Origin of the sequence: Enterovibrio makurazakiensis, assembly GCF_050336585.1 — a bacterium.
GTDB lineage: Bacteria > Pseudomonadota > Gammaproteobacteria > Enterobacterales > Vibrionaceae > Enterovibrio > Enterovibrio gelatinilyticus.
On record NZ_JAKJSE010000007.1, the window covers coordinates 57,672 to 284,987 of the forward strand.

The following is a 227,316-nucleotide window of genomic DNA, read 5'->3' on the forward strand; positions in this document are numbered from 1 at the left end:
GTAAAGCTCGAACAGGTTGCCAAACGGGTCTTCCAAATACACCATTTTCGCTTGCTTGCTGTCGTCCTCTGGGTGGTAACGCATGATATCCATACGGACTTTACCGCCAAATGCTTTGACTTTCTCGATCACGCCGTGGAAATCGTCTGTTTGTAAACAGAAGTGGAAAATACCTAAACGTGTGAAATCAACAACATGACGCTCTTGGCGCTCTTTCATTTCGAATAGCTCAACGCCAATCCCATCAGTGGTGACAAGATGCGCGATGTTGAAGCCCTTAAAACCGTCACCAAATACTGCAATACACATTCGACCAATCGCGGTTTCGCGTTCTTCAATGACTTTGGTGTTACCCATGACAATGCTAAGACCCAGTGCGTTGGTGTAAAACTCAACCGCTTTGTCCATGTTGCCGACCATAATGCCTATGTGATTCATTTTCATGACGTTACTCTCTAGTAATTCTGATAACAGGTACGCGTATTGTTTTACGTTAGTACTCGTAATTTGTTTCGATGGAGAGAGTATAGGGAGATCTTTTGTTCTGTAAAAATTATCAATAATTATCTTATTGATAACAAAAATTTATACTTAGAGGGCTCATATGGAAAGGGAAGATCCTAGCTCTCACTCTGAAAATGGCGCGATAAGTGCCTACAGTAGTAACAGCCTGAATGACGGGAAGAGATAGAAAGAAGGGCGAGAAAGGAAGATTGCCTGAAGCGCCACGTATGGGTAGCGCCAGACAATCCTTCTAAGAATGAGTACGTATTAGCCGAGCCAATAAATTCCTATCAATACCCATGTTGCAATAGCAGCAGTTTCAATGACCACCATCAGGATGGGTTCATAACCTATGGTGAAAAGTTTTTTCACTGAGGTTTTGATGCCCAACGCAGCAACCGCAGCAACCAGACACCATGAAGACAGCCCAGACAGAGTACTTGTCACCGTTTCAGGCAAGATATGGGCACTGTTAATGGCGACACAAATACAAAAGCCGATAACGAAGAATGGCAGTAATGGAATGTCTGATTTCCCGCCCGTTTGTTCCGGGTGGCTACGAAAATACAGAGAAATGACCAATATGACGGGTACAAGGAGAGCAACACGTAACAGCTTGGTGATAGTGGCAAACTCGCCGGCTTGCGGGGAAATGGAATAACCAGCACCTACCACTTGCGCGACATCGTGAATGGTTCCGCCGATGAAGATACCTGCGAGTCGGTCATCGAAGCCCAATATGTTGACGAAGATCGGGTAAATCACCATGGCGATGGTACTAAAAGCGGTCACCGCGATAACGGTAAACAGGGTGTTTCGTTCACTGTATTGATGTTTGGGAAGAACCGCGGAAATCGCGAGTGCCGCCGATGCGCCACATATGGCGACAGAGCCACCTGTTAGCACGCCAAATTGTACGCGTCGCCCAAGTATTTTAGCGACCAACATACCAATGGTGATAGTGAGCGCGATACCACAAGCCACCCAGACTAGCATTTCCCAACCGAGTGAGGTCATCTCTTCCATGGTAATGCGCAGCCCTAATAAGGCGACGCCAAAGCGGAGGACTTTTTTGGAAGCAAATTCAATACCCGGTTGGCATTTTGAATCATTAGCCAGAAAGTGAAAAGCAATGCCCAGTAACAGGGCAAACAGCATTTGAGGTGCACCATAATGCGCAGAAAGAAATGTCGCCGCCGCAGCAACAGTGACAGAAAGCAGTAGTCCGGGTGCCAGTGAACGACAGCTTTGGCTTATGGTCTGCCAATTTGGAAGGCGCTGCTTGGTGGTTGATGTCATGAATAACGCTCCATGTTATTAATAGTATTTGTTTTTATAGTGATTTCTTAGGGTGGGCTAAATCATTTAACTCTTTGAATGCAGCGTCTGTTAGAGCTAGCCCTTTTTCGAGTACTCGATCACGTTGGCGTAAACGTCGCTCTCCGGGCAAACGGACACCATCTTGCTCGCACATCGTGGAAAACAAGGCTTCTAGCCTTTCCGCAAACAATGGTGCAATGAATGTTCCAGAAACAGAGGGATCAATGGCGATCACTGAATGTCCTATCGCGGGTGGACCTCCTTCGGTATCAAAGAAGTTGGAGGCTTCGTAACCGTAAAGCGCCCCCGTGAGCGTTGCTGACAGTATTTCAACCATGAGTGCTAACGCTGCACCTTTTGCATCACCAATAGGAAGCATCGATCCTGCGATGGCGGCATTAGCATCGGTGGTCGGGTTGCCTTGGGAATCAATGGCCCAACCTTCTGGGATTGGGGCGTCTTTTTTCCGCGCAAGTAGCACTTTTCCTCGTGCCACTTTACTTAGGCTCATGTCTATCACGAGCGGGGGAACGCCCTGTCGAGGGCAAGAAAATGCAATCGGATTGGTGCCAAATATTGCTGTATTACCACCCCATGGCGCAATGGCGCTTGGACTGTTAGAGAAGATCAGGGCAATACAGCCTTGTTTGGCAATACGCTCAGCGTGATAACCTGCTTGGCCGAAATGATGAGAACGATAAACCGTACCTAGCGCAATGCCTTGTGCTTTCGCCATCGCAGGTAGCAAGCTGACCAACTTATCCATGGCTGGGAAAGCAAAGCCTAGCTCTGCGTTGATTTTACAAACACTCGGCTTTGGCGTTTCGACTTTGGGAACTGCATCTCCAATGACTTTGCCGCAAGTCACCTGATCAATGTAGGCGGCAAGACGAGCCAAACCATGACCGGGCTGTCCGTCAATTTCTGCCTGAATGAGAGCATGTGCGACTGAGGTTGCATTGGGTGACGTCACACCGACGTTTTCCAGTGCTTGGACGATGAGCGCTTTGGCATCTGTTGGGTTGATGTACACAGGCATGTCCGTCTCCGGTGTAAAAAAACGGAAGAAAAGAGACGCTGGGTTACCCCAGCGTCATACTCACTGTGCGATTTAAGCCGAAGGCTTATGCACTGCGGGAACGCTTATGCGCTTCGGTAAAGCTTAGTCAGTACGAATTCACGGTGACCAAGAGATTCCGCTGCCGTGTAACGGCCGTTTGCTGTACGAAGTGTCATGTCGATCAGCGCATCACCCGCTGAATCCATGTTCAATTCGCGAGCAAGAATGCCAGATACATCAACATCGATGTGCTCGCCCATGGTACGCACGGTACGTGGGTTCGCAGTGATCTTGATAACAGGCACAATCGGGTTACCGATAACGTTACCTTGACCCGTAGGGAAGAGGTGAACGGCAAAACCTGCTGCGGCTTGCAAGGTCACACACTCTGCTGCTGCAGAAGAGGTGTCCATGAAGTACAGACCTGGACCTGCTGCTGGGCGCTCAGCGGGCGTCAACACATCAACGAACTGCGTGTGTTTACCGATTTTCTGGTAGTTACCGAACGCCTTCTCTTCGATGGTGGTTAAACCGCCTAAGATGTTCCCTTTGGTTGGCTGGCTGTCAGACAAATCAGAGGTTTTGTGTGGCTCGATAACCTCATCCATGTACGCTTGCCATGTGTTCAAGAACTTCTCACCGATTTCAGGTGAAACAGCTCGCGTCGCACAAATTTGCTCTGCACCTGTTAGTTCTGAGGTCTCACCGAAACACAGGGTTGCACCTTGTGCAGACAGTTTGTCACACAGGTTGCCCACGGTTGGGTTAGCGGCTAGACCTGATGTGGTATCAGACTCACCACACTTCATGGAGATCCATAGCTCACTAACATCACACTCTTCACGGGTGATTTCACTGGCGGCTTGAACGTAATCTTTCGCAACACGTGAAGCAGAAGCAATGGTGTTGATGTCGCCGTTCTGCTCGATTGCAAAGCCTTGAACTGGCTTACCAGAAGCTGCAATTCCTTCAACAACACGTGCTGTCCACTCAGGTTCAATACCAATAACAACCACGGCTGCTACGTTCGGGTTACAACCTGTACCAATCAAGGTGCGGAAGTGAAGCTCTAAATCTTCCCCAAACTGAAGGCGACCGTATGGGTGTGGAATGGCCATCGTGCCTTTAATGTTGTTTGCAACGGCTTCACATGCTGCGTTCGACAAATCGTCCAATGGGAGAATGATGACATGGTTACGTACACCAACACGGCCATTCTCGCGGCGATAGCCCATAAATTTATAGTTGCTCATGGCTTACCACCTCTTCGTTTTAACGTTTTGAACGTGAACATGGCCGCCTTTGGCAATGTCTGCGATTGCTTTACCGATGTCGTTGTCGTACTTCAGGATAGTGTCGCCATCCTTAATGTCGTTTAGCGCGACTTTGTGCCCCAGAGGGATTGCATCTAGTGCAAGTACTTCGATGGTTGCATCCGTGTCCATCACCCATCCAACAAGCGTTTGGCCAGCTTCTAAGCCCTCAACCACAATCACGCCAACGGAGTCGGTCGAATCGTGGACGAGAAAATCTGGTTTTTGCATTTTCATCTCCTTTTGAATAAAACGATCTTTCTTTTCTTGGGTTACTTTTCGGGCCGCAGCACGACTTTGGCAGCGGCTATACGTCCGTTAAGTAAGTCGTCAAAAGCGTCCGCACCTTCACTGAGCGGGCGTTCTTGAATCCAGTCCAGCGCGCCTAACGCGCCGTTATGCATGGCTTCCACGGTGGCGTGGAAATCTTGCATGGTGTAGGTGTAGCTTCCTGTGAAGGTCACTTCTTGTAGCGTGAATTTGCGTACATCAAGCCCTTCAATGCTGTCTTGCAAACCCACATGGACAATCACTCCACCGGGTTTAACGGCATCGGATGACCCCATACGGGTATGTTTGTTGCCCACGCAATCCACCACTAAATCGATGCTGTTACTGGCAACGAGAGGGTTAGAAAGCGGGTCGAATACGGTACAAACGCTGGTGGTTTTTACTGTTTCTCGGCGCAGCTCATTGGTTTCAGCAAGGAATATCTGACGACAACCTTGTGCGTACAAAGAAAGCGCAGCTGCAAGCCCCACTGCACCGCCGCCATACACTAATGCTTTGCTTTCTACCAAAGGACGATTCACTAAATTCGCGCCTTTGGTCACTGCATGCCAGCCCGTTGCAATGGGCTCGGCGAGCGAAGCGGTTGCCATTGACATACCTTCAGGCACAGGCACGAGATTGCGCTTTGGAATGGCAACGTACTCGGCAAATGCGCCTTGTCTTGGTGGCATGGAAATGATTTCGCGGCTTCCACATTGGTTTTCAAAACCCGTTCGGCAGTAACTGCAATGACCGCAGCTCACCAGTGGGTTGATCACCACGGCTTGACCATCAAGATCGCGATTGCCGGTGTTGTCTGCGCCGCGAACAAAGCCTGCGCCTTCATGCCCCAAAATCAGTGGGGCAGGGCGGCGAGAATCGTGACCGAGGTAAGCATGAAGATCTGAACCACAAATGCCGACGGCGTTGATTTGCACCAAGACTTCGTCATCTCGAAGCGTTGGCATCTCTGCGTCTTCGATATAGGTCAGTGATTTTTCTCCGGTATACACCAGTGCTTTCATCGTGCTTTCCTTTTGGTCGTTGCGTTTGCTTTCATGTTTTCGCGTTAAGTCGAACGCTAGGTTTCGACATGCAGCTATTTCGCTGTGTAGCCACCATCAAGTGAGATCATCTGGCCTGTGATGTAATCTGAGGCGCGTGACGCCAAGAACACCGTCAGGCCATCAAAATCTTCTAATTCGCCATTTCTACCGATTGCTGTCATGCCTGCGTGATGTTGCGCGAGAGCGTCATCCGCAAAAACGCGTTGGGTTAGCGGCGTTTGGAAGAAGCCTGGTGCAATCGCGTTAGTTGTGACACCTTGGTTCGACCATGCTTCTGCCATGGCGCGAGTGAGTTGGGCCACGCCGCCTTTCGACGCGCCATAGGCGATCGAGTTGGCAAAGGCGCGATACGATTGCAGTGAACCAATGTTGATGATTTTTCCGTGCCCTTTTTCGAGCATGCCTGGCAAGCAGGCTTTACCGAGAAAAAAGGGCACCGAGAGATTGAGATGAAGAGTTTTGTCCCAACTCTCGATGGAAATGTCATCCGCTGGTTGACGTAAATTCACCCCCGCCGCATTGACTAAGATGTCAGGTGCGCCGAAATGTGAAGAGGCTTTGGCAATGAACTCAGGCAAGGTATCGCGTTTCGTTAAATCCACGACAACCACCGCGGAATCACCACCTGACCCCGCGATAAGCGCAGCGGTCTGTGACAAGGTTTCTACGTGGCGGCCAGCCAGAAGAACCTTAGCGCCAGCTTGGGAGAGGGCAAACGCCATGCGCTGTCCGATGCCCGAGCCTGCGCCTGTCACTAAAGCGACATGTCCGGTTAGGTCAAATAAGTGGTTTAACGTACTGCCTGTCATTTCATCTTCCTTATGTTTATGACGTTGTATCCATTTATAACGTTGTATCAATGGGTGGCGATTTATTCTGGTTTCAGGTTGAACTGCTCGTCTGGGAAGTATTTTGCTAAACGTGCATCACCAGTTTTAGCATGCGCTTCCATGCCTTCAAGGCGTGAAATGCGAGCGGTCACTTGTGCAACATCTTTGCTAGCTTCAATCGACGAACGTTGATACGTCACGACTTTGATGAACTTGCCGACACTGAGGCCGCCGGTGTACTTGGCGGCGCCTTTGGTTGGTAGAATGTGGTTAGGGCCTGACGTTTTATCGCCGAACGCCACATTGGTTTCTTCACCAAGGAAGAGTGAACCGTAGTTGCGCAGGTTCTGAAGCCACCAGTCGAGGTCTGCAGCGTGCACTTCGAGGTGCTCAGACGCATATTCATCGCTGACTTTTACCGCCTCTTCACGTGTTTCATAGATGATCACTTCGCCATAATCACGCCATGCTGCTTCTGCTGATTTACTGTTTAGTTCTGGTAGTTCAGCAATCAGTTCAGGCAGACGTTTCATCACGGTTTCCGCTAATTCTTCTGAATCGGTTAGCAACCATGCTGGGGTGTTAGGGCCGTGTTCTGCTTGACCGAGAAGGTCAACTGCAACCAGTTCTGGATCGGCATCTTTGTCTGCGATCACCATCACTTCAGAAGGGCCTGCAAACATGTCGATACCGACACGGCCATAGAGCTGACGTTTTGCTTCGGCAACGAATTGGTTACCTGGGCCAACGAGGATGTCTGCTGGGTGACCCGTGAACTGACCGAATGCCATGGCTGCAATGCCTTGCACGCCGCCTAGGTTCAAAATGGTGTCGGCACCAGCGAGTTTTAATGTGTACAAAATCGCTGGGTGCATGCCGCCTTCACGACCCGGAGGTGAACATGCGATGACATGGTCAACACCCGCGACTTTCGCCGTAGTGACAGACATGATGGCGGATGCGATGTGCGAGTAACGCCCACCTGGTACGTAACAGCCCGCAGCTTGCATTGGGATCAATCGTTGGCCTGCGAACAAACCGGGGGAAAGCTCCGTTTCAAATTCATTCATGCTCGCAAGCTGTGCTTGTGCAAAGTCACGAACTCGCTCGTAGGCAAACTGAATATCTTTTTTTAGCTGCTCAGGCACTTTGTCTTCCGCTGCATCTATCTCCGTTTGAGATACAACGATGTCGCCGTGCCAGTTATCGAATTTTTTTGTATAGGCAATGCAGGTTTCTTCGCCGCCTGCTTCGATTTCCTTCAGCATGTTTGAGACAATGTCACGAACGTCGTCTTCACCTGTTGCTGCGGTTTTTTCAGCTTTTTTCAGATACTTAACAGCCATGTTGATAATTTCTCCGTTAAATTTTGGGTGCAACTCTCCTGTCCGGCTTTTTTGAGGAAAGCCGGAGAGGCATTGGGTTGTAGAGTTAAACCAGTGTTAAGAGCCGTTCCGTAGCGTTGAGTTAATCCAGCGCCCAGAGTGATAGTTCAGGAATAAATGCCAACATTAATACGACGGTCAGCATGGATATTACATAGGGGCCGGATCGTGCTGCGATCTTCAAAACAGAAGTCCCTGTCAATCCGGATACCACAAAGAGGTTCAAGCCAAGTGGTGGTGTAATGAAACCTACTCCCAGCGATGTCACCATCATGATACAGAACTGAACATCTTCCATACCTATCTCACGTGCCAGCGGCAGCAGGATAGGGGACAGAATCAGAATGTTCGGCGTCGTTTCCATAAAACAGCCAGCCAGAATCAAGATGCCGATCATGATGAGCGTGAGGGCAACGTGACTGTCCGTAATTGACGTCATGCTTTGAACAAATGCCTGCGGTACGTCTAGTGCAGCCAGTGTTTGTGCCAATGGAAGGCTTAGCGCGATGATAGGCAAGATAACGCCATTCACTTTTGCCGAGCTTTCTAACATCTTCGGAAAATCACTTACCTTCAATGTGCCTTGGAACAGACCAATGATGATAGTGGTAACAACAGCGATAGCAGCTGCTTCTGTTGGGGTGAAGATGCCTGAGTAAATACCACCTAAGATAACGAACGGCACCATGAGCGCATAGCGAGCATCAATAACCACCGATATCCAGCGCTTGAACGAGAAGCCTTGTCCTGCGTTCTCATAGCCATGAATGCGATTCATCACGACGTTGGTTAGCATGATGGCGCCCATAACCATTAACCCGGGTACTGCGGCTGCAAGGAACAGTGTCGATGCGGATATACCCAGCACTAAGCCAATAATGATGTACGCAATGGATGGCGGGATCAGGATGCCTGTACATGCCCCCGCGGCGACTAACGCACACGCATAAGGTTTCGGGTAACCTTGCTTCACCAACCGGTCGATGGTCATACGACCGACTGCAGCAGCCCCCGCGGCATCAGATCCTGAGATACAGGCAAAGAAGCCACATCCGAGAACCGTTGCGCTACCAAAGCCCGCTCGCGCACCGCCCACACTGGCTTCTGCAACGTCGAGTAACTTGTTTGATAGGCCAGTACGAACCAGCACATCACCTGTCAGGATGAAAAGTGGAACGGCAATCAGTGCGAAAGCATCAATGCCATCAAAGAGAGATTCACCAAACAAGGATAACGGTAAAACGTCAGTAATAAAGAGCAGTGCGATGGAACCCAGACCGAGTGATACCCATACTGGGACAGCCAGACCAATCAGCACTAGCATACCAATCACAGGGCCATAAAATTCCCAGCCGAGGTCGACAACCACGTCTGTTTGATAGTAATTCAGCATGACACTCTCCTAATCAAACAACTTGTTGCCTTCGAACACGGGCGTGCCGTGTATCAGGCTATGTGTATCGCGACGGATCGATTGAGCCAGTCGGAACAACATCAAGGAGAACCCCAGCGGTACTGCCGCCATGAACCACGCTTGGCTGATGCCTAAACCGTGGGTGACTGAGCCGAATTTTAACGATACTTCAATCGGGTGAATTGACCAGTAAAGTGCAAATACAGCGACGATAAGTGTCATCAAATCGCCAAAAAGATACATGACGGCTTTACCACGTTGCGGTAAATAGTGGAGCAACACGTCAATGCGGATATGTGCACGCTCTTTAACAGCCGCTGACGCACCGATCCAAGCGAGATAAATAAACGCGTAACGGGCGACTTCTTCTCCCCAAATGGAGGAGTAGCTGAATACAAAACGGCGCAGCACTTCCATTGCAATGGTAATAACGATCGTGGTGTAGAAGAAAAGAAGCAACCAGCGTTCGCCATTCTCATCAATGTTTTTAAGTAGAGATTTCATAGGCCATGTCCAACGTGCGTTGTGGAAATCGAGAGAGTAGCCTCTTGGAAGAGTCCCAAGAGGCTTGGTGACTCAGACGTTACACATCGTGGACATAGAAACGGCTGTTGCCGTTCGCGGCATCTAGCAGTTTATTGAAGGTGGCTTTCGAACCTGCCAGTTGCAGTTTAAAGTCATCCCACTCTGGACGCTGGTGACCCGCTTTGTCGATCCATTGGCGCATTTCATCCGCATTTGGCGCGTAGAATTCAACACCTGCATCGCCAAGTTCAGCCATCGCATACGCGCGTGCCGCAGGGACTTTCGCAAGGTTCTGAATAGAGGTCACTTCACTCGCAAACTCAATGCCTTCCTGAATGTCCTTCGGTAGGCTGTTGAACCACTCGAGATTACAAGAGAACACTTGTGAGTCTGGCACGGCGCGGTTGAACGTGACTGACGAAAGTACGTCTTTAAAACCAAACACATTCAATGCTTCTACCGATGGGTCCAATGCATCTGCAACGCCCTGTTTAATAGCTGACGGTGTTTCACCCCATGCCACTGGCGTTGGGTTTGCACCCAGTAGACGGTACATTTGCTGAAGAATTTTCGACCCTGGTACGCGGAATTTCACGCCTTCAAGCTGGTCAGGTGTCTTAATTGGGCCTTCCAAACCTCGTCGAATCGCGACAACACGTGGGTCAATAACCACATACCAAAGCGGTTTAAAGCCTTTAGCTTCAACGCGAGGGTGAATTTCTTCTTTCCAAGCGTTTGATGTCACGAGATTGATGAATTTTTGGTTTTCACCACACCAGTAAGGGATGTTGATAAGATCAACGGCTGGCGCAAAAGGAGCAAAGTTAGAAAGTGAGTGTTGCGCTGCCTGAATCGTGCCAGCTTGTACTTTCTGAGCTAATGCTCCGCCAGCACCGAGTTGACCACCTGGTGCGAGCTTCACGTAAACCTGACCTCGCGTCATGTTCTGGATATTTTCCTTAAAATCCAGCTGCATGATTGGGTAACTGCGGGAGGCACCGATGATGTACGCCGTAGCGATGGTCATGGTGTATTTCGCTCTTTTCTGTCGTTCTCTCTCTTCATTTGCTGCAGCGTGCGCATTTGTTGAAGTCAACAAGGCTCCTGAAGCGCCTGCGACAACAGCGGCCGTGAAACCTGCTTTTTTAGCGATTTCTAGAAAACGGCGACGCTCTGCATTCTGTGGGGAGTCATCCTTATGGTGAACAGACATAAATGTACTTCCTTCCTGCGTTTTATTTACCCAATCAACGTCGAATACTTCGGCGAACGTTGGGTGCTCTTATTCTGCCGAATGCTGGCTTGCATCTTTTTCAGCAAGTAGCATTGCGACAACGAAAGTTAATGAAGCAAGAATGAGTAAAATGAACTCAAACACGTCATTAACACGAATAATGTCGTTAGTCCCTGAAGCAAGTTGAACCTTGGTGGCAATCACGTTGAGCATGTACAGCGAGAAAAGCACCAATGGAAGGATGTAGCGTTTCTTGATGTTTAAGACAGAGCTCATGGTTAGCCTCACAAGGGTCAGAAGACGATTTACCGTCGTATTTTAGTTATAGCACTCGCGAACACTTGTAATGTAAATGTTAAATGTAAGCGCTTACATTGTTGAGAATAGTGCGCGAGTTGGAAGGCTGTCAAGTTTTTGGCAGCGAAAAATTTAAGCAACGCTATAATCAGTTAGATTGTGGTTTTGCAATCTCAATAACGAGTCAAAGAACTAACGAGTTATGACGAAAGATATTCCTTCTTCGCGTAAGCGCTTACAAAAACGCTCTGTAGATGCGCCCACAGCGGAAGATGTCGCTATTGCCGCAGGGGTTTCTACGGCAACCGTATCGCGGTATTTGGCAAAACCGAGTTCGGTGAGTGAAAAACGTGGCATGCTTATCCGCTCTGCCATTGAGTCACTCGGTTACATTCCGCATGGCGCTGCTCAAGCGTTGGCCTCTCAGCACTCGAAAACGATAGGCGTGATTGTGCCTACGTTAGATAACGCGATTTTTGCGGAAGGCATTCAAGCATTTCAACGGCGCTTGCAAGAAAAGGGGTATACCTTGTTCATCGCGAGTTCTGATTACTCTGTCGATGAAGAATTAGCGCAAGCTGAAAGGTTGATTACTCGAGGCGTTGATGGACTCATGCTGGTAGGGGCAGAACATCATCCTCAGCTGTTCGACATCATAGATAAAAAGCAACTGCCATATTTATATACTTGGTCATACAAACCTTCGTTAGATCATCCATGTATTGGGTTTGATAACTATCGCGCATCGGCGCGCTTGACTGAATTCTTGCTCGAGCTTGGACATACTGAATTCGCGGCAATACCCGGTATTACACGCCTGAACGACAGAACGAAAGATCGTTTGGCGGGATGTCTGAATACTTTGCAAAATAGCGGTATTGAATTAGGCGATGAGCGCGTGATTGAATGTCGCTATGATTTAGCAGAAAGTCGCCAAGCGTTACGAAAACTGCTGGCGACCACCCCAAGACCAACTGCGATTGTGTGCGGCAATGACATTATTGCGATGGGGGCATTACTGGAATGTCAGTCTATGGGGGTGAAGGTGCCCGAAGAGGTTTCCGTTGTGGGATTTGATGATGTGGCTATGGCGTCGCATATTCACCCTTCGCTTACCACAATGCAGGTACCTTCTAGGACGATGGGCGAAAAAGCGGCCGATTTTTTGTTGGCCAAGTTAAATCATGAATCGGTTACCGATAAATTGGAGTTGGAAGCCAAATTGGTGGTGCGAGAAACCACAGCGGCGGTGAAAAAATCCTAATATAACGTATGGTTAGACTAAATTCTTAGAAAAGAAAGGGCGGTATTATACCGCCCTTTCTTTGTATTCAACGCAGTAAATAACTACCAGACCCAATCGGTTTGTTCGTTAGTTATCCGCATTTGAATCGGTGTTGTGCCGTCGTAGAAGAATACTTCTGCCAACATGTAGTATTGCGAGTCGGCAAGTAAGTAGTCTACATCACCGAATCCACCCTCTAGCGTTTTTGCGGTAATTCGACTGTTATAGTCAGGTGAGTAGGAGCCATCAGGGTTCTCTACAAAGCCACCGTAAATCGACACATAGGCTTGGCTTGTCGAATAGGCAGTGATATCAACCTCTAAACTCTGAGCTATAACAGGGTCGTAACTGAAGTTGTCTGCCACCACCATTTCTGACATCTGTGTTGCATCACTGGAGACTGTGGGTGGAATGTCTACCACTTGTGGATTAGCACCCGTTAGGATAGAAGCTGATGGCGCGCTATCAGAGGCAGAGGGGGTTGAGCTCGAACCTCCTGACGATGAGTCGTTGCTACTGCCAACACTTGCGGAGTCTGTATTCACTGTCGTCCCGCTTGTTGATGACGAACCTCCGTCACCGCCACCACCACATGCCGTTAAGAGTATGGCGAGTGAAGCTATTGCAATCGGATAGATATTCATGATTATTCCTCCGGCTCGAAAACGGTGCCTGTTGTGGCTTTTTCATCCAAATACCAGCTGGTGTTGTTAAGGCCCGATGTTTCAGCGTAGCCAGCAAACTCAGGGTAGGCCGATATCAAATCAACGTGCTCTTGAGGCCATTTCCATGTGTCATTGATTAACAACGCCCACGGTAGATTTCCCGATGTTTTGAAGTAGCGGCTTTCCCCAGGGTTACCCGTGTCAGACCACCATCCGTACCAGTATGTATCGAATTTCTCAGTGGGTGCTTGGTCAGCCAAGTGGATTTCTAGGCCGCGACCTGGGTTATACCACAATCCATCACGCACATAAGGCCCTGGTGTGGCGAATATGAATGGGTCATAGGGCATGTCCATCAGGCCGTAGGTGTTAACGCCTTCATTAGTGTAAATGTCGATTTCAAATTCAAACGATATCGCTTCCTGACAATATTGGGCAGTTCGATAGTAATTACACTCGGCGGGGACTTTTTGTTTTAAATCGTCCGAGATAATGAAGATGGCTTCAGTGGCATCAGATTCCAACCCATTACTCTCTTGTACGACGCCGTTGTACTTCATCGTGGTCTGAGCATTGTTTATATCCACGTAATTGAGGCCAGGAAGTCGCATCGCGAAGCCGTTGTGATAACCCGCGCCATATGCCGCGAGGTAGCCTGTGATGAGGATGCGTGTTGCTTGATTATCTTCGTCTAGCGTTTCTGTTATACGGAAGCGGAGAACGACATCATTCATGTCATAGTCACCTTCTTTTGGCCAATTATCTTCAAAGGCTAAGGTGGCGTAGCCACGCTCACTTGGGTAATGCACCAATGTTGTACCTGTCTTCACTACGGTCACGGGGTGATCTTCTACCTCACCGCTAGTTGCACCGCCGAAGTAATCCAAACCGGCTTGCTCTGAGAATCGGAAGCGGCTGTAAGTTGAACCAACTGCGGCATCGGCTGGAACAGCGACAGAAAGGGTATTGGTACCCGAACTTAGGACAGAATCATTGATAATTTTCTCGCCTGCATCTTCAAAATCGCCATCTTGGTTCCAATCTAGCCAAGCGGAGAGATACCCAGTAGCCGAGGCTTGAACTGAGATGATTGCGGTGGTTCCCGCTTCGAGTGCAGTAACAAAACCCACACCATCTTCATCTTCAACCCCTGCTTTGTTGTCATCCAGCGGGGAGATTAAGCCATCGCCTTCACTGTCTGGAGCGACTAAGCCCAGGTAATGCCCTGTTCCGGTTTGGTGGCGAGGGCCGTTGGAATCAAGAAGGGTTTTGTAGCTATCCGGCGCGTCACCGAAATCAATGGTGGAATCTTCATCGATGACGGGAGCATCTTCACAACGCGCGCCGTCGTTTTGGTTTGAATTCGGGCCGTCTGCAAAGGGTTCCGCTTCGACATTTTGGCTATTGATATTGTCGGTATCAGAAAGGTTGATACGGAATATGTCTCCGTTACTATTGCGGGATATGTAGAAGTAACCGTTTACATCGAAGTAACCAGCACCAAATATGCCTGTTTTTCCCGTATTGCCAATTACGGTTGCAGCACCTGTGTCGGTATCTATTTCGAACAACTTGCCGTTGGTGTTTTTCACTGCATAAAGTTTGTTGTTGCCTGGATGAAATGCAAAATCAGTAATACCTAATGGGGCATTTGTGGAAATGGTTTCTGCCTCTAATGTTGCATCTGGATCGGTGTCTAACGGTGTCAAATCGATTTTATAGAAACCGGTGCCTGGGCCGTAAAGGTAGTAGTAACGGTCGTATACATCACCCACGTAAAAGCTGAAGTTCGGAAGGCCCGTCACCTCAATCACATCTGCATTAAAGTCTTTGTCTAGACGAACCACTTTCTTGCGGCTTTTCTCAAAGCCATAAATGTATTTGTGTTCGAAGCCTTCGCCGTCCCCTGTGCCGTTATCAAAACCGACAGCGTTGATACCGTCGTTCGACAAACCTACATCGTTAGTGATTAGCGCCGTCAACCCAGTCACAAGATTAACGCTGTGTACCTGAACGGGCTTTGACTGAAACAAGTAGGCTTTGCTTGGACATGTATCAAACGGTGTCGACAACGCTAAGGGCGATACCGTTGCAAGTAACGTAGCTGTTAATAGGCGAGACATAGACATCTCCTTGGTTTGAGTCTGAGGATACTCATACAAGGAATGTGCCAATCTTAAAGTGTTGAAATATAGTGATTTAAAATAACTTTGCGTTTTCTGTTATTTGATAAACGGTCAGAATGACAATCAAAAAAAAGTAATGATTGGTTGTTGTGTCAAAATGAGAAAATAACAATATAGAGTATGGTAACAATGGCATTGTTAGACGGTTTTAATGAGGCTGTTAGCTATTTCACGGACAAGTAAAAGGAGAATGACTCCGTTTGATGAGTGAATTTGTATGTCCTTCATTGTGCGATTAACTCTGTGTTTCCTATCTGCAATCTACTATCTATGTGGAGCCATTTATAAGCGTTGAAAAATGCCTCTGATTATCCTCTTCTACTTTAGTTTTTACACTAGTGAGACATTCATCAGCAAATCAGGCTTTTCCAAGCTATATTGAAAAATGTGTTTCATAATTGATACGCCATTTGGGTACGTTGAAATAAAAGGGTAAAAATGAAAATTATTTTTGCAGATGACATGGCGGACATGCGTGAAAGCATCGTTAAATCCTTAGAGGCCGTCGAAGATCAGTTCGGACCGTTTGAGATTCTTGGTCAAGCGAAAGATGGACAGGAACTTATTGCCTTGGTCGAGAGATACCCAGATGTAGATCTTGTTCTTACAGATTTGAGAATGCCAACCATGGATGGTCTGTCCGCGTTGGTCTATCTCAAAGCTAATGTAAAAGTGAAAAAGATTTTTGTCATTTCGAGTGAAAGTATTATTTCTATTAGCCAGGCAGAAAAACGGAAAATCGAGGCGGACATCGAAGAGAAAATGGGCCTTCTAGATAAAATTGCTCATCGAGTGATTGATAACGAAGTGGTGGAAGGGAAAATAAACTCGATTTTGACAGGTTGCGAAAAATTGCGACTTGATCCGATTAAAGTGGCTGAATACTACGGTGCTTCTGGGTATATGAGAAAGCCTATTTCCAGAAGAAAGATCGCCAGTCTATTTGAAGAAATGGCGACATCTAAGGGTTTTGTCAATATTGGACTTGTCTAGTCAGTTGCAAGAAAAGCGGTATTAGGCACTTATGTGTCAACACGCTCGATAACATTGAGTAGGGGGAAAGGAACTCCTGATTTGAGGTGCAAACAATGAGTAATGTATTAGATCAGCAAGCATCATGCTTATCAAAATATGCAGGAAGTACGGCATCCGATAACAATGTTGTAAAGCGTACCGCCCAAAAGAATCTTGTTTTTTCGCTTGAGGATGAACAGTATGGCATTCCTTTATCCTCAGTAAAAGAGGTGATTGGCTTAGTGAAAGTCACGCCTATTCCTCATGTGCCTCCATTTTTTAAAGGTCTTATTAATCTTCGAGGACGTATCATTTCAGTGATAGATCTTAGGTTAAAATTAGGTTTATTAGAAAAAGAGTATGAACCCAAGAAAACCTCCATCGTTATTAGCGATGTTAACGATCTAACTATCGGCAGTATTGTTGATGATGTGAATGAGGTGGTTGGTTTTGACGAAGAACAAATAGAAAGAGATTTGGAAATTTCACATAGCGTTAGACGTGACTACATTACAGGTGTCGCGAAAGCAAAAGATAATTTGGTTCTACTGCTCGATATACATAAAGTGCTGGACTCAGAGGAACTGGAAATGATTGGTCATCACAGCGCGATTTCATCTCAAAATGATAATGAGGGATAAGCTATGTTCGATAATCTCTCTCTTCGTGCAAAAATAATCCTAGGGTATGCTGTAAGCCTTATATTTCTGGTCATGTTATCTGTGCTCAGTTTTAATAGCATTAAACAGATTCGAGATACCGATGAATGGGTTGATCATACGCACCGCGTTATTAATCAATCGCTAAATGTTGTAAATGCTGCGCTAGATATGGAAACAGGAATGCGTGGGTATTTGTTATCAGGTGACGAAGTATTTCTCGCTCCATATAATGAAGGAAAATTACGATTTACTCAACTAATCAATGAGCTTAAGGAAACAGTGAGTGATAACACTCCTCAAGTTGCATTATTAGGGCAAGCTGAGGCAACCATCAATGAATGGCAACGCTCTGTGACAGAGAATGCCATTGCACTTCGAGGTGAGATTGGCTCAGCTCAAACCATGAATGATTTGTCTGATGAAATAAAAAAAGACAAAGGGAAAATGTACTTTGATCGCTTCCGAATGTTGATAACTTCGTTCGAGACGGAAGAGAGAGCATTGCTTGCTCAGAGAGAGGCGAAACTTGAAAACTCGGTCGATGTTGAACAAAGCCGTGAGGCATTAGCGTGGGTGCAACATACTTATCAGGTGCTTCAACAAGTTGATCAGATAGAAACCACTGCGTTAAACATGGAAACAGGCATGCGCGGTTATTTATTGACGGGTAAGGATGCATATTTAGCGCCTTATAACGAAGGTCGAAACCGCATCGACTCCTTGATAAGTGATCTTAAAACGAAAGTCAGCGACAATCCTTCACAGGTTCAGAGGTTAGCTGATGTAGCGTCTGTCATTTCCGAGTGGAGAGTGCAGGTATCAGAACGAAACATTGAACAGCGTCGTCAAATTGGCGACTCGAAGACAATGGATGACATATCTGATTTGGTCGCAGAAGCAAGAGGTAAGATATTCTTCGACAAATTCAGGGATCATATTGGCGACTTTGTAGAGAGTGAAGAGGCATTATTGCATGACCGTCAGGTTGAGCTTCGAGAGGCGGTAGTTTCTACTAACAACTGGCTGATAGGGTGCGTGATTGTCGCTGTGTTGATATCTATCTGTATCGCTTTGCTGCTTAGCCGCTCAATCATGCGTCCTTTTCAGTTGATTTTCCAAGGATTACACTCTTTTAGCTCGAAAGAGCTATCAGATTTAAGCATGGCATTCAGCAGTGTAGTGAAAAATATGTCGAGCAGTGCAGGGCGCTTAACGACAGTTGCTAACAACATTGATAATGCTTCGCAGAATTTGTCTCAAATATCAAATCGTCAAGCGAGCTCCATAGAAGAAACGTCAGCAAGTACCGAAGAGATCTCGGGTATGGTTCGCATTAATGTTCAATACGCCGAAGAATCAAAAGACCTTTCCAAAGAGGTCGGCAACAAGATGACCAGCCTGGATGATGCGATGCAAATGATCTCTGAGTCCAATCATAAAATTGCGGAACTGGTAAAAATCATCGGTGAGATTGGGTCTAAAACAGCCATTATCGATGAAATCGTTTTCCAAACGAAATTACTGTCTTTTAATGCGTCTGTCGAAGCTGAACGTGCAGGTGAGCATGGACGCGGGTTTGCGGTGGTTGCACAAGAAGTCGGTAACCTTGCTCAAATGAGTGGTAAGGCTGCCACGGATATCTCTGCGATTGTAAAGCAAAGTATTTGTGAGGCTGAATCAATCGCAAAGGAGAATACATGCCGTGTTGATAAAGGGTTGGTCATCGTTGCGGAAACGCGCAAGCAATCAAACTTGGTGCTTGAAGGCGCTTCGAAAATTTTTGATGCTTCCAATGAGCAGGCTCGAGGGATTCAAGAAATTAGCAATGCGGTTGAATCCATAAACAAAGCCACCCAGCATGCTGCTTCCATCGCAGATCAAGCATCTAGCTCAAGTTCAGAGCTTACCAAACAGGCAGAAGACTTAAACCGAATGGTGTTAAACCTGAATAGTTTCCTTCGTGGGCATGATACCGCTATCTCGGATGAATCTGAGCCAATGGTTAGTGCAGAGTTGCGGGATAAATATGAAGAGCAATCGTTGTCGGGGATTCGACGTCAAATCGATAATGCTGTTCGTCCGTCTCCTGAGGCGGCAAGCGAAATGGAAGATAATGATAATCAAGCTGCGTGGAATCGGCTCTAGATTGACGTTTTAGGAGCGCGCTTTATGCATTCCGAAAATTATAGTCACAACTTATCTTACGCTATTGAAACGTCGTGTATTGGCAATTCAGAAAGTATGACTCAGCAGGAGTTCACATATTTTTCTAATTTGATTTTTCAGCATGCAGGTATAAAGCTGGAAAATGAAAAACGCAGCATGCTTGAGATGCGTCTGTATAAACGCTTGAATGCACTTAAACTGAGTTCATTTGGCGAATATATGCGGGTGCTGCAGCAAGACGCAAGTGGTGTTGAGTTGATCGCTTTTACCAATCAAGTTACAACGAATAAAACCTCTTTCTTTCGTGAAAAGCGCCACTTCCACTTTCTTCGAGATAATATAATCAACCACCCTCGCCCAGAAAAAACATTCATTTGGTCAGCGGCATGTTCAAGTGGAGAAGAGGCTTTTTCATTGGCCATGCAGTGCGAAGCCATTAAACATGAACGGGCTAATTTCGACTATCGTATTCTTGCCACCGATGTCGATACTCAACGCCTTGATATGTGTGCATTGGGGGAATACCCCAATGAAGAACGTGAAGATATTCCCAAACTGTTTCAACATCAGTTCACTCAACGGGTCCCCCATAATGACAGCATGTTCATGGTCGCTGACAGCTTGAAAAGAAACATTAAATTTAGACAACACAATCTTATTCATTACCCCGAAAAATTTGGCATACAGTTTCACTATATATTTCTGCGCAATGTACTGTTCTATTTTCCTCGTAGCACTGGGGAAAAAGTAGTACGAGCCTTAGTCAGTCAATTGGAACCGGGCGGGCTGTTCTTTGTTGGATTAACAGAATCATTGCAGCATATGGATGTAGGTTTAGAGCTGGTTGATGTCTCTGTTTACAGGAAACCCATGTTGGAGAGAACGGCTGATGAATGATATTCAAGTTCGTTCTGGGGAATTTCAATTCGCTTATCAGAAACCTATCTGGTTTAACGCCGTTGTTGGAACATGTGTCGTTGTATGCATCTGGGATCAAGAAAATCAGAGTGGTGGTATGTGTCATTATCGTTTACCTATTGCGCCAAACGCTATCGCAATGGGAGAGCAGGTTAATGACTACGGAACGTGTGCTATCCCTAACTTACTGAAGAAATTCAAACATACATCGTCAAATCCAGAGAACTTAATGGCGTGGGTGCTAGGCGGCGGGCAGGTGAATGATGGTGAGTTTATGCAATCTCAGCAAATTGGGGAGCGAAATGTCCTCGTGGCACTTGAAACGCTTGCGCACTATGGATTGCCCATAGTTGGGGTATCTGTCGGGGGCAGTTCTGGCAGACAAATTCGATTTAATCCAAAGACCGGGCAGGTTGACTTTCGCTTTGTTGATGAAGCAGCCAATCAAACTGATATCGCAGGGTCAACGTTAGCGCAAAACCTTAAGTGGGTATACGCGATATCCGCAAGCGATACGTTTAAAGCGTCGGTAGAGAAGACGATAGGTAACGATCCTAGTATTCATGTACATGTCTTAAAAGATTTAGAAAGTGTAAGCCAATGCTTCGATCATCAAGCACCACAAGTGCTGATCATTGATTCGGCGTATCTATCATCAGTCTCTGCGTCGGCTTCCTTGACTTCCAATCGGCTAGATAAAATATCAGAAATATCTCTTTTACCTACTGTGGTTGTTGCAGATAGGGCAACACCATTGATCGGTACTCTTTATCGCACATTGGCCAAATTAGTAGGAAATCGAATCTTGGTCTCGACACTACAAAATCTCGACAGGGTATTAGCTTCAGCAGTGCGCTTGAATTCTCCATCGGTTCCTTTGAAAACCCTCGCGACGACGTTATCAAAGGAACACTCATTAGAGAAAGATGAGACAGAACCTGCCGGTGTAGTGCTTATTGGCTCCTCAACGGGTGGGGTGGATGCGTTAGAGGTGTTATTAACCCAATTTCCAAGCCGAATGCCACCCATTTGTATTGCGCAACATATCCCTGAAGGTTACTCATCAGCATTAGTTCAGCGGTTGAATACAAAAAGTGGGTTAACCGTCAAAGAGGCCATTGATGGGGAAGTCCTTTCCTCATCTCACGTCTATTTTGCCCCGGGTAACAATCACATCAAGCTAGTACAACTGAGTGATGGCAATGTGGTTGTCCGCACAACACAGGAACCACCGATTAATTGTTTTAGGCCCTCTGTGGATTACCTGTTCGACTCAGCGCTCAAACTCAAAGGATGTAGGATTGTCGCTGCGCTATTGACAGGGATGGGAAGCGATGGTGCAAAAAGTCTAAAAAGGTTAAAGGGAATAGGCGCATTTACCTTAGTTCAAGATGAGGAAAGCAGTGTTGTATATGGCATGGGACGAGTTGCAAAGGAGTTAGGTGCAGTATGTCGAACCGTCCCTATTCAAGGAATGGCACAGGCAATCCTTGACGCTTATAAAACTCAGTACGTTTCCGAATTGTCCCGTGATGGAAAGAACATGTTTAATAGGGAGTTGCGTTAATGTCACAGGCTGACTTGCACACCCTTTTGAGCGAAATAACAAACGACTTCTCAGATGTTGCTAATACGTTGTCTTTACCGATTGCTATCAGTGATATTAAGCAAGGTTTCTCTGGCCTAAATAACAAGCTTGAATTAGTGGTTGAGGATGATCCGAGGTTTAGCGCTCTCCATTTTCTCATTCAACAAACGGTCACTCTACTGGAGTTCTTAAATGTTGATTCCAATGAGGCAAGTGAAGACCTACTTGCGCTATTAGACTCCTTGATTGAAACGGCCCGAACAGAAACAGCCGCACACTCATCAAGCGATAGCGAGTTTGATGAAGACAAAGAGGGCGAGATACCGTGTAACGACGGAATGGTTAGCGAACTTAATTCGGTCGCTATCTTTGCATTAGATGCATTGGGCGTTGATGTCACACTCATCGAAGACGGGCCTGTGTTTGACGATGATGTCTCGAATGAACTCGATTACCTAAGTTCTCTTTGCCATTCCGACGCAGGGAGTGATACACCTCGCGATGACAGATACCTACCGTCAATAGCGAGAAGTAAAAAGCCGAAAGACGGGGAATCACAATCCAAATTCGAAGCAACAACAAGAGTCAAATCCCATCTTCTTGAACATCTGATGAGCTATTCCGAGGAGCTTGTGCAAATAAGGAATACGCTTGCTGATTTTGCCGAGAAACAAGAGAGCCTGGCACTCACAGAGTTATCTAATAAGTTGAAGACAGTCTCCGATGGGATGCTTAATGACCTATTGAAAACGCAAATGCGCCCCATTGGAAACCTACTGAGTAAATATCGCCGTATTGTACGAGACCTCTCCAAAGAACTGGGTAAAAAAGTGGATGTAGAGATTATTGGAGAAAACATCGAACTCGACAGCAACGTGATTGATGCGATCAATGAGCCACTTACACATCTTGTTCGAAATGCCTTAGATCATGGCTTTGAAACCCAAGAGGCTCGCGCAGTTTCTGGAAAATCCATGATTGGTAGGCTCCTTATTCATGCCTATAACGAGGCCGGAAAAGTTGTGATTAATATTTGCGATGATGGCAACGGTATTGACAAGGAGAAGGTGCTGAGTAAAGCCATTTCTAATGGGTTAGTCACTAAGGAGAATCAGCATCAATTGACAGACAAAGAAGTGCTGGAATTGATTTTCCACCCAGGCTTATCAACGTCTGACAATGTTAATGCTCTCTCGGGAAGAGGGGTAGGAATGGATGCGGTTAAACGAAAAGTAGAAGACATTAAGGGCACCATTGATATTCACTCTGAGAAAGGTGTCGGTACTGAAATTGCGCTAATCTTCCCCTTAACAATGGCAACGTTAAAGGTGGCCTTATTTGATATTGGAAATGTAACTTATGCCATCCCGTCTTCTGATATAGCAAGTATTGTTGGTATCAGTAACGATGAGGAAAACTCGACAGTCAGGTTTGATAGTGGCCACGCCCTTTTGTATCAAAACAACAAAGTGATTCCGCTGGTTGAGCCTCATGAATATTTGAATGAGTTGGCAGAAAAAAATGTGTTTAGACGAACATATAATCAAGGTATGCGTAATAGCGTTGTCCTATTTACACACCGAGGTCAACAGTGGGGGCTGCCTGTCGATCATGTTCGAGCATTTCTAGACATTGTGATTAAACCGCTAGATCGATCAATGAATGGTAGCGATGTCTTCTCAGGCGCTGCGGTGCTTGGAAATGGGGACTTGGCATTAGTGCTCAATTTAAAAAAAGTGATTCAATTTGCTCGGAGCTATCACTGATCGAGCCAAGGTTACTTATTGTTTCTTATAATTAAGATTAGTGTCATCGGTAACAGGTGAATGGAATGAAACTCTTAGGCAGCTTTTTGTTAGATTTCGATATCATTTCAGCAAAAGATTTGGCTGATGTGATGGTTGAACAAATTCGTCAGACACCCAACAGTTTGGATATCATCTACGAAAAACAGATGATAACGCCGGAGCAATTTCTATCCATTGTCACACTGCAAAACGATGAGCATTTAGACCTACGTTCAGCCTGTATACGACTTGATATTTGGCGTAATGAGTTTTTCGATGTGATCAATGAAGAGGTATCCAAACGCCGGTCGACGTTGGGGCGTTTACTCGTTGAAAAAGGCTTAGTTGAGCCACATGTGTTGCTACCGATTCTCAAGCAATATCATGCGTATCGCGCGGAAAACAACAATGACTTTGCCTTGTTCTCTGAGAATACACTGTTAGACCTCAATGAAAGCGAGGCCGATGAAAGCGCTCCACTTGTGCATTTCGAGCCTGACTTCTTACATGTTCAGACTAGCGACCCATCCGACTACATTGACCTTTTTTCTGAAGAGAAAGAAATTGAGCTTGAGCTCGTTATTTTGGGCATTGAATCATTGGGAAGCGACAAAAATGAAGCAGATCCAGAGGAGTTGCTGAACCATTTTTTTACAGATTACCATTCCCTAAAGGGTACAGCGCGAAGCGTTGGCGCATCGCTGACTGAGAACCTCATTCATGAATCCGAAGACTTGCTTACGTTCTTCAAACGATTCCTTCATAAAGTAAATAGCGCTGACTTTGCTGCGCTTGCCGCTGTTAATTTGAAGGTGTTGGATGTTCTCAGCAACTTGAGAAATGAAATGGTGAACTCTGGCTCAGAAGAAAACTATTGGTTGATCACTGAATCTAAGGATAAATACCTCAAAACACTAGGCGACATTAAGCGGCTTAACGAAGAATTGGAAAATCGAGGGTATGAAGTGAAGCTTGAAGACGTCCAAGATCTTTTTTAACAACGCATACTGCGTTACACAACAAGAACATTCTTCTTCAACTCACGACGAATGTATACCCAATCAACCTGAAGATGCTTGATTTCTGAAGGCTTCACTTAGAGCGAGTTTACTGACGCCATTCTCGCTGTTATCCCTTTTTGAAGGAGATCGCCACATCAAAAAGGGACGTCTTTGCCATAATATCTGTAAACCTCGTTGAATCCTTCATTTTGGGTACATGTTTTCGTTGAACAATCACGAAGTGATATGTTTTTTCGCTAAAACTACGTCCCACCTCACGTTGCATTTCTATCTGAATAAATGAATTTTTGCTAATTTATCCAATGCTTTAGATGATGGTTATATCTTGCTTTAAGGCTTACAAGTAGTGACTAAGTGATAAGATAATAGTTAGAAAGGAACGCTTATGAATTTGAATCAAGTGACATTGACAGTGAAAAACATGAAGGAAGCGGTAACCTTCTATAAAACCCTTGGGTTTAATCAAATTGTTGAGGATGAGCACTATTGCCGTTTTGAATGTCCTGAAGGTGATTCTACATTTTCACTCTATTTGGGTGACCCGGACTCCCAAAGTAATAGCGTTATTTATTTTGAGCATGAGCAGTTGGATGCCTGGGTAGAGAGTTTGAAATCCAAAGGGATTCAGTTTGTTCAAGAGCCGACGGACAAAGAATACTTGTGGAGAGAGGCAATGCTAACCGACCCATCAGGTAATGAAATTAAGCTTTACTGGGCGGGAGAAAACAGAATCAACCCACCTTGGCGCGTCAAAGCGTAGCCCAGAGCCTAATATGTCAGTTCTTAAAGGCCGGCACTCAATGTTTGTATGAAAAGTTCTGATCGTTTTTGCTCTGGCTAGCGGCTGTCTCAACGGAGGTTTTGGTGCGGAGAGTTAAAGCTCATTGCTACATTCAAAGTGCTGATTCATGAAGTCACTAAACGGTAATGTTACAAAACCATAAAGCGGCTGCTCGTAAGCGAAGAAATGATACTGTTGAACCGTCTCCCAATAATGTGTGATTTCATTGTATGATAAAAGAAGGCTCGCTTTTCTTTTGTGACGGATATACCCATGGGAGACGTTCTACTCCAATTGCAATTCTCGTTATCTATCACCGGCCCTATCTGCTTGATGCTGATACTTGGGGTTGTATTCAAACGCATCGGCCTTATTAACGACAACTTCATTGAAGTTGGCTCAAAACTCGTTTTTCAAGTGACCCTTCCGACCATGCTTTTTTTAAGTATTGTCGTCTCCAAACATGACTTTTCTGCCGCAAGTGGATTTGTAAATTACGGCATCATCGCCAGCATCCTATTTTTTGTCTTTGCTTATATCTCGGTCAAATTGCTGTTCAAAGACTCACCCAATCAAGGCGTCATTATTCAAGGAAGTTACCGTGCCAATACGGGTATCATTGGCATCGCTTTTGTAGCGAACGCGTATGGCTCGCAAGGGGTCGCATTAGCAGCCTTGTATGTGGCGGTGACGACGTTTATCTACAACGTGCAAGCGGTGATCTGTCTTTCACCCAAAAGGGCAGCATCTGGCGCACAAACTGCAAAACTGATGCTTCGCACCCTGACCAAAAACCCACTGATCATCTCAATCCTTTCCGGTATGGCGTTTTATGTGCTTTCCATACCTGTACCCGACGTGGTGGTTGATGCAGGAAACTACTTAGCGAAAATGACGCTTCCCTTAGCGCTGTTATGCACGGGGGCATCGCTTAATTTTAGCTTGATGAAAAAAGAGAAGGGGCCTTCGTGGTTTGCAGGTAGCTACAAGCTCATTGTTGCGCCTCTACTCATCACTTTTGGGGCTTATTTAGTTGGTTTTAGAGGGATAGAGTTAGGGATCTTGTTCTTTATGAATGCCTCTCCCGTCGCAGCGGCAAGTTATGTCATGGTGCGCTCTATGGGTGGAAATGCCGTACTGGCAGCTAATATCATCGCTTTTACCACGGTGCTTTCAGCGGTGACATGTACTGTGGGCATTGTCATTCTCAAAGCGTATGGGTTGATATAGTCAGACGATAGTCAGTATTTTATCTCTAAATTGCGCAGGCGCTAAAAACGTAAACTTCTGCTTCACTCATCTTCGTATTCACTTCTCACTTCTCACTTCTCGCCCAAAACGAGGAATGTAGAAACGCGACGATGCTTAAAGGTGTTGGTTTTGAAGTTGCATCGCTACTTAGCTACTTAGCTTTTGCCGCAATGAGCACGTTCTGCCACATAAGTATCCCTGCTAAAAACGCAATCTTATAGCAAAATCATCGATTCGCTTGATGGAAAGTTTAGCGGTAGTCGTGATGTTAAGGGATCAACCAAGTTTAGTGAGAGTGAGGTCATTCCCTTCGAGTTAGGATTTAGTCGCATGTATTGGAGAGTGAAGCCGATTTATGAATAGTGGGACACTGATTTTGTAGATTATCTTGTAAAATTTGAATGACGCGGATCGTTCTTTTTTTGGTGGGCTCGCTAGTTCATAGTGTTAGATTCAATATGGAGTGTTGATGGAGATCAGAGTAAACATTACAAAACTTGATTTGTTTTGGATGAATTCACAAGCATTTATATCGTCCCCTGGGACTAGAAATATTGCCATATATGCTTGGCTAGCTATGGCTGGGGTATTTTTTTATAAAGGCGGGTTTAATGCTAGCGTTGATGAAATACTTTATAGATTGACTGTCTTTCTAGGCTGGGCAGTTCTGGTATACGGATTTTTCTACGTTCTTTCTACTTTGGCAGTATTAGGTAGTGCATCAAAAAATTACGGTCAGTTAGGTGACCACACCTACGAAGTCACTGACACTGGGTTTATTGAATCAACGGACGTAAATGAGACAGTTACGAAATGGGAGGGTATCTATGAATTAGTGAAAACCAAGCGTTATTTATACATAAAGACTGCGCCGCTTCTTGTATATGTTATTCCTCTTCGTAGTTTTTCAACTGAAACTGAATTTAACGAGTTTTATTCTAAGGTTAAAGGCGGCTATGATAACGCGTCAGCCCAAGCGCATTGACTCAGACTCTTTTTCACGGGCTTATTTTTGTGATGGTCGATGTTATTGTTTCCGCTGCATGATGTGAGATGAGCCCGGCATCAAGCCTGTCATTTTATCTTTCTGTCCGAAATCGTTAGCAAACCTTTTGATGTGCTGAGGATTAGCGTTTGCACAGGCCAGAAGAAGCGAATTTTCAGTCGTCAGGTAGCTTCAACGACGAGGCGTAGAGGGTGATGTTTTTTACGCGATTTTCCAATATTTTCAAATAAACGCGTTCTCTCATGGTATACAATGTGGGCTGTTGGTCTGGTTCCTAACTTTATGGATAATTGAAATGGCAAAGGTATTAGTGAGTTCTTGTTTGTTGGGCTGTAAAGTTCGTTATGACGGGAATAATCTTGAAGTGAAATCGAGTGAGTTTGACGAGTTTATTCAATCGAACGATATCACTCCTTTTTGTCCTGAAGTTGCTGGTGGCTTACCAATACCACGTATCCCCGCTGAAATATGCGGTGGAACGGGTGATGACGTACTTAATGGTTCAGCTAAAATATTTGGTAAAGATGGTAGGGATGTAACGAAAGCCTTTTTAGACGGTGCTGAGCTAACGCTTAAAACTTGTCTGGATAATAAAATAGAATATGCAGTATTAACTGAATCAAGCCCATCTTGTGGAAGTTCTAGTATTTACAACGGGAAGTTTGAGGGTGTTAAGGTGTCAGGAAAGGGGGTTACTTGTAGTTTGCTAGAGAACAATGGTATTAAAGTTACAAGCCAACATGAGTTAGCAAAATTAAAAATTTAAAGCGTTGATGACAAGTCAACACGATTTGCGACATTCGGCATTCTATACCCAAACAATCTGAATCCTGCATCTTCAGGTTGATTGGGTATAGACAGTTTTTTGGTTTACCGAGTTAAGTGGTAAAATTAGGTTTAATCTGTACGTAGCAAATGTATTGTGCAGGTGCTGATGACTCCTACATAATTCGCCCATCCATATGCCTGACTTTTCAAGTCACGGAACGCTTCTTGTACTTGCATTCTATTGTATATAAGCGCGTTGTCTGAACCGTGTTTAGCGTGTCCTTCCCATTTTTTAGAATGGAATGTTTGAGAGTTTAAGCTAGGCGCAGATGTTATAAACAGAAGTGGTTGTGGAATAACTCCCCTTAATAAAACGCTTCCCAAAGACAACTCAGTTCGCTGCTTTTTTCCCTCTGATGAGGCCCTTCATGGTGTCGGTGACTTGCTTTAGCTTTAAGCTCTGTTCTTTATAACTCATAGATACTTGAGAGGTTTCGTTGGCAATGTGATGGTTGCTGTTTACGATCCCAGCCATGGATTCCATTGCGGAATTCACCTGCACAATCCCTTTCATTTGTTGGTTGAAAGCCTCACTGAATGAATCAATTTCTTTCGAAAGCCCCTGAATTTGTTTTGAAATTCCGGAAAAACTAACTTGCGTTTGTTCAGATAACGCTTTGCTTTCTTTTACCCGTAGTTCAGTTTCCTTCACGATTTCGCCGACCGTGACCATAGAGTCTTTCAGCAGTTTGTCTATGTCCTGCGAGGCTTGGCCCGATGTTAGAGCGAGTTGGCCGACTTCCTGTGCAACTACCGCAAAGCCGCGCCCATGTTCGCCTGCTCGTTCTGCTTCAATGGACGCATTGAGAGAAAGGAGCTTGGTCTGGAACACGATGTCATGAATGACCTTGGTGTAATCAGAGATTTTTTGAATGATGTCGTTAATCTCTTGCAGATGCTTATTGGAGTTTTCAATCAACACAACAGAGTGTGCAAGTTTCCCCATGTTCTTGCTGCCTTCATTGCTCAATTCAAGTGTGCCTTTAGATACATCTAAACAACCTAAAACGTTCTGGTTAGTTTGTTTTACCATTTCGGTGATTTCAGAAATGGCCGACACATTGGAATCTAGCGCTGCGCGTTGTTTCTCTACGCCGTCAGCGAGGCTTTCTGCGCCCTTTAACACTAGGCGTGAGTTATCCAGCGCATCATCAGACACCAGAGTGAGATCTTGTGTAATCGCGATGAGGGGTTTAGAAAGGCGCAGTGCAACAAGGTATATAATGATGCAGAGCAGGGCGATGATGGAGAAAAAGCAAGCCAGAATAACTTTAAGGTTTTGTTGTAGAGCGGCCGTTGAATTTTCTTCGTTGTAGGTAATGTTAAGCACACCTAGCAATGTGCCATCCTCCATCAAAATTTCACCAGAATAGTTTTTGACGGCGTAATTCACGGCTTTTGGCTTGGTTTCAGTATAGGGTATTCCGCTTCCATCGATGAACTCAATGTGGTCGATATCGGCATCCTTCATGCCGACGTTAACGAAATCTTCTAACGCGGATAGGTCGTAATTTAAGATGTAGGTTTTGCTCGATTGCTTAAGAAAGCTAGCGAGGGCTTCCACTTTACCTTGCTGAATCTTGGAAAGCTCATTCGATGTCATTTGATGGAAGAAAAGGGCCGCAATGATCAGTAACACCGTGATACTGCCAATCAAAGGCAATAGAATACGATATCGTAGTGACAGCCCAGAAAAAATCTTAAACAACATAGTCATACAATCACTTCATTTTCTGAATAGGTAGGGCTTTTCCATCTTCAACTTGTGTCAGGTAAACGTCGTCTAAGCCTTGTCGATCTGTCTTGCTAAAGTTGATTTTTAGGCCGCCAAAGTCCTTGTTTTTCATGCCCTCCATGGCACTGATAAAACGCTCTCGTGTTAAGTACTGACCCGATTGGTCTAGTGCATCAACGATGACCATGGCATTCAGGTAGCCTTCCAATTGCGTGTAATATGGGCTGTCGACACCGTAGTTGCTCATGTCGGCTTTGAAGTCAGAGATAATTTTGAGTTTGCTTTCATCGGGATTTGGCATCACTTGCGAAATATAGCTGCCATTTCCTGCAGTGCCGAGTTCAGCGATTAGTTTCTTCGTTCCCACAAAGGAAATGTTGGCGAACTTAGGATAGAACCCTTTGTCATGGGACATCTTGATAAACGCTCCACAGGCTTTGTAAGCGCCCACCATAATAACGGCGTCAGGCTTTGCGGCCATGATGCTATTTAAGCCTTGTTCGACATCGAGTGTATTACGCTTATATCTGCCTTCTGCGTGGATTTTAAGACCACGCTGTCGAAGCGCTCTTTGTACACCCGCTTTACCTGCCGCACCGTAACCGTCATCTTGGATAAAAACGGCGATCTTTTTGTAACCGAGGTCATTGATAAAGTGATCCACCAGTTTTTTGGTTTCATTAAAATAACTGGCTCGGATGTTAAAGATGTTATTTTTTGCAGGGTTACGCAAAAATTCTGCGCCTGTGAAGGGGCCGATATACGGAATCTTTGCTCGGTTGACTTCAGGCATGACGGCTTTCGACGTTGGCGTGCCGACAAAACTAACCAAGGCAAAAACTTTGTCTGTATAGATGAGCCTTTTCGCATTTTTGGCCGCGCGGTCGGGCTCATAACCATCGTCGAGCGAAACCACACTGATCTTTCGGCCGTGAATACCACCTTGCTGATTGATCTTTTCGAAATAGGCGAGTGTCCCTGCTTTAACGCCACTGCCTAGCCCAGATGCAGGCCCTGAAAGGGCATTACTCATACCAAAAGTGATCGTTTTGTCTGTTACGCCAACTTCGGCGGCAGCAGCAGTTGAAAACAACCAAAGCAACATGATGGTGCAATGCAAACCTTTCATTGGTATTCCTCGATTAATAACTGAGTTATCAATGAGTATAGGAAAGAAATCATATGTCTCATTATTGATTTAAATGAGTAATGAAACTGCTCCCTTCTATGGCTTGGCAAACCGCGGATGAATAACGCATTGGTGAGTGTGCGCAGAGAAAAGAAAACCCCGGCATGCGGGGTTTCGTCTTATGGCGTTAGTGCTTGCCTTTTAATCTTATTTTGAAAAAGAATGCCAAACCCAAATAACCAGTAGCTTGTAGCCAAAGTTGAGTAAGGTGGCTAAGTTGGCTTTGGAAATCCGCACCCATCTGATTCAGTTGTAAGGTGGCTTGGATCACCACGGTAGATGGCGCAAATTGCGCGATAATATTCAACCACGAGGGTAAGGCGCTACTAGGCCATACGAATCCGGCAATAAAAAGCAAAGGCATGGAGCTCAACAGCACGATCAGTGTGATCATTTCTGCGCGTTTAATAGCAATACCAATCAAGGTGCCAAGACCGATGCTGGCAAGCAAGAAGGGTAAGATTACTGCTGCCAATTGCAGTGGATCAGCCATACGGTTAACACCGTTAATGTCTAAACTCGCACCCAAATAATACATCGCCATGATGCAGTAAATGGCAGCCAGAATTGCTGTTCTTGCCAAGAGGCTTTTGCTGTTTCTCGCGGATACAGGGTTTGATGCCGAGCCAGAGTGACTGCCGCTTTCTGAAATACCCAGCATGCCTGATGCAATCAGCAAGGTTTGTTGCAAGATCAGCATAAATACGCCGGGAACCACATAGTCGCCATAACCCATTGTGGGGTTAAACACGGGCACAGCGTTGAGTGAAAACGGCGCATATTGCTTGGTAGCCAATGGCATGGGGGTATCATGCGTGAGCGCGCGTTGTACTTTGACTTGCGCACCCAATGTGCTGCCTGTTGCCACCACGCCTTCAACAATAGTGCCGTAGGTAAGGAAGAACGACGCATCCCCGCCGACGGACACCACTGGGCTTTTACCGAGCAGAAGATCACGATAGAAATGCTGCGGTATGGTCACCACGCCTTCGATCTCTGCTGAGGCAAAATACGGGCTGGATTCTGTCTCGTTTCCAAGTTGCTTGACGACCTGCACTTGCGGTGTGGCATCCAACATGCGAATGAAGGTGCGACTCTGTTGGCTTTGGTCATGATCGACAATGGCGACATGAAGCTCGCGGGGCAGCTGATTAGCATACGGCAGCGGGTAGAGCAAAGAGTAGATAATGATGCCGCCAAATACGGTAAAAACCACGGCAGGGTTAGAGAACAACCGACGCAGTTCGCTGATGAATACATCGCGCCAATTCATGATGTCACCTCTTCCGACACTGCTTGGGTAGATTTTGCATTGTCAGTGCTTGCTGAAATACGCTTCACTTTTACCCCTATCAACAACCAGATAAGACTAAATGATGCCAATGCGAGTAGGGCAGGCATGGCTTGTTGAAGTGTTGCGCCATAGTTGAATTGACCAATTTGCAGCGTGATGTAGTGGCTGATAGGTAGCATGGAGCGCCAACATTGCGCGAAGAAAGGCATTTCGCTCGCAGGAAAACTTACGCCCATAAACGCGAATGCGGGAGCCGTAAATCCTGCCACCAGACTCATGGCGCGCACTGCATTGCGTGACCCCACATACAGCAATGAGCCAACCGCGACGCCTGCCAATACCATGAGCCATTGCGCAGCAAACAAGATGGTCCAATCGCCGTTCATTGGCCAGCCCAATCCCCAGTGCATACCTGTCGCAAATCCGACGCTTAACAACCAAAGCGGGAGCGCAGTGCCCAGTGCTTTTACGGTGAGCTTTTTCACCACAGCGCCACGAAAGTAAGCTTCAAGTCCAATGCGTTTGTCCGTCAGCGCCATAGATAACATACCACTGGCGACAAGAATGATTTGCCACAGCGCTGGAATAATGGCGGAAACCAAGAACTGCGCATAGTTTGTACCTGCGTTAAACAGGGGGACTATCTGAAACCTAAGCGGAACAGACAAGCCTGCTGCTTGCGTGGCAACTGTGGTGCCGTGAAGCATTTCGCCTTGTGTGGCGACCAATGCTGAAAAGGTGCTTTGTGCTTGACTGATTGCCGAGCTGACTAGCTTACCAATCAAGATGTACTGACTGTTATATAACGCAGTGACTTCTGGGTTTTCACCCCGTTTAGTCGCCTTTTCAAAGTTGTGAGGGATCACGACAGTGGCATAGGTTTGGGCACTGTTTAACGATGACGATGCGTTATCTATATCGCTGAAAGTGCGAACAGCGAGCGTTGGCGTGGCATCATAATAACGCACTAGTGATCGGGACAACGCGCTGTTGTCTAAGTCGACAACACCAATGGGCAAATCGCGCCCTGTTCCTGATGAGAATATTGCCCATACCAACAAGAACATAACTAATGGCAAGCCACCCAAAAGGGCAGCGAGCCAACGGTCAGAGGCAATAAGCCGCCATTCTTGCCAAAGTAAGGAGGAGAATGAGGTATTTTTCATTCCACTTACCCTTGGGTAGCGTTTTCTGTGACCAACACGCTCATGCCTGCACGCAGTTGGTGAATCGGTTCAACTGGGCGCGCTTCCACTTCAAATGTTCGCATGTCATAGCCTTGTTGGCTGCTAGTCGCGCGCCATGTAGCGAAATCACCCATTGGAGCAACGTGAGTGACTTCAAAGCGATACGCATTGTTACCCAATGCTGGAATATTGGCATCAAACTGCGTGCCTTTTTGGAACTGACGCAGTTTATCTTCACGAATGTTAAATACTGCCCATGCGTCGTTCATATCGATAACTGTCACAACAGGGAAACCTTGTGGTGCGAGCTCACCGGGGTGCAGAAGCACTTGGCTAACTTCGCCTTGGTACCAACTGTGTATCTTGGTGTCTTGGGTGTAGGCTTCCACTTCTGCAACCGCGCCAGCCGCCATTCGCACCTGTTCTTGTGCTGCGCGTTTGGTTTCGGTGCGCGCACCTTCTTTTGCCATTTCATACATTTGGCGTGCGGCATTTTCTGTGTATTCCGACGCTTTCCATTGGGTAAAAGCTTCATCGCGTTTTTGCTCGGCTGTTACACCTTCACGGTATAACGCATCAACACGGCGGTAGGTTTTTTCATAAAGTGAAGAGGCGGCTTTGGCTTTTTGCCATTGGTCGCGTGCGGCATTGATCTCTTGTGAACGTGCGCCACTTTCTGCTTGCTCAGCCATTGCGCCTGCGGCTTGCTCACCGGCTTTGGCTTGTTCGAGCTTGGCATCAAGTTCTGGGCTGTAGAGYGTGAAGATCAGATCCCCTTTGTCGACTTGTTGGCCTTTACGCACCAACACTTCATCGACACGCCCTGGCACTTTCGAAGACACGCTGTATTGCTGCGCTTCGATTTGCCCTTGAAAGCGCTCAGGCGCTGGTTGGTAGGCTTGATAGAAGCTGTAACCGACCCAACTTACCAGTGCGACAGCAGGAACAACGAGAATGGCAGATTTTACGTTAGACATGATGTTTATCCCTGTTGTGAGGTTTGAAGAGTAAGGGTTGGCGACGTTGACAGCTGCAATGCGGCGGCCTGGTAATTCACGAACTCGTTCATGTCACCACTAATCGCCAGCAGGCGAGAGAGTGACAAGACATACTGATAAGCGGCAGCGAGTTGCTGGGTTTTGATGCTGGCGAGGTAAAGCTCTGCATCCACCACATCTAATGATGTAGACAGACCTTGCACGAAGGCTTTTTCGCGTAAGCGAAGGTTTTCATCTGCCAGTGAAATGCTAGATGCTAGGCCTTGGTATTCTTCGAGGGCTTGCCCTGCTTCACGCCATGTTTTCTCAACTAATAGTGACAAATCTTGTTCAGCTTGAGCGCGCAGGTGGTTCACTTGCACTGCCGTACTGTGTGCTGCTTTCAGTTTGTCTGAACGGCCACCACTATCGACAAGTGGGATGCTTACGCCAACACCAACCGCCCAATCTGGGGTCAGTTCAGCGGTCAACGAATCACCTTCATATAAGTTGTAGTTTCCGTAAAGGAAGACTTGCGGGTAGTACTTGCCTTTTTCGAGGTCGACAAGGCCATTGGCTTGTTGGCGTTTGGCATCCAACACTTTTAAGCCGGGGTAAGTGGCAAGCGTTTTGGCAAGAAACGGAGACATCGCAGGCACAGTGTCTTGGGTAAACAGGCCGTTTGAAGGCGTGACAGGTGCGGTGCTTTTTACCAGTGTTTGGAGCGCAGCGTGCGCAATGTCGAGGTCGCGTTGCGCTTTCTTGCGTTCAGTTTTTGCTTTGTCGTACGAGACTTCTGCTTGTAGTCGCTCAACACGAGCAATTTGACCTTGGGCCTCCATTTTCTTTGCGTGGTCGAGGTGTTTTGCAAGACCTTGCTCAACCTCCAAGCGAGTTTGAACCACTTGTTCAGCGAGCACGGTTGAGAAGTACACCTTGGCAAGATCTTCAAACTTGGCTTGTTGCGCCATTTGCATCAAATATCGCGCTTCTTCTTTTTGCGCGCTGGCAATGTCTCCAGCCGCGAGAATGCGACCGCCCGTAAATATCGGCCAGATGGCACGGATCGAGCTGGTGTACACATCGCGATCTGCCAATGTGGTGGTAAGCATGCTATCGAGATTACCTAAGCCGGGCGGAAGTAACCCGGCCAAATTGCCAATCGCATCGCCACCTTTCATATGGTGAGCAAGCTGGGAAGGCGAGACTTCCACGTTCTGATCTAACCGCGTGTAGTTACCGCTGACAGAAATGCTAGGGAGATGATGGGCAGAGGCGGCGCTTTCCATGTGTTCAGCGCGTTGCACATTGGCACGTTCTGCGGCAATCGCATCATTGCGGGTTAATACGGCTTGCCATGCTTCGGCAAATGACATGGATTCTGCTTGAGCGTTTGGCGATACAAAAGTGACGGGTAAAAACAGGGTCACGAGGGCAAGCGCGCGCAGAGAAAAAGGGATTCTGGCAAACATCGAGGTGTCCACATTGGAATAGATGGATATATTTTAGAGTTAATGCTCTAAAAATGCCAGTCACTTAAGACGGGGGGCTTGTCTATGTGGTCTATGAGGCGATGAAATGACCATTGATTTTATTATGATTAGAGGTAGAATCTTGCCTGAAAGCGAACGCTTTCTCCTATCTATACCCAAACAACCTGAAGATGCAGGATTCAGCGAGATTTACTGGCGCAATGATCAAGGCGTCCCTTTGCTGATGTAGTGAACTCCATCAAAAAGGGACAACACCGAGCATGGTGTCAGTAAACTCGCCCGAAGGGAGGCCCTCAGAGCGTCCACTTCATCGTTAAATTCCTGTGAAATAGAATGACTATTCCTACAAGAATTCGCATTGAATTGAACACTCTGATGGCCTCTGAAATCGAGCATCTCCAGGTTGTTTGGGTATAAGCCTGCGCGAACGTTTGTCTCATTGATTGATGTTATCGTTTCCCATGGCAACACAAAGTAACGACTGTCAGGTTACATTGTGGGAATACAGCACTTGTCTCCGCTGTATTTTTTGAGCTGGACTCATCCATGACCTTTTCGCCTCAAGCCGTGATCCCGTCTTAGGTAAGCAATCAGACGCTAAAGCAATTTCTCAACGTTATTTTCTTTGTTGATAATCCAACCCGAAAGAAAACTTCACCTCTGGGTACATACAATCCCATGCAAACGTTTGTCTCCTATAAAAAGGTGTTGTAGGTGGCTGAAACACGATACGTTTGGGAAAGCATAGCGTTTGCAATTTGCACTTTTAATTACAAGTGAACTTTTCAAAGAATAGGGGCTGATATGCCAACCAATGCATTGAGCGAGCGTATGATTCGCTTTTTGATTTTGATGATTTTTCTCGCTGCGGCGATGGAGACGGACATCTATCTTCCGGCTTTTCCAGATATGATGACCGCATTTAACACCAACGAAACCATGATCCAACGCGTGCTGAGTTTTAACTTCCTTGGTATTTGTCTGGCATCGTTAATCTATGGGCCATTGTCCGATTCCGTAGGTCGTCGTAAAGTTCTTAATGTTGGCTATGCCTTATTTATTGCTGGCAGTTTGGGCTGTGTGTTTTCAAGCAATATTGATGTTTTGATTTTTTGGCGATTCGTTCAAGGCTTCGGCAGTGCGGCTTGCATGATAATCGGCGCAGCCATGGTCTTCGATTTGTACAAAGCAGAAAAAGCCACTGAGATTGTGTCAGATCTGAACAGTTTGGTCGTGAGTATCATTGCGTTCGCGCCAATGTTAGGTGGTTGGATTAACTATCAGTTCGGGTACACCTATAACTTTGTGTTTATTGCTGCGTTGACCATCGTCACTGGCCTGATTTGTTTCATCAAATTGCCGGAATCACTGCCTGTAGAAAAACGCAAACCGCTGTCCATTAAGGGCATTGGTAGTGACTACGTGACAGTACTGAAAAACGGCGAGTTCTGGGCAAACACGTTGATCACCACCGCCATATTTTCTGGCTACATGGTGTTCATTTCTAATATGCCCCTGATTTTTGTGAATCATCTGGGTATCGATAGTGCGGTGTTTCCTTTTTATCAAGTGAGCTTGTTGGTGGCGTTCGTGATTGCGAGTATCAACAATGGTCGCTTAATGAAGTGGTTTGGCGTTAACTTCCTGCGCCGATATGGATTTCTTACCATCGTGTTGATGACGTTGACCATGTTTGTATTGCCGACAAGCTGGCAACAACTTCCGTTGGTCGTGACTTCACTCATGGTGCTTTACTCTCTGGGAGCTGGTGTGTGTATCGGAATCTTCTTTGCTCGTTCAATGGAAGCCGTGCCGAATCAAACGGGTGTGAGTGCCTCTTTAGTCACAGCGATTCGTTTAGCGTTGGTGGCCTTGGTCATAGACATTAGTGGTGCGATGTTTGATGGCACAATGACGTCTGTTATCAACTTAATCAGTGGGTGCATCTTGCTGAGTGTGATCATCTATCTTGGTGATAATCTTCGAGCTAGACGGCATAAAAAGACGACTAGCCTTAAGGTTTGATGGTCTAGCTGTAAGATGTCCAATCGCGAACAGAGCCTGCATATGATGCAGGCTTTTTTGTGTTCGCCCCAGTAGGGAGAGTATCTCTAGGTTGCTTGGGTGTAGTCGTGTAATGCACTTTCGATGGCATCAATCGCCATTTTTACGCCAATCGGCACAGTGCCGTGGAATGGGTGAAGGGCATATACGTTTACCCGTGGCATCTGAAAATCGGGTAACACGGGTTTCAGTTTTGGGTTTGTGGAAACAGTGAAGTTGGGCAAAATCCCCAGGCCATAGCCAGACTCAATCAGCGCGAGTGTCGTTTGCATCGCGTTCGTTCTATGTCTCGGTGAAAACGTTAACGATCGGGTTTCATGAGTTAACGGATTATAGAGTTCATGGGATACCGTTTTAGGTTGCCATTGATGGGCGATATAAGGTGCGTTATCCAACGAAAAATCACTGTCTTTGGCGCAACATAATACATCTCTAAACTCGCCAATCCGTCGTTGCTTATTGTTGCTAGGTAGAGACCTTCCAGCACGAATCGCGAGATCGATGTTGTTTTCCATGAGATCGAGTTGATTGTCGTCATTGATCAAATTGAGTTCGACGTCAGGATAATCCGCATAAGCTGTCAGCAGGGCTGGGACGACTAACGATGACATCAGGGCGTTCGGTGCAGTTAAGGTGATTTTCCCTTTCGGAATTGTCTGCTGAACCTTCATTTCCTCCCATGCGTGCTCCGCCACTCGATGCATTTCACAACAGTATTGGTAGAAGTGTTCCCCTGATTGGGTAAGCGATTGCCGGCGCGTTGTGCGTGTGAGTAGCGTTGTGTCGAGGTCTAATTCGAGTTGCTTTAGCGCCTGACTTACTACGGATTTGGAGGTGTCTAACTTGTCTGCGGCATTAGTGATTGAACCCGTTTCTACCACATGCATAAACAAGGTCATTTGTTTAAGTTTATTCATCTGTGTTTGCATATTGTTTCTCTCACAAGAACAATGTGTTTGTTTTGCTTTATTTATCTAATCTAATCGTGTTTCTACACTAAGTCCTTAAATATCTCCAAGACAGAGCGAAACAAATGATGAATCAAGACGTACTTATTCCATATAACGAGGGAATCAAAGCGTGGCAAGATGCCTTCAACAATCAAGATGCAGCGGGCTGTGCCGCGCAGTATGCAGATCACACTACCTTGATGGTCGCGCGTCCCTTTGGCGAATTTACAGGTCGTGAGGACATCCAAGCGTTTTGGCAGCAAATCATGGATCAAGGTTTTGCTGATGTTGATTACACCAATGTGAAATGGGAACCAGCAGAAGACGATGATGGCTTCATTTTATGTGCTGATTGGACTATGAATAAAGCATTTGGTGTGGTTCACCGTGAGCATTGGAAGATTCAAGAAGATGGAAAAGCTCGCTTAGTGTTTGATGAGTTCGAAGTGCAAGGCGAGCGTTAATCTCGGCTTTGAAACCATCAATAAACGCGGAGGCCATGGCATCCGCGTTGTTATCTTGGGCTTATGATCTGAACGAAGCAATTTCTTCATCGCTAAGGTATCGCCATTCTCCTGCATCAACATCAAGCAGGACCTCACCAATGCGCTCTCGATGTAACGCAACAACACGGTTGCCAACCGCAGAAAACATGCGCTTAACTTGATGGAACTTCCCTTCTGTGATCGTTAGTAAAACGTCTTGCGGGCTTAGCACATCGAGTTTTGCTGGCTGAGTGGGTTTGCTCTCTCCTTGCAGCATAATGCCATGCTTGAATCGATCAGCCTCATCACCTCTAATTGGGCGAGAAAGACCGACGCGATACACTTTTTCGCAGTGTTGGGTTGGCGTGGTGATATTGAACGACCAATGACCATCATCAGTGATCAATACAAGCCCTGTTGTGTCCGCATCTAATCGCCCTGCGATGTGTAATTCTTCTGTATGCTCCATGTTTGTGGTGGAAAATAGTGAGGGGTAGACTTCATCGATATTGGAGCAAATGGTTCCAGCAGGTTTATGCATTAAGATATAGCGAAACGGGCGAGGGATTAATGTGTGACCCTGTAACTGAATAATGTTGTTTTCATGCACCTGTGCGAACTCGTGAGTCACGACTTGTTCGTTCACCGTTACCGCTCCGTTTTGAATCAGCTGGATGGCATCTGCACGGTTTAACGCAGTGCTTTTACAAACGAATTTATCAAGGCGCATTTTTACAACAATAATCAAGAAAATGTGCAGGCATTATCCATCCTAAACCTGATATGGCAACCTGCATTGAACGGTAATCAAACCGCTGAATTGGGTATAAGTAAATTCCGATGTACAGAGAAAGAACAATGGAAGCCTGATAGCTCTTGATGGTCTCTTGCTTTAATGCCCTTACCCTCGGTTTCGGTGTTGATTAAACGCGAGTAGCTTTTCAATAAACAGATTGACGGGAGCACTGCTTTTTCGATTGGATTGGCGAAGTATTGAGATCGGCCGACGTGTCTCTGCGTCCTTAATTTTTATGCGTTTTAATATGCCACGCTCAACTTCTTCATTGACGGTTGCGGCAGGGACAATGGCAATACCGAGTTCGGCTTCTACGGCTTTTTTAAGCGTGTAGATATTGTTATGCGTCATTCGGATGTCCACAGTTGTCCGTGTGCTTTCCAGCAATTTATCAATGGCAATGCGCGTGGGGATTTTCTCACCAAACGTAATAAATGCCTCATTATGAACTTGTTGAAGTGACACCGCTTTTTTATGACTGATCCAGTGCTTATTTCCGGCAATGAGTACCAACTCATCCTCGGCATAGGGTATGGCTTCAATGCCTGGCTGTGAGTGAGGATAGGCGACAATGCCGACATCAATTCTTTCTTTGTGGATTTCTTGATAGATCTCATCACTATGCCTGTATTCAAGATGAACAATCACTTTAGGATACATTTTCATGAATGCGGCGAGGAAGTCTCCTAGCTCATACATTCCGACACTATGAATGGCTGCCACTCTCACGTGACCTTCAAGCACGCCTTGTGAAAAATCAGCCCTTACTTTGATGTTCTCGCAGAGCCTAATAATCTCTTTCACATCTTCCAATATGATTAAACCTTCCGGCGTTAATTCAGTGGTTTGAGATGTTCTCGAGAACAATTGTTGGCCAAGAGCGTGCTCCAGTTTCTTAATGTGGACGCTGACGGCTGGTTGGCTGATGTGATTAAGCTTTGCCACTTTAACAAAACTTAGTTCGCGCGCTAACTCATTGAAAAGCTTTAACTGGGTGAGATTCATAAAGATAACTTTTCGTTATTAAACCTATAGATTAATAACATTTAAGTTACATGTTTAACTATTGCATAATTAAGTTTGTTAATGATTTTCTTAGAAATTAGACGTTCTGAATGTTACGAGACGGATGATGGATTGAACCTGATGGTGGAGGGAAATAATGACACAGATACAAACGCTTTCTCTGGAAAGAAATGCAGCTTCAAACATGGATATCAATAATAAAGAGCCGTTTAATTTTGACCTCAACAAAAAAGAAAAACAATTGGCGTGGAATGCCGACGGTCACTACCCGTATAAAAAGAAAATGAATGTTGTTGAGTACGAGAAACACAAGCATGAATTACAAATTGAGTTATTAAAGATGCAAGGTTGGGTTAAAGACACCAATCAGAGAATTGTGATCTTGTTTGAAGGGAGAGATGCTGCAGGGAAAGGTGGCACAATAAAGCGGTTTATGGAGCATCTTAACCCTCGTGGTGCACATGTTATCGCGTTGGAAAAGCCCAATGCACGAGAGCGAAACCAGTGGTATTTCCAACGCTACATAAAACATTTACCCACCAAGGGTGAAATCATCTTGTTTGACCGCTCATGGTACAACCGCGCAGGCGTTGAAAAAGTCATGGGTTTTTGTGATGACACTGAATATTTAGAGTTTTTGAGACAAGCTCCAGAGCTAGAGCGCATGCTGGCAAACAGCGGCATCAAGCTGTTCAAGTACTGGTTTTCGGTAAGTCGTGAAGAGCAATTTAGACGGTTTAAATCACGAAAATCTGACCCGCTGAAGCAGTGGAAATTGAGCCCTGTAGATCTTGCATCTTTGTCTAAATGGGATGATTACTCTGCCGCGAAAGACACCATGATGTTCCATACCAACACCAAAGATGCCCCTTGGACAGTGATCCTTTCGGACGATAAAAAACGGGGGAGAATTAACTGTATGCGTCACTTCCTGAGTCAGCTTGAGTACCCAGGTAAAGATCATGAACTCGTGAATAAAGTTGACACACAAATTGCAAAAGCGCCCTAAACAAGGAGTAGGTATGGGAAAGGTCAATATTAAGAAGCTTCAGCTAGATGTTCAATTGTGCCAAGACGAAGCAAAGAAAGCGTCTGAAGGCGTTCTGTCTGCAAAGGCGCAACTAAAGCATGCAGAGGAGGCTATCCGAAGTTCAGAAAAGAAAGATAAGAAGTGCGGGAAAAAACTAAAGAAAGCCAAGGCGAGATTGAAAGAAGCGCAATCTCTTGATGTTGCAAAGAAACAAGCGTCGAAGAAGTCTGCGATTAAAAAGGCTAAGAAGATCAGCAAAAAACACAAGAAGTAGCGTTTCTTGATCGCCAGTTATCTCTGGCGATAGGAACGAAAAAGGCCGATCCATCGGCCTTTTGATTGGATATTTCACAAGACATTTGGTGCTATGCAGGCTTCGATTCGTCTTGGTTTTTCTGTTAAAGCAATCGGGTTATTGTTGTCGATCGAAATATTCATATAATCAATCAGATAGGGTAATTCAGAGTTAATTGTTCCATATGTTGGAAAGTTAGCCACTTCCCATATATCATTTTGGCTTAGATTTTTTGCCAATATTAGCCTTATTTATGCCGTTCGAAATACGCCCCTTCCATCTAAGCGATTTGCCGTCGCTATATAAAATCTGTTTGTTAACGGCTGACAATGGTCAAGACGCCAGTTCGCTGTATCAAAGTGATGAATTAGTCGGACATTTTTTTTCAGCGCCCTACGCGATAATGAATCCTGACATGTGCTTCATTGCCACGCGCAACGGAGAACCTTGCGGTTATATCGTGGGTACAGAAAACTCTAAGCGGTTTTCAGAGCGCTGCGAAAGTGAGTGGTTGCCGGCTCTGCGCGAACGATACGCTCTAGAACATTACAAAGGGCAGTCTGCAAGTGACTGGGTTGTAAATAAGATCCACGAGGGCAATGCGCCTCGGCCTGAGTTTGATAGATATCCTGCCCATTTTCACATCAATTGTTTGCCAGAAACGCAAGGGTTTGGTTTGGGGAAAAAGTTGATGATGGCGTTGATAGAGCGTCTAACGGCTTCAAAAGTGTCAGGCGTTCATCTTGAGGTATCAACGGTGAATACAGGCGCAATCAAATTCTACGAAAAACTTGGGTTCCAAAAGATTGCGACGTTTGAACATTCTTTGGGGTATGGAATGTCGCTGAATTCGTAATTCGCTGAATGACATCGCGGGTTTTTAGGCTGCAGAGTATGAAATTCACGAATGTCTGAGAAACAATAAAAGGCCGATTTCTCGGCCTTTTGATTGTGCGTTTTATAATAATTTTGCGTTATGCAGGCTTCAATTCGTCTTGGTTTTCTTCTTCTAGTCGCTTACGTTCGCGCATTAGATCATCGAAAACCATACGTGCTTGCTGGGCAGACTCAGACGCTTGAAGTTTATGCTCTTTGGCTGCCATGGCTTCGTCTGTTAAGCGTTGGATTTCGTCCAATTGCTCTTGAGGCGCGTCGCCAAGCTCCATGCCAGATTCGCCTTGTGAAAGGGCTGTGGCACGAATTTCTTTCTTCAGGTTCCAAATTGCGTTCAGTTTTTCACGCTCTTCTTCTGCCGCGGCAACTGCTTCATCTTTCAGGCTCTCAAACTTAGCCATCGCCATGCCTTCTTTTGACCATGGGTCAACGTCTGGGAACTCTTCAATGTTGATAACAGGGTCGATGTAACCTTCTTGGTGAGAAAGGTCGAGGGTCGCCGCTTTCACGCCTGAAATCATTAACATCACAGCAATAACCAGTAGTGGTAAACCACCGACAATAGCTGCTGTTTGTAGCGTCGCAAGGCCGCCCATGAACATCAGTACCGATGGCATGAATGACAGGGTGAATGCCCAGAACAGACGGTTCCAACGCATTGGGTCTTCAGTTACGTTGTTCTGAACCACAGAAGCCAGAATGAACGAGATGGAGTCAAACGTTGTTGCGGTGAAGATAATACACAGTACGGTGAATACCGCGATCACCACGGTGCTCATCGGCAATGTTTCAAGAATTGAGAAGATGGCGCGAGTCGGGCCTTCAGAGTTCAGGATGCTCACCACATCAAGCTGACCAGACAGTTGCAGCGACAGACCGTAGTTACCCAAGATCATGAAGTACAGTGCACAGCCTAGTGAACCGAAGAAGATAGAACCTGACACCATTTGCTTGATGGTACGACCGCGTGAAATACGCGCAACGAACAAGCCCATGCTTGGTGCAAACACTAGCCACCATGCCCAGTAGAAGATGGTCCAATCTTGTGGGAAGTGTGTATCCTCAAACGTACCGTAACCGCCGAATGGTTCTGCCCATGTTGCCATGATGAAGAAGTTAGACAGCATGCGACCGATTGAATCTAGGCCGGTTTCCAGCATGAATAGAGTTGGACCCGCGAACAGTACGAACGCAAGCAGACCTAATGCACCCCAGAAGTTGATGTTACTCAGTACCTTGATGCCTTCATCCATACCTTTGTAAGACGAGTAAGCAAACAGCGCCGTACATAGCAACAACACACCGATTTGTGAGGTCGTTGAAGAAGGAATGCCGAATAGGTAGCTGATACCTTCGTTGATCAGCGGCGCTGCAAGACCAAGCGTGGTTGCTGCACCACCAAGTAGACCAAAGATGAACAGTACATCGATAAGTTTACCGGTTTTACCGTGGCTGCGTGCTTCACCGATCACTGGCATTAGGGCTGCTGATACTTTCAATACGGGTTGCTTACGCACATAGAAGAAGTAAGCAATCGGAATCGCGGGGATCAGGTAGATGGACCATGCAATTGGACCCCAGTGGAAAATACCGTAAGTCGCTGCCCAACGTACTGCTTCTTCACTGCCAGCCTGTAATTGGAAAGGCGGATTTTGGTAGTAGTAAGCCCACTCGATCGTACCCCAGTAAAGGATACTTGCACCGATACCACCACAGAACAGCATGGCTGCCCATGAACCCGTAGCAAATTCAGGCTTTTCGTCAGCATCACCAAGTTTGATTTGGCCAATGTCGCTGAAAACGATGTAGACCATGAAAAAGAAGGCGGCGATGCCAAGTCCAAGATAAAGGAAACCGAGTTTGTCGGTCATAAATGTTTTTGCAATCGCTATCCATTCTGCGCCTTGGGTAGGCCAAATGAGAAGTGGGATGATCACGGAAAAGAGGAGCCCTAACGCGCCAAAAAAGGTTGGCTTGTCGATGAGCTGAAAGTGGCGTCCCATATGTTGTATCTCTCCATTAATATGTAAACCAATGGAATTGTCATGTTTATGACGCTACGCATCAATTCGCGCTGTTTGTGCTTATAAGCATAAAATTTCATAATAATGATGGCGTGAATAAGAGGTCGGCTTTTTTGTCTATCGGTGAATGTGATGGGGTGTGAATTTGATGGGAGTAGTTAACGAAAGTCGGTGAATTAATAAGGTTTTATTACGAATCGAATATGTATTTAGAGATTGAGCGAATTTTTGGCTCAGTCGTTTAGTTGTGTAACGATTTTTTTTAGATTTGCGGCGTTAGCCGATTCAATAGCCGTATAAACGAATTGAGCGCCTGCATTTGTGTACAAAAGCAGGCGCTCAATGTGACAAGGTGTTTGTTAGCAGGCCAACGGAACGCGTTGGTTATGCGATTTTTTCTGCCTGCATTAGGCGGTATTGGACCATGTCTTCAATGGTGAGTACTGGCATATCGTGCTTTGCGCCGAATGCAATGATCTCGGGCGTTTTTGCCATCGAGCCATCTTCGTTTTGCACTTCACATAACACACCTGCAGGTGACAACCCCGCCATTTGCATCAAATCAATGGTGCCTTCTGTGTGACCACGACGTGTCAAAACGCCGCCGTTACGTGCACGAAGAGGGAATACATGTCCAGGGCGTGCCAAATCAGACGGCTGTGCATTTGGGTTGGCCGCGGTTTTGATTGTAGTTACACGGTCAGCGGCTGAAACACCGGTGGTGACGCCCACTTTTGCTTCGATAGAAACCGTGAATGCGGTTTGGTTGGCGCTGTTGTTATCCACCACCATTGGGTTGAGTTCAAGTTTGTCAGCTTGTGCTTCTGGCAGGCATAGACAAACGATGCCGCTGCATTCACGGATCATTAATGCCATTTGTTGATGGGTGAGGTGATCGACAGAATAGATGATGTCACCTTCATTCTCACGGTCTTCGTCGTCGAGTAGCAATACGCCTTTACCTTGGCGAAGTGCTTCTAGCGCAGCTTCAACGCGTTGAAATGGGGTGCCTAATGGAGCAAGTAGCGAAGTGTGTGTCTGATTCATGGTAACTCCTATAATACGTACCAGAATCAGGGCATAGATGAGCGGTATTCGAGTGTTCGAATACGCACAATTCACCGATAAGCAGGTGCTGAAAACAGCCACTTAATGGGTAAACATATCATCCTCTTTCATCCGGACTCTAACCGTCGGCCTTGGCATCTCACCAAGTCTGCTGACCCCGAACTAGGTTCGGGCGCTCGCGGGCTCGTCAATAATTTTCACTGACATACCGCCGGTGGGGAATTTCGCCCCGCCCTGAGAATAATTAATTTGTGATGTTCTGATTGTTCAGAACACGCTGAGTTTACTGTGTTTCTCGCTAAAAAGGGAAGAGGGGCGGGTGCGAGTGTTTAAAGAATGATCACGCTTCAGCGGATTTTTCTCGTGATTTTGCATCCTTTAGACTGTTTGACGATGAGCTGCCTCTTACAAAGAAAGGTGGCGAAGATACTCATTTGGGGTGCAACCTCTGACACGTTTGAAGGCTTTGATGAAGCTCTGCGGATGGGTGTAGCCGAGTAATTTTGCTATGTGGTCTGGGGCATAACCTTTGAGTAGGTAACGCACGGCGATATTATTTAGCACATACGCCACGATACTGGTAAACGAGAACCCAAGCTTTTGTAGGCGGCGTTGGAGTTGCTGAGGCGAAAGCGCCAGTAGATTCGCCACTTGTTCTACCGTCGGCATGCCGTAATAACGCGCGTAATTCACCACTTCGTAAAGCGCTTTGGTGGGATCATCCCGTTGCGGCATGTTAACCAAATCATCCAGTTCGTTTAGGGACAATACCGCTTCTCGATTTTGCTCTACCGAGGCAGTGTGCTCCAGTAATAACAGCTTGGTATCAAACCATACTTCGGTTTGCTCACACCCTGTAACCACCTGACACCCAAACCATGCTTCTGCTTCTTTCACATCAATGTTTGAGCCTGCAAGGCGAACCATTAGGGGGGAATAGGACGAGGGTTTAGTCTTTTCTTGCTGTTGCAAGTGATTAGTAGGGACGGAGACATCAACATTGGGCGAAGAGAACTGGCGCAATACTTGTGTAAACATGATAGCGACACGCAATGCATCCACATCTGTTACATCTTCCGTAAACGCATTGTGATAACACCATTTGAGAATATGACCTGATTGGCGCCCTACATAGTGGCCGCTCGAATGAAAACAACTCATACCGTAATTGATGCGTCGGAATGTGATGGACAGATCGGGTGAGGCGGTTAACCAGTTGGCGCAAACATCAATGTTTGTCACATCGAGGAAGGAGGCAATCTTAAAGGGAAAATGTCTATCCCCCGTTAACGCAATAATTGAACGTAACCAGCAGTTAATTTCGGAATGGGGGATCAGCGCCATGTCGTCGGCGTATAGGGCGTGAGGAATACCGAGCTGTGTAATGTCGAGTCGATATACCTGCATAACGCCTTTGAGAAGCGGTTTGATATACGCCATTCGGCAAAAAGTAATGTCAATCATGCGCTGCCATGAAACTGGATAGATTCAATCAATATACACGAATTAGTGAATCAATCGTTCCTAAATGTTGCACAAAAGAGACATTGATGTAACTATCTGTTCTCTTGTTATTTCTTGGAGACAGTGATGAGCCTATTGGCGACACCTTTTGTTGATGCTTCAACGGATACTGTGCTGCATGTTGTGGCAGCAGTGGTTTTAGTGGGTTCCGTTTGCGCCATTGCGTTCGGGTTTTGGAAAATTCACGAACTGCCCGTTAGCAAGGCAAAGAAAAAGAAACATCAGCAGATGGGGCTGATCACGGCACTCACGTGGATAGGCTTTTTGTGGCACTGGGTCTGGGTGGTGGCGGTCATTGTTGCCTTTGTAGATAGTGATCAAGCGCTTCGTCGCATTCGAGATATTTGGCGTGAACCTACGAAGGCACCTAATGATGAACAGAAAGATCCTGCTATCGAGGAAGCTTCTGCAAATCAAAACGTCCATTTGGAAGGTGGCAATCAAGATCTGAGTAAAGAGGAGAAAACCAATGCTTGAAGGTTTAGCGGTATGGGCGTTGTTTATCTATCTCCTTCGCATGGTAGGTATGCCTTGGAACTTATATAGCAAACTGTTCGCCTACATTGGTGGCGGAGCATGGTTGTTGTTCGTTTGGATTGGATTGCTGAATTACACGCCAATGGATTTATCGGGAGGCTCTGTCGTTCAATCTCCTCATATTCAGCTTCGTCCAGGGTCTAGCCAAGTGCGCGGCAACGTTGATGAGATTTTCGTTACACCAAACCAAGAAGTGAAAAAAGGACAATTGGTGTATTCGATAGAAGATGAGCCTTATCAGATTGCACTTAATCGTGCCATTGTCGCGGAGAACTCTGCACTAGTGGCCCTAGATGTATCCAAGCAAGACGTCACGTTGACAGAGCAACAGTATCAAGCGACAAAAGCTGATTTGAATGTTCTAGAAAGCCAAATGATTGCAGCGCAGGAAGATGCCAAGTGGAAAGTGAGCCAACTTAATCGTTACCTAGAACAAAACAAGAAAGCCCCTAACACGGTGGCCACGTCTGTATTGGATGAGCAGCGTAACAAAGTGCAATTGGCGAAGTCTCAAGTTAGCACATTACAAACACAGATTGAAAAAGCGAAAATTGGTGTTGAATATGCCCGATTGAGCCAAGAGAAATCGGAGCTTGCTGTTGATGCTAAGCGTGCTGAATTGGACAATGCGGTTGAGGCGGTGTCTCAAGCGCAATGGAATTTGGAACAAACTCAAGTGACTGCACCTGCTGACGGTTACGTGACTAACTTCATCATGCGAGAAGGTCAATATGTGGGTGTGTTACCGCGCTTACATATGTATACCGATGAAAAATATGTATTGATGCGAGTGAATCACCAAGCGATTCGTAATGTGAAAGTGGGACAATACGCAGAATTTGCGAGCCCTGTGTATCCGGGCAAGATCTTCCAAGCCGAAGTGGAAGGCATTGTGGAGGCGACGGGTGAGTCACAAGGTAAATTGCTGGCGCTAGAAGAAGGTGTTCGAGTCACGACAGGTTCAAACTTGATGAACAAACACCATTTCGTTCGCTTGAAGTTGGAAGAGCCAGAAGGTTATGACATTCCCGTGGGAGCAGTCGGGTTGGCATGGGTGTCGGGTGAAAAGCCTATCGCCTTTATGAGTTTTCTTGATGTGGTGCGTGGCATCATCATCCGAATGAAAGCACAACTCTACTTCATACACTCGGTGTAACGAAAACCGAACACAGCAACAAATCCGAAAAGGCCCGAAAGGGCCTTTTTTCTTGCCCTTGCTACGACAGCGGCGTATTAAGTTAGCCAATCTTTAACTGCACCAAAACAATACCAGTTATAAGTAGCCAACAGGGCGGGGAAAAAATGAGTGTGGCAGGGCAATCACCAAAGGGACTAAAAGCGATCGCAACGCTGGAAGCGTTCAAGGGGATTCTTTCTTTGGTTGTAGGTTTTGCGTTGCATGAGCTTGGAGGGAAAGAAATCCAGCATCTCTGCGAAGCCTTGCTTCAGCATTTACATCTCAATCCCGCCAGTGAAATTCCAAGTGTGATCATGCATTCGGTGAACGAAATTAACGATAAGAATCTAACGCTTGTGGCGCTAGGCTCAGTGTTGTATGCCTCGATTCGGTTGGTGGAAGCGTTTGGGTTGTGGCGTGGTTATGCGTGGACTGAGTGGTTTGCATTGGCAAGCGGTGCCGTGTACTTGCCGTTTGAAATTTATGCCGTGGCGACGGAAGGTAAGTTGCTCCCTGTCATTGCACTTGTGGTGAATCTTGTGGTTGTCGGATATATGTCGATTGTGATTGCGCAACGACGAAAGGAAAAACGCGCAATTTCGTAACCGTTTACGCTTGGGCGCTAAGGCTTTGGTGGAGCATCAGGGCTTGGTTTTTGCGGTGTTGGTGACGGCTTGTTTGCCGCTTTTTGCTTCGCCAGTGAGCGTTGTAACAACTGGCTATATAGCGGTTTACCTCCTACCACTTGAGCGGTCATGGTTGCGCCTAATGTAGTAATGAGCAAGGGGAGAATGAGCTCATAGTTATGGGTTAATTCTATGACTAAGAGAATACCGGTGATAGGAGCGCGAACGGTAGCCGCAAAGAGAGCGCCCATACCAGCGACAGCAAACATGCCTGCTGTAATTTCCATGCTGGGAAAAAGGTGCATAGAAAGCATACCAAACCCTGTGCCGAACAAGGTACCTAACGCCAGCATAGGTGCAAAAACACCGCCGGGAGCTCCTGAGCCAAAACAGATGAGGGTTGTGATAAGGCGAGCCATAAACAACAGTGCCAGCATTGAGAGTGCGAAGTTGCCATTGACAGAGTTTGGAATGAGTTCGACGCCTTCCCCCGTCAGTTTCGGCAGTAGAAGTAGCATGACCCCAAAGCTAGCCCCCAGAAGCGCGCCAATCCCTACAAATCGTCTTGTTTTATGCTGGTGAAGACGTTCGAAGCCATCCATGGTGATGATAACCAAMCGATTGAAAATGACCCCGACAAAACCAAATATCAGCCCTAAGAGTAAAAACAGCGCCAAGGCAGTTAAAGGTACATCGGAGTGCGCAGGTAAAGGGATCATCGCGCCTTGACCTTGAAGGCTGCGATAGACCACCGTGGCGGCGATTGCAGCGATCATCACGGCTTTAATCGATATCAGGTTGTACTTGAACTGTGGCCGCATTTCTTCGACAACAAACATAATGCCCGCCAAAGGCGCATTGAAAGCGGCGGCTAAACCTGCCGCTGCACCAGAAGCCACCAAGGTATGTCGGCCTTCGTCATCGTTAATGCGGAAAAGGTCAGTGAGCATTCGGCCGACACTTGCCCCCATCTGAACAGAAGGCCCTTCTCGGCCTAGAACTAAACCCGCGCCGATAGTGCCGATACCACCGAAAAATTTCACGGGTATCACTCGCCACCATCGGACAGGTTTGAGGTTATCTAATGCGCCTTCAATTTCTGGAATGCCTGAGCCAGCGGCTTCGGGGGCAAATCGTTTCACCAAGAAAAAACCGAACGCGGATAACAACGCACTGGTGATAACCACGACAGCGATAGTGAGAGCACTCACGCCACCTTCGGTTTTCACCCAAGTCGATCGTCCATTCACTAGCCAATCGATCACAATATCGAATGCTGTACAAAGCAGGCCAGCGATGATGCCAACAATGGTAGATAGTAGAAGCACCGAAATAGGGTTTTGGTGATAAGAAATAAATCGGCGTATCGTCTTGGTGGGTTGCTCGGTGGGTTGAGTGTTCATCGAGTCAGTAGGGATGCGCTCAATGAGTTCCGGGTCCATGTTAGCTTGCTGTTTATCAACAGCCTTTTTTTCGTCAGAGTTTGAAGTCATTGCACATGTCCAAGCGATCTATCTCTTTCCCAGCGTAGAAGAGTTCACGACAAAGGCGTTTGCAGAAAATGATACAAAATACAATCAGGGCATTAAGTCATCACAAAATGCCCAAATGGTCGATGATGAGAATTGTCGTGCAGATACTTCTCCACAACACACAACACACAACACACAACACCAAACCTTACAGCTCGATATTAATATCTCCAGACAAGGTCGAAGAACAGGCTAAAACATAACCTTGTGCAATCTCTTCTTCCGTCAGGGTTTCTTGGCTGGTGGATGCAACATGTCCTGCGGACACTTTGCATTTACATGAGCCACAAACACCGCTGCGACACGCCACAATGATTGGCAAACCTGCGCCTTCCAGAACATCGGCCAGTGTTTGGCCTTGTTGCGTTTCAACGGTCTGTCCAAACGCGGGAATGTGAACCTGAACGCCAGATTCGACGGGCGCTATGTCTGTGTGTTCGGCTGAGTTTTCTGGAGCAGATTGAGGTATCACACTTTCAATAGTCGGCGAGAAGCTTTCTTCATGAAAGTGTGCCAAATCGACGCCTTCTGCGACTAAATAGCGGCGAACATCGGCCATAAAGGAGACTGGGCCACATAAATACACCGAGCGAGAATGAAGATCTGGCACCAGTTGCGTTAGCCATGCTCGGTTCAATCGCCCTTGCGGGTGCTGGGTATTGCCCGCATCTTTGAGCAAGAGTTTCAGCGAAAAATTGTCGTGCAATGCATTTAACGTCTCAAGCTGATCTAAGTAGATGGTTTGCGCTTTGTCTTTTGCAACATGAAGAAAATCAATCTCAATGTCTTGCTGAGTTTGAAGCCAAAATGTCGCCATAGAATAGACTGGCGTAATACCGCAACCTGCGCTTACCAGCAATACTTTGGTTTTCTCACCAAGGTTTTTCTTTGGCGGAAAATCGATGCAGTTAAATTCCCCTGCGGGTTTGAGGACAGACACGGTATCGCCAATGTTGAGATGATCAACGATATGGTTAGACACAAGCCCGTTGTCGACCCGTTTAATGGTGAGTTGCAGATGATCTTCACCCGGCACTGAACTTAGGGAGTAAGCGCGATATTGAGTCTTTCCGTTTATCTCTGCACCTAGTGAAACAAATTGTCCCGGCTTAAACGTGTATGTTGTGGGTTGAGAAGGCACAGTCAGTTTGATGCTAACGGTGTCTGGCGTTTCTTGCCACTTATCCATACACGTCATTTGGACAGCTTGGTGTTGTTGCCACTCATTGAACATAGATCGGTTACCCTAAAAACAAAACAGAAAGAAAAATAGGAAAAATCAGCCCTGACCTGCTGGGAAAGCAGCAAGTAGGGCTGTTGTTGATGATCTCGCGAGATTACGCCGCGAGGATTGTTTTTAGGTCCGCTTCTACGGTTGAGATCGAACGCATGTCGAACTTCTCTTGAATGATGGCAATCAGGTTGTCTGTTAAGAAGGCAGGCGCGGTCGGACCCGTATAAATGCCTTTTACGCCCAGAGCGAACAAGGTCAGCAAAATAACAATCGCTTTTTGTTCGAACCAAGAAAGCACAAGCGTCAGCGGCAATTCGTTGATGTCGCAATCGAACTCTTTCGCCAAGGCTAACGCTAACTGAATAGCAGAGTACGCATCGTTGCATTGGCCCACATCTAATAGACGAGGAATGCCGTTGATATCGCCAAACTGATTTTTGTTGAAACGGAATTTGCCGCAAGCCAGCGTCAGGATCACGGAATCTTCTGGTGCTTGTGCGGTGAAATCTGTGTAGTAACTACGCTCCGATTTGTCGCCATCACAACCGCCCACCAAGAAGAAGTGGCTGATGTTGCCTTTTTTCACTTCATCAATCACCGCAGGTGCTGCGTTCATGAGTGCATTGCGACCAAAACCAACAGTGATCATGTGTTCGATTTCGTCATACTGGAAGCCCGGTTGTGCAAGCGCCGTTTCAATCACCACGCTGAAATCATCGCCTTCTAGGTGCGCAACACCCGGCCAACCCACAATGCTACGAGTGAACAGACGGTCTGCGTATTGACCCACATTAGGATTCAGTAAGCAGTTGGATGTCATCACAATCGCGCCAGGGAAATTAGCAAACTCTTTCTGCTGGTTTTGCCATGCGCCGCCGTAGTTACCTACAAGGTGCGGGTATTTGTTTAGTTCGGGATAACCGTGTGCTGGCAGCATTTCACCATTGGTGTAAACGTTAATGCCTTTCCCTTCGGTTTGTTGCAGGATTTTTTCAAGGTCGTGTAAGTCGTGGCCTGAGACCAAAATGCATTTGCCTTTCACTGGCTTCACGTTCACGTTTGTTGGTGCTGGGTGACCAAAAGTTTGAGTTTCACCCGAGTCCAGCATTTCCATCACGCTGTAGTTCATCAAGCCAATTTTCATCGAGCATTCAAGCAGTGCACCCAAGTCTTCTGGATCTGTGCCTAACCACGACATAATTTCATGATATTCACCATAAATAGCGTTATTGGTTTGGCCTAATACCAGTGCGTGCTCCATGTAGGCGGCTGCACCTTTCAAGCCATATAAGCACAACAAACGCAGACCAATGACATCTTCATGAACGCTGTCTTTACCACGGTTAACAGCAACTTGTGGTGCAAAGGCAAGGATTGCCTCTGCGGTGTCTGGTAATTCGAAACAAGCAACATTTGGCAATTCAGGTAGTGCTTTGTCCGCTATGTGATACGCGGCGCGGACGTGTTGTTCAAGCTGCGCTTTGAAGGCAGACGCTTGGTGTGTTAATTCAAGAATGCGTGCTGGGTCGAAGTTAACGTTGGTGAGGGTGGAGAAGAATGCTTTCGGTGCCCATTGGTTGATTTCATCATTGATGATGTCGAATTCGCGAGCGAGATTTGCCCAGAAAGATACCCCTTGTAATGCGTACACCAACACATCTTGCAGGTCTGATACCTCAGAAGTCTTGCCACACATACCTTGTGCGAACGAGCAGCCTTTGATGGTTGGGGTTTGAATTGTCTGCTCACATTGAATACAGAACATAGTGGGTCTCCAGTGTTTATTGATTTAATTCAATTGATGTACTGGAAATGCAGGGTTTGTGCCAACATTCAAGTTATTGAAATATATAGGAATGGTGGGCAAATTAACTGGCGGGTGATGTATAAAAGACAACGAAGGTGTTGTCTTTTATACATCGAGATTGAAATCGGTCAAGGAAGTGCGTTAACGATTGATCCCAAGCTTCTTGCCCATGCGATAGAGGTTACCTCGATCCATGTGTAAAAATTCAGCAGCTTTTGCCCAAATACCGCCCGTTTTTTCAAGGGTATGGGAAATAAGATCGCGCTGGTAGGTTTCTACCAATTCACGCATACCATGATTTTCTTCAGGGAAATATTGCGATGTGTTTTTGACATCACCATTAACTGCCACCACATCAAAGTGACCCATTTCGATAGTATGGCATTGCTCTTGAATCGTGCGCAGTGCCGCGCGGGTGAGCGTGTGTTCTAATTCACGTACATTCCCCGGCCAAGGTTGTTCTTCTAACATGGCTAAGGCTTTAGCGTGGATGTGAAGGTTTGGCACATTGAACTGGTGTCGAACTTTTTCTAATAAATAGCCTGCCAACACCGGGATATCGCCGTCGCGCTTGCGTAGAGCAGGTACTGCAATCGGGAATACATTCAGGCGATGAAAAAGATCCGCGCGGAAATTGCCTGCGTCGACTTCTTTCTCCAACATACGGTTGGTAGCCGCAACGATACGGACATTCACCAACAAATGTTTATCACTCCCCACACGCTGTAATTCACCTTGTTGGATCACACGCAGTAATTTGGCTTGCAGGACCAGTGGCAATTCACCGACTTCATCGAGAAAAAGCGTACCGCCATCGGCCAACTCAAATTTCCCTGCACGGTTGCTGTTTGCCCCGGTGAATGCGCCTTTGACATGACCAAACAACTCACTTTCGGCTAAGCCTTCAGGTAATGCAGCACAATTCACGTAGATCATCGGCTTGTCGCTGCGGCTGGATTGGGCATGCACACTGTGTGCGACCAACTCTTTCCCTGTACCGGTTTCGCCAGTGATTAATACGGCGTAACCCGATGTCGCGACCGTGGCGATATTGGTACGAAGTTGCTGCATTTCTGGGCTAAATCCAATCATGTCACCTTGCAGCGATCGGGCTTGTTGGATCAGGGTTTCGGTAACAGATTTTTGCTTATTATTTTGCGCTTTGAGCGCGTTCACCAAGCCTATGTTTCGCAGTGTGGCCGCCGCGAGCGCAGCAAAGGTTTCAATGGCCACGGGTTCAATATGATCAAACGCGCCGACGGTTAATGAATCCATGGTTAATGCGCCCACTAACTGACCGTCAACATATAGGCTACATCCCATGCAATCATGCACATCAATAGAGGCATCTTCGGTGAGAAGCACACCATCAAACGGGTCGGGGAGTGGGCTGTTTGTATCAAAGCGAACTGGCTTTTTAGTTGCAACAATGGCTTCAAGGCGCGGGTGCGATTTTGGGAAAAAGCGCCTGCCAAGCACGGCGTTAGATAAACCTTTAACAGCAACGGGTGTTAAGAACCCTTCTTTATCGAAAATAAAGAGGGCGCTAGCATCGCAGGGGAAGACTTGGCTCATTCCCTCAATGAGGTGCTGATATTGCTTTTCGCTAGTGAGATTAGAGCTCAGGTTCAAAGCGATATTGAGCAGCACATGATCCATGTTGGTAGGCATAACGAAAACCATGGTTGGGGCATTCAGCAAGAGTATCAGCTTGATGTTATTTTAACATCGGCGATATAAAATGAATGATGTCTGATTGACGACGATCAATTTCCTAGAAATTTGGGTTATTTTTCGTGGTTCGATACGGATGGGATGCAGAACCCAATGCCTAATGATACGGTGGTGGATAACAACCATAAACGAATAAGGAAATACAATGTTCAGTCATGTAATGCTAGGTGTTGAAGATTTGGAAAAATCCAAGGTGTTTTATGATGCGGTATTAGGTGCATTGGGTTACAGCGAAGGAGTGATGGATCCCAAAGGGCGCTATTTCTACTTTTCGCCTACTGGGGTTTTTGGGATCACAATGCCAATTAATGGTGAGCCCGCAACACATGGCAATGGTAGTACGATTGGTTTTGCTGCGAGCAGTCCAGAGCTTGCTGATGCCTTCCATGAAGCAGGTATTGAAAACGGCGGCACAACCTGCGAAGAGCCTCCCGGTGTAAGAGAGTCATCTATCGCGAATCTTTATCTTGCGTATTTACGCGACCCATCTGGTAATAAAATTTGTGCGACTCATCGTTTGCCAAATTAATATGGGTAAAGGGCAAGATTTTTGCCCTTATTTTTCATCCTGTCTTCTGTCTTCTGTCTTCTGTCTTCTGTCTTCTGTCTTCTGTCTTCTGTCTTCTGTCTTCTGTCTTTTGTTCTGCGTTCACGCCAATAACAAGTTATGACTGCACTGAAACGACCTTGTTTGGTTTGCTATTGGATCAATAAACTCCACAGATTTCGCCAGCAGTTGTAACGGGGCGTTGTAGTTGTCTGCAGAGAATGGCTGCAGTTCTGGGTAGTATTTGTCGTTCAATATTGGCCAACCCAAGGATTGCATGTGAACACGCAATTGGTGGGTTTTACCTGTTACAGGGTGCAGCTCAAACAGCGCCTTCTCGTTGGATTGTTCTAGGCACCGAATCACTGAATGGCTATTGGCATCACCCTCTGTCACCTGCATACGAAAGCGGGGATCTGATTGCACAATACGGTTTTTGACTTCCCATTCTTGACCGACGATATTTTCATTCTCGTTGACGCTAGCAACCGCTTGGTAGGTTTTGTGTATCTGGCGGGTTTCGAATAGATGATGGTAGAGATGGCGTGTCTCTGGGTTAATCGAAAACATCACCAAACCGGCAGTTACCCTGTCCAAACGATGTAACGCCTGCAAGTCCTCTAAGCCCATACTTTTACGTAAGCGATGCTGCAAACATTCATTGACGAACACTCCACCAGGGGTCACGGCAAGAAAGTGAGGTTTATACGCCACTACTATGTGCTCATCTTGAAACAGAATTTTTTCTTCAAAGGGAATACGCGGCTCACTTTCAACTTCGCGGTAATAGCAGATACGTTGCTGCGCTTTAAATGGTGATTTTGCGGTGACGAGCGTACCGTCGTGATAGTGAACTTTGCCGTCACTGACACGTTGTCGCCAAACCTCTGCATCAATAAATGGGAATTTGATGATGAGGTATTCCAAAACCGTTGCGACTCCCGGGTTGGTTTGCGGCAAGCTCAGTGTTGATGGGTATGTTGAAATGGTCATTGGGAATCTTCTGCTCGGCATGGTGGGCGATTATAGAGGATGGCAGCACTTAGCGTAAGAGTATGCATGTCCAACGTATAAAGAATTGTTTAATGGCACTTCTCACACTGAAAACCAATGGTGTTTGGCTACTTGTCATGACTGTTTTCGTCTTGCCATCACCCATATGAAGCAAATCCAACACCCAGAGAACCAAACTTAATGCTTGTCGGAGGGCGGGTATTGCGTTTGAGTCGATCCGCTGCACACTTAAAGGGAATTCATACTCGTTTTCTTATCATTGAAAGCAGTTCTTTGAAGGCATTTAAGGGAATAGCACTCGAGTTTTGCCCATTCATCGAGTACACATCTAATAACAATCACATGGAGTGATGATGACTGAATCAGTACCTACGCTGGTGACATATGCGGTTTTGGGGTGGATGGCGCTCAATGTCATCTTTTATATCTCGGAAAAATGGATGGTGTTTTCTGACATCATTTGGATTTTGCTAGCAGGCATTGCTTATGGCTGGGTGTCGACCAATCCAGACTCAGGTTTGCCGGAACTGGTAATGGACCCTGATGTCGTTCTGTATGTCTTCGTTCCGTTGTTGATCTTCGCATCGACGAAGAAAATGTGTTTGTTCCATTTCAGGCCTATTATTGTGCCCGCGGTGATTGCGGGAACATTCGGTATCGTGGTGAGTATGTTAACCATTGGTTTGGCTATTCACTGGTTATTGGACGTGGCGTTACTGCCTGCATTGTTGTTTGGCGTGATCATCTCAGCAACTGATCCACTTGCGGTGAGTGCGTTGTTCAAGGGCAATGAAAGCATCACTGAAAATCAAAAATTACTGATTGAGGGTGAATCGATCCTCAATGATGGTTTTGTTGTGACCGTAGCAGGTATTCTCGCGTTGCTGATTTTCAGCATGACGAGTTTTAGTGTTGTTGATACCAGTGTGAGTTTTGTTACGCACATCGCTGGCGCATTAATCAGCGGGGCAGTGCTTGGTAGATTGGCGCGTTTTATTCTTCGTTTGATGCACACGTCGCATTACATACTCACTACTAACATTACGCTCGCCCTAGCCTATGGCAGCTTCGTTGTGGCCGAAACCATGCATTTTTCTGGCATTCTCGCGGTGTTTGCAGCGGCACTTGCGTATGGTTACAAGCCAGACAAAGACAGCACAAATCGCCTAGCTGAAGAAAGAGTGTGGGAGTATCTCGATTATGCAGCCAATGCCTTGTTGTTTTTCCTGCTCGGCACCAGCTTCTTCGCGCTTACGGCGAATACCGATTTACCCATTAGCTACGCTCTGCTAGCAGTGGGACTTTTGTTTGGGGGTCGATTTGTGGCGCTTTCAGTGTTGCAGCCAGTCATGCGTGTGGAAGGCATGCGACTGTCGATGAATGAGTTTTGGTTACTGAACTTTTCAGGGGCACGGGGAGCCGTTTCGGTGGCGCTTATCTTGCTATTGCCTGCTGATTTTCAATACCAGTCGCTTTTCTTGTCATTGGCGTTTGTGATGATTCTGTTTTCCTTGCTCGTCTACCCGTTAGTAACGGTTCGAATTTTACGCAAAATGACGAGTTGATAGTCCCGTTTTTCAGCGCTGGTTTTAACGAAAGGCAAACGCATTCACTGTGTTTGCCTTTTTCGTTTTGGATGTTTTTACTTTAAGTGAGTGGCTCACACAATGTTTCGTGGTCTAAATAATCGCCAGTTGAGCATTTTGACTGACTCCTCACCCATGTCTGTATTTTATTGATAAATATAACATTAATTCAAGGTGTTCATATTCGCTCACAGTTATAGCCCAATGATCATTTTGACAACGTGTGTATTATTTGTAAGTCTATTTTTAATTGAACGTTCAATCAAAAAACATTTTGGCTACATTTGTAATCAATAAAAGGAGAGGTCGATGCCAAAAGTAGGGATGCCAGCAATTCGCCGCCCGCAGTTAGTAGAGGCAACCATGTCTGCCATCGACGAAGTCGGTTTGGCAGGAGCCAGTGTTGCTCTGATTAGCCGTAAGGCGGGTGTGTCTGCTGGGATCATTAATCACTACTTTGGCGGCAAGCATGGCTTGCTTGAAGAGACCATGCGCTCAGTGATGCGGGAACTCTCTAAAGGGGTTCAATTGCGATTGTCTATCACCGACCAGAATGACGCTAAAGCACGCATTCTTGCGATTGTTGACGGTAACTTCGATGGTAATCAGGTGAGCAGTAAAGTGACCAAGACTTGGCTCGCCTTTTGGTCTCATGCCATGCACGACCCCACACTGTTTCGCCTCCAACATGTTAACGAAAGACGTTTGCTCTCTCACCTTCGCGTTGAACTCAAAAAGCTCTTGCCACCTGAACGTGCACAATTTGTTGCCCAAGGTATTGCCGCGTTGGTGGATGGTATCTGGCTTCGCGGTGCGTTAAACCCTCAAGGTATCGACACTCGCGCAGCAATCAAAACGATTGAAGATTATCTCGAACGTCAGCTTCACGATTCTCAGCCATAGAAAAGGCAAAAATTAAATGGATATTAAACAATTATACATTCACGGAGGGTACGTTGATGCCACTTCAGGTGAAACATTCAAAACACTAAACCCCGCCACGGGCGAGACTCTGGCTAGCGTGCAACAAGCGAGTCAAGCCGATGTGGATGCGGCTGTTAAATCTGCATGGGAAGGGTTTCAAGTTTGGTCTGCCATGAGTGCACCAGAACGCCGAGCCATTCTTAATAGCGCCGTTGCTATCCTGCGTGAACGCAACGATGAACTGGCCGCATTAGAAGTGCTCGACACTGGTAAGCCGATTCAAGAAGCTTTGTACGTCGATGTGGTGACCGGTGCTGATGTGATCGAATACTACGCTGGCTTGGCGGTGTCGATTCAAGGTGAGCAGCAAAGCCTCGGTGAAAACCAATTTTTCTACACCCGTAAAGAGCCGCTTGGCGTTTGCGCAGGTATTGGAGCATGGAATTACCCCATTCAAATCGCCATGTGGAAAGCGGGGCCCGCGCTTGCTGCGGGTAATACCATGGTGTTTAAACCATCGGAAGAAACGCCATTAACCGCACTAAAATTGGCCGAAGTGTTTACCGAGGCGGGTATGCCTGACGGCGTGTTTAACGTCGTTCAGGGTGATTACCGCGTAGGCCAAATGCTGTCTCGCCATGATGAGATTGTGAAAGTGTCGTTCACGGGCGAGTGCGGAACTGGCAAGAAAGTCATGGCGGATGCGGCAGGGACACTGAAGTCGGTCACCATGGAACTGGGCGGTAAATCTCCGCTGATCGTGTTTAACGATGCGGATATCGATAACGCAGTCTCTGGTGCCATGCTTGCTAACTTCTATACACAAGGCGAAGTCTGCACCAACGGCACACGCGTGTTTGTTCATGATGATATTTATGATGCCTTCATCGAAAAACTGGTGGCAAGAACGAACAAGTTGATCGTAGGAGATCCCACTCATCCTGATACCCAGATCGGCGCATTGATTTCGAAAGGGCATGTAGAAAAAGTGCTGGGGTTCATCGAGCAGGGTAAGCAAACCGAAGCGCGTTTGCTTTGTGGCGGCTACCAAGTCACGGAAGGCGAATTGGGGAAAGGAAACTTCATTGCCCCGACAGTATTTGCGGATTGCACTGATGACATGCCCCATGTGAAAGATGAGATCTTTGGCCCCGTGATGTCTATTTTGCGCTTTAGTGATGAACAAGAAGTGATTACTCGCGCTAATAACACCAAGTATGGACTCGCAGCGGGCGTATTCACCACTAACTTCTCCCGCGCACACCGCGTGATAGCAAAGCTACAGGCCGGTATTTGTTGGATCAATAACTGGGGCGCTTCTCCGGCGGAAATGCCAGTCGGCGGCTATAAGCAATCGGGCATTGGGCGTGAAAATGGCGTTCAAACATTGAGCTTCTATACCCAAACCAAAAGCGTTTACGTTGAGTTGGGTGATGTAGACAGCCCGTACGCGTAAAAGGATTTTTAAAGCATCATGGCAGTTGAAACAGAATTTGATTACATCATTGTTGGCGCAGGGTCGGCAGGATGTGTATTGGCAGATCGCTTGACTGAGTCCGGCGAGCATAACGTATTGATCCTTGAAGCGGGTGGCACAGACAGAAGCATTTTCATTCAAATGCCGACGGCACTGTCGTACCCAATGAACACCGAAAAATACGCGTGGCAGTTTGAAACCCAAACAGAGTCAGGCTTAGACGGTCGTAAGCTGCATTGTCCACGTGGCAAGGTACTTGGCGGCAGCTCATCCATCAACGGAATGGTGTACGTTCGCGGTCATGCTTGTGATTTTGATGAATGGGAAGCCAATGGCGCGCAAGGTTGGAATTATCAATCATGTCTTCCGTACTTTAAACGTGCAGAAACTTGGGTGGGTGGTGAAGACGAATACCGCGGTGGTAGCGGCCCTGTCGGAACGTGCAATGGCAATGATATGGCGCTAAATCCGCTTTACCGAGCATTTATTGATGCGGGTGAGCAAGCGGGTTATCCAGTCACAGAAGATTACAATGGTTATCAGCAAGAGGGCTTTGGCCCAATGCATATGACCGTGGATGGCGGTGTGAGAGCATCAACTTCGAATGCGTACCTTCGACGCGCTTTGAAGCGCAATAACCTCACGTTAATTAAAGGCGTGACGGTCAACAAGATATTGCTTCGCGGAAAGCAAGCTTTGGGCGTTTCATACAGCAAAGGTGGCAACCACCACGAGGTAAATGCGCGTAAGGAAGTGATCAGCGCGGCAGGTTCAATTGGTTCACCACAACTGCTGCAGCTTTCAGGCATCGGCCCTAAAGCAGTATTAGAAAATGCGGGTGTTGAAGTGAAACACGAATTGCCTGGTGTGGGCGAGAATCTGCAAGATCACCTAGAAGTCTATTTCCAGTATTTCTGCAAACAACCCATCACTCTGAACGGCAAGCTTGGTTTGATCAGCAAAGGCTTGATTGGTACGCGTTGGATTTTGTTTAAAGACGGTCTAGGTGCAACCAATCACTTTGAGTCGTGTGCGTTTATTCGCAGTCGAGAAGGCATTAAGTGGCCGAATATTCAATACCATTTTTTGCCAGCAGCCATTCGTTACGACGGGAAATCTGCAGTTGAAGGTCATGGATTCCAAGTTCATGTTGGGCCCAACAAGCCTGAAAGTCGTGGTTATGTACGAATCACCAGTGCCAGTCCGGACGACAAACCCGAAATTGTTTTCAACTACATCAGCACAGAGCAAGACAAGCAAGATTGGCGCGATTGCATTCGCCTGACGCGTGAAATCTTGGCGCAAGACGCGTTTGCTCCGTTTGGGGATGGTGAGATCCAACCCGGCGATGGCGTGAGATCGGACGACGAGATCGACACATGGGTTAAAGCCAATGTGGAAAGTGCCTATCACCCATCCTGTACCTGCAAAATGGGGGCAGACTCAGATCCGTTAGCGGTGCTAGATGAAGCGCTTCGTGTGCGTGGTATTGAAAATCTGCGTGTGGTCGATTCATCCGTATTCCCTGTCATTACCAACGGTAATTTGAATGGCCCAACGATTATGGTGGCAGAGCGGGCAGCAGACTTGATTTTGAATAAGTCATTGATGCCTGCTGAAGGCGTGCAAGTGTGGCTGGATCCAAACTGGCAAACCCAACAAAGGCTTTATCCGTCAGCGAAATAAAACGCGAATAATGACAGCGATAAAAGCAAAAAAATAGACGTAAACCGAAGACAGAAAAACGTAAAAGCAAGGCGAATAAAAAACTGAAGGGCAAGGCTTACTGCACTGCCCACAGACAAAGAAAGGAAGAGGGAAGCAACCATGGACATGAAAAAGACTCAACGACTGACAGCACTCAGCCTGACGTTAGCAGCCAGTGTGGCTGCAGCGCCAGCGATGGCCAATCAGTGCGAGAAAGTGACGTTTTCAGATGTAGGTTGGACTGACATTACGGCGACGACTGCCGCGACGACGCTTGTACTGCAAGGTATGGGGTACGAAACCGACATACAACTATTGTCGGTACCTGTTACCTATACCTCGCTGGCAAATGGCGATGTAGACGTGTTCCTTGGCAACTGGATGCCAACCATGGAAGGTGATATTGCAAAGTATCGCGAAGCCGGCACGGTAGAAACCATCAACATGAACCTAGAAGGTGCCAAATATACGCTGGCAGTGCCAAAGTATGCGTTTGAAGGTGGCGTGAAAACGTTTGCGGATATCGCCAAGTTTGATGATGAATTCAAAGGCAGAATTTATGGTATTGAGCCGGGCAACGATGGCAACCGCCTTATTCAAGACATGATCGATACTGATGCCTTCGGCTTGAAAGCCTTTGATCTGGTTGAGTCCAGCGAAGCGGGCATGCTATCTCAGGTGAAACGCGCTGTGCGTCGTGACCAGTGGATTGTTTTTCTTGGCTGGGCGCCGCACCCAATGAACAGCAACTTTGAGCTTGAGTACTTGTCAGGCGGTGATGATTACTTCGGCCCGAACTATGGGGGGGCAAATGTGTTTACTAATGTGCGCAAAAACTTCACCGCGGAATGCCCGAACGTTGGAAAACTGCTGACGAACCAGAAATTCACGCTCGCCATGGAAAATGAAATCATGAACGGCATTTTGAATGATGGTGCGAAACCTGAAGTCGCAGCAAAAGAGTGGCTACAGGCCAATCCAGACGCATTAACTGCATGGTTAGACGGCGTGAAAACTGCCGATGGCAAAGACGCACTACCTGCGGTTAAAGCACACCTGAATATCCAGTAATGCGCTAACTGCTGCCCGTCCGCAGTTAGTGTCGGGAGCAGCGGGTGGATAGCGGCTTTTTGTTGCCGTTATCCACCTAAACCATGATGGATTTTGGAGTACACATGAACTGGATTACTGATAATAAAATACCCCTAGGCAATTACATGGAAACCGGCGTGGATTGGCTTACGTATAACGCCGCTGGTTTTTTCGATGCGCTGTCTATTTCACTGGAATGGCTGATCCTTTCCCTTGTTGATTTAATGCAATGGTTTCCGCCTTATGTGCCTATTCTGTTGACCGCAGCGATGGCATGGCTTCTTCATCGAAGCCTGTCGCTGGTGGTATTTGTCTGCGTTGCATTGTTATTGATTCTGAATTTAGGGTACTGGCCGGAGATGATAGAGACCTTCGTGCTGGTGCTTACGGCAACATCGTTGTCTGTCATGGTGGGTGTACCTCTTGGTATTCTTGCCGCTCATCGCCCTTGGCTGTATACCTTCATGCGACCCGTGTTGGACTTGATGCAAACCATTCCAACGTTTGTTTACTTGATCCCAACACTCGTGTTGTTTGGTCTGGGTGTGGTTCCAGGCCTTATCTCGACCATTATCTTCGCCATTGCTGCACCTATCCGCTTGACGTATTTGGGCATTCGTAGCGTGCCTGAAGAGTTAATAGAAGCGGGCAAAGCATTTGGTGCAACCCCAAGTAAGCTGTTGTTCAAAGTAGAATTACCCGCTGCCATGCCAAATATTATGGCGGGGATTACCCAGTGCATTATGTTGTCTCTTTCTATGGTGGTGATTGCCGCGCTGGTTGGTGCAGACGGATTAGGTAAACCTGTCATTCGTGCATTGAATACGGTGAATATCTCTCAAGGTTTTGAGGCAGGTCTTGCCATCGTATTAGTGGCTATCATTTTGGATCGCTTGTGCAAAGCGCCAGCTTCACAAGGGAAAGAGGGGTAATCATGAAAGCGGTAACCATCGAAAATTTAGACGTGGTGTTTGGCCATTCATTAGATAAAAGCCTGACCTTGCTGGATGAGGGAAAAACGCGCCAAGAAATCCAAGAAGAAACGGGCAACGTGGTTGGGGTACACAATGCCACACTCAGCGTGGAAGAAGGCGAGATCTGTGTATTGATGGGGCTATCTGGCTCAGGCAAATCAAGCCTACTTCGTGCTGTAAATGGCTTGAACCCTGTGACGCGTGGCTCCCTGAAGGTACGCAATGGCGATGAAATGGTCGACCTTGCCGGGATTGATGAAACGGCATTGCGCCATTTGCGTTCACACCGTATTTCTATGGTGTTTCAAAAATTCGCCTTGATGCCGTGGCTCACTGTGGTGGACAACGTGGCATTCGGCTTAGAAATGCAGGGCGTAGCGAAAGATGAACGCCGCCGACGAGCGATGGAAAAGCTGGATATGGTGGGTTTGAGGGAGTGGCATGATAAACATCCTCACGAGCTATCAGGCGGTATGCAGCAGCGTGTGGGTCTGGCTCGCGCGTTTTGTATGGATAGCGATATTCTCTTGATGGATGAACCTTTCTCTGCCTTGGATCCGCTTATTCGTAACCAGTTGCAAGATGAGTTATTGGAGCTTCAACGTAAGCTCAACAAAACCATTTTGTTCGTTAGCCATGACCTTGATGAAGCGCTGAAAATCGGCACTAATATCGCGATTATGGAATCAGGGAAAATCATTCAACATGGTAAGCCCGAAGACATCGTGCTGCGTCCTGAAAACCAATATGTGGAGGATTTTGTTGCCCATACCAACCCGTTGAATGTATTGCGCGGACGCTCACTCATGACAGCCATTGGCGATTTGGCTCGTGATGGGGACACTTTGTTACTGAGCCGACATGAACATACGGTACTTGAAGCCGGTGCCGATGGGAAAATAGCAAAAGCAACGCGACTTGGCATTGAATTGCCAATGGTTAACTGGCGAGAAGGCGAAAGCATTGAAGGGCTTGCTGTCGACTCGGTGGTCACCGTTTCGGCAGATATTTCTATGCGCCATGCATTGGAAGTCCGATACCGCACGGGACAGCCAGTGTTGCTGAGCGATGACGAGAAAATCATCGGCGTGTTGTCAGACAATGATTTTTATCATGCATTACTAGGCAAGCACTTTTCGAACGCTGCGTAGCGATATTGTCATAGCGATACTTGACTGACAGCCAGAAACCAAAAACGCCAACATTAAGTTGGCGTTTTTGTGTTTGAACAAGTGTGCTTATTTACCGCAGCACTTCTTGTATTTTTTCTCGCTACCGCATGAACAAGGATCGTTGCGGTTTGGCGTTTTATCAAACACGGTGGTTTGTGGTTTGCAAAGCAGTGTTTCGAATTCGGTAATCTCTTCTGGTTGCTCTGCATCTACGGTAATCGCCACAAACAACTGGTTTTCGAGCGCCTTGGCTTCAAGCTCTGCTTTACGCTCTTCAGTTTGCACCGTCAGCGTCAACGGAAGGTCTTCTGAACCCGGTTTTGCTGCACGCTTAGTGTTATAACCAAAACTTTGATACTTTGGCTTTTTCTCAATTCTGCCTTTATAGAAAAACTTAGACATGGGATTTTTCCGGGTTAGTTAAATGCGGAGAGAGGTTATACAGCAAAATGCCCGCCTAATAAACGTAATCTCGCATCGACAGGCTTATTGTGGTGTAAACGTAAGGCAACTAGCGGGTAACGGCATCTTGTAAGCGCTTAAATGCATCACTCAGCTTATCGTCTTCTCTACAGACACTCAGCAAATCTTCAATAAAGAACTTCAGTGCGCGATGTTCGATTTGGCGTAGGTTTTGTTGCTGTTCATTGGACAGCATGTGGTACATGCTCGCAGCACCAAAATCACCAAAGATGATGTTTGATTCGTCATCAAATAAGGTGTTGTGGGCGTATAAATCACCGTGACAAACCTGCTTGTCATGCATGTGATTAAACACATCTTCCATTTGATTGACCATTTTATCGATTTGCGCGATTGAAAGTGTAAACCCTGCAGGGAAGGTATCACGCGTACACGTATCAAAGTTTGGCGGTAAACCAAGATTCTTAAAGTGCGGTGGGATCAGATTCATCACCAGCGCGAGGTGATTTTTCTCGCTGACTTGAGCCAAAGGCTGCACAAGACTTGGGTGGTAGGCAACCTTCAAGCACGCGTTGAGTTCGTCCTGCGGATAACCATCGCTGGTGACTTCGCCTTTGAACACCTTCACTGCAATATCAGCAGGGTATTCGGTTTGCGGGTTGTTCCAAACGGCGTTTGAAATTACCCCAGACGCGCCTTGCCCTAATACACTTTGCAACGTGAAGCTAGACGAAGGGACGTGTGGCACCGAGTCGATGCTGTTTGACGATTTGTTTTCAGACGATTGGCAGAATGGATTCCCTGAGAACGCGAACCATGCCAATTTAGGAAGACTAAATACATGGTCTGGACAGTCTAGCAATTGGTTCGCAGAGATTCGCAATAGCTCGAGGTTGTGAAGCTCGCTCATGGTTTTTGGCAGCGTGTTTAATCGGTTACCTGCAAGCGCAAGTTTTTGCATGCGAGGACGCAGACCTAAAGAATCTGGCAAGGTTTCAATTTGGTTGTCAGTGAGGATTAGCCAACGTAGTTTCGGTGGCAGAGCATTCTCTGGAACGACACTAATCTGGTTTGACTTAAAGCCGATCATATCCAGTTCAGGGCATTGACCCAGCACTTCCGGCAGGACATTAAATCGGTTATTTGACGCAAAAAGAATTTTCAGTTTTCGCAGTTGCACAATTTCTTGTGGCAATGACGACAATTGATTGTCTGATAAATCCAGAATCTCCAACGTATCAGCAAGAGAAAGGATCTCTGAAGGGAAGGACGTTAGGTTTTCGGAAAGTTTAAGGCGTGTGATACCAGCAAGTTCGCCAGATCGTAGCTGAGAAAGAGAATGCAAAATGAAAATCCATGGTAGCGATAAAACAAACCGGGTTAGTTTACAGAAAAGAGCACCAAACCGTTAGAGGAATGCTACAGAACTCACACTGTTGATAGGGGCTTCTTAGAGGGAGACTCAGCAATAAATGCTAAGAGGTGGGCACTATTACGTATATCTGGGAAGGGCCTTTTCACCACAACATGGGAAGTTGTGGGGAACAAAAAGACCAAACCCAGCTTTCAGCAATTATTCAGTAAACATTAGGCTGAAAGTTCTTTTCGGATAATTTCCGCACCGGCACTTAGCGCATTAAGTTTGGCAGTCGCAACATGGCGAGGCAGAGGAGCCATGCCGCAGTTGGTGCAAGGGTAGAGCTTATCAGCATCGACAAACTTAAGGGCTTTTCGCAGTGTATTGGCGACTTCTTCTGGCGTTTCAATGGTATTGGTGGCGACATCAATAGCGCCTACCATTACTTTTTTACCTCGAATAAGTTCAAGTAATTCAATGGGCACATGAGAGTTGTGACATTCTAATGAGACGATATCGATATTGGATTTCTGCAGTTTGGGGAACGCTTGTTCATATTGACGCCACTCTGATCCCAACGTCTTTTTCCAATCTGTATTGGCTTTGATGCCATAGCCATAACAAATATGGACCGCGGTTTCACACTTCAGTCCTTCGATGGCTCTTTCTAACGTCGCAATTCCCCAATCGTTGACCTCATCAAAAAACACATTAAATGCAGGCTCATCAAACTGAATAATATCAACGCCAGCCGCTTCTAACTCTTTGGCTTCTTGATTGAGGATTTTGGCAAACTCCCACGCCAGTTTTTCGCGATTTTTGTAATGATCATCGTAGAGCGTATCGATCATTGTCATTGGGCCGGGTAGTGCCCACTTGATCGGTTGACTGGTTTGCTGTCGCAAAAATTTCGCATCTTCAACAAATACTGGTTTTTGGCGCGAAACAGCGCCAACGACAGTAGGTACACTCGCCTCATAGCGGTCGCGAATTTTAACTGTTTTACGTTTTTCGAAATCCACGCCGTTGAGATGCTCGATAAACGTCGTGACAAAGTGTTGGCGTGTTTGCTCGCCATCACTAACAATATCTATCCCAGCCTGTTGCTGCTCATGCAGTGACAAACGTAAAGCGTCTTGCGTACCGTCTATGAGTTCATCTCCTTCTAATTTCCAAGGAGACCAAAGTGTCTCAGATTCTGCAAGCCAAGAGGGTTTTGGCAAACTGCCTGCCGTCGAAGTAGGTAATAAGTTTTTCATAATAAATGCTGCTGTATATCTGAGTGAATGATTAAGCGTATTGCGAGGACCAGCGCTCAAGAATGTTTTGGTACGGTTTGATGAAGTTTTCTTCAGCAAATTTCCCTTGATCAATCGCTAATTGGCTGCGTTCTGCTCGGTCATAAACAATTTGAGTGAGCGAATGATCTGCATTCTTTAAATTTGGCTGATAGTGCTTACCCGCGACAGCGTTTGCATTGTAAATTTCAGGCCGATAGATTTTTTGAAACGTCCCCATTGTGCTAATAGTACTGATGAGCTCAAGATTGGTGTAATCATTGAGTAAATCGCCAAAAAAGTAGAAAGCTAAAGGTGCAACACTATTGGGTGGCATAAAGTAGCGAACTTGCAATCCCATTTTCTTGAAGTATTGTTCGGTCAAAGAAGAATCATTAGGTTTATATTCATAACCTAAAACGGGATGTTGATTGTCAGTGCAATGGTAAGTTTTGTTATCAGAAACGCTTAGGCAAATAACCGGTGGTTTCTTGAAATTCTGTTTGTAAGACGCTGAGTTGACGAAATACTTGAACAGTTTTCCGTGTAATTCACCAAAGTTGTCTGGAATGCTAAATGTTGGTTGGTTTTTATTATGATTCAATAATAATACGCTAAAGTCATAATCTCTCACGTAAGAGGAGAAATTGTTACCAACAATACCCTCAGTTCTTTCATTGGTTTTGTGATCAATAATATTCGTTTTTAATATTTCGATAGAAGGGAACGCTTTACCGTCACCGTTAACATCCATATCAACAGAAATGATCTCAAGCTCGACTGAGTAACGGTCACCTTTAGGGTTGTCCCAATGGGCTAAGGCATTGAAACTATTATCTATCATCCTGAGCGCGTTTTGCAGATTCTCTTTTCTACTCTCACCCCTTGCCAAATTGGCAAAGTTTGTCGTGATGCGGGTGCTGTTTGAAGGATGATAATTTTCATCGAGCAAGATGCTTTTTATCGTAAACGTAAAGTTGTTATTCATAGCGGTTTCCATATCCATTGTGACGAGGGGAAATCCCTGAGGGTAATTATGGTTATTCAGGGTTTTGCCCTCGAATTAATGCCCACTCTAAAAATGGCACTAATTGTGATGTCATTTAATATTACTCAATGAGTATGTTTATACGTTGATTGGCGTGAGGTTTAAAACGCTTTTATCTAACGATCAACATGAAGAATATTCATGATCTATTCTGTTTGAATGTTTAAGTATGTCAGTTATATTGCGTGGCTCAATACGTGTGTGTTTATATTTTTTTCGTATTGGAACCAAATGTATATTAAAAGGTGAACTGAATGGGTGACGTGTTGTTGTTGGTTTTATACTGTGCAGTACTGGGTAGTGGCGTTGGTTTTTTAGCCGGACTGTTAGGTATTGGTGGCGGCTTGGTTATTGTTCCTGTGTTGAGCATCATTTTACTTCATTTCGAGGTTTTACCTTCTGAGCAGGTCGTCGTTGCTGCAATTGCAACGTCATTGGCATCAATATTATTTACTTCAACTTCTTCAGCGCTTGCACACCATAAGAAAGGCAACATACCCTGGGAAATAGCGCCTTGGATAATGGTTGGAGTTGCCATTGGCGCACTTATTAGTGGCTTCATGGCTGCATTGTTGCCTGAAAGAATCGTTCGCCTAGTATTTGCTGTGAGCGTCGTGCTGATTGCACTGAAAATGTTTTATAGCAGTACAAAAAGTGACTCTTCAACCGAGCGGCAAATGCCCCACAGCGGTGTGCTAACTATTTTGACGACAATCACGGGTGGATTGTCTGCCATGATAGGTATCGGTGGTGGTGCTCTGCTTGTTCCTTTGCTGACGTTTTTCTCGCTTGATATGAAAAAAGCAATTGGATGTGCTTCTGCCTGCGGTATTGTCATCGCACTGTTTGGCTCAATAGGATATATCAGCTCAGGTAGTGCCCATTTTACGTTAGAAGATGGATTTGTTGGGTTTGTCTATCTCCCCGCATTGTTAGGCATCGTTTGCACGTCTTGGTTTATGGCGCCTCTAGGCGCTAAAGCGACAACAGCTTTACCTGTATCAACCATAAAGAAAGTTTTTGCCGTATTATTGTTAGCCATGGCTGCCAACATGATGCTGAATTAAGCGAGCACACATATACGCATTCAAGTCTGTTGATTCACTTGTTTCATCCATTGATGAATCGATCTTTGCTCTAATCATTAGTGAATCATTGGGATGGAGACTTTAAGGCGTACGTTCTGATGTTGACTGACGATACTTATTGAATGCGGTTTGTGAAGATGATTTGGGGTTATATTGAATTTCGTCTTAAAGCGCCAACGGCGATTGGCGCTTTATTATCTGAAAATTAGTGCTTCTTCGGGCCGTTACGCACTAAGTCTTTGCCTGTTTCGAATACTTCTTGGGTTACCCAACGTGCTAATAGCAATTGGTGCTTATCATCCAATACGGCAACGAACGGGCGACCGTCAGTGTTGTTGGTCGCAAGCGCGATGCCTGCGACGTCTTTCAGCCCCAATCCACCATTTTCGATAGCGATCAGGAAGGTCTCAAGGTCTTGTAGGTTGTCGATGATATCGGTTTCGTTGTTCATGTGTTCAACACTCTTTCTGTGTTTCAAGCTTTCTGTTTGGGGATTATTTCATGGCATGCCCAGCGTGGCAATCAGGTATCCCGACTCATTACAGTGCCTTTTCAAATCCAATCTGATTTTGTTTGTTTTTCACTCTGCTCGCACGCGTATATCTGTCATTACCTCAGGGTGAAATTCTACTCAATAACCCATTTATACCGAATATCGTACGCGTTCATAAGGATGAGATTATTTCGTCCTTATGCGCAATATTCGGCCTCTGTTCTGAGCGATAGCATGAGAAATCGCTGTGAAACTTTCCTGAAATGGTGGTGGTAACAGCGAGGAGCAGTGATTCATAAAGACAAATACAGGGAGTATTAAAAAGATGAAGACTCATGCAATTCGTTTATTGCCGCTCAGTTTGGCAGTGATGAGTGTAAACGCGACAGCGGCCATCACCTTGTACGAAGATGACACTCATTCAGTCAGCACAGATCTGTTGGTGAATGTTTTTTATACCCATTCAAGCGTTGACCGACTTGCGGATTTTGACGATGCCAACAGTGGTAAGGTGAGTCGAGACCAATCGCGTGTTCGCGTTGGCTTTCTGCCGAACTACATTGGGTTTAATTACAACACTGAAACGGATGACGGTTTGAAGATAGGCGCCCGTTCCTCCTTCTGGGTAACTTTAAATGACACCGACGTGAATCGCGGTGCGGAAGGATTGGGAACACGATCAGGTATCGATGTTCGTCAATTCTACGCAACGGTGGATGCGGATTGGGGACAGGTTTTGCTGGGCAAAGATTTTGGTTTGTTCTCTCGCAGTAATATCCTGACGGATGAACTGTTGTTGGGACACGGTCAAACCAGTGATTTTTATGGATTGATTGATGGCGGTAACGTGTCGTTCGGTAATATTGGTTCGGGCTACACCTATCCGTTCCCGAAGGCGCAAGTCACTTATCGTAGCCCTGATATGTCGGGCGTTCAGATCGCTGTTGGTGTGATGGATCCGAATAAGAAAAGTGCGAGTAGTTCTGAAGACAACCCGCGTTTTGAAAGTGAAATCACGTACAACAATACGTTTGATGCGCTGGATCTTAAAGCCTACATCAATGGCGTCACCCAAAGTTCGAAGGACAACGCCGGTAAAACTGATTCTAACGGCTTAGGCGGCGGTATTCGTCTAGGCTTTGCGGGCGCAGCGCTCAATGCCTCCGGTTTTAGTACTGAAGGCTTAGGTGATGTGGCGGGATTAGATACCTTAATTTCTAATGAGCAAACCAAATCAAAAGGTTATTTGTTGCAAGGTTCTTATTCGTTTGATGCGGAGCGTCTTGTGTTGTCCTATGGTCGAACCGATGTTGAAACCAAGGGAACCACTAGCCTTGAATACGATAATTATGCCATCGCTTGGTTCCATACAGTGAATGCGAACCTGAGTTTAGTGGGAGAATATAATCGCACTGAAGTGAATGAGGGTAGAACTGAAGAAAATAATACCTTCGCGATTGGTGCGGTTGTCACGTTTTAATTCATTGCGCTCGGTGGCGTGCTAGCGTCCGCTGCTGAGTGTAGTGAACCCTATTTTTTGTGCTAATCCAATTAAGACACGGTTTGTGTAGATGATGTGAGATATATCCGTTTTATGTGTCACAAGCGCTAAGTCATGCTTGGCGCTTGTTTTTTTATGCATATAAGAAACGACTCCAAAAAGGAGCCGTTCATGAGGTGGGTGTTTATTCACATCAAAGCGTTTGATGTAAAGTTTGTTGTGCTATTTGCAGGGTCACAGCTTCACAAGATCACAGAGTACGTTGATTGAGTGACTCAGCAATGAAGTCGGCCTGTCGGATTGCGAGCGCCACGATAGTGAGAGTTGGGTTTTCCGAGGCACCGGTGGTGAACTGACTGCCATCTGAAATAAACAGGTTTTTAATATCGTGTGTTTGCCCCCATTGATTCACGACACCTTCTTGCGCCTTCGAACTCATGCGGTTAGTGCCAAGATTGTGGGTGGATGGATAAGGCACCACATTGTGAACTTTCACCGCGCCAACGGCGTTGTAAACTTCTCCTCCTTTTTTGTATGCGTAATTTCGCATGGCGACATCATTGGGGTGGTCATCAAAATGTACATTAGGTACGGGTAAACCAAAGCTGTCTTTCACATCGGAATTGAGTGTGATGCGATTACTCTCCCTGGGCATATCTTCACCCACAATCCACATTCCGGCCATTTTCTCGTAGCCTTCCATGTTTTCAGCAAAGTCTTTCCCCCATGCGCCGGGTTTCAAGAATGCCGCCATAAATGGTAACCCTAGGGACAAGGTTTCCATTTCAAAGCCACCGACGAAACCTCTGGAAGGGTCATGACGCGACTCATCGGTAATGATCCCAGCCATAGTGGTGCCTCGATACATATGAACGGGGTTTTCAAACTCTGCGTAAACTGACCCAGTCACGTGACGCATGTAATTTCGTCCTACTTGGCCTGAACTGTTTGCAAGGCCTTCTGGAAACATGCTGGTGGCGGAGTTGAGTAAAATACGCGGGCTTTCTATTGAATTACCTGCCACGCACACAACTCGCGCTTTCTGATGTTGTTGTTGGCCGTTGGCGTCGACATATAGCACGCCATCCACATTGCCTTTCGAATCGTGGGTGATAATTTGAACGTGACTGCTTGGACGAAGCTCAAAATGCCCAGTTTGTTCTGCTTTTGGGATTTCTGAATACAGCGTTGACCATTTCGCACCATAACGACAGCCTTGGAAGCAAAAGCCTGTTTGTTGGCAGGCTGCACGTCCATCTCGAGGTTGCGAATTAATCGCCATTCGACCGGTGTGCACATTCTTATAACCCACCTTCTGTGCGCCAGCTTGCATTACTTTGAAGTTGTTGTTTCCCGGCAAACCCGGAATATCGTGCGTGCGGGTCACGCCCATTTTGTCTTCTGCTTTGGTGTAGTAGGGGGCTAAATCTTCAATTGTAATTGGCCAATCAAGTAAATTTGCGCCGGCGATATCACCATAGGTAGTTTTGGCTTTTAATTCGTGTGGCTGAAAACGAAGACTAGCGCCCGCCCAGTGGAGTGTTGAGCCTCCAACGGTTTTACAAATCCATGCGGGTAAACCGGGAAAATCTCTCGCAACTTCCCACGTGCCTGATGTGGTTCGTGGTTCTAACCAGGCTTCTTTACTAAACATGCCCCACTCGTTGTTTTCAAAGTCGGTGCGATAGTCGAGCCGTGTCCCCGCTTCTAAGCAAATCACATCAACCCCTTTTTGGGCGAGCTCATTACTTAATGTTCCGCCGCCAGCACCTGAGCCGATAACCACTACGACGTTACGGTTGTCGTGTGCAAATTCCTTTTTCATCTTGCTTACTCCTTTTCAGCGTCAGGCAACCAATTGATGTCATCGAATCCGCGATGAAGATAACCACCTTGTGCGAACGATGGACCTTCATAGCCAAACAACGGCCAGATTTTTGGGTTGTCGTAAAGCGATACCACCATGTTTCCTCTGACAGTTTGAAAAAAGGGTGTGCTAGAGATGGCTGTCAGAATAGCGCTTTTGTCGATTTCGGAGAGGGTACTCCATTGCCCATTTGAACGCTGGTTGATGTCGTCTAGACCGCTCGCGAGCAGGGAATGAGTATCTGGGTTTTGAGCTGCCTGTTGGTCAAGACTTTCAACACTGGCAGCGTAAAACAAATCGCCAATTTTCGGATGAGGGTAAATACTTCGACAAATACTGAGCAGTGTGTTTGCTTGCGCCTCTGAGAGCGCAGATACCGTCATTGCCCAACTGTTAGCCGGAACGGTTACTCCTGTCATTGCGATTGCAAAGGCGGATGCGGCGGTGAGTGACCCCATCTTGAGTATCTCACGCCGTGTAAAGGCTTTTGGTTCCATCTTATATTGCCTCCAGATCATTGTATTTACGTTTGTTTTTACATTTGTGGTTGTGTTAATTATGTTTCGCTAATCATGGTGCTGTACTGCACCAACGGGTGAATTTTTGTCATGCTTTGATCGCTTCTTCCTACTCACAGAAAACGGCCAAATCGCTTTAACACTTCAATTTTGTAACCGTCGGGATCGGTAATGAAAAAGAAACTTGCCATAGGCGTATTTTCATAAGACATAGTTTTGATGTCGGTCGGAGAAAGACCACTGTCTAAAAGGAATTGGTGGTGTTGTTCTAAGTCATCGACAGTGACAGCGAGGTGCCCATAGGCATTCCCATGTTCATAAGGAGCATTTTGATCATGGTTATAGGTGAGTTCCAACTCAAACACGTTGTCTTCGCCTCGGAGGTAAATTAGGGAGAAGTTTGCGAAGTCAAAACGAGCTTCGACGTGCATCCCCAGGGCGAGCTTATAGAAGGAAATGGATTTTTCAGGGTTAAATACCCTGATCATTGAATGGATAGGTTTAGCCATAGATACGCGCTCCTCACTGTTTTTTTAGCAGTGTAATGCGAGGGAGCTTTTGGCAGGTGGTATTATGCTACCGCATGTTAACCATTCGTTAATTTTTTGGTTTTGAGTTCGGTGTTGGCAATGTGCATTGTTTGCTCTGGAGCGTCTAGATAGAGCAAACAACTACAACGGAGTAGAGAGGCGAAATTACTCACATCTCCATTTATATCAAGGGCTTCATCATAGATGGTGGAAAGAAATTTTCCTGTGTTTAAACCTTGGCTATTTGCAATATGGTCGATAACCTGCCAGAACATTCGCTCTAAACGAACGCTGGTGCTATGCCCCCCAAGACGGATTGAGCGGGTCTGGCATTCGTAATTTTTTGGGTCTTGTCCGGCAAATATTGTACACATAGCATCGACTCCTTAATACGAGTTACTTCAAGCCAAGAGCAACGTTGCGATGCAATCACGTGCTATTGGCCTCCTCATAATTAAGCCTACGTTAAGTTCGTAAAGTGCATTTATCTCAACATGAAGACAAATTCTAAAAGTGCCCATGGATATTCACTAACTGTCGGATAACTAAGTAGTCATTGGTCACTATTTCTTTTCGCCCTAACGAAAGGTTGTTCAGCCTCTGGCGATATTTTGTGTCTTGATTCGTAAATGAAAAACGTAAGAAGTGACTTCGGGGTGTGAGTGCTGATAATGCTGCTAATCACTTTCTGACCACCCGACTTGAGATAATAGGGAAGAAACGGAGTCATACAGAGCGAACAAGCAAAGGAGTTATTAGGTTGGAAGAGCTATCTGGCGGTCGAGAGGGTTCGATTTACAAAAAGGAACACACTGTCGTAAGACCGCTAAACCCATGGTCTGACAATGTGCACCGTTTGTTAAATCATTATCAGAAGCAAGGCATTAGTGAATGCCCACAGTTTGTTGCTATAAAAGGCCAAACCGAAGTACTCAGCTTCGTCAACGGGGATACATACAACTACCCGCTGACGGGGCCTATCGCGAGTGAATCGGCATTGATTTCCGCGGCGAACTTATTGAGGAAACTGCATGATGCGTCGGTTTCGTTTCTCGCAGAAAATAATGATGAAGAATTAACGTGGATGCTGCCAGTAAGAGCGCCACAAGAAGTGATGTGTCATGGTGACTATTCACCCTATAACGTGGCGCTTAATGGCGACGTGGTTGTCGGTGTGTTTGATTTTGACACTGCACACCCAGCGCCGAGAGTCTGGGATTTGGCCTATGCAGTGTATTGCTGGGCTCCATTTAAAACGGACGAGATAGATGCGTTAGGTTCGCTTTATGATCAAATTGATCGTGCCAAACAATTTTGTGATGCCTATAGCGCAACAGAACAGCAGAGAACAGAACTGGTGGATGTGATGGTAGCGCGTTTAGATGCGCTCGTGACATTCATGCGTGATGAAGCTGAAAGTGGCAATGAACAGTTCGCCGCTAACCTTGAAGATGGGCACCACCTGAGTTACTTGGCTGATATTGAATATTTGAAAGCCAACAAAGCGCAGATCTCTAGACGTTTAATGGAGTGAAGCGCTGAATCGCTCGTTAGGGCGAAACTGCGCTTCTAGGGGGAAGGGTTGGGCAGAGTTTCTCTGCCCAATTTATTGTGTGTTAGTAAATAAATTCCTTACTTAGCAAGCACGCTTTTCATTTGTTCAGCGACTTTATCGACCTTGCCTAAGCCAACGACCACTTGCAGACCGGCTTTCCCCATTGGAATGACACCTGCTGCGCCGAGTTGTTTTAGCTTGGCAGCATCTGCCATTGCTGAGTCTTTCACTGTAAGTCTTAAGCGGGTAACGCAGTTATCAACTTCTACAATATTGTCGGCACCGCCAATGGCTTCAATGTAATCCAGTGTTAGGGGGCCAATGTCTTGTGTATTGGCATTTTCTTCTGATTTTTCGTTGCGTCCTGGCGTGCTCAAGTTGAATTTCACAATCGCGAATCGGAAAGCGAAGTAGTACAGAGCAAAGAAGAACAGGCCTTGAACAATTAACATATACCATTGTGTCGCCAGCGGGTTTTGGCTTGAGAGAACGAAGTCAACAAACCCAGCAGAGAACCCAAAGCCCGCCATCCATTCCATGCTTGCTGCAATGTAGAGAGATAAGCCAGTCAGTACTGCGTGAATGAAGTACAGTGCGGGCGCTAGGAACATAAAGCTAAACTCAAGCGGCTCAGTAATACCTGTGAAGAATGAAGCCATTGCTGCAGCAATCATGATAGAGAAGGTCGCGGTTTTGTTTTCAGCGTCAGCACAGTGGTACATAGCTAATGCCGCAGCAGGTAGACCAAACATCATGATAGGGAAGAAACCTGCCTGATACATGCCTGTTTTGCCAGGGATAGCCGTACCATTCGCGATAGATTGTGCACCGCCAAGGAAGTTAGGAATGTCATTAATTCCCACCACATCAAACCAAAACACAGGATAGAGCGCATGGTGCATGCCGACGGTTAATGTGAGTCGGTTAAAGAAGCCAAATAGTCCTGCACCCACGGCATCTAATGCCAGTAAGTGATTACCAAAAACAATTAATGCGTCGTAAATCACCGGCCATACGTAGAGTAATACGAACGACAAAAACATACCCGCAATAGAGGTCAAAATGGGAACTAATCTTTTACCACTGAAGAATGCGAGTGCTTTGTGAAGCTCTACTGTGTGGAATCGGTTATAAATTTCCGCAGACAAGATACCAACTAAAATACCGATAAATTGGTTACTTATTTTCCCGAAGGCAGCGGGTACTTCTTCACTTGAAACATTCAGCAATTGACTCACTGCTTCTGGTGACAATAGTGTTGTTACAACCATAAAAAAGATGAAGCCAGACAGCGCTGCGGCCCCATTTTTATCTCGGCTTAGTCCGAACGCCACGCCAACAGCAAACAGTACTGCCATATTGTCGATGATTGCGGCGCCAGACTTGATCAAGAATGCAGCAATGATGTTCTCAGAACCCCAGCCAACAGGATCTAACCAGTAGCCGACCCCCATTAATATTGCCGCTGCAGGTAAAGTGGCGACTGGCACCATTAATGCTTTACCGACTTTTTGCATGTACCCAAGGATATTCATGTAGCCCCCAAAATTGTCATCTGAAAATGTGATAAGAATTGCTTGCTTCTACAGTGGGTTTGATTCGAAAAAACATGTAAAAGCAAAGATATTGGGGATATTTACGCATTAATTTCCGTTGCAAACAAACCAGTTGGTGTGCACTATGGATTAATAATTTTAATGCATGGTGTTTTTATGAATCATCAATCTCTTCTGCGAAATTTGCACACCTTTAGCTCAGCAGCCCGAACACTGAGCTTTACAGAAACCGCAACCGAGCTTCACTTAACGCAAGGAGCGGTAAGTCATAGAATCAAAGTGCTCGAAAAAGAGCTGGGTTTTAACCTTTTTGTCAGGCGCACACGCAAGCTAGCGTTGAGCGAAGAAGGCGAAAAATTTCAGGCGACATTATCAAAGTCACTCAATTCTATTTTCAGCGAAATTGACAATATTCGAACGACGGAGCTCTCAGGTGAATTGACGATCGCGACATCGCCGGGTATCGCCAATGAATGGCTCATTCCACGCCTTTCAGACTTCAAAGCCAAATACCCCAAGTTTAATCTCAACATCCTTACCAATGACGTCGAGCTAGATTTTGATGCGCACGGCATTGATGTCGCGATATATTTCGGTGAGCGCGAGAGAATTAATATGTTTAACAAGAAGATGTTTGGCGAAAAGTATGTTCCTGTTTGTACACCGGGTTACGCAAAAGCGCATCGATTGTTTGAAGATGGATTAGATTCGCTGAAGCGCGTGAATTTCCTTTATGCAAAGAAATCGACGGCTTGGAAACGCTGGGCAAAGCATCAAAAGGTGGTGCTTGATACGTTCAAACAATTTACGACCTTTACCCATCAGGATATGGCTGTATACGGCGCTAAAAAGGGTTTGGGTGTTGCAATGGGGCGATACCGTTTTGTGAAAGATGCGTTGGAATCTGGTGAGTTGGTTGCTCCTTACCCCAGCATGGAGACAAATAGATGCCATAGTGTTTTGTGCCCACAAGGCACTGAAAATCGTCCGAAAGTTCGCACCTTTCTTCAATGGGTCGATAGCCAATTGGTGTAAGACAAAGTGAATGGAGTCATGAGGGCTTAACAGGTTAGGTGATCTCTAAGAGCCATGTTCTATATGTGTCATTACCTGACAAACAATGAGATCTAAGCCACCCACTTTCTGTTAGCTATCACTATGGACGAATCCGTCCATAGTGGACATTCAATAAAAAAATCATGGACGCATATGACCAAACAATATGTGTGAATATTCGGAAATTCCTAAAATTCCCATATATATTATGGCGTTGTGTAGTTGGCATGCCTGTTGCTTTATAAGAATTGACCCTAAAGGAGTTGGCTAGGGAATTCCCAAAAAACTAATATAGGAAAATGTTATGTCTCAACAATACAAGCTACATTTCGTGAACAACTCAACAATGGCTGGTGATATCTGCGTATATCAAAAAGACCCGAACTTGAATGTTCCCGAGGTTATGTCTTTGGCATGGTTTTCGAAAGGAACAAACACTGGGACAAAGGCGGATTTTACTTGGAACATAGATTATTCATTTATTTGGGATGAAACTGGTGTGCTTATTCCAGGCGTTATCTTTGATGCGAGTCAAAATAAGCCTGCGGATCTCACAGAAAACAACGTTATCACGCTAACTAAAAACCAATATGGTTATGAGTTTGATGCTCAGCAAACTGGGGAGCCTTCAGGCTCGCTGGTAATTAATCAAGACGCTACTATCCCGTCAAATCAAGCCAGTGTTGGTATTGGTATGTCTGGAAACGGTACATATGCTGTTCAAGCGCAACCAAATATCAAGGCAACGTTTACCCCCCATCCAGTTTATTGGTTGACGTTTGGGACCTTTGAGCAAGGTCAGGTGCTGGACATCGGCCAAATTACGAACAAAACAGAGTTGAAGTTCCCCCCTAATGTCTACGAGATGTATGCCGAACTAACGGCAGATAACAAGATCAATGTGTCCGAAACCCCAATTTCTTCAACTGTGAAAGCGTAGGGACTGAATCATGAATAAAGTGAATACTGAACAGCTATTCTCAGGCTGCATCATGGATGAATTTGCTGAGATCATCGAATTGAATGCTGGTTCATCTGACATGAATGAACTGGTTACTGCGACAGCTGAGAAAACCAAGGAAGTAACAGGGTGTGGTGAAAAAACTCCAGATTCATCTTGTTCTTTTGAAGCACATAACCCACTGGAAAATAAAAGAACACAAAGTGTTAGCATTGGATTGATTTAATCCACTGACAGCATGCTGAGTGGTAACTTTCAGCATGCTGATTTTTGTTATAAAACGACATATGGAATATGCGTAATGATACTTACACGTCATAATCTACTCCGTTTTTTACTCAGTAATAATTGTATTTCTTTGCGAGAGTTGTTAAATGACTGTTGGGAGGTTCATGACTATTCAAGTAAAAATAATAACTTTGCTTTTATCAGTTCATCTAAAGGGCTTTTCATTAAGCAGTGCATATCCGATGGGGATAAGGCATCGTTGTTTGGCCTGGAAAGAGAGAGTGATTGTTATATTTTGGTTGGAGGTTTGGCGTCATTAAATGGAATTATTCCAAAACTTATACATTATTTTGAAAAAGAAAGAATACTTGTAACCGAATATGTGGTTGCGAGTATAAATATGTTCTCGTATTGTAGGAGTAATGAAGTTTGTCTGCAACGTACTGCGTCGCTATTGGGTATGGAGCTATCAAGATGTCACTTTTCATTATCTCAGGTTGTTAAGTTTAGTGATAAAGGTGTGAAGTTTGTAAATCAAAAACCTTCCATATTCACTCCGGAAATTATGTCGGAAGGTGGAGATGTAAGTATTGCACAAAGGCAATGCCTCAATATAGTAAAAAAGCATAGCGATTTGATGAATGGCCTCACTTCTCTTGACTCAGAGTGGAGAGTCAATGGCCTAATTCACAACGATATGAAATTGGAGAACTGTCTTGTGCGATTCTCCAACGAAGACCCTGAGAAAAAGAGTATTGTCGGTGTCACCTTTATAGACTGGGAAAGGGTTAATATCGGTGATATAGCCTGGGATCTGGCGGGAATTATTGAAGGCTATTTAACATTGCTTTCATCTGCCATGCAACAACAGGCGAAGAAAACACACCTGTTTGATCATTCGCTAGAGCTCGGAGAAATAAGTGGTCAGGTACGAGCAGCCTTAAGAGTGTTTTGGGCTGCATATATTGAAGGAAGTAAAATTGAGCCTACTTATACCCATACACTCCTAAAACGTGTTGCAAAATATAGTGCAGCTCGGCTGATTCAATCAACATATAATAAACTTGAAGGCAGGGATGAGTTAGGTCTTGATGCATTGTTACAGATTCAGCTTGCACAAAATTTACTGTCTGATCCCGAACTGAATAGAGAGAAATTGTTTGGGTTCTAGTTTGGGATTATTTTATGAAAATAATGAATGCTCATGAGTCTGATATAAATAACATCATTAATAATGTAAGTATCCATTCAATGAAACTCATGAAATTTTATGGTTATGAGATGGATTTTGACCTAGATAAGCCTGCTGCATTGAATTGTCCATTTTATCATGAAAACATACTTATCTCTCGTTTGTATCGCCTCGTTTATTTGCATTGTTATGCAAAGCTTCCAATTGAAGATTGTTTCACTCCAAGTATAAGGGACGCGGAGCAGGATGGTCATTTCTTTCAGAATTTACAAGCGGCAAACCCAAATAAAACAAATTGGGTAAGAAATTGGCGGGTGGTTTATTGCTACAAAAATGGGGTGGTAGCGACAAGGAAAGGGCGAGTGAGATATTTCCCTCAAGGTCAGTTTTTGGCTGATGAGCCTCGAGGTGAAATTCGAAAGAATTCGAAAATTCACTTTTTTAATAGTCATGAATTTGCAGGTTTACAACGTGATTTCTACTATGTGTTTGGCGATTATGTTGATAGTGATATAGACAGCAGGAAATCGTTACGGGTCTATTTTAATTTAAAGCCGACAAAAGCGGCAGATGCAATTAGCTATATAAGCTTTGAGCTTAATCGAGTTCATATCCCATTCACGTTTAAATGCCTTAATTCTCCAGCGTTATATGGGCGAGCAGATAGCGGTGTATTATATGTGGCCAAACACGATTATCGATCTGTACTACGCGTGCTATCTGAACTTCGGTCGGAAACCTTTCATTGGTGCGAGAAAGAGATACCGTTATTTTCCCTTAAGCTAGCTCCTGGTGTTGGAATGGCGGAGTCTCCGGATTTAGATAGTTTCGGTGGGCACTGTAGTCGAGTGATTGCTGAGGCATTGTATGGGTGTTTTGAACAAAATCTTCATACCCAAAAGTTGAGATGTTATGAAGTAAAACGGGCACTCTTTTACGCGGGTATAGAGATGGCTAGTCCTTATATCGTTGGTGCGTCGGGGTATAAGGACAGTCTTAAAACAGTTAGTTCATTGACCAATTATTAATGGGTAGGGAAGAATGATGTCGGAAACGTCATTGGTTGTCGCTGCAGAACATGTTGGTTTTGAGCTTTGTCGAGATGCTTTGTGGTTCGAGGACCGATGTACTTGGCAAACAGATAGCATGCGGGGCAATAAGGTTGTTTTACAAACCTGCGATCCGTTTCTTTACGATGGGCTTGCAGGAATTGCGTTGTTCCTATCTCACCTCTATGCAGTAACAAACGATGAAATATTCAAGGAAACTGCGCTTGGTGCGCTCAGTCAAATGGTTGTAATGCTGGCAGAAACTGAATCTAAATCTCAGGGCTTTTACGTGGGAGAAGCTGGCTGTATTTATGCGCTGTATTCCGCATCCAAATTACTGGATAAACCGGACTTGGAAAAAACAGGCGAAGGCTTGTTGACGCGACTATTTCACAAAACGATAACGGATCAAAATGTAGATATCATCTCAGGTTATGCTGGACAAATCCTCGGTATATTACGTTGTACTCCTAACCCTGATTTAAATACTTCACATTATCTTTCTCGTTTAAGTGATGCGATGATGGAAAAATCAACGAGCGTGAACAACATGTTAATTTGGAAAGATCCAACGTATCCAGACCGTAAGGCATTGACCGGTTATTCTCATGGAAATGCAGGGATGGTTGCTTCGCTTGCGGGGTTGAAGCAAGCGGGTGTCGGCGACATTGATAAAAAAGACATAGATGCAATTGTGCAATACGAGTCTGTTAACTTTGTTATTGATAAAGGTAACTGGCGTGATCTGCGATTTGAGAAGACGATTGATGTTCATTGCTCTACAACGTGGTGCCATGGCGCTCCTGGCATTTTGTTGAGTCGTATCAAGCTGTATCAAGTATTTAGAGAAGATCGTTTTTTTGATCACATCAAAACGGCTATACGCACGATAGAAAGACATTTGGACGACAACATACACTCACCAAAAAGTAATCTCTCTTTATGCCATGGCTTGTATGGAAATCTTGATACATTACTTTGTGCATCAAATGTCACTAATTCCGGTGTGTATCTAGCGAAAGTTCGCCACTACGCTCAGAAGATATTACGAAATGACGACGACGGTGTATACGATACTAGGTATGGCGTATATGCTTTAGATGCTTATGTACCCGGTTTAATGGGCGGAGAGGCAGGGTTTGGCTACTTGCTCCTACGCTTGCACTCCCCTGATTCCGTTCCTTCTGTGCTTGATTTGTAGTCAAAAAAGGACGGTGCCAGTAAGTTTAGTGGTGATAGCAGTATAAGAATGAATCACCGAGTAATGGGATAATACCTCCCCAACGCATTTACTCGGTATTGTCATTATTCACGTATTAACTAGTACTTCTCCGCTAAACCGATAGCTTTTCGTGAGCAGCTATTGGTTTGATAGTAAAATATTGAATAAATTGGGTTTAGGAACAAAGAACCAGCGAGTAAGAAACCATCAGGCAATCCATCTAAAGGGTCAAAGCCTAAGCGCCATACTCCATCCTCTAAACGCACGAAGTATTGTTCTGGCGTCAAAACATATTCAGAACCATTTATCGCGAACGTAATATTGGGATATTTTTCAAAGTCTGGCGTTGCCGCATAAACTTTTTCTGGCAGACTTCCTTCTTGGGTGATTGACGCGACTATTTTGTCGATTATTTGTTTGTTTCCTTTGAAAAAAGAGGAACCTGTGTCGACAGCAAATATAAAGTCACAAAGGACGGATTTATCTGTTCTCTCTTCGTTGTGCGTCAAAGTTAAGGAGTCGAGCGCTATTGTCCATAAGTAGGATAAACCATCTTCTAGCAATGAATTTGCATCTATAAGTGCACAAATGTTAAGCGTGTCTTCTCTAAATTTATTTGTATCTACAGCGCCTAGTATGACTTCGCCTACTTTGTCATTTTCATTGAAACAAAAAGAAGCAATCGGCCAACCTATCTTCATTTCATTTCTTAATTGAGGTAGAAGTTCGCTAGAGTCAATTCCAACCGGCAGTATTGAAGGTATTGATAACCCACCATCACAAGCTAGCTCCGCAAATTTTGAGCCTTTATAGTTTTGCGCCATATAGAATCGAAGGCTATCGCTTACTTGTATTGGGTTATTGTTATTGTCTAGGGAGATCAGATCGATTCCAAGAGAAGCATCCATGCTACCCCAAGGCCCGAAATCGATTTGTTGTATTGGGGCATCAACGGCCTTGTAAGAGGAAGATTGTGTCGGCGAATAGCGTTCATGCAATAAGCAAGGTGCAGTATTACAAAGGGTAGATGTCAACCAAGTGTGAGTAGTTCCAGTGTCTACCATCAGTTTCAATGTTTGACCGGGCGTACCGATTTTTAAGGTTGTGTACCAAGGAGTAGCGCCATTTTCTGTGAGGGTTCCAGCATGTAAAGGCATCCTAATACAGGCTGTATTTTCAGTATCGTATTTTGATGATTTTGGCAGGACTTCCGGCACTCTACGGAAAGTGCTTTTATCTATGATAGTTGCCCCCCAGTCATCCGCTGGAGCAGTATTGCTGACTAATAGGTAGGTTGTGTTAATCACGGCATCGCCGTTAACAAGTTGAAGTTGACCAGTAAAACTTGAGAGAGCGTGGTCATATTCTGAAGGTTTTGCATCGGGAGCCAAATTTTTCCACAACACATTAATTGAAACCGTGAGTCCATTCTCGGTCGGCAGGGCATCACTAACTGCATTAACTTGATATGCGCCCGTTTCGCCAGTATGGGATGTATAACTGCCGGTAAATAGGCACGTTATGCCGTTGTTTTCAGTTTGTTTGAGTGTCATCAACGAGCCAAATTCATTTTGCCATGTGCCTTCGAGTGTAAGGGGCATAATGTTTCCTTGTGTTAGAAATGGTCACTATTAGTCCGCGAGGTTATTACGCAACTCCGTCAGATTTGGGTGGAAGTCTGTTTCGCTAAAACTACTTTCTAGGTATTGCAGTCTGTCCCATTGGTTATGGTTCAAGAGGGATGGGTGATTTAGCCAAACGTGGCTGATTTTTAACAACATGAAGCGGAGATTTTGTTTTTCTGCCAGTTGCCATGCGTTATCAAGCAAGTAAATGGCGTCATCCTCTTGGGTTCTATGCAACATCATTTGTGCTTCAAGCAACATAATTAACGGCTTAAAGACTCGCTCGCCAGTCAGCTCGATAACCTCGTTAGCCTCTTGAATAGTGTTTGCTAGTGCATCCCAATCGTTGTTTTGTCGCTGACAATTTCCTCGCATAATATGAAAATAGGAGCTAAATATACGGCCATCTTCAGGGTGCATTTTATGATTGAAAGCCTCAACCATCATTGTTTGCCCAGTATGATAATCACATGTGTTGCTTAAATGTTCGCCAGAAAAAATATGACCAAATCCGTTATAGAATGAGAAATCACTTCTATTGGAAAGTGATAGTAGCTTGTCTGTTTGTTCTTGAAGTGAATGTTTGTCATCCATCAGATGTGCAATCCATACGAGCGCATGCTGACCCGTGACTTTGACGAAGTCATTATTTGACCTAAGCGTGTAAGCGACAAGCGCTGTTCTTGTTAATTCTGCGGCCGCAAAATTACCCTGAAGAATTTCGACAACACATTTGAATTCCAAGCAAATAGGGTAGGGGTCAAAGTCTGTTTGCTTTGACATTTCGGACCGTAATTGTCGAAAGAAAAAATATTCTTCGAGTGCAGCGGATGTTCGCTCTAGTTCACCCGTCCAAAACGTTGTATTGGTGATTGTCATTAAGGCAGATGCAAGAATGGCATCATTGTTGGTGTCTATGCCTAATTGGTAGAATCGAAGTGCAGTTTCATTCGCATTGCTCAAATTCAGCTTGACCAACTCAGCAGCCCAAATGCCTAGTAGCGCCAAACTGAGTTCGGATGTGTCGCCAATCCGTAAGGAGACTCGATGAGCCTCTTCATAGCAAGAAATTGCTTCTTCAGAAGCCCATCCTTCGATATTACGCAAACAGGTACCCAATTTAATGCAAATTGTGGTTCTTAGCCTGTCGATATCGACCAAATCCGGCATTCTAATAACATGTGCTCTTGCTTCTCTGAGAAGCTCTATCGCTTTATAGTATTGGTTATTGTTTATATAGGCATCGGCGCGAATAACCAGTGTGGAAGCATTGTTAAATACCTCATTATAGTTATTAAGTTTTCGTTCGATGGTTTTTCTGTGGACGCCCAGCTTCTTTGCTGCTGCCTGTTTATTTCCGTCTGTTTCGTTTAGGGCTTGCTGAATTAAGGTCCTTTCAATTAAAGCGAGGGTATTGTTGGTGTCTAGGCACAGTATTTGTTCGGCTATTTTTCTAGCAGCCTCTTCAAGCGTTTCTTTTTTTTTCAATAAGGTCTGATGGATAAAGTCCGCATCTATGACACTACTTTCAGAGAGAATTGACATCCTTAAAACTGTATTTCGAAGTTCTCGGACATTGCCGGGCCAATTTCTACCTGTTAGTAATGATATGGCTTTATCGGTAAACGTTTTCTTTTGCTCCAACGCAAAATGAGCGATTAGGAAGGGAATATCTTCTTTACGTTGACTAAGAGGGGGGACGGTTAGATTGATAACGTTAATACGATGAAAAAGGTCTTCCCTGAAAGTATTAGCCTCAACCATTGCCTCTAGATCTCGATGTGTTGCGACAACAATTCTTCCTTTGAAATTTTGGTTGTGTGTTGCTCCGATAGCTCGAAACTGACCAGTTTCGAGAACCCGCAATAGTTTGGGTTGCAGGTGCAAGGGAAGCTCACCAATTTCATCAAGGAACAAGGTTCCATTTTTCACTAGGCTGAAATAGCCGTCATGTTGTTGATGTGCGCCGGTAAACGCCCCTTTTACATGCCCAAAAAGAAGTGACTCAATCAGTTCTTCTGCGATAGTGCTACAGTTTATATCCATGATTGGAGCGTCAGGGTTTAATCCAGAACTGTGCAATAAATTTGCAACCCACTCCTTTCCTGACCCTGTAGGTCCATGTATGTAGACAGGATATGGACTCTGAGAGACCTTTTGTATGGTATTCAAAAGGTCTTTTATACATGAAGAAGAGCCTTGAACAATATTATCTGGGGGCCTGATAGACGGGCGTACCTCGTCTTTAAAATTGCTGTCCATAAATTAGTAACCAAAATGTTGCTATTAACGATCTATATAGAAATGTAGTCATAAACTTTTGATTGTTTGTTACTTAGGTTCAATTGAAAGTGCATACATCCAAATTCGTGAAATCAGTCACTTAGACGTCATATGATTTATAGGCCAAGTGAATGAATGGGTGGGGAAGCGTAGCTAGGGGAGCCTTTACCTTATATGTAGAAAAAAGTTAAAAGACAAAAGATTAACAGCGAAAACTAGGAGCAATTAATGTGTGTTTTGTCAGCGGCTAGCGATCTTGAAAGATAGGAGTTGATGTTGAACTTTACACTTAGGCTCGCTCTCCCGTTCACGATGTCTGTGGTACGATCTTACTAGAACAAACCCTAAAGCCTTGTACCGTCGTTGAGGGAAAAAGACTTAGAGAATTGATGGAAGATATATTCAATGTGAGAGCTCTTCACAGGGTAATCAGCACGTTTACCTGCATAACTTGCCGTTTTTAACACCTCATCGCACTGGTAGTTCTTAACATCACCAAGTGCTCGATATAGTAGCTTAAGAAAGTCGTGGCAAATCACACTTAAGCACTTAGAATGCGAGCATTGAAATTTATATCGAATTAGAGTGATTTTATGCTTCGTGATTACACCTTTGAATGTCTCGTCACCATGCCCCGCCATGAACTGGAAGAGTTTAGTGCCCGAATCATAAGTAGAATGGTGCCAGAAGACGTGATGAGTGAGATCTTCACTTTTGAGCAAGAAGAAATCGACAGCGAGGAACGACTGTTGTCGGCTCGCCTTGATGCAATGTTGCGCATGACGGCAATTGCACTGAATGAAACTCAGCAAGCGTTTGATGACTCAGATAATGCGAAGCAAAACAGTGAGAGGATGACCAGACTGGTCCTTTGGCACTTTTATGCAATTTCGTTTCGTTTGGAGCAAGCTATTTCTCTCGAAACACATTGTGAGCACGTTGAAGCGATACTAAAAAATGCCCCTGTGGAGGTATTTGGCTGGGTTAACGCCCTGACGGAGCTTCTTCACGGTTATGCAGAGATCAGTGATAAACAAAACCCTGAAGGCTAAGCGGCAAATATCAGCAAGGGCGAAATAGCTTCTACCTGTTCCCCCTTTCAATGGCTAACTTTGAAGGGGGTTAGACTGAGGCGTTCTGCAGACTCTTGCGTCGCCCTTGTACCTTTTGTCATTCTTCTATTTGGGCGATGCGACGTGTTCAACGATATCAATACGCGTGCCTGCTGGATCCTCAACCATAAAGTGTATTTGTCCCCATACTTCTTCCTTCAATTCCATCGCAATGTTTAGGTTCATGGCTTTTGCATCTGCAAACGCTTTTGCTGCATCTCTTACTTCCAATGAAATCACGTACCCGTCAGTCACCATGTTGGTGTGCAAGAAATCGGGTTGTGAGGGGTGATTTGGCATGAGAAAGCCAAGCTGGATGCCTGTTGATGGTGACACTAGATGCAAATAAAACGTTGGATCGTAGTACACGGCGTCAAAACCGAAAGTTGAGAGATAAAACGTCTTTAGCGCGTCTAATTCTGCAGTGACGATAACGGGAAACATCGACTGAAACTCAATCATTTTCATTGTCCTTATTGAATAACGTTCGATGAGTATCTGCGATAGGGGCTAGTCGATATTGTACAAAACGGACAAATTAAACAGTTCGCTAGGTGTTGAGCCAGACATGCGCTTAAACTCGCGGATGAAGTGAGATTGATCGTAGTAATTGTCTGCCCATGAAGCGCCATTCGGATTGCGCTTGATCGCATCTAATGTGTGTTGAAATCGCATGACTCTCGCAAATTCTCGTGGTGAAAGACCAAACTGAAGCTGAGTCAGTCTGCGAAGCTGTCGTGCTGATAACCCAAACTCAGAACATGTTCTGTCAGAAAGGACGATGTTTGATGAAATATTGTGGTGACAGTAGCGGATAAAGCGCGCGAGACGATGATCTATGTTGGGTTGTCTTGCTGCGTTCAGCAAAGAAGCCGACACATGATGGCAACGCTCCTCAAACGAGAGGTTAAATGTAATAGATTCTCGAATTGCGTTTAATACCCTCGGCGGGATGACATCTGCTTTTCGTGTGTCAGTGGATAGCAACATTTCCCAGTTTTCAAGCGGTGTTGAAACAACAACCTTGTGTCCGAGCAATTGAAATCGAATACCGAAATAGGCTTCAGGCCCTGATAGCTCGAATGACATTGCTGATGAGTATGGTGTCACGATGAATATGTCTTCTGCATCATGCAGGTTCGCAATCACATCAACGCAATTATCAGGCATGCTTCGATAGCAATGGCGGCCCAACGGTACATTCAACTGCCAATAACTATGCACCCAATGGCTAAGAGGCGCAGCAGGGGACAAGGTTATATAACCTTGGTCTTGCAACACACTTCCTTGAATGGGGTGGTAGTTAATATCTGTCAGCATGGCGTGATATCACAACCTCAAACATCTCATCAGGCAAAGTATAGAAGGTTTGAAGTGAAGAAGCCGTCAAGCTCATTCTCGCTAAAAACGCCCACTTGCCCGTGAGCGTTGATGTTGTTGTGCAGTCAAAATCAAACCAGCGATTCAATGCCGTATTTCTTACCGTAATTCTCGACAACAAAATCGATATCTTTATCACCTCGACCAGAAAGGTTGATTAATATCGACCCTTTTTCACCTCGTTTAGCGAGTTTAATCGCATAGGCGACGGCATGAGCTGATTCGATAGCCGGAATGATTCCTTCCAATCGAGACAACTCGAAAAATGCATCAATCGCTTCATCATCACTGACTGTACCGTAGTTTACTCGCCCACTGTCTTTTAGATAGCTGTGCTGAGGTCCTACTGAGGGATAGTCTAGTCCGCTCGCAACCGAGTGCACTTCTTGGGGTTCGCCTTTGTCGTCTTTGAGCATGTATGACTTAAAACCATGCATAATTCCTGGTTCACCCAGGGTCAATGTTGCAGCATGTTCCCCTACTAGGTTCAATGAACGACCCGCTGGTTCTGCACCGTGGATTGCAACTTCATCATCTTCAAGAAATGCAGTGAACAAGCCCATGGCATTTGAGCCCCCTCCAACACAGGCAACAAGGTTGTCGGGCAGGCCACCTGCCATCTCCTTGAATTGCACTTTTGCTTCATTGCCAATGATTGATTGAAAGTCACGAACCATCATAGGGAAAGGGTGCGGACCCACCACAGACCCGATGGCATAGATTTGCGTAATTGGGTCTTTCATATAAGCTTCAAATGCAGCATCAACCGCTTCTTTAAGTGTTTTACGCCCATGAACCGCGGGAATAACATTGGCACCAAGAATACGCATGCGTACCACATTTGGGTGCTCTTTCTGGATATCCACTTCTCCCATGTAAATATCACATTCCAGTCCTACTAGCGCCGCAGCCGTTGCGAGAGCAACACCATGTTGGCCGGCGCCTGTTTCGGCGATGAGTTTCTTTTTACCCATTTTCTTTGCCAGAAGGGCTTCACCTAAACAGTGGTTAATTTTGTGTGCGCCAGTGTGGTTGAGATCTTCACGTTTCAGGTAGATATCAGCGCCGTATTTTGTAGAAAGGTTTTCTGCATGAAAGATAGGACTCGGCCGGCCAACATAGTGCTTATATAGGCGAGCTAGTTCAGCTCTGAAAGAAGGGTCTTTACGGCACTCATCATAAGCTGAAGCAATTTGAGCCATGATGGATTCCAACTCTGGTGGGATAAAGCTTCCACCATACTCACCGAAATATCCTTGTGAATCAGGCAGTTTTTGGTCAAAGGAATTTTGCATTGGGTACTCCTGCTCTCTGTCCTTGTTATTGCAACCTCTACTGGCATGAAACCAAAATAGGGTGCTGAGTTATCCCTACAAAATATATTGATTAAAGAAGAAGCTGTACGGTATAGCCGCAGTTTTGTGACAAAGGAAAGAGAAAGCTGTCGCAGACCACAGTAAACAATGGACTTACCAAGGCGGGCAGAAGCAAAGCGTAAAATAAAGAATTGAGCGAAAAACAGAGCGATGAAGAGATCAAAAAGGAACACTTTGTTAAGACAAGCATCAATTCATCAGCCTCTGAAAAATGTGGCTTTAAGCGCTAACATGTGGCTTGAAAATGAAATCCCATTACTCTTGCCACCCCGCAAAGTGTGTCAGCAAATGATCGATAGCGAGACGCGCTTTGAGCGGTAAGAACTTACGGTTTTGATACACCACCCATGAGGTGATTTTCTGTGTCCAATATGGTGTGAGGACGGGAACCAAGTCGCCATCTTTGACTGCGTTTTGAAAACTGCTTTTTGGCATGTAACCAATCCCCAGCCCGCCTTTACACGCTTCCACCAGTGCGTTGGCATTGTTGCACCGGAAACGCCCTGATACCTTCACGGGTATTTCTTTGCCTTCATGCTCAAATAACCATGTATCGTTGTTGGTGATTAAGCATGAATGCTGCGCCAACGCTTTAGGATGCTTTGGCTCGCCATGTTCCGAAAGATAATTCGGTGATGCCACTGCCATTAAGCTACGATCAGCGAGCTTTCTCGCTACCAACCCAGAATCTTGCAATCGTCCATAGCGAATCGCGAAGTCGATACCGTCTTCCACAAAATTGACATGTCGTGTGCTGAAATCTACTTCGACTGTCAGCTTTGGATGTTGCTTGGCAAATTCCACTAGTGCGGGAGCAACGAATTGCTCTGCAAACGACCCTGCCATGCTGATGCGCAGCGTACCTTGTAAATCAAACTGCGTCCCTGTCACCATCTCATTGGCTTGATCAAGCCCGCTCACTAGTTCTTGGCATTGATGATAATACTGCTGACCAGTCTCTGTCAGTTTTACCGAGCGTGTGGATCGTGCAAATAGGGCGGTGCCAAGTCGCTGTTCTAGACGAGAGACTTGGCGAGATACATGGCTGACAGAACAGTTTAAACGGCGTGCTGCTTCGCTAAATCCTTTGGTTTCAGCCACAGTCACGAATTCAACAATGCCATCAAAACTGAGAGAGTGAAGATTCATTTCATTATTGCCATATAGCAAAGACGGTTTTTCATTTTAACGGATTATCACCCATTTGGCGAAAGCATAGAATGGTGGGTATCGAACGGCTTACTTTTCTCCAAGTCGATTCGCATCAAAAGGATTAGGTTATGAAAAAGGTTCTTATCATCGTTACGAATCACGCCACGCTGGGTACAACTGATCAAGCGAACGGCACGTACGCTCCTGAGATGACTCACGCATTGGATGCATTTTTACAAGCGGGTTTCAGTTACGACGTTGCCTCCATCAATGGCGGCGCTGTGCCTTTTTATGGCGAAATTGTGGAAGGTGATGAGGTAAACACGCGCATTTTTAATGACGCTGAGTTTCAATCTCGTGTGAACAATACCATTCCCGTGAGTCAGCTTAACATCGACGAATACGATGCCATTTTCTATCCGGGTGGGTTTGGTCTGCTTTCTGATTTGGCCGAGCATGCTTTGACAGCAAGTCTAGCAGCAACGCTCTACGAAAAAGGCGGCGTGATTGGCTCGGTGTGCCACGGCCCAGCGGCTCTGCTTCCTATTACCCTGAGTAATGGACAGCCCTTAATTGCAGACAAAACTGTAACAGGTTTTACTCGTGAAGAAGAAGTTGATTTTGGTACCATTAACGATATTCCTTTCCTATTGGAAGAGTCGTTGGCGCGTAAAGCGGCGAAATTTAGCAAAATCCAGCCTTGGGGCGTGCATGTTATTGCTGACGGACGTCTGGTAACAGGTCAAAACCCAGCAAGTGCTCACGGTGTCGGTGAGGCTATGGTCGCGCTTCTTAAATAGAACTGATCAACACGTAAAAAGTGCAACATGACGCGCCGGTGACGAGCAAACCACTGCCTTGCTCGGCATCGGCGTTTCTTGTCTGTGCACCCGCCAATTAGACAGGAGTGTCATAGTAAGACGTCGCCTTTTTCCAAGACACATCTTGTCCCCATTTTGTCCCCTTGAGTTGTCAAAAAGCGTCCACTGTTTGTCATGTCAGTTCATGTCATGTGTTGTTCGTTAGCTCGTTAGCTCGTTAGTCAGTTTGTTACAATGCCCCGCTATGGGTTTGCATCTTCCACTGACATGAGAGATTGCTCTTCGATATGTCGGAAGTAATCCCTGTCTTCCGTCAGAATATGCATAATCAGCCAATCGGTGAGGAACGCTTTTACTTTGTCGGGCTGGTCAACAATGCGATCGTTAATGACTTCAAACTGCGTTTCATAGACTTCAAAGATTTGATTGATCAGTTTTTGATGGTGGGCCTTATGGCGCAGAACTTTTTCTTCGGGATAGCCGATTTCAACCAGCATGTTTTCTTCGCGGCGGAAGTGGGTTTCGGCATAGCGAATCAATTTATTGAGGGTTTCAAACACAACGGCATCATCGTCACCGCGGCGAATATTGTCATAGAACTGATTTGCGATGTGGAATAGCATTTTGTGTTCGTTATCAATTTCTTCGACGCCAGATTCGAAAATCTTTCCCCAAGCAATAAATTTCTCAGCCATATCATCTCCTTAACAATTTGACGCCAGTGTAAGACAGTTAAAATGTTGAGGAAATGATAGACATCTCGAATGTTAAATTTGTGTTCACCCCTATTCGGTAAATGAGTGATTGGTGCAGGCCTCTTCAAATGAGCACGGGAATGACGAGATTCGCGGTAAAGAGTCATAAACATCAGGCGATGTGGACTTAAATTGAAATGCGAGCGATGTGATTGAGTGATAAAGGAAACTGACATGGCCTATAAAAATACAGAAAAAGCCAAGAATGAAGCGGTTGAGTGGACGTTAACTCATGGTATGGCACTAAAACAGACGGATGATTCAGCAAGACACCCTGCATTTACATTAACGCCAACCGTCATCGAAAGCGCTCGATTTGAGAGGCTCAAGTCGTCTGTTCATCTGCTTGGAAAGCTAGTGCATGCGGTATCGCAAGATCATGCGTTTCTGGTTGAAGCCATTAGCCCCATTACGGCGGGCAATGTGTTCTTTAAAGCGCTTTTGCGTATGGCTGAAAATATTCATAGCCACGCAGAAAATAGTCGAGCAGAAAACCGTGGTGTGAACGGACAGACATGCTTGCCTTTGCTGATCATGCGTAGCGATTTTATGGATGACGCCACGCTTGGTCCTAAATTGATTGAGTTTAACGGTATTGCCGCAGGTATGGGGCCATTTGGTCAGCGCATTCATGAACTGCATCGCTATTTGTCTACGCAATGGCCTTCGCCTTACGCTGAATGGTCAGGTAATGAAGTGGGTGAGCCTATCCCCAATAGTGCGTTGAATGGATTGGCGGAAGGTATCGCGGCATCGACATGGAAGATCAAACATGAGTTTTCAGATGCAGGCGCACCAACGTTTCTTATGGTGGTGCAAGATCGTGAGGACAACGTTTATGATCAGCATTTGCTTGAGCACGCGCTGCAAGCCAAAGGAATTCGTACCGTGCGTCGAACATTCAGAGAGCTCTACGACGGGTTGTCGACAGGAGATAATCGACGTCTGATGTTAGAGGGCATTGGTAGTATTGATTGTGTGTACCTTCGTGCTGGTTATCAGTTTAGTGATTATGTGGCCCATGACATTGTTGATAAAGCGTGTTGTGAAGCCTTAGCGCAAACCCGTGTGATGATTGAAAAACATCGTGTGGCGGTGAATGCAACCGTCAGCCAACAGTTGGCGACAAGCAAACGTCTGCAAATGTTGCTGTCATCGGCGCCCGCTGAATCATTAACGCGTTTTGGTTTGACCGAATCTGAAGCGCAGGAAGTGAAGTATTTACTGGGCGATATGATTGCCGTGGATGAGCAAAGTGCAGAGTGGATTAAACAGCGTCCCCTTGATGAGTGGGTATTGAAAAACCAAGGCGAAGGAGGGGGGCACTGCGTATTCGGTGAAAATATACACACCAAGCTAACGGCGTTGGATCCGAATGAATATGAAGCGTGGTCCTTGATGCGTAGATTGCATCCTTTGCCGCGGTCTCAGGCAGCCTATGTGGTACGGAAAGGAGAGATATATGTCATCGACGATCTGATCAGTGAGATTGGATTGTTCACTGTTCATATTGATGGCGAACCAGCACTCGATAGTGGAGGTTACGCAGGCTACCTGATCCGAAGCAAGTCATCACAAGTGACGGAAGGTGGTGTGCACAGCGGCATGGGGGCGTTAGATTCTCTGGCCTATAAAGGCTAATCAAAACAGCCACCGCAATGGTGGCTGTTGATTTTTATTCTTCGCTACCAGGGACTTTGGGGTAGGGGAATTTGATATGCCCAATGCGAATGACAAAGACGGTAATTGCCAAGACAAGCCCTGCAACCGTGATGGCAAGAATTCGCCAATCGTCCATGTTCTTCATATCTAAAATGAGATAGCGGGCGAGCGCCACAATTGCGATGTAAAGCGGCATTCTCACTGGTACTTTTCCAGACTCGAAAAAGCTGTGAACCATGGCTAATACTTCGAGGTAAATGAACATTAGCAGCAAATCACCTACTGATACCGTTCGGTTAACAATCACCAAGTAAATTTCTTCGCCAATAGCATAGATAGTGGCAAGGAAAATCAGTACCAATACACAGTTTTCCATCAAATGTATGATTTGGGATGCTTTTTTATTTTTTGGCATTGTTCCCGCCGTCCTTGGATAAACAGCCAGTGTAGCGAGTAGAAGGGGTGGATAAGCGTCTCATTGGTGAGAGTACACACCCACAATAGGGAAAGGGTGTGCGTCTAGAAAGTGATGGCGATATGCGATGAAAGGGTGTTAGCGTGCGGCAAGTAGGTAATTCAGCGCACCGCGAACCGCTGCAACTTGTGCATCGTTACATTCTTGGTCGGTCACCTTTTCGCTGTCTGGATACACTTCTGTGGTGGTGCAGTATTCGCAATCAGTGAAACCAGTACAAAGCCCTAGTGCTTTGACGGGGTAATTGATCACGCCTTCCTGCTCCACTGGCGTTCCAATGATTTTTCCTGTCGCATCAGCCGGTGCAATGTGGGTGACTTTACGCACTTCGTCGATAACGGCAGTTTGAAAATCAACGTTTGGATTGTCGGTATCACCGACGGTGTAGAAGCCATCTGGAACGGTGTCTTCCTCATAATCCTTGCCATCGCGAGCTGCGAGCGCAGGGCGGAATTCAGTGTCGTCGGTATCTGTCGTTTCATGTAAATCGATGTGCGCGAAGATCTTTACGCCCAGTCCATTAACCCACGCCATCACGTTTGCAGCTTCTTGTGATGGGCTGTTCTCAACAAACGAGCGGTTTGGATCGACAGTGTACGGGTTCCATCGGTTGATGGTTTCATAGCCCCACGGGCTGATACACGGTGCAACGATAAAGTTGAAGTGCTCTGTAAATGCCAGTGCTTCGGTATCTAGGAATTGTAATGCACCATGAACACCGCTGGTTTCGTAACCGTGTACGCCGCCGGTGATCAAAATGGTGGGCTTGTTTTTATCGAAATCACGGCTGCGAATACCAAACTGAGGGTAACGCGCTTCATCAAAAGACAAGGCACCGTATTGAGCCACGTCGAAGCGGTCTTTCAGAGCATTAATTTTGCTGATCACATCATCGTTGTAGCTGCGCTTAAGGTTGGTGGTCGTTAACCATTGCGCTTTTTCTTCCTCTCCCCAAGGTTGTCCTGGTGTACCGATTGGAAAAGGGGTGGACGTCGTCATGATGATTCCTTACTGAGAGAATGCTAAGTTGTCAGGGTATGTTGATCTTTGGTGGATAAATTTTGTTCTAGCGAAAAGCGTTTTAGGCACGGCGAGGTGTGTGCCACCAAGTATTCTAAGCAGATACACCTCAACAAATCATAGAACGCTTTTAGTAGAACCCTTTGGGCATCGCTTGTGGGCTCTTTCTCCTGCGTTATCGTCTTCTCATGTAGGCGAGCTACACATCGAAGCCTCTGCCTTGAATAAAGCCCCCACAAACTGCTGCAAAAATCATCACCAAAGGTAAACAGACCCTAGAGATTAGCACACTCTTTTCGGCTTTCAATTGAATATCAATGGCGCCAATGTGATTGGCCGAAAGGTATAGCTTGGAGATCTAGACGAGTGTTGGATGGCTGAAATAGCCGTTTATTTGAAACGACTATTTCACCCTTTTAGGGTTTGATAGTTAAATCGCAAGCACTTCATCATTGATCCAGCGAAGGAGCATTTGCCCGAATTCAACTGACATGTCTGTATCAGGGAATTGAGCACTCAGTTTTGCGCCCAAATCGTTCAAATTCATACCTGATGACACATAACCAATAGCGGCAGACTCGATGGAGGTAATACTACGAAAGTGCGGAGAGTGGCCTTTGCGCCAAACAAGTACATTGATTTGCTGTGGCAGCGGGGCGACTTCTGGGGGCGCGACATCTTGATCAATGGCATGCCAAATGTCTAGCGTATTGAAGTGATGCGTTGTGACCGACAAGGTAGGAACGGTTTTTAGTGTTCCGTCTTGCGATTCTGCACTAGCGATGCCTTGTAGATCTTCGAGTGTCATAACAGGACTGTCAGCGCCGTCAAAGGCTCGTCGAAGCGTCCAATCTAATGCTGCCAACTCGGATACTTCTAAATCATCGGGAAGCTGTTGTGCTAAGAACTCGGGAAAAACGTCACCATAGAAACCAATGTTGTTGTAACAAGAGTGGTGTGATTGCACATAATCGGCCGCTAATTGATTGAACCAGTCGTCACCAAGATAGGTCACTGTGTGCCCAAAGGTGTCGCGTAACACATCAATTAGCCGAACACGGTAGGCGTTGTGGTATATCGCTAATCGGTCTTTAGATGGCAGCCGTTGTGCTGATTGATTGACCCAATTAGCGTCACGACATGTCTCGTTTAAAACGATGCTTTGGAACTGGTCTTGAATTTCTTGCAGCTTCATATCACTCCCTCCGCATTCAACACGTTGTGAGCAATAGTTCGTGCTGTATCTAGTTCTGAAAGTAATTCTGATAACGGTGGAATATTGTCATCGCGCTCTATCATGGTGGGCGTCTCACCGAATCGTTTTAGTGCTTGTTCGTAGAGTGTCCAAACGCCATCACACACAGGGTGGTCATGGGTATCAATGAGATGGTCGTCATTGTTTAAATGGCCTGCAAGGTGAAACTGTTGAACACTGTCTTTGGGAATGCCTTGAATGAAGTCTATCGTTGAAAAACCATGATTGAACGCGCTAACGTAAATATTATTAATATCAAGTAACAACTTACACCCTGTTGTTTGGCTTATCGCAGAGAGAAATTCCCATTCTGTCATTTCAGACGCGGTAAATTCGACATAGCTGGATACGTTTTCTAATACCAATGGACGCTGTAGTGCGTCTTGAGCTTGGTGAATATTTCTTACTACTACGTCTAGGGCTTCTTGGGTAAAGGGGAGCGGCATGAGATCATGAAGCTTACGTCCATGAACGCCACTCCAACATAGGTGATCAGACACCCACATAGGTTCAATGCGTTGTTCGAGTGCTTTGAGTTTTTGAAGGTAGTCAGTGTCTAGTCCATTGATTGAACCTATGGAGAGAGACACGCCGTGCATGACCATAGGGTAGTCAGCACGAATACGGTCAAGCATGGTCAACGGTTTTCCACCGTTGACCATGTAGTTATCAGAGATCACTTCTAGCCAGTCGACAGGTTGAGGCGCATTCAGAAAATCATTGTAGTGCTGAGTGCGTAATCCAAGACCAAAGCTAGAAGTCATTTCTTTATCCCTTTTGTTCGTAATTAAATATCGGAGATCGTGCCGCCAGCATCGAGGCATTCTTTTGCTTTCATGCCTTTGAAGCCATGTCCGCCACACTGATTTTGGCCCTTACATGCATGCTCGGCTGTTTTACAATCTGAGTTACCTTTACAAGAGTGTATGCCATAGCAGTGCACTTTATCACCAGCACCAATCGCAGCACCGCTGCTACCTTTTGGTGATTCAGCTGCAAACGCAGATGTGCTCAAGGCAACAGCCAAAGCAACAGAAGCAAAGGTGGCGCTTTTTTCGATTTTATTCATGCTATATTCTCCAATATTTTCACGTGCAATTAGCATTGTTGCTAATAACTTAGTGCTCATCCTTGCATGCGGTGAATATATCAACCTGAAATGCAATGAATGGCTGGTTTAAATGCCTTTAAAAGCCATGTAAATAGACCTATGGGTTTCTGAGTTGATTTCATGAGATCGAAAAAAATTCGAAGATTTCCTTTAATTGCATGTTTGTTAAGGTGAAATATTTTTCATCTTAGGGTGAGAGAATGCTAGGGGAGGGATGGTTTAACATGTTTCATATGGAAGGTTTGGTTTTTTATTCTTTTTTTTGAAACAAACAAAATGAGTGATGGTTAATTGGTTTTGGTCTGGCTTGTTTTTATGTGGTAAATAAATGCTTTTTAGTGGATTTTTTATTATTTTCTTATCGTGTTTAGTGTCATGGTTATTTCTGACACGGATTTTCCGTCAATGCGATATAAATCAGCGATTTCCCCAACAGCGCTGAAACCATTGGATATATACAACTTGATTGCTGGGGTATTGTTAGAAAGTACCTGCAAATCTAACCAGTCAATTCGGTTATGCGAATGACAGAATTCAACCGTTCGCTCAATGAGTTTACGGCCTATTCCTTGTTTCCTTACCTGACTATCCACTCCCATGCCCAATAAAGCGCGATGAAGTGTGTAGTGGTCACTGTGGTGGCGTAAATCGATGTGTCCGTGAATGGTGTTATTGCTGATATCTTTAACCAGCCAGAGCTTGCGCCATCCGCTCTCTCCAAAGGGAATACTAAAACCATCGTAAAATTTGGATCTTAGTTGCTCAGTAACATGGCTGTGTTTTTTGGCGACAGGCTGAAACAGTGGGGTTTTGTCGGCAGCGTTTTCTTCAAGCTGTTTTTCCAAGTACTCAAAAAACGGCGATAAGTCTGCCAATTGCGCTTCGACGATCTCCATAAATGTCCTTGATTCCTTTCTGCGCCCATGTGGTGTCAGCTCTATTTGTGTAAGCTAACACGTTGATTGGAAATATCAAAACTCATAGGTGGTGCTGATTAACGTTGGTGTTCAATAACTTATGATTAGCTATTTTCCGCCAAATACGCTTCCAAGCGATCTGACAGCCAAACCGTGAGTGCGCCAGTATGGGCATCCATAGAGGTGATTTGACCGTAAGGTTGTAGCTGCATTGCGCTCGAATGACGCAATACCTGCAATGTACCACTTCGGAGGTATTTTCTGAGTAAGACCGACGGGACGTTTGACCAACCTGAGCCGTCCAATACCGCATCTCGCAGATGTTCATAAAACGGCAAGGCAATGTAGTGCGGCGAGATTGGATCGAGTGCTTTTAGGCCTTCGTCATCCACATAGGCAAGTGTGACCTCGGTGTAACGTTCTAGGTCGGCGCGTTGTACACGTTTGAGCTTAGATAATGGGTGGTCTTTGTGAACCACCGACATCATACGAATTTGACCTAGCTTTTTTGAACTAATGCGCCCAAATGCTCGAGTTTCGGGCAGCAAGCCAAAGGCGACATCGACCATGTTCTCATCCACCATTTCATAAAGTTCTGGTGGTGGAGCAACGTAGAGCGATACGCTCGAGTTGGGAAATAGCTGGTGGATTTCACGCATTGTTGCGCGCCAGAAAGACTCTGGAATAGCGTCATCACGTCCAATACGCAATGCCGATTCAACGCCACTTTCAAATTGACGACACTTCGCATCAATGTCATGAGCGGCTTGTAATAGTCGTTCGCAATCGTCGTGGATCATGCGCCCAACGTCTGTCAGATTAACACTGTTCCCCGAACGGGCGAGCAGTTCCACGCCCAAGCTATCTTCTAAGGCACTGATCGCAGCACTGACTGTGGTACGGCTTTTTTCAAGCTCGCGAGCTGCGCCAGCGATTGAGCCTGTTTCGACCGCAGTGAGGAACATTTCTATTTGGCTACTTCGCATTTTATGTCCATGTTTGCACGTGTAATCCGCATAATGATTCTAACTCTAAATAAATAGAATAAAAACCCAGCGACCAAAAACTTGTCGCTCAGTAACTCTTTGATTCACGAAATTGGCTGTAATGTGGTTATCAAAGCGCTATTGGAAGGTGCTGCAGTCAATTTTTTTGTCACTTGTGGGGATTTATGCCGTGTGAATATGCGAAAGAACGTAACTTACTGAAATTTTCTAGTTTTGCTTGTTTTTGCTTTGCTGCGTTGGGTGTAGGGATCGGCCTTTGGGCAGGTTCCATGGCGATAGTGTTTGACGGTGCATACTCTTTGGTTAGCCTGTTTCTCTCTCTGATGGCACTAGGCGCAACGGTATATATTGGCAATGGCACAGGCAAAAATCGAAAATCAGGTAAGCGTGTATCTGCGCAAAAAGCCGAAGTTATTGAGTCATTGGTGGTGTTAATTAAAGGCCTCGCGGTGTCAGTCGTTTGTGTGGTGTCGTTTGCATCAGCATTTGAAGCCATGTTTAACGGTGGACGTGAAGTCAACGCCGGCTCTGCACTGATTTTTGGTGTGGTTAACTTGGCAGGTTGCTTTGTGTGTTACTTCTTTGTGAAGTCACGTGCAGGTAAACAAGCGTCGACAATTTTAAAAGCGGAAACTAGCCAGTGGTTAATGGATACCGTGATTAGTGCTGCTGTTTTAGTAGGTTTTATTATCGCTGCATCAATGATGGCGAGCGGTTACGCAGAATACGCGGTGTATGCAGACCCGATTATGGTGATTTTGGCTTCTGTCTATTTTGCGACGGTACCCGTGAAGATGGTGGGCGATTCAACGAAACGTCTTTGGGCTATCTATCAAGAAGACAATGCCATCTCAGGGCAGCGCTTATTGGCTTGAAAGCCACGCAACTAATCAAGTTGTATTGTCGAAAAAGGCAGCTCAATGAGCTGCCTTTTTTTATCCGTTAAGTTCATCTTATATCAGCAAGATTGGTCAAGTCCTTTGGCTCTTTGTGCGTTATGGTTGCGTCAGTATCCAATGAAAACTGAGGGATTGCGGTACATGACAAATTGTAAGGCCCGGTTGGAAAAAGTGCGCGAATACATTGAACTGAATTTGGACGAACAGATTAACCTCGATACCTTGAGCAAGGTCGCCCACCTTTCTAAGCATCATTTTCATCGTTTATTTTCTGCGGAATATGGCATCACTGTTGCTACCTATGTCCGTCTTTTACGATTAAAAAAGGCGGCGTATCAGATTGCTTATCGCGACGATTTATCGATCACGACGATTGCATTGGATTGCAATTACGAAAGTAGCGAAGCGTTTTCGCGTGCGTTCCGGAAAGTGTTTGAGCAAAGCCCATCAGCGTTTCGAACTGAGCCGAATTGGGCCGCATGGCAATCGCATTTCGATGGAATTTTTAAATTGCGTAATGAAGCATTCCTTAAATACTCTGACTTCAGTGTGGAATATGCGGAACTGCCGACGCTTGATGTGGCAGTGTTTGAGCACCGTGACTCTCCAGTGAACTTGCAGTATTCGGTAGGTAAATTTATTGAATGGCGTAAAGCCAACAAAATCCCTCCCAATCGATTTCGAACGTTCAATTTGATTTATGACGACCCAGAAGAAGTGCTGGATACCTCTTTTCGGTTTGATCTCTGCTGTCAGATAGATAAGAGCACCGATATATCCGACCCGAACATCTCGCTGAAAACACTACAAGGGGGACGTTGCGCCAAGATACGCTTTGTTGGCAGTGACGATGTGATTGGTTGGGCTGTGAGATACCTCTATACGAAGTGGTTGCCGCAATCAGGGGAGAAGTTGCGTGATGTGCCGGTATTGTTTGAACGAGTGACACTGTTTCCCGATGTGACAGAACATGAAATGGTCACTGACGTGTATCTACCCATCGTCTAACACCTTGCTGCAAATTTCTTTTTTATAGGTCTTCATCATGACTAACTCAATAAAGATACCGTTGAAAGCAAGCTTGCTGGCTATTCGCAGCCACATCACTTTGTTTCTTAGCTATTATTTTATCGCCGTCATAGTGATGACGCTAAAAGGCGAACTGTTTAATGTCGCCTTGAGAGTTTGGTCTGACGAGCCGCTGACGTTTTGGGAAAACGGCTTGTGGCAAGTGACGCTGATGATTTCATTTGTCATTGCGTTGTACGTGTATATTGAAGATGTTACGAGGGTCTGTTGATCTTTGGTGGTTAAATTTTGTTCTGGCTAAAAGCGTTTTAGGCGAGGCGAGGTGTGTGCTGCCTAGTCATTCTAAGCAAACACATCTCAACAAAGCATAAAGCGCTTTGAGCGGAACCCTTCGGGCAGCGTTTGTGGCGACTTTCTCCTGCGTTATCGACTTCTCATGTAGGCCAGCTACACATCGAAGCCTCTGCCTTGTATAAAGCCGCCACAAACTGCAGCAAAAATCATCACCAAAGATCAACAGACCCTAGCTAAACTGAAGACTCATCATCGGGCGCTAGCCGCTCTGCCAATAGTTCGATCCAGTGTTTTACGGGTACTGCGCTTTCTGAGGCGAGGTGCAGTTGGCAACCAATGTTCGCCGTGACAATGACATCAGGGTTGTCACCTTGCAGGGCATCAAGTTTTCGCTTCAATAGCTTTTGACTGAGTTCTGGTTGCAACAAGGAATACGCGCCCGCAGATCCACAACATAAGTGATTTTCATGGGTCTCAGTTTGAATAACCCCTAATTGGCTGAGTGTTTTGTACAAATTGTCCTTGCGGTCGATGCCGTGTTGCAGTGAGCAAGGGCAATGCACAGCAGCGCGTTGTGGACTTTCATTGAGCGGTAATTGACTCAAATCCTCTTCTGCCAATACATCACTGAGATCTTTCGCGAGCGCTGCAATGTGTGCCGCTTTCTCCATGTAGTCTTGTTCGTTTCTCAATAACGCTGGGTATTCTTTGATGGAAATTCCGCAACCTGAGGCGGAAATGACGATGGCTTCTGCCCCTTTTTCTATATGTGGCCACCATGCATCGATATTTTGCTTGGCTTGTTTAGTGGCGCGTTGGTGCTCTGATAGGTGTGCATTCATTGCGCCGCAGCACGTTTCATTTTTGATGGTGATCAGCTGAATCCCGAGATGGCGCATCACATCACGAGCTGCTTGCAAGGTGTTGGGGGTAAGGGCTTGCTGAACACAGCCTTTAAACCCGATCATGATTCGTGCTTCTGGTGGATTGGGTAGCAGTTCGTCACGTTTGGAATGCTTAAACTGCTGTTTAGGTAATTTTTTGCGAAGCGACTGAGGTAATAAAAACTGGAAAGGACGTACCAATATTACGCCAAATCGAACCAAGCCTGAGTGCGGAAATATACGAGTAAGCGCGTAGCGTAATAGCTTTTCTTTCGGAGATCGGGACACTCTTGATTCGATGTGATTACGTCCGATATCGAGTAATTCAGCGTATTTGACACCAGAAGGGCAGGTGGTTTCGCAGTTTCTGCAAGTCAAGCAGCGGTCAAGATGTCGCTGGGTTTTCTCTGTAACTTTATTCCCTTCGAGCATCTGCTTGATCAAATATATACGACCGCGCGGGCCATCCCTTTCATCGCTCAGTTCTTGATACGTGGGACAAGTGGCGTTGCAAAACCCGCAGTGCACGCAGCGTCGCAAAATATCTTGTGCTCTTTGGCCATCTTTTGATTTCAGAAACGCGCTGTCGATGTTCGTTTTCATTGCGACTCGCTCCCTAGCCATGAGTACAGTCGACCTGAATTAAACAGGTTCTGTGGGTCAAATGCTGCCTTTAGAGACTTATGCAATCGTTGGTGTGCCGGGGAGAGAGTTTGAAAGCACTCACCATTATGGTTGTCTTTTTGGTCGTTTCCAAAGGACTTGGAACGATAGCGAGCGACGTGCCCACCGTTGTTATTTGCTAGCTCGCTGATGGATTCGTGGTTTTCATCGGTGACCACCCAACGAATGTTTCCTGCCCAGTCTACTAAGGTATTCTCGAACCGCGTAAAGTGGGGGGCTGCTGCATCAATAGACAAGCGATAAAGGTGCCCATCATGGCTGAAAAATGGATGGCGGAAATTTCGGATTGATCGCCAAAATAATGATTGATGAGGAAGCGATTCTCCGCCCAATTTACGCGAATAATATCCGACGTTTGGTGCTGTTCCTGCGAGTCGGATGTATAAGTGACCGTCGACCCACGCTGCGCCAGATAATGGATAGCCACTGGACACTCGTTGACGCATAAAAGTAATGGCCTGCGGCGTATCCATTTTGAGCACCAACGTTTCGACAGATTCAGGCTTTGGCATAAGACGAAGGCTTATGTCTGTGAGTATGCCAAACGCGCCCATTGCCCCCGCTTGTAGGCGCGATAAATCATAGCCTGCCACGTTTTTCATGACTTGACCGCCGAATCTCAGAGGTTCGCCAAAGCCGTTGATCAAGGTCACGCCTAGAATGGCGTCTCGCAGTGAGCCATAAAATGGGCGAGACGCCCCACTAATATTGCATGCAATGGAGCCACCCAAGGTGGCTTTGCCTTCAAACGCAGGAGGCTCTCCCACGAGCATTTGATTGTGTTCTGCCAACACCGATTGGAGCTCTGTTATGCGAGTTCCTGCCCGAGCGGTGATCACTAATTCACTCGGGTGATAGGCAGTAACACCACTGTGACTTGTAAGGGAAACAGGTCTTCCTGTGGCTTCACGGCCAATGAACGTTTTAGTGTTACCACCAATGAGATTAAGCGGCGTGTTATCGGCTCTAGCGTCTTGCACTTGTTCGCAAAGCGACGTTGAAATATCAGCCATTGGACGACCCTCTTTGTGACAAAGGTTGTTTCATGACGGTGTGTTCTTGGCAGTGTTTTGGGGTGGGGATGCCTTTTCCGGGATTAAGCAGGTTGTCGGGGTCGAAGGCGGCTTTGACTCGAAGAAACTGGGCTAGCTCTGCGTCATTAAATTGATGATGCATCTGCTCGATCTTTTCTAATCCAACTCCATGTTCACCGGTAATACATCCCCCAGCTTCTACGCAGATTCGAAGAATATCCGCACCAAACGCCTCAGTTTGTTCAAGTTCACCAGGTACGTTTGCATCAAATAAAATGAGTGGATGCAAGTTGCCATCGCCAGCGTGAAATACGTTCGCGACACGCAACCCATAGTGTTGGGAAAGGCGGTGGATCTCAGCTAATACCGACGCCAATTGCCGACGTGGAATGGTGCCATCCATGCAGTAATAGTCCGGCGACAATCTCCCGACGGCGGGAAATGCGGATTTACGTCCCTTCCACATCAAAGCGCGTTCTTCTTCGCTGTCAGAAATCCGGAGTGACGATGCGCCTGCCGCTTCCAGTAGTGCTTGGGCAAGTTGCAATTGGTGGTTTACATCGTCTGCTGTGCCATCGAGTTCGCAAAGCAACAGTGCCTCGGCGTCCTTTGGGTAACCCGCATGTGCGAAATCTTCGGCTGCTTGAATGGCGTATCGATCCATCATTTCAAGGCCAGCAGGAATAATGCCGTTTGAGATGAGTGCATTGACGGCGTTTGCTGCATTTTCTACCTTATCGAAGCCTGCGAGTATCACCCTTGCTAATTCAGGAATGGGAAGAAGCCGAACGGTGATTTCTGTGACTATGCCTAGCATGCCTTCAGAGCCGGTCATTAAGGCAAGGAAGTCAAAACCCGCAATGTCGGGACTTTTGCCGCCGACGTCAATGCGTTCTCCTTGTGCGGTAACGAATACTAACGAGACGATGTTGTGAACCGTGAGACCATATTTGAGGCAGTGCACGCCGCCCGCGTTTTCTGCCACGTTTCCGCCAATAGAACAGGCAATTTGGGATGAAGGGTCGGGTGCGTAATAGAACCCATAGCGTGATGCTGACTCTGATATGGCTAGGTTGCGCACTCCGGGTTGAACTTTAGCAAGGCCGCTTTCACTGTTTATCTCAAGGATACGATTAAGCCGCGCCAAAGAAAGAACGATGCCTCCTTCAATGGGCAATGCGCCCGCCGACAGCCCTGTGCCTGCGCCACGAGCCACAACAGTCACTTTATGCTGGTGGCATAACGCCATGATGGCCATTACTTCTTTCGTACTGGCGGGTAACACCACACAGGTTGGCAGAGAACAATAGACCGATAACCCATCGCACTCATAAGGATGAAGGGTTTCTTTATCAACAATAATGAACTCACTGCCAACAATGGCCTCAAGCGCTTCAAATATGATGGCGTCCATGCCTGCCTCCTTGTCAGTTCGTGGGCGGATGTTAAAACGTTAGTCCATCGTTTTCACCTGAACTGCACAATCCTTACGCCATACTGAAAAAGTGTGCAGCGTGTGGGATATTTACCGCAACTGAAAAGCGAGAGATCCCTCATGATGCAGGATTCATAATGGCGCATCACCTGTTAGTGATGGCAATTCAGAATTGCGAGGGAGGGATGACAAAGCGTCACTGAGCGAGACTGTTGCGAAACAAGCCTTTATGGTTTTACACATGAGCAAACTGAACACGGTATCTTCAGGTTGTATGAGGATGTGATAAGATATTATTTTAGCAGAGGTTTTTCCGCTAAGTTATGGTTTTTCGGTCATTCAAGGAGGAATGATGGATAGTTTAAAGCTGAAAGTACCGCCCGTTGTGCAAGTTGTTTTGATACTACTGCTGATGAAAGGAATCGCCAGTGTCTCGCCAGTCAATGTTTTATTGGTGCCTTATTCTAACGTGTTAACGGTTGCCTTTTTACTGGTTGGCGTGATGTTCGGTGTTTCTGGGGTAATGGCATTTCGCCTTCACCAAACCACAGTGAATCCAACGTTAAAAACGGCTTCGACATCTCTTGTTCAGTCTGGTGTTTACCGAGTGACGCGAAACCCTATGTATGTCGGTATGTTGTGCTTACTGATCGCCGCAACCTGTTACTTTGCGAACCTTTACACTTTGCTCGGTAGTGTGTTGTTCGTGTTCTATATGAATATGTTCCAAATTGAACCTGAAGAAATGTATCTGACCGAGCAGTTCCCCGACGAATACCCAGATTACACAAAAAAAGTGCGACGTTGGCTGTGATAGGCCATGCGATAACATTCAACACTAAATGGCTAAAGGGAAGCCTGATCATTACGTCAGTAAACCTCGCTGAATTCTATATCTTCAGGTTGTTTGGGTATAAGTCATGATCTGGAAAAATTCGACCTCAGTTTTGTTTAAGCTCATGGTCGTTTTCTATACACTCTTTGCATTAACTTAAGAATCTGAAGTTGTCGTCAATGCTGACTATTCCTGTTCCTTTTGTTGTATCACTGTTGCTTGCTATTACTGCGGTACTTCTGTTTTTGACGTTGGGGAAGTCAGGCTTAAAGTCGGTGTTGTTCACCGTACTTTGTGCTGTATGTACTTTCATCGTGGGCATGCGCTGGACTTTTGATCTTCAATTGTTGCGCTTTGTTCAACCTATTTTGGCATCAATGCTGCCAATAGCAGCTTGGTATTGTTTTGCTAAAGCGCACCATAGCCAACGTCCTGCCTATTGGCATGGGATATGGCCTATCGTGATCGCCGTCTCCTCATTTAATTTTGCGGTGTGGCCCTTCGCCACAGACACCATTCTTATTACGCTCTATCTCGGCTACGGCGGTGCGTTGATTGTTTCATCGTTTACCGTGCCCGAAGAAGTGCGACTGTCTAATGTACAAAGGGTGATCGTCGCGGAACGGGTTGCGGGTGTGATGTTATTGTTTTCAGCTTTGATTGATAGCGCATTGTCGTATGATTTTGCTTTCTATCATGGCGAACATGCTCCCTTGATTATTTCGCTGTCGTATTTGGTTCTGATCCCCATGGTCGTTTGTGCTGTCGCGATTGTGGGTTTTAGTACGGCGAGCGGCGAGAAAGCGAACCAAGGAGAGAGTTTGTCGTCTTCACCATCAAGACAATCCACTTCCCAAGACGATTCAATGACCGCTGAAACCACTGATTCGCTTCGATTGCCAGAGAATCATGTCCAAATGTCAGACGACGAATCGGAAGCCATCATGGGTAAATTGGATGGATTAATGGAAGCTAAACACGCATATCGTGATCCTGATATTACCTTGAGTCGATTGTCTCGCCGGCTCGGCATACCGGCTAAACAACTCTCTAGTGCCGTGAATAAAGTTAAAGGAGAAAATATCTCCAAGGTGATCAATGCATATCGTATTGAACACGCCAAAACCTTATTGGTGACAACACAAGACAACATTACGGATATTTACTTGGCGTCTGGGTTTCAAACTAAATCTAACTTCAACCGCGAATTTCTTCGTATAACGGGTCAAACCCCGAGTGTGTACCGCCAATCTGCCCAACTAACGTCTTGAATATACCCAATCAACTTGAATCCTGCATCTTTAGGTTGCTTGGGTACAGTTTATGACTGTCGTGCGACACCAATGAATGAATCAAGGAGCCAGCACTTTTGATGAAACCGATTTTTATGAGACAGATAGTAAAATGGAGTCTTATTCACGCTGCATTTATCGGCATTAACTTGATCGTACTTTTGGTGTTTACGTTAAGCGTTGGCTTTTCAGGAAATGTACCGGAATTTGTGAGTTTCATTGCTAAACTTTGGGCCGGTTTCGTTGAGCTACTTATGTTTCCTATGAGCAGCGTAATATCGCATCTCAACGAAAGTGACATGTTGAATTCAGAAGGTTTTTTTATCTTTTTGTACGCTTTAAACAGTGTTATTTGGGGCACAATGATTGCCGTGACATTAAAAGTCACGACAAGATCTAATCCGGAATAACCGCCAGTATGGCTGTTACTTGTCTATGCTTAGCGCCTGTGCGCAGCGCGTTATTGCAGGCAGTACCGATAGTGATAGAGCGCTGCTGATGTTGCCGTGGGCAGTCGCTACTGAACCAGAAACGTTTTAACATCGTCGAATATTTGGTTGTGCAATACTCGTCTATCACTGCCAATTCCATCTTTACAAATCACGCCATCTCCAGGGAATTCTTCCTCAAGCACTGCAATAGCATTCGCTTTGCATAACTGCATGTAACTAAAATGCGTGGCGCTCTCAAACACCTTGTACCGACGGTTCTCAAGAGGAATATGCTCGGCGAGGTAGCCAGATTCCATGGCTTGTGGCAAATCTCCAATATCAATGCCTGCTGCGAGTATCAACGAGGGTTGTTGGATCTTGTTTAAGCTGGAGGTGGAGAAACTACGTGCTAGGCCGAGGTCTAGAATTATCACGCGTTTAACTCTTGGATCTGAAAAGTTGCTTGATTCAGGTTCCTCATCTTGTACTGAATGTAGCCCAAGCTCTTTTGCCAGCCCACATGTACGAGGATTTGGGTGAATTTTGCATTGCGTCATGAAGGCGCTTCTATCAAATTGCGCGCCGACTAACTGAGCAACACTCCAACCGCCCAGTGAATGACCTATCGCTGTCACGTCATCAAATACAATGACCGGTTGCCAAGCCGCATCATTCTCCAAATAATTCAGAACTCGGACGAGGTCATTCGGGCGTTGCCACCATTGTGACGTTTGTGAGGAAGTGTGATCAAACGTTGTGGTTCCCGGGTGATCGGGTGCAGCGACAATGTAGCCTTGTTGGGCCAGTTTGTGAGCCAGCCAATTGAGGTTGCGCCAACTGCCGCGGTATCCATGTGATAACAAAACGAGTGGGTGTTTGGCTTGGGTTACGCTAGCTTCTTTCACCACATGCGTTCCTTCAAAGGCAATATTATCTGCCACGAGCGCGGTGGGTGTTGTGTCTCGTGTCGGGTACCAAAGTGTTACATTTAACGGTCGAGAGACTTCATCGTTAAGTTCGAACTGTGAAAAACCGACGCCCTTTGCCATTGCATTAAGCGAAAAAAGAAATAGGAGTATTAGGATGAAGTGATTCATTTTAAGCATTCCTTGTTTGGATTTCGATAATGCCTAGTTTCGTCAAATAGCCCTATTTATACGCCTCACAACCGGATCGAGGACGTCCTACAACCGATTCGAGTACCTGGATACTGCCCATGGATACGTCAGTTTTTACTTTTTTAACCTATTCCAATTTTCCCATTTACTGATACTGTATATAAAAACAGTTATTGTTGGGTGCTCACCATGCTGACTTCTTTATCCATTGCAAACTATCGATCCATTATGTCGCTCACTATTCCACTTGGGCCGTTAAATTTGATCACGGGTTCTAATGGCAGTGGTAAGTCGAACTTATACAAAGCGCTGCGTTTGCTGGCGAAAACCGCCTCGGGTGGTGTGGTCAATTCATTGGCGGAAGAAGGAGGATTGCATTCTACGTTTTGGGCTGGGCCAGAAGAGATTTCTGAGGGAATGAGGCGAGGAGATGTTGAGGTAGAGGGAACGCGACGAAAGAACGTTGTGCGTTTGAAGTTAGGATTTGCCAGTGAGACGTTTGGATATGCCATTTCATTAGGGTTGCCGACGCCTCAACAATCTGCATTTATGTTTGATCCGGAAATTAAACACGAATGCATTTTCAACGGTGATTATTTCCGACCAGCAAGTTCTTTAGTTGAACGTAAGGGCAGTGTCGTGAAAATCCGTCAAGGGCGACAATGGGAGGTTATCTCTCAATATATCCCAAATTACGACAGTATGTTTGATTCCCATTCAGACCCTGCGTCTGCACCCGAAGTGTTTCACGTCCGTGAGATGATAAGAAGTTGGCGATTTTACGATCATTTCCGCACAGACAGCGAGGCACCAGCAAGAAAGCCACAGTTAGGTACTCGAACGCCTGTGTTGCATCATGATGGTCGAGACCTTGCTGCAGCACTCCAAACCATTATTGAAATCGGTGATAAAGACGCACTTGATCATGCAATTGAAGATGCATTTCCGGGTTGCAAGCTACGCGTTGTGACCAAAGATGATGGTCGCTTCTCTCTCGAATTTTATCAAAGGGGGTTGTTACGTCCGTTAACCGGTGCAGAACTTTCTGATGGAACGTTACGATTTGTATTATGGGTTGCGGCATTACTGACTCCGAGACCACCATCGCTGATGGTGCTTAACGAGCCAGAAACAAGTTTGCACCCCGATCTGCTGCCTGCGTTGGCTCGCTTAATCGGTCATGCTTCAAAACACTCCCAAGTTTGGGTGATTTCACATGCTAATCGTTTGATCAATGCGCTAAACGAACACCCAGATTGCCATTCCATTCAATTGGAGAAAGTACTGGGTCAAACAGAAGTTCAAGGGCAAGGTATGCTGGATGGCCCCAACTGGTATTGGCCCGATTAGTCTTAATCAGAGCTAATTCCCACATGCTAAATGTGATGAAATACGAAATTTTTTGCATAGCTAACTCCTTTTTTCATAAAGGAAAAAGAGGTGGATCTATAATGATGCCCAAAAACGTATGCAATTCCGTATGTGAGATTAAAAATTTGTGTCTATAATTAACTGGCTTCGGCAACGTTAGGTTGAGTTAGATGTGAACTGATTTACACATCGATGTGTAACTTTTCACTGAGAAACGATTACAAGGAAAGCCACCATGCGGGTTCCGTATATTTTAAAACTTTTATTTCCAATTTTGCTGTTAATGGGCTTGATGGCCAGTCCTGTTATTTCAGCGCTATAGCTGCTGTGGATTCAATAGTTAAAAAAATAGCCACCTTTTAGGTGGCTATTTTTTTGCTTTGTATAAACCTATTGCTGATTTTCAAGTGTGTTTTTGTTGTCTAGTGGATAGATAGAGACCGCAATTTTAAAGGCTGCAGGCACGAAGTAGAAAGAAAGTAAGGTTGTGAGCAGGGTGCCACCTGCGATAGCAATGGCAAAGGGAGGCCAAAACCCTCCGCCTGCCAAGATTAACGGTAAGAAACCGCCAATAGTAGTGATCGTGGTTGAGGTGATATGACGTCCACAGCTACTTACGGCGAAAACAATCGCTTCTTTATCACCCTGCTTGGCCTCTGGGCTTGCTTTAAGTTCAGCCAAAATGACAATGGCGGCGTTGATGGCGAGCCCGACTAATCCCAGTAACCCAATGATCACCGTGAACCCAAATGGGTAGCCAAAAAACCAGACAGAAAGTAAGCCCAAGCCTGCGGCTTGTGCCCCCACTAGAAAAATGATGCCACTAAGCCTGAATGAGTTAAACGAGACGACGACGACCGCAACCAATAAGGTAATAACGATGGTTAGGTTCGCCATGAGCTGATTGACAGATTCATTCCGTTCTGCGGATTCGCCTCCAAATTCAATACGATAGCTGGGAGGTAACTGAATGTTGGCCTGTTCAAGCTTCAGATTGAAGGCATTGAGTGCGGTTTGAGGCAACACCCCAGCCATCAAATATCCTTCGATGACATTGACGCGTTCACCATCCCGACGTGGAATAGCGCCACGGCTCGGTTCAACACTTAGTTCGGCAATGGCAGTCAAGGGTAAGTCCATTTGGCCGCTTGTTTGTGCCAGCGGAAGTCGAATCTGACTTAGTTCAGATAAACTGGTTCTCGACGCATCATCTACTCTGACTCGCACAGGAATGGATTCTGTTTCTTCAATGACACTGCCTTGCACAATGCCAGACATAGAGGCGTTAAGTAGGGTTGCGATATCGTTCAGTGACATTCCCGTCAGTTGGCTTGCTTCTTCGTTAACATTGATAGAAACCTTAGGGACTCCCGGTTGCATGGTTTCGCGGGTGTTGATGACATCAGGGGTTTGTGCCATCAGCAAACGGATTTCTTCGCTGATTTCACGCAGTTTATCAAGGTTTGGGCCGTATACACGTACCTCTAGCGGCGCATTAAACGGCGGTCCTTGTTCTAGTTTTCTGACCAAAATTTGGGCATGGGGAAGTGCGTTAGATAGCTCCGTTTGTAGGATGGGGATCATTGCGTTAGCGGATGCGAAATCTTTGGCTTTCACCATGGCCTGAGCAAAATTCGGTGCACCACGCTGTCTACCCATCATATTGTAATAGAAGGACGGGAAATTGGTGCCCACCACCCAACCGACACTTTTAACATCTTCGTTCTTCGCCATGATCCGGTCAATTTCTTGTGTCGTTTCAAGTGTCGCTGTCATGCTGGCTTGAGGTGCAAGATAGACTTGGATTTCGAACATATCGCGGTCTGAAGGTGGAAAAAATTGCTCTGTGAGTTGTCCCGCAGCCCAAAAACCCGACGCAGGCACAATCAATACCAATGGAATGGCAATCAATGGAAAGCGCACTGCGCCACGAACTGATGATCGAAACATCGCACTGACTTTAGGCAATGAGATACCAGCATGATACCAACGCGTACTGGATTCGCCGGATGGAAGCCAACGCGCAGCAAATGCCGACACAATCAATTGCGACACCATGTACGAGCCGACAAGAGAGAAACTGACCGTAATAGCAATAGCACCGACAAATTCGCCAGCAGGCCCTGGCATTAAGAAGATGGGTGCGAATGCCAAAATTGTTGTCAGGGTTGAACCAAGAAGAGGTAACCAAAGGTGTTTGATTGCGCGCATTGCTGATTCGAGCCTATTCACCCCTTTTTGTCTGTAGTGCTGAATCGTGTCGACCATAACAATGGCGTTATCGACCATGATCCCGAGCGATACAATCAGACCTGTTACTGACATTTGGTTAATGGGGAGCCCAGTAAAACTCATCATGGCGAGCGTAAATGCTGACGCTATTGGTAGGGACAATGCGACAAGCAGGGCGGAGCGGAACCCCAGTGTAATAAATAGGACAATGAGCACCAACCCAAAGCCCATCAACAAGCTTTGAACGAGATCTGAAAGACGCGTTTCGGTGTAGCGTGCTTGCTTGAAAATGGGTTCTAGAGAAATATTGTTTGGCAACTCGGCTCGAAAGCCATTTAGCATGGCATCTGCGGCTTCAGTCCAGCGGTCTACTCGAATATCGCTTTGCATGCGGGCTGAGACAAGAATCGCAGGAGAACCATTAATTATCGCAATTTGAGAGGGGGGAGTAGCGGCAGCTCTTTCGACGCTTGCTATGTCTTCCAATCGAACGAGAAAGCCATTGTCATCGATAGCGATAGGTACACGCTTAACGCGGTCAACAGAATCAAGCGCTCCCGCCACTTCGAGTTGGAAGCGATTGTCTTTGCTGTGGAGTTCACCCGCAGCATTCTTTGCATCGGCACCAGAGATGGCATTCGAGAGGGTGAGCGCTGATTGTCCCAATGCGCTAGATGCGGCGACATCAAGCGTTACCAGAATTTCTTCATCAGGCAGACCATGAACATCAACAAAGTCTGTATCGGAGAGGTTTCTCCATCGCTTAGCTAGCTCACTGGCGTAACGCCCGAGTATCAGCGGATCTGGGTTACTATCGCCTTGCCATTGCAGGGATACGATATAGGTAAAGGCGTTAGAATGATCGTTGTCAAACTGCGGCTCTAGTGCGCTTTGTGGTAGTAGCGGTGTAGCATCACCCAACTTGTCTCGGATTTTTGACCAGATTGGCTCTGCATTAATGATGTCGTCATTGAGCTCAACCGTGATCACTGAAATCCCGGGTTTAGATTGAGACTCAATCAGATTGATTTCGTCGAGTCCGCGAAGTGAATTCTCAATTTCTTCTGTCACCAGAGCTTCTACACGCTCTGCGCTAGCGCCTGGGTAGGGAGTCGTGATGGTTGCCCATCGATTAATCAGTGCCGGATCTTCGGCGCGGGGCAAGGTTGATAGCGCTGAGAGTCCTGAAACCAGCAATAGAACCGTCATCAGAACGATTAATCGGGTATTTTTTAGCAGCTTCTCCATCATCATTTCTCCGCTGCGACGTTAACCTGCTGGCCGGAAACGATGCGATGTACGCCTTCTATAACCACCAATTCCCCGTTGCCAATCGCTCCAGAAACAAACGCATTGCTGTCGTCGGCATGAAGAACCTGCACCGAACGACGTGAAATGTGATGCTCTCCGTCGTCTGAGGGCAGGGCTGCATAAACGTTCCACATACCGCGTAGGCCGTCAGTGATGCCTGTGATGGGCATCCAAAAGCCCGGTTCAGGCGTGTGATGGTTGTATTGCAGGTACGCCAGTTCGCCATTTAGTACAGATGTTTGTTCAGGAAGTAGAAACCGCAATGTGACAGTGCGAGATCGCATATCAATGTCTGCGCCAGGATTCAATAATGTGGCAGGGTATTGCTCATCGCGAACGCGAATAACGGGATGAGACATTTGGTTGACGTCAGCTAACACGGTGACAGGAACGCCGATTTGCGCTTCTTTCTGTGAATCGGCTAAAAGCGTCAGGGTTGGAGCGCCAACATTAACGACATCGCCATGCGACACGAATCTTTGGCTGATCTTCCCATTGTACGGAGCGTAGATGGTGGATTTTTCTTTTCGTAACTCGGTGGATGCTAACGACGCTTCAAGCTGTCGAACATTGGCTTTTAAGGCGTCGCGCTGGCTAGTCAGGGAATCAATCTCTGCATCTGCACTAAACCCTTTTTTCTTTAATTGGCGTTGGCGCTGGAGGTTGTTTTGAATGAGGGCGAGTTGGGCATCGAGTTGTTCTAATTGTGCTGATAATTGCTGAGTTTCGGTATCTAACAATTGGGTGTCTAAGGCGATTAATGGTTCGCCTTTTTTAACTGAGTCACCAACATCGACCATTAGAGCGTTTACTTTTCCGCCAAGCTCAAAACCTAGTTTTGCGTTTTGTCCCGCTTGTACTGTGCCGACAAATTCACGATTCACGCTATATCCGGGAGACATTTCGACAGCAAGCGTTGTGACAACAGGAATATTCTCTGAGTGTGTTTCGGTCTCTGCGTTGCTTTCACTTCCACATGCTGATAGAAGCGAGAGCGTAGTGACAAAAACAAGCGAGCGGGCAAACCTATGCATGGCGAAATACTCAATGTCCGTTTAATATTAGACTAGACTGTCCAGTCCACTTTGATTAAAAATAGAACAATCAAACTGGACTGTCTAGTTTGATTGGGTAATAATTTTAGGACGTTTCATTCAAGGAACACCAATGACTACGCATCTGAGTCAGCGTAAAGAGCAGAAGAGAAAACAGATCCTTAGTGCTGCAATAGAGCTTTTTTCAAAGCAAGGCTATGGCATTTCTATGGATGCGATCGCCGAACATGCTCAAGTGAGCAAGCAAACGGTATATGCGCACTTTTCTAATAAAGACCAACTCTTTGAAACCTGCATCATTGAAAAGTGCATGAAATCAGGTTTGAATTGGGACTTGATGAGTGATGAGCGTTCAGCCAGTGAGGTGTTGAATGAATACGCTTGGCTTTTTCAAAGTATGTTGCTCGGCGATGAGGCGCGTAATACGTTTCAGAACACGATTCGCCAGTCTGATACTCATCCAGAAATTGCCAAGATATTTCTAGAGCAAGGGCCGAAGCGAAATGTCATGTTGCTCAGTGACTATTTCAATAAATTGGTTGCGAATGGGCTTCTTCCTTATTGTGATGATACAGAAGGCGCTGCCATGCAACTTTTACTTATGTTGCATGGGCGCCCAGTATATTGGGGATTCTTTGGCTTCGATGCGGGCGAAGACGAGGCGACTCGTCGTGCCTATCTCCGCAAAAGTGTCGAGGTATTTCTTCGCGGTTATGGCTATGTCTTTCCGGCGTGATAGCACCCGTGGACTAACCGCTCACCATGAGTGATTTGTATTCATCAAAAGCAAATTGATCGGTCATGCCGCTTATATAATCTTGCAGTAATCGGCAACGAAGGTAGAACTCCCATAAGGCAGGGTCTGCTATGGTGGCTTGCTCTTTCCTAGCTAGCGTATAAGCAGCAACATGTTTGCGTGAGAGCTTGTTGAATAGTCTCCGTTCAACGGGATAGTAGCGCCCTTCACCTTCAACGATTTTCAGAAAATCTTCTCTTGGTAGTTCAAGTAAAGGTCGGTACTGATCGAGCAAACCACCAATAATCTTGTAACCCTGCAATTCTAGTGTTTCCACCTCTTGATCATTGAAGACGTGATTAATAGCAACTTGCTTAAACGTTTTAGCGATAGCGTGAAACTGGCTATCGTCTTCGATCAATGCACGGTTGAATTCACCGGTAAAGACATTTTCGATATGGTCGGTAAATTGTTTTGCGGCGTGGTTAACCAGTGGATGTACCATCACGACACGTAACTTGATGAAAAACTTGTGGGTTCTACTGATTTCGTCAACTTGAGCTTCGTCATAAACACGATTCAAAAGATCATTGAATGTTTGGTTGCCTTTGATCGGGCGATTGTCTGGCTCGATACTCTCATAAGTTCGTTTAAGGTGGTCTGTAAGCGCTTCAAGCGACAGAATCCGCTTTTCAACAGCATCTTCAAGATCCGCTAAGCAATAAGAGATGTCATCGGCGGCTTCCATGATATAGCTCAGGGGGTGACGACAGTATTTCGCCATATCAAGCGCTGCCATCATGTCTTCCACATAGCTGGCTTCTGTTGCGTAGTAACCGACTTTCTTGGTGAGATAGCTTTTGTTCTCAGGCACTTCTTGTTTTGATTCAGTGGCGGGGCGAGTGTACTTCAATACCGCCGCGGCTTGGCTGTAAGTCAGGTTGAAACGATGAAGTGAGTGAACCAATCGAATTGCCTGAGCGTTACCGTCAAAGTGGCAAAGCTCATGAACAATGGGATTAAGTGATGGTGCTGGAAGTGATTCAACCAACTCCTCCATGGGTTTGAGTTGAGTCAGGTGTTGTTCAAACCAGCGGTTTATAGCATCTTCACCGCAGTGACCAAAGGGCGGGTTACCCATATCGTGCATTAGACAGGCCATCTCCACCAAGGATTCGATAGCGCGATCAAGCCCGTAGAGCCCATATTGTCGTTTCTGTTCATCGGTCAATTTGTCGTAAATGGTATGGACGATAAAACGACCGACTTGCTGCACTTCGAGTGAATGAGTGAGGCGACTGCGAACGGCGGAGTTTCGTTCTAACGGAAAGACTTGGGTTTTTTGCTGTAAGCGACGTATTGGGGCTGAATTGATAATGCGTCCCCGATCACTTTCTAAAGCTCTTTGTAGATCGCTTCCAAATGGGTGAGGGCGGGCGAGACTAACTTTTTTGCTGAAATCGATCGCGGACATTTGGCTTCCTGACACTAAGAAACGTTATTTCATCACCTTAGCTGCGGAAGAACCGAATGTATATAGTGCCATTCGCGTTCACTGTCATGAAGGCGAATCACGTCAATCCAGCCTGAAACAAACGACGAGGTTGGCTAGTTGAATGCGTGTGTCAGCACAGCGACTCCGGCGATGAAACCTATGGTGAAAATCGTAAAGCCAAACATGTACTGGTGTTTTCGATTGGGTACTGACATTCTGAAACTCCCTGTGGCAGCCGTTCTGGCTTGCAATCTGGTGCATCTGATCTTGTGTATGACATACCTAAATGATTAGCAAACTCGATGCCAATAGTTAAAATAACTTAACTGTTTGAATTACAAGTACAATATAAAAGAGTCTGATTGATTCTGATTGAATGCAGTATCGTTGGTGGTAAATTTTGCCACCTGTTGGCAAATTTTGTGGGTATGAAAGTCATGAGTATGATTTCTGGTGTACATCATGTTGCGTTGATTGTGAGCGACATTGAGCGAGCAAAGTATTTCTATCTTAATGTGTTGGGTTTACGTTTGCTGGATGAGCATTACCGCGCCGAAAGAGACTCTTGGAAAGTGGATATCGGTTTGCCAGATGGCAGACAGTTGGAACTGTTTTCCTTCCCCAATAGTCCCCAGAGGCCATCTTATCCCGAAGCGCAAGGGCTAAGGCATCTAGCGTTTCAATGTGTGGACGTTGAGTGGGTGGTGAAGCAGTTGAAACGGCAAGGCGTGGATTGTGAACCCATTCGTATTGACCCGTATACGTCTAGACGATTTACGTTTTTTAGCGATCCTGATGGGTTGCCATTAGAGTTGTATGAGGCGGCTCCTGACGAGTAAAACTGAGTGATTTTCTGTCTCACCTTTGTATCGAACGAGCGACGCTTAGCTTGTTAATATGTCATCAATTGATATGCTGCAATTGGTTCACTGATGAAAGAAGTACGCCGTTGGCGGCGATTTATATGCAATCCACGAGTAAAAGGGCAATTGCTTTGGGCTCATAAGTTTTTGCCGTGCGTGAATATTGTCATCACAGATATTTCTGAGAAGGGCATTGGTTTTGTTTCTGAATGGAAGCTAGATGAAGGCCAGTGTGAGCTAAGAGTCAATTCTATGCCCAATTTCTTCGTTGTGATTAAACACAAAGGCGAGAAGAGGATAAAAGGGCGCAAGATGTATCGCTACGGGATTGCACTGCGAAGAAAACTCCACTCTGTTCAAATGGCACAGTTCCGCGATGCGAAAAAAGTGGCGTAGCGTGAGAGACTACCGATAAACCTTGCCACCAATACGTACAGACTCAGGAATTGTTTTCACGTTAGTTCCTCTCAGATAGAGGTCGCCTCCTACACGCAGATCTGGCGGAAGGCTAGCAATACGCGTGTTCGATAAATACAGATTCCCTTGTACATTAAGCCGCCTTGGTAGTGCTGTGATCGGCGTATTAACCAAACTTAAATCTCCCTTTACCTTCAATCCAGCAGGCAGAGCCGCAACTTTTGAACCAGTGAAATTCATGTAGCCACCAACATCCACTTTCGGTACGCGAGTGAGTGACGAGTGTGAAGCGTTTAGATAGCCTGAAACGGTGAGTTCTGCAGGCAATTGAGTAATGTTACTGCCTTGAATATCGAGGAAGCCTTTTACATCGAGTGGCTCTGGGAGTTGCGTCATATTAGAATTTTTGAGGCGTAGGTTGCCGTAACCATCGATGTAGCCATGCAGTTTTATAGCATCGACAAATTCAAGGTTCTTTTTGTTTGCAAAAGCTTCATTTGATGTGAACGTAATAACGAACGCAAAAACGAAATAGCTGACCACTTTCAATTCAGTAACACCTTAAAACCCAACGCGAACTCTTTGTATTGTATACCTGAATCACCATCACTTCAGATTAACGTGCCTATTTTGATAGAAAGTGATGATAGTAAATATAAGCGCACACAAGGTTGTTTAAGTATTGCTGCTTACATACGGGCGACCCCCTTTATTTTTCAGTGGCTAACGCCTTGTCTAATGCTTCAAGTAAACGCTGACCGGGTTGTCCACTGTTCTGAATAAATTGCTGTCGAATAGGCGTAGATATCGTTTTAAACAAGGCTTGTTCCTTTTTCGTCAGCCTTATTAACGCCATACTTGGCTTTGACTTCTTGATGGCCGCTAATTGGGTGTTGTTAAGCGCAATCTGCTGCTCAAAAATATAGGGTGTGAGCTCTTCAATAGTCTCGTTGAGAATAAGTTTGTGTGGTGCAGGTAAAGCTAAATACCACGCCTGATTTGCCAGCACGGAGGTCGTGAATTTCTGCTGTCCAGCCCATATCAGATACTCCGTTACTTCATAGAATTTCATCTCTTCAATCGAAAAAATCGGGTTGGTTTGACCATTTACGATATGGGCTTGCAGCGAGCCATACACCTGTGAATAAGGCATTGGGATAGCTGTCGCACCTAATAACTCAAATGTTTTTATCACTAATGATGAGTTCATGACTCGCATCTTAAACTGGGCGAAGTCGCTTGGTTTTCGTATAAGTTTGTTGGTCGACCAAACCATGTCGCCTTCAAGGTAGAGTGTCATCAAGCGCAGATCTTGATCGATAAGGGCATTACCGAGTATTTCGTATATGGCAGGGTTGTTGGCGAGCACGGCTTGATTGTGGTCATCGTTGTTGGAAAACAGATAGGGGATGGTGAACACCTGTGCTTCGGGGATCTGTGCGCCTAGAATACCCACTGAAGCATGAGTCAATTGAAGCGTGCCATTGGCCGTCAGGTTTGTTAAATCTTCTGATTCACCCAACATGCCGTAGGAATATATTTCTACGACGATCTCTCCTTGAGATTTGTCTTCTATTTTGCGCTTGAATGCTTGTGCGTAGATATCCTGAACCGACCCCTCAATTTCTTCGAGACCAAAGCGCCATACTTCAGCTGCGTTTTCATTGGCCGACGCTGAGCAAATGGACAGGGTTATCCAAACGACCGACAGGGATATTCCTTTGAGGAACTTGTTGCATTTCATCATGATTGCATTTCCTTTACTTACGGTTTTATCGGCCAGTAAACCTTCCTTGTTTAGGTATAAGTGATAACCCAAAACGCACGTTGTCATCAGTGCAGTCAATGAGACATTAAGAGAATTAAACCGTATTGATGTCTGAATTTTGAATGATATAACTGAATTGATTGCGCCACAGCTTTGAAATGATGTAGCAAATGTGAACAAAAAACACGTACAAGACTTGGAGGGAAGCATGAAATTTAACCATGATGGGTTTGGGATATTTCACGGAAAGAAAAAAGTGGAAATCCTCTGTATCTTATTATCGAATAAGGAAATTCATTATGCGCAAAACAATGGTTTACTCAGCTGTCGCTTTGAGTATCACGGCAGCAATGCCTGCGTGGGCAGTAGATTGTAACGTTCTACCTACGTGGGATACGAAAGACGTATACAACGGCGGCACACAAGTCACTCATCAAGGAAATGCCTTTAAAGCTAAGTGGTGGACATCTGGAAAGAATCCAGCTGAGAACTCAGGCCCATGGGAAGAATGGGAAGCTTTAGGTCAATGTTCCACCACGGGTAACGCTATCCCTGTTGTTTCAGTCACCTCCCCACTCAATAATGCCCAATTTACAGACGGTGATACCATCTCTCTCTCAGCAACCGCATCAGACACTGATGGCTCGGTGAGTGACGTGGAATTCTTTGCGAATGGTTCAAGTGTTGGTGTGGCAAATGTCGCACCATATACCTTGGAGTGGCTCGCCACAGAAGGGCAGTACACGATCAAAGCGGTGGTAACAGACAACGAAGGCGCAAGCAGTGAGCAGAGCGTGCAGGTCAGCGTTGTTCCTGCTGATTTTGGTTTCCCGCCAACGGCACAATTGACTAACCCTATCAGCACGTCACAACTCAAAGTGGGTGACAACGTATTGCTGCAAGCGACCGCATCAGACGCTGATGGTCCGATCGCGAGTGTAGATTTTTATGTGGATAACCAATTGGTTGGTAAAGACGATACTGATCCCTACGAATTGAGCTGGTTAGCGACAGAAGGCAGTCACACCTTTAATGCCAAAGCGATTGATCAAGATGGTCTCTCTGCTTGGGCGGGTGAAGTCACTGTTAATGTTGCTGGTGAAGCAGTGGGCGGTGGTTGTGCTGGCGTTCCAACATACAAAGCTGGTACCTCTTATGCCGCTGGCGCGATTGTCCAAAACGGTAATTATAAATATCAATGTGATGTGTCAGGCTGGTGCTCTTCGAGTTCTGCTTGGGCATATGAACCGAAAAATGGTCAATATTGGACAGACGCTTGGACCGAGTTAGGTATCTGCGCCATTGTTCCCACCGTCACATTCACTGCGCCATCAGATAATGCCACGCTGCTTGCCGGTGAATCGCTGATGGTATCGGTCGATGCAACGGATGCAGATGGAAGTGTAGACGGTGTTGAGTTCTTTGCTGCGGGACAAAGCATTGGTGTTGATACAACAGCACCTTACAGCGTGAATTGGTTAGCGCAAGGTTTGGGAGAACTGAGCCTAAGTGCGGTGGCCACCGATAACGAAGGAAACACGGGAACCGCAGGTGTCCTAGTTAACGTGAGTGATCAGCCATTAGTGGCGAGCTTGACGTCTCCTGCTGCGGGCAGTTCATTTGGTTTAGGTAAAGTCGTGTCACTCTCGGCAGAAGCGAGTGCGCTTAGTGGTAGCGTTACTAAAGTCGATTTCCTTGTTGATGGTTCGGTCGTCGCAACGGATTCCAGTGCGCCATACAGCGCAAACTGGACGCCTGGCGGTGTGGGCAGCTTCACTGTGTCAGCTTTGGCAACGGACAGCAGCGGCTTAACAGCTTCAACGCAGGGTGTGACAGTGAAGGTGTTCGAACAATCAGCGGTAAAACATAAGTTGATTGGCTACTGGCATAACTTCGTGAATGGTGCGGGTTGTCCGTTGAAGCTTAGCGAAATGTCGGAAGCATGGGATATTATAGATATCGCATTTGCGGAAAACGATCGCAATAGTAACGGTACTGTGCATTTCAATCTTTACAACGGCGATATTCGTAGCAGTTGTGCACCGCTAGATCCGCAAGTGTTTAAGCAAGAAATGGCAGCGTTGCAGGCGAAAGGAAAAGTGTTTGTTCTGTCTTTGGGCGGAGCGGAAGGCACCATTACACTTAACACTGATGCCGACGAAGCGGCGTTTGTTTCTAGCCTAACCGACATCATTAAAGAGTGGGGATTTGATGGGCTGGATATTGACCTAGAAAGCGGTTCTAACCTGGTTCATGGCTCTGAAATTCAGGCGAGATTGCCACGTGCATTGAAACAAATCGAAGCTAACATGGGCGGAGATATGTACCTGACAATGGCACCTGAACACCCATATGTTCAAGGTGGTATGGTAGCGTATACAGGTATTTGGGGCGCTTACATTCCGTTGATTGATGCATTGCGAGATACGCTTGATCTGCTTCATGTTCAGCTTTATAACAATGGTGGTTTGCCTAACCCGTATCTAACAGGTGCAGCACCGGAAGGCTCTGTAGACATGATGGTTGCCCAGTCTAAGATGTTGGTCGAAGGATTTGAATTGGCAAATGGTACGCAGTTTATGCCGCTTCGAGATGATCAAGTTGCTATTGGTCTACCGTCAGGACCAAGCTCTGCCAATTCAGGCCAAGCGCCAACACGTAACATCGTTGATGCACTAGATTGTTTAACCAAAGGTACAAGTTGTGGCACCGTTGTTCCTGCGTTTAACTATCCAAACTTTGGTGGCGTGATGACGTGGTCGATTAATTGGGATCAACATGACGGCTATAACTTTTCTGGCCCTGTTGGTGACAAGCTTAAGGCGATGAATGCAGGCCAGTAATGCTAGGATGACGTAAACAGCCTGAATCCTGCATCTTCAGGTTGTTTGGGCATATCAAGCTTAAACGCTTAACGTGATAATAGAAATCGGTAGCCTTTGGTTGCCGATTTTTGTTTTTCAAGATTCAGTTTTGTCTCGTAACCATGACTTTAGAGGAGTCTGATCCTTCATATACTTTTTGTTTGGGCCACCAAATAAGCTAGAAATGATGAATCACGACGTTGGCAACAAGACGCTAAGAGGGCTCTCTTACCTTTTTTCTCAACTCCCAAAATCCGAAAAGTGGTTGCATATGCTGACCATGACATGGGTGATCTATCAAATAGCCACGTCATTTGGTATGCATGTCCATGGCGACACAACACACACTCAGATCACTCTTGTCGATGAATTGCACATGTATGGCGGACTCGGTTTGATGTTCGTAAGCCTGATATTTTTCATTGTTGTTATCAATCGACGCCATTTGTCGGACCTCTACCCTTGGGCATATGGGAGGTTTGCGGCGATTCAGCAAGATATTCGAGCTTTGGTTAAATGGCATCTGCCAGAGCCTCAACATGGTGGGTTGGCCGCAACCGTCGAAGGTCTCGGTTTGCTCGCGTTGTTCTTGGCTATTTTTACGGGATCGTGGTGGTTTGTCTTGTTTGCTAAAGGTAGTACGTTGGCACCAGATTTTTTGTCGATTCATAAAGCAGCTGTTGGCGCAATTGAAGCGTATATCTACGGACATGGCCTTTTTGCTCTGCTGCATTTAGCCACCTGGTGGCGCCGTTAAGATCTACTCAGTATTTCCTTACCCTGCCTTTTTCTATTTTCCTTTCGAGGTGAGAGCGCGTTGTGCTTCAGCCAATCATTAGTCCTATCTAGCCAAGCAATCGAACTTAATCTAAAAACAATATGCAAATAAGTGTCTATAATTTTTTCAAGAGAATGTTAAATGAATATGATATTCACCCTGTAAATATTAGAGGCGCGCTCGATGAAAACATGGAAAGAACAGGAAGTTGCTGAGTTTGCTGTCGCAGTTATATCGAAAAGATCTATTGCTAGTGTTGGAGCGGAGTATGAAAAATCAGGCAAAGGTAATGATTGGCAACACTGTGTCAGGCTAACTCTTGAAGGCTTTAGCGCTGCACGGGTTTTGAACCTTGACCATATTTGGCAGGACATGATTGAGAACAGAAAGACCGAATTTTCTGGCGAAGTATTGGCGAGTGAAATGATTGAAAGCAGTGGTGAGTCCGTTCAGTTGAAAACCCCATATGAAGTTGAAATTCGTGTGAGTTACTAACACCAATTCTTCGGTCTCCATTCTCGCACCTTAGCGGCATCTTTATAGATGATTGCGTGGTTGAGGTGCATGATTTTATTGATGAAGTACATGACGTTTTGGCTAGTAAGCGATTCTCGCTATATTGCTACAGCGCTCAGACCTCACAATCGCTCCCTGTCGTCGACGCCGCTTCCTTCGTAGATCCTTCTAAGATAGATTGCCGTAAACTTGGCCCATTTGAACCGCACTCTCCTCTAAGAGAATTGCAGTGAATTCCTTTCTGTTCGTCAAGAGTTTTAAAAGCACGTTTAAAACAGAATGACATAGATCTCAGTTAACATGTACGAGAGTTCATTTGTCGCGTTGTTGTGGTTTTTGGCTCGTGACTAGAGCGTTGGACTGAACTCGGCGACTTGCGCTCAAAGGGCTGCCTCTACATATCAATCCCAACTATATTGAGCGGACACTGATATCCCCTAGTAACCTGAAAAAGGTCGATTTGATAGGCTCTCTGGGCTGATTTATTGATGTTATTCTCGATGTCATCCTGTTTTGAAAAGATCACGATAACGAACAAGGTATGCATTGCTCTTAACTTCAACAAAGGATGCTAAATCCTATCACTTCGGTTACTTGGGTATATATGACCAAGCTTGATTTGGTGAACGGACGCTCTTTAATTTATTTTTTGGGAATATAGATGCTCAGATTAACGTTGTTGGGAACAGCAGCCGCAGGAGGCGTTCCGTTGTACGGATGCGAATGTATCGCATGCAATAGGGCGAGGGAGCAGGCTGCGTTTGAAAGAAAACCGTGTTCGGCCATGCTTGAATGGGGTCGAGGTGGTGTAAAGGAGCGCCTGTTGATTGATGCTGGAATGATGGATTTGCATTCCCGTTTTGCCGCCGGAACCTACCATGGTTTCCTGCTTACCCATTTTCATGTTGATCATGTCCAAGGCTTGTTTCACTTACGGTGGGGTAACACGTCGCCTATTCCCGTCTGGTGTCCGGATGATCCGCAAGGTTGTGCTGATCTGCTGAAGCATTCGGGATGTTTGGACTTTAAACCGCTATTACAGCACGGCGAGTCATTTCATATTAATCGACTAACGATCACGCCGCTCGCGATGAAGCATTCCCGCCCTACCATGGGGTTCGTATTTGAATATGGGGTTATGAGCGTAGCGTATTTGACCGACAGCAATGGTTTGCCAGCACAAACATTAGATTGGCTAATGGAGCGACCTCCTCTAGATGCCATAGTGATGGACTGCTCTTTTCCTCCAGACAGTGATAACGAAAATCACAGTAATTTGGAAACGGCACGTCAATTGAATGAAAAGCTGCATCCAAAAGAATTTATTATCACCCATCTTAACCATGATCTTGACCGGTGGCTGATGGAGAACGGCGTACCTGGCTGGGTTACCATTGGACGTGATGGTTTAGAGATTTAGCGAAAGCAGGTAAACGAACGGAAGGTTACCATCGAAGGTGACGAAAAAGCGTGAGTTATAGCGCCTCACCTGAGGCGCTATCGTTAGAGCTTAGTTTTCGTTTTTAACAGGCTACTGAACGGTAGAATAATCGCTCACAGCGTTTTCCATCGATTAACCGGACCATACGAGAAATCACGGCAACGAGCACTAGCGCAAATACCAATCTTCCCCAGAAAATGGTGTTGAAATCTGCACCAATAACAAGCATTAACAATGTGTCTTCGATGAGGCTATGCAATAGCCCAAGTAGTGTGATTGAAGTGAAAATATCACGTGGTGGAATGTGTCCTTTTTTTGCCTCATTGATCAATAGACCTCCGCCGTAAGAAAGACCAAGCGTGATACCAATTAGTGTCAGATTTGTGGCTTCGCGACTAATACCAAGCAAACGCAAAAAGGGGCTAAGTGCCTTGGCAATCAAGCGTTCAATACCCAGTACTTTGAGCAGGTTGAGTACGAAAATCAGCGCAAAGATAATGACGAACACAATCGCAAGATTTTGCACTTGATTGATCGCCCAATTGGTTAATGATACGTCGCCAGAATTAGATGGTTGCCAGATCATCTGAGCAGGATCTTGTAGCGACCCTGTTGCTTGGTATATGAGTTTTAATATCCACGCAAAAAGCAGCGCACCGCCGACGCGACTCAAAATTGTCCACCAGATTGAGACGCCAGATTTTTTCGCCAGTCCCACTTCGATTGGCATTGAATGGGCGAGTAGAATCATGCTGCTCAGAATGGATGCTTGAGCCACCGTCATTGGTACATCGAAGTTAATGAGTACCACCAACGCTGAGTAAATATTGATGAACATTGCCGTGGCCCATACCAATCCCATTTCACTTGGTAATCCAACAAATTGCATGAGAGGTGCAATAACGTTTGAAAACCAAATAACACCACCAAATTCTTCAAAAACCTTAACCACGATGATGGTAGGGATCATTATTTTATAAAGTGTTGTGGCAACTTTGACGCTGTCTTTACATGTCCGAGCGAGAAATCCCGTTACGCCGTTCATACTGTCCTTGTCATTGCTTGAGAGGTGAGAGCAGATTGCTTTGGTATAGAGCCAATGCTTCATCCTAACTCACTTTATTTGTTGTGTATTTCCCATGATTGCGTTGATCGAAAAAAGGCAGAATGCTGTATTGAATTTCTCACACATACAAAAAGAAATAATCATGAAATTGAATACAGCAGACATCATCGCAATGGACGATCGCTACCGTGCCAAATTCATCAATAGCCTTTCTGGTTTCAAAAGCGCAAACCTAATTGGCACAACCGACGGCAAAGGTAATCACAATCTCGCCATTGTTAGTTCAGTTTTTCACATCGGCGCAAATCCACCGTTGGTGGGAATGATCAGTCGCCCGCATACGGTGACGCGTGACACCTTGGAAAATATTCAAGCAACAGGTGTGTACACCATTAATCAAGTTTCTGCAGATATGTGGAAGCAGGCGCATCAGACGTCTGCGCGATATCCCGCAGAGGTGTCTGAGTTCGTTGAAGCAGGGCTGACACCAGAATGCATAAATGGAGTGGCAGCACCCTATGTTGCAGAGAGTCGCGTAAAGTTTGCATTGGAAGTGCGTGAGGTGCAGAACTTGGAAATCAACGACACGGAGTTGATCATTGGCGAGGTCGTTCAGGTGCTGGTGGATGAAAAGGCCATCACCGCCGATGGTTATATTGATATTGAAGCACTTAAGACGGTTGCGATTTCAGGTCTGGACAGCTATCACGATACGCACCGTTTAGCTCGGTTAAGTTATGCAAAACCGAACACAAACGTTGAAGAGATTGAGTGAGTCAATAAGATGGGTTTCTCGATGCATGTGTATTTAGATAGCGCCGCCTTCGGGTACCACAATGGGTAAATCCATGCAGCCATAGTCCAATCCAAACTGGCTCAATATACAAGTGAGCTGCCCGCGATGGTGGGTTTGGTGATTGAATAGGTGCTGACAATATTCCCCAACCAGCTTGGTAAGGCGTTGTCCTTCAGTATTAGTGTAATGAAACGGCTCAGAGGTGACGTCGTCAGTTAGTTGTTCAACCATTTCACAGATAATGGTATCCAATAGATGTCGGAGCGGAATGAAGCTAGCAAGCGTTGATGCAAATGTGTCGTCGACTTTGCGCGAAACAGGAAATTGTTCGAGTGATGTATCGTCGAGTCCACCGACTTTATTGGCTGCAAGTCGCTGAAGCATGATGAGATCACCAAACATGATGTGATTCCAGTGATCAAGCACACTTGGGAAGAACGAGAGTGTGTTTTGGTTCAGCTGTTCTTCGCTAAGTTGTCCACATATGTCGAGAAGGCTACTGTTAATACGCTGATTGTATCGCGCCATCATTCTCAGGTTGGCCTGTAGTTCCATACTTATTCCCTGTTCATTCGTTTCCATTTTCCGCCAACGCTAACGTACTCTGTAGCAAATTTCGCCGACAAATTTTAGTTCGTGTCATTTTGCTGATGATAGCGTGACGCGTTACCCATTCTAGCCACGCAAGATCTGCAATTCTTGAATATGGATAGAGATAACGGCCAAAAGAGAGACCTGCGGCTCATTAAACAGCAGCTAAGCTCTCTTAAGATATAAGGTCGACTACTCTGACCAGAGTATCTTTGATTGATAAATCGAACGTTCGTGCTATTAATGAATATACTCAAGCATTTTCAAGTAGCTTGGGTATTGCCGCAAAACAGAAGTCAGTGATGAGCAAGAAAAAACAGACAAGAGAACAGATACTGTCAATCGCATTTGAAATGGCGAGTCGAGAAGGGCTTGAGAGCTTGACCATTGGAGAGCTTGCAAAGCGTGTTGGCATGTCAAAAAGTGGATTGTTTGCCCATTTTAATGCGAGGAGCAATCTTCAAGCCGCAGTGGTGGCATATGCGGGCGAACGATTTGCTGAACGTGTGATTGTACCGTGCCGTGATGCGTCACATTGTTCCATCGAAGCTAAAATCCGACATATGTTGGACAACTGGCTGACTTGGAATGGCTCTTTTCAAGGCAGTTGTATGTTTCTGGATGCATGGCGTGAAAGTCATTCTGGAGACGATCCGATGCAGCAGGTTCTTGAGGTGACAATTAAAAAGTGGCTGAACTATCTCCATATTCAATTCGAAAGAGGCATTGAATTAGGAGAGTTTAAGCGTGACCTTGATTGCTGGCAAACCGTCTATGAATTGTATGGACTGTATTTGAGTAGCCATTTATTCAGAACATTGGGGCTTGAAGCTGATGGTGGTCAAAAGTTCTGGACCGGCATTGATGAGCTGTTTACGAGAGTGCGGGCAAAAAAGCAATAACTCTGCTTGTGACGACGCAATTTGTAGAAACACTGCTGATTGTTGATGCAATCAGAGCATCAATTGTAATCATTATTTTGCCTTTAAAAAGCACGACCGTACTATTTTATAGGCCACTTTAACGTGTTGAGCCGTGTGTTTTTAGAGTTTGGTTTAAAAAGGATAACAACATGAGTAGCAAAATATACTTTGGGAAAAACAAACGATTCAGTTTTCGACGGAGTGCGTTGAGTGTTGGCTCTCGACTTCATCATCGTATCGCGCCAAACCATGCGCTTAAAACGGCGCGTCGTATTTTCCTGACACCGGCCAAAGGGAAAGAGAACAACCCTACGCCGAGTGGCATGGTTATTGAGGCATTGGGTACGGCTGAAGGGAAAATGATGACCTATAAGCTCGGTTGCGGACCAACTTGGGTGTTAACTCATGGCTGGTCAGGATCGGCAAATCAATTCTTCCCTCTGATGGAGTATATCGCAGAGGCAGGTTATACCGCATTGGCTTATGACCACCCAGGACATGGAAGAAGCGAAGGTAAAGAGGGAAGCATTCCCGCATTTCTGAGTGCTCTGGATGGTATATTGAATCAACAAGAACAAGTCGAAGGCGTGATTGCTCACTCGATGGGTGGGGCTACGCTGCTCGAAAGTGAACATCAAGCGTTGAAAGGGAAACCCATTATTCTGGTGGCGCCAGTACTAAAATACTGGGAAAACTTGTTTGGTACGGTAGAAGCCTCTGGGTATTCGATGAAACTGTTTCATGCTGTTGTGGCAGATGTTGGCAAACGATATAACACCACGATTGAGAGTATTGACCCGTTCGAAAAGCTAGGGCAACGTCAGTCACCCGTTACGATCGTTCATGATAGAGGGGACAGATTTGCGCCGTTTTCTGTGTCAGAACAGGCAACAGAATTTACTCACGTTTCTTTGGTAGCGACGGAAGGGCTAGGGCATGGACGAGTGCTAAAAAGTGATCCGTTGAAACAAGCGTTTGCGCAAATTATTGGACAATCATAATTCCCTTTTGTTGCGGGCGAATGTGTTATGATTTGGCTTGATTTCCACTCATCCGCAAAGGTCATCCGTTGAAAAAAATTGCTGTGTTCGTTGATGTGCAAAACGTGTACTACACAACTCGACAAGCCTATGGTCGTCAGTTTAACTATCGCTTATTGTGGAAGAACCTTGCGCATATGGGTGAGGTCGTGTCAGCAACGGCTTATGCGATTCGCCGAGATGATGATCAGCAAATTAAATTCCAAGATGCACTCCGTCACATCGGGTTTGATGTGAAATTAAAACCCTTTATCCAGCGCAGTGATGGCAGTAGTAAAGGTGACTGGGATGTGGGTATTGCCATTGATGTAATTGAAACAGCACCGAACGTTGATATGGTGGTGCTCCTGTCGGGTGATGGAGATTTTGCCTTGCTCATGGATCGTGTTCGAGAAGGTTACGGTAAAGAAGCCGTGGTATTTGGTGTACCTACGTTGACGGCGAATTCTCTAGTCAATAGCGTTGATCGTTTCATCCCAATCGAAGATGACATGCTGTTGTAATTTTACCTTGAGCACCTTGAGCACCTTGAGCACCTTGAGCACCTTGAGCGCCTCACAATAGTAACCAAAATAATGATGGTTATCCTACACTGCGTTTTTGGGTTACTAATTGACGCTTGAGTAGCAGAAAGTCAGGCTCAGTCTCAACGCCAGATTGAAGCGTAAACTCCAGCCGATAAAGCAGTGCCAAACTGCGAACATTATCAGGATGGGTAATCGCAACAATCTGGGTAACCCCGAGAGCGTTTTGCGCTAATGCTATCACCGCTTTTGCGGATTCAGAGGCGTAGCCTTTCCCCTCGTATTCTGGGAAAAATCCAAATCCTAAGTCGATGTCGTCCAACGTATCTCTTTTGATCAACCCGCATATACCGACAGGTAGTTTGCTCTGTTTTTCTTCAACGGCAAACAATCCCATGTAGGCTTGTGCATACATGGGGATGAGCGTGGCACGAAGATAAACGGCGGCATCTATATCACTTCGGATGTTCTTGTCACCGACAAAGCGCAAAAATCCATCGGTGTTATACAAGCGATGAATAAACGTCGTGTCATTTTCGTTGAGACGCCTAAGGTTTAACCGTGGCGTCTCTAATCGAGTATCTTGCATTGCTCTTCCTTGATGAAAAAGCGCCCATCAAAGTAGGCGCTTATGACAAGTATAGATGCCTGAGAGTAACGTGATTAATCAGTCTAATGATACAAGGTAGGAACTACTCGATTGGTCAAGATTGATGACCAAGGTTTGCTCGGATTCACTACTGCTCATTGGCACCCACCTAGCGTATAACTGCTCCCAATTACCATTGACTTCGATATCCACGCCTGTGGTCAAATCTGGGTAAATGGTTGTGATTCGCGACAACGGGTCAACATCGACATCGCCGTTTGCGTGGATGTAATCCGCTTGCGAGAAAATGTGGAGCGCCCCAGATGTGGTGCCGCTGTAGTTGACGTTTAATTGAATGGTTTGGCCAATACAGAATTTAAACGCACGTGCTGCCACAATGTCATCAGTATTGGTTAGCGCTGTGGCTTCCTGAGATGGAGACGACGATGTCACGTCGCTTCCACCTGTATTGCCTGTTTCTGCTGTACCGCCAGCGGATCCGCCTGATGCGTCACCACCTCCGCCTCCACCACATGCAGTTAAAATCAGCGGCAGGGCAGTCAAACTCAATTTCTTCAATATCTTGTTCATTGTATTAATCCTCGTCTGCCAGTGGGGCGATGACTTTGTTGGACGTTGCTGCCTCATACCATGCAGTGTTGGTTTCGCCGCTGCTTGTTACCCAGTCCGCAAAAGTGGTGAAGGCATGGCTGATGTCGGTGTTTTCCAATGGATGGCTCCATTCATCTCGAATATTGATTGACCAAGGCATGTTATTTTCTGTCAGAAAGGATTCTGAACCGCCGGAGTTGTCATCATGTATATTGAAGAATGCATTGTTTATATCACTGGTACCGTCGAACTGTTTTAGGTGTAGCTGCCAACTAATTCCTGGTGGGAAAGCGGCAAAGTCTCCATGGTAAATACCAGTTGAAGCGAAAATGAAAGGGTCATAAGGCGGGTAGCCAACAACTGCACGAGCGACAGGAGTGATTAGCTCAACATTGAGTTGGTAATCAAGCCGACTTAGTTGTGAGTCGACACAGGCTGTTTGAGTTCGATAGAACGGGCAACTTTCAGTGAGAACACCAAGTGGTTCTAAGTCATCACGAAGGTTTTCCGAAACGATAAGCACGGTTTCACCAACGTTTGATTGCTGGATGGTGTGGGTTACGGCAACACCATTGCGCGTTAACGATACCGAAGCGACATTACTGGGATCAACATTTGGCAGGTGTACAGCAAAACCGTTTGAGTAACCCGCACCCATTGCTTGTAATGTGTAGTCTGCTGAGATGCTTTTTAGTTCGCGCTGACCATTCATCTCTTCTGTGATTCGATACCGCCATACGACATCATTGAAATCGTAGTCACCTTTCAATGGCCAGTTGTCTTCGAAGGCTAATGTCGCATATCCATCTGAACTCGGGTAAACAGAGGTCACGGTAACATCGGGATTGTTCTGCTGCGTGAGTACCTCATATTTGGAATCGGTTGAGCCATCGGGGTTTACACCATCAATCGCCTGAAAAGGTGTGATTTCTACAGTAAATATTAAGTCATTGAAATCGTTGTCACCTTTAGGGCGCTTGATGTCTTCAAAAGCAAGAACCAAAAAGTCATTTTCTGTATCAATAAATGCGACGTTATGCCTGCGATACTCTGCAGTGGCCTCTGGATTCAAGTCAGGGAAGCTGTAGAAAGGAGTGCCAAATTTACCCAGCGAAGGAATGCTATTGTAACCTGAACTCCATCCCCAGCCGTTTGAAATAATGAAGAAGCCAAGTGTTTGACCTGCGGTGAGTTCAACGTCGAGATCGATGGTATCACCTTCCACAAGTTCGCCTTGATTCGGCTTGGATGCGTTTGGAAAGATAATCATGTGTGTCGGCACGTCATCTATTGAGGCGGGAGGGTTATCAGTGTCGTAGACAAAATAGCCCAACACGTTTCGATAACCAGCACCTTCGTTTAAGAAGGTAACACGTGCTGATGCGTGAGGTGCACCTGCTAGCTCATCGTCGATATCAATACTTGAATATTTTCCTGTAGCGATATAGTCGCTGTTAACTGTGCTGCCTTCGGGAAGCATTGAATATACGTTATCGAGAGTGTCCTGCGGGAGTTGGCCTGAAATTGAGTAAACGTCGTTGGGTTTGCCCAGTGCTGAATAGTTAGAAGCGTCCGAGCCTGATTCAAACTCCAAGTCCTGTGCAGTTAACGCATAAGTATAAGTGCTGACAATATAGATACTCGCGATGAGCATTTTCTTCCACGACATACAAAGCCTCCAATGATGGTTCCAAACATCACAAGCATAATTAGTGCCTACTTTTTATTGTTTAAAAAACAGAAGGTTAAATTAACTTTGTGTATTTTTGGCTGAGAGGCGGGGGACACTTTGTTACTTTGAGAATAAGGTTGATTGTCGTAATGCGAAATGGATCAAAGGAAAAAACGCCCCAGAGAGGGGCGTCTGAATCAGCTATTTACCAGCGACATTCAATCGCGCAAAGCGAATCAAAGGCGCAAAAAAACAGCCGTCGTAGTTTGGAATGACTGTGTTTCCAACTGCCTCAACTTCTTTGATCATAGTGTAGAAGTTACCTGCCACCGTGATACCACGAACGGGCTTCAAGCGTTTCCCGTCTCTGCACAAGAAACCGCTCGCACCAAATGAGAACTCACCACTAATGGCATCAGCACCAGAGTGAACACCTTGCAGTTCTACGAGCTCAAGATATTCGCCCGCTGTCACTTCCGCTTCACTGCTTGCTCCAGCAGAGATCACATCGTGGCGGGATGACACGCTTAGTGTTCCCTTCGCAGATCGACCAGCATTGGCGGTATGCGCTGCGCCAAAGTGCGCGGCTGTAGCTGAGTTGTGTAGCAACCCAACGAGCTTACCTTCTTCGATGAGCGGTGTGTCAGAAGTTGCAAAACCTTCGCCGTCAAATGCTTTGATGGAAAAACCACCTGGCATGTACGCCATATCTTTGAAGGTCAGTAGCGGACTCATTACCTGCTCACCAATCTTGTCACGCCAAGGGTTTGTGCCACGTTTAGCGGATTCACCAGAGAAGCAACTGCCAAATGCGCCCAATACATCATTCAAACAGTCTTGTTCGAAGATGACAGAATACTGTCCGGTTGCAATGGGCTCACCTTCCAGCAAGGCTTCTGCCATCTCATAAGCATCGTTGATGATTTTGTCAGGCGTTAACCCGTCAAACGTTCTGGCGATTGAGGCCGCGACATGCATGGCTTGCTTGTCGTTATGGTCAATCAGTGCAGCCGTGTAGCAACTAAAGGTACGCTCTTGATGCGAGCAACGGGTACCGAGTGTATTGCCCAACAGAACAAGAGCGCTGTTTTCGCTATAGCCGTTGTACGGCGCGGATTTCGCCAGTGGCTTTTCGCGGATCTGACGTTCAAGCGACAAGGCCAGTTCAATTTTCTGCTCTGGCGTTGCGTTGTCTTGTTGGTAGATTTCCGGCTGCTCGGTTCTTAGAGTTAAACCTTCAGCGCGGATTTTCTGAAACGCATCTTTCTTGGTGTAGCTTGCGTTCGTTAGCGCTTGGTTCACCATTTGAGCAAGGCTTTCTGGCTCTAAAGATTCAGAATAGCTAATGGCGACGTGCTCATCTTTAATCACACGTACACCAATCACTTGGCTCGCCGTCACCTTATATTCCGACAATTCACCTTGGTCAGATTTCAAGCTAAAGCTTTCGCTGCTTGATGCGATAACATCTGCCGTTGCACCTTGTTTGGTGGCCAGTTCCAATACTTGCTCAAGGGCATTTTCTAGGTTGTTCAATTCACTCATTAGCTGCCACCTCCCACAAGAATGTTATCGACCTTAAGCGCTGCTTGACCCACGGTTGTTGGGACAGAACCGCTTACCGAGCCACACATACCCGCAGCCAACGCAAAGTCTTTGCCGACCATACTGATTTCTTTCAGTACTTTAGGGCCTGTGCTGATCAGCGTTGCCGATTTCAGCGGTGTGGTCACTTTGCCATTTTCAATCAAATAGGCTTCTTGAACCGCGAAGTTGAATTCGCCAGTACCTGGCTGTACAGAACCGCCGCCCATTTTCTTCGCGTAAATACCGCGTTCAATGCCGGCAATCATGTCATCAAACTCAGCGTCACCTGCTTCGATGTAGGTGTTGCGCATGCGTGAGGTTGGTGCATATTTGTAAGATTCACGACGACCTGATCCCGTGCGTTCATAGCCCGTTTTCAAACCGCCCATATGGTCAACCATAAAGCCAGTCAACTTACCGTCTTTGATGAGCTGCGTATGCTGGGTTTCCATGCCTTCATCATCAATATTGATGGAGCCCCACTCGTTGGTTAGGAGGCCATTATCGACAGCGTTCACAACAGGGTTGGCGATCATCTCACCCATCTTGTCGTGGAAGACTGAGGCTTTTTTCGCTACAGATGTGGTTTCAAGCAAGTGACCACACGCTTCGTGGAAGATAACGCCACCGAAGCCATTACCGATAACAACCGGCATTTCACCCGATGGGCAGGCACTTGCACCCAACTTAATCAGTGCTTGTTTAGCCGCCATTTCGCCGAGCGCTTCAGGATCGACGCTGGAGTTAAACTCCCAGCCAGATAACATGCCTGGTGCTTCATACCCTGTTGATTGCTCAGAACCTAGGGTTGCAACCACAGACGAGGCAATACGCGTGTAGTGACGGGTATCCTGAATGTGTAAGCCGGTGGAGTTGAAAATTTCAATGTGCTGTTCGCGTTGTGCGATACGGCCAATTACCTGAGAAATTTTGTCGCTTTCTGCTCGCGCTTTTGCATCGACACGTTTTAAAAAGGCAATCTTCTCTTCAACGCGGTTATCGACGGAAAACGGCATGGTCGCTGGGTGACGATCTGTATTCATGATCAGATTCAATGCACCCGCATTGGCGATTTGGTCGCGTTTATCTTTTGCGCAGAGCAGGGTAGTGACGCGTTTTAGTTTTTCTTCATCCTGACTGTTGGTGTAGCCATAAAGCACTTTATGACCAAAAAACAGGCGGATACCAATCCCAAAATCAATACCAGAGTTCACTTTGTCGACGTCGCCGGACAGCACTTCCACGCTGCCTGAATGGTGACGCTCTACAAAGAGCTCCGCAAAATCTGCACCAAGGAACAGCGCATGATCAATCACCGCTTTGGCAGTGTTCGGATTTAACATTACTTCCTCCTTTATACAGAGTTGGCTCTTTTCTAGCCTTTACACTTTTAGAATATCAGCTAGATAAGCAGGCACCAATCTTATTTACCATTTAGTGCAATAGGAATAACTCATTAAAGGTCTGTTTGGTTATTTACTGTTCAGTGATCACGTATTCATCGAAGAGTTTTCATATCTATCATTTTTATTTGATGCGTATATTTTTTGCGATATGAACCTTTGCGTTTTTTCTTTTTCTCAAAATCAAAGTCACTTTGAGAAATGCCTGCTTTATATCACATTTAATAATCGGCTTATCCACCTTATTTAGACACGAAACCACTTAAGTTGCTGATATTTAATGCCATAAAAATATATTTAATAGGTGGCAGGCTTCTTGCTTTTGAGACAGTAACGAGAGGCTAAATGAGGAGGGATTATCGAATGTCATCGATAACTTCAGTACCACTGTTAATGTGCGGGATTGTTGCTTTATCAGGCTGTCAATTAATTCAACAAGCGCAACAGCAAAAAATTTACGATCCAACTGAAATTGATGAATACCAATTACCCGTACTGTTAGAAGGTATTGAGACTGTAAAGAGTTTCCGACAGTCTCGAAATGGTGAAACGTGGTTTTGGACTCAACTCGAAAATAATACCTATCTACCTGGTGAAAATTATGTTGTTCAAATTATCAGCAGGTCACCTCTTAAACAACCGCCAAACATGTTCTCTTTCACTGTTCCAAACAGTGATGGGCAACTCGCGTACAACGACATTGGGCCCTACCAGCAATGGACGGAGACGAGGGAAGGCGGTGAACGCTGCGTCATTGCTCGTCAAAGCACGCGAAACGATAACTTCTGGCTTTCAGTATTTACTCATTATTGCACTGCGAATGAGTACCAAGATCTTGCTTGGGTTAATCAGTTAAAACCCTCACTTCTATTAGAAGGATTCTAAGATGACGTCTAACTTACCGAAGCAAATTTTTAAATTGCTCATGGTATTTTGCGCGCTGTATTGCCTGTTTATGTTGGCGACGCTAAATATTTCAACTGACACCCACATCTGGCTTGCGGGTAGCGCTTTTCTATTGATTTTGTTGTTGTCGCGTAATTTTTCAACGCGTGCAACAACCTTTATTCTCATCATCGGTGCGTTTATTTCATTTCGCTATATCTATTGGCGATTTCACGAAACGTTACCCTGGGAAAGTAGCCTCGATTTACCGTTCGCATTATTGCTCTTTGCTGCTGAGTGTTACGGCATCCTGATTTATGTGATGGGCATGTTTGTCACCGTTAAACCCTATGAACGTAAACGAGTGCCTATTGATGCAGAGGCGCCACTGCCTACCGTGGATGTTTACATTCCTACATACAATGAGCCCATTGATGTGGTTGAGCCTACGATACTTGCTGCTTCGCGTCTTGAGTATCCGGGACAGTTTCGCGTGTTCGTACTCGATGATGGCGGTACAGATCAAAAGCTGAGCGATGAAGATGTTGATGCAGCTGCAGCAGCCAAACGTCGTGCGGACACATTAATCGCTTTTTGTGAGGAAGTAGGGGCAACCTACATTACTCGAGAACGTAATGAACATGCGAAAGCGGGAAACATCAATCATGCCCTGAAAAAAACAGACGGCGACTTGGTACTTATTCTGGATGCTGACCATGTACCGACACGTGATTTCTTGCTCAACACGATTGGTATGTTCCAAAAAGAACCAAAACTGGGTTTTGTTCAAACACCGCATTTCTTCGTGACGCCAGGGCCTGTTGAACGTAACTTGGGCATCGAAGATAAAGTTCCTTCCGAAAACGAGATGTTCTATAACAAAATTTTGCTTGGGATGGACTTTTGGAATGGCTGTTTTTTCTGCGGGTCTGCGGCTGTTATTCGTCGTGTTGCGCTAGAGGAAGTTGGCGGTATTTCGACCAAAACTATCACTGAAGATGCAGATACTGCATTGAATATTCACGCAAAAGGTTGGCAAAGTGCCTATTTAAACCGTGCGATGGTTGCGGGTTTGTCGCCAGACACGTTTGGCGCATATGTCACGCAGCGTTCTCGCTGGGCACAAGGGATGATCCAAATATTCTTGCTCAACAACCCATTGCTAAAACGCGGCTTAACGATGGGGCAGAGGATCTGCTACCTCAATTCGACGTTGTATTGGTTCTTCCCAATATTTCGTACCACATTCTTGTTGTCTCCATTGCTTTATCTGTTGCTGGATTTACAGATCTTCGTTGGCAACGCCACTGACTTTCTCATCTTTGTTGTTCCACACTTAGTGATAAGTGTGATGATAACGCAGCGACTGTTTGGGAAAACACGGCGTGCATTCTTCTCAGAGCTCTACGAGACAGCACTGTCCATCTATCTCTGTTTGCCGGCGTTATCTGTGTTGTTTAACCCTAAGAAGCCTAACTTCGTGGTGACACCAAAAGGAGAAACCACGCGTAAGGTGTGCTTCTCAAAACTCACGCCTTTCATGGCTTTCATTTTCGGGCTGGTGGTGCTTGCTGAAGCGTGGGGGATCTATCGTTACATCCAATTCCCAACAGAACAAAGCCAGCTCATTCTTGTGATCATCTTTAATAGTTTCAACTTGATGCTCATTGTGCTTTGTCTTGGTGCCATGTTAGAGAAGCAACAGCGCCGCAGCGAACCGCGTCTGTTGGTGAATGAAAAAGCCATGATTCAAATGGATAGTGAAAGCTATAACGCAACGCTTAATGATATTTCTATTAAAGGGGCGCGCTTAACCCTTCATGAAGGAGAAAACATCTTTCATCGTGGTGACATGGTGGATGTGACGTATTTCACCGAGAAAGGGAAAAGCAAGAAAACCAAGAAACCGATGTATCAAATGGTGCAGCTCAGTATGAGAGTAGTGGCGCTGAAACATGGTCACCAAGGCGTTCAAGTGTGCTGTTTGTTAGAGAGCAATGTTGCGTCGGACATGCAGGTGCAATACGCAAAAGCCTATGGACAAAGTAGCCGTTGGAAAGAGCGCCGTCGCTATGAAGAAAGCTTAAACCAAGACGTGTTGTCGTCTGCATTGAGTCTTTTCTCTCTCGCTTGCTCCAACTTAACACGCGTCTTCACGACATCCGTGAAAAACAAAATCGAATCGGCATCTGCTTCTGGCAAGAAGGAGTTTCAAAATGAATAAGTTCATCATCGCTTTTCTTCTTCTATTTGCGTGTGCGGTGCAAGCAGAGAAAACGGTCAAGGTTCCACTGACTTATGCCATGGATACGAAGGAAGACATTGTTCTTCGTGGGCAAAGCCAGATCATGCCCATTCCCATTTCTATTTTGGATGGGCAAGAGGTTGAAAACGTGCGTCTTTCTCTCGCGATTTACAACAACAATATTGTTGATAGTACGGTGTTGTGGCTGGCTGCGGGCAACCGTTCACTGGCAAATATCGAGGTGAAACAGCGTCATCAGTTTCAGTACATAGAAGCCACGTTTCCAGCCGGGTTGCTATCGAAAGAAAACCCGTCACTGAATTTGCGAATTCAGCATCTATCCAACGATCCAAACTTGGTGATTGATACTACTGGGCTGAATACGACCATCAATGTGAAAGCGTCTTTCTATGAACTGAATTATCAGGAAAGTGGCACTGTTAATCAGAAAACGCTCGCATCCTTTGAGGAGATGATGCGAAGTGGCCAGCACCATGATGCACCCATTCACATGATTTCGGCGATAACTGACTCTGATCTATCGTTATCTTTGGCTGCCTACTTGGTGCAGGGCTGGACATTGAAAAGTGGGTCTGAGGACTATCAGTTCGATTACCGAATGGAGTCAAAATACGGAGAGCGACGTCTTGGCCCTGTGATTGTTTATGGCACCAGCGACGCACTGCTTAACGCCGGCTGGGTAGATCAAGAAACACATAAGGCTGTTTCTGGCCCATACCTAGGTATTGGAGACAGCACGAAAGGGGATGAATGGTTACTCATCATTTCGGGGAAAAATGAGCGAGAGGTGAAACGTGCTGCCAAAGTCTTTGCCAACAACATGCGTCGTTTTCCTGAGCGAGGCTCAATGGTGGTCGTCAATGAAGATAACGTCATTGACCGTTCATTAAAAAGTGAAGCCACGTACTTGATGTCAGAGTTTACCGAGCAAACGGACTTGACCGATTCCCCTTTAGAGCTGGATTTGGTGATGCCGAGTAACATTTTGTTTAGTGACGAAGACAACGCAAAAATCAATCTATTGCTGTCGCACTCAAGGGTGGCACCCGGTGCAGGTTCGATGATTCTTCGTGTGAATGGTGAGTACGCAAACAGCCTTCCACTGCGTTCAAGCTATTGGCGAGATTCTCAACACTATCGATTAAACATCCCGATGCGCAAATTTTCACCAGGTATTAACCGTGTATCTGTCGAAATCTATGGGCCGGTAGATGTGCAAAATCAAGATCGTCGATTCGCTGTCTACATGTCAGAAAAGTCGAACTTAAGGCTGAGTTCTTGGGTTAAGTTCATTCCCACGGAAGGGCATAAAGTATCGGCGCATGATTTTTTCGCCATTGCGGATGACTGCGGTAAACAAGCACAAATATCAGTCGATAAGAAGGACCCCGTTCAGCTGGCAAACCTATGGCGCCTATTGAGTTATGTTTCACACCGTACTCACAAAGCCATGCCGGGCTTGATGATCACGGGCGAGACGGAACAGCGCCGTCCTTTCCACATTTCGTTGACAGATATCGAGGCTGCGGAGCCATACATTTTGCCAGCCCAGAATGTATCACGTTGGGATGGACTTAAAACGCACTTGTTTGACTTTGTCGCTGGCAAAGGTGAGGCAGAACAAGAGAACTTTTATACCTCTGACATGATGTTTTCTGAACCGACAAGTGAGCTTGCAACCATTAAACACACCAATCAAGAAGGCTGGTACCGCATTCAATTTGCCGAAACGACCTATGAAAAGTTCGATGATTTCATGCGCAGTGAGTCAAGCTCTGCACCTGCTGGTGTGCTGAGCGAACGCGAGTTTTCAAGCAGCACATCTCAGTTTTTTAAAGCAGCTTTTATTGGCTACCCAGCAGGCCTATCTATCCTGGCGTTATTTATCATTTGGTGGATGTCAGCGTTTGTATCGCGTGCGCTGGAGGCGAGAAAATGAGCAAACCATTACTTTCAATTGCGATGTTGTTTTCGCTGAGCGCCAGTGTTGACAGTACCGCGTCGCCATCAATATGCGACAGTGATAAACGTATGTGGACGCTTTATAAGAGCAGCTTTATTGCAAAGGATGGTCGGGTAGTCGATACCGGTAACCACAACATTTCACACAGTGAGGGACAAGGCTATGGCATGTTGATGGCGGCATACTTCAATGACCGTAAAACGTTCCACGGCATCTGGTCTTGGACGAAAACCCATCTTCAACGAGACATGGACCCGCTGTTTTCATGGAAATGGCAACCGCGAAAACCACACATTCCTGACCGAAACAATGCAAGTGATGGTGACATGCTTATTGCTTGGGCGCTGCATCGCGCTGCTGTGAAATGGTCATCCAAGCAATACGCGAAAGAAGCGAGCGACATTATTCGGGCACTGCAAAGCTCTCATCTTCGTCCTGTCGGCGGGGAGGTGATCATGTTACCTGGAGCAATGGGGTTCACATTCAAAAACCGCACTGTCGTCAATCCGGGCTACTGGGTGTATCCCGCCATGGATGACTTTGTTCGATACAGTCGTAAATGGTCAACATTGGCAAACAGTGGGTTACGCATTCTAAGTCAAAACCAGTATGGCAAAAGTAAGCTGACGTCTGATTGGGTCGAGTACCAAAACGCGGGTTGGCAGCCAGCACAAGGGTTTCCTTCCCAGTTTAGCTATTCGAGCTATCGCATTCCGTTATACATGGTTTGGGGGGGGAGAAAGCATGCATTCAACCGTCAGTACACGAAGTGGCTAAAACAAAATGACACGGCGTGGGTTGATGTGAAAAGCGGGGAATCTGCTTCCTACCCGCCCCCTGATGGTGCCATCGCAATCAGTCAATTGGTTGCGCTAGCAAATGGCCAAAGGGCGTTGAAAAAGGGCATTTCAGTGATGCCAAAAGGAAAAGATTACTATTCAGACAGCTTAGTGTTGCTTTCACATATTGCGTTTAATGAGAGGGTTTGCAGATGAAAATATTGCTCATGGTTTCTGCCATTTTTTCTGTTTCAGCGATGGCAAAAGATCATCATGAAGTGATGGTTTTTGATGAACGCGTCTCGGTTGAAGTGTCGACACAAAATAGCACCGCGATTGATGAAGAGCAGTACTGGACCATGCTCGAAGATAAGGGTTGGAAAACGGCCCAAGAAGCAACGTCAGATTTAGAGGTGTCTGAGGCGCTTCAGGATGAAATCTCATATCGCGCGTCACTGGATTCACTGTCGTCGATGATAAACACGGGAAGGCATACTCAAGCCAGTTCGCTGGTTGAGGAAAACCCGGATTGGATCCACTGCGATCGTATTCAATGGATGTGGTTGGATCTGAAGAATGAAAGCAAAACTGGTTATGGGACGAATGCAAAAGCCAAGTATCAGAAAATACTCGATAACTGTGAAACACATGAACTGAGTACCACGCAGAAACTTTTGGGCTGGACAGCACCGAGCGCGGCGCAAGACATCCTTTCACGCTATGAACAGTCAACGGCGTATGACCGGCAAGTCGTGGCTCAAATTAAGCAAGATATGGCATTGGGTAAGCTCTCCAAAGCCTCGCTCTCTGAAGGTGAGCTTGCCCATGTTGGTGAACTTGTTATTGCCAAAAAAAATGCCAAGGCGGCCGAGGCAATTGGCTGGAAATACCTAAATATGGGGGATGCATTTGCCGCAAATGACTGGTTTGAGCGTTCGATAAGCTGGGCGGGGCCGAGTGCGAAGCGCATTGAGGGGCGTCTATTGACCTTACAAGAAATGGGAGAGAGAGAAGAGTTACTGATGCAGCAGGCTCAATGGGCGGACAGTTACCCTTCCATAGCGGAACTCGATTTTGGCTCAGATGAAGGAAATGCGGTGAATTGTGAGGGAGAGGTTGAGGCGTGTTTAGAGAGCTTGAATGCCATTGAATCTTTGTCTGCATCGGAATATGCATTAAAAGGATGGACGCTCTATGACTTAAACAGACCTGTGTCTGCAGCGACTGAATTTGAAAACGCATTACATCTTATGGCGCCTAATGATCCTGACTGGGATCTGACACAATATGGCTATGTATTGGCGCTAGATAAAATGGGCTTCTCAGACAAGGCCACCGTGTTGTCCGCGCAAATCAGCGACATCGATACGCGTGCAGAATTGGATAAACAAATCGCCATGAAGCGTGTATTCAAAGCGTTTGATGCCAAAGCATACGAGACGACCTTAGTGCAGATTGAAGAGTATGAAGCCGCGTATGGTAAAGACGTTCAATTGATTGAAATAAAGGCGTGGTCATTGTTCAACAGCAATCGAAAACGCGAGGCGCTGAAAGAGTATCGCAAGCTCGCGGAAGCTTTCCCCCATAATGAAGATTATCAAGAATCATTCCAGGTCATTAAATGTGGTGTGAGTTCTAAAAGTACGAAATGCCGCTCTTAATACCCTGCTCGCTAAGCAACCTCATGACGCGATTTATCACAGCGCATGGGGTTGTTTGGTTATAAGGTCTTTCGCCTAAAAACCACTGTCATCCCTTCAACAGCCTGATACACTTCTGCCATCCCGCAATTTTGATAGCGCGCTCAGACGCGTACTCGGTACATGGATATAAACAATGGCTGAAAAACTGACGAAACAAGTCCCTACCAACATCATCACTGGCTTTCTGGGTGTTGGGAAAACCACGGCGATTTTAAACCTCCTCAAACAAAAACCTGCAGATGAAAACTGGGCTGTATTGGTGAATGAGTTTGGAGAAGTTGGCGTTGATGGCGCGTTTCTCAGTGAGCAAGGCGCGTTGGTTAAAGAAGTACCGGGCGGCTGCATGTGTTGTGTGGCGGGTCTACCAATGGCCATCGGCATCAATGCGCTATTGGCACAAAACCCTGATCGTTTACTGATTGAGCCAACGGGGCTAGGGCATCCAAAAGACATCATTGGTAAGTTGCTTTCAGAGCACTACGAGAACTACATCGAGTTGAATGCCACCATTACCTTGGTTGATGCGCGTAATTTCGCCGATGTTCGCTATACGGAAAATCAAAACTTCCAAGATCAACTCGCACTGGCTGATGTTGTCGTCGCTAACAAGATCGACTTGTCTTCCCCCGCAGATATTGCTGCCTTTGACGCGTACGTTGCCAATTCTGAAATCCCTAAGCAAACCTCAGGATACGTTGAGCAGGGGCAACTTGATCCCAAGTGGTTAGGTCTACCTCGTATTGATAGAGACGCGCAGTTTGCTCACCATCACTCGCACGACGATGACGACATGCCAGCTTTTGAACTTGCGCCAGGAGAGAAATTCCGCCGTAAAGAGAATAAAGGGCAGGGATACGTCAGTTGTGGCTGGGTGTTTGAACCCAACACAGTATTTCCTTTTGATTCACTCTATGGCCTGTTTGCCAATGTGAACGCCGAGCGTGTTAAGGCTGTAATGAATACGGATGACGGCATGTTCGCATTTAATGTCGTCAATCAAATGGTATCCGTAAACCCGATCAGCTTAACGGGTGTGGAGTCGCGAGTTGAACTCATTGATAAAACACCATTACCGTGGGATGAGCTGGAAGACATCTTGTTGTCTTTCATGATGGAATAATCGGAAACGTCTGACAATATGTCGGGCGTTTTTTTAACAAGGCGTGATGTTATGACCCCAGAACGAACTGCCCCACAAATTACAGCGAAGTTTAATCGTTACCCTCCTCATATTAGATCGCGACTAATGGAGATACGTGAACTGATTTTTGATGTAGCGAACGGCTTAGACAAAAATGTGGAAGAAAGCCTTAAATGGGGTGAGCTTAGCTATGTGGTTAAAGGTGGCACTGCAGTGAGATTGGGTTGGTCAGAGCAAGCACCAAATTCCATTTCTGTTTTTGTTCACTGCCAAACCAAACTCGTTGACACGTTTAGAGAGGTGTTACCAAACGCTTTTGACTACATTGGCAATCGCCAGTTGCAGTTTGATTGTGGTAGTACTTTTCCAGAAGCAGCATTGCGAACAAGCATTGGTGTTGCGTTTACCTACCAACAGAGAAAAGCACTGCCGCTTCTTGGGATGTAGCTAGTTCGACTATAGCGATTGAGAATGAAGCGATTGAGAAGGTAGCCAGTTACTAGGCAGGCAGAATATTGTTTCTTACCAATCCCCGCCTTACGTTGGTACAAAGTTTTCCAAAACGTCGGATGTCGTCAAACTGTGGCGAAATACCACGAGACATCTCAGATTCCCAATAGGAAAGCTCAGAGTCTACCAGTTCCAGCAACTTTTTCGGACAACCAATACAGCTGTTATCAGGGCCGCATACAAAGGTCTCTGGTTCGTAAAGTGGCAACTCCATTTTCACTTGTTCGATAATGTTTTTCATTGCATCCATGCGAGTCGGTTTTTTGTTTAGCATTTTGACCTGCTCACTTAGTCACGGACTGTGGGAGGCGGATTCTATTCCTCTGTATTGGGCTTGTCGAGCGTTAGGTTTGAGAGCGTTTTGACGAAGAATCGCTTTACAGAGGCATTTTCTCTGATTTTATTGCCGTCTTAAAGATGACGATTGGATTTTTCATTTTTCTGGGATGACGGGCTTTTTAGCGATTTGATTGCAGACTCATCGTTTGATATCGAGGGCAGCCGAAGCTGCCCCGAAAGAAAGCGCGCTTGGCGCTATGCGTAGTTGGCGGTCAGCATTTGCCAGTTGCGTTTTTGCTGAATGAAATCCCCTTTAAGGATTTTCAACTGTTGTACCAATATCGCTTCCTCATATTTCTTCAATAGGTTCTGTTTACCCATATCGATGAGTCGCTTTTTGGCTTCATAATATTCACTCATACGAACAACTAACGCTTCGTATTCTTGCTCAATGGCCTGAAGGCGTTGTGTTGCGTTCGGTGTCATGCTTAAACGTGCTTGAATGTTCTTCAAAAGCATGGTTGCTCGTGCTTTTTCAATGCGATCTTGTGGTGTCACACGTAGCTTTTTGGTCAGGCCAAGCCAGCTACCCGATTTGATGAGCCACTTAGTTGGATCGAACTGCCACCAGTAAATGCCGTTTCGGTAGTCATTCTCAAAAATATGGTGGAAGTTATGGTAACCCTCACCAAAGGTGAAAAACGCCAAGATGCCATTGTCTCGAGCAGTGTTCTTAGCCGTATATGGTTGTGAACCCCAAATGTGGGCAAGAGAGTTAATGAAAAACGTCGTATGGTGACTAGCCACCACGCGCAAAAAACCAATCAGAATAATTGCACCCCAAATATCGCCGTGAAGTAATCCGAATGCGATAGGGATACCGAAGTTGGTGGCGAGGACCAGGGGCAAGTAATACTTGTGCTGCCACATAACAACTTTATCCTTTTGAAGGTCGCGGCAGTTGCTGTAATCCGAATAACGATGCTTCTGATATTCACGAAGCATCCAACCGATGTGCGAATACCAGAAACCACGTTTTGCTGAGTAGGGGTCTGTGTCGTTGTCGTCGACATGACGGTGATGAACGCGGTGATCAGATGACCAGTGAAGAATGCTATTTTGCAGCGCGAGTGCGCCGCCTATTGCAAAAATACCTTTTAACACAGGATGCGCTTCGAAGGTTTTATGTGACCAAAGTCTGTGATAGCCCGCCGTGATAGACATGCCAGCAAAGGTAAACATGGCAACAAACATGGTGATTTGTGCCCAATCAAACCCGTGATAATACGCCCAAAGTGGAGTGCCTATTATTGCTACGGCGAAGGTGACCGCAAAAACGGTGACATTTAGCCAGATGACAGGAGGTTTTTTCGCTTGAGTAGATTCCATTTTAAATACCGCAAAATTCCAGCGTACACATGTACGCTAGATTAGAGTGAGGTTTTAAATGGGTCAAGATGCCTGTTAACAATTTGTCGCAATTTTGATGGGTTAAGCGTCATTATCTATTTTAAGTTAAAAAAAGAGTGAAACGTGTTGAATATATTTCACTCTGATTATTGCCGCGGCTAAAACGCTTTTCGGTAGAACGAAATTTAACCACCCAAGCTTAACAGACTCTAACCTAGCACAATATTCCCGTGCTTGTAGCGGAGGCCATTTTTGACATCATCACTGATCAAAACTGCACCATCCAAGTCGACCATGACGGCAGTCGCTGCAACGGGCAGCGCAGCTCGCATCGCAATAGAGCTACCAAGCATACATCCCACCATGATTTGAAGCCCTGCGGCGCGCGCTGCTTGTTCCAATTCAAACGCAGCCGTTAGCCCTCCTGTTTTGTCGAGTTTGATGTTTACCATTTGGTATTTTCCGACCAATCCTTGTACATCGTCTGCGGTGTGACAGCTTTCATCGGCACAAAGTGGGATCGCACTGGATATGTCATTTAATGCGTCGTCTTCGTTGGCAGGCAGAGGTTGTTCAACCATTGCGATATTAAGCGGTGCGATTTGTTGAAGGGTGCTAGCAATGTCAAGCGTTCCCCACGCTTCGTTGGCGTCGACAATCAATGTGGTATCGGGAGCCACTGCGCGAACGGCAGCGAGGCGTTGGTATACTTCGTCTGCATTGAGCTTGACCTTGATTAAGGTAGCCCCTTGCTCTACGTAGCGTTTGGCTTCTTCCGCCATTTCTTCCGGTGATGCAATGGACACCGTCATGGCAGTTTGAATCTGATTAGGCAAAGAGAAGTTGTCAGGGAAATTGTCAGCTTCAAGCATCCATAACGCACAATCGATTGCGTTACGTGCTGCGCCAGGGGGAAGAAGAGATTTCAACAATGTGCGATCACATTGGGTATTGTTGACGGATTCAATTTCAGCGAGCACGCTGTCAAAACTCTCCCCATAGCGACCTGTTGGCGAGCATTCGCCCACGCCAATGTTGCCATCTTTTTCAACGGTGACTTGTATAACCTCTGCGGTGTTACGACTACCGCGAGAGATAGTAAATGGGCGTTTCAATGTGTAGGTCACGATCTTTGCACTAACATTCATCCTGTTCACTCCTCGAATACGTGGATGAGATGCTCAACAATGTTATCTACGCCAAACCTCACTGGGTCGGTGGCAGGCAAATCATATTGGCTGGAAAGATCCGCCAAGTAACGTTTTGCATCTTCCTCCGAGAGCGCAGAAGTATTGATGGCCATGCCAACGAAGCGAGGATTAGGGTTGGTCAGTTTTGCGAGTCTAACCGCCAACTCCATAATGTCGGCGACGTCTGGAATTGGCATATCCGACATATGACGAATGTATTCGCGATTCGCTTCGTGGCAGAGAACCAGTGCATCAGGTTGGGCGCCGTGCAAAAGACCCAAGGTCACGCCTGAAAATGCAGGATTCAATAACGAGCCTTGTCCTTCCACCAGTTGCCATTGGTTTGTATTACATGCTGGCGATAAGGTTTCGGTCGCACCAGCGATAAAATCGGATACCACTGCATCTACCGCGATGCCGCTACCTTCAATTAAAATACCCGTTTGACCCGTTGCGCAGAATGCTGCAGAGAGTCCACGCGACTTCATTTGTTTTTCTAGCGCCAAGGTGGTGAACATTTTACCGACAGAGCAATCGGTCCCCACTGTTAAAAGGCGTTTACCAGAACGCTTCTTACCCGTGCCAACTGGCAAGGTTCCATGTGCATGACGGAGGTCGAATAAACTCGCGCCAGAGGCTTTGGCTGCTTCAGCAATAGCAGGAATAGCATCTAATCTTTGGTGAAGCCCTGACGCCACGTTCATGCCAGCATTAAGCGCTTCGACGATGTAGGGAACAAACTGTGGAGCAAGCACACCACCAGCGTTTGCCATACCAAGCACGAGAGTTTTTGCTCCTTCTTTTGCGGCGGTTTGAACGTCGATATCCGGTAGGTCGAGAGACGGTACTTCATCATTCAAACGCAGTTGACCCATGCACTTCTCAGGACGCCAATAGTGAATGCCACGGGCGGTTTTGATGGCGAGCGGATCTTTGCTTTCTCCAAGCATAAGTAGGTAGGGCGCTGGAATGTTCATGTCTCTCCTTGTCATCTTGACTATCTAGTGGTGGTGTTCACCTTGAGATCACTATAGAACGCGATTGAGTGTGTGAAAAATGCCGTTTCCGATTCACTCATGCTGATTCGGTATGAATAATCGACAAAAGTGTGATGAATTAGACATTACGTATGGGTGGGTGGTGTGTATCTATAATTGGGTTGATATTTTTGTAGGTATTTTCACGCTCTCGTCAGCAAGGATGAAGCCACTCAAATGAACATTGAAAGTAAATGGTTGGAAGATTTTCTCGCGCTAGCGGAAGTCAGGAATTTCTCGGAAGCGGCCTCGGTGCGCAATATTACTCAGCCTGCATTTAGCCGTCGGATTCGAGCGTTGGAGCAAGCCATTGGGGCTGAGTTGATCGATCGGAGTCAAACCCCTGTTGCTCTCACTGCCAGTGGGCGGATATTTAGGGTGACAGCAAGGACGCTAGTTAACCAAATGGTGGAAGGGATCAGCCATATTTCGGCTTTGAACTATTCCGACGGTAGTGTTGTGCGTATTGCCTCTGCACATTCCCTTGCATTAGACCTGACGCAGCTCATACAGGCGCAGTTTTCTGATGAAATACGGCCTATGCTAAGTGTCGATGCCATGAATGTTGATGAAGCTGTTGATGCTCTACAGGAAGGTGAGTGCGACGTGTTGCTCGCTTTCGATAATGAGCACCTTAAATTGGCACCTTATGAACATATCGAAGTGGGTCATGCTGACCTCTTACCCGTGTGTGCAGTGGACGAACATGGGAAGCCTTTGTTTAGTTTCGAGCAGGATGATGTGCCTTGGTTAGCATTTACACCGACCTCGTACATGGGGCGTCAAACCGAAACCGTGCGTCATGAAGTGAGCCTTAAGCCAGTCTTTCTTTCTTCCATGGTAGACATGCTAAAACTGCAAGCGATGAATGGATTTGGGGTGGCATGGTTGCCTGATTTTGCCATTCGTTCAGAGCTAGTGAAAGGAACCTTAGTGGTTATGGAAAACACCACGCTGATCAGGAAAATCGCTTACTATGCGTACCGATATCAGTCGCGACTTCATCCGTCAGGTGAAAGGATATGGTCTGCTCTGAAAAAAATTGCGGCTGATAACCCATTAAACACTGACAAGAAATCGATAGCAGGAGAGTGAATCCCAGTTTATTTCAACCGAGAGTGCTATATTTCTTGAACGTGCTGCCGATAAAAAGAGAACTGCTTCCCACTCATTACGTCGTTGAGGAAGTCACCATGAATGTTTGTTGACGCTGGGGGTGTCATGTCGTTTAAAGAACCAATCCCGAATTTCGTCAAAGCTATGGGGCATCGCGTTGTCAGCTACATTTTGAATATCTCAGAAGCGGAAGCAAGACACGTACTACAGCACCAGGGAAAACTCACGTCTAAGCAATTAGAAACGCTGACTTCCTATGTTCAACTTTGTCGACAAATGCGTGCCGTCGCCGTGTCACAAGGTGATATTGAACAATCGTTTTTCCATCGGCTTCCTCATGTGCTCCAAAATGGTCAGCACATCTTTTCGGTATGGCGTCGACAAAATGGTGGTGAGACGCCATTAGTGAGTATTAGTGATCCCCTTGCGAGAAGCTTGGCGGGTGTTGCGGCCGAACTCTATCCACTCTTTTTGGTGAAAGCAGGTGCTCGACCTCACTTGTTCTATCGCGCGTCAGGATATTTGAGTGCCGCGATTTCCAACTTGCCAGGCAACAAAAATCTCTATCGACACTTTATCGAAGATCGTTCCTTTGAACGGGTCTTCGAAGTGATTGGTAATGAGCCAAGTGAAACCTATGGTCATTACGTGGACTCAAAGGGAAAACGAGGTGTTATCTCCTTGTCATCACTCCCCGCAGCCTTACTGATCAACAGTTATGATTTGATGCGTGTCCGCGGTCCGATTTCTGCAGATGTGTTTGTACGTACCGTATTAGAAATGCTAGAAATTGCCCGCAGCGTTGCCGATGGCGAGGTTGCTCAAATCCCTTTGTTTGTCGGTTTCCGAAATGCCGCCTTGGTTGATTTTGATGAGCTTGAGACTAAGTGGGGAACACTTCGTCGTTATTCGCCTTCAATTGCCGAATATGTTCTGCAGCTTCCGAGCCAAATGGCGAAACGCAAAGACAGCGGATTCATGCTTGAATCTGGCTATGCTTATGCCATCAACAGCGGTGATTTGCTGGACGATGACGATTGGCCGAGTGACGTGCTTGAAGCGGAAAGCGATAAAGTATCGACAGAGCTTAATATTACCTTATGTATGTCCATGTGCTTTCTTAACGATGCGCCGCCTTTCGTCGCGCCAGAATGGGCTTGGCATATTGACCCGTTTTCGTTGGAAGGGGCGAAGACTGCTGTTGATACGGTGAAAGAAGCTGACGAGCCCGTGTACATTACCAACAATGTGTTGGACGAGCTTGAAAACTGGAGCTTATTGCTTGAAGACACGGATTCAACAGGAATCCGTTTGGCATTTACCCGCTTGTTTAGTGCTGCTAGGCAACCTGACCGTCTTGATGGCTTATTGGATGCTATTCTCGCTCTTCGCAATATTTTTGGCGCAGGCAAAAACACGGATGAAGTGCCGGTTGCGGTGGGTGAGTTGATCAGTGGTCACGCGAGCGAAGCGATCGAACTGGCTGAAAATTTAAGTGAGGATTGGAACCAAATTCTCAGCGGCGAAGCGTGGTGGGATAACGAAGAAATCCGCGAAAAAACATTGGCATGCATTTCGTTGTGTTTGACCTGTTTGCATCATCTGTACCTTAAATTCCCCACGATAGTGAGTGACCCTGAGCGATTAACGCGGATTATTACTTCAAACGGTAAGTCTATTGCGTGCTAGTTCAACATTTTACTGGCAATACATGACACATTTTGAACGGATATTACGCGGATTCTGAGAGTTGCTGTGTTTTAATGTGGGCTGGGAAATATTAATAAAAAGCAGGAGCTCACGTGGACACGAAAATCAGTCAAATCAATGTTTATCCCGTTAAATCAGCCAGTGGTATTTCCTTATCAAACGCTTGGGTAGAGAGCATTGGCTTGAGCTTCGATCGCCGTTTCATGGTGGCAGACAGCACTGGGAAATTTGTCACTGGTCGTACTGATCCAAAAATGACCGAGGTGTCTGTTTCACTGCAGGCAAACGGCATTACGTTGAATCACCCTACCATGTCACCTCTTGTGCTTAAGTATGCTCAGTTCTCACTTCAAGAAGTACACACTAATGTGTGGAAAGATGAATTCAATGCTTACTCCACGACGTCGACCGCTAATGCGTGGTTTAGCCACTTGTTAGGTGGGCACAAGCAATTGTTGTTTTCGGGCGTGGAATCCTCACCACGCTACGCCTCAAAAGCGCAGACTAAAGTCAGTTTTGCGGATGGCTTCCCGCTGTTGATTATTTCAGAGGCGTCATTGAACGCATTGAATGACAAGACGCCAGATGTACATAGCATGGATCAGTTTCGCACCAACTTGGTCGTGACAGGTTGCGATGCGTTCGAAGAAGATACGTGGGCAAAAATCCGAATTGGCTCTGTGGTATTTCGCGCTGACTGCCCATGTAGTCGCTGTGTTTTCACCACGCTTGATTTGGACTCAGGGCGTTTTCGCGTTAACGGCGAGCCTATTAACACCTTGAGTCAGTTCCGCTCTGCCGAAGATGGCAATGTGAATTTCGGGATGAACTTAATAGCGATGAACGAAGGTGAAATTCGTGCGGGCGATAAAATTGAGGTGCTAGAGTATCGAGATGCCGAAGTTTACGAAGACAACACCAAGCCAAAACTCAACTTAACCTGCCACGAGATTGAACACGTGGCGCAGGATTTCAAAACGTTTTGGTTTGAAAATCAGCAGGGCGTTCTGCCTCAATATAAAGCCGGTCAGCATCTTCCTCTGGAGCTAGATATAAACGGCAAACGTGTTCAACGCCGTTATACGTTATCTTCGTCTCCCACTCGACCAGATCGATTCGCCATCTCAGTGAAGCGTGTAGAGGGTGGCGAGGTGTCCAACTGGCTTCATGATGAAATGCGTGAAGGAGCAGAAGTAAAAGCTCAACAACCCGATGGTCAATTTCACTTGAGCGATGATAACAACAAGCGTCGACAGATACTCTTGTTGTCTGGCGGAAGTGGTGTGACACCCATGATGTCGATGCTTCGAGCATTGTCTGATCATAATGAAGTTGATGACGTGATCTTTTTTCATCAGTGTCGCTCAGAAGCGGACATTCCTTTTTCTGAAGAGCTCGATGCACTGGCTAAAAAGCACAAAGGTTTACAGGTAATGACTCTGTTGAGCCGTCCTTCGGATGAGTGGAATGGGCTGACGGGTCGATTGAGCCAAGAACATTTGGCGCTGGTGTCTTGGTTGACGCAACGTGAGATCTTCGTTTGTGGCCCTGAAGGCTTCATGGATGCCGCAATGACTTTGCTTGACCTTTTGGGTGTGCCTGAATCACAACGCCACCAAGAGTTCTTCTCGCCACCAACAATGGGAGAAGGTGCACCTGCTGCAGAAGTGTCTATCACCCTAGATGGTGAGTACATTCGCGGCGATAACCAGCGTCCTATCTTGGTGCAAGCTGAAGAAGTGGGTGTACAAGTCGACTACAGCTGTCGTGCGGGTGTTTGTGGCTGCTGCAAGATGCGTTTATTGGAAGGGGAGGTACACCAACCAGATATGCCTGCGTTATTCCCTGGTGAGAAAGAAGAAGGGCTGGTATTAGCGTGTTGCTGTGTGCCGAAAGGCGATGTAGTGTTGAGTAAACTCTAGCCAAACAACCGATAATTAACGCTTTTTTTCTTTGAGCTAACATTAGTAGCTGCCCCATGATGTATCATGGCGGCAGCTTTTTTATGGGGAATGGATATGACAAGCGCAAACAAAAAAGGCGCATTACTGTTTGTTGGTGGTTTGGTGTTAGGTGGCCTTGTCACCAACAATCATTGGTCGTCGATTGGCAATGTTGCGCAGCATGAACTCGACAGTGTGAAAGACGAGTTAGCGCAATCAGAAACAAAGTTGAGCTCCGCGCAGCAGCAGATGAAGGAACTACAAACTGTATTGTCTGAAAATGACATCAATGCAGCCGCGCACGCGGAATTGCTTGTTAAGAACAAAGAGCAGATTGATTCTTTACGTTCGACAGTGGATGAACTGACCGCGAAATCATCGCAAGGGGCGGTGAATATTCAATCGTTAGAAGAACAGAATAATTTACAGCGCGATACCATCAGCAAATTGACATCGAGACTCCAGAATACTGATGTTTTATATGCAGATCGCTACCGTTTGACGCGTGCGGTGAGCGATTTAAATGAGCAGATTTTGAAGGTTAGCCATAAAGCAGAAACGAGTCAGAAGGCCTGTGAGGAGTTCAAAAAAGGAAACTCATGGAATTGGGTATCAGAAAAAGATTGTAAAGACTTTAACGAATACAGACAGCAGTCCAATCAATTGATGAGTGAATTTGATGATACGAGTGCTGACCTAGATAAAGTGAAGCGTGAGCTATCAGCGTTTGGAAATTTGCCCTATCCAGCCCCGTTAGATGACCAAAAATTAGCGACAGAAGAACGAGATACAACACCGTAAATTTATGTTGTTGTCACTGAGTTGTCTCCTAAAGGCGATAAAACATTCAACTGGCACTATGCTTATCAATGTATCGTAACAAACCTAAGACAAGGGCTTTAAAATTGCGTTATATTCTGCAACCTTGTTTTCTTAGATGTGTTCAGCATCAACAATAATCGGACCGTAGGGGTAGATACATTGACAACCCGAGTATTGATCACTGATGACTCTGCTTTAGCGCGAAAACAATTGGCGCGTTCTCTGCCTTCGTTTATCAATGCTGAGGTGACATTTGCCGAGAATGGGCAAATCGCCATCGAACAGCTGAGCGCTAACACCTTTGACGTCATGTTTCTTGACCTGACCATGCCAGTTTTGGACGGGTATGAGACGTTAGAAGCAATGCGCGAAGCCAACATCACTGTCCCCGTATTTGTTGTTTCGGGAGATATACAACCGAAAGCACAAGAAAAAGTGATGGCTCTAGGTGCGCGCGCGTTCGTTCAAAAGCCTACCAGCCCTGCTGTACTAAATGAGATCCTCGCACCATTCAAATCTGACACTGCGGCTGAAGCGGCCGCTGCTGCCAAACCGCTGCAAGATCTAAAGATAGGTCGGCGCGAAATGTACATGGAAGTGGTGAATGTTGCGATGGGCCGAGCCGCCGATTCGCTTGCGCGTTACTTTGATGTTTTCGTGCACATGCCTCTGCCACACGTGAATGTGTTTGAGGTCAGCGAACTGGTCATGACAATCAAGCACCTTGCAGCTAATGACAATATATCAGGCATCTGCCAAGGCTTTAGTGGCGAAGGGATCGCTGGTGAAGCGTTGATGCTTATCTCCGATTCTTCGATGAAAGATCTGCTGACTACATTAAATTACCCTGATGACGGTAGCGTCGACAACGAGCTAGAACTGCTGGTGGACGTGAGCAACGTACTGATTAGCGCGTTTCTATCCGGTATGGGTGAACAAGCAGGTTTGGTTTTTGCGCAAAGCTACCCCGCAATTATTGGTCAGCACCTTGCCGTTGATAAATTGATGGAAGGTATGCACGGTACTTGGAAGCGAACCGTGACGATTGAAGTGAGTTATGCCATCGATGGCACGAATATTAAGTGCGACCTGTTGCTGCTGTTGGTTGACGACTCTCTGCCATTGTTGGATGCCAAACTTGCTTATCTGATGGATGATGAGGACTAGCCATGATTGACTCACCAGAATTTGAACAGTTCAACTGGATGGTCGATATGGTGCAGAATATCGACATGGGACTGATTGTTGTTGATCGTGACTATACCATTCATATGTGGAATGGTTTCATGGTTCACCACACTGGCAAACATCCAAATAAGGTTCAGGGTAAGTCGCTGTTTGAGGTATTCCCTGAAATTTCGGAAGACTGGTTTCGTGCAAAGTGCCGCCCAGTATTTGAACTGAAGTGTCGAAGCTTTGTGGTATGGAAACAGAGACCATATCTGTTTCATTGTCGTAATGTTCGCCCGATCACAGGGCAAGCAAACTTCATGTATCAAAATGTCACCTTGAACCCGATGGTGAACCTGCGTGGTGAAGTGCAGCATATGTTTATATCGGTGGCGGATGTGACCGGAGAGGCGTTAGCAAATCGGTAGACGTCTCTCTAAATAGACAAGCGGCCTTTGCCCTTAAATAGAAAATATCCTTAGATAAGTTTGATATATAAAGAAAAAGCCAGCACCTCGAAGTGCTGGCTTTTTCTTTTATTATTGGGGGGGAGACTTGTGTGACTGGCTCTGAGCGATTCGCCCTACAACGCTTAGAGGTTAGGTTTTCCACAGTTGGGCGCGTTGCGAGATTTCGCTGGAAGTTGACGAATTGCTGCATTCAAATCATCAATGCGGGTGTCATGTCCAGGGTGAGTGGACAGCAATTCTGGTGGTGCTCCTTCTGAAGCTGCAGCCATGTTCTTCCAGAGGTCTACGCTGCCCTGAGGGTCAAAACCCGCTTCATTCATGAGTTGAACACCGATAAGATCTGATTCAGATTCATGGGCACGGCTAAACGGAAGCAAAACACCCACATTTACGCCAAGTCCTAAGCCTGCCAGAATCAAATCCGAATTGGCTGTGCCCGATACGCCAAGCGCGATGCTGGTAATTTGTAGTGCGCTGTTGGTTGCGACTGAACTTGAAACGCGCTCGCTGCCATGATTTGCCATCACGTGACCAATTTCATGTCCGATAACCGACGCGAGTTGGTCTTGGTTTTCAGCGACCTTCAACAGCCCAGTATACACACCAATTTTTCCGCCAGGAAGCGCGAAAGCATTGACTTGATCGCTATCAAATACCACAACTTCCCATTGTTCAAAATCTGGTTGTGGTGGCGTGACTTCTAATATGGCATCAGTGACACACTGCACATACTGATTGGTTTGTTTATCGGTACTGACCTTTTCTGTCCCTTTGAGATCAGAAAATGATTGGCTGCCCAAGGTTGCCATTTCGCTGCCCGAAACCAAGATCAGCTGGCTGCGTCCCGTTGGTGAAGTGGTGCAACCCATGACAATGCTGAGTAGGGCTGTGGCAAGAGTAGTTTTTACTGTGTTAAATTTCACGGTTATGTCCTTATCGCGAAGCCAATTCCTTCAACCTAAACGTATCAATTACTCGAATCCCCGAAGTGCATTGGGGTTTAAGTGCATTGGGCTTCAAGTTCATTTCTGACCTAGATTATTCACTTTGTTAGGCTAATCGAGCGACATTGTAATATGACTGTCAACCGAGGCAAGGTGTGGAGTGAATTTGCTAAACGTATTTACCGATCGGACTCAACCTTTATAGGAAAAAGTCACGAATCGGTCTTTCAGATTTATACAGTAAAGCGTAGCTCTCACCTTAGTAACTAACGATAATGGGTGAGGAAAGCATTGTTAAACACATTAAGGAGCGCTTGTGGCTATTTGGAAAAAAAACATTTCCCTTGAGGGTCTCAATGCGACCTCTGCTAATACCTTGGTTGAACACCTGGGCATTCAATACACGGCATTTGATGAACACAGCTTAACAGGCACTATGCCTGTGGACTCTCGAACTCATCAACCTCTCGGCATGTTACATGGTGGTGCTTCGGTGGTATTGGCGGAAACGCTTGGATCGTTAGCTGCGAACATGTGTGTGGAAGAAAATAAGTACTGCGTCGGTCTAGATATTAATGCCAACCATATTCGGGCGATGCGCTCGGGGCAGGTAGTCGGCAAGGCAACTCCCATTCACTTAGGTGCAACCACTCAAGTGTGGCAGATTGAAATAGTTGACGATCGTGATCGTCTCGTTTGCACTAGCCGTTTAACCATGGCTGTGTTGCAGCACAAAGGGAAATAGATAATGGTCATTACGATTCCGGGTGGCCGAGTTGTCGCGACGATGCACGAAGTGATGGTGAAACTGGAACAAAATAGAATAACGCTGCAGGCTCAGACCGATGACATTAGCTTACTCGCTGTGCCTTGTATGCTTATCGCCAATGGTGGTTCAGTCAATTGGAGCATTTCATTGGGCAATGAAGAAAATATGGAAGCAGTGAGTCACGCGACAGGCATTGCGTTGAAGCGATAGGCGCTGTTTTTACAAAATATACTGGCAATCATGGATAGGAGAGTTCGGTGATCAAATCAACGATCTGGACAATGAAATTGGCACTGATGTTGACCATCATGTCATCGTACTCGGTTGCTGGCGAAGCAGATGTCGTAAACGCCACGGCAACCAAATCGGGTGAATTTTACAGATTTTCTGCCACCGTAGCCCACGCTGACGAAGGGTGGGATCACTATGCGAACGCTTGGCGAGTGGTAACGAAAGAAGGTTATGTGTTGGGTGTCAGGGAGCTTCTTCATCCCCATGAAAACGAGCAACCCTTTACGAGAAGCTTATCTGGTGTTTCAGTGCCTGAAGGCGTGACCGAAGTGATTGTGGAAGCCCGAGATAGTGTTCATGGCTGGGGCGGTAAGACGTTTGAGATTGGCCTAGAATAAGCGTTAGCATCGACGATCTCTATTCAGGAGACTTGGGTGTAGTTTGGGTATAACAGCCGAGCAAAGATAAATAACAAAAAGCGCCGCAACATTGTCGTTGCGGCGCTTTTGTATTCAGGCTGAAAGCAGGTCAAGCGCTAATAGGTGGCGGTTATCTCGTAACCAGTAAATTTACGAACATTGATCACGCCAGTATCAAAAATCAGGTATTGGCCTTTAATACCTTTTAAGACACCTGAAACGACGGGCTCTTTATCAAAATTGAGCGAGGTAATCTTCGTTGGATGCTCTTCCACGGGATAACGAATGTCGATAATGTCATGTTGAACAGGCTCAACAGCATCAAAGCCATATTGCAGGCGTAGGCTAAAGATCTTTGCATCGATTTTTGGCAGTAAACGACGCGCTTCTTCTTTTAAGTCTATATCGTCGTTATCGCCTTTCAGCATGGCTCGCCAATTCGTCTTGTCAGCAAGGAATTCGGCAATAGCGATTTCTACCAAACCAGAAAGTTGTCGGGTTTTTACCTTCAATATAGGTAAGGCTTGGGTTGCACCTTGGTCGACCCAGCGGGTTGGTATTTGACTCGCTCGGGTAATTCCTACCTTTAGACCAGAGGTGTTGGACAGGTAAACCACATGGTCTGTCATGCAAAATTGCTCACCCCATTCGGGTTCACGGCATGTGCCTTCAGCAAAGTGGCAAGTCTCAGGTTTCAAAATACACATATCGCAGCGAGCAAGCTTACGTGTACATGGAAAACAGTGCCCTTGGCTAAAGCTCTTATTGGTTTTGTTACCGCAAGCATCGCAGTAGATCTTGCCAGTGTAAGTTAGGGTGAGTGATTTTCCGATCAATGCGTTCAACGCAACGTCGTCTTCCCCTATAGGCAGAGAGTATTGTACGCCGCTTTCTAGCGAACTTTTCATTTTGCTCAAAGTACCAGTAATCATTGCTTCTTTAACGTTGTCCTTTTCGTGTTTGAAGTGTACCAGAACTGAGTGCTCAAACTAACTGAAGATGATGGTTTGTCGCTTAGATGCACAACAGCCTTTTAGCGCATGACAAATCCATTATCGAGTTCGTTATAAAGTGACACCGTCACTATGAGCAGGTTGAGTTCAATATCCTCGTTGATTTCATCAATCACAAATAAGTCAGCGTCTGACTCAGAAGTGTTTCTTTCAGCCAACACAAGAATGTTTTGCTGTATGTCGCCATAAATCACACGTTCATCTACTTTTTCGTAATGACCGAAGTCGAGTAGAGCCGCAGGGGCAAGCTCTGGCTTGGCAAGGGCTTGAACTGAAAAGAATAGGGTGGAAGCAACAAAAGGGATGGTTAGAAAGCGCATGAAAAAGTCCATCTTGGTAAAGTTTCCGCAGGATGGCACAGGGTATTAGCGGTTTTGTCAGTAAAGCGTCAAAGGCGAATGAGCTTTGCGTAATAAAGAGAGTTTCTGAGCATTTGACGCCAGTTCAATGCAATTGGTTATAAATCTACAATGACTGGGCAATGGTCTGAAAGTCGGTAGGTCGCCACAGCGTGATACGAATACTTATATTGTTTCGCCTCGGGAGGGAATTGTTTGTCGATAGCGCCTGGACTGGCAATGATATGATCGATCAGTTTCTGATATACAACATGCTCCCAGCGTTTAGTGCGATAATTGAATTTTCTCGCTTTGCATTTTGCTGGTGTTGACGCAGATAGGTTAATCAATGAGTTTGGCTCTGTTTGGTCTAGCAGTTGCTTCCAAGCCCATTCGTTACGCTCGTTTAAATAATGGTTAAAGTCACCTGCAATGATAAATTCTTGGCCAAGTTTGTGCTTGGCATTGATCCAGATAGCCAGTGCCTCAATCTGTCGGTCCAGCTTTTTACAGCTATTGTTTCGGCGTACAGCTTTCTCGAAACAGCCAGATTTGAGATGAATCGAAAGTAGATGCAGTGAAGGCTCATTTTCTCTCAGCACTTCAATATAGGCGCCGTAGCGAAGATCGCCACCAGAAAGAAAAGTCGGTAAACCGAGTGGTTGGTAGTCTTTGTGGTCGATGACTTTAATACCCTTTTTCACTGCCCAACCAGTAAACTGATGACTACCTCGACTACGTTTATAGCGCTTCACTCGGTCGGAGAAGTAAAAGTCATATTTGAGAGGATCGAGGACTTTGGATAAGGGCTCTGGGCCGTCCACTTCTTGAAATGCAATAAGGTCAGCATCAATGACAGAAGCGACGGTTTGCATCATGAGGTAATCTTCAGCCGCTCTCTTGCCTTGAACTCGATCACCTTTGTCAGATAGCCACTCCATGTTCCATGTAGCTAGCGTCAAACTCGCATACGAAGGAAGCGGCATAAAAGCGAAAAATAGTAGGCACAAAAAGAAAAGGTGCTGAAACACTCTATAAGTTTGAGTGATGCTGTTAACCGCGAGTGATGGTGAGTGAAGCGAAGACATATCCAGAGTTATATTCTCGTATTGTTCCAATCAACGAACTGGTAATAACCTCCAAGTCATCCAGACTGGAACTGTTGAAGAAATTGGCTATCAGTTGGATAGTAGAGCATACAGTATGCGATGTTTTTTGTGCTTAGCATTTTTGCGCCCCCTGTTGCACTTTTTTACAGCCTTTTTTCATTTCTTGACGTTTTGCCCCATTAATCGAATAGATAAAAATCGCATCCCCTCGTGCCATGATCTAAATCAATGTATCGATCGCGCCTCGACGGTCTAATGCACCACATATTGTAGTGCTCGTTAGATTTCTGTCCATATTTGGTATTTCTTGACGTCCTTCACAATTGTGTGTAGTCGATTGTTTTAGCGAAGAAGCTTTGTTCGATACCACCCAAATGTTGTGAATGACGTGTTTTGTACATGGTCAGGTTAACGCCGTTTTTCCGATGTGATGCTCTTCTTTATATTAAGTGAGAGCAGCATTTGTCCCTTGAATTGAAGGGTGATTCCTTGAGGAGCTATTTGTGAAACCTGTTGTCATCAAACGCGATGGAGCCCGCGTACCTTTTCAGCGCCAACGTATCGAAGATGCAGTGATTCGAGCCGCGCAAGCAGTAGAAGACATGGATCAAGCTTATGCAGCAGCAGTAGCAGATGGTGTTCTTGCGCAAGTCATGCGTAACGATGAAGTGGATATCCATCAAATACAAGATGCGGTAGAAAACCATCTTATGGCGGGGCCGTATAAGGCAGTTGCACGCGCTTACATTGAGTACCGTCATGATCGTGATAGTGCGCGTGAAAAGAAAAGTCGCCTGAGTCATGAAATTCGCGGATTGGTGGAACAGACGAACTCTGACATCCTCAACGAGAATGCGAACAAAGACAGTAAAGTTATCCCAACGCAGCGTGACTTGCTGGCCGGTATTGTTGCCAAGCACTACGCCAAGCAGTACATGCTGCCGAAAGACGTTGTTCGAGCACATGACCAAGGGGATATCCACTATCACGATTTGGACTATGCGCCATTCTTCCCCATGTTCAACTGCATGCTTGTCGATCTTGAAAACATGCTGACCCATGGTTTCAAAATGGGTAATGCGGAAATTGATACACCGAAATCTATCCAGACGGCGACAGCTGTGACTGCTCAGATCATCGCCCAAGTCGCCTCTCACATTTATGGTGGCACAACGATAAATCGTATCGATGAAGTGCTCGCTCCCTACGTTGAGATCAGCTACGAAAAACACCTGATGGTTGCACGTGAGTGGAACATCGCTGATGCGGAAAGCTATGCGGCTGCCCGTACAGAAAAAGAATGCTACGACGCATTCCAATCGCTCGAGTATGAAGTGAATACCTTGCATACGGCAAACGGACAGACACCATTCGTGACCTTCGGTTTTGGCTTAGGTGAGTCGTGGTCAGCACGTTTGATTCAACAATCGATTTTGCGTAATCGTATTGAAGGTTTGGGTAAAAACCGTAAAACCGCGGTATTCCCTAAGCTGGTATTCAGCGTTAAAGCGGGCCTAAACCTCAAGAATGGCGAGCCAAACTACGACATTAAGCAGCTAGCGCTTGAATGTGCGTCAAAGCGCATGTATCCAGACATTCTAAACTATGATCGCGTGGTTGAAGTGACAGGGTCGTTTAAAACCCCAATGGGTTGTCGTAGCTTCTTGTCTGACTATGAAGAGAACGGCAAGTTAGTACATGAAGGCCGCAACAACATTGGTGTGGTGAGTATTAACCTGCCTCGTATCGCTCTTCGTGCAAACGGAAGTGAAGAGAGCTTCTACTCTCTGTTGGACGAAGTGTTGGATATCGCCCGCGAAGGGTTGGATTCTCGTATCGACCGACTGCGTGGCGTGAAAGCACGTGTTGCCCCCATCCTTTATATGGAAGGAGCGTGCGGTGTTCGCTTGAACCCAGACGATGATGTTAGTGAGATCTTCAAAAATGGTCGCGCTTCGATTTCATTGGGTTATATCGGTATTCACGAAACGATCAACGCTTTGTATGGCACCGAAGAGCATGTTTACGACTCTGAAGTATTGCGTCAGAAAGCTTTAGATGTGGTTAAGTACCTCAAAGCCAAAACCGATAGTTGGAAAGAAGAAACAGGTTACGGTTTCAGCCTGTACAGTACACCGAGCGAGAACCTATGTAGTCGCTTCTGTAAGATTGATGCGAAAGAGTTTGGTGTGGTGGATGGTGTAACGGACAAAGGTTACTACACCAACAGTTTCCACCTTGATGTGGAAAAATCGGTCAATCCGTACGATAAAATTGATTTTGAAATGCCTTACCCTGAAGTTGCCAATGGTGGGTTCATTTGTTATGGCGAGTACCCCAACATTCAGCATAACGTTGAAGCGTTAGAAAATGTGTGGGACTACAGCTACGAACGCGTACCTTACTACGGTACCAATACGCCGATTGATGAATGCTATGAATGTGGTTTTACCGGTGAATTTGATTGCTCGAGCAAAGGCTTTGTTTGCCCAAGTTGTGGTAACCACGACTCAACCAAAGTGTCTGTGACTCGCCGTGTCTGCGGATACCTTGGCAGCCCAGATGCGCGTCCATTCAATGATGGTAAACAGGAAGAAGTGCAACGTCGTGTTAAGCACATGTAAGGTTTGAAAATGAACTTCCATCAGTATTATCCAGTTGATGTTGTTAATGGCGAAGGGACGCGCTGCACCTTATTTGTTGCTGGCTGTGAGCATCAATGCCGTGGTTGTTACAACCAAAGCACTTGGTCATTAAGTTCAGGTCAAGTATTTGATAAGCAGATGGAAGATCGTGTTATCTCAGATCTCAACGACACACGTATCAAACGTCGAGGTTTGTCGTTGAGCGGAGGTGATCCGCTTCACCCTGCAAACGTGCAAGCGGTATTGGCGTTAGTGAAGCGTGTTCGTTCCGAATGTGAAGGTAAAGATATTTGGCTGTGGACGGGTTACGAATTAGCCAATTTATCTGAAGAACAAAAAACGATTGTTGCTTTGGTTGACGTTTTAGTCGATGGCAAGTTCGAAAAAGATCTTGCCGACCCGTCGTTACCTTGGCGAGGCAGCAGTAATCAAGTTATTCATAGATTTAGATGCTGACTTTGGATCGATCATTCGATCACGTTTACTATCAACAAAAAACGCCGCTTAGCGGCGTTTTTTGTTGAGCGATAGGTATGATTCACGTACCGTAAAGCGTCGTCTTCACCTTCGTGAAGGTATCAATCGAAATTATCATTCGGGTACATCACTTTTTGTTCATTTTTTAAGGAGTGCAGCCTTGAAGTATCAAATTGCCGCCTTGCTCTTTGGTCTTGTTTTTCTTCCTTTGTGTCATGCAGAAACGGAGATCGTGTCTCCTGTTTTTGAACATGCGCCAAATGGCAAAATGATAATGGGTGAAAAGGAGTGGGTTAGAATCGACGATCTTGGGGTTGTTGCTAAGGCTCGTGTTGATACGGGTGCGACAACATCATCAATCAGTGCGGTTGATATTGAACCATTCGAGCGTGATGGAAAAAAATGGGTGAAGTTTCGTTTAGCTCATCAGCAAGGTCAAAGTGCGCTGATTGAAAGGGCAGTAGTACGAACAGTAAAAATTATTCAATCCAGTTCTGAAGGCTATGAGCGTCGATATGTCGTGAGTATGCCGATCACGATTGGCGACGTCACCATGGAGACAGAATTTACACTGCGCGATCGTCAACACCTCAATTTCCCCGTGCTCCTTGGGCGAACATATTTAAAAAATACCGCGCTCGTAGATGTGAGTCGAAAATACGTTCAACCTAAACCGTAAACCGCCGTAAACCAATAATGACAAGGGCATGGCCTATCATCGCGTTTTTTTGTTTTCACCATGTCTGTCTTTGGGTAAGGTACGTAATTATTGCCGTTAAATAAGGATGTTATTCCATGTTAGATCTGCTTTCTCCGGCGCAACAAGACCCCATTTTGTCTCTTTCCATTGCATTTCGCGGAGATACTCGTGCGGATAAAATGGACCTTGGCATCGGCGTATATAAAGACAGCCAAGGTAACACGCCTATTATGCAGGCAGTTAAAACTGCACAGCAGCAACTGGCCGATTCTCAGACCACAAAAAGCTATGTGGGACTTGCCGGCAACGAAACGTTTAATCAAGTTATGACAGACCTCCTTCTAAAGGGGACTGACGGGTATTCTCGTTGTGCAACGGTTCAAACACCAGGTGCGAGCGGTGCGCTTCGTATGCTGGGCGATCTTATGTATCTCGCAAAGCCTGTTACAACGGTGTGGATCACTGACCCGAGTTATGTGAACCATAAACCGGTGATGGAAGCTGCGGGCTTACACGTTAAGTTTTACCCGTATTTTGATGCTGTTACAAAACAGGTTAATCCTGAAGCTATGTTGGAAGCGCTCAGCGCTGCGGGCCCAGATGATGTCGTGCTTCTGCACGGTTGTTGCCACAACCCAACGGGTGCGGATATTCGTGCGGAGCATTGGCAAGCCATCAATGAATTGGCGCAGAAGAACGGTTTTACCCCTTTTGTTGATATTGCTTACCAAGGTTTTGGTGAAGGGTTAGAAGAAGACGGTTATGGACTTCGTCTTTTGGCTGATTCTGTAGAAGAGATGCTGATTGCGACATCTTGTTCAAAGAACTTTGGCCTGTATCGCGAGCGCACTGGCGCGGCAATTGTTATAGGCAAAAATGCAAAAGAAGCGACTAATGCCAAAGGCCGTATTCTGCAGTTGGCTCGCTCGACCTACACCATGCCACCAGATCATGGTGCAGCGATTGTTGAAACCATTTTAACTAGCGATGTACTCACTAAGAAGTGGCGTGAAGAGTTAGATAGCATGCGTAATCGAATTGTATCTCTAAGGGAAGGTTTGAGCGCAGCGCTTGCTACTCGCACTGGCGATAACCGCTTTGACTTCATCAAAGAGCACAAAGGCATGTTCTCAATGTTGGCGATGTCGCCAGATCAGATGATCCAATTGAGAGAAGACTTTGGTATCTATGCGGTTGGTGATAGCCGAATCAATGTTGCGGGTTTGACTGAATCACGTATTGATTACTTAGCGGATGCTTTGGTTGCCGTCTCCAAATAGATAGACCGACATACTGTTTTTGATTAAGCCAGCATTGTGCTGGCTTTGTTTTTCCTTACATTCAATAGACTACGTAGATAGAGAATCATGAAAATTCAACGTATTAACCCGACCCAGCGTTGGTCAGATGTTACCGTGTTCAATGGCATTGCACACTTTGTTGAAGTGCCAGAAAGTGATTTAAGTGCCGATATCAAAGGCCAAACCGAGCAGGTACTGCAGCAAGCAGAAGAAATGTTGGCTTCAGTTGGAAGCGATAAGACGCGCATCTTGTCTGTGACCATCTACATCACCGATTTTGTAAACCTTCCAGCGCTCAATGAAGTTTGGGATGCCTGGTTTGAAGCGGGTACAGCACCAAGCCGTGCGTGTGTGAAAGTGGAACTTGCCGATCCAGAGTACTTGGTTGAAATGGCATTCGTTGCGGCGGCGGGTGAAGAATTTCAGTCGTAATTAACCGCTGAAATGATAATAACGAAAGGGCAGCGATAAACGCTGCCCTTTTTAGTTCATGGAATACACCACTAATGAGTATTATACCAATCTGATTAAATATTCGGTCATTCTTGCTGGTTAAAATCGACAATAGCGGCGTCAGATATTTTGTAGGTAGAATAACTACTTACTGCAATATCTTCCTTGCTCTTGACGATTTTCCCGGCGCAAATTTATGACCACCTACTTAATCCAATTGGTATTACATTGCGCTACGGAAAATCTCACAGATTTCTTCGTGGGTTGCCTGTTTAGGGTTAGTAAAACCACAAGCATCTTTTAGCGCATTTTCTGCCAGTACAGGGAAGTCATCTGCTTTGACGCCCAATGCTTCTAATCCTGCAGGAATACCTACGTCCTTAGACAGAACTTGAATCGCTTCTATCGCAGCTTCAGCGCCTTGTTCTGCGGATAAGTTGTCAACGTTAACACCCATTGCTTTAGCGACATCACGTAAACGGCTTGCTGATACCTGCACGTTATATTTTTGAACGTGTGGCAGAAGGACTGCATTGCACACGCCGTGTGGTAAGTCGTAGAACCCGCCGAGCTGGTGAGCCATTGCATGGACGTAACCCAAAGAAGCATTGTTGAATGCCATGCCAGCCATGAATTGGGCGTAAGCCATTTGCTCACGTGCTTCTAAGTTTTGTCCGTCATTCACTGCTGTTCGCAGGTGCGCTTGAATCAGTTCAATTGCCTTAATTGCTACAGCGTCAGTAATGGGTGAAGCTGCAATTGAGACGTAAGCTTCAACGGCGTGCGTTAAGGCATCCATACCGGTTGCTGCTGTCAGAGATTTTGGTTTAGCCAGCATGAGTTCTGGGTCATTCACCGAAATCAATGGCGTGGTGTTTTTATCCACGATCGCCATTTTGATGTGTCGCTCTTCATCGGTAATGATACAGAAACGGGTCATTTCAGACGCTGTACCGGCTGTGGTATTGATAGCAATTAGCGGAAGTTGCGCTTTAGCCGATTGGTCAACACCTTCATAGTCGCCAATTTTCCCACCATTTGCAGCCACCAATGCGATACCTTTCGCACAATCATGTGGCGAACCACCACCTAGTGAAATAACAAAATCACAGTTATGCGCTTCTAGTATTGCAAGACCCGCCTCAACGTTCCCAATGGTTGGGTTTGGTTGAGTGCCATCAAAAATGGCAGTCATTACGCCACGTTCTGCAAGTAAAGCGGTGACCTTTTCGACGACACCAATTTCATTCAATATTTTGTCGGTTACAACTAAGCCGTTCTTGAAACCATGAGATTGAATCGCATCAGCAGCGTCGGTAAGGCAACCTGCGCCCATTAGGTTAACTGTAGGGATGTAAAATGCACTTGTCATTTCGTTTCTCCGTGGTACTCACGTTAATAATTATTAGTTAGACACAGGTGAGCGACCCTATCGCTCATCTTGCCCATGCCTAGTTTTTTAGCACTTTTCGAGTGAGCCCCTCTTTGATCTAAATCAATTGGCACGTCTGGTATGAGATGTGTGTTACTAGAATTTGAGCTAGGTCATTCTATTTGTATATATTTTAATTCATTGAAAAATATATATTTATTATGTTGCTTGTCGGTTGGTATCAAACGCTAGAGTGTGGTAGTAACACGGGATTGTGTTGCTTCATAAGTGAAATGAACGTATCTCGGTGGTGAGGTCTGTCTTTCGGTAGAAAAAAGTTCATATAAATAGACATGAACGATAAGCACAACTACGATACCTTTTTATTATTCACGCATAGTTGCATATAGGGAAAGCATGCTCTGGTACAAGGTAGGCCATCAACTTAAACTTCACGACATTAGCCTTATCGTAGGCCCAAACCGAACTGATAAAACGAGGTTCTTGTGTGAGCAATACGAAGGACTTTCTTTTCTCATTGATGTTTCCAAGGCTAAGATCGCCTATTGTGGTGGAGATACTAGTATTACAGAGGAAGAATGGAATCAAATCATCGCCCGTGATTGCGCATTCATTACGGTAGACGATGCGCATCTATTGAAGCCGTTAGATCTTCTTAAGCTTGTGGACATCGCGGTAGAAACGAAAAAACGATTATATTTATCATGCAATGAAACCATCGCTTCTTACCTTCCTAGTTTCTTGTCCCATGCTAATAATTATCAACTCTCTGTCGCTAAGATTGAAAGGCTGACTGATGAAGATGTGTGTGTATGGGCGTTGACCGACGTGAAAGGAAAATGTGTCAGCGAAGCCTCACAGAGTTAATGTGATATTTATTTGTTCTATTTGTGGTTAACAAACCAACAGATAATACCTCGTTACGCTATTCCAGTTCCTTGCCATCAGGTATTGAATTAAGATTCGCGAACAAGAATAGCCTTTTCGAGGTCAAATATGATGAAAAAATCCCTAGCAGCCATGATGCTTCTTTTTACGTTGACTGGTTGTGAAGACGCGACGAAGGCAATTGATCAGGCTCAAGAAGCAGCGAACAAGGCGGTAGATGGCCTTCAGCAGAAAATTGAATCCGTAGATCTAGGCGAATTAAACCTAGATCAATTTGGTGATGCAGCTGATTCTGCGAAAGCGCTGGCGATGTCCGTTGAGGAAGTGGTGAATGCAGATTTTGCGGACCCACAAGCCCTTGTTGAAGTGAGAGAGCAAGTCGCTAATGCATACAGTTGTTTGGTTGATGCAACCTCAGAAAGCACTGCAGAGAAACTGCTAAATACCGTACTTTCTTCCATTGGTAGCGAAGACGCGTTATCTATTATTGATAAAGGCGTTGAGAAAGCAAAAGCTGCGAAAGAGTGTGTGATGTAATTGCATGTTCAAATTGCGCGATAGTGATTTAAAAGGCTGACATATTGTCAGCCTTTTTCGTTTCTTCTTGCAGACGTGGATACTGCATGTATTCGTTAATCGTCAAAACGTGCGTCGATGAATGACTGGGATGGAACAAAGTAACTTGATCCTGTTTTGGCTTCTACAAAATCAAGTAAGCGATCGTAGTCACCGTTTACATCAGCATTGATCATTTGGGTCAATGACGTTTCGATGATAGTGGGGGTTTTCGCAAAGCCCACAAACATAGTGCCGTGCTCAATGGCATTCCCATAGGGGCGATTCTGTCGAAACATTTTCACTTCCTCGCCATCGACTTCAACTTTGCTTTTGTTGTTGTGTGCCCATGCAGGTTTCTCATTGTCACTCAGTTCAATGTCATCCATTTTAGTACGACCAACCACTTTTTCTTGGTGCTCGGTAGATTGGTCATCCCATAAAGATTGTCGGTCAATGTAACGTTGAACCACCAAATAGCTCCCACCGAGATAGGTATCGTTTTCATCATCAATCAGAACGGACTCGACACGTTCTTCATCAATCGGATTTTCAGTCCCGTCTACAAAATCAATCATGTCTCGATTATCAAGGTACTTATAGCCTTGAATATCTTCGGACAAATCGGCGATGCCAGAGATGGCTTTTGCTGTGTATTTGGCGATTTGAAAATTAAGATCTTTGCGTTCAGATTTCACCATCAAGAAAATGTCACCGGCTGTCGAAGGGAAATGTCTTGGTCCATCTTTCATTTCTGGAAACACATGAAGTTCTGTGGGTAAGGGAAGGTCAGGAAACAGCAGTGGCCAAGCATTGGCTGAAAATCCGATGGTGACAGATACATTTGCGGTGGCATCTTTTTGTCGGATGGACTTTTCAATTCCCGGAAGTTGAGATAAAGCATCACCTACTTCATCAACATTAAGCCATTGGTCTTTCAGCACAAAGGTTAAAAATTCTGCGTGAGTTGTTGGGTCAGTTAGCACACCAATTTGTGCAATTGAAGCAAGCTCGTTCATAGGTCGTCCTGTCATCTGATCGGGTAATTTCTTGTTTGAACTCAGAATAGAACAGCTTTTATACGTAAAGTGGGGTAGGAATGAGACGTGACGACAATGGATAACGGTGTTTTACGGCGAATAACCGATGACAAGGTGAGAGGTTTGACGATGATCTTGCGGGGTGTGCAATCGCCCTCGCGTACGAGGGCGTCAGCAATTAGCGTTTGTTCTTCAAATAACGCTTACGGCGTTCTTCTTTGACTTTAGCTTTCTGCTCTGCTTTTAGCGTAGCGGCTTCTTCTACTTCGACCAATTCTTTATCAATCATGTCTGGGTGTTCAAGAGTGATCAAACCGAGCGTGCCATTACGGAGATCATTGATCAGAATTTCAGATGCTTTATGGAGGTCAATTCTTCCACCTGCTCGTAAACAACCGCGCTTTTCGCCAATGGCTTCCATCAACTCGACTTCACTATCTGGTAAGTCTTCGATGTTGTAACGGTTCTTCAGTAGCTGAGGGTAAGCTTTTGCAAGGTACTCAACAGTGTAAAATGCGACTTCATCGTATTCCATTGCCGTGTCTTTTACCGCACCTGTCGCAGCTAAACGAAAACCACTGTGTGGGTTTTCTACTTTCGGCCATAAAATCCCCGGCGTATCTGAAAGTATCACACCATTTTGCAGGTTAATGCGTTGCTGCTGACGAGTGACCGCAGGTTGGTTACCAGTTTTTGCGATAACTCGGCCCGCTAGCGTATTAATAATGGTGGATTTGCCGACATTCGGAATACCCATGATCATGGTTCGAATACTTTTTCCCATGTCTTCACGATGAGGTGCTAACTTTCGACAAAGATCCATGATTTTATTGACTTCACCTACGTTGTCCGTGGTGATTGCCATCGCTTTCACGCCTTGCTCTTTCTCGAGGTGCTCGAGCCAGATGGCGGTCATTTCAGGGTCTGCCAAATCACGCTTATTCAAGACTTTGATGACGGGCTTGTCTTTACGAATGCGTCGAATCAGCGGGTTTTCACTACTGAACGGAATGCGTGCATCGAGAACTTCAATGATGACGTCGATTTTAGGAACGACTTCTTCAATCTCTTTACGTGCTTTGTGCATGTGGCCAGGGAACCACTGAATAGAGTTGTTAATCATAAAAATGATTGCCTTAATAAATCGGTGTTATCGCCGCGTCAAATGACTTAAGTGACTGATAGACGTCTCTTGGGCGTTAATATGGCGGGGATTTTAGCACTTTACGGATGACAACGGAAAAGGTTGTGAGGATTAGAAAACGAACGAACAAGATATAACCATTCTTGTATTAAAACCCTCGATTGAGGGTACCTATCAACTTAGGGTAATGATCTGCCAGAGGTAACTATCTTCTAGAGGTAATTATCTACTAGTGGTAACGATCAGCTGAGGGCGACTGTGGTGACCGCTGATTTCTTTGAAGGTTGAAAATAATCTGAGAGGCGTTGAGGCATACCCAAATGGAATCCTTGAAAGTAATCAACAGCTAGCATTTTCATCGCGGCGTATTCTGCTTCATTTTCAATCCCTTCGACCAAAACTTCCGCGTAGACCTCTTTTGCCAAAGCAATACCATCTAGCAGAGGTTGAGTCTCTCCTTGCATGTAGGTTTGCAGAAGCGAACGGTCAATTTTTAGGATGCTGGGTTTCAGTGAGCGCACACGAGTTTCTTGTGAACCACTTACACCATAATCGTCGATAGCAATGCGGAATCCATTTTGGACAGAGTGAGCAGATGCGACCGCCAGTGCCTGAACATCTTCATGAAGATGCTCGACAACTTCTAAAACGACGTGCTGCCGAGGAATACCAAGTTCAGCAAGACGTTTTACCATGAGGTTTTGGCTTGAAAACTTTGCAATTGCGACTACCGCAGAGGAAGGGAGCATATTGAGAAATATGGCGTGTTCTCCTGCATAGGGCGCAAAATTCCGCAGATGGATAACGCGGGCTAGTCTGTCGATATCTATTTGGGAGCGATAGTGTGGGTGGTCGATGTCCAGCTCTCGAAACAAATGAGCAGGGCAAATAGGTTCATCGTTTACCGTATTTGCACGAACCAATGCTTCAAAGCCTACAGTGGAACCATCAGCGCGAAATATAGGTTGATAGACACTTGTGAGTACCAAATCATCATACAACGCTATAAGTTCACCGTTTTCATTGGTGCTCAAGCATTGTTCGAATGAACCTCTGGTTCTTAAGTGGTTATCCACGACTTGTTTCTCCTCTTACCGCACGCTGGGAGTTTGTTCCTGTTGATTGACCGAATAGTACGGCAAACGGGGGTTGTAGAGAATAAATGCTTATTGAGACCAAACTATTTATGTGATCTGTGCCAGTAGTCTGTCGCAACAACAGCACATGAGGATTGTTCTAGTGACAAATTTTATAGACAGCGGTTTGCATATTAATGCGACTGTAAAAGTGTCGCGTAAATTTATTTTTACATTCTTTCATACCGTAACCCAGTGTATCTGGTGCCAGTTTAAGAAGGGAGAGACTATCGTTTTAAGAGGAACGTAATCGAGAGCTTGTCATGATGAAACAGGGTCACTACGAATCGAAGCCATTAAATACGAATGGAAAGATTGCGTGGAGCATGGAAGAAAACGAAATATGGCATCATCTGATCACACGGCAGTTGGCGTGCATCGAGGGTAAGGCGTGCGAAGAGTATTTAGAAGGGCTCGCCATGTTAAACCTTGCCGAAAATCATGTCCCTCAATTGGTTGACGTTAACCGAGTGCTTAAGAAAACCTCGGGTTGGCAACTAGAGCCTGTTCCTGCCTTAATTAACTTTGACCGATTCTTCGCGTTGTTGGCATCAAAACGTTTTCCTGTCGCCACGTTTCTAAGGTCGGCTTCGGATCTTGATTACCTGAAAGAACCTGACTACTTCCACGAAATATTTGGCCACTGTGCCATGTTAACTCACAAAGCCTTTGCGGATTTCACGCAGCTGTATGGGCAATTGGGTGTTAATGCGACAAAAGCTGAGCGCGTTTATCTGGCGCGTCTATATTGGTTTACTGTTGAGTTTGGATTGATTGAATCATCGGGCGATAGATCGCTATATGGCGGAGGGATCTTATCATCGCCAGCGGAAACGGAATTCGCCTACAGCAGTGACGCACCTTTGCGGAAGAAGCTGGATGTTATTGATGTGATGCGAACGCCTTATCGAATCGATATTCTTCAACCTGTGTACTTCCATTTAGATTCGCTAGATGACTTATACGATCTTCAACACCTAGACCTAATGACTTGTGTACATCGCGCCATGTCATTGGGGCTTCATCCACCTTGTTATCCAGAAAAAATCGCCTAAAAGACAGTCTTAAAAGGAGAGTAAGTTTAATGGCTGAATTATCAGAATTACAATGTGAAGCATGCCGCGCAGATGCGCCCGCCGTGACTGAAACGGAAGCGACATCCTTGATGCCGAGCATTCCAGAGTGGACCGTCATGAACGTTGATGGTATTGACCAACTTCAACGCGTGTTTACATTCAGAACGTTTAAGCAAGCGTGGGCGTTTTCGAACCTTGTTGCTGAACTCGCTGAACAAGAAGGCCATCACCCAGCCATTTTGCTTGAATGGGGGCGTTGTACTGTGACTTGGTGGACGCACAAAATCAAAGGATTGCACAAAAACGACTTTATCTGTGCCGCGAAAACGGATGCACTGCTATCGGAATAGCAAGAGTGAACTGACGGGTAAACCGGCAGTATTGTTAATGAATGGTAGAGTTGCGGTACCAACATCCTGTACGGTGGGTAGTAAGATAAATTCCCCTCCAGATAAGTGCTATGCAATCAATAACAAAAGCGGAAGCAAGGAAGCTCATCTTGCTTTCGCAAGGTTTCTCGCCGAGTAAAACCCGTCTCAGTGACTGTGATAAGACGCTGTCTGTTATAGAGCGATTAGGCTACGTGCAGATTGATACGATTTCAGTGGTTCAGCGCGCTCATCATCATGTGTTGTGGAGCCGAAATGCAGACTATTGTTTTAATCATATTCCTCAATTGTTAGCGCGCAAAAAGGTGTTCGAATATTGGGCTCATGCTGCGTCATTCCTTCCAATGAAAGATTTTCGATTCACACTTCCGCGTAAAGCGGCGATCAAATCCGGTGAACATAAGCACTGGTATTCGAAAGATCACACTATGATGGACGCTATTCTCAAGCGAATTGAAGATGAAGGCCCTTTAATGGCGAAAGATTTCGACTCCCCAAGTCGAAAACGCCAAGGGTGGGGTACAAAACCTGCGAAACAAGCGTTAGAGAACCTCTATATGCAAGGTGAACTCATGGTGCCGAGGCGAGAGAGTTTTCACAAGGTGTATGATCTCACTGAACGGGTTCTGCCTGAGAAAATCAATATGACACCGCCTTCAGAGCAAGAATACGGTCGCTATTTGGTGCTCAATTATCTCAATGCGCATGGGGTTGGGACAGTGCAAGAAATGACGTATCTGTTAAAAGGCGTGAAGACCTTGGTGGCCTCAACACTTAATGAACTGTGTGATGAAGGGAGTATTCAGAAAATTAAGATTGATGGGTCACCATACTTTGCTGCAACCGCCTCGTTATCATTGCTTAGTCGGCGGCTCAATCGTAAACAAGCAAAAATCCTTTCCCCCTTCGATAGCTTAGTGATTCAAAGAAAACGAGCAAGTGTACTTTTTGATTTTGACTACCTCATCGAATGTTATGTGCCGGAGCCCAAAAGGAAATTTGGATACTTTTCGTTGCCCATTCTTTGGAATGGAGAGTTGGTGGCGCGAGCAGACTGTAAGGCGGACAAAACGAAATCGATGCTAGTTGTTAATCATCTTTACTTAGAGCCATCGGTGAGGCGAAGTGAAGCGTTTATGCCAGCGTTTGAAGATGAACTTCAATCTTTTGCTGCATTCAATCGCTGTGACAACTACATGATTAAGAAGATTTCACATAGTGATTAGGAAAAGTAGGAAGATGCGTGAACTGAATATTGGGCTTTCCAGCCACGCATGTGTTTGTGTATTGGGGCACTTGTTTCTATGAAATAACGATCAGCTTGTTAGCTTCGCAGTGCTAGCTTTACTCCGCAATACTTTTTAACAGTGTAAGTTAGGACTGTTTATTCTTACCAAATGCAGATTTGTATAACTCAAAGACGAACGTCGCTGCACCACCGCTCGGCGTTGAATTGGCATAGTCTTCGAGTGGCGCAAGGAAGTTTGATTTGAATTTCTGCACGGCTTCTTCAGTGGTTTCTGCATAGATCACATCATCTTCGACTTCAAAGCCGAGGTCGATGAGTTGATTCTTCTCGGCTAAAAATGTCTCTGAACCCATGTCGGCATAAGTGAATTCTTTGCGGTTGGAATCAGGCTTACAGAAAAACTGGTACTTGGGCATTTTGTCTCCTCAAATGTCGCCATATAGAGTCATCTCACATGCACTGATTGCATGCTTAGGCGTGTTACTACGCTAAGCGAACGGTTTAGATCGCACAATGCTATGCAATAGTATTCATTTGTGTTTCTTAAAGAACTTCGAGATGAGTCAAGTTGGTAAAACCTAAATGCTGCAGCGGTTTCCCCTAAGTTTCAATTCCGCCTTTCTCATTGGCATCTCATCAATCACGTCAACCAATTCGTTGATATTCACGGTTTGCCGCCAGCGAAATTTCTCAGTGCCATCTTTACCAATTAACACCGCAATGTGTTCATTGGTGTCCACGGCATATTTTTGGCCGAGCTTGAGGATTTCTTGCGAAGAAAAGAGCCCTTGTGAGTCAGACAGATCCTGCATGTTGAGAATGACAGGGTGAAGGTCGCGATCATCGATTTGGCAACTATGTACGAGCATGAGGCGTTCGAAGGCGCGTACTTTATCGTCAAAACTTGGGGCAAAGAAAATCAACGTCCTATGGGGCTCGATAAGCCCGTAAAAAGGGTACGAGACGCTTGGTGATGACGCTAGCAGCAGCAATAAAACGCTAAGTCGATTCAGTACACGCATGCTGGCCCCCTTATTCAATTAAGGATTTCAGTACCAATACGAAAGCCTAGTCCGAATAGTTTCAATCCGCACGGTTAACGTATGTCGCACTGTATTTGTGCACGTTCAATGACGGTGCGCAGAACTGGTTGTTCTGCACCAAATATAAGCATCGCAATTTCACTCTGACGGGAGGAAGGGTATATCGTTCGGTGAAACTGTGCTGCTATTTCATGCCGTTACGATATTTCTTCGAGTCAAGTCACTTGATTGGCAAGCCTTTTGCTCTCTTGCTTCACAGGTACTCATTAAGGAGCTGTTGCAATGAAAGGAAATAAGGTTGCATTAAATTGGGTAAGTGCGATTGCACTGGGTGGACTGTCGTTACAGGCTGTGGCGGCGGAAGACACGATCAAGGTGGGTGTGCTTCATTCGTTGTCAGGGACGATGGCAATCAGTGAAACCACATTGAAAGACACCGTACTGATGATGATTGACGAGCAGAACAAAAATGGTGGCCTGCTTGGTAAGAAACTCGAAGCCGTAGTGGTTGACCCTGCATCTAATTGGCCTTTGTTTGCAGAGAAGGCCAGAGAGTTAATCGAGAAAGAAGACGTCGATGTAGTTTTTGGCTGCTGGACATCTGTTTCTCGCAAATCTGTACTTCCTGTGTTTGAAGAGCTCAATAGTTTGCTGTTTTACCCCGTTCAGTATGAGGGTGAAGAGTCGTCGAAGAACGTTTTCTACACTGGCGCGGCACCCAATCAACAGGCGATCCCAGCCGTTGATTATCTGAAAGATGAACTGGATGTTGAACGTTGGGTTTTAGCGGGCACAGACTATGTTTACCCTCGCACAACCAACAAAATCCTCGAAGCCTACCTGATTGACCAAGGTGTCGAGAAAGAAGACATCATGATCAACTACACCCCATTTGGCCATTCCGATTGGCAGTCGATTGTATCTGACGTTAAAAAGTTCGGTTCTCAAGGCAAGAAAACCGCAGTGGTATCCACCATTAACGGTGATGCCAATGTGCCCTTTTACAAAGAACTATCAGCACAAGGTGTAGAAGCAGAAGACATTCCTGTTGTTGCGTTCTCAGTGGGTGAAGAAGAACTCTCTGGTATGGATACTTCGGCCTTGGTTGGTCACCTTGCTGCATGGAATTATTTCATGAGTGTGGAAACGGATCAGAATGATGAGTTTGTCGAAAAGTGGCATGCCTACATCAAAGATGATGAGCGCGTGACTAACGACCCAATGGAAGCCACCTACTTGGGCTTCAACATGTGGGCGAAGGCCGTCGAAAAAGCGGGAACGACTGATTCTGAGGCGGTTCAAGAATCAATTATCGGTGTCACCGTGCCGAACCTCTCTGGCGGCTATGCCACCATGATGCCAAACCACCACATCACTAAACCTGTGCTGATTGGCGAAATCCAAGATGATGGTCAGTTTGTCACCGTATGGGAAACCCCTGATGTGGTCGCTGGTGACGCATGGTCTGATTTTCTCACTGGGTCTAAAGACTTGTTCGCAAGTTGGCTGAAGCCAATGTCTTGCGGCAGCTTCAATGTCGAAACAGGACAATGTTCAGGTGTAGCTGAATAATCGATTAGAAAACAAGATGGCGGGTGGATACGGACATCGCCCGACAACTTGTACGCCTTGTATTTGCCTGCCTTGCGGTTTTGTTTCCACACTCTCCCGCACTGGCAGGACTTTTTCAAAGGAACGCGTTTATGTGTAAACAGGCAAGACGATGGAATAACGTCTGTCGGTTTTTGAGTGCTCTTTTAGTTGTGTTCATAACGTCTTTTAGTGTTTCGGCAGACGCTTCACCGTCAGAGATGACGATGGAAGAAATCGAAGTGCTACTCACCAGCAAATCCTTTTCCGACAAAGAAGCCGGTGTGAAGCAACTTGTTGCTTCTGATCTCCCCGTAACAACGACATTGTTGAATGGGTTGATGGACAAGCAAGTGGTCTATCACAAGAAAGACAAATCAATGTGGTTCTTAGCGAAACCTCCTTTGAAAAAGGGCAGTGTGTTGACCAACCTTGGCTCAGGGGACACGATCACGGTTAAGAAAAAACGTCAATATCGCGCTGTAACATTGAACAACCGCATGCGCACTCAAATTAAAACAGCACTGGCAACGTTAGCGCTAACCAGTGTTGACTTGGATGCCAAACGTGCTGGCGCAAAACGTTTGCTTGGGCAAGTTGATAATGATCTCGTTCCCGTCATCTCTGAATTGTTAGTCACTGAAAGTGACGCTGTCACCAAATCCTATCTGGCAGCCGCAGTAGCCATCACTCAGCTTGATGAGCAGACCTCTGTAGAAACGCGGTTATCCGCAATTGATCAACTTGAAACATCGGGACTCGCCGAAGCTTATGAAGCGCTAAAAGCAGAAAAAGCACAGACGACGGATGCCACGCCGGAAACTATTCAGCGTGCTTTTGATAGTGCGATAGCCAACTATGAAGAAACGCAGCGGGTCGTAGACATCGCCCAGACACTCTACTTTGGACTGAGTTTGGGGTCAGTATTGGTATTGGCGGGGATTGGCCTTGCGATCACCTTTGGTGTGATGGGTGTGATTAACATGGCCCACGGCGAGCTGATCATGATCGGTGCTTATACCACGTATGTCATGCAACTACTCCTACCCGAATATACGGGCATCGCCTTAATTCTCTCAATCCCAGCAGCTTTTATCGTATCGGGTTTAGTGGGGGTGGCGATTGAGCGCTCAGTGATCCGCCACCTATACGGACGACCACTTGAAACCTTGCTAGCCACCTTCGGTATCAGCCTCATTTTGCAGCAGGCAGTACGTTCAATTTTCTCTCCGCTAAACCGCTCTGTTAGTACGCCAGAATTCATGAGTGGCATGATTGAAGTCACCCCCATGCTACAACTCACCACCAGTCGCATGTACATCATTATCTTCTGCTTAATGGTGTTCTTTGCGTTGCTGTTTGTTCTCAAGCGCACGTCTCTTGGCCTGCAGGTTCGCGCGGTATCGCAAAACCGTCCTATGGCACGTGCCATGGGAGTGCGCTCGGAATGGGTGGATATGGCGACCTTTGGTTTAGGGTCTGGTATCGCTGGCGTAGCGGGTGTTGCGTTGTCGCAATTAACCAATGTTGGCCCAAATATGGGGCAGGCTTACATCATTGACTCTTTCATGGTGGTGGTTTTTGGCGGCGTTGGAAACCTATGGGGGACACTCGCAGCGGGTTTAAGCCTCGGTGTGTTTAACAAAATTTTAGAGCCTTGGGCTGGAGCAGTGCTCGCCAAAATTCTAGTGCTGGTTTTTATCATCTTGTTTATTCAAAAACGCCCGAAAGGACTCTTTCCTCAGCGCGGCCGTATGGCGGAGGATTAACGCATCATGGAAAAAAAATTGTCTGAAAACCAACAAACAGAAAGCCAATCACTAACGATTACTAGCGTTTACAAGCCGCTCTTCGATGCACCAAGCGTCACGTTAATGGCGTTGCTGAGCCTGACGGTGGTTTTGGTGCCCGTATTGAATTTATGGGTGCCAGAAAGCAGCCCTTTTCATTTAGAAACGTACACCGTTTCGTTACTGGGTAAATACCTTAGCTTTGCCATTCTTGCTTTGGCGGTCGATCTGATGTGGGGCTACCTTGGCATATTGAGTTTGGGTCATGCCGCTTTCTTTGGATTGGGTGGTTACGCCATGGGCATGTATCTGATGCGTCAGATTGGCGACCGCGGTGTGTACGGCAACCCGGAAATTCCCGACTTTATGGTTTTTCTCAATTGGCAGGAATTACCTTGGTTTTGGATGGGTTTTGACCAATTTTGGTTCGCCTGCATTATGGCCGTGGTAATACCCGGTGCGTTGGCGTTTGTGTTTGGGTGGTTGGCATTTCGCTCACGCGTATCAGGCGTATATTTGTCGATCATGACCCAAGCCATGACCTTTGCGCTGATGCTCGCTTTTTTTCGCAATGAAATGGGGTTTGGTGGAAACAATGGCCTGACCGATTTCAAAGATATTCTCGGCTTTAGCCTTCAAAGTGATGTCACGCGTGTGTCCTTATTTGTAGCCACAGTCATCGCATTGATGCTGGCTTACCTGTTGTGTCGTGCAATCGTGGTTAGCCGATTAGGATCGCTGACTATCGCGATTCGAGACGCGGAATCGCGTACCCGTTTCGTGGGATACACGGTGGAGAAAAGCAAGCTTTGGTTATTCGTGTTATCTGCCGCCATTGCAGGCGTTGCTGGAGCATTGTATGTCCCACAGGTTGGTATTATTAACCCTGGCGAGTTTGCGCCGTTGAATTCGATTGAAGTGGTGGTGTGGGTGGCGCTTGGCGGCAGGGCGACGCTATATGGCGCGATTATTGGTGCACTCCTTGTTAACTATGCCAAGAGTTGGTTCACCGTGGAATTCCCCGAAGTTTGGTTATTCGCGTTGGGTGCATTGTTTGTGCTGGCTACCTTGTATTTGCCAAATGGGGTGAGCGGATTCTTGCGGAAACAGGAGACAAATTCATGATGTCGAAAGCACTGTGGAATGAAGGTGTTCGTTACCAAGCGGAACATCTACCAGAACAAACGGGAAGCGCAGAGTTCTTTGCTGATCTCACGCGTCGTGACCAGGTGTTCAGCTTTTTGAAACCACCATTCAACCCCAAGGTCGATGTAAAAAGCGGCATGTTGCTTTATGTCGAAGGTGTGTCTGTTTCCTTTGATGGGTTCAAAGCGATTAACGATTTAAACCTCTACATCAAGGAAGGCGAATTGCGCTGCATTATCGGCCCAAATGGGGCGGGTAAAACCACCATGATGGACATCATCACGGGTAAGACACGGCCCGATACGGGTGAAGTATGGTTAGGGCAGCAACTCAATCTTCTCAACATGGATGAAGCGCAAATTGCGAACGCAGGGATCGGGCGGAAATTTCAAAAACCGACGGTATTTGAAGCGCTGTCGGTTTGGGAGAATCTTGAGCTTTCCATGTCTGGAAAGAAAGACACTTGGGCACTGTTTCGGGCAGTTCTATCGAGTGAGCAAAAATGCGACATCATGCGTGTATTGGAGCTTATAGGCTTAGAAACGCACTACAGAATGCAAGCAGGAAGGTTGTCACACGGCCAGAAGCAATGGCTAGAAATTGGCATGTTATTGATGCAAAAGCCGCGACTGTTGCTGGTGGATGAGCCTGTTGCTGGAATGACTCACCAAGAGATGGATAGAACCTCGGAGCTTTTGCTATCACTGGCGGGCAACCATTCGATCATGGTGGTGGAGCATGACATGGACTTCGTCAGAAGTATCGCGTCTACCGTGACCGTATTGCATCAAGGACATGTATTGGCTGAAGGCAAGATGAAAGAGATCCAAGATGATCCGCGGGTTCGCGAAGTCTACTTGGGGCAATAGCACATTGAACTTGAGGCAATAACACTTTGAACGCGCAGCGAGCGCATATGGATATAAGACAGGAAACGCCATGCTGAGTGTAAATGGATTAAATCAGCGATACGGGGAAAGCCAAACGCTTTGGGATTTGTCCCTAAACGCGCCAAAAGGGAAATGCACTGTGGTGATGGGGAGAAACGGTGTCGGCAAAACGACGCTGCTTGAAAGCATTATGGGATTACTGGCTGTTGATAGTGGCGAGATGATACTGGAAGAAGAGGATCTCGTTAAACATCGCGCAGAAATGCGCCCGCGCTTGGGCGTGGGGTATGTGCCTCAAGGGCGGCAGATCTTTCCGCGATTGACCGTGGAAGAAAACTTGGAAATAGGGTTACCGATCCGCCCCAAGAGTGACAGGAAAATACCGCCATATATCTATGAGTTGTTCCCTGTTTTGGCAGAAATGAAAAAGCGTTTTGGCGGTGATTTGTCTGGTGGACAGCAACAGCAGTTAGCCATTGCACGTGCATTGGTGATTGACCCAAAACTGTTGTTGCTTGATGAGCCGACAGAAGGCATTCAACCGAACATTGTTCAAGAGATAGGTGACATTATCTGCAAGCTCAATCAAGAGATGGGGCTAACGGTTATTTTGGTTGAACAAAAGCTCCCATTTGCACGAAAGGTTGGTGACCGATTTTGCCTACTTGATCGGGGACGTGATGTTGCGAGTGGCGAGATGAGTCATTTGTCTGATGACCTGATTCGACAGTATTTGACGGTGTAGAGGAGCGCACATGGCCCAAACTGTGATTGATTGGCCCATTCACACCTTGGATGAAATGCCATACCGAAGTTGGGAAGCTGAGCTAACCCTTGGCTATGTGGCGCGGGGCGATAAAACCGTGCTTAAGCATCGCACCCATAAAGGTCCTCTTGCGGTTCAGCGTTCGCTATACCCAGAAGGCGGCGTGTGCCATACCCATCTTTTGCACCCGCCTGGCGGGGTTGTAGGCGGTGATTCATTGGATGTGCATGTCGATCTCGCTGTCGGTTCGAAAGCACTGATTACCACTCCTGGTGCAACGCGATTTTATCGGTCGGATGGTCGTATTGGCCAGCTTACACAAACCCTTACGGTTGCCGATAGCGCAAGACTTGAATGGCTACCACTAGAAAATATCGCTTTTCCCAATGCGCGTTTGCGCACGCGCACGGCGATCTCTCTAACGGCTAGCGCTCAGTTTATTGGCTGGGATGTGTGGACACTAGGACAGCCCGCGACAGAAACCACATTTGAAAACGGCGAAATTGATGGGTTAACCACAGTGCATGTCGATGAGCGATTGATTCTTTGTGAACGCCTTCGTGTGAATCCTGAGCAAATGCGTTTTTCTGCAACGGGGCTAAGAGGGCATTCGGTATGTGGCACATTGATTGTGCACGGCGATGCGGAAGCCATCGTGGAGAGGCTCAAGCTCTGGTGGAGTGAGCAACAAGAGCAAAAATTGACCCGCGCAGACATGACGAATCTGACGGGGATTGAATTGGGTATCACAGAGGTTGATGGTTTGGTGATTGTGCGTGCGTTGGCGCTTAAAACTGACGTTCTGTTCAACGTCATGGCTTTGTGCTGGCAACAGGTTCGACTGCATTGGACCGGAGAAATACCTGATATTCCAAGAATTTGGCGAACATAAAACGACGATGTCGTTGTGCAATAGAAGCAGCGACACGGTAAGGAGTGAATACCATGGAGTTGACACCCAGAGAGAAGGACAAGCTATTGTTGTTCACCGCAGCACTAGTGGCAGAAAGACGAAAAGAGCGGGGGTTAAAGCTTAATTACCCTGAGTCAGTCGCTCTAATTAGCGCGGCAATCATGGAAGGTGCACGGGACGGAAAAACCGTTGCTGAGTTAATGGACTTTGGGCGCACCATCTTGACGGTGGATGATGTGATGGACGGTGTGCCGAGCATGATCCACGACGTGCAAGTGGAAGCGACGTTTCCTGATGGGACCAAATTGGTCACCGTCCATGACCCCATTGTGTGAGGAATCCCTTATGTCTCAGACCAGTCTCTCAAGCTCTTCGGGTTCAAATTCAGGTATTGTGCCCGGAGAAATGAGAACCAAAGACGGCGATATCGAAATTAACGCGGGTAAAACGAAAGTGTCAATTGATGTCGCGAATACGGGTGATCGTCCGATTCAGGTAGGGTCGCACTATCACTTTTTCGAAGTGAATGATGCTTTGGTGTTCGACCGAATCACTGCGCGTGGATTTCGCTTAAACATACCTTCCGGCACCGCTGTTCGTTTTGAGCCGGGTCAAAGCAGAACCGTCGAATTGGTTGCTTACGCGGGATCTCGCACCGTTTATGGTTTCCAAGGCAAAGTGATGGGGCCATTAGATGGCACCGGAACCCCGAAGAAGGACGATTGATATGGCACGTATTTCGCGCAAAGCCTATGCCGAGATGTTTGGGCCAACCACGGGAGATTGTGTCCGATTGGCTGATACGGATCTTTGGTTGGAAGTGGAGAAAGACTATACCGAATATGGCGATGAGGTGAAGTTTGGCGGCGGTAAGACTATTCGTGATGGAATGGGACAAAGCCAACGACCGAGTTTTGAAACGCCAGACTTAGTGATCACCAATGTTGTTGTGTTGGATTATTGGGGCATTGTAAAAGCCGATTTAGCGGTAAAAGGCGGACGGATTACAGGTATCGGCAAAGCGGGTAACCCTGATGTGCAAGACAATGTCGATATTATCATCGGCCCAGGAACAGAGGTCATTGCTGGTGAAGGGCAAATCGTCACTGCGGGAGGCATCGATACACATATTCACTATATCTGCCCACAGCAAATTGATGAGGCGCTCACTTCTGGAGTGACAACAATGATTGGTGGAGGCACAGGCCCAGCGACAGGGACCAATGCCACCACGTGTACACCAGGGCCTTGGAACATTCATCGAATGTTGGAATCGCTTGATGCATTTCCCATGAACTTCGGTTTGCTGGGCAAAGGTAATGCGAGTTTGCCTGATGCACTTGATGAACAAATCGTTGCGGGTGCGTGCGGTCTTAAGCTACACGAAGATTGGGGTTCTACGCCGGCGGCGATTGATAACTGCTTGAGTGTTGCTGAAGTGACCGACGTACAGGTGGCCATTCATACCGATACGCTCAACGAATGTGGCTTTGTGGAAGCAACGCTCGGCGCGATTGGAGATCGCGTTATCCATACCTACCATACGGAAGGTGCGGGTGGCGGTCATGCGCCGGACATCATTAAAGCGGCAGGTTTGCCGAACGTTCTGCCATCCTCTACCAACCCAACGCGACCTTATACCGTGAACACGGTGGATGAACACCTCGACATGCTGATGGTGTGTCATCATTTATCGCCGTCTATTGCCGAAGACATCGCCTTTGCGGAGTCACGTATTCGTCGTGAAACCATTGCCGCAGAAGATATGTTGCATGACATGGGGGCGTTTTCCATGATTTCGTCAGACTCCCAAGCCATGGGGCGAATCGGCGAAGTAATACTGCGTACGTGGCAAACCGCGCACAAAATGAAAGTGCAGTTTGGCGCGTTAGAAGGCGACCCAAGCCACAGCGATAACTGTCGCATTAAACGCTATATCGCGAAATACACCATCAACCCCGCCATTACTCACGGTATCTCGCACGAAGTGGGTTCGATAGAAGAAGGAAAATTGGCTGACTTGGTGCTTTGGAAGCCCGCTTTCTTTGGTGTTAAGCCTTCATTGGTAATCAAAGGCGGTTTGATTGTGACAGCGCCAATGGGCGACCCCAATGGATCTATTCCAACGCCACAGCCAGTGCATTATCGACCTATGTTTGGCGCGTATGGCGCGGGGCCACAGCAGAGTTCGCTGCTGTTTATGTCTCAAGCATCTATCGACAGTGGCGTGCCAGATATGTTGGGTTTAAAAAGCGGTGTCAGCGCGGTCAAAAATTGCCGAAATATTCGCAAAAGCGACATGAAATTAAACGACTGGCAGCCAAATATTGAGGTTGATTCGCAGACCTATGAAGTGAGAGCTGATGGGCAGCTCTTGGTTTGTCAGCCTGCAGATGTATTGCCAATGGCGCAGCGTTACTTTCTGTTTTAACGCGTTAGGTTTTCAGTCACTTTTCTTGAGGATCTTGGATGATCGAATTTACACAAGTCAGTAATGCACCGGAAGATTCTGAACACCTTCCGACGGTGCACTTAGGAATAGAAGCACGAATCAAAAGTCGTATTAAGGTAACGCTTGATGATGGCAGTGAAGCAGGGTTGTTTTTGCCTAGAGGTCTGACCCTGCGTGGCGGGGATGTGCTTATTTCCGCTGATGGGATTCGCGTGCGTGTTGTAGCGGCGGAAGAAAATGTGTCGACAGTGTACGCCAGCTCGTCACACCTCTTGGCACGATTGAGCTATCACCTTGGTAATCGTCACGTGCCGCTTCAAGTTGGTGACGGTTGGGTACGCTATCAGCATGATCATGTCCTTGATGAAATGGTGAGGTTACTTGGCGGAAACGTGGTTGTCGAAATGGCACCATTTGAACCTGAGTCCGGTGCTTATGGCGGTCACTCATCAGGTCACAATCATCATCACTAAATGCACGTCGATATTGAGAACGCTTTAACAAAGAGAGCAATAACAGAGGAAGAAAGAACATGGAAAAGAAACCGTTGTTTGCTGCGGCATGTTTATTGTTGATTGCATCGATGGCGATGCCAGCCGCTGCACACCCACATAAAGAGTCAGCCAGTGGCGACACCATTGTAAATACTGTCACGCATGATCATGCTGGCGGTGTGAGCTCAACCAGCACCTGTATGAGTAAAAAGGGTGAAAAAGAGACATCATCGAATGACTGCACAGTATCGCCTGTTTCAACTCATTAGTCCGTCACTGCCCGTTGGCGCATTCAGCTACTCCCAAGGTCTTGAGTGGGCGATTGAATGTGGATGGGTGGGGAGCCAATCTGATTTAACAGACTGGCTCAATGGCATGGCCTTTGACTCAATGCTCTACCTCGAATTGCCTGTGTTGCGTCGTATATATCGTGCATTTCAATCAGGCGATGTTGAAGCAGCGGAGTATTGGTGCCAATGGTTATATGCCAGCCGCGAAACAGCGGAATTCAGGAAAGAAGAAATCCAGCGTGGCAGAACCATGTTGACCTTGCTTAAGCAACTTAACGTGGTGGACGACGGCAACGTTTGGGCCGGCATTGCTCAAAAAAGCCAGATTGCTGGATTTGCACTTGCTGGGGTTCGTTGGGGCATTGACGAAGAAACACTGTGTGAAGGCTATATCTGGAGTTGGTTGGAAAACACTGTGATGGCAGGCGTAAAGCTGATTCCTTTAGGACAAACCGCAGGGCAAGAGGTGCTATTGGCATTGACGTCAGTGCTTGATGATGTGGTGGCAGCCTCACACGACGTAATGGATGAGCAAATCGGCGGGTTTGCACCTGCTCAGGCGATCGCTTCAAGCCAACATGAAACGCAATATTCGCGACTATTTCGCTCTTAATCTTTTCGGTTAGGAGTTAAGGAGAATGACTATGAGCTACAAACAGCCTTTACGTGTCGGTGTGGGTGGTCCTGTTGGGTCAGGAAAGACCGCATTGCTTGAAGTATTGTGCAAAGCGATTCGAACCACATATAGCATTGCTGTGGTCACGAATGACATTTATACCCGTGAAGATCAGCGTATTTTGACGGAAGCCCAAGCCTTGGATGCAGACCGAATTGTAGGCGTTGAAACTGGCGGGTGCCCACATACTGCCATCAGGGAAGATGCTTCAATGAACCTTGAAGCCGTGGACAGCTTGGCGCGTCATCATAAAGATTTGGACGTGGTGTTTGTTGAAAGTGGCGGCGACAACTTAAGTGCGACCTTCAGCCCTGAGCTTGCTGACCTCACCATCTATGTGATTGATGTCGCGGAAGGGGAAAAGATCCCGCGTAAAGGCGGGCCCGGTATTACCCGTTCCGATTTACTGGTTATCAATAAAATTGACTTAGCACCGTATGTGGGCGCCGATCTCAATGTGATGGAAGCCGACACAAAACGAATGCGCAAAGACAAACCCTATGTATTTACCAATCTAAAAGAGAAACAAGGGTTAAGCGATATCATCGATTTTATCGAGACTGCTGGCATGCTGAAAAAAACGGGCTAATCGCCCGCATTCAAATGTCTTTTTAGTCTGAGTTGATTACTTCGTCAGTGTGTTAATTGCATCTTGAAGCTGCGCTTTGATTTCTTCATTGCGTAGCGTTTGCGTTTCCATGTCGAAGTTATCGTAGAAACTTGGCACGGAAAGCGAGGCTTTTACATCGGCTGCGAAGTAAGGGGCAGAACCAACAGCGCCTTGAAGTACAGAACCTGCACCGCCTGGGCCAGGTGATGTAGCAAGAAATACCACAGGTTTGCCTTGGAACACTTTCATGTCGATACGTGACGTCCAGTCGAATACGTTTTTGTAGGCCGCAGTATAAGAACCATTGTGCTCAGCGAAAGAGATGATGATGGCATCTGCTTCGCCAATTTTTGTAAAGAATGCCTTCGCTTGTTCTGGCTGTCCTAATTCTGCTTCACGGTCTGAGCTGTAAATGGGCATTTCAAAGTCGTTCAAATCCAGTGTTTCTACTTCCGCACCTTCAATAAGGCTTGCCGCATAGACGGCTAATTGCTTGTTGATTGACTGAGAGCTGTTGGTTGCGCCAAATGCTAATACTTTCATGGTGTTTCCCCTAAGAATTCGTGTTGTTTTCGCCGTGTGGCGTCAGGTTGTAAGCCTGTAAGTTTGGTTGACGTCTTATGTCTTGAAGTCACTATAAATCTGTTCCATACAAAGATTAATGTCCTATATGAATAATGATTGTTTCCATATGACATGTAATTAATTATGCTCAGTGGTTCGGAAAGGCATGAGATATGGGAAAATGAATACACAACTGCTAGATGGAATGGTGATATTTCGAGAGGTGATGAAGGCTGGCAGTTTTACCAAAGCAGCGGATCGCACCGGGCACTCAACATCCTATATCAGCAAAGAAATCAACAAGCTGGAAGAGCGGCTAGGTGTACGCTTGTTGCATAGAACAACGCGATCACTAAGCTTAACGCCTGAAGGTGAGCTGTATTATGAGCAGTGTCGGCAAATAGTTCAGGATGCTGAAGAGCTTGAAAATGCCATGTTGGGTCGTCAGGTGACACCGAAAGGAAACCTTAAAATAAGTTGCCCAACCAGTTTTGGTTTAACGCGTCTAGCACCATTTTTGCGGGGGTTCTCCGAAGCGTATCCAGATATCTCTCTGAACATTGAACTCAATGACCGAAAGATAGATTTGGTTGCTGAGGGGTTTGATATCGCGATTCGCGCTTCACAAGCGCTCGATGACTCAAGTTTGATTAGCCGAAAAATTCATTCTTCGCACGCGGTCACTATTGCATCCCCTGCATATGTTGAAAAACACGGCTTACCGACGCATCCGCAAGATTTGGTCAACCATAAAGTCATCAGTTACAGCAATATCCCGTCTTACAATACGTGGCGCTATAAAAACCATGACGGCAGTGCGATTGACGTTGAGCTAGAGAGTTTCGTGGTGAGTAACAGTTCGCAGTTGGAGTTGTTGTTGTGTCTTTCGGGGGAAGGGATCACGCGGATGCCACTGTTTAATTTAAATGGTGAGTTAGAATCTGGCGAATTGATTGAACTGTTCCGTGATTTTCCGCGAACCAATATTGATGTGTTTATTGTCTATCCAAGCCGTAAGCACATGTCATCAAAGGTTCGTTGTTTTATCGATTTTCTTATCGAGGCCATGAAAGTGGAGTAAGCGTCCTTGCACAACGCCCGACAGTGAAAAAAGCCCCTGCATGGGGCTTTCGCATTTTGTTATTTGCCGAAGCCGTAATGCCGAATGTAGCCAAAACTGACCCAACTGACGAGCAAGGTGGCAACCGTCAATTCAATTAAGCCCAAGCGCTCTAACCACGACCAATGCGGGAAATCAGTACCTAGCCAGAGAGTGAGTCGCTCCATAGCAACGGCGCTAATAACTGAGGGAAATGTTAATGCTGCCAATGTGGGCTGAAAAGGCTCACGCAATAAATCGAAATAGCACAGATAGACGAAGAGAGTCATCATAATTCCAACCCCAGCAAGCGCACCCGCTAACACTGGGTCTGGGTTTGTCATGTTCACTAAATACGCAGTGAGTGCCAGATTGACGGGCGCTGCCATGATCGCCAGAACAGGGCGAGAGTTTCTTGGCAAACTGTCTAAGAAACACAGACGATACAGCACAAATGGCAACATGCAGAAGTAGGCAGCGATGCAAATGTGCGCGACCAGTTCTGATTCGTCTCCGAACCCGAGTTTTGGCCCAGCAAGTGTGCTGCTAATTAATCCCACAGGGTACAGAAACCAACTGGGGTAGATATGGGATTTATCAAAGGACTTAAATTGGTGAAAGAAGAAATAACACATCATGAAGATGTGCATCACCACTGCGGGATACCAAATGAAGATTGCAGCACGAACGCTAACTTCACTGAGAAAGTCAGCCATGAGCAGTAATGACATGGTCATTGGTGCCATCAAACTGCCATACAGCGGATCACGAAGATCTTGGAAGAAGCGTTTAGGTTCAAAGACGTACTTCAGCCACACTCCACCGATGAGAAGTATGCCGACAGTCGATAGTAACGGTCGAGAGATGTCGCCCGTGAAGGGGTGATAGAGTGACCACGCAACGCCTAGCCCAAAGTACGCCATTGCCAGAGATGCTTGAGCGGTTGGGATGAATCGAAATGGGGAATGAAATGCTGTCAAACTGTCATCCATGGTGTCGAGTTAGCACGTTTGAATAGGAGCGTATTATACGCAGACAAAACCAGCTTGTGCTGAGGTGAATATAATTTCTTTTGTTTTTATATGGGTAGGGACTTGTGCAGTAAAAGGAATAGATGGGGCTGACTGTTTCAAGTAGACCATGTTGGGAATCAAAGCATAATTCCTGCCGAGAATTGGTGATCAAACCGACAAAAAACTGATTTCTGAAACCGGATCACAATCATAGAAGTGTGACATGGCAGGTATGGCAGCTTTTCATATACTCAAATTGCAACCAAACATGACTGACGAATGAGGATGAGCTCCAAGCTCGGCGTACCAGAAAGCGACACCAAGAAACTTAGATTCTGGTACTGATACTGGGTTGCAAAACAATTTGGACTGTTACATCGGCGTAGGAAATACGCATCGTAAGTGAACGTAAGACCTTACTTTCCAAAGAACCCATGCAATGAAACGCACGAGGTAAGGAAGCTCAACGTAGTGAGCAATGTAGGGCGAGTAAACTTTGAAACACCACACAGTATTCGATTTTCAACTTTTAGAGCTAAACAAAAAGCCACCGCTTAGGTGGCTTTTTCATTTTCTGTAAAACATCACAGCTCACACACGAATTTTCATTCATTCACAGAGTGCCCGTCAATTTATCTTGGTGGGCGAGGGCGATCCGTTGGCAAGAAAATCACGTCGCTTAGAAAGAGATTAGCTTTCGGCCAGTGGCCGTATCACTTTTAGATGTTTCCGCGGAGGATTTGCCTTGTTTAGGTCTTTCAATCTTTGGTGTCTTATTCTGTTTTTTGTCAGCACTTTTGGTTTGCTTGGCTGGCGCTTTTGGTGACGCAGGCTTTTTATCTACCGTGCTAGATGCAGGTGCACTAGATGCCGGTTTTTTCTTTGCCGCAGACACATTGTTTTTTTGCGCTTTTACAGGCTTAGCTTGGCGAGGTTCAACGGGTGTCGGAGGTGCGTCACACAACAAGACGTAGAATTCTTCATTGAATTGAATAACGTCACCATCATGTATTTTACGACGTTTACGCGTTTCAATTTCACCGTTAACAGCCACATAGCCTTCTACGATAGCCATCTTCGCTTCACCGCCACCGCTGACCGCATTCGCGATTTTTAGTACCTTGTAGAGTTCGACCGGTTGGGCAGATACTTCGATGCCAATGGCTTCTACTTCAATTTCTTCATGCGACATGTTTGTCACTCTCTTATGGCTGATGTGCGGAGTGTAGCCGAACTCAGCGAAAGATAGCAGTACGAAATGCGGTTTTTAAACCGACAAGGTACGAATAGTGAGCGAATCCTTCGTAAGTTAACGAACATTAAACTGAACTGTGACTTCGACAGTATGAATTGGGGCGGATTCACTTGAAAAGTGCAAACTATTGTAATAAATATAGAGATATCGTGACGATATAGGGAATTTTATTCATTTTCCCCTGTCATATCATTAGCTTCTTTAAACACATATGAGTTTATACACCACTCTAACAGAAGCGCTCCTCTAAAATCATGAGGGGGATACGCCAGTTAATGGCATTGTGTTTATACGAAGTATTTTTACTATCTATCAGGTAATTAATGAAGCTTACTGTGTCAAAGCAGTATGGGTGTTTCTCGTTACCGCCTGAGCCAATAAATAAAGGTGTTTATTATGACTAATAAAACCAGACGCCTGTGGTTCTACCATCAAAGTAAATCGCAAGGTTCGCGTCCTTTGAAAATGCGTTAAGCGCAGCAAGATCCAGAAACGTCATCGTGACGTTTCTGGTTATACACTTTTTCACCATTCACCATTCACCATTCATCTTTTATTTTTCACTTTTCTATTTTCATCCTCTATATGCCCTATTGTTGGCCTGTTTAAAGCGTATCTGTTATCCCTGAAGATTTTGAGTTTTGTGCAACTTGCCATTTGCTATCAGACTGGTGTCGAAATATTTCGAGTATTTTTGGGGCAACTGTCAGAAAATCATACTTAAATTCAGTTTGTTGGTTCTCTTGTGGCTACACTTTAATCAAAGCTTACTTGTGGAGTTTGGTGGTTAGAAACCAACTCTTTTCTCAATTTAGCGCGATGAAGTGGCCAACAAGGACGTCGGGGGAATAACAATGAATGTATTGTCTTGGGAAAATGTTTCCAAGCTAGCTGGAAGTTCGGTTCAGCTGATCGACGGTGCAGAGAACGAGTACGATGTTTTGGTAGAATCCGTGCGGGAAGAAGCCGGAAACCAAACGACAATCGAAGGTCGATTGGTTGAGCATTACACTATGGTGCTTGTTGGTCCAGAGGACGCAGAATTCCCACAAGGAAACTATCTAATTTCTCATCCTTCCATGGGGCAGCAAATTCTATATATGCTGGTGGCAAGTGACAATCGATATACCATTGTCATTAATACAGAAGCATAGTGATACGATAATGAAGCTACGGAGTCGGTCATGTCGTGAAGATCACGTAGGATCGGCAATGCATTGTTTGCTTTATCAGCAGGCCGAGTAATTCTTCATGGTTTGAATACGTGTCTCACCAAAATACTTGTTATGATATTGCCTTTCTGCCGCGTACCAGTTAGGGATTGCATGCAACGTATCTTTCTGTTTTTGTTCATCACAGCCTCTTTTCTCCCCCGAGTTGTATCCGCTGAAGAAAGAGTTCTCGTGTTTGCAGCCTCGTCAATGACAACAGCATTGAATGAGATTGCACAAACATATGAGCAAGAGACTGAACAAGCTATCACCATCTCATATGCATCTTCTTCGGCTTTAGCCCGTCAACTGGCCTACGGTGCACCCGCCGATATTTACATTTCAGCGAATGAAAAATGGATGGAATATGCGGTGTCAGAGTTAGCAATTGAACCCGAAACTGTCTCTCCGTGGGTAGAGAATGAGTTGGTGCTTGTTGCTGATCGCAACCTTATTGGTGAAGTGACGTTAACGGTCGAAGCTATCAATAAAGCCATAGGAAATAGCCGAATAGCTATTTCTGACCCAAACCATGTGCCAGCTGGTATCTATGCGAAGCAGGCGCTGGTATCGATAGATTTATGGCGTGTTGTCGAAGATAAGCTCGCTTTATCTAACAGTGTTCGCGCAACACTCGCATTGGTTGAGCGAGGAGAAGCGCCACTCGGTGTGGTTTATCTTTCTGACGCTCTCGCGTCTTCGTCTGTAAAAGTGGTGGCTGATATTCCTAGTAACACACATACCCCGATCGTTTTCCCAAAAGCGATGACGCCAAATGCATCTGACGAGGCTAAGCGCTTTTTTTCATATTTAGATTCACCAAAAGCCAAATCGATTTTGCAGGGCAATGGCTTTGTTGTTATTCATTCATCACAAGAGCAACTGTAAAATATGCTACTTACACCCATAGAGTGGGAAGCGCTGCTACTTAGCTTGAAAATTTCCGTGGTGGCCGTGTCAGCGAGCTTACCTTTGGGGATTGCGATGGCATGGGTGCTAGCCAGAAAGCAGTTCGCGGGAAAAGCAATCGTGGATGGGATAATTCATCTACCCCTTGTTTTGCCACCCGTGGTTATTGGCTACTTGCTATTGATTGTTATGGGCCGAAGAGGCGCTGTGGGTCAATGGTTATATGAAACATTTGGCGTTTCGTTTTCATTTAGCTGGAAGGGAGCTGCCCTAGCTTCCGCAGTGGTGGCATTTCCCTTGTTGGTGAGAGCGATTCGCTTGTCATTAGAGCTTGTTGATCAGAGACTCGAGCAAGCGGCGCGCACTCTAGGGGCTTCTTCTTGGCGCGTATTCTTTACGATCACATTGCCTTTAATCATGCCGGGCATCCTATCGGGGTTGGTACTGGCATTTGCGCGTAGCTTGGGAGAATTTGGCGCGACCATTACCTTTGTTTCAAACATTCCTGGAGAGACGCAAACCATTCCACTGGCGATGTTTGCGTTTATTGAAACCCCTGGAGCAGAGCAGAGCGTCGCTCGACTTTGTGTAATATCCATTGTTATCGCGCTACTGTCTCTTGTTGGGTCAGAATGGCTCAGTCGCCGAATGAAGCGCAGGATGGGTATTCAATGATTAGCTTGAACATGATGCTGCAGCGTGACAACTTTTCTTTGTCACTGAACGCGTCTATACCGTCTTCTGGTATCACCGCCATTTTTGGTCGCTCAGGGGCTGGTAAAACGTCGCTGATTAATGCGATCAGCGGGCTTGTCACACCGGACTCAGGTTCAATTCAGATTGGTGACCAAGTTCTTTTCGACAGTGAAAAGGGAATTAACCTGCCACCAGAACGCCGACGCATTGGATATGTGTTTCAAGACGCCAGACTCTTTCCACATATGTCAGTGTCTAAAAACCTAAAATACGGGTGCAAAACGTACAATCAAAACACATTTGATGAAGTGGTGACCTTGTTAGGGATAGGCTCGTTGTTGAGGCGTTATCCGCATGACTTATCTGGGGGAGAGAAACAACGTGTGGCAATTGGTCGCGCTTTGTTATCTGATCCTGAATTGTTGATCATGGATGAGCCCACAGCTTCGTTAGATGCACCTCGCCGTCAAGAGCTCATTAGTTATCTCTTACGCTTGGCGAAATCTCTTCATATACCCGTGATATACGTTAGCCACAGCTTGGATGAAATCTTACAACTCGCTGATCATATGCTGATGCTCAATCAGGGCGAAGTCGTCGCTAATGGCCCTTTGCATGACATTTGGGGATCGCCACCTATGCGACCTTGGTTGTCAGCAAAAGAACAGAGTGCATTGGTGACTGCAACGGTGGTAAAGAATCACCCCATTTATCCGATGACGCAACTTGATCTCCAAGGTCAGCCTCTATGGGTGCCAAAAGTAGAACAAGGGAAGGGCATATCACTTCGACTGCGTGTTTATGCGAATGACATTTCAATCGTGAAAACACAAGCTAGTGACACCAGCATTCGCAATGTCATCCCGTCAATCATTCACGCCATAGAGCGGGCGGACGCACAATCGTCAGAAAGTGCATATTGTCAGCTGGTGTTACGAGTTGGTGACGAGACATTGCTGGCGAATATCACTCAGTGGGCCTTGGATGAGCTTAACTTATCGGTTGGGCAGAAGGTATTTGCCCAACTCAAAGGTGTGAGTATTGCGCGAGGAGATTTGGCACAAAACCATCGCATTTAGTGACAATTAACTTGCGCACTTTCGCCCGTTTTTAAGTAGAATCTGCCGATACCGAATAGTGTGCGATGTGCCGCAAATCGGGCAGGTAAGCTTTAGATTAAGGGCGTTATCTCATGCGGATTGGATACTCTAGAAGAGTTGCAATCGAGTATGAGCAAGTAGGAGAAGTAAATGTTTGCATGGCTAACCGGCTTGTTTAAGAAAGAAACAATCAAGTCGACTGAGTGGGTTAAAAAGCTCATGCAAGCTAACCGAACGGGTAGCTACAGCAAATATAGAGAGTATTACGACAAGCATGTTTCTAGAATTCATGATTCATATCATAAGGATTTTTTGAGATTTGAACGGTTTGCTACTCAAAGTTACAAAAAAGATGACCAACGTGCTTTCATGGCAATTAAAACCGCGATGTACGCGCACAAGTTGGGTCAGATTAAAGTAGCGGCGTGTTTAACTGCCTCCGTAATCAATTTAAACAAAACCCTGGTAGAGAATCAGAAGGTTCAGTTGCACCCTAGATTACTGCGAGCTGCGCTGGCATTGCATAAACAGATAATTGAGTCTAACTCGAAGAAAAGAAGAAAAGTAAAAGCCTGATTAATCAGGCTTTTATGCTTTTTGAACGACACGTATCAACCCTAGCCCTGAGTCGTTGAGATGAAACGCTCGTGTTTAGGTGTTACTTGATGGCGCTCTCATTAATTAGCCTTTCAATGGAGGTAGTCACCTGAAGGCTACTGGTTTCCATTTTACGAAGATGCTCAACCATCGAAAGGAGATCTCCGCGGTTTCCTGCTTCAAGGGCAAATCGTCCTGAGTCATGCACTTGTTTATGCGGCGAATCAATCGCAGTGAATGATGGATAGGATTTGAAGTGCTTAGCTCCCTCACCGTTGAAATACCACTTACCCAAACGACACGCTGAATGATTGTTGACTTGCTGATTGAACTCATTATTACTGATGTGTTTGTAGACGGCGCTTTTCCATACAGCGTGATCCAACTTCACTGTGTTTAGGAAAGATGAAACTGCGGCGTTTTGTATAACACGTTGCATGTTCTTAGATTTATCGATTACCTGATAAACAACGGTTTCGATTTGGGAAGAAGAGGTTGCAACGTCTTCGGCTCCATGCTTACTTTCTTCAACGAGTGATTGAATATCGCGATTCTGCTCAATCACTTTTTTAACCAGATTTTCTATTTGGCTACTTGCTTCACCTGCTTTTCTGGCAAGTTGTCGAACTTCGTCTGCAACGACTGCAAAGCCTCGACCTGCCGCACCGGCTCTAGCTGCTTCAATTGCAGCGTTCAGAGCAAGAAGGTTAGTTTGTTCTGATATCTCTTGCACAGCAGCGACAAAGCGATTTATTGATGTTGTTGTCTGCGTCAACTCAGCGACTGCTTGTTGGTTTCTTTGTGCTTCTTGATTAATTCTGTTTGCGCGTGTGGAAAGGTTTGCGACGGCAGAAAGGGTATGCGCGAACATATCATCAAGAGCAGCAAGTTCATTCTTTTCTTCAACAAGCATATCGGCATTGCTGAGAAGACCCTCTCGGATGGTTTCTAACATTTCAGCACCCTGTTGTTGGCACTGACTGGTTTTCAGCAGGTTATCGATATGATTCTGCAAAGTGGAAATTTGCTCATCCTTTTCTTCTAACTGTTGAGTCATATTTGTCAGCTTGTCTTGATAATTGCTTTCAAGATCTCTGATTTGCGCGGAAAGCGCCATTTCACGCTCTTTGTTGTTCCAAAAAGCCATTGTGATTTCCTTGGTGTATTAGTGCACATGTCAACAATGGCGCGATTGTATTGATAATTCGATCATAAAACACCAAAAATTATCGAGTTTTTTTGTGATTAAAAATACACATTCTGACGTGTTACAAGCGAGTAATACTGAAGATGATGCAATTGAGTATATGTTGATTTCAATGACGAAAATTGTATCGAGTTAGTATTAATGTTATCTCTGTGGCTGTATTAATTTAGGGCGTTGATTGTTTCATTCTATCGCCAAGGATGGGTTATGGATTATCTGGTTAAACTTTATCAAAATGCGTTTTTAGAACCGCTGAGTGTGGCTGAAACAATCACGATCAGAAAGCCGATAGGAACAGAGAAGCACGTGGTGTTGGACTGGATCGGAGCGCAGTTCAATCAACGGTGGCAAAGTGAAGCTGCAACTGCATTCTCTCGTCACAATAGCCTTTTCATTGCTGTTCATGACAAGGAAATTGTGGGTTTTGCATGTTATGACGGAACCGCAAAAGGATTTTTCGGCCCCTTGGGCGTCAGTGAATTTGCTAGGGAGAAGGGGGTGGGTAAACAATTGCTTCGTAAGACATTAAATGCCATGAAGGAGGCCGGGTATGGATACGCGATTATTCCAACGAATAGCGAGGATTATTATCGCAAATACTTAGACCTCATTGAGATTAATGGGTCAGAGAAAAGCATCTACCATGACATGGTTGGTTGATGGCTCTTATAAACAATGACTTACTGTCATTTTTGCATCACGAATGACTATTGATGTAATGGAATATGCTTAGTGCACGAATAAAGTGATGGAGATCTCATTGATGTGCTGGTAGAGTGCTTTCCCTCACGCCCATTGTGAGAGCAGCATGACTTTTAAATCTATAATTTCTAGCGATAAACTCGTTTCAATCCTGACTGTCGGATTCTTTTCCGCATTTCTATTCGCAGCGACGATGGATATCTCGCACTTCTCTACCATCATCAATACGCTTTTCGGCCAAGTCGCACATTTATTTGGACCATTTTGGCAGTGGCTGATGGTGGGTAATTTCATTCTTGCCCTGATTGTTGCCCTGTCGCCTGCGGGGCGAATGACGTTGGGAAAACGCTCGAAGCCTGAAATTAGTACGTTCCGTTGGTTGTCTATGATCATGTGTACCTTACTCGCTGGAGGCGGCGTGTTTTGGTCAGCGGCTGAGCCTGTTTATCACTTCATGTCGGTACCTCCTACGTTTTCGGACGCGCAACCTGCCTCGAGCTCCGCGGTTTCTGCCGCACTCAGCCAAAGCTTCTTCCACTGGGGTTTTCTTGCCTGGGCTGTGCTTGGCACATTGTCGACGATCATATTGATGCACGCTCATCATCAAAAAGGCCTAAAACTCAGGCCTCGTGCGCTGTTGTACCCTTTGTTTGGTAAGCGCTTAGAAAATCATTGGTTTGGTGCGGTTGTTGATACGGTATCAATTATTGGTGTCGCGGCAGGTACGATTGGACCAATCGGATTTCTCGCTAGCCAACTCGGCTACAGTGTTGAATCATTGTTCGGTGTGGAAAACAGCTTAACGCTTCAGCTTTGTATCCTTTCCGCCGTTGTCGCTGCCTATTCCATTTCTGCCTTTTCTGGGATGGATAAAGGCTTGCAGTGGCTTTCAAAACTCAATGTAATTGGCGCAGTATTGCTTCTACTTGCTGTGTTGATTCTTGGGCCAACGGCGTTTATTTTTGAGCAGTTTGGTCATGCCTTCGGTCATTATGTGGTTAATTTTCCTGCAATGAGCCTTGGTGAGCACGAAGCGGGATGGATGACAGGGTGGACATGGTTTTTCTGGGGATGGTTCATTGGCTTTGCACCAATGATGGCTATTTTTATCGCTAAGATCTCCGATGGAAGAAGTATTCGAAATCTCGTTTTTGCCGTCGCCGTTTGTGCTCCAATTGCCACCAACTTTTGGTTCAGCGCGCTTGGTGGTACGGGGATATTCTTTGAACTCACGCAAGCGGGTAGCATTTCAGCCCCTCTGGCAGATGCAGGACTACCGGCAGTACTGATTGCAATGCTGCAACAGCTTCCGCTTCAGTTCATTCTTGTCCCTGCGTTTTTATTGCTTACCACCACTTTCGTCGCAACCACCGGAGACTCAATGGCTTATTCCATCGCCGTTGTGACATCGCAAAACACAACGCCATCAAAATATCATCGTCTGTTTTGGGCGTTGATGCTGGGTATCGTCGCAGGTGTATTATTGATGGCGGGTGAGGGTGGTTTAGGTGCTTTGCAATCGTTCATTGTTATTACCGCTGCCCCAGTATCGCTATTGGTTGCGGTTACCTTAATATGTGCACCAATCACCATTAGAGAAATGATGCGGCAGAATGCGCATGTTAACTCGGCTGATTTAGTGCCAGTATCACAAAGAGTTTGATGGCGGCCTGATGTAGCCATGTCCAAATAGAACGACGAAAAAGCCATCCCGATTTGGGGTGGCTTTTTGTTATTAATCCATCATTTACTTAATTAAATGGTTTGTATTTTGTTCAGTGCTACCAGAGCGATGACATATGGGTAAGGTAATGAACATAGTTCGCTAAGTCTTCTGGCGTATCGATATCAATATTGCACTGGTCCAAAGCGAGCTTATCGATAAGATGGGCTCTGTCCATGAGCAGCTTCTTTGCCCCTTCGTCACCTTTGAGCGCTTTGAGTTCATCAAAAACACGAGCATTGATGATGGCTGGAACACCAATGGTATCTGGGTATTGGCAACATGCTGCGTCTGATTGGTGACGCTCATAGACCTGACAAAGTAGTGCGACATTATCGCCAGTAATAGCGGGTTGATCGGCTAACAAAAATAGCAAGTCATCATAATCATCACACAAAGTGTGAGTGACATGGGATATCACGTCCCCAATACCTTGTTGCCAGTTGTCGATATAGAGCAGTTTCGCATTCCACTGGTTATCTGCTGCCGCTTGAGACAACGCTTTGTGCCAGTATCCAGTTGCAATATAAACATCAGGCGTAACCGCGTTGGCAGCCGTGATGCTTGATTCGATGAGAGGGCGATCGTTGATTAGAGCAAGTGCTTTGCAGCTGCCAAACCTTGAGGCTTTACCGGCAGCGAGAATAACGGCGGCGATTTTCTTCATTCTGATGGGGCACCACTGAACGACAAGGCGTTCGCATTGTTAAGTGTTGCAATACATTCTGAAAGCATAGAGATTGCGATACCTTCTGGCAATGCCGCGCCTAGTTTCAATCCGGCAGGTCCATGCAATTTACATGGGAACTGCGATGAAGACACTTGTGCCACCGAAAGGACTTCCTGCTTACGATGGATGGGTCCAAGTAGTGCAAGGTATTGGATTCTGGTTGTTGTTAATGCTGAAAGCACTGCCGCATCGAGTGTCACGCTGTGCGTCATGGTGATCACGGCATCAACGTTATAGTCGTTACAGTACGCTGATAGTAAATCAGCATCGCCGCGTAAGATCTCGTCAACACAATCAAAATAATCACGACGAGCATTCGCAGGACGAGGATCCCACAACGTTAGCTTCCAACCTAAATGATGAGCGAGATTAACCAACGGCCTGGCGTCAAACCCACCACCAGCAATCAATAAATGAACAGGGGGCTGAACATATGTTTTCAGCCATGTTTGTTCACCTTCCATGAATCGCTCGCCAATCGTTTCTTGATCGCTATGATGTTCATGCGGTGTTTGGGATACCATAAACTCAGCGCATTTTTCGCTCACGACTTCATGTAAAGAGGTCATAGGAATTTGCTGATAGTAGTAGCCGGATTGGCGAGCCAATAAGTGCTCGTAAACCGTGTTAAGTGATAGATAGTTGTTGTCTCGGGATATTGGATGAAGCACGATGTGCACTGTCCCTCCACACCCAATACCGAGTTGAAATGAGAGGTCATCTTCATCCTGACTGTCGTAAACCTGTGTGATGGGTTTTCCGGTTTCCATGACCTTTTTAGCGTGACGTTGAAGGTCTGATTCTAAGCACCCACCGCTTAGCATGCCTAGTTGCTGTCCAAAGCTGCTAAACAACATCATGGCTCCCGCTTTGCGATAGCAGGGACCTTCTGTTTTGAAAACAGTGCCGAGTACCCACTCGGCATTGTCTTTTTCCGGATACCACTGACTCAATAGATGAAGAAGGTGGTTTGACATAGTTTACGCATCCATTCTCGAACAATGATCAACAGCAATATGCTTGCTTTACCTTTATGACAGCTTCATGGGTAAGTCATAGAGACGTTTGCCAGTCGCTGCAAATACCGCGTTTGCCAGAGCAGGCGCGATAGGCGGCGTTCCGGGCTCGCCTACACCAGTTGGGGCTTCCGCTGAAGGGACAATGTGTACTTCAATATCGGGCATTTGAGGTCCTCTCAATACCTGGTAATCATGGAAGTTTGATTGCACTACCGCGCCATATTGTAGCGTGATTTCACTCAACAGAGCGGGTGACAAACCAAACCCGATACCGCCCTGCATTTGTGCTTCAATGATGTCAGGGTTAATGGCAACGCCGCAGTCGACGGCACAGACGACACGATCGACATGAATCTGACCGTTTTCAACTGTGACTTCGACCACTTGTGCGACAAAACTGTTGAACGATTCATGCACGGCGACGCCTCGTCCGCGACCTTTAGGTAATGGTGTTCCCCAACCAGATTTTTCAGCAGCAAGTTTCAGAACACCGAGATGCCGTGGGTGGTTTTTAAGGAGTGCTGCGCGAAACGCTACCGGATCTTTACCTGCTTGGTGCGCTAGTTCGTCGAAAAATGTCTCTGTCGAAAATGCCGTGTGTGTGTGACCGACTGAACGCCACCATACGACAGGGACGGGTTGAGAGACGGTATGAAGTTGTACCGAAAGATTTGGGATGGCATAAGGGAGTGTGGAAGCGCCTTCAACGGATGAGGCATCAACGCCATCTTTCACCATGAAGCCCTCGAAGGGGGAGCCTGCTGCGATAGATTGTCCAACAATGCGTTGCTCCCACGCCTCAATATTGCCATTTTCATCGAGAGAACCACGGATTTTATGCACGTACATAGGACGGTAGTAGCCCGCTCTCATGTCGTCTTCACGGGTCCAAACCAGTTTAATTGGCACACCCGGTTGGCTCTTGGCAATGTGTGCAGCTTCAAGCACATAGTCTGACTGAGGATTCGCTCGACGCCCAAAGCTCCCGCCAGCAAACAACGTGTTAATGCTTACGTTTTGCGGCTTCAATCCCAACACGGCTGCCACTGACATTTGGTCGACGGTTTGCAGTTGTGCACCATACCAAAGTTCCGCTTTTTCACTATCAGCGACAACGACGCAGTTCATGGGTTCCATGGGGGCATGAGCGAGGTAGGGGAAGTAGTAGGTGGCTTCCACTACGTTTTTGGCCTTGGAAAGGATGTCTGGCGCATTACCATCGCTGCGTGCTGGAAGGCCCCGGCTTTGGGCGAGTTCGACGTACTCGGATTTCATTTCTGCGGTGTTTTTATTGAATGCTGAGCGATCCCATTTGATTTGGAGCTTGTCTCTTCCGACCTTTGCGCTCCAGAAGTCCTTGGCAATAACGGCAACGCCATTTGGGATTTGCACGACATCAACAACCCCAGAGGATGCTTTTGCTTCGGTCGCATCAAAAGAGACAACCCTGGCACCAAAAGCGGGTGGATGAGCAACAAGGGCTGTCAACATGCCTTCCAATTGGACATCTTGGGTATACAGTGCCGTTCCATTACTCTTGCCTTTGTCTTTGCGCGGCGTGCCTGTTTTACCAATGAGTGTGAATTGGTCGGGGCTTTTGAGCGTGATTTGCTCATCGGTTGGTACGGATTGCAGAGCGGCAAGCTCTGCCATTTGACCAAAGGTGGCAGACTTTCCCGATGTTTGATGGGAAATGACACCTTGGCTGACGAGAACTTCAGAAACGGGCACTTCCCATACTTTAGAGGCTGCGCTAACAAGCATGGCACGTGCTTTGGCTCCTGCGTATCGCATTTGCATGAAGGAGTTCGCGATGGCTGTGCTGCCGCCAGTCCCTTGAACGGGACCAAAGAGAAGATTGTTATATTCCTGTGCGTTAGAAGGGGCGGCTTCAGTTGATACCTTTCCCCAATCCGCATCGAGTTCATCTGCTGCAATGGTCGCGAGGCCAGTGGTGACACCTTGCCCCATGTCCAAATGCTTGATAATAATCGTGACGGTGTTATCTACACCAACACGAATGAATGCATTGGGTGAAAATTCAGCACTAGAGATGTCTGTGTCTGTTTTGTTTTCCGCTGCGAAGGTTGGCAAGTGAACGCCCAGCGTGAGTCCTGCGCTCGTGGTTGAAATCAGTTTGATAAAGCTCCTGCGGCTAGTACCAAGTTCGCCCTGAACGGCTTTTTGATTGTCGTTTTGCTTAGGGGCGTAGCCATTAAATATATTTCTCATTTATACGCCCTCTTTTAGTTCACTAGCGGCATCTTTGATGGCTTGTCGAATACGAACGTAGGTAGCACAGCGGCAAATGTTGCCAGACATGGCTGCATCAATATCGGCGTCTGTCGGGGAGTTATTGGTGGCGATGAGGGCACTTGCCGCCATGACCTGACCAGATTGGCAATAACCACATTGGGGGACTTCGAGTTTTTCCCACGCAGTTTGTATGAGTGTGGCTGCTTGAGATTCGATGCCTTCAATTGTCGTAATCTGTTGACCTACGACGGCAGAAACAGGGGTAACACATGAACGTATTGGCTGGCCGGCTAAATGCACGGTGCAAGAACCGCACTGAGCAAGGCCACAACCAAACTTAGTGCCAGTGAGTTTGAGGTTGTCTCGAATAGCCCACAACAGCGGGGTATCTGCGGGTACGTCTAAGAGGTAATCCTGTCCGTTGATATTGACAGAAAAGGCCATGGTTATCTCCTTCCTTAGTTCTATTGCGACATCAGCTTCATGACGCGATGAGTTCCGTAATGACATTAGCTCGATAGTGATATTTCTATTCGAGTCATTCCAAACGCCTTTGCATGTAGAAATCGCTTGCAGTAACTATGGCTAACAAATGACCCGTCGGTTATCGAGATTTTCTCTATTCCTTGCCTAAAACTACGGAATATCAGTTTGGTATCACTTAAGTCGCTTAATCAGTGTCATAATTCTACGGAAGCGGCAAAATAAGTAGGGATAGCATAAATATGCAATTTGAGTCATTTCTGGCTGATCAAGTGGCAGGACTCGTTGAGGGGGAAGGGTGTCACTCCTCAACCATTGAAGGAATGAATCTGTTTCTATGCTCTTCAAATGTGTCAGTGATCCCCATCGTGTTGCAGCCTGCAATTTGCTTTGTACTTAGGGGGCAGAAACGTGTTATCACGGGGAAATCTTCGTATATCTACAATGCGAACAGCTATCTCATTAATTCGGTGACAAGACCTGTTGAAGCGACCTTATCTGACGTCAGTAAAGATAGGCCTTATGTAGGAGTCAGTCTCGCTATTGACCAGCACTTAGTGGGTCAGTTAATGATGGAGATGGCACCTTGGCAACAAGAATCAACGGAAGAGCAGCAAATGGCGCTGACCCATTCGACGAATTTGACTGAACCGATCGCAGAGGTGATTCAGCGTTTGGTGGATACGCTTGATAACCCGATGGATCAGGAAATACTTTCAGGATCGTTGAAGCGAGAATTGTACTACCAAGTCTTGAAAGGCCCGTGTGGAGGATTGTTAAGAAACAGTGTGAGCAATCACGCGGGGGCGAATCGTATTGCTCGTGTTGTTCATTACCTTGAGCAGCACTTCGAGCGTAATATTGATATTGAAGAAATTACACGCGTAGCCGGAATGAGTTCATCCACTTTGCATGAACATTTTCGCAAGGTCACCTCGGTATCACCTATGCAGTATGTAAAGTCATTACGTTTGCATAAAGCTCGTTCGATGCTTTCATCGGGGCTTCAGGTTGCGGAAGTGTCATATGGGGTTGGCTACAGCAGCCCATCCCAATTTAGTCGGGAATTTAAACGCTATTTTGGGTTTACACCCAGCGAAGCCCGTTCTTTGATAGGCTCGCTAGGTTAGTTTGGAATATTTGTTTGGTGCTACTAACCCAAAAAACGGCAAGTAGAAACCTGCCGTTTTTTGCATAGAAAAAGGGTATTGTTCGTTAGTCTGCTGGTATCAAAACTCGAAACGAACGTTGAAGTAAAATTGTTCTTTATACAGGCCATTGGCTCGGTAATTTAACCCGATGGACAGCAAGTCGGTGGAATGAAATCGCCCGCCTAATTCTACGACACTTCGTGTATCGTCGGAGTCAAAAGCCACCTGACCTACAAGCAGATTTGCTTCAATCTGTGGCAGTATCCAAGCTCTCACACCTACATTGACCCCGTAAGCGAGTTCGCCAAAATCATGTTTATCATCTTCTGGGAACTTCACTGAATAGATTCTTGCGTCGCCATGAACATCAACAAAACCATTGATGGGGGCATGAAAACCCGCGCCGCCAGAAGCAATCCAGTCTCCTTCAAATTGGCTGCTTCCGCTCACTACAAAATGAGCGCCGTCCATAAAGGCTAACTGGCCAGTTGCACCCAAACCAGATGGGTTACCAGTGAAGCCAATCTCTAAATTGTTGTAGTTAAAATTGGTCGCCATTGTGGATGCAGAAAAAACAGCTGCCAAAGCAAATACCAATCGGATCACGCGTAGTTTTATTAATCGTTTCACAGCATTCCCTGCCTTTTTCAAACTTGTAACAATGTATGAAGTGTATGAGTTGCTGGCGCAAAACTTTAGTGGCGAGGTCTATAACTTTGACCACAACGGCAAACAATTTCTTAGCAATGGGTTGCGTTGGCATTTTTTTGCAAACAGTGTGGTATCTTTGCACGCTTCATCAGTGGTTTAGATTCAAAAACAGAATTAGGTCTTCTCATGCTTCCAACTTCTCGCGCTCTCATGGTGCAAGGTACGACGTCTGACGCAGGAAAAAGTGTACTTGTGGCGGGGCTAGGTCGCCTACTCGCGCGCCGGGGTATTCATGTCGCTCCGTTTAAATCTCAAAACATGGCATTAAACAGTGCGGTCACCGCTGACGGGGGTGAGATAGGGCGTGCACAGGCATTTCAAGCATTCGCCTGCGGTGTTGAACCAACGGTGCATATGAACCCCATTTTGCTTAAGCCCAACTCAGATTGCGGTGCACAAATAATCGTGCAAGGTAAAGCGGCGGAATCCATGAATGCGATAGGGTTTCAGTCGTATAAAAAGTTCGCAATGACACCCGTAATGGAATCTTTTTCTATTCTTCAGAAGCAGTTTGACTGTGTGTTGATAGAAGGGGCGGGTAGCCCTGCGGAAGTGAATCTACGCGAGAATGACATCGCCAATATGGGGTTCGCCGAAGAGGCGGACGTTCCTGTGATCATCGTTGCCGATATTGATAGAGGCGGTGTGTTTGCGCACTTAATCGGTACTTTGGACTGCTTGTCTCAGTCAGAACGCGATCGTGTCATCGGTTTTGTCATCAATCGCTTTCGGGGTGATATCTCTTTGTTAGAGCCGGGTCTTGATTGGCTCGAAGAGAAAACCGGAAAACCCGTGATTGGAGTTGTGCCATATCTTCAGGGGCTCATGCTGGATGCCGAAGATGCCATTGATGTGTCTCAGACTCAATCGACAGAAGGCGATGTGCTTAATATTGTTGTCCCTGTCGTCCCGCGAATCAGCAACCATACTGACTTTGATGCCCTTCGAATTCATCCACAAGTGAACTTACAGTTTGCTGCGCCAGGTAAACCGCTTCCTCCGTGCGATCTCATTATTCTTCCTGGTAGCAAAAGCGTGATTTCGGATTTGACGTCAATTCGTAATTACGGTTGGGACCATCAAATTGCAAAGCACCTAAGATATGGCGGTAAAGTCATGGGAATCTGTGGCGGCTATCAAATGCTTGGCAATCGCATCGAGGATCCTCATGGGATTGAGGGAACGATGCTTAAGACAGATGGTCTTGGCTATTTGGATACGCATACTGTGATTGAACGAGAAAAAGTGCTCACCCGAACAGTAGGCACGCTGACACTCGGTGGTGAGCGAGCAAAAGTGACAGGTTATGAAATCCACATGGGGGTGACATCGTCAAAGGGACAGACCCTTATTACGTCAGAAAATGGGCAAGACGGCCTCATTAATACGGACCAAAACGTTCTAGGTACATACTGGCATGGGGTGTTCGATTCACCTGAAGCGTGTTCGCTATTGTTAGCATGGGCAGGTTTAGGAGAAGTAAAGGAAATAAGCCTAGAAGCCGAAAGGGAGCGTAGTATCAATGCGTTAGCTGACGCATTGGAAGCGTCGTTGGATATGAGTAAGCTCTGGGCGTCCAATTTTTAAACTAGAAACAAAGCCAATAGCACATAATTTCCGTTGGTCAATATATTGATGCGATAAAAATTATTAAATATCTGTAAAAATAGGTTTGCACTCTGTTGGGAATGGCGATAAGTTATCAATCATTATGTAGGGAAACACATTGTTCAACCTTAGGTATGAATAGTGATTAGCGAGCAGCAAGGTGAAAGAATGAGCATTTATCAAACAGACGACGTACGCATTAGCAACATCAAAGAACTCTTGCCACCTGTGGCAGTGTTGGAGAAGTTTCCGGCCACTGAAAAAGCGTCTGAGACTGTGTTTAATGCTCGTCAGGCAATCCACAATATTCTCAATGACAATGATGATCGACTGCTGGTTATCATTGGCCCATGTTCAATCCATGACCCAGAAGCTGCTGTGGAATATGGAAAGAAACTCAAAGCGTTGCGTGATCTTCATGCTGATAAGCTTGAAATTGTTATGCGCGTTTACTTTGAAAAACCACGTACTACTGTAGGTTGGAAAGGCTTAATCAACGACCCGTACATGGATAACAGTTTCCAGCTTAACGATGGTTTAAGAATTGGTCGCAAGCTGCTTCTGGATATCACCGATATGGGTCTTCCTACGGCAGGAGAGTTCCTTGATATGATCACGCCTCAATATATGGGGGATCTGATTAGTTGGGGAGCAATCGGCGCACGCACAACTGAATCTCAGGTTCACCGTGAGCTGTCTTCTGGTTTGTCATGCCCTGTAGGTTTTAAAAATGGTACGGACGGGAACATCAAGATTGCAACAGATGCAATTCGTTCTGCAGAATCCCCACACCATTTCCTCTCTGTGACTAAATATGGTCATTCAGCCATTGTAGAAACCGCAGGTAATGAAGATTGCCACATCATTCTTCGTGGTGGTAAAGAACCAAACTATTCCGCAGAACATGTTTCGGCTATTACAGCTCAGCTGGATGCGGCGAAGCTACGTAATAAGCTGATGATTGACTTCAGCCATGCAAACAGCAGTAAAGATTTCAAACGTCAGGTGATTGTTGCGGATGATGTTGCTAATCAAGTTGCTGGTGGAAATGATGCAATCTTCGGTGTGATGATTGAAAGCCACTTGGTTGAAGGTCGTCAGGACTTAGTTGATGGCAAAGCACCCGTCTATGGTCAAAGCATTACCGATGCATGTATTGGCTGGGAAGACACTGAGCAAGTGCTTCAACGCCTGGCTGATGCAGTCAATGAGCGACGTGCTGCTAAATAAGCGCTAGTCACTCACGCGCCTAATTCGCAAAGCACAAACTCCTAAAGCCAGTAGGTAAATGATACCTGCTGGCTTTTTTGATCTTTGCGAACTATCAGTCCCGTTTAGATCCGTTGGCTACAAGCGTATTGTATTCACCAATATGGTGCACAGGAGTATGCAATCGGCGCTTTAACGCTATATAGAGAAAGCGCTTTCGTTACATTTCAATAACAATGCGTGTGTGTTGTGTATTTATAGTCAAATTATAACTATCTGATTGTAAAGAACTATATTAATTATGCATTGTGTACGACATCGCTCTTCTTTGTGTCTCTATATTGCGATGTGTTACATCAACATCCATTTTACTGTTTGCTCTATCACTTATGCGTAAAATACTGTAATTTCATAACAGTTTAGTTGATAGTTCTGTGACGATGGGCTAAACCACGCTATATACAGTAAATATTGTGACTATCATTTCTCACCGCAAAAGAAAGCGCTTTCAAAGTGATGTAATGTGGTCAACTCTTCTTTGGTGTCAGTTTGAAGTGACTCGCAACACCTAGTTAGTATTGCGATACCAAATTCACAAACGGTTAACAAGAAGAGCGATGTCACAGATAGAAGCGACAGAAAATCACAACATGGAAGCGAAAAAAAGCGTGCCTACGGCTCAAAAGGGTGCATACGGTTCCGGTACGTTAGTACTTAACCTGTTACCCGGCGCATTAGGTGTGTTCTCGTTCTTCCTGATTACTGCATTTGGAATTGACCCATTTCTAGCAGGATTGCTGGGTGGCCTTCCAAGACTCTTTGATGCAATTACTGACCCAATAATGGGTTTTATAACGGACAACACCAAGTCGCGTTGGGGACGAAGAAGACCTTACATTGTTGTCGGTGCCATTCTTAGTGGCGTATTTTTTGCGCTACTCTGGCAACTTGATCCTGAAGCATCTCAAGCGTACAACTTTTGGTATTTCCTCATTTTCTCGCTGATCTTCACCATTGGTAACACCATGTTTGCAACGCCATTTGTAGCCCTCGGTTATGAAATGACCTCAGATTACAATGAGCGCACACGCTTAATGGCATTTGCACAGACTATGGGTCAAATCGCATGGATGATTGTGCCTTGGTTCTGGGTATTAATTGCTGATCCTGAGCTTTTCCCTTCACAGGCAGAAGGGGTTCGTGAGTTGTCCCTTTATGTTGCTGGAGCGTGTATTGTTCTGGGTATTTTGCCAGGCCTGTTCTGTAAGGGTATTGACGATAGCAAAATGGAGAACCGTGCTGAAATCTCCTTTGCAACACTTTGGACAAATTTGATTTCTGTGTTCTCGGGTATCAAGAAGGTCTTCAAAAATAAGCCGTTTGTAAAACTTTGCGGTGCGACATTTTTGGTGTTCAATGGTTTCCAATTAGTGGCTTCGTTTAGCTTCTTCATCATCGTCTTTCATATGTTTGATGGTGACTATGGCGCAACAGGTAGTTGGCCAGCTTGGTTTGCAACTGTCAGTGCAATGACCACCGCATTTTTGGTTATCCCAATCATCAGCTATATGGCGAGCAAGCTTGGAAAGCGTAATGCATTCATCATTTCAACCCTGATCTCAATCGTTGGATACGGTCTAAAATGGTTCAGCTTTGACCCATCTAACCCATGGTTGATCTTTATGCCAATTCCTTTGATGTCATTCGGTATTGGTGGGCTGTTCACTCTGATGATGAGCATGACGGCAGACGTATGTGATATGGATGAGCTTGCTAACGGTATGCCACGTCGTGAAGGTACCTTTGGTGCTATTTATTGGTTGATGGTCAAACTTGGTCAGGCTTTGGCGCTTATCTTAGGTGGCCTAGTGATTAAGATGGTTGGTTTTGATCCAGGTGCCGCGAGTCAATCGGCAGAGACGCTCGTTCAGTTACGTCTTGCTGATATTCTTATTCCAGCATCGACGGCGGCATTGGCAGTTCTCGTGATGTGGAATTACGATTTGTCTGAAGAGAAAGCACGTGCAATCAAAGCGAAGCTTGTAGAGTTACGTGGCGAGCTATAAATCTACAATAAGTATCTTATAAATGTGCCCATGAGCACGAGTATAGATAGTCTGAAGGATGAGCTTTGCTCATCCTTTCTTTTTTTGCAGTATGTTAGCTGTTACTGGTTCGACTCATAGAGTTAGGTTCTAAGCCCATTCATATCTTTAATGATTTGTTCAAAGAGCTTGCTTGAGATATCGATCAAGGTGTCGGGGAAGTCGTAGTGCGGGTCATGAAGAGGTGGGTGTTCTGCACCACTTCCTATTCCAAAAAAAGCCGACGGCCACGCCTTCGAATACTCTGAAAAATCCTCAGACCATCGCATAGGCTCTTCAAGATTGACAAAGTCAAAGCCTAGATCTTTGCATGCTTGTTTGAGCAGCATGTTGGCTTCGCTATGGTTAATGGTCGCGCTGAATGAATCGACCCAGTTTATGTCGAGTGTTAGTCCATCACGATCTGCATAGTACTGTGCTCGCTCTTTGACATGATCACAGAGTGACGCAAAGCTTTTGTTGCTGTCACTTCTTAAGGTGGCCATCAACTCACCGCTCTCTGGTGTCGTCCCAAATGCAGGCTTTCCTAAGTTGATGTGGACGATAGTCGACATAGTTAGACCGTTTTTTATGGTAGAAGGGAAGCCTTCTATATCAATCATGAGTTGCCTAATGGCACGTGAAGGGTTGATTGCCGTTTCCGGATAAGCGGCATGCGCGGTAGTGCCAGTAAATTTGACAGAAACACCCGTTGATGCACATGAAAATGTGTTATCTCTGCAGAGTATTTGGCCTAGAGGGAAGCCGGGCACGTTGTGATAGCCGAACGCATAATCAATATGTCCTTGCGACCACTTGTCATCAGCGAGCATAGATCTTGCGCCTTCACCATTCTCCTCAGACGGTTGAAAGAGTAGCGTCACAGAACCTCGCTGTAGGTTTTGCTCAGAGAGTCTATGTGCTAACCCCATTAGGCTTGCTGAGTGGCCATCGTGACCACAGGCATGCATAACCCCGAAGCGTTGTGAACCGTGTTCATGGTTTGCGCGTTCGTTGATGGGAAGTGCGTCCATATCAGCACGAAATAGAAGCTGAGGACCTGCTTGATCACTTTCAATTTTTACAATAACGCCGTGCCCTCCAATCCCTTCAAGGGGGGCATAACCAAACGTACGCAACGTATCTGCAATCACTTTTTGAGTTTCTTTTTCATTTCCAGAGAGTTCTGGCATTTTGTGCAAATGGTGTCGAAACAGAATTGGGTTGAACATTGCTCCACCAAGCTTGCTGAAATCAGCCCCACACTCTACGCGCTGATATAGGCTATTTATGTGATCTAGATCGACTATGTAAATGGATCAGATCAGAGTTGTCTTTCCGTAAATCTGAGTCTACCGATAAGGCGTATTGGGAAGGAAAAAGAGGGCAGGCTTTCGCCTGCCCTCAATCTAAAAGGGGGAATTACTTAACGGCAGCCGTATTATTGACGAACACCTTCAACATGAAGTTCTAAGTCAACATAACTAGATGCGCCCATGACGGCAATATCGTAGTCTTTTAGTTCCAAGCGTGTCGAACCTTCAAAGCCAGCACGGTAGCCACCCCACGGGTCACTGCCAGCGCCAATGAAGTTGGCTTGAATCGCAATTGGATTTGTTTTGCCATGCAAGGTCAGGTCACCATTGACAGTCAGAGTTCCATCGCTATTTTCTTCTATCGTTGTACTCTTAAATGTCGCAGTCGAATATTTTGATGCATTGATAAAGTCGTCACTGCGCAAGTGTTTGTCACGCTCTGCGTGATTAGAATCAAGGCTAGTGGTATCGATGTTCACGGTGATGTTGGAAGCCGTAACATTGCTTGGGTCATAAGAAAAGTTACCACTGAAATCATTGAAGCGACCTTTGATAAAGCTATAACCTAGGTGCGGCACTTTGAAGTTGATAGATGCGTGAGCGCCATTGGTATCGATGACATAATCATCAGCTAATGCAGTGGTAGAGAATACTGTTGCTACACCAAGCCCTAGAGCAATAAGCGTCTTTTTCATTTTGATTTGCCTCCAATCATTTTCCGTAACGTATTATCTTTATCAATAAAGTGGTGCTTAAGTGCAGCGGCGGCATGCAAAATCACCAAGCCAATCAGCCCATAAGCGGCATAGTAATGAATGTTTCCAGCGATATCGGATTGATCAGGGAACAGCTCCCCGAATGATGGCACTGAGAACCAATCAAAAACCTCAATTGGACGTCCATCAGAAGTGGAAATTAAATAACCTGAAGTGAAGATCACGAGCAAAAGCACGTAGATGATGTTGTGCGCAGCATGTGCAGCGATCTTTTCGAATTGGTTGCCTTCAATATTTGGTGTCCCTTTAACAGTACGCCAAATAAGACGAAAAATCGTTAGAGCGGCAAGACAAATACCAACAGATTTATGCCAATGGGGAGCCGTTTTGTACCATGTACTGTAGTAGGTCAAATCGACCATCCACCAACCTGCTGCAAACAGCCCAATGACAACCAGAGCACTTAGCCAGTGTATTAAGCGTAAAGTAAGGCTGTATTGCTCAGTTCTTTCCATTTCCGAAACGTGTCCATGTGATTAGTGTTAATGAGAATTATAATCAACTAATCGGAAAGGTTAAGCTGCCAACCCTGAACGACTTGTTCGAAAAATTAGAAGAAACTATTGGTGTAACGATGAATGTCACTCTTCTTGCTGCCAACTTAGGCTGAGCGATACTGAGTCTGCAAACCTTAAAGCATGTGGTTTATCGATGGTGACGCGTGCAAACGTCACCCAATGATGGCTCTTTGCGATGTCTAGTACGCTGGAAACCAGTTTCTCGAGTAACAAGAAGCGCCCATTTTCAACGTGATCGATAATCGCTTTCGTAATGACTTTGTAATTGAGTGCTTCATCTACCACATCACTAGAGCATGCTTTGTCACCGGGGTAATGAATTTCAAGATTGAGCACGACATCTTGCTTCTTTTCTTGTTCATCAGGATTAAAGCCGATGTAAGTGCGTAGGCGAAGATTGGTAATGGTGATAATCGCATTTTGCATAGCTGTCATTCCATCTTGTTATTTTAGTGCTCGACCACCGTCAAGGTTGACGCTTTGGCCAGTCATATAATTGCTGTTCAAAATGAAGTCTACCGCGTTGACCACCTCGATTTCTCCAGGTGCCATTTTCATCAAAGACTTCGACAGCGCTTTCTGTTTGTATTCTTCATCGTCATTCGCATTAAACATAATCAACGCGGGAGCGATGCTGTTCACTTTGATTTGTGGGGCAAGCTTTTGTGCAAAAGAGAGCGTTAAATTCTCCAATGCTGCTTTACTTGCCGCGTAGGCGATGTGTTTTGCGCTACCTTTTCTTACAACATAATCAGTAAAGTGAATGATGTCACTGCCTGCCTGATTATTTGTGCACATAAACGGGGCGAGGGCCTGATTGAGCAAATAAGGCGCTTTAACATGTACTTGCATCATTTGGTCTAGCAGGGCGGCATAATCATCCGTGTTCTTTTCAGCATTCCAATCCGATGCATTGTGTATTAGCGCTCGAATGGAAATATTTTTTTCGGCCAAAGTACGGGCAAATTGATGAATACCTGCATCAGAGCCAAAATCTGCTTGAATGCAGTCAACACCACATTCTCTTAGTGTTTCAACGCCAGGTTTTTCGGTGCGATAAGAGACAATGACTTTGTTTCCATCTTCAGCAAAGTGTTTGGCAAGGGCATAGCCAATTCTTTGACCCGCGCCAGTGATCACTATGGTGCTTTGGCTCATATATAACTAATCCAAGATAAGCGAAATTTTGTTTGCCGGATTCCATACGAATTAGCCAACAAAAAGATCAGTGAACAATTTGTTAATCAATGATTACATGATTTTAGCAGAATACACTTAAGGAATATGATGCAGAAGACGGTATTGGTGGCTGGCTCACATGGCGGGGTTGGAACAGCCTTAGTTGATGGATTTATCGAAAATGGTTATGAGGTTATAACGATTAGCCGAACGCAAATGAATGATAGCGAAAAGCACTTGCGTATTGATATGAGCGAATCGAGTAGCATCGATGTTATACGAGATTGGATAGCACCATATATGTCTGAATTAATAGGTATTGTTAACTGTGCGGGCATTTTATATGACGCCCAACACAAGCCGGAAAAAAATCTAAATCAAGTGACAGGTGAATGGCTAGAGGAATCTATGAAGGTCAATGTGTTATCGCATTTACATCTTGCGCAAGCAGTAGGCACTATGATCACGTCTCAATCGAGCCTTAAATGGATTTCTTTGAGTGCGAAAGTCGGAAGCATCGAAGACAACTTATCAGGGGGGTGGTATAGCTATCGAATGACCAAAGCAGCCCTCAACATGTTCCTCAAAACACTGTCTATTGAATGGCAGCGTCGTGCCAGCAAGAGTTCAGTGATAGGCATGCACCCTGGCACAACTCAAAGTACGCTTTCTGAACCATTCACGAGAAATTGGCCAAAGGAAAAATTGTATTCCCCGACGATTACCGCCAACAGAATCATTACGCAATTCGAGCGAATGGACGCAAATAGCTCTGGGCATTTGTATCATCACGATGGTTCGATTATTCCGTGGTAAACCTAAGTAATCTGATGGGAGAAATCATGTTTATCATTCAGTCTAAGGCAAATAGTTTCTGATTTGCCAAATTCGGGCGGACCAATAAGGGTTGTCAAGCGTTGAAATCATGACGCCTTTTGATGACGAAGCATGCATGAATTGTCTGTCACCAATATAGATGCCAACGTGATAACGCTGAGAGCCGGTTTTGAAAAAGATAAGATCACCAAATGAGGCTGACTTGAGAGATGTTTTACTTCCTTTTGTCACCTGTTGTCTTGTGGTTCGTGGTAATGAATGTTGAAAAACAGCTTGATACGCTTGCTGAGTAAATGCGGAGCAATCTATCCCTCTTTTGGAAGCGCCCCCCCAGCGATAAGGTGTCCCTTGCCACTCTTCAAAATATTGAATGAGAGCGAGATTAAATGGTTGTTCTGGGTTAGCCACAGGTGCCAATGAGTTAGGCCTATTGGTGTTGTAAAACGAACCTGTTGACGAAGAAGCATGGTCTGATTGTGTAGATTCACAACCAATGAGGGACATGCAGGCGAGAGCAATTGCGTTACAGGTAATCAGTGTGCGCATTTCTAGGTAAAACACCTGCTATTGGTCAATGTTCTGAGTCTAAATATGCATATCGTGCTGAGCAATAGTCATTGCTCAGCAGTGTTTGCCGTTTCTCACGAATAAGGCAATATACCCAAACAATCTGAAGGCCTCTGAAATCGAGCATCTTCAGGTTGATTGGGAATAAGCTATCAGAATACTGTCGATTAAGCGGCATTTTGATTGCGTCGGATATACCATTCAGTAATGTAATCAGCCAGAGCAAGTACGGCTGGTTCACTTGCCCCAGGCTTAAGGCTTAGCCCACTGGCAATTGACGTCTCCAAGGAATGCCCGTTTAGCGACTCAAGTAAATCCATACTTTCGGTCACTGAACATGCGGCGATAAGCGACACGGCCATACCCGACTCAATAGCGGCATTCAAACCATGAAAATCTGCCGCAGACAATGTTACCTGATAAGGCACGCCAGCTCGGTCCAGAATATCCATAGCAAGTCGTCCCCAGCGACAATCAACTTCGACAGCCAGTGGTAAAGGTCGATCCTTACAAAACGTAATATGCTTGGCTTTGGCCCAAACCAACTTTTCAGTAAATAACTGGGTGGCGGGGTAGCTTTGATCATGAATATTGATGAGTGCGAGATCTAGGCGTCCATCGCGTACTTGTTTGAGTAAGCGTTGACTGCTGTTACTTTGAACGGATAGCTGCAAGTTAGGGTATCGCTCTGAAAATCCAGTCAGAATGCGTCGAAAAACAAGATTGACGTAATCATCGCAAACCCCAAGTTTTACGGTCCCATTCATCTCAGGGCTATGGAAATGGGCCATCGCTTCATCATTTAGTACAAGCATTTGTCTAGCAAAACTTACCAGCGTCATACCATGCGAGGTAAGTACATGGCGGCGACCTTGCTTTTGAAACAAAGCCACACCGGCGACTTCTTCTAGTTTTTTCATTTGCATACTGACGGCAGATTGTGTCCGGTGAACACTGTTTGCTGCAGCCGCGAAGTTGCCACAGTCTACGATGGCAACGAGGGTTCTGAGCTGGTCGATATCAAAGTTAGTCATACTTCAGCCCCTTTGAAGTTTTTAGTTAGAAATATTGGCTTTTCTTAACAATTAAATTGTTTAATTATTGAACTGTCAAGTCTGGGGGCCAAATAGAACAAGATCACGAGGAGTCATCATCATGAAGAGTAAAGCGGCAAGAACAGAGTGCGTGCAGCAACCCATAAGCATGTCTCTCGCAAAGAAAAACCTAAATGGCGGCTTCATTGCGAATGTGATTCATCGTGTGTGGTCTGAGTGGCGTCGGTATCAGCTGATCCAAGAGCTTGAACACAAACGAAACGATGAGCACTTTTTGTGTGATGTTGGTCTAACGCGCGCTCAAGTTGACGAAAAACTTAGGCAGTTGAGGCGTCAAAAACCTTTGTAAAAACCGAATTTAATGAATCGAGTCCTTTGGCAATATGCATCGCATATCCAACCGTATCTTTGTATGAAGATGCGGTTTTTTTTTGCACTAGGTCATGTGATAGCAAGATTAGTATTTGTCTCACTAATGAGGTGGCATGGGGGGATTTGTATCTTTAATATGTTCGTCATTCTACTGTGGCGTAATACTGTTTGTCACAGCGACGAATTTACACAGATAAATCGTAGAATTAATTAGACATTGAATTGGATAATCCTAATTTCAACGTCTAAGCTTTAGGTAACATGATGAGCAACAACACGATTTAGGCATTTCGCTGTGTTGCTTCTTTAGAATATTTGAATAAAAACGAGGTTTGCAAAGAGCAAACTGGCTTGGACACTAAACAATTGTCAGGATTTGGTTTGGCCGCCGACAACCTAATGATTGGTCCAATTTTGGCGTTACTGCATAGCTGAACTTTACTTTGCGCAAGCAATGAAAAGTCAAATAGTAACCTGACCCGGCTCCATGGACCGGGTTTTTTATTGCCTGAAATTCAAGTATTGCTCAGACATACAAAAATTATCGAGATGGTCAAGAAAGCGAAAGACACAAAAAAGCCAGACGATGTCTGGCTTTTCTGATTGTGAATGACGATGAGTGATTATTCGCTTTTAGCGTCAACCGTTACGTCAGCCTCATTTTTTTCAGCGACGACCGCAAATTCTCTTGTCGGTTTGCCAACAATCGAACGCGTCGGTTCTTTGATATCGGTGATAATCACTTCAATTTGATCGCCGAGTTGGAATTCTTTATTGCCATCTACAGAAAGAGTTCCCGCCTCTGCATTGCATTCGACGCGTTTTTTGTTTTCACAAATCAGCGAACCAGGAATGAAAGTCATCGCACCGTTCTCCAGTAAGCGAACTCGCATACCTGCACGGTTGATATCGAAAATTTCCGCAAGGAAGGTTTTCTTCTCACGGACGCTGTCTTTCAACAAGCGCACATACAGCCAATCAGAAACATCACGTTCCGCCATGCGGTGGTGTTTGCGATGTAACGCAAGCTCTTCTCCGATCATGTCGTCAGGAGTCTGTGCAGCTGTTTCGCCACGAACGATGGCTTTGAGTAAGCGATGGTTAATCATGTCGCCATACTTACGGATAGGTGATGTCCATGTTGCGTAAACATCTAGACCCATCGCGAAATGCGGCAACGGTGCATTTCCTACTTCACTGTATGACTGGAACTTACGAATGCGGTTATCAAGATAACTGGTTTCTTGAGTGTTCAACCAACGACGTAGGGCACTGAAGCCTTCGATAGTTGCGAGATTATCAGCTGAAACGTCACCACCGTGTTGATTGATGAGCTCAACAACGTCGGCCATTTTTTCAGGTGAAAAACCTGCGTGCGTATTAAACACACCAAAACCGAAATGCTCACGAAGGGCGCGACCAGCACAAATGTTTGCTGTGATCATCGCTTCTTCGACCATGCGGTTCGCGATACGGCGAGCATCAACATGAATCGCAACAACATCGTTATCTTCACTGAGTTCGAAGCGGTAATCCGGACGATCTGGGAAGGTGACGGCATGGGTTTCACGCCAGTTAACGCGCACTTTTGCTAGGCCGTGAAGGGCATTTACTTGTTCTGCAATGATGTCGTTAGGCTGCCAATTCTCGCAGTGTCCGTTTTCCAACCAATCGGATACGTTGTCATAAGCCAAACGAGCTTGAGACTTAATCGTTGCAGAAAAGAAGCTCGCATTGTCGGTGATGGTGCCGTCTGCTTGAACGGTGACACGGCAGCAAAGTGCAGGACGAATTTCTTCTTCACGTAAAGAACACAGGTCATCGCTTAACTCACGCGGTAGCATTGGAATATTGCGACCTGGCAAGTAAATCGTGTAGCCACGATCGCGTGCTTGTTTGTCTAATTGAGTATTCTCAGCAACATAAGCAGTTGGATCCGCAATCGCGATGGTGAGGGTAAACGTGCCATCGGCATTCGCAACGGTATAAAGCGCATCATCCATGTCTTTGGTTGACGCATTATCAATCGTAATGAACGGCAAGTGAGTGAGATCTTCGCGTACCAAAGATTCATCCAACATCTCCCAATGGTCTTGAGGTGCTGGTTCTTGGTTTGGGAGATTGTGTTTCGCGAGCGTTACCCACCAAGGCGCAATTTTGTCGTTTGCATCGGTAATTTTCTCACTGATTTCACAGAAGAAACCGTTTTCACCGTTTAGAGGGTGACGGATCAATGAAGCCACGACCCAATCGCCTTCTGACAATGCGTCATGGCTTAACCCTTTGCGAGTCTTGGCACGAATAGCATCTTTAAGCTGTGGGCTGTCCGGCACAACATTCAATTTGTCGCGAATCATTTTAACGCGGCCAATGAATCGCGTGATAGATTGCTCTATTAGCTCATCCGGCTCAGCCAGTTCTTTTTCTTTTTCGGTGCGGATCAGAGCTACGACCTTGTCACCATGCATGACTTTTTTCATGTAGATAGGGGGGATGAAGTAGCTAGTTTTGTTGTCTACTTCAAGAAAGCCAAAGCCTTTTTCAGTCGCTTTGATCGTGCCTTCTTTTTTAGGAATGGTTTCTTTAATCTGTTGTTTAAGTTGTGCAAGTAACGGGTTGTCTTGAAACATTAGCCTGATCTCAAAATGTGAACCGCAACACTATACGTATTCGAGCCACTAAATCCAAGGTGTGTAATCTAACAATTTGTTGATAAAGACGGGCTAAATCTTCGTGTCTACTCCCAAAGTTGATGTAACGGGAATGCTAAATTGAATGCTGATGACAGAATGACTCTCAAGGAATGAAGCAAACGAGTAAGCGCATGGAAAGTGCTGAGTTAGAGAGTCCGATTGCAGCCCTGATCATCGATGACACGTTAGAAGCGTGGTGCGAAGGAGTGTTTAATCGCTTGATTGACGAAAATAATGCCAAGAATTCGGCGTTATTTCTGTGGATTAATGGTGAGTTGGTGCTTGCTGCGAGCCAAACTCAGCATGTTTTTAATTTTTATTCGCACTTTAAACCCAGTGAAGAATAC

The 227,316-nt window shown here is 45.9% G+C and carries 214 protein-coding genes, 1 pseudogene and 1 riboswitch (1 of these 216 cut by a window edge); of the genes and pseudogenes, 113 read left to right on the forward strand and 102 right to left on the reverse strand.

The features are described from left to right. From L4D06_RS05140 to L4D06_RS05195, 12 genes are all read right to left on the reverse strand, one after another. Positions 1–444, reverse strand: partial view of a VOC family protein gene (locus L4D06_RS05140; protein ID WP_429738046.1) — the 5' portion only. Its footprint begins 42 nt before the window's first position; the window shows 444 of its 486 coding nt (coding positions 1–444); its start codon is at positions 442–444; its stop codon lies off the left edge, out of view. 327 nt (positions 445–771) lie between these two features. Beyond that, a complete protein-coding gene (locus L4D06_RS05145; protein ID WP_274164151.1) occupies positions 772–1,803 on the reverse strand; it encodes a YeiH family protein in 1,032 nt (343 codons plus the stop codon). Positions 1,804–1,837: 34 nt separating this feature from the next. After that, entirely contained in the window at positions 1,838–2,863 is a 1,026-nt protein-coding gene (locus tag L4D06_RS05150; protein ID WP_274164150.1) for an Ldh family oxidoreductase, read from the reverse strand. Between the two features lie 104 nt (positions 2,864–2,967). Beyond that, positions 2,968–4,137, reverse strand: a complete 1,170-nt coding sequence (locus L4D06_RS05155) for a UxaA family hydrolase (RefSeq protein ID WP_274164149.1) — start codon at positions 4,135–4,137, stop codon at positions 2,968–2,970. A gap of 3 nt (positions 4,138–4,140) precedes the next feature. Then, the gene (locus L4D06_RS05160; RefSeq protein WP_017007649.1) at positions 4,141–4,428 is read right to left on the reverse strand and encodes a UxaA family hydrolase; all 288 of its coding nucleotides are present in this window, start codon (positions 4,426–4,428) and stop codon (positions 4,141–4,143) included. Between the two features lie 41 nt (positions 4,429–4,469). After that, positions 4,470–5,492 carry an alcohol dehydrogenase catalytic domain-containing protein gene (locus L4D06_RS05165; protein ID WP_429738047.1) on the reverse strand — a complete coding sequence of 341 codons (1,023 nt, stop codon included), beginning with the start codon at positions 5,490–5,492 and terminating at the stop codon, positions 4,470–4,472. Between the two features lie 74 nt (positions 5,493–5,566). Then, a complete protein-coding gene (locus L4D06_RS05170) occupies positions 5,567–6,343 on the reverse strand; it encodes an SDR family NAD(P)-dependent oxidoreductase (RefSeq protein WP_429738048.1) in 777 nt (258 codons plus the stop codon). A 62-nt stretch (positions 6,344–6,405) separates the two neighbouring features. After that, a complete protein-coding gene (hisD, locus tag L4D06_RS05175; protein ID WP_429738049.1) occupies positions 6,406–7,710 on the reverse strand; it encodes a histidinol dehydrogenase in 1,305 nt (434 codons plus the stop codon). 121 nt (positions 7,711–7,831) lie between these two features. Next, positions 7,832–9,142: a TRAP transporter large permease gene (locus L4D06_RS05180; protein WP_274164145.1), complete on the reverse strand. Its 1,311-nt coding sequence runs from the start codon at positions 9,140–9,142 to the stop codon at positions 7,832–7,834. Positions 9,143–9,151: 9 nt separating this feature from the next. Then, positions 9,152–9,667, reverse strand: coding sequence for a TRAP transporter small permease (locus tag L4D06_RS05185; protein WP_028022316.1), 516 nt, complete (start codon positions 9,665–9,667; stop codon positions 9,152–9,154). Between the two features lie 79 nt (positions 9,668–9,746). Then, complete coding sequence (locus L4D06_RS05190) at positions 9,747–10,901, reverse strand: TRAP transporter substrate-binding protein (RefSeq protein WP_274164144.1); 1,155 nt, start codon at positions 10,899–10,901, stop codon at positions 9,747–9,749. Between the two features lie 69 nt (positions 10,902–10,970). Continuing rightward, positions 10,971–11,198, reverse strand: coding sequence for a hypothetical protein (locus L4D06_RS05195; protein WP_274164143.1), 228 nt, complete (start codon positions 11,196–11,198; stop codon positions 10,971–10,973). Between the two features lie 223 nt (positions 11,199–11,421). Between L4D06_RS05195 and L4D06_RS05200 the strand changes: the two genes are divergently transcribed. Further along, on the forward strand, positions 11,422–12,483 hold the full coding sequence (locus L4D06_RS05200) for a LacI family DNA-binding transcriptional regulator (RefSeq protein WP_429738050.1): 1,062 nt from the start codon (positions 11,422–11,424) through the stop codon (positions 12,481–12,483). Between the two features lie 83 nt (positions 12,484–12,566). Here the strand turns inward: L4D06_RS05200 and L4D06_RS05205 are convergent, their stop codons facing one another. After that, a complete protein-coding gene (locus L4D06_RS05205) occupies positions 12,567–13,148 on the reverse strand; it encodes a hypothetical protein (RefSeq protein WP_429738051.1) in 582 nt (193 codons plus the stop codon). Positions 13,149–13,150: 2 nt separating this feature from the next. Next, the gene (locus tag L4D06_RS05210) at positions 13,151–15,292 is read right to left on the reverse strand and encodes an LruC domain-containing protein (protein WP_429738052.1); all 2,142 of its coding nucleotides are present in this window, start codon (positions 15,290–15,292) and stop codon (positions 13,151–13,153) included. 501 nt (positions 15,293–15,793) lie between these two features. Between L4D06_RS05210 and L4D06_RS05215 the strand changes: the two genes are divergently transcribed. From L4D06_RS05215 to L4D06_RS05265, 11 genes are all read left to right on the forward strand, one after another. Further along, on the forward strand, positions 15,794–16,348 hold the full coding sequence (locus tag L4D06_RS05215; RefSeq protein ID WP_274164139.1) for a response regulator transcription factor: 555 nt from the start codon (positions 15,794–15,796) through the stop codon (positions 16,346–16,348). Between the two features lie 95 nt (positions 16,349–16,443). Further along, positions 16,444–17,010, forward strand: coding sequence for a chemotaxis protein CheW (locus L4D06_RS05220; protein ID WP_429738053.1), 567 nt, complete (start codon positions 16,444–16,446; stop codon positions 17,008–17,010). A 3-nt stretch (positions 17,011–17,013) separates the two neighbouring features. Then, positions 17,014–19,176, forward strand: a complete 2,163-nt coding sequence (locus tag L4D06_RS05225) for a CHASE3 domain-containing protein (RefSeq protein ID WP_429738054.1) — start codon at positions 17,014–17,016, stop codon at positions 19,174–19,176. Positions 19,177–19,200: 24 nt separating this feature from the next. Beyond that, a complete protein-coding gene (locus tag L4D06_RS05230) occupies positions 19,201–20,094 on the forward strand; it encodes a CheR family methyltransferase (RefSeq protein ID WP_429738055.1) in 894 nt (297 codons plus the stop codon). Then, positions 20,087–21,682: a chemotaxis protein CheB gene (locus L4D06_RS05235; protein WP_429738056.1), complete on the forward strand. Its 1,596-nt coding sequence runs from the start codon at positions 20,087–20,089 to the stop codon at positions 21,680–21,682. Before L4D06_RS05230 ends, L4D06_RS05235 begins: the two co-directional genes overlap by 8 nt. Beyond that, a complete protein-coding gene (locus L4D06_RS05240) occupies positions 21,682–23,469 on the forward strand; it encodes a chemotaxis protein CheA (protein ID WP_429738057.1) in 1,788 nt (595 codons plus the stop codon). The genes L4D06_RS05235 and L4D06_RS05240 overlap by 1 nt, the downstream gene beginning before the upstream one ends. A gap of 65 nt (positions 23,470–23,534) precedes the next feature. Then, positions 23,535–24,488, forward strand: a complete 954-nt coding sequence (locus tag L4D06_RS05245; RefSeq protein ID WP_429738058.1) for a hypothetical protein — start codon at positions 23,535–23,537, stop codon at positions 24,486–24,488. 409 nt (positions 24,489–24,897) lie between these two features. Further along, positions 24,898–25,272, forward strand: a complete 375-nt coding sequence (locus tag L4D06_RS05250; RefSeq protein WP_429738059.1) for a VOC family protein — start codon at positions 24,898–24,900, stop codon at positions 25,270–25,272. A 294-nt stretch (positions 25,273–25,566) separates the two neighbouring features. Then, entirely contained in the window at positions 25,567–26,523 is a 957-nt protein-coding gene (locus L4D06_RS05255) for an AEC family transporter (RefSeq protein ID WP_429738060.1), read from the forward strand. A 490-nt stretch (positions 26,524–27,013) separates the two neighbouring features. Next, on the forward strand, positions 27,014–27,529 hold the full coding sequence (locus L4D06_RS05260; RefSeq protein ID WP_429738061.1) for a YcxB family protein: 516 nt from the start codon (positions 27,014–27,016) through the stop codon (positions 27,527–27,529). A gap of 316 nt (positions 27,530–27,845) precedes the next feature. After that, a complete protein-coding gene (locus L4D06_RS05265; RefSeq protein WP_429738062.1) occupies positions 27,846–28,316 on the forward strand; it encodes a 2-thiouracil desulfurase family protein in 471 nt (156 codons plus the stop codon). Between the two features lie 393 nt (positions 28,317–28,709). Here L4D06_RS05265 and L4D06_RS05270 read toward each other — a convergent pair whose 3' ends face one another. The 6 genes from L4D06_RS05270 to L4D06_RS05295 form a co-directional block, all read right to left on the reverse strand. Continuing rightward, positions 28,710–30,095, reverse strand: a complete 1,386-nt coding sequence (locus L4D06_RS05270; RefSeq protein ID WP_429738063.1) for a methyl-accepting chemotaxis protein — start codon at positions 30,093–30,095, stop codon at positions 28,710–28,712. A 4-nt stretch (positions 30,096–30,099) separates the two neighbouring features. Next, positions 30,100–31,242, reverse strand: coding sequence for an ABC transporter substrate-binding protein (locus L4D06_RS05275; protein WP_429738064.1), 1,143 nt, complete (start codon positions 31,240–31,242; stop codon positions 30,100–30,102). A 187-nt stretch (positions 31,243–31,429) separates the two neighbouring features. Further along, the gene (locus tag L4D06_RS05280; protein WP_429738065.1) at positions 31,430–32,575 is read right to left on the reverse strand and encodes an ABC transporter permease; all 1,146 of its coding nucleotides are present in this window, start codon (positions 32,573–32,575) and stop codon (positions 31,430–31,432) included. Continuing rightward, positions 32,572–33,762, reverse strand: a complete 1,191-nt coding sequence (locus L4D06_RS05285) for an ABC transporter permease (RefSeq protein ID WP_429738066.1) — start codon at positions 33,760–33,762, stop codon at positions 32,572–32,574. The genes L4D06_RS05280 and L4D06_RS05285 overlap by 4 nt, the downstream gene beginning before the upstream one ends. Before the next feature lie 5 nt (positions 33,763–33,767). Next, complete coding sequence (locus L4D06_RS05290) at positions 33,768–34,760, reverse strand: HlyD family secretion protein (protein ID WP_429738067.1); 993 nt, start codon at positions 34,758–34,760, stop codon at positions 33,768–33,770. A gap of 5 nt (positions 34,761–34,765) precedes the next feature. After that, positions 34,766–36,232 carry a TolC family protein gene (locus tag L4D06_RS05295; RefSeq protein ID WP_429738068.1) on the reverse strand — a complete coding sequence of 489 codons (1,467 nt, stop codon included), beginning with the start codon at positions 36,230–36,232 and terminating at the stop codon, positions 34,766–34,768. Between the two features lie 825 nt (positions 36,233–37,057). On the opposite strand from L4D06_RS05295, the gene L4D06_RS05300 reads away from it, so the two are divergent. Then, positions 37,058–38,278 (forward strand): multidrug effflux MFS transporter, encoded by a 1,221-nt coding sequence (locus tag L4D06_RS05300; RefSeq protein ID WP_274164122.1) that lies wholly within the window; start codon positions 37,058–37,060, stop codon positions 38,276–38,278. 86 nt (positions 38,279–38,364) lie between these two features. Here L4D06_RS05300 and L4D06_RS05305 read toward each other — a convergent pair whose 3' ends face one another. Further along, positions 38,365–39,246 (reverse strand): LysR family transcriptional regulator, encoded by an 882-nt coding sequence (locus L4D06_RS05305; RefSeq protein WP_429738069.1) that lies wholly within the window; start codon positions 39,244–39,246, stop codon positions 38,365–38,367. A gap of 104 nt (positions 39,247–39,350) precedes the next feature. On the opposite strand from L4D06_RS05305, the gene L4D06_RS05310 reads away from it, so the two are divergent. Then, positions 39,351–39,731, forward strand: coding sequence for a nuclear transport factor 2 family protein (locus L4D06_RS05310; RefSeq protein ID WP_274164120.1), 381 nt, complete (start codon positions 39,351–39,353; stop codon positions 39,729–39,731). A 61-nt stretch (positions 39,732–39,792) separates the two neighbouring features. Here the strand turns inward: L4D06_RS05310 and L4D06_RS05315 are convergent, their stop codons facing one another. After that, positions 39,793–40,482 carry a pseudouridine synthase gene (locus L4D06_RS05315; protein ID WP_429738070.1) on the reverse strand — a complete coding sequence of 230 codons (690 nt, stop codon included), beginning with the start codon at positions 40,480–40,482 and terminating at the stop codon, positions 39,793–39,795. A 171-nt stretch (positions 40,483–40,653) separates the two neighbouring features. Further along, a complete protein-coding gene (locus tag L4D06_RS05320; protein WP_429738071.1) occupies positions 40,654–41,553 on the reverse strand; it encodes a LysR family transcriptional regulator in 900 nt (299 codons plus the stop codon). A gap of 157 nt (positions 41,554–41,710) precedes the next feature. On the opposite strand from L4D06_RS05320, the gene ppk2 reads away from it, so the two are divergent. From ppk2 to L4D06_RS05335, 3 genes are all read left to right on the forward strand, one after another. Further along, positions 41,711–42,583, forward strand: coding sequence for a polyphosphate kinase 2 (gene ppk2 / locus L4D06_RS05325; RefSeq protein ID WP_420791212.1), 873 nt, complete (start codon positions 41,711–41,713; stop codon positions 42,581–42,583). A gap of 13 nt (positions 42,584–42,596) precedes the next feature. Beyond that, positions 42,597–42,878, forward strand: coding sequence for a hypothetical protein (locus tag L4D06_RS05330; protein WP_274164117.1), 282 nt, complete (start codon positions 42,597–42,599; stop codon positions 42,876–42,878). A gap of 436 nt (positions 42,879–43,314) precedes the next feature. Then, on the forward strand, positions 43,315–43,755 hold the full coding sequence (locus tag L4D06_RS05335; RefSeq protein ID WP_429738072.1) for a GNAT family N-acetyltransferase: 441 nt from the start codon (positions 43,315–43,317) through the stop codon (positions 43,753–43,755). A gap of 118 nt (positions 43,756–43,873) precedes the next feature. On the opposite strand, the gene L4D06_RS05340 is transcribed toward L4D06_RS05335, so the two are convergent. The 3 genes from L4D06_RS05340 to L4D06_RS05350 form a co-directional block, all read right to left on the reverse strand. Then, positions 43,874–45,796, reverse strand: coding sequence for a BCCT family transporter (locus tag L4D06_RS05340; protein WP_274164116.1), 1,923 nt, complete (start codon positions 45,794–45,796; stop codon positions 43,874–43,876). A gap of 405 nt (positions 45,797–46,201) precedes the next feature. Continuing rightward, on the reverse strand, positions 46,202–46,864 hold the full coding sequence (gene ribB / locus L4D06_RS05345) for a 3,4-dihydroxy-2-butanone-4-phosphate synthase (RefSeq protein WP_429738073.1): 663 nt from the start codon (positions 46,862–46,864) through the stop codon (positions 46,202–46,204). A gap of 116 nt (positions 46,865–46,980) precedes the next feature. Further along, positions 46,981–47,131, reverse strand: a riboswitch (FMN riboswitch). A 159-nt stretch (positions 47,132–47,290) separates the two neighbouring features. After that, entirely contained in the window at positions 47,291–48,349 is a 1,059-nt protein-coding gene (locus L4D06_RS05350; protein ID WP_429738074.1) for a helix-turn-helix domain-containing protein, read from the reverse strand. A 126-nt stretch (positions 48,350–48,475) separates the two neighbouring features. Here L4D06_RS05350 and L4D06_RS05355 point away from each other — a divergent pair, with 126 nt between their 5' ends. The 3 genes from L4D06_RS05355 (at position 48,476) to L4D06_RS05365 (ending at position 50,728) form a co-directional block, all read left to right on the forward strand. Beyond that, the gene (locus L4D06_RS05355) at positions 48,476–48,886 is read left to right on the forward strand and encodes an MFS transporter (protein ID WP_429738075.1); all 411 of its coding nucleotides are present in this window, start codon (positions 48,476–48,478) and stop codon (positions 48,884–48,886) included. Further along, complete coding sequence (locus L4D06_RS05360) at positions 48,879–50,102, forward strand: HlyD family secretion protein (protein ID WP_274164112.1); 1,224 nt, start codon at positions 48,879–48,881, stop codon at positions 50,100–50,102. Before L4D06_RS05355 ends, L4D06_RS05360 begins: the two co-directional genes overlap by 8 nt. Before the next feature lie 146 nt (positions 50,103–50,248). Continuing rightward, entirely contained in the window at positions 50,249–50,728 is a 480-nt protein-coding gene (locus tag L4D06_RS05365; protein ID WP_429738076.1) for a DUF2127 domain-containing protein, read from the forward strand. 17 nt (positions 50,729–50,745) lie between these two features. On the opposite strand, the gene clcA is transcribed toward L4D06_RS05365, so the two are convergent. The 4 genes from clcA to norR form a co-directional block, all read right to left on the reverse strand. Further along, positions 50,746–52,152: a H(+)/Cl(-) exchange transporter ClcA gene (clcA, locus tag L4D06_RS05370; protein WP_429738270.1), complete on the reverse strand. Its 1,407-nt coding sequence runs from the start codon at positions 52,150–52,152 to the stop codon at positions 50,746–50,748. A gap of 277 nt (positions 52,153–52,429) precedes the next feature. After that, positions 52,430–53,515: an FAD-binding oxidoreductase gene (locus tag L4D06_RS05375; protein WP_429738077.1), complete on the reverse strand. Its 1,086-nt coding sequence runs from the start codon at positions 53,513–53,515 to the stop codon at positions 52,430–52,432. 103 nt (positions 53,516–53,618) lie between these two features. Continuing rightward, a complete protein-coding gene (hcp, locus tag L4D06_RS05380; protein WP_429738078.1) occupies positions 53,619–55,280 on the reverse strand; it encodes a hydroxylamine reductase in 1,662 nt (553 codons plus the stop codon). Positions 55,281–55,463: 183 nt separating this feature from the next. Further along, on the reverse strand, positions 55,464–56,993 hold the full coding sequence (gene norR / locus L4D06_RS05385) for a nitric oxide reductase transcriptional regulator NorR (RefSeq protein WP_429738079.1): 1,530 nt from the start codon (positions 56,991–56,993) through the stop codon (positions 55,464–55,466). A gap of 208 nt (positions 56,994–57,201) precedes the next feature. Here norR and L4D06_RS05390 point away from each other — a divergent pair, with 208 nt between their 5' ends. Then, positions 57,202–57,585, forward strand: a complete 384-nt coding sequence (locus tag L4D06_RS05390; protein ID WP_274164106.1) for a VOC family protein — start codon at positions 57,202–57,204, stop codon at positions 57,583–57,585. A gap of 120 nt (positions 57,586–57,705) precedes the next feature. Here L4D06_RS05390 and L4D06_RS05395 read toward each other — a convergent pair whose 3' ends face one another. Further along, positions 57,706–58,596: a pseudouridine synthase gene (locus L4D06_RS05395; RefSeq protein ID WP_429738080.1), complete on the reverse strand. Its 891-nt coding sequence runs from the start codon at positions 58,594–58,596 to the stop codon at positions 57,706–57,708. A gap of 374 nt (positions 58,597–58,970) precedes the next feature. Between L4D06_RS05395 and L4D06_RS05400 the strand changes: the two genes are divergently transcribed. The 7 genes from L4D06_RS05400 (at position 58,971) to choV (ending at position 67,528) form a co-directional block, all read left to right on the forward strand. Beyond that, positions 58,971–60,182 (forward strand): cation:proton antiporter, encoded by a 1,212-nt coding sequence (locus L4D06_RS05400; protein WP_429738082.1) that lies wholly within the window; start codon positions 58,971–58,973, stop codon positions 60,180–60,182. 330 nt (positions 60,183–60,512) lie between these two features. Next, positions 60,513–61,106, forward strand: a complete 594-nt coding sequence (gene betI, locus L4D06_RS05405; protein WP_274164103.1) for a transcriptional regulator BetI — start codon at positions 60,513–60,515, stop codon at positions 61,104–61,106. A 16-nt stretch (positions 61,107–61,122) separates the two neighbouring features. Next, positions 61,123–62,583, forward strand: coding sequence for a betaine-aldehyde dehydrogenase (betB, locus tag L4D06_RS05410; protein WP_429738084.1), 1,461 nt, complete (start codon positions 61,123–61,125; stop codon positions 62,581–62,583). An 18-nt stretch (positions 62,584–62,601) separates the two neighbouring features. Then, positions 62,602–64,290, forward strand: a complete 1,689-nt coding sequence (gene betA, locus L4D06_RS05415; protein ID WP_429738085.1) for a choline dehydrogenase — start codon at positions 62,602–62,604, stop codon at positions 64,288–64,290. Between the two features lie 141 nt (positions 64,291–64,431). Beyond that, positions 64,432–65,382 (forward strand): choline ABC transporter substrate-binding protein, encoded by a 951-nt coding sequence (locus tag L4D06_RS05420; RefSeq protein ID WP_274164100.1) that lies wholly within the window; start codon positions 64,432–64,434, stop codon positions 65,380–65,382. A gap of 104 nt (positions 65,383–65,486) precedes the next feature. Beyond that, positions 65,487–66,335, forward strand: a complete 849-nt coding sequence (choW, locus tag L4D06_RS05425; protein ID WP_274164099.1) for a choline ABC transporter permease subunit — start codon at positions 65,487–65,489, stop codon at positions 66,333–66,335. A 2-nt stretch (positions 66,336–66,337) separates the two neighbouring features. Then, positions 66,338–67,528 carry a choline ABC transporter ATP-binding protein gene (gene choV, locus L4D06_RS05430; protein ID WP_429738086.1) on the forward strand — a complete coding sequence of 397 codons (1,191 nt, stop codon included), beginning with the start codon at positions 66,338–66,340 and terminating at the stop codon, positions 67,526–67,528. Positions 67,529–67,615: 87 nt separating this feature from the next. Here choV and L4D06_RS05435 read toward each other — a convergent pair whose 3' ends face one another. The 4 genes from L4D06_RS05435 to L4D06_RS05450 form a co-directional block, all read right to left on the reverse strand. Next, positions 67,616–67,951 carry a PBPRA1643 family SWIM/SEC-C metal-binding motif protein gene (locus L4D06_RS05435; RefSeq protein WP_274164097.1) on the reverse strand — a complete coding sequence of 112 codons (336 nt, stop codon included), beginning with the start codon at positions 67,949–67,951 and terminating at the stop codon, positions 67,616–67,618. Between the two features lie 109 nt (positions 67,952–68,060). Continuing rightward, a complete protein-coding gene (locus L4D06_RS05440) occupies positions 68,061–69,317 on the reverse strand; it encodes a leucine-rich repeat-containing protein kinase family protein (protein WP_429738088.1) in 1,257 nt (418 codons plus the stop codon). Between the two features lie 242 nt (positions 69,318–69,559). Further along, positions 69,560–70,588: a methionine synthase gene (locus L4D06_RS05445; protein WP_429738089.1), complete on the reverse strand. Its 1,029-nt coding sequence runs from the start codon at positions 70,586–70,588 to the stop codon at positions 69,560–69,562. Between the two features lie 31 nt (positions 70,589–70,619). Further along, a complete protein-coding gene (locus L4D06_RS05450; RefSeq protein ID WP_429738091.1) occupies positions 70,620–71,594 on the reverse strand; it encodes a DUF1852 domain-containing protein in 975 nt (324 codons plus the stop codon). Between the two features lie 314 nt (positions 71,595–71,908). Between L4D06_RS05450 and L4D06_RS05455 the strand changes: the two genes are divergently transcribed. Next, positions 71,909–72,721: a sulfite exporter TauE/SafE family protein gene (locus L4D06_RS05455; protein ID WP_429738092.1), complete on the forward strand. Its 813-nt coding sequence runs from the start codon at positions 71,909–71,911 to the stop codon at positions 72,719–72,721. A gap of 226 nt (positions 72,722–72,947) precedes the next feature. On the opposite strand, the gene L4D06_RS05460 is transcribed toward L4D06_RS05455, so the two are convergent. Continuing rightward, positions 72,948–73,193, reverse strand: coding sequence for a hypothetical protein (locus tag L4D06_RS05460; protein WP_274164092.1), 246 nt, complete (start codon positions 73,191–73,193; stop codon positions 72,948–72,950). 367 nt (positions 73,194–73,560) lie between these two features. Between L4D06_RS05460 and L4D06_RS05465 the strand changes: the two genes are divergently transcribed. Next, on the forward strand, positions 73,561–74,715 hold the full coding sequence (locus L4D06_RS05465; protein ID WP_429738094.1) for a porin: 1,155 nt from the start codon (positions 73,561–73,563) through the stop codon (positions 74,713–74,715). A gap of 271 nt (positions 74,716–74,986) precedes the next feature. Here L4D06_RS05465 and L4D06_RS05470 read toward each other — a convergent pair whose 3' ends face one another. The 4 genes from L4D06_RS05470 to L4D06_RS05485 all read right to left on the reverse strand — a co-directional run bounded on the left by L4D06_RS05470 (position 74,987) and on the right by L4D06_RS05485 (position 78,025). Continuing rightward, positions 74,987–76,561, reverse strand: a complete 1,575-nt coding sequence (locus L4D06_RS05470) for a GMC family oxidoreductase (RefSeq protein WP_429738095.1) — start codon at positions 76,559–76,561, stop codon at positions 74,987–74,989. 5 nt (positions 76,562–76,566) lie between these two features. Next, the gene (locus L4D06_RS05475; RefSeq protein ID WP_274164089.1) at positions 76,567–77,100 is read right to left on the reverse strand and encodes a hypothetical protein; all 534 of its coding nucleotides are present in this window, start codon (positions 77,098–77,100) and stop codon (positions 76,567–76,569) included. A gap of 134 nt (positions 77,101–77,234) precedes the next feature. After that, positions 77,235–77,630 (reverse strand): VOC family protein, encoded by a 396-nt coding sequence (locus L4D06_RS05480; protein WP_274164088.1) that lies wholly within the window; start codon positions 77,628–77,630, stop codon positions 77,235–77,237. Positions 77,631–77,707: 77 nt separating this feature from the next. Next, complete coding sequence (locus tag L4D06_RS05485; protein WP_274164087.1) at positions 77,708–78,025, reverse strand: ribbon-helix-helix domain-containing protein; 318 nt, start codon at positions 78,023–78,025, stop codon at positions 77,708–77,710. 386 nt (positions 78,026–78,411) lie between these two features. Between L4D06_RS05485 and L4D06_RS05490 the strand changes: the two genes are divergently transcribed. Further along, complete coding sequence (locus tag L4D06_RS05490; protein WP_274164086.1) at positions 78,412–79,185, forward strand: phosphotransferase; 774 nt, start codon at positions 78,412–78,414, stop codon at positions 79,183–79,185. A gap of 98 nt (positions 79,186–79,283) precedes the next feature. On the opposite strand, the gene nagE is transcribed toward L4D06_RS05490, so the two are convergent. Continuing rightward, positions 79,284–80,741, reverse strand: coding sequence for an N-acetylglucosamine-specific PTS transporter subunit IIBC (gene nagE, locus L4D06_RS05495; protein ID WP_274164085.1), 1,458 nt, complete (start codon positions 80,739–80,741; stop codon positions 79,284–79,286). 177 nt (positions 80,742–80,918) lie between these two features. Here nagE and L4D06_RS05500 point away from each other — a divergent pair, with 177 nt between their 5' ends. From L4D06_RS05500 to L4D06_RS05525, 6 genes are all read left to right on the forward strand, one after another. Next, positions 80,919–81,797, forward strand: a complete 879-nt coding sequence (locus L4D06_RS05500; RefSeq protein ID WP_429738098.1) for a LysR substrate-binding domain-containing protein — start codon at positions 80,919–80,921, stop codon at positions 81,795–81,797. A gap of 325 nt (positions 81,798–82,122) precedes the next feature. Continuing rightward, positions 82,123–82,758 carry a hypothetical protein gene (locus tag L4D06_RS05505; RefSeq protein ID WP_429738099.1) on the forward strand — a complete coding sequence of 212 codons (636 nt, stop codon included), beginning with the start codon at positions 82,123–82,125 and terminating at the stop codon, positions 82,756–82,758. 10 nt (positions 82,759–82,768) lie between these two features. Next, positions 82,769–83,005 (forward strand): hypothetical protein, encoded by a 237-nt coding sequence (locus L4D06_RS05510; RefSeq protein WP_429738100.1) that lies wholly within the window; start codon positions 82,769–82,771, stop codon positions 83,003–83,005. Between the two features lie 75 nt (positions 83,006–83,080). Then, positions 83,081–84,178 (forward strand): phosphotransferase, encoded by a 1,098-nt coding sequence (locus L4D06_RS05515; protein WP_429738101.1) that lies wholly within the window; start codon positions 83,081–83,083, stop codon positions 84,176–84,178. Positions 84,179–84,192: 14 nt separating this feature from the next. Beyond that, the gene (locus L4D06_RS05520) at positions 84,193–85,227 is read left to right on the forward strand and encodes a T3SS effector HopA1 family protein (RefSeq protein WP_429738102.1); all 1,035 of its coding nucleotides are present in this window, start codon (positions 84,193–84,195) and stop codon (positions 85,225–85,227) included. Positions 85,228–85,258: 31 nt separating this feature from the next. Beyond that, a complete protein-coding gene (locus L4D06_RS05525) occupies positions 85,259–86,449 on the forward strand; it encodes a lanthionine synthetase LanC family protein (RefSeq protein WP_429738104.1) in 1,191 nt (396 codons plus the stop codon). 119 nt (positions 86,450–86,568) lie between these two features. Here the strand turns inward: L4D06_RS05525 and L4D06_RS05530 are convergent, their stop codons facing one another. Continuing rightward, positions 86,569–88,071 (reverse strand): avidin/streptavidin family protein, encoded by a 1,503-nt coding sequence (locus L4D06_RS05530; RefSeq protein WP_429738106.1) that lies wholly within the window; start codon positions 88,069–88,071, stop codon positions 86,569–86,571. Between the two features lie 30 nt (positions 88,072–88,101). Next, positions 88,102–90,357: a sigma 54-interacting transcriptional regulator gene (locus L4D06_RS05535; protein ID WP_429738107.1), complete on the reverse strand. Its 2,256-nt coding sequence runs from the start codon at positions 90,355–90,357 to the stop codon at positions 88,102–88,104. A gap of 614 nt (positions 90,358–90,971) precedes the next feature. Here L4D06_RS05535 and L4D06_RS05540 point away from each other — a divergent pair. Then, positions 90,972–91,430 carry an exoribonuclease R gene (locus L4D06_RS05540; protein ID WP_429738109.1) on the forward strand — a complete coding sequence of 153 codons (459 nt, stop codon included), beginning with the start codon at positions 90,972–90,974 and terminating at the stop codon, positions 91,428–91,430. Between the two features lie 126 nt (positions 91,431–91,556). Here the strand turns inward: L4D06_RS05540 and L4D06_RS05545 are convergent, their stop codons facing one another. The 4 genes from L4D06_RS05545 to L4D06_RS05560 all read right to left on the reverse strand — a co-directional run bounded on the left by L4D06_RS05545 (position 91,557) and on the right by L4D06_RS05560 (position 95,395). Next, positions 91,557–91,952: a VOC family protein gene (locus L4D06_RS05545; RefSeq protein WP_274164082.1), complete on the reverse strand. Its 396-nt coding sequence runs from the start codon at positions 91,950–91,952 to the stop codon at positions 91,557–91,559. Positions 91,953–92,000: 48 nt separating this feature from the next. Next, positions 92,001–92,810, reverse strand: a complete 810-nt coding sequence (locus L4D06_RS05550; RefSeq protein ID WP_274164081.1) for a helix-turn-helix domain-containing protein — start codon at positions 92,808–92,810, stop codon at positions 92,001–92,003. A gap of 131 nt (positions 92,811–92,941) precedes the next feature. Then, positions 92,942–94,165: a tryptophan synthase subunit beta gene (gene trpB, locus L4D06_RS05555; RefSeq protein ID WP_429738111.1), complete on the reverse strand. Its 1,224-nt coding sequence runs from the start codon at positions 94,163–94,165 to the stop codon at positions 92,942–92,944. Between the two features lie 336 nt (positions 94,166–94,501). Further along, on the reverse strand, positions 94,502–95,395 hold the full coding sequence (locus tag L4D06_RS05560; protein WP_429738113.1) for a LysR family transcriptional regulator: 894 nt from the start codon (positions 95,393–95,395) through the stop codon (positions 94,502–94,504). Positions 95,396–95,526: 131 nt separating this feature from the next. Between L4D06_RS05560 and L4D06_RS05565 the strand changes: the two genes are divergently transcribed. Further along, the gene (locus tag L4D06_RS05565; RefSeq protein ID WP_429738115.1) at positions 95,527–96,198 is read left to right on the forward strand and encodes a type 1 glutamine amidotransferase domain-containing protein; all 672 of its coding nucleotides are present in this window, start codon (positions 95,527–95,529) and stop codon (positions 96,196–96,198) included. 263 nt (positions 96,199–96,461) lie between these two features. Here the strand turns inward: L4D06_RS05565 and L4D06_RS05570 are convergent, their stop codons facing one another. Continuing rightward, on the reverse strand, positions 96,462–96,914 hold the full coding sequence (locus tag L4D06_RS05570; protein ID WP_429738117.1) for a bacteriohemerythrin: 453 nt from the start codon (positions 96,912–96,914) through the stop codon (positions 96,462–96,464). Positions 96,915–97,148: 234 nt separating this feature from the next. Between L4D06_RS05570 and L4D06_RS05575 the strand changes: the two genes are divergently transcribed. After that, positions 97,149–98,615 (forward strand): glutathione synthase, encoded by a 1,467-nt coding sequence (locus L4D06_RS05575; protein ID WP_429738118.1) that lies wholly within the window; start codon positions 97,149–97,151, stop codon positions 98,613–98,615. 34 nt (positions 98,616–98,649) lie between these two features. Here L4D06_RS05575 and L4D06_RS05580 read toward each other — a convergent pair whose 3' ends face one another. The 7 genes from L4D06_RS05580 to L4D06_RS05610 all read right to left on the reverse strand — a co-directional run bounded on the left by L4D06_RS05580 (position 98,650) and on the right by L4D06_RS05610 (position 104,400). Beyond that, on the reverse strand, positions 98,650–99,051 hold the full coding sequence (locus L4D06_RS05580; RefSeq protein WP_274164075.1) for a phosphate-starvation-inducible protein PsiE: 402 nt from the start codon (positions 99,049–99,051) through the stop codon (positions 98,650–98,652). Between the two features lie 138 nt (positions 99,052–99,189). Continuing rightward, on the reverse strand, positions 99,190–100,110 hold the full coding sequence (locus tag L4D06_RS05585; RefSeq protein WP_274164074.1) for a M14 family metallopeptidase: 921 nt from the start codon (positions 100,108–100,110) through the stop codon (positions 99,190–99,192). A 451-nt stretch (positions 100,111–100,561) separates the two neighbouring features. Beyond that, on the reverse strand, positions 100,562–101,326 hold the full coding sequence (locus tag L4D06_RS05590) for an HvfC/BufC family peptide modification chaperone (RefSeq protein WP_429738120.1): 765 nt from the start codon (positions 101,324–101,326) through the stop codon (positions 100,562–100,564). Next, positions 101,323–102,150 carry an MNIO family bufferin maturase gene (gene bufB, locus L4D06_RS05595; protein WP_429738122.1) on the reverse strand — a complete coding sequence of 276 codons (828 nt, stop codon included), beginning with the start codon at positions 102,148–102,150 and terminating at the stop codon, positions 101,323–101,325. The genes L4D06_RS05590 and bufB overlap by 4 nt, the downstream gene beginning before the upstream one ends. A 23-nt stretch (positions 102,151–102,173) precedes the next feature. Continuing rightward, on the reverse strand, positions 102,174–102,455 hold the full coding sequence (gene bufA2 / locus L4D06_RS05600; RefSeq protein ID WP_274164071.1) for a BufA2 family periplasmic bufferin-type metallophore: 282 nt from the start codon (positions 102,453–102,455) through the stop codon (positions 102,174–102,176). Positions 102,456–102,847: 392 nt separating this feature from the next. Continuing rightward, on the reverse strand, positions 102,848–103,393 hold the full coding sequence (locus tag L4D06_RS05605; protein ID WP_429738124.1) for a GNAT family N-acetyltransferase: 546 nt from the start codon (positions 103,391–103,393) through the stop codon (positions 102,848–102,850). Between the two features lie 125 nt (positions 103,394–103,518). Next, positions 103,519–104,400, reverse strand: a complete 882-nt coding sequence (locus L4D06_RS05610; RefSeq protein WP_274164069.1) for a LysR family transcriptional regulator — start codon at positions 104,398–104,400, stop codon at positions 103,519–103,521. A gap of 185 nt (positions 104,401–104,585) precedes the next feature. On the opposite strand from L4D06_RS05610, the gene L4D06_RS05615 reads away from it, so the two are divergent. From L4D06_RS05615 to L4D06_RS05625, 3 genes are all read left to right on the forward strand, one after another. After that, positions 104,586–105,296, forward strand: a complete 711-nt coding sequence (locus tag L4D06_RS05615; protein WP_429738126.1) for a cation efflux transmembrane domain-containing protein — start codon at positions 104,586–104,588, stop codon at positions 105,294–105,296. Between the two features lie 165 nt (positions 105,297–105,461). Next, positions 105,462–106,328: an AraC family transcriptional regulator gene (locus L4D06_RS05620; RefSeq protein WP_429738128.1), complete on the forward strand. Its 867-nt coding sequence runs from the start codon at positions 105,462–105,464 to the stop codon at positions 106,326–106,328. A gap of 37 nt (positions 106,329–106,365) precedes the next feature. Further along, positions 106,366–106,620, forward strand: a complete 255-nt coding sequence (locus tag L4D06_RS05625) for a hypothetical protein (RefSeq protein ID WP_429738129.1) — start codon at positions 106,366–106,368, stop codon at positions 106,618–106,620. Positions 106,621–106,876: 256 nt separating this feature from the next. Here the strand turns inward: L4D06_RS05625 and glcF are convergent, their stop codons facing one another. From glcF to L4D06_RS05640, 3 genes are read right to left on the reverse strand one after another with little or no spacing between them, the layout of a single operon-like run. After that, positions 106,877–108,130 (reverse strand): glycolate oxidase subunit GlcF, encoded by a 1,254-nt coding sequence (gene glcF, locus L4D06_RS05630; protein WP_429738131.1) that lies wholly within the window; start codon positions 108,128–108,130, stop codon positions 106,877–106,879. Continuing rightward, on the reverse strand, positions 108,127–109,224 hold the full coding sequence (gene glcE, locus L4D06_RS05635) for a glycolate oxidase subunit GlcE (RefSeq protein WP_429738133.1): 1,098 nt from the start codon (positions 109,222–109,224) through the stop codon (positions 108,127–108,129). Before glcE ends, glcF begins: the two co-directional genes overlap by 4 nt. After that, positions 109,217–110,659: an FAD-linked oxidase C-terminal domain-containing protein gene (locus L4D06_RS05640; RefSeq protein ID WP_429738134.1), complete on the reverse strand. Its 1,443-nt coding sequence runs from the start codon at positions 110,657–110,659 to the stop codon at positions 109,217–109,219. Before L4D06_RS05640 ends, glcE begins: the two co-directional genes overlap by 8 nt. A gap of 373 nt (positions 110,660–111,032) precedes the next feature. Between L4D06_RS05640 and L4D06_RS05645 the strand changes: the two genes are divergently transcribed. The 3 genes from L4D06_RS05645 to L4D06_RS05655 all read left to right on the forward strand — a co-directional run bounded on the left by L4D06_RS05645 (position 111,033) and on the right by L4D06_RS05655 (position 113,217). Further along, entirely contained in the window at positions 111,033–111,494 is a 462-nt protein-coding gene (locus L4D06_RS05645; protein WP_274164062.1) for a methyltransferase family protein, read from the forward strand. Between the two features lie 200 nt (positions 111,495–111,694). Further along, positions 111,695–112,786, forward strand: coding sequence for a helix-turn-helix domain-containing protein (locus L4D06_RS05650; protein WP_429738136.1), 1,092 nt, complete (start codon positions 111,695–111,697; stop codon positions 112,784–112,786). 101 nt (positions 112,787–112,887) lie between these two features. After that, positions 112,888–113,217, forward strand: a complete 330-nt coding sequence (locus L4D06_RS05655; RefSeq protein ID WP_429738137.1) for a hypothetical protein — start codon at positions 112,888–112,890, stop codon at positions 113,215–113,217. Positions 113,218–113,324: 107 nt separating this feature from the next. Here L4D06_RS05655 and L4D06_RS05660 read toward each other — a convergent pair whose 3' ends face one another. After that, entirely contained in the window at positions 113,325–114,335 is a 1,011-nt protein-coding gene (locus tag L4D06_RS05660; protein WP_429738140.1) for an alpha/beta hydrolase family protein, read from the reverse strand. A 210-nt stretch (positions 114,336–114,545) separates the two neighbouring features. Here L4D06_RS05660 and L4D06_RS05665 point away from each other — a divergent pair, with 210 nt between their 5' ends. Next, the gene (locus L4D06_RS05665; protein WP_274164058.1) at positions 114,546–115,706 is read left to right on the forward strand and encodes an AAA family ATPase; all 1,161 of its coding nucleotides are present in this window, start codon (positions 114,546–114,548) and stop codon (positions 115,704–115,706) included. A gap of 411 nt (positions 115,707–116,117) precedes the next feature. Here L4D06_RS05665 and L4D06_RS05670 read toward each other — a convergent pair whose 3' ends face one another. Together L4D06_RS05670 and L4D06_RS05675 are read right to left on the reverse strand one after the other, a co-directional pair. Further along, a complete protein-coding gene (locus L4D06_RS05670; RefSeq protein ID WP_429738271.1) occupies positions 116,118–119,207 on the reverse strand; it encodes an efflux RND transporter permease subunit in 3,090 nt (1,029 codons plus the stop codon). 2 nt (positions 119,208–119,209) lie between these two features. Continuing rightward, positions 119,210–120,304 carry an efflux RND transporter periplasmic adaptor subunit gene (locus L4D06_RS05675; protein ID WP_429738143.1) on the reverse strand — a complete coding sequence of 365 codons (1,095 nt, stop codon included), beginning with the start codon at positions 120,302–120,304 and terminating at the stop codon, positions 119,210–119,212. Positions 120,305–120,437: 133 nt separating this feature from the next. Here L4D06_RS05675 and L4D06_RS05680 point away from each other — a divergent pair, with 133 nt between their 5' ends. Beyond that, complete coding sequence (locus L4D06_RS05680; RefSeq protein WP_274164056.1) at positions 120,438–121,061, forward strand: TetR/AcrR family transcriptional regulator; 624 nt, start codon at positions 120,438–120,440, stop codon at positions 121,059–121,061. 13 nt (positions 121,062–121,074) lie between these two features. Here the strand turns inward: L4D06_RS05680 and dgt are convergent, their stop codons facing one another. Beyond that, positions 121,075–122,535: a dGTPase gene (gene dgt / locus L4D06_RS05685; RefSeq protein ID WP_429738145.1), complete on the reverse strand. Its 1,461-nt coding sequence runs from the start codon at positions 122,533–122,535 to the stop codon at positions 121,075–121,077. A 464-nt stretch (positions 122,536–122,999) separates the two neighbouring features. Between dgt and gloA2 the strand changes: the two genes are divergently transcribed. Continuing rightward, positions 123,000–123,395, forward strand: a complete 396-nt coding sequence (gene gloA2 / locus L4D06_RS05690) for an SMU1112c/YaeR family gloxylase I-like metalloprotein (RefSeq protein ID WP_429738272.1) — start codon at positions 123,000–123,002, stop codon at positions 123,393–123,395. 93 nt (positions 123,396–123,488) lie between these two features. After that, positions 123,489–123,815, forward strand: a complete 327-nt coding sequence (locus tag L4D06_RS05695; RefSeq protein ID WP_429738147.1) for a hypothetical protein — start codon at positions 123,489–123,491, stop codon at positions 123,813–123,815. A gap of 9 nt (positions 123,816–123,824) precedes the next feature. Here the strand turns inward: L4D06_RS05695 and L4D06_RS05700 are convergent, their stop codons facing one another. Further along, on the reverse strand, positions 123,825–124,379 hold the full coding sequence (locus tag L4D06_RS05700; RefSeq protein WP_429738274.1) for a leucine-rich repeat domain-containing protein: 555 nt from the start codon (positions 124,377–124,379) through the stop codon (positions 123,825–123,827). Positions 124,380–124,545: 166 nt separating this feature from the next. Then, the gene (gene dctP, locus L4D06_RS05705) at positions 124,546–125,583 is read right to left on the reverse strand and encodes a TRAP transporter substrate-binding protein DctP (protein ID WP_429738149.1); all 1,038 of its coding nucleotides are present in this window, start codon (positions 125,581–125,583) and stop codon (positions 124,546–124,548) included. Positions 125,584–125,903: 320 nt separating this feature from the next. Between dctP and L4D06_RS05710 the strand changes: the two genes are divergently transcribed. The 4 genes from L4D06_RS05710 (at position 125,904) to phnP (ending at position 131,182) form a co-directional block, all read left to right on the forward strand. After that, on the forward strand, positions 125,904–128,447 hold the full coding sequence (locus tag L4D06_RS05710) for an Ig-like domain-containing protein (protein WP_429738151.1): 2,544 nt from the start codon (positions 125,904–125,906) through the stop codon (positions 128,445–128,447). A 292-nt stretch (positions 128,448–128,739) separates the two neighbouring features. After that, a complete protein-coding gene (locus L4D06_RS05715) occupies positions 128,740–129,225 on the forward strand; it encodes a hypothetical protein (RefSeq protein WP_337992908.1) in 486 nt (161 codons plus the stop codon). A 204-nt stretch (positions 129,226–129,429) separates the two neighbouring features. Then, the gene (locus L4D06_RS05720; RefSeq protein ID WP_429738153.1) at positions 129,430–129,741 is read left to right on the forward strand and encodes a hypothetical protein; all 312 of its coding nucleotides are present in this window, start codon (positions 129,430–129,432) and stop codon (positions 129,739–129,741) included. Positions 129,742–130,423: 682 nt separating this feature from the next. Next, positions 130,424–131,182: a phosphonate metabolism protein PhnP gene (phnP, locus tag L4D06_RS05725; protein WP_429738154.1), complete on the forward strand. Its 759-nt coding sequence runs from the start codon at positions 130,424–130,426 to the stop codon at positions 131,180–131,182. Between the two features lie 103 nt (positions 131,183–131,285). Here phnP and L4D06_RS05730 read toward each other — a convergent pair whose 3' ends face one another. Then, positions 131,286–132,248, reverse strand: coding sequence for a hypothetical protein (locus L4D06_RS05730; RefSeq protein WP_429738275.1), 963 nt, complete (start codon positions 132,246–132,248; stop codon positions 131,286–131,288). Positions 132,249–132,411: 163 nt separating this feature from the next. Between L4D06_RS05730 and L4D06_RS05735 the strand changes: the two genes are divergently transcribed. Next, positions 132,412–133,044, forward strand: a complete 633-nt coding sequence (locus tag L4D06_RS05735) for a flavin reductase family protein (RefSeq protein ID WP_429738156.1) — start codon at positions 132,412–132,414, stop codon at positions 133,042–133,044. Between the two features lie 33 nt (positions 133,045–133,077). Here the strand turns inward: L4D06_RS05735 and L4D06_RS05740 are convergent, their stop codons facing one another. Then, positions 133,078–133,620, reverse strand: coding sequence for a DinB family protein (locus L4D06_RS05740; RefSeq protein WP_274164049.1), 543 nt, complete (start codon positions 133,618–133,620; stop codon positions 133,078–133,080). A gap of 338 nt (positions 133,621–133,958) precedes the next feature. Here L4D06_RS05740 and L4D06_RS05745 point away from each other — a divergent pair, with 338 nt between their 5' ends. The 3 genes from L4D06_RS05745 (at position 133,959) to L4D06_RS05755 (ending at position 136,122) form a co-directional block, all read left to right on the forward strand. After that, entirely contained in the window at positions 133,959–134,558 is a 600-nt protein-coding gene (locus L4D06_RS05745; RefSeq protein WP_274164048.1) for a TetR/AcrR family transcriptional regulator, read from the forward strand. 170 nt (positions 134,559–134,728) lie between these two features. Beyond that, positions 134,729–135,580, forward strand: coding sequence for an alpha/beta hydrolase (locus L4D06_RS05750; RefSeq protein WP_429738158.1), 852 nt, complete (start codon positions 134,729–134,731; stop codon positions 135,578–135,580). Positions 135,581–135,648: 68 nt separating this feature from the next. Then, on the forward strand, positions 135,649–136,122 hold the full coding sequence (locus tag L4D06_RS05755) for an NYN domain-containing protein (RefSeq protein WP_429738160.1): 474 nt from the start codon (positions 135,649–135,651) through the stop codon (positions 136,120–136,122). A gap of 79 nt (positions 136,123–136,201) precedes the next feature. Here the strand turns inward: L4D06_RS05755 and L4D06_RS05760 are convergent, their stop codons facing one another. From L4D06_RS05760 to L4D06_RS05780, 5 genes are all read right to left on the reverse strand, one after another. After that, a complete protein-coding gene (locus L4D06_RS05760; protein WP_429738162.1) occupies positions 136,202–136,732 on the reverse strand; it encodes a GNAT family N-acetyltransferase in 531 nt (176 codons plus the stop codon). A 78-nt stretch (positions 136,733–136,810) separates the two neighbouring features. Beyond that, positions 136,811–137,323: a hypothetical protein gene (locus L4D06_RS05765; RefSeq protein WP_274164044.1), complete on the reverse strand. Its 513-nt coding sequence runs from the start codon at positions 137,321–137,323 to the stop codon at positions 136,811–136,813. Between the two features lie 4 nt (positions 137,324–137,327). Beyond that, positions 137,328–139,013, reverse strand: coding sequence for an LruC domain-containing protein (locus L4D06_RS05770; RefSeq protein ID WP_429738164.1), 1,686 nt, complete (start codon positions 139,011–139,013; stop codon positions 137,328–137,330). Positions 139,014–139,217: 204 nt separating this feature from the next. Continuing rightward, positions 139,218–140,561 carry a TldD/PmbA family protein gene (locus tag L4D06_RS05775; RefSeq protein ID WP_429738165.1) on the reverse strand — a complete coding sequence of 448 codons (1,344 nt, stop codon included), beginning with the start codon at positions 140,559–140,561 and terminating at the stop codon, positions 139,218–139,220. Beyond that, positions 140,561–141,946: a TldD/PmbA family protein gene (locus L4D06_RS05780; RefSeq protein ID WP_102319416.1), complete on the reverse strand. Its 1,386-nt coding sequence runs from the start codon at positions 141,944–141,946 to the stop codon at positions 140,561–140,563. The genes L4D06_RS05775 and L4D06_RS05780 overlap by 1 nt, the downstream gene beginning before the upstream one ends. A gap of 423 nt (positions 141,947–142,369) precedes the next feature. Between L4D06_RS05780 and L4D06_RS05785 the strand changes: the two genes are divergently transcribed. The 7 genes from L4D06_RS05785 to L4D06_RS05815 all read left to right on the forward strand — a co-directional run bounded on the left by L4D06_RS05785 (position 142,370) and on the right by L4D06_RS05815 (position 151,190). After that, positions 142,370–142,891, forward strand: a complete 522-nt coding sequence (locus L4D06_RS05785) for a hypothetical protein (RefSeq protein WP_429738167.1) — start codon at positions 142,370–142,372, stop codon at positions 142,889–142,891. Between the two features lies 1 nt (position 142,892). Continuing rightward, positions 142,893–145,115: a UDP-forming cellulose synthase catalytic subunit gene (gene bcsA, locus L4D06_RS05790; RefSeq protein ID WP_429738169.1), complete on the forward strand. Its 2,223-nt coding sequence runs from the start codon at positions 142,893–142,895 to the stop codon at positions 145,113–145,115. Further along, a complete protein-coding gene (locus L4D06_RS05795) occupies positions 145,108–147,096 on the forward strand; it encodes a cellulose biosynthesis cyclic di-GMP-binding regulatory protein BcsB (RefSeq protein WP_429738171.1) in 1,989 nt (662 codons plus the stop codon). The genes bcsA and L4D06_RS05795 overlap by 8 nt, the downstream gene beginning before the upstream one ends. After that, on the forward strand, positions 147,093–148,115 hold the full coding sequence (locus L4D06_RS05800) for a family 8 glycosyl hydrolase (RefSeq protein ID WP_429738172.1): 1,023 nt from the start codon (positions 147,093–147,095) through the stop codon (positions 148,113–148,115). The genes L4D06_RS05795 and L4D06_RS05800 overlap by 4 nt, the downstream gene beginning before the upstream one ends. Beyond that, complete coding sequence (locus tag L4D06_RS05805; protein ID WP_429738174.1) at positions 148,112–149,560, forward strand: hypothetical protein; 1,449 nt, start codon at positions 148,112–148,114, stop codon at positions 149,558–149,560. Before L4D06_RS05800 ends, L4D06_RS05805 begins: the two co-directional genes overlap by 4 nt. 175 nt (positions 149,561–149,735) lie before the next feature. Beyond that, complete coding sequence (locus L4D06_RS05810) at positions 149,736–150,722, forward strand: CobW family GTP-binding protein (protein WP_429738176.1); 987 nt, start codon at positions 149,736–149,738, stop codon at positions 150,720–150,722. Between the two features lie 126 nt (positions 150,723–150,848). Further along, entirely contained in the window at positions 150,849–151,190 is a 342-nt protein-coding gene (locus L4D06_RS05815) for a DUF1801 domain-containing protein (protein ID WP_429738178.1), read from the forward strand. A gap of 52 nt (positions 151,191–151,242) precedes the next feature. Here L4D06_RS05815 and L4D06_RS05820 read toward each other — a convergent pair whose 3' ends face one another. From L4D06_RS05820 to dgcN, 4 genes are all read right to left on the reverse strand, one after another. After that, entirely contained in the window at positions 151,243–151,527 is a 285-nt protein-coding gene (locus L4D06_RS05820) for a hypothetical protein (RefSeq protein ID WP_429738179.1), read from the reverse strand. A 260-nt stretch (positions 151,528–151,787) separates the two neighbouring features. Beyond that, the gene (locus L4D06_RS05825) at positions 151,788–152,921 is read right to left on the reverse strand and encodes a fatty acid desaturase (protein WP_274164035.1); all 1,134 of its coding nucleotides are present in this window, start codon (positions 152,919–152,921) and stop codon (positions 151,788–151,790) included. 230 nt (positions 152,922–153,151) lie between these two features. Further along, positions 153,152–154,090: an enolase C-terminal domain-like protein gene (locus tag L4D06_RS05830; protein ID WP_429738181.1), complete on the reverse strand. Its 939-nt coding sequence runs from the start codon at positions 154,088–154,090 to the stop codon at positions 153,152–153,154. Positions 154,091–154,095: 5 nt separating this feature from the next. Next, complete coding sequence (gene dgcN, locus L4D06_RS05835) at positions 154,096–155,109, reverse strand: N-acetyltransferase DgcN (RefSeq protein ID WP_429738183.1); 1,014 nt, start codon at positions 155,107–155,109, stop codon at positions 154,096–154,098. A 237-nt stretch (positions 155,110–155,346) separates the two neighbouring features. Between dgcN and L4D06_RS05840 the strand changes: the two genes are divergently transcribed. From L4D06_RS05840 to L4D06_RS05865, 6 genes are all read left to right on the forward strand, one after another. After that, positions 155,347–156,264: a LysR substrate-binding domain-containing protein gene (locus L4D06_RS05840; protein WP_429738184.1), complete on the forward strand. Its 918-nt coding sequence runs from the start codon at positions 155,347–155,349 to the stop codon at positions 156,262–156,264. 126 nt (positions 156,265–156,390) lie between these two features. Continuing rightward, positions 156,391–157,974: a hypothetical protein gene (locus L4D06_RS05845; protein ID WP_274164031.1), complete on the forward strand. Its 1,584-nt coding sequence runs from the start codon at positions 156,391–156,393 to the stop codon at positions 157,972–157,974. Between the two features lie 113 nt (positions 157,975–158,087). Next, entirely contained in the window at positions 158,088–159,917 is a 1,830-nt protein-coding gene (locus tag L4D06_RS05850) for an MOSC N-terminal beta barrel domain-containing protein (protein WP_429738186.1), read from the forward strand. Positions 159,918–160,013: 96 nt separating this feature from the next. Then, positions 160,014–160,739, forward strand: coding sequence for a hypothetical protein (locus tag L4D06_RS05855; RefSeq protein WP_429738188.1), 726 nt, complete (start codon positions 160,014–160,016; stop codon positions 160,737–160,739). Between the two features lie 180 nt (positions 160,740–160,919). Further along, positions 160,920–161,927 carry a response regulator gene (locus L4D06_RS05860; protein WP_274163017.1) on the forward strand — a complete coding sequence of 336 codons (1,008 nt, stop codon included), beginning with the start codon at positions 160,920–160,922 and terminating at the stop codon, positions 161,925–161,927. 2 nt (positions 161,928–161,929) lie between these two features. Further along, the gene (locus tag L4D06_RS05865; RefSeq protein WP_274163018.1) at positions 161,930–162,358 is read left to right on the forward strand and encodes a PAS domain-containing protein; all 429 of its coding nucleotides are present in this window, start codon (positions 161,930–161,932) and stop codon (positions 162,356–162,358) included. A 164-nt stretch (positions 162,359–162,522) separates the two neighbouring features. Here L4D06_RS05865 and L4D06_RS05870 read toward each other — a convergent pair whose 3' ends face one another. Next, positions 162,523–163,323, reverse strand: a complete 801-nt coding sequence (locus tag L4D06_RS05870) for a M48 family metallopeptidase (protein ID WP_429738190.1) — start codon at positions 163,321–163,323, stop codon at positions 162,523–162,525. Positions 163,324–163,660: 337 nt separating this feature from the next. Between L4D06_RS05870 and L4D06_RS05875 the strand changes: the two genes are divergently transcribed. Genes L4D06_RS05875 through L4D06_RS05885 form a run of 3 tightly spaced genes read left to right on the forward strand, consistent with a single transcriptional unit; the run spans position 163,661 to position 164,742 of the window. Beyond that, positions 163,661–164,089: a hotdog fold thioesterase gene (locus L4D06_RS05875; protein ID WP_274163020.1), complete on the forward strand. Its 429-nt coding sequence runs from the start codon at positions 163,661–163,663 to the stop codon at positions 164,087–164,089. A 3-nt stretch (positions 164,090–164,092) separates the two neighbouring features. Further along, positions 164,093–164,323 carry a DUF3389 family protein gene (locus tag L4D06_RS05880; protein WP_429738192.1) on the forward strand — a complete coding sequence of 77 codons (231 nt, stop codon included), beginning with the start codon at positions 164,093–164,095 and terminating at the stop codon, positions 164,321–164,323. Positions 164,324–164,370: 47 nt separating this feature from the next. Beyond that, positions 164,371–164,742, forward strand: coding sequence for a hypothetical protein (locus L4D06_RS05885; RefSeq protein ID WP_429738194.1), 372 nt, complete (start codon positions 164,371–164,373; stop codon positions 164,740–164,742). 137 nt (positions 164,743–164,879) lie between these two features. On the opposite strand, the gene L4D06_RS05890 is transcribed toward L4D06_RS05885, so the two are convergent. The 3 genes from L4D06_RS05890 to L4D06_RS05900 all read right to left on the reverse strand — a co-directional run bounded on the left by L4D06_RS05890 (position 164,880) and on the right by L4D06_RS05900 (position 167,055). Next, the gene (locus tag L4D06_RS05890; RefSeq protein ID WP_274163023.1) at positions 164,880–165,695 is read right to left on the reverse strand and encodes a DUF2797 domain-containing protein; all 816 of its coding nucleotides are present in this window, start codon (positions 165,693–165,695) and stop codon (positions 164,880–164,882) included. Between the two features lie 101 nt (positions 165,696–165,796). After that, positions 165,797–166,096 (reverse strand): hypothetical protein, encoded by a 300-nt coding sequence (locus L4D06_RS05895; RefSeq protein ID WP_274163024.1) that lies wholly within the window; start codon positions 166,094–166,096, stop codon positions 165,797–165,799. 137 nt (positions 166,097–166,233) lie between these two features. Continuing rightward, on the reverse strand, positions 166,234–167,055 hold the full coding sequence (locus L4D06_RS05900; RefSeq protein WP_429738196.1) for an endonuclease/exonuclease/phosphatase family protein: 822 nt from the start codon (positions 167,053–167,055) through the stop codon (positions 166,234–166,236). 671 nt (positions 167,056–167,726) lie between these two features. Here L4D06_RS05900 and nrdD point away from each other — a divergent pair. The 5 genes from nrdD (at position 167,727) to L4D06_RS05925 (ending at position 172,778) form a co-directional block, all read left to right on the forward strand. Beyond that, positions 167,727–169,847 (forward strand): anaerobic ribonucleoside-triphosphate reductase, encoded by a 2,121-nt coding sequence (gene nrdD, locus L4D06_RS05905; protein ID WP_429738198.1) that lies wholly within the window; start codon positions 167,727–167,729, stop codon positions 169,845–169,847. Positions 169,848–169,856: 9 nt separating this feature from the next. Beyond that, positions 169,857–170,324, forward strand: a complete 468-nt coding sequence (gene nrdG, locus L4D06_RS05910) for an anaerobic ribonucleoside-triphosphate reductase-activating protein (protein WP_429738199.1) — start codon at positions 169,857–169,859, stop codon at positions 170,322–170,324. A 181-nt stretch (positions 170,325–170,505) separates the two neighbouring features. Then, positions 170,506–171,024, forward strand: a complete 519-nt coding sequence (locus L4D06_RS05915) for an ATP-dependent zinc protease family protein (protein ID WP_429738201.1) — start codon at positions 170,506–170,508, stop codon at positions 171,022–171,024. 116 nt (positions 171,025–171,140) lie between these two features. Next, on the forward strand, positions 171,141–172,325 hold the full coding sequence (locus L4D06_RS05920; RefSeq protein WP_429738203.1) for an amino acid aminotransferase: 1,185 nt from the start codon (positions 171,141–171,143) through the stop codon (positions 172,323–172,325). Positions 172,326–172,412: 87 nt separating this feature from the next. Continuing rightward, positions 172,413–172,778: a RidA family protein gene (locus L4D06_RS05925; RefSeq protein ID WP_429738205.1), complete on the forward strand. Its 366-nt coding sequence runs from the start codon at positions 172,413–172,415 to the stop codon at positions 172,776–172,778. Positions 172,779–173,022: 244 nt separating this feature from the next. Here L4D06_RS05925 and yiaY read toward each other — a convergent pair whose 3' ends face one another. After that, entirely contained in the window at positions 173,023–174,171 is a 1,149-nt protein-coding gene (yiaY, locus tag L4D06_RS05930; protein WP_429738207.1) for an L-threonine dehydrogenase, read from the reverse strand. A gap of 417 nt (positions 174,172–174,588) precedes the next feature. Here yiaY and L4D06_RS05935 point away from each other — a divergent pair, with 417 nt between their 5' ends. Both L4D06_RS05935 and L4D06_RS05940 read left to right on the forward strand, forming a co-directional pair. Next, entirely contained in the window at positions 174,589–175,059 is a 471-nt protein-coding gene (locus tag L4D06_RS05935; RefSeq protein WP_429738209.1) for a hypothetical protein, read from the forward strand. A gap of 132 nt (positions 175,060–175,191) precedes the next feature. After that, on the forward strand, positions 175,192–175,617 hold the full coding sequence (locus tag L4D06_RS05940) for a hypothetical protein (protein WP_274163032.1): 426 nt from the start codon (positions 175,192–175,194) through the stop codon (positions 175,615–175,617). 95 nt (positions 175,618–175,712) lie between these two features. Here the strand turns inward: L4D06_RS05940 and L4D06_RS05945 are convergent, their stop codons facing one another. The 3 genes from L4D06_RS05945 to L4D06_RS05955 all read right to left on the reverse strand — a co-directional run bounded on the left by L4D06_RS05945 (position 175,713) and on the right by L4D06_RS05955 (position 178,895). Then, a complete protein-coding gene (locus L4D06_RS05945; protein WP_429738211.1) occupies positions 175,713–176,654 on the reverse strand; it encodes a Dyp-type peroxidase in 942 nt (313 codons plus the stop codon). A gap of 199 nt (positions 176,655–176,853) precedes the next feature. Next, complete coding sequence (gene ylqF, locus L4D06_RS05950; protein WP_274163034.1) at positions 176,854–177,798, reverse strand: ribosome biogenesis GTPase YlqF; 945 nt, start codon at positions 177,796–177,798, stop codon at positions 176,854–176,856. Positions 177,799–178,061: 263 nt separating this feature from the next. Beyond that, on the reverse strand, positions 178,062–178,895 hold the full coding sequence (locus L4D06_RS05955; protein WP_429738213.1) for an EAL domain-containing protein: 834 nt from the start codon (positions 178,893–178,895) through the stop codon (positions 178,062–178,064). A gap of 326 nt (positions 178,896–179,221) precedes the next feature. Here L4D06_RS05955 and phhA point away from each other — a divergent pair, with 326 nt between their 5' ends. From phhA to L4D06_RS05970, 3 genes are all read left to right on the forward strand, one after another. Further along, on the forward strand, positions 179,222–180,010 hold the full coding sequence (gene phhA, locus L4D06_RS05960) for a phenylalanine 4-monooxygenase (protein WP_429738276.1): 789 nt from the start codon (positions 179,222–179,224) through the stop codon (positions 180,008–180,010). Positions 180,011–180,039: 29 nt separating this feature from the next. After that, positions 180,040–180,381 (forward strand): 4a-hydroxytetrahydrobiopterin dehydratase, encoded by a 342-nt coding sequence (locus tag L4D06_RS05965; RefSeq protein ID WP_274163037.1) that lies wholly within the window; start codon positions 180,040–180,042, stop codon positions 180,379–180,381. 110 nt (positions 180,382–180,491) lie between these two features. Next, positions 180,492–181,646: a winged helix-turn-helix domain-containing protein gene (locus L4D06_RS05970; RefSeq protein WP_429738215.1), complete on the forward strand. Its 1,155-nt coding sequence runs from the start codon at positions 180,492–180,494 to the stop codon at positions 181,644–181,646. A 148-nt stretch (positions 181,647–181,794) separates the two neighbouring features. Here L4D06_RS05970 and L4D06_RS05975 read toward each other — a convergent pair whose 3' ends face one another. Beyond that, positions 181,795–182,085 carry a hypothetical protein gene (locus L4D06_RS05975; protein ID WP_274163039.1) on the reverse strand — a complete coding sequence of 97 codons (291 nt, stop codon included), beginning with the start codon at positions 182,083–182,085 and terminating at the stop codon, positions 181,795–181,797. Positions 182,086–182,247: 162 nt separating this feature from the next. Continuing rightward, positions 182,248–182,691, reverse strand: a complete 444-nt coding sequence (locus L4D06_RS05980; protein WP_274163040.1) for a DUF4174 domain-containing protein — start codon at positions 182,689–182,691, stop codon at positions 182,248–182,250. Between the two features lie 303 nt (positions 182,692–182,994). Here L4D06_RS05980 and urtA point away from each other — a divergent pair, with 303 nt between their 5' ends. From urtA to ureG, 13 genes are all read left to right on the forward strand, one after another. Beyond that, complete coding sequence (urtA, locus tag L4D06_RS05985) at positions 182,995–184,284, forward strand: urea ABC transporter substrate-binding protein (protein WP_429738218.1); 1,290 nt, start codon at positions 182,995–182,997, stop codon at positions 184,282–184,284. 131 nt (positions 184,285–184,415) lie between these two features. Further along, complete coding sequence (gene urtB / locus L4D06_RS05990) at positions 184,416–186,071, forward strand: urea ABC transporter permease subunit UrtB (RefSeq protein ID WP_429738220.1); 1,656 nt, start codon at positions 184,416–184,418, stop codon at positions 186,069–186,071. Positions 186,072–186,176: 105 nt separating this feature from the next. Beyond that, positions 186,177–187,217 (forward strand): urea ABC transporter permease subunit UrtC, encoded by a 1,041-nt coding sequence (gene urtC / locus L4D06_RS05995; protein WP_429738278.1) that lies wholly within the window; start codon positions 186,177–186,179, stop codon positions 187,215–187,217. Beyond that, on the forward strand, positions 187,214–188,107 hold the full coding sequence (gene urtD, locus L4D06_RS06000; RefSeq protein ID WP_274163043.1) for an urea ABC transporter ATP-binding protein UrtD: 894 nt from the start codon (positions 187,214–187,216) through the stop codon (positions 188,105–188,107). Before urtC ends, urtD begins: the two co-directional genes overlap by 4 nt. A gap of 70 nt (positions 188,108–188,177) precedes the next feature. Next, on the forward strand, positions 188,178–188,873 hold the full coding sequence (gene urtE / locus L4D06_RS06005) for an urea ABC transporter ATP-binding subunit UrtE (protein ID WP_274163044.1): 696 nt from the start codon (positions 188,178–188,180) through the stop codon (positions 188,871–188,873). Positions 188,874–188,883: 10 nt separating this feature from the next. Then, positions 188,884–189,786 carry an urease accessory protein UreD gene (locus L4D06_RS06010; protein ID WP_429738222.1) on the forward strand — a complete coding sequence of 301 codons (903 nt, stop codon included), beginning with the start codon at positions 188,884–188,886 and terminating at the stop codon, positions 189,784–189,786. Positions 189,787–189,839: 53 nt separating this feature from the next. Then, on the forward strand, positions 189,840–190,142 hold the full coding sequence (gene ureA, locus L4D06_RS06015; RefSeq protein WP_274163046.1) for an urease subunit gamma: 303 nt from the start codon (positions 189,840–189,842) through the stop codon (positions 190,140–190,142). Between the two features lie 10 nt (positions 190,143–190,152). After that, positions 190,153–190,533 (forward strand): urease subunit beta, encoded by a 381-nt coding sequence (locus tag L4D06_RS06020; RefSeq protein WP_429738224.1) that lies wholly within the window; start codon positions 190,153–190,155, stop codon positions 190,531–190,533. 1 nt (position 190,534) lies between these two features. Continuing rightward, a complete protein-coding gene (gene ureC / locus L4D06_RS06025) occupies positions 190,535–192,238 on the forward strand; it encodes an urease subunit alpha (protein WP_274163048.1) in 1,704 nt (567 codons plus the stop codon). A gap of 38 nt (positions 192,239–192,276) precedes the next feature. Continuing rightward, positions 192,277–192,732 carry an urease accessory protein UreE gene (gene ureE / locus L4D06_RS06030; protein ID WP_274163049.1) on the forward strand — a complete coding sequence of 152 codons (456 nt, stop codon included), beginning with the start codon at positions 192,277–192,279 and terminating at the stop codon, positions 192,730–192,732. Positions 192,733–192,791: 59 nt separating this feature from the next. Beyond that, positions 192,792–193,022 carry a hypothetical protein gene (locus L4D06_RS06035; protein ID WP_429738226.1) on the forward strand — a complete coding sequence of 77 codons (231 nt, stop codon included), beginning with the start codon at positions 192,792–192,794 and terminating at the stop codon, positions 193,020–193,022. Next, positions 192,988–193,656, forward strand: coding sequence for an urease accessory protein UreF (locus L4D06_RS06040; protein ID WP_274163051.1), 669 nt, complete (start codon positions 192,988–192,990; stop codon positions 193,654–193,656). The genes L4D06_RS06035 and L4D06_RS06040 overlap by 35 nt, the downstream gene beginning before the upstream one ends. A 31-nt stretch (positions 193,657–193,687) precedes the next feature. Next, positions 193,688–194,308, forward strand: a complete 621-nt coding sequence (gene ureG / locus L4D06_RS06045; RefSeq protein ID WP_274163052.1) for an urease accessory protein UreG — start codon at positions 193,688–193,690, stop codon at positions 194,306–194,308. 36 nt (positions 194,309–194,344) lie between these two features. Here ureG and L4D06_RS06050 read toward each other — a convergent pair whose 3' ends face one another. Then, on the reverse strand, positions 194,345–194,872 hold the full coding sequence (locus tag L4D06_RS06050; RefSeq protein ID WP_429738228.1) for an NADPH-dependent FMN reductase: 528 nt from the start codon (positions 194,870–194,872) through the stop codon (positions 194,345–194,347). A gap of 202 nt (positions 194,873–195,074) precedes the next feature. On the opposite strand from L4D06_RS06050, the gene L4D06_RS06055 reads away from it, so the two are divergent. After that, the gene (locus L4D06_RS06055; RefSeq protein ID WP_274163054.1) at positions 195,075–195,974 is read left to right on the forward strand and encodes a LysR family transcriptional regulator; all 900 of its coding nucleotides are present in this window, start codon (positions 195,075–195,077) and stop codon (positions 195,972–195,974) included. 59 nt (positions 195,975–196,033) lie between these two features. Here L4D06_RS06055 and L4D06_RS06060 read toward each other — a convergent pair whose 3' ends face one another. Both L4D06_RS06060 and L4D06_RS06065 read right to left on the reverse strand, forming a co-directional pair. Further along, complete coding sequence (locus tag L4D06_RS06060; protein ID WP_420791177.1) at positions 196,034–196,972, reverse strand: TDT family transporter; 939 nt, start codon at positions 196,970–196,972, stop codon at positions 196,034–196,036. Positions 196,973–197,684: 712 nt separating this feature from the next. Further along, positions 197,685–198,197, reverse strand: coding sequence for an RNA-binding S4 domain-containing protein (locus L4D06_RS06065; RefSeq protein ID WP_429738230.1), 513 nt, complete (start codon positions 198,195–198,197; stop codon positions 197,685–197,687). Positions 198,198–199,114: 917 nt separating this feature from the next. Here L4D06_RS06065 and L4D06_RS06070 point away from each other — a divergent pair. From L4D06_RS06070 to L4D06_RS06090, 5 genes are all read left to right on the forward strand, one after another. Continuing rightward, positions 199,115–199,414, forward strand: coding sequence for a DUF6916 family protein (locus tag L4D06_RS06070; RefSeq protein ID WP_429738232.1), 300 nt, complete (start codon positions 199,115–199,117; stop codon positions 199,412–199,414). Positions 199,415–199,585: 171 nt separating this feature from the next. Next, positions 199,586–200,359, forward strand: a complete 774-nt coding sequence (gene modA, locus L4D06_RS06075) for a molybdate ABC transporter substrate-binding protein (protein ID WP_274163058.1) — start codon at positions 199,586–199,588, stop codon at positions 200,357–200,359. Between the two features lie 3 nt (positions 200,360–200,362). Next, positions 200,363–201,055 carry a molybdate ABC transporter permease subunit gene (gene modB / locus L4D06_RS06080; protein WP_274163059.1) on the forward strand — a complete coding sequence of 231 codons (693 nt, stop codon included), beginning with the start codon at positions 200,363–200,365 and terminating at the stop codon, positions 201,053–201,055. Continuing rightward, positions 201,052–202,155: a molybdenum ABC transporter ATP-binding protein ModC gene (gene modC, locus L4D06_RS06085; RefSeq protein ID WP_429738234.1), complete on the forward strand. Its 1,104-nt coding sequence runs from the start codon at positions 201,052–201,054 to the stop codon at positions 202,153–202,155. The genes modB and modC overlap by 4 nt, the downstream gene beginning before the upstream one ends. Before the next feature lie 171 nt (positions 202,156–202,326). After that, positions 202,327–202,752, forward strand: a complete 426-nt coding sequence (locus L4D06_RS06090; RefSeq protein WP_274163061.1) for a hypothetical protein — start codon at positions 202,327–202,329, stop codon at positions 202,750–202,752. Between the two features lie 82 nt (positions 202,753–202,834). Here L4D06_RS06090 and L4D06_RS25500 read toward each other — a convergent pair whose 3' ends face one another. Continuing rightward, positions 202,835–203,920: a methyl-accepting chemotaxis protein gene (locus tag L4D06_RS25500; protein ID WP_489685842.1), complete on the reverse strand. Its 1,086-nt coding sequence runs from the start codon at positions 203,918–203,920 to the stop codon at positions 202,835–202,837. 267 nt (positions 203,921–204,187) lie between these two features. Between L4D06_RS25500 and L4D06_RS06105 the strand changes: the two genes are divergently transcribed. Together L4D06_RS06105 and L4D06_RS06110 are read left to right on the forward strand one after the other, a co-directional pair. Then, a complete protein-coding gene (locus L4D06_RS06105) occupies positions 204,188–204,640 on the forward strand; it encodes a GNAT family N-acetyltransferase (protein WP_429738236.1) in 453 nt (150 codons plus the stop codon). A 148-nt stretch (positions 204,641–204,788) separates the two neighbouring features. Continuing rightward, a complete protein-coding gene (locus L4D06_RS06110) occupies positions 204,789–206,345 on the forward strand; it encodes a BCCT family transporter (protein ID WP_429738238.1) in 1,557 nt (518 codons plus the stop codon). Between the two features lie 118 nt (positions 206,346–206,463). Here L4D06_RS06110 and L4D06_RS06115 read toward each other — a convergent pair whose 3' ends face one another. From L4D06_RS06115 to L4D06_RS06130, 4 genes are read right to left on the reverse strand one after another with little or no spacing between them, the layout of a single operon-like run. Continuing rightward, positions 206,464–207,072, reverse strand: coding sequence for a nucleotidyltransferase family protein (locus L4D06_RS06115; protein ID WP_429738240.1), 609 nt, complete (start codon positions 207,070–207,072; stop codon positions 206,464–206,466). Then, positions 207,069–208,112, reverse strand: coding sequence for an XdhC family protein (locus L4D06_RS06120; RefSeq protein WP_429738242.1), 1,044 nt, complete (start codon positions 208,110–208,112; stop codon positions 207,069–207,071). The genes L4D06_RS06115 and L4D06_RS06120 overlap by 4 nt, the downstream gene beginning before the upstream one ends. Before the next feature lie 54 nt (positions 208,113–208,166). Then, positions 208,167–210,386 (reverse strand): xanthine dehydrogenase family protein molybdopterin-binding subunit, encoded by a 2,220-nt coding sequence (locus tag L4D06_RS06125; RefSeq protein ID WP_429738244.1) that lies wholly within the window; start codon positions 210,384–210,386, stop codon positions 208,167–208,169. Further along, on the reverse strand, positions 210,387–210,854 hold the full coding sequence (locus L4D06_RS06130) for a (2Fe-2S)-binding protein (RefSeq protein WP_274163068.1): 468 nt from the start codon (positions 210,852–210,854) through the stop codon (positions 210,387–210,389). A 281-nt stretch (positions 210,855–211,135) separates the two neighbouring features. Between L4D06_RS06130 and L4D06_RS06135 the strand changes: the two genes are divergently transcribed. Further along, complete coding sequence (locus tag L4D06_RS06135; RefSeq protein WP_274163069.1) at positions 211,136–212,023, forward strand: AraC family transcriptional regulator; 888 nt, start codon at positions 211,136–211,138, stop codon at positions 212,021–212,023. A 99-nt stretch (positions 212,024–212,122) separates the two neighbouring features. On the opposite strand, the gene L4D06_RS06140 is transcribed toward L4D06_RS06135, so the two are convergent. Then, positions 212,123–212,602, reverse strand: coding sequence for a hypothetical protein (locus L4D06_RS06140; RefSeq protein WP_429738246.1), 480 nt, complete (start codon positions 212,600–212,602; stop codon positions 212,123–212,125). Position 212,603: 1 nt separating this feature from the next. Between L4D06_RS06140 and L4D06_RS06145 the strand changes: the two genes are divergently transcribed. The 4 genes from L4D06_RS06145 (at position 212,604) to L4D06_RS06160 (ending at position 217,638) form a co-directional block, all read left to right on the forward strand. After that, entirely contained in the window at positions 212,604–212,855 is a 252-nt protein-coding gene (locus L4D06_RS06145; protein WP_429738248.1) for a hypothetical protein, read from the forward strand. Positions 212,856–212,881: 26 nt separating this feature from the next. Further along, positions 212,882–214,342, forward strand: a complete 1,461-nt coding sequence (locus L4D06_RS06150; RefSeq protein ID WP_429738250.1) for a cobyric acid synthase — start codon at positions 212,882–212,884, stop codon at positions 214,340–214,342. Between the two features lie 195 nt (positions 214,343–214,537). Beyond that, the gene (gene aroG / locus L4D06_RS06155) at positions 214,538–215,593 is read left to right on the forward strand and encodes a 3-deoxy-7-phosphoheptulonate synthase AroG (RefSeq protein WP_274163276.1); all 1,056 of its coding nucleotides are present in this window, start codon (positions 214,538–214,540) and stop codon (positions 215,591–215,593) included. A gap of 596 nt (positions 215,594–216,189) precedes the next feature. Continuing rightward, complete coding sequence (locus L4D06_RS06160) at positions 216,190–217,638, forward strand: MFS transporter (protein ID WP_429738252.1); 1,449 nt, start codon at positions 216,190–216,192, stop codon at positions 217,636–217,638. Positions 217,639–217,760: 122 nt separating this feature from the next. On the opposite strand, the gene L4D06_RS06165 is transcribed toward L4D06_RS06160, so the two are convergent. The 5 genes from L4D06_RS06165 to folM all read right to left on the reverse strand — a co-directional run bounded on the left by L4D06_RS06165 (position 217,761) and on the right by folM (position 221,424). Then, positions 217,761–218,888: an amidohydrolase gene (locus tag L4D06_RS06165; RefSeq protein ID WP_429738254.1), complete on the reverse strand. Its 1,128-nt coding sequence runs from the start codon at positions 218,886–218,888 to the stop codon at positions 217,761–217,763. 209 nt (positions 218,889–219,097) lie between these two features. Further along, positions 219,098–219,667 carry a YceI family protein gene (locus tag L4D06_RS06170; RefSeq protein ID WP_429738256.1) on the reverse strand — a complete coding sequence of 190 codons (570 nt, stop codon included), beginning with the start codon at positions 219,665–219,667 and terminating at the stop codon, positions 219,098–219,100. Further along, positions 219,664–220,203, reverse strand: coding sequence for a cytochrome b (locus tag L4D06_RS06175; protein WP_429738258.1), 540 nt, complete (start codon positions 220,201–220,203; stop codon positions 219,664–219,666). The genes L4D06_RS06170 and L4D06_RS06175 overlap by 4 nt, the downstream gene beginning before the upstream one ends. Positions 220,204–220,329: 126 nt before the next feature. Further along, complete coding sequence (gene folX / locus L4D06_RS06180) at positions 220,330–220,692, reverse strand: dihydroneopterin triphosphate 2'-epimerase (RefSeq protein WP_028022519.1); 363 nt, start codon at positions 220,690–220,692, stop codon at positions 220,330–220,332. Positions 220,693–220,710: 18 nt separating this feature from the next. Further along, positions 220,711–221,424 (reverse strand): dihydromonapterin reductase, encoded by a 714-nt coding sequence (gene folM, locus L4D06_RS06185; protein WP_429738260.1) that lies wholly within the window; start codon positions 221,422–221,424, stop codon positions 220,711–220,713. A 129-nt stretch (positions 221,425–221,553) separates the two neighbouring features. Between folM and L4D06_RS06190 the strand changes: the two genes are divergently transcribed. Further along, positions 221,554–222,261, forward strand: a complete 708-nt coding sequence (locus tag L4D06_RS06190; protein ID WP_429738262.1) for an SDR family NAD(P)-dependent oxidoreductase — start codon at positions 221,554–221,556, stop codon at positions 222,259–222,261. A 42-nt stretch (positions 222,262–222,303) separates the two neighbouring features. Here the strand turns inward: L4D06_RS06190 and L4D06_RS06195 are convergent, their stop codons facing one another. Further along, positions 222,304–222,828, reverse strand: a complete 525-nt coding sequence (locus L4D06_RS06195; protein ID WP_274163078.1) for a C40 family peptidase — start codon at positions 222,826–222,828, stop codon at positions 222,304–222,306. A gap of 188 nt (positions 222,829–223,016) precedes the next feature. Beyond that, positions 223,017–223,883 carry a LysR substrate-binding domain-containing protein gene (locus L4D06_RS06200; protein ID WP_274163079.1) on the reverse strand — a complete coding sequence of 289 codons (867 nt, stop codon included), beginning with the start codon at positions 223,881–223,883 and terminating at the stop codon, positions 223,017–223,019. A 121-nt stretch (positions 223,884–224,004) separates the two neighbouring features. Between L4D06_RS06200 and L4D06_RS06205 the strand changes: the two genes are divergently transcribed. Beyond that, positions 224,005–224,253 (forward strand): DUF1127 domain-containing protein, encoded by a 249-nt coding sequence (locus L4D06_RS06205; protein WP_274163080.1) that lies wholly within the window; start codon positions 224,005–224,007, stop codon positions 224,251–224,253. 646 nt (positions 224,254–224,899) lie between these two features. Here L4D06_RS06205 and L4D06_RS06210 read toward each other — a convergent pair. Next, positions 224,900–226,906: an exoribonuclease II gene (locus L4D06_RS06210; protein ID WP_429738265.1), complete on the reverse strand. Its 2,007-nt coding sequence runs from the start codon at positions 226,904–226,906 to the stop codon at positions 224,900–224,902. 173 nt (positions 226,907–227,079) lie between these two features. Between L4D06_RS06210 and L4D06_RS06215 the strand changes: the two are divergent. Further along, positions 227,080–227,316, forward strand: a pseudogene (locus L4D06_RS06215) (GGDEF domain-containing protein); the annotation flags it as partial.

Bases quoted from the DNA above. Each gene is read 5' to 3' on its own strand.
- L4D06_RS05145 (WP_274164151.1), bottom strand. From the start codon at position 1,803: ATGACATCAACCACCAAGCAGCGCCTTCCAAATTGGCAGACCATAAGC.
- L4D06_RS05150 (WP_274164150.1), bottom strand. From the start codon at position 2,863: ATGCCTGTGTACATCAACCCAACAGATGCCAAAGCGCTCATCGTCCAA.
- L4D06_RS05155 (WP_274164149.1), bottom strand. From the start codon at position 4,137: ATGAGCAACTATAAATTTATGGGCTATCGCCGCGAGAATGGCCGTGTT.
- L4D06_RS05160 (WP_017007649.1), bottom strand. From the start codon at position 4,428: ATGCAAAAACCAGATTTTCTCGTCCACGATTCGACCGACTCCGTTGGC.
- L4D06_RS05165 (WP_429738047.1), bottom strand. From the start codon at position 5,492: ATGAAAGCACTGGTGTATACCGGAGAAAAATCACTGACCTATATCGAA.
- L4D06_RS05170 (WP_429738048.1), bottom strand. From the start codon at position 6,343: ATGACAGGCAGTACGTTAAACCACTTATTTGACCTAACCGGACATGTC.
- hisD (WP_429738049.1), bottom strand. From the start codon at position 7,710: ATGGCTGTTAAGTATCTGAAAAAAGCTGAAAAAACCGCAGCAACAGGT.
- L4D06_RS05180 (WP_274164145.1), bottom strand. From the start codon at position 9,142: ATGCTGAATTACTATCAAACAGACGTGGTTGTCGACCTCGGCTGGGAA.
- L4D06_RS05185 (WP_028022316.1), bottom strand. From the start codon at position 9,667: ATGAAATCTCTACTTAAAAACATTGATGAGAATGGCGAACGCTGGTTG.
- L4D06_RS05190 (WP_274164144.1), bottom strand. From the start codon at position 10,901: ATGTCTGTTCACCATAAGGATGACTCCCCACAGAATGCAGAGCGTCGC.
- L4D06_RS05195 (WP_274164143.1), bottom strand. From the start codon at position 11,198: ATGAGCTCTGTCTTAAACATCAAGAAACGCTACATCCTTCCATTGGTG.
- L4D06_RS05200 (WP_429738050.1), top strand. From the start codon at position 11,422: ATGACGAAAGATATTCCTTCTTCGCGTAAGCGCTTACAAAAACGCTCT.
- L4D06_RS05205 (WP_429738051.1), bottom strand. From the start codon at position 13,148: ATGAATATCTATCCGATTGCAATAGCTTCACTCGCCATACTCTTAACG.
- L4D06_RS05210 (WP_429738052.1), bottom strand. From the start codon at position 15,292: ATGTCTCGCCTATTAACAGCTACGTTACTTGCAACGGTATCGCCCTTA.
- L4D06_RS05215 (WP_274164139.1), top strand. From the start codon at position 15,794: ATGAAAATTATTTTTGCAGATGACATGGCGGACATGCGTGAAAGCATC.
- L4D06_RS05220 (WP_429738053.1), top strand. From the start codon at position 16,444: ATGAGTAATGTATTAGATCAGCAAGCATCATGCTTATCAAAATATGCA.
- L4D06_RS05225 (WP_429738054.1), top strand. From the start codon at position 17,014: ATGTTCGATAATCTCTCTCTTCGTGCAAAAATAATCCTAGGGTATGCT.
- L4D06_RS05230 (WP_429738055.1), top strand. From the start codon at position 19,201: ATGCATTCCGAAAATTATAGTCACAACTTATCTTACGCTATTGAAACG.
- L4D06_RS05235 (WP_429738056.1), top strand. From the start codon at position 20,087: ATGAATGATATTCAAGTTCGTTCTGGGGAATTTCAATTCGCTTATCAG.
- L4D06_RS05240 (WP_429738057.1), top strand. From the start codon at position 21,682: ATGTCACAGGCTGACTTGCACACCCTTTTGAGCGAAATAACAAACGAC.
- L4D06_RS05245 (WP_429738058.1), top strand. From the start codon at position 23,535: ATGAAACTCTTAGGCAGCTTTTTGTTAGATTTCGATATCATTTCAGCA.
- L4D06_RS05250 (WP_429738059.1), top strand. From the start codon at position 24,898: ATGAATTTGAATCAAGTGACATTGACAGTGAAAAACATGAAGGAAGCG.
- L4D06_RS05255 (WP_429738060.1), top strand. From the start codon at position 25,567: ATGGGAGACGTTCTACTCCAATTGCAATTCTCGTTATCTATCACCGGC.
- L4D06_RS05260 (WP_429738061.1), top strand. From the start codon at position 27,014: ATGGAGATCAGAGTAAACATTACAAAACTTGATTTGTTTTGGATGAAT.
- L4D06_RS05265 (WP_429738062.1), top strand. From the start codon at position 27,846: ATGGCAAAGGTATTAGTGAGTTCTTGTTTGTTGGGCTGTAAAGTTCGT.
- L4D06_RS05270 (WP_429738063.1), bottom strand. From the start codon at position 30,095: ATGACTATGTTGTTTAAGATTTTTTCTGGGCTGTCACTACGATATCGT.
- L4D06_RS05275 (WP_429738064.1), bottom strand. From the start codon at position 31,242: ATGAAAGGTTTGCATTGCACCATCATGTTGCTTTGGTTGTTTTCAACT.
- L4D06_RS05280 (WP_429738065.1), bottom strand. From the start codon at position 32,575: ATGAATTGGCGCGATGTATTCATCAGCGAACTGCGTCGGTTGTTCTCT.
- L4D06_RS05285 (WP_429738066.1), bottom strand. From the start codon at position 33,762: ATGAAAAATACCTCATTCTCCTCCTTACTTTGGCAAGAATGGCGGCTT.
- L4D06_RS05295 (WP_429738068.1), bottom strand. From the start codon at position 36,232: ATGTTTGCCAGAATCCCTTTTTCTCTGCGCGCGCTTGCCCTCGTGACC.
- L4D06_RS05300 (WP_274164122.1), top strand. From the start codon at position 37,058: ATGCCAACCAATGCATTGAGCGAGCGTATGATTCGCTTTTTGATTTTG.
- L4D06_RS05305 (WP_429738069.1), bottom strand. From the start codon at position 39,246: ATGCAAACACAGATGAATAAACTTAAACAAATGACCTTGTTTATGCAT.
- L4D06_RS05310 (WP_274164120.1), top strand. From the start codon at position 39,351: ATGATGAATCAAGACGTACTTATTCCATATAACGAGGGAATCAAAGCG.
- L4D06_RS05315 (WP_429738070.1), bottom strand. From the start codon at position 40,482: ATGCGCCTTGATAAATTCGTTTGTAAAAGCACTGCGTTAAACCGTGCA.
- L4D06_RS05320 (WP_429738071.1), bottom strand. From the start codon at position 41,553: ATGAATCTCACCCAGTTAAAGCTTTTCAATGAGTTAGCGCGCGAACTA.
- ppk2 (WP_420791212.1), top strand. From the start codon at position 41,711: ATGACACAGATACAAACGCTTTCTCTGGAAAGAAATGCAGCTTCAAAC.
- L4D06_RS05330 (WP_274164117.1), top strand. From the start codon at position 42,597: ATGGGAAAGGTCAATATTAAGAAGCTTCAGCTAGATGTTCAATTGTGC.
- L4D06_RS05335 (WP_429738072.1), top strand. From the start codon at position 43,315: ATGTGCTTCATTGCCACGCGCAACGGAGAACCTTGCGGTTATATCGTG.
- L4D06_RS05340 (WP_274164116.1), bottom strand. From the start codon at position 45,796: ATGGGACGCCACTTTCAGCTCATCGACAAGCCAACCTTTTTTGGCGCG.
- ribB (WP_429738073.1), bottom strand. From the start codon at position 46,864: ATGAATCAGACACACACTTCGCTACTTGCTCCATTAGGCACCCCATTT.
- L4D06_RS05350 (WP_429738074.1), bottom strand. From the start codon at position 48,349: ATGATTGACATTACTTTTTGCCGAATGGCGTATATCAAACCGCTTCTC.
- L4D06_RS05355 (WP_429738075.1), top strand. From the start codon at position 48,476: ATGAGCCTATTGGCGACACCTTTTGTTGATGCTTCAACGGATACTGTG.
- L4D06_RS05360 (WP_274164112.1), top strand. From the start codon at position 48,879: ATGCTTGAAGGTTTAGCGGTATGGGCGTTGTTTATCTATCTCCTTCGC.
- L4D06_RS05365 (WP_429738076.1), top strand. From the start codon at position 50,249: ATGAGTGTGGCAGGGCAATCACCAAAGGGACTAAAAGCGATCGCAACG.
- L4D06_RS05375 (WP_429738077.1), bottom strand. From the start codon at position 53,515: ATGTTCAATGAGTGGCAACAACACCAAGCTGTCCAAATGACGTGTATG.
- hcp (WP_429738078.1), bottom strand. From the start codon at position 55,280: ATGTTCTGTATTCAATGTGAGCAGACAATTCAAACCCCAACCATCAAA.
- norR (WP_429738079.1), bottom strand. From the start codon at position 56,993: ATGCCTACCAACATGGATCATGTGCTGCTCAATATCGCTTTGAACCTG.
- L4D06_RS05390 (WP_274164106.1), top strand. From the start codon at position 57,202: ATGTTCAGTCATGTAATGCTAGGTGTTGAAGATTTGGAAAAATCCAAG.
- L4D06_RS05395 (WP_429738080.1), bottom strand. From the start codon at position 58,596: ATGACCATTTCAACATACCCATCAACACTGAGCTTGCCGCAAACCAAC.
- L4D06_RS05400 (WP_429738082.1), top strand. From the start codon at position 58,971: ATGACTGAATCAGTACCTACGCTGGTGACATATGCGGTTTTGGGGTGG.
- betI (WP_274164103.1), top strand. From the start codon at position 60,513: ATGCCAAAAGTAGGGATGCCAGCAATTCGCCGCCCGCAGTTAGTAGAG.
- betB (WP_429738084.1), top strand. From the start codon at position 61,123: ATGGATATTAAACAATTATACATTCACGGAGGGTACGTTGATGCCACT.
- betA (WP_429738085.1), top strand. From the start codon at position 62,602: ATGGCAGTTGAAACAGAATTTGATTACATCATTGTTGGCGCAGGGTCG.
- L4D06_RS05420 (WP_274164100.1), top strand. From the start codon at position 64,432: ATGGACATGAAAAAGACTCAACGACTGACAGCACTCAGCCTGACGTTA.
- choW (WP_274164099.1), top strand. From the start codon at position 65,487: ATGAACTGGATTACTGATAATAAAATACCCCTAGGCAATTACATGGAA.
- choV (WP_429738086.1), top strand. From the start codon at position 66,338: ATGAAAGCGGTAACCATCGAAAATTTAGACGTGGTGTTTGGCCATTCA.
- L4D06_RS05435 (WP_274164097.1), bottom strand. From the start codon at position 67,951: ATGTCTAAGTTTTTCTATAAAGGCAGAATTGAGAAAAAGCCAAAGTAT.
- L4D06_RS05445 (WP_429738089.1), bottom strand. From the start codon at position 70,588: ATGAAAAACTTATTACCTACTTCGACGGCAGGCAGTTTGCCAAAACCC.
- L4D06_RS05450 (WP_429738091.1), bottom strand. From the start codon at position 71,594: ATGAATAACAACTTTACGTTTACGATAAAAAGCATCTTGCTCGATGAA.
- L4D06_RS05455 (WP_429738092.1), top strand. From the start codon at position 71,909: ATGGGTGACGTGTTGTTGTTGGTTTTATACTGTGCAGTACTGGGTAGT.
- L4D06_RS05460 (WP_274164092.1), bottom strand. From the start codon at position 73,193: ATGAACAACGAAACCGATATCATCGACAACCTACAAGACCTTGAGACC.
- L4D06_RS05465 (WP_429738094.1), top strand. From the start codon at position 73,561: ATGAAGACTCATGCAATTCGTTTATTGCCGCTCAGTTTGGCAGTGATG.
- L4D06_RS05470 (WP_429738095.1), bottom strand. From the start codon at position 76,561: ATGAAAAAGGAATTTGCACACGACAACCGTAACGTCGTAGTGGTTATC.
- L4D06_RS05475 (WP_274164089.1), bottom strand. From the start codon at position 77,100: ATGGAACCAAAAGCCTTTACACGGCGTGAGATACTCAAGATGGGGTCA.
- L4D06_RS05480 (WP_274164088.1), bottom strand. From the start codon at position 77,630: ATGGCTAAACCTATCCATTCAATGATCAGGGTATTTAACCCTGAAAAA.
- L4D06_RS05485 (WP_274164087.1), bottom strand. From the start codon at position 78,025: ATGTGTACAATATTTGCCGGACAAGACCCAAAAAATTACGAATGCCAG.
- nagE (WP_274164085.1), bottom strand. From the start codon at position 80,741: ATGAATATCCTTGGGTACATGCAAAAAGTCGGTAAAGCATTAATGGTG.
- L4D06_RS05500 (WP_429738098.1), top strand. From the start codon at position 80,919: ATGAATCATCAATCTCTTCTGCGAAATTTGCACACCTTTAGCTCAGCA.
- L4D06_RS05505 (WP_429738099.1), top strand. From the start codon at position 82,123: ATGTCTCAACAATACAAGCTACATTTCGTGAACAACTCAACAATGGCT.
- L4D06_RS05510 (WP_429738100.1), top strand. From the start codon at position 82,769: ATGAATAAAGTGAATACTGAACAGCTATTCTCAGGCTGCATCATGGAT.
- L4D06_RS05515 (WP_429738101.1), top strand. From the start codon at position 83,081: ATGATACTTACACGTCATAATCTACTCCGTTTTTTACTCAGTAATAAT.
- L4D06_RS05520 (WP_429738102.1), top strand. From the start codon at position 84,193: ATGAAAATAATGAATGCTCATGAGTCTGATATAAATAACATCATTAAT.
- L4D06_RS05530 (WP_429738106.1), bottom strand. From the start codon at position 88,071: ATGCCCCTTACACTCGAAGGCACATGGCAAAATGAATTTGGCTCGTTG.
- L4D06_RS05535 (WP_429738107.1), bottom strand. From the start codon at position 90,357: ATGGACAGCAATTTTAAAGACGAGGTACGCCCGTCTATCAGGCCCCCA.
- L4D06_RS05540 (WP_429738109.1), top strand. From the start codon at position 90,972: ATGCTTCGTGATTACACCTTTGAATGTCTCGTCACCATGCCCCGCCAT.
- L4D06_RS05545 (WP_274164082.1), bottom strand. From the start codon at position 91,952: ATGATTGAGTTTCAGTCGATGTTTCCCGTTATCGTCACTGCAGAATTA.
- L4D06_RS05550 (WP_274164081.1), bottom strand. From the start codon at position 92,810: ATGCTGACAGATATTAACTACCACCCCATTCAAGGAAGTGTGTTGCAA.
- trpB (WP_429738111.1), bottom strand. From the start codon at position 94,165: ATGCAAAATTCCTTTGACCAAAAACTGCCTGATTCACAAGGATATTTC.
- L4D06_RS05560 (WP_429738113.1), bottom strand. From the start codon at position 95,395: ATGAATCTTCACTCTCTCAGTTTTGATGGCATTGTTGAATTCGTGACT.
- L4D06_RS05565 (WP_429738115.1), top strand. From the start codon at position 95,527: ATGAAAAAGGTTCTTATCATCGTTACGAATCACGCCACGCTGGGTACA.
- L4D06_RS05570 (WP_429738117.1), bottom strand. From the start codon at position 96,914: ATGGCTGAGAAATTTATTGCTTGGGGAAAGATTTTCGAATCTGGCGTC.
- L4D06_RS05575 (WP_429738118.1), top strand. From the start codon at position 97,149: ATGGCCTATAAAAATACAGAAAAAGCCAAGAATGAAGCGGTTGAGTGG.
- L4D06_RS05580 (WP_274164075.1), bottom strand. From the start codon at position 99,051: ATGCCAAAAAATAAAAAAGCATCCCAAATCATACATTTGATGGAAAAC.
- L4D06_RS05585 (WP_274164074.1), bottom strand. From the start codon at position 100,110: ATGACGACGTCCACCCCTTTTCCAATCGGTACACCAGGACAACCTTGG.
- L4D06_RS05590 (WP_429738120.1), bottom strand. From the start codon at position 101,326: ATGAAGCTGCAAGAAATTCAAGACCAGTTCCAAAGCATCGTTTTAAAC.
- bufB (WP_429738122.1), bottom strand. From the start codon at position 102,150: ATGACTTCTAGCTTTGGTCTTGGATTACGCACTCAGCACTACAATGAT.
- bufA2 (WP_274164071.1), bottom strand. From the start codon at position 102,455: ATGAATAAAATCGAAAAAAGCGCCACCTTTGCTTCTGTTGCTTTGGCT.
- L4D06_RS05605 (WP_429738124.1), bottom strand. From the start codon at position 103,393: ATGGAGATCGTCGAAGCGCAATTGGCAGACTTATCGCCGTTTTTTGAG.
- L4D06_RS05610 (WP_274164069.1), bottom strand. From the start codon at position 104,400: ATGCGAAGTAGCCAAATAGAAATGTTCCTCACTGCGGTCGAAACAGGC.
- L4D06_RS05615 (WP_429738126.1), top strand. From the start codon at position 104,586: ATGCCGTGTGAATATGCGAAAGAACGTAACTTACTGAAATTTTCTAGT.
- L4D06_RS05620 (WP_429738128.1), top strand. From the start codon at position 105,462: ATGACAAATTGTAAGGCCCGGTTGGAAAAAGTGCGCGAATACATTGAA.
- L4D06_RS05625 (WP_429738129.1), top strand. From the start codon at position 106,366: ATGACTAACTCAATAAAGATACCGTTGAAAGCAAGCTTGCTGGCTATT.
- glcF (WP_429738131.1), bottom strand. From the start codon at position 108,130: ATGAAAACGAACATCGACAGCGCGTTTCTGAAATCAAAAGATGGCCAA.
- glcE (WP_429738133.1), bottom strand. From the start codon at position 109,224: ATGGCTGATATTTCAACGTCGCTTTGCGAACAAGTGCAAGACGCTAGA.
- L4D06_RS05640 (WP_429738134.1), bottom strand. From the start codon at position 110,659: ATGGACGCCATCATATTTGAAGCGCTTGAGGCCATTGTTGGCAGTGAG.
- L4D06_RS05645 (WP_274164062.1), top strand. From the start codon at position 111,033: ATGGATAGTTTAAAGCTGAAAGTACCGCCCGTTGTGCAAGTTGTTTTG.
- L4D06_RS05650 (WP_429738136.1), top strand. From the start codon at position 111,695: ATGCTGACTATTCCTGTTCCTTTTGTTGTATCACTGTTGCTTGCTATT.
- L4D06_RS05655 (WP_429738137.1), top strand. From the start codon at position 112,888: ATGAAACCGATTTTTATGAGACAGATAGTAAAATGGAGTCTTATTCAC.
- L4D06_RS05660 (WP_429738140.1), bottom strand. From the start codon at position 114,335: ATGAATCACTTCATCCTAATACTCCTATTTCTTTTTTCGCTTAATGCA.
- L4D06_RS05665 (WP_274164058.1), top strand. From the start codon at position 114,546: ATGCTGACTTCTTTATCCATTGCAAACTATCGATCCATTATGTCGCTC.
- L4D06_RS05670 (WP_429738271.1), bottom strand. From the start codon at position 119,207: ATGGAGAAGCTGCTAAAAAATACCCGATTAATCGTTCTGATGACGGTT.
- L4D06_RS05675 (WP_429738143.1), bottom strand. From the start codon at position 120,304: ATGCATAGGTTTGCCCGCTCGCTTGTTTTTGTCACTACGCTCTCGCTT.
- L4D06_RS05680 (WP_274164056.1), top strand. From the start codon at position 120,438: ATGACTACGCATCTGAGTCAGCGTAAAGAGCAGAAGAGAAAACAGATC.
- dgt (WP_429738145.1), bottom strand. From the start codon at position 122,535: ATGTCCGCGATCGATTTCAGCAAAAAAGTTAGTCTCGCCCGCCCTCAC.
- gloA2 (WP_429738272.1), top strand. From the start codon at position 123,000: ATGATTTCTGGTGTACATCATGTTGCGTTGATTGTGAGCGACATTGAG.
- L4D06_RS05695 (WP_429738147.1), top strand. From the start codon at position 123,489: ATGAAAGAAGTACGCCGTTGGCGGCGATTTATATGCAATCCACGAGTA.
- dctP (WP_429738149.1), bottom strand. From the start codon at position 125,583: ATGATGAAATGCAACAAGTTCCTCAAAGGAATATCCCTGTCGGTCGTT.
- L4D06_RS05710 (WP_429738151.1), top strand. From the start codon at position 125,904: ATGCGCAAAACAATGGTTTACTCAGCTGTCGCTTTGAGTATCACGGCA.
- L4D06_RS05715 (WP_337992908.1), top strand. From the start codon at position 128,740: ATGCTGACCATGACATGGGTGATCTATCAAATAGCCACGTCATTTGGT.
- L4D06_RS05720 (WP_429738153.1), top strand. From the start codon at position 129,430: ATGAAAACATGGAAAGAACAGGAAGTTGCTGAGTTTGCTGTCGCAGTT.
- phnP (WP_429738154.1), top strand. From the start codon at position 130,424: ATGCTCAGATTAACGTTGTTGGGAACAGCAGCCGCAGGAGGCGTTCCG.
- L4D06_RS05730 (WP_429738275.1), bottom strand. From the start codon at position 132,248: ATGAACGGCGTAACGGGATTTCTCGCTCGGACATGTAAAGACAGCGTC.
- L4D06_RS05735 (WP_429738156.1), top strand. From the start codon at position 132,412: ATGAAATTGAATACAGCAGACATCATCGCAATGGACGATCGCTACCGT.
- L4D06_RS05740 (WP_274164049.1), bottom strand. From the start codon at position 133,620: ATGGAACTACAGGCCAACCTGAGAATGATGGCGCGATACAATCAGCGT.
- L4D06_RS05745 (WP_274164048.1), top strand. From the start codon at position 133,959: ATGAGCAAGAAAAAACAGACAAGAGAACAGATACTGTCAATCGCATTT.
- L4D06_RS05750 (WP_429738158.1), top strand. From the start codon at position 134,729: ATGAGTAGCAAAATATACTTTGGGAAAAACAAACGATTCAGTTTTCGA.
- L4D06_RS05760 (WP_429738162.1), bottom strand. From the start codon at position 136,732: ATGCAAGATACTCGATTAGAGACGCCACGGTTAAACCTTAGGCGTCTC.
- L4D06_RS05765 (WP_274164044.1), bottom strand. From the start codon at position 137,323: ATGAACAAGATATTGAAGAAATTGAGTTTGACTGCCCTGCCGCTGATT.
- L4D06_RS05770 (WP_429738164.1), bottom strand. From the start codon at position 139,013: ATGTCGTGGAAGAAAATGCTCATCGCGAGTATCTATATTGTCAGCACT.
- L4D06_RS05775 (WP_429738165.1), bottom strand. From the start codon at position 140,561: ATGAGTGAATTGAACAACCTAGAAAATGCCCTTGAGCAAGTATTGGAA.
- L4D06_RS05780 (WP_102319416.1), bottom strand. From the start codon at position 141,946: ATGTTAAATCCGAACACTGCCAAAGCGGTGATTGATCATGCGCTGTTC.
- L4D06_RS05785 (WP_429738167.1), top strand. From the start codon at position 142,370: ATGTCATCGATAACTTCAGTACCACTGTTAATGTGCGGGATTGTTGCT.
- bcsA (WP_429738169.1), top strand. From the start codon at position 142,893: ATGACGTCTAACTTACCGAAGCAAATTTTTAAATTGCTCATGGTATTT.
- L4D06_RS05795 (WP_429738171.1), top strand. From the start codon at position 145,108: ATGAATAAGTTCATCATCGCTTTTCTTCTTCTATTTGCGTGTGCGGTG.
- L4D06_RS05800 (WP_429738172.1), top strand. From the start codon at position 147,093: ATGAGCAAACCATTACTTTCAATTGCGATGTTGTTTTCGCTGAGCGCC.
- L4D06_RS05805 (WP_429738174.1), top strand. From the start codon at position 148,112: ATGAAAATATTGCTCATGGTTTCTGCCATTTTTTCTGTTTCAGCGATG.
- L4D06_RS05810 (WP_429738176.1), top strand. From the start codon at position 149,736: ATGGCTGAAAAACTGACGAAACAAGTCCCTACCAACATCATCACTGGC.
- L4D06_RS05815 (WP_429738178.1), top strand. From the start codon at position 150,849: ATGGAGATACGTGAACTGATTTTTGATGTAGCGAACGGCTTAGACAAA.
- L4D06_RS05820 (WP_429738179.1), bottom strand. From the start codon at position 151,527: ATGCTAAACAAAAAACCGACTCGCATGGATGCAATGAAAAACATTATC.
- L4D06_RS05825 (WP_274164035.1), bottom strand. From the start codon at position 152,921: ATGGAATCTACTCAAGCGAAAAAACCTCCTGTCATCTGGCTAAATGTC.
- L4D06_RS05830 (WP_429738181.1), bottom strand. From the start codon at position 154,090: ATGAATGTTAGTGCAAAGATCGTGACCTACACATTGAAACGCCCATTT.
- dgcN (WP_429738183.1), bottom strand. From the start codon at position 155,109: ATGAACATTCCAGCGCCCTACCTACTTATGCTTGGAGAAAGCAAAGAT.
- L4D06_RS05840 (WP_429738184.1), top strand. From the start codon at position 155,347: ATGAACATTGAAAGTAAATGGTTGGAAGATTTTCTCGCGCTAGCGGAA.
- L4D06_RS05845 (WP_274164031.1), top strand. From the start codon at position 156,391: ATGTCGTTTAAAGAACCAATCCCGAATTTCGTCAAAGCTATGGGGCAT.
- L4D06_RS05855 (WP_429738188.1), top strand. From the start codon at position 160,014: ATGACAAGCGCAAACAAAAAAGGCGCATTACTGTTTGTTGGTGGTTTG.
- L4D06_RS05865 (WP_274163018.1), top strand. From the start codon at position 161,930: ATGATTGACTCACCAGAATTTGAACAGTTCAACTGGATGGTCGATATG.
- L4D06_RS05880 (WP_429738192.1), top strand. From the start codon at position 164,093: ATGGTCATTACGATTCCGGGTGGCCGAGTTGTCGCGACGATGCACGAA.
- L4D06_RS05890 (WP_274163023.1), bottom strand. From the start codon at position 165,695: ATGATTACTGGTACTTTGAGCAAAATGAAAAGTTCGCTAGAAAGCGGC.
- L4D06_RS05895 (WP_274163024.1), bottom strand. From the start codon at position 166,096: ATGCGCTTTCTAACCATCCCTTTTGTTGCTTCCACCCTATTCTTTTCA.
- L4D06_RS05900 (WP_429738196.1), bottom strand. From the start codon at position 167,055: ATGGAGTGGCTATCTGACAAAGGTGATCGAGTTCAAGGCAAGAGAGCG.
- nrdG (WP_429738199.1), top strand. From the start codon at position 169,857: ATGAACTTCCATCAGTATTATCCAGTTGATGTTGTTAATGGCGAAGGG.
- L4D06_RS05920 (WP_429738203.1), top strand. From the start codon at position 171,141: ATGTTAGATCTGCTTTCTCCGGCGCAACAAGACCCCATTTTGTCTCTT.
- L4D06_RS05925 (WP_429738205.1), top strand. From the start codon at position 172,413: ATGAAAATTCAACGTATTAACCCGACCCAGCGTTGGTCAGATGTTACC.
- yiaY (WP_429738207.1), bottom strand. From the start codon at position 174,171: ATGACAAGTGCATTTTACATCCCTACAGTTAACCTAATGGGCGCAGGT.
- L4D06_RS05935 (WP_429738209.1), top strand. From the start codon at position 174,589: ATGCTCTGGTACAAGGTAGGCCATCAACTTAAACTTCACGACATTAGC.
- L4D06_RS05940 (WP_274163032.1), top strand. From the start codon at position 175,192: ATGAAAAAATCCCTAGCAGCCATGATGCTTCTTTTTACGTTGACTGGT.
- L4D06_RS05945 (WP_429738211.1), bottom strand. From the start codon at position 176,654: ATGAACGAGCTTGCTTCAATTGCACAAATTGGTGTGCTAACTGACCCA.
- ylqF (WP_274163034.1), bottom strand. From the start codon at position 177,798: ATGATTAACAACTCTATTCAGTGGTTCCCTGGCCACATGCACAAAGCA.
- phhA (WP_429738276.1), top strand. From the start codon at position 179,222: ATGAAACAGGGTCACTACGAATCGAAGCCATTAAATACGAATGGAAAG.
- L4D06_RS05965 (WP_274163037.1), top strand. From the start codon at position 180,040: ATGGCTGAATTATCAGAATTACAATGTGAAGCATGCCGCGCAGATGCG.
- L4D06_RS05970 (WP_429738215.1), top strand. From the start codon at position 180,492: ATGCAATCAATAACAAAAGCGGAAGCAAGGAAGCTCATCTTGCTTTCG.
- L4D06_RS05975 (WP_274163039.1), bottom strand. From the start codon at position 182,085: ATGCCCAAGTACCAGTTTTTCTGTAAGCCTGATTCCAACCGCAAAGAA.
- L4D06_RS05980 (WP_274163040.1), bottom strand. From the start codon at position 182,691: ATGCGTGTACTGAATCGACTTAGCGTTTTATTGCTGCTGCTAGCGTCA.
- urtA (WP_429738218.1), top strand. From the start codon at position 182,995: ATGAAAGGAAATAAGGTTGCATTAAATTGGGTAAGTGCGATTGCACTG.
- urtB (WP_429738220.1), top strand. From the start codon at position 184,416: ATGTGTAAACAGGCAAGACGATGGAATAACGTCTGTCGGTTTTTGAGT.
- urtC (WP_429738278.1), top strand. From the start codon at position 186,177: ATGGCGTTGCTGAGCCTGACGGTGGTTTTGGTGCCCGTATTGAATTTA.
- urtD (WP_274163043.1), top strand. From the start codon at position 187,214: ATGATGTCGAAAGCACTGTGGAATGAAGGTGTTCGTTACCAAGCGGAA.
- urtE (WP_274163044.1), top strand. From the start codon at position 188,178: ATGCTGAGTGTAAATGGATTAAATCAGCGATACGGGGAAAGCCAAACG.
- L4D06_RS06010 (WP_429738222.1), top strand. From the start codon at position 188,884: ATGGCCCAAACTGTGATTGATTGGCCCATTCACACCTTGGATGAAATG.
- ureA (WP_274163046.1), top strand. From the start codon at position 189,840: ATGGAGTTGACACCCAGAGAGAAGGACAAGCTATTGTTGTTCACCGCA.
- L4D06_RS06020 (WP_429738224.1), top strand. From the start codon at position 190,153: ATGTCTCAGACCAGTCTCTCAAGCTCTTCGGGTTCAAATTCAGGTATT.
- ureC (WP_274163048.1), top strand. From the start codon at position 190,535: ATGGCACGTATTTCGCGCAAAGCCTATGCCGAGATGTTTGGGCCAACC.
- ureE (WP_274163049.1), top strand. From the start codon at position 192,277: ATGATCGAATTTACACAAGTCAGTAATGCACCGGAAGATTCTGAACAC.
- L4D06_RS06035 (WP_429738226.1), top strand. From the start codon at position 192,792: ATGGAAAAGAAACCGTTGTTTGCTGCGGCATGTTTATTGTTGATTGCA.
- L4D06_RS06040 (WP_274163051.1), top strand. From the start codon at position 192,988: ATGACTGCACAGTATCGCCTGTTTCAACTCATTAGTCCGTCACTGCCC.
- ureG (WP_274163052.1), top strand. From the start codon at position 193,688: ATGAGCTACAAACAGCCTTTACGTGTCGGTGTGGGTGGTCCTGTTGGG.
- L4D06_RS06050 (WP_429738228.1), bottom strand. From the start codon at position 194,872: ATGAAAGTATTAGCATTTGGCGCAACCAACAGCTCTCAGTCAATCAAC.
- L4D06_RS06055 (WP_274163054.1), top strand. From the start codon at position 195,075: ATGAATACACAACTGCTAGATGGAATGGTGATATTTCGAGAGGTGATG.
- L4D06_RS06065 (WP_429738230.1), bottom strand. From the start codon at position 198,197: ATGTCGCATGAAGAAATTGAAGTAGAAGCCATTGGCATCGAAGTATCT.
- L4D06_RS06070 (WP_429738232.1), top strand. From the start codon at position 199,115: ATGAATGTATTGTCTTGGGAAAATGTTTCCAAGCTAGCTGGAAGTTCG.
- modA (WP_274163058.1), top strand. From the start codon at position 199,586: ATGCAACGTATCTTTCTGTTTTTGTTCATCACAGCCTCTTTTCTCCCC.
- modB (WP_274163059.1), top strand. From the start codon at position 200,363: ATGCTACTTACACCCATAGAGTGGGAAGCGCTGCTACTTAGCTTGAAA.
- modC (WP_429738234.1), top strand. From the start codon at position 201,052: ATGATTAGCTTGAACATGATGCTGCAGCGTGACAACTTTTCTTTGTCA.
- L4D06_RS06090 (WP_274163061.1), top strand. From the start codon at position 202,327: ATGTTTGCATGGCTAACCGGCTTGTTTAAGAAAGAAACAATCAAGTCG.
- L4D06_RS25500 (WP_489685842.1), bottom strand. From the start codon at position 203,920: ATGGCTTTTTGGAACAACAAAGAGCGTGAAATGGCGCTTTCCGCGCAA.
- L4D06_RS06105 (WP_429738236.1), top strand. From the start codon at position 204,188: ATGGATTATCTGGTTAAACTTTATCAAAATGCGTTTTTAGAACCGCTG.
- L4D06_RS06110 (WP_429738238.1), top strand. From the start codon at position 204,789: ATGACTTTTAAATCTATAATTTCTAGCGATAAACTCGTTTCAATCCTG.
- L4D06_RS06115 (WP_429738240.1), bottom strand. From the start codon at position 207,072: ATGAAGAAAATCGCCGCCGTTATTCTCGCTGCCGGTAAAGCCTCAAGG.
- L4D06_RS06120 (WP_429738242.1), bottom strand. From the start codon at position 208,112: ATGTCAAACCACCTTCTTCATCTATTGAGTCAGTGGTATCCGGAAAAA.
- L4D06_RS06125 (WP_429738244.1), bottom strand. From the start codon at position 210,386: ATGAGAAATATATTTAATGGCTACGCCCCTAAGCAAAACGACAATCAA.
- L4D06_RS06130 (WP_274163068.1), bottom strand. From the start codon at position 210,854: ATGGCCTTTTCTGTCAATATCAACGGACAGGATTACCTCTTAGACGTA.
- L4D06_RS06135 (WP_274163069.1), top strand. From the start codon at position 211,136: ATGCAATTTGAGTCATTTCTGGCTGATCAAGTGGCAGGACTCGTTGAG.
- L4D06_RS06140 (WP_429738246.1), bottom strand. From the start codon at position 212,602: ATGGCGACCAATTTTAACTACAACAATTTAGAGATTGGCTTCACTGGT.
- L4D06_RS06150 (WP_429738250.1), top strand. From the start codon at position 212,882: ATGCTTCCAACTTCTCGCGCTCTCATGGTGCAAGGTACGACGTCTGAC.
- L4D06_RS06160 (WP_429738252.1), top strand. From the start codon at position 216,190: ATGTCACAGATAGAAGCGACAGAAAATCACAACATGGAAGCGAAAAAA.
- L4D06_RS06165 (WP_429738254.1), bottom strand. From the start codon at position 218,888: ATGTTCAACCCAATTCTGTTTCGACACCATTTGCACAAAATGCCAGAA.
- L4D06_RS06170 (WP_429738256.1), bottom strand. From the start codon at position 219,667: ATGAAAAAGACGCTTATTGCTCTAGGGCTTGGTGTAGCAACAGTATTC.
- L4D06_RS06175 (WP_429738258.1), bottom strand. From the start codon at position 220,203: ATGGAAAGAACTGAGCAATACAGCCTTACTTTACGCTTAATACACTGG.
- folX (WP_028022519.1), bottom strand. From the start codon at position 220,692: ATGCAAAATGCGATTATCACCATTACCAATCTTCGCCTACGCACTTAC.
- folM (WP_429738260.1), bottom strand. From the start codon at position 221,424: ATGAGCCAAAGCACCATAGTGATCACTGGCGCGGGTCAAAGAATTGGC.
- L4D06_RS06190 (WP_429738262.1), top strand. From the start codon at position 221,554: ATGCAGAAGACGGTATTGGTGGCTGGCTCACATGGCGGGGTTGGAACA.
- L4D06_RS06195 (WP_274163078.1), bottom strand. From the start codon at position 222,828: ATGCGCACACTGATTACCTGTAACGCAATTGCTCTCGCCTGCATGTCC.
- L4D06_RS06200 (WP_274163079.1), bottom strand. From the start codon at position 223,883: ATGACTAACTTTGATATCGACCAGCTCAGAACCCTCGTTGCCATCGTA.
- L4D06_RS06205 (WP_274163080.1), top strand. From the start codon at position 224,005: ATGAAGAGTAAAGCGGCAAGAACAGAGTGCGTGCAGCAACCCATAAGC.
- L4D06_RS06210 (WP_429738265.1), bottom strand. From the start codon at position 226,906: ATGTTTCAAGACAACCCGTTACTTGCACAACTTAAACAACAGATTAAA.